Here is a 189891-nt window from a genome sequence, read left to right as displayed (position 1 = left end):
CCCCATGTGAGAGTAGGTCATCGTCAAGATTAAATTCCGAAACCCCTCACCGCTTGCGCGGTGAGGGGTTTTGTTTTGGGCGGCCGGAAAAACCTCGTTCGCGAGTAGAAGCGGCACAAACATAGACAATAAAAAAGGCCGCATCTTCATGCGGCCTCCCAGTAAACCTCCTAACTTAACTCATTCCGCAGCCACATCTGCCACTTCAATGAGCTTGGTTTTAACCAACTCATCCCGTCGTTGAATATACTTCCAGTCAGCCTCATCAATATAAATCCCAGCGGGCCCGCTTCCACCTTCGAGGTCAATCGCCACGTGAGCAGATACTTGCGGCTTCACGCTTGCCAGGATAGGCACGAAGCCCAACTGAAGACTGGTTTCCAGCAATGCTGCCTGGTTCTTCTCATCGATGTCTGCAGCCTCGTCCAAATAGTAAGGAAGGCGGATACGACCGGCTTGCTCACGATCCATCAAGTGCAGTAACAAGTACATGTTGGTCAAGGCTTTGATGGTCATCGTGGTGCCGTTTGAAGCTGCACCATCGATGTCAGTATGAATAACCGGCTGGCCATTCACCTTTGTAATCTCGAATGCCAACTCGAAAAGGTCTTTCAAGCCTAGCTGGTTGTGGTTGGCTGCGACTAAGCGCGCCAAGTATTCCTTGGCCTCTTCGTTCTTGTTGTCTTGATCTGCACTCTGGTTCAGGTCAAACACTGAAAGCGTTTCCCCCTCTTCATATTGGCCAGCGCTGTGAATGATCTGGTCAATATGCTTGAGCGCTTCCTTGTTAGGAGCCAGGACAATACGGAAGCTTTCAAGGTTGGAAACCTGACGCTTGTTTATCTCGCGATTGAACAAAGCCAATTGATGCTCGAGGCTGTCGTAGTCACTGCGAATGTTGCGCAGCGTACGTGCAATATCAGTAACCGCAGCACGACGCGCCTTGCCGAGAGTAAGCGCCTCATCTTGGCGATGCGCGTATGCGTTGATCAACAACTGCAAACGGCGCTCCATGTCGTCTTCGCTATCGAATTTGGCCACACCCTTAAGGCGAACCTGCGCATACAGCGCTTCAATCTGCCCATCACAACGCTGCAGGCCCTGCCAGCTGTCCTGATAATCGTTGAGCAATGGAAGTAGATTTTCCAGCGAGTCGTCGACGGCTTCCATAAACGGCGCACCGAACGGCATGTCGGCGGGCAGTAATTGGCGGCGACGCAATGCATCGTCCAGCGTGCGCTGCTTGGACTCCAGATCGCCAATCTGGCGGGCAACCAACTGCAGCTTGGCGGACAACTGCTGAACACGCTCAGTGAACGCATCAGACGAGCGTTTCAGCTCGTCCTGAGCCGCTTCCAGTTGTGCAAGTTGCTCATGCTTCTCAAGCTCCTCAGCGGTTAACGTCTGCGAGCGGCGGAAATCTTCCAACGCCTTCTGCGCATCCAGAACCTGCTGATACAGCACTTCGGTCTGAGTCTTGCTCGCTGCGCGGTCAGCGGCCACAGTCTGTTGCGTTTTCAGCTGCTTGAGTTCTTTTTCAAGACGCTCTTTCTGATCACGCAAAGCAGCACGGTCCGCCAATGCTTGCAGCGCCGGTGGCTCGATATGCGACAGATTGATCGACAGGCCGGGCACTTCAAAATGCTCCCCCTTGAACCCATCCAAGATGGCTTCGAGAGATTTCACCCATGCGTCGCCATCGTCGAGCGCGATGCCCTGTTCGCCCAGCGGCAGACTGAACAACGCGCTATTGAACAGTCGCATCAAACGTTCGACATCCGGCTGCGAGAACTCTTCACGCAGGCGTGCATAACTGTTGTTGTCGGCATGATCGAGTTGCTGCTTCACTGACTTCAGACGCTTTTCCAGATCTCGCAGACGCTCGTCCAGATCTTCAGCACTGAACTGACGCGACTGCGCCAAAGCACCGGCCAACTCATCATGAGCATCTTTGGCTGCCAGTAATTGCTGCTCGAGAACACGCACGTTGTCGACCAGCGCGAAGCGATTCTTCAACACCGCCAGCTCACCGATCCAACGCTGAATGCCGCTGATTTCGCGCTCCAGTCGCATCAATTCCTGAGTGCCACCGCGCTGATCGTTTTGCAGTTCATCCTGCAAGCCCCGGTAGTGTTCGGCCTGAATGACCAGCTCTTCCTTGCGGGCGTTGGAGTAGTCCTGCCAAGTACCAAGTAACGAATCCAGAAGCGGTGAAAGACGATGGAGCTTGCCGCGCAGAACTTCCCGCTGCCGAACACCATTGGCCAGTGCTTCAACTAATGGCCCAGCGAGGACGAGAGCGTTGTAGTCCTGCTCCATGCGTCGTACATCGCGGAACGCTTCTTCGCACGCCGCAATGTAATCGACGCTACCGGAACGCAAGCTGTGCTCGAACGCATCAAGGAACAACTGCTTGAGCTTGGCGGCAGTGATTTCGCGCATGTGCAGCAAATTGATGAACAGCGCGCGGAAGGTTTTAAGGCTCTGTTCGCTGGTTGAGCGTAAAGGGATCAGTGTCAGATCCAGCGGGATCGAGGTGTGACCGCCGACCAGCAAGCGGCGCAATTCATCGGGCTTTAATTCATAGGCTTTCAGGCCCTGGGCTTCGAGATTGCTGAACAGTTCTTTCTGTCTTAGGCACGTGTCATCTTTCTGGTAATGCGCCAGGTCGAGCTTGCCCGCATACGCAAAGAACTGGTGCCCGAAACCGCCGCCCGGCCCGCGACCCACCACCCCGATGACGTGAGGGCCATGAGGCAGCGCAACTTCGACAAGGATGTAACTGGTGTCCGTAGCGAAGTAGAAGCGACGGGATTGTTCCAGCGTGTATTTGCCGAAACTCATGTCCGACATGCGGGCCAGAATCGGGAATTGCAGCGCGTTGATCGACGCGCTCTTGCCCAGGTTGTTCGCGCCGTACACCGACAGCGGATGTTCCAGCGGGAACAGTCCGAGGCTGTAACCCGCAGTGTTCAGCAAGGCGAAGCGGCGGATGCCATAACGTTCCTGGCTCATACGTCTAGCTCCTGTTCTTCGGCGATTGCGCGCGCCAACGCCTGCTCTTCGGTCAGCTCGACGTCGTCAAACTCAGCAAGATCAAGCGGATCTCCGGTCTCAAGTAATTTTTCGTCGCTGTCGTCGTCAATCAGAACCGGTGTTGGCAACGGCAGATCGCTGTGCAGACTCGCTGCCAGATCACGGTCCTGCTGAACTGACAGGCAGACATCAAGAAACCGATGCATCGGCGGCAAAAAACGGAAAACGCCCATTTCTTCGCTGGCAAAACCCAGTTGGGTCATACGGCGCATTATTTTTTCTTCAAGCTCTTCCTGAGTCTGGACTTCGGCCTGCAGAAACAGATCGCGATATTTTTCCAGGAGCGAGGGCAATTCTTCCCGGCCCAGGCTGCCACCATCGAGCACTGCAACGGGGTCACGACCCTGATCGGCCAGATGCTCAACCAGAATGAACGTGAACAACGCCAGCCGCTGTGCCGTCTTGTTGACTTGAGCCGCGGCCAGGTCAGGCACGAAGTAGTAGAACCCGCGTGTGTCGCACACCAGTTCAAACCCCAGCGCTTTGAACAGGGTTCGATATTGATCCTGGGAATTGGACAGCTGGGCGTACAACTCCGGGTCACGGCGGCTAATGTGATAGCCCTTGAACAGCTCGCGGAAAATCGGCGCCAGCTGGGACATTTCGGATAGATCAAGATGCATGGGCGGTGCCCTCTGAATGCTCTGGGGTGACGTCTCGACTAGAGAGCAGGGCGAAGGAGCGCAGGCTGACCCGGTGCTCCTGTGTGAAGTATTCGCGGCGCTCCAGACGTTCGCGCTGGAAGCGCTTGTCCCGCGACAGGCGCGAGAACCAGTACAACAATTCGTCGGTGGCGCCGTTGGGTTCTTGCTCGAGCAACCACACCATCAAATCGGGCATCGGCAGCGCATCTTCGCAACGCTCCAGCATTTCCTTGACCGTGCGTGGCGCCTTGGGCGGTTCCCCTTTGCGCGTAGTGCTGGCCTTGGGGAATCGCGCTGGTTTGGGTTCAAACCGCGCGAGAGCATAGACGTAAGCCTCGACCTGATTCGCGCTGCCGAGGAACGTGCTCTGGGGACGAGTGAACATTGGCATCGCAGCTTGCGGCACTGCATCGATGCCCTTGCGCCGTATGGCCGACAACGCCAACGCAGCGCCGCGAGTCACGGCATTGTGTCGACGGGCCTCTTCGCGCAGCGGCAGCAGCAGTTCGCGAGCATGACGCAAGGTCAGTTGTGCGCTGGTCTGCATTTCCAGGATTCGCGCGTGGGTACGCAGCAGCATGTCGTCGTCGACCAGATGCCCAAGCCGTTGCTGATCGGTCAGCATACGCAGCAGCACGTTTTCGACCTTGCGCACGCCTTGCTCGAAGGCGCCATCGGCGTTGACCAGTTGAATCATCGGCTCGACGTATTCGTCCCACGTCGCCAGCACTTCGGCATAGCGCTGACGCAACGGGATTTGTCGATCGCTGGTCTTCGCCCGTTCAGCAACCGAGACAAGCGCCTGTTCGTCGTTGGCGAGCTTTTTCAGGACATCGCGCACGCGCATGTCAAGCAATCGCAATTGGCGGGCGAGATCGTTGGCATCGCGGACATCGAACGCGTCCTGGATATAGCCAGCCAAGCGCTCAAGATGGCGCAGGTAAGCTTCTATCTCCAGGCACAGCCCCAAACGGTGCTCACGTCGCAGATACGACAGAAAGTCGTGAATCTGCGCATTCAGCTCGAAACGGTTAGGGCTTTTAGCCACTGGCACCAGGATATCGAGGCGGATCCACACATCCAGCAGGTGAGTAATATCCTGCGGCGTACTTTCGAGTTGCTGGGCCGCCAGTTGCAGGCGCAATTCGCTCAGGCTCAAAGTGCCTTGGTCAAAATGCTCGCACAGAGGCTCAAGGAGCGCCCAGTGTTCGGCAAGGGCGCGCAGGACGCGCTTAGGTTCGATCATGGGAATGCCGGCTGGTTGGCGAAGAAAAGCCGCAATTGTACTGCATAGCCGGGGTTGGTTTTCACTCTCGGTCGATCAACTGCGGCGCGACGCGACGAAGGTCTGTAGAATCGCCCGCCTAACTTATCCACAGGTGGCCGACCTTTGCTCAACGAGTCCCGCCGCCGCGCTTATATGACCGCCATGCAGGTGGTCAATTGGCTGCCGCGCACCGAACTGCCCTTTGCCGCGCCTTCGCGTCCGGAATTGCTCGCGCCATTACCGGTTTTGGTTGAGGCGCCTGTCGCAGAAGCCAAAGCGCCGCCCGTTGCCGATGCGGCGCCGCCACGCGATGTCCCGATGGCTCGGACTGTCGAGCGGCCGAAGGTCGAAATGCCGCGCTCATCCGCCATGGTAAAGCCCATTGTCAAAGCTGCGGTCAAAGATGAGGACGCCGCGCCTGCCGTGGTCAAAGCGCCTGTCATTGCGCCGCCACGTTTTGCCCTGCAACTGCTGCGCGCCGGCAACTGCCTGCTGCTAGTCGAATTGGCGACCGGCGAGCCCTTCCAGAGTCGCGATCCGTCTTATTTATTGCTCAAGGACATGCTGCGCGCCGCTGGTTTGCCAGACAGCCCGCAAATCATAGGCGAGCCGGTGCGTTGGCCGTTACTGGTGCGAGGGCAGATGGATCAAGGGCCAGAGGCGGCGCGGGATTTCGTCCAGGGCTTCCTGTTCGCCCGGCTGGAAGAAGCGCCTTGCAGCCTGCTGTGGCTGATCGGACTGCCATCGCTGAAATTTGCCGGTGAAGTAGACGCCGAATCCTACAACCGAGAACTGCAGGTCGAAGGCCTGGGCTCTGCCTGGGCGCTGCCAGGGCTGGAACTATTAATGGATGAGCCTCAGCGCAAGGCGGACGTCTGGAAAGCCATGCGTCGATTGATGGCACGTTGGAAGAACGTAAATGAGTGATGCAGTAAGTTTTCGCCCAATGACTGAGGCGGATCTCGACGCCGTCCTGAAAATCGAATACGCAGCCTTCAGCCATCCGTGGACAAGGGGCATCTTTCTGGATGGACTGAAGTCCTATGAAATCTGGCTGATGTTCGAAGGCGAGCAGCAAGTCGGGCACGGCGTGATCAACGTGATCATCGACGAAGCGCACCTGCTGAACATTACCGTCAAGCCGGAAAGCCAAGGTCGCGGTCTCGGATTATTGCTGCTGGACCGCTTGATGAAGCGCGCCTACGAACTCAATGGTCGCGAGTGTTTTCTCGAACTGCGTGCCAGCAATCAATCGGCCTATCGTCTGTATGAGCGCTATGGCTTTAACGAGATAGGCCGACGTCGTGATTACTACCCGGCAACTGGCGGCCGGGAAGACGCGCTGGTCATGGCGTGTACGCTACTGGACTGACTGCGCGAACTACAGCGAGGCAGGCTACGGCTTGCCATCAAGCGGGTCGAAAATGGCCAGCTCTTCTTCATCCAGACCACCGCCCGCGCCGATTTCGTCTTCATCGACAATACTCAGATCAAAGTCAGCGGGGCCGCCTCCGCCTTCTTCAGTGGCAGAACCGCCGCCGTCTTCATCGATCAGCGTTTCCGGGCTCATGTCATCATCGGTCGGTTCATGGTCGGCAGTCGAAGCGCCCGTCAGGCCAGCTTCACGCACGCGCTCATCGGGCATGAGGGTTTCCAGTTCGTCGGCCGGGATGATGTCACCGATTCGACCACTGGGTTCGTTATTGTCATTGAAGTTCAGCTCTTCCATCGAGCCCATACGGTCTTCGTTATCATCGATGGGTTCGGGTTGGGTTGCACCAAACGGGCGGCGTTCATCATTCATGGCGAATTCCTCATTATGTGGGGCCTTAATAAGGTGGACCGGCGACATTCTTTAAGATTCCTTTTTGTTAGCCAACCCATAGTGGCAAAAAGGGCGTGACCCGCAACGTCGAGCGCCAGTCATAGCTGAGCATCAATTTCGAGGCATTAAGCATGAACGAGCTACAAGACCTGATCGACAACAACGAACGCTGGGCCGCGGCCATCAAAGAGGAAGATCCTGAGTTCTTCGCCAAGCTGGCACGCCAACAGACCCCGGAATACCTGTGGATCGGTTGTTCGGATGCTCGCGTTCCCGCCAATGAAATCGTTGGCATGCTGCCCGGCGACCTGTTCGTTCACCGTAACGTCGCCAACGTCGTGCTGCACACCGATTTGAACTGTCTGTCAGTGATCCAGTACGCGGTCGACGTGCTCAAGGTCAAACACATCCTCGTCACCGGCCACTACGGTTGCGGCGGCGTCAGGGCTTCGATGCAGAATCGTCAGTTGGGCCTGATCGATGGTTGGCTGCGCTCGATTCGTGATCTGTATTACGAGAACCGCGAATTGCTCGCCAAGCTACCAACCGAAGAAGAGCAGGTTGATCGCCTGTGCGAGCTGAACGTGATTCAGCAAGTGGCGAACGTCGGCCACACCAGCATCGTGCAAAACGCGTGGCATCGCGGCCAGAAGTTGTCGGTGCATGGCTGTATCTACGGCATCAAGGACGGGCGGTGGAAAAGTCTGAACGCGACCATCAGCGGCTTCGATCAATTGCCGCCTCAGTACCGGTTGCGGCCGCTGGGCGAGTAATCGGCCCGTTGAATCTGTACGAGCCAACTTGTTGGCGAGAAGGGCGATAGGTTATGCCCTTGATGCCGTCTCGCGAACAAGTTCGCTCCTACAGAGCGGTGGTTACAACACGAAGCGCTGAACCATAGTGTTCAAGTCCGTCGCAAGCATCGACAGTGCATTGCTCGCCACGGTCGTTTGCTGCGCGCCCGAAGCCGATTGTGTCGACAAATCCCGGATGCTGCTCAGGTTGCGATCAACTTCGTTGGCCACCTGAGCTTGTTGCTCGGCGGCACTTGCGATCAACACATTGCGATCGCTGATGGTTGAGGTCGAACTGATGATCACGGTCAACGCCTGACTCGTCGCAGCGGCCTGTTCCAGTGTCAGGCTGGCTTGGGCTGCAGTCACGCGTAGCGCTTCGGCGGTCTCTTGAGTACTTTTTTGCACCCCGTTGATCAGGCCTTCGATTTCGGCGGTCGAGGCGCTTGTGCGCTGAGCCAGTGATCGCACTTCATCGGCCACGACCGCAAAGCCTCGTCCTGCTTCACCGGCTCGCGCTGCTTCGATGGCAGCGTTAAGCGCCAGCAAATTGGTTTGGTTGGCAATCGCGCGAATCACGTCGAGGATCTTGCTGATGCTCAGCGTGCGCTCTGCCAGACCTTCAGCCTGATGGGAGGAGTCCAGCACGTTCTCGGTCAGCTCTTTAATCGATTCGATGGTGCCCGACAGTCGGTCCCGACCTTGGGCCGCGGCTTCGCTGGAGGCCTGAGATTCGGTCGAAGTGTTGCTGGCGTTGTCGGCCACTTCAACGGCTGCCTGGCTCATCTGATTGACGGCCACGGCGGCCTGCTCGATTTCATCGTTCTGCAGTTGCAGGTTCTGCGCGCTGGCTTCTGCAATCGCACCCATTTCCTGAACCGATTGCGTCAACTGAGTCGCGGCGGCGTAGATCTGTTCGATTGTGCCGTGAAGATTGCCGCGCATCCGGCCTAGCATCATCAGCAATTGCGCCGTTTCGTCTTTACCTTCGGGAATCGACTGAGGACTGAGATCGCCATCGGCAATCGTGCTGGCGATCTGCAGCGCATGACGCACCGGACCAATGATGCTCACGCTCAGTCGCCAAGCCAGCAGCAACGTCAGCACCAAGGCCACGACAATCGCGCTGAGGGCGATGATGCGGGTTTGTTGAAAACGGCTACCGGCTGAGTCGACTGCCGCTGACGCACTTTGTTTGTTCAGCTCACGCAACAGCTGCACCTGCATGTCCATCAGATCGCCCTGCATGCTCAGCGTGGTATTGAGCAGCATGCGCGCATCGTCGAGTTTGCGCTGTTCGATCAGCCCGATCTCGTCGTGCAGCCCCGGCATGAATGCTTTATAGGCGTCCTGCAGGGCGGTGATCGAGTCACGCTCAGTAAGGTCGGTAGCGTGCGCCAGATAATCGCTGAAGCCTTTCTCGACTTCGTTTTTGAGTTGTTCGACATTGATCTTGCTGGTAACTACCGCCCCGGGATCGTCAGCGTTAGCAATGAGGCGGGCGCTCTCGCCGCGCAACTTGATCAAGTCGATTGCGATAGCGTCGGCCATCGCAACACTGGGTAAGGTGCCGCTTTCCACCGCTTCGCCCTGATCACGGATGCTTTGCATCTGCTGGAGACAGAACACCCCCAGCGCTACCATCAGCAACGCCGTGATGCTGAAGCACAGCACCAGTCGCTGGGTGATTTTCAGGCGCCGCAACAAGGTGGGCCTGGTAGGGCGAGCGAGTAATCGAGGCAATAACGTTTTCACTGCGAACCAATCCCATCGTCGAATACACCGGAGACATTGGTTATAAAGTGCTTGCGTGATGTCTTTGTGACATCGGTTAGAAATATTTCACTTTTGTGGAGATTTTTCCTGGTGGTCGTCGGGACGCCCAACCTTGGAGGTTCGATAGCCGTGATTGACCAGTGTTTTTAAAATGCCCAAATGCCCTTGCACCGCCCACACCGCTGAAGACATCACTTGATCGGACCATTTGCCGTCGTCTGCGCCGTTGAATTGACCGGATATCAATAGCAGCACCGACTCGGCCCGCAGGATCTCGGCCTGAATCGCGTCCACCAGATAGCCCGGTTCAACATCAGGGGCAACCACTAATACGTCTTCGGCAACGCTTGTGTCTCGAGTGCTCATTGCACAATCTCCATGACGATGGTTGATCGCGCTCAAGACCTGAGCGCGTCGTCCAAGGGTAGGAAACTGGCGAGAGATGGGGGGTGGAAACTGTTTACAAGGCTTATCAGCGCGGGTTCTGACCTGCGCCGACTTCTTCCATCATTTCATCCACAAAGCGCACCGCCCGTGCGTGCCGCATCTGGGCCATCTCCGCCCCGGCTGAAGTCTGAAAACCCTCGGACAGCCCGAATATCTTGGTCTTGAAATGATCCACGGCGAAGCGTTTGTCATCCAAAGGGCGGTTTGCGGCGTGGGGATCTGAGACGTCATACAGGCGGCTGCCCATGCGTCCGGCGATGTAAAACAATCGCGCGACGCCGATCATGCCGAGGGCATCGAGCCGGTCGGCGTCTTGCAGGATTTTTGCTTCAAGGGTTGTCGGCGTGATCGCTGCCGAATAGCTGTGCGCTTCCACCGCATGGGCGACAGCGGCGATTCGCTCTTCGTCCCAACCCATTTCCGAGAGCAATTCGGTGGCTTTCGCCGCTGCCAGGCGAGAGGCGCTGGACCTGAATTTGGAGTCTTTTTCCACCGACACGCAATCGTGCAGCAACGTCGCGGCCAGCAGCACTTCGTGATCGCCGCCTTCCTTGTCACGAATGGCGCAGACGTTGCTCCAGACCCGATGCAGATGCGCCTCGTCGTGGGAGCCGTCGACTTTCTCGGCCACTGTGTGCGGAAGCAACCGCTCGGCCAGGCTTTGAAACGGCGCAAACGAAAGTTGATTCATTGAAGCGTCCCGGTGGTATCGATGGGCGAATTGGGCAGCATACAGGCATACATCGGCTGCTTGGCGCTCTGCGCTTACCACTGGGACAAAGGGACGGCGAAATCCCTCGGGCTGTGGGAAATCACTGCCGCTTCATTGCCGCTGTCAGCTTGTCGACGTTGTAACGGAACATCTGCACGTAGGACGCTGCCGGTCCATCTGCGGGCGATAGCGACTCGACGTACAGCTCGCCCCCCGGATGCGCGCCGCTGGCCTTGGCGATTTGCTGCACCAGGCGCGGATCACCGGAATTCTCGAAGAAGTAAGCGCTGACATGCTCCTGTTTGATCTGATTGATCAACTTGCCCACGTCAGCCGCCGATGCCTCGGTTTCAGTAGAAAAGCCCAACGGCGAGAGAAACGTCACGCCATAGGCATCGCCGAAATATCCGAAAGCGTCGTGGGATGTCAGCACCTTGCGCTGAGCTTCCGGGATTGACTGAATCTGCGTACGCGCATACGCGTCCATGTCCTGCAGTTGCCTGATGTAGCGATCACCGTTGGCTTTGTAATCTGCCGCATTGGCTGGGTCAGCTTTCTGCAGCGCAGCGATGATATTTCTTACGTACACCACGCCGTTGACGGCACTGTTCCAGGCATGGGGATCGGTGATTTGCTCGCCGTCTTCTTCCATGCTGCGAGTCATGATCCCGTTGGACAGCACCACCGGATCACCTTTGTAGCCGGATGCTGTGATCAGCCGATCCAGCCAGCCTTCCAGATGCAGACCGCTGATAAACACCACGTCGGCCTTCTTCAGGGACTGCGCGTCATTGGGTGTTGGCTCGTAGACGTGCGGATCGCCGTTGGGCCCGATCAGCGAGGTGACATGGACATGATCGCCACCAACGTTTTGCACCATGTCGGCGATGACCGTGAACGATGCAACGGTTTCCAGGGTTTTTGCCTGGGCGCCATTAGCCAGACCCGAAATCGTCAGGCACGACAGTGCCAGACCCGACAGCACGGAGGCTGTCAGAAGCGTAAGACGTTTCATGTGATTTCCTTTGTGTGAGAGAACAATCAGCCGGACAGGTGAACCCTCGGAAGCAGCCGTCGGAGAAATCCGCTGCGTCCGAAAAACAGTGAGAACAGATAAAACGCGCTGGCCGTCAGCACGATGGAAGGGCCGGAAGCGACACTGGCGTGGTAGGAAACAACGAGCCCGATGAAGCCCGACAAGGTGGCGACCGCTGTGGAAATCACGATCATGCCAGTCAGAGAATTCGACCAGAAACGTGCGACCGTGGCCGGCAGCATCATCATGCCGACAGCCATCAAAGTGCCCAGGGCCTGGAATCCTGCGACCAGATTCAGCACCACCAACAGCAAGAACAGCACGTGATAAAGCGAGCCGCGTCCGCCCACAGCTCTTAGAAAACCGGGGTCGAAGCATTCCAGAATCAAAGGCCGGTAAATCAGCGCGAGCAGGATCAAAGTGAAGGAAGCGATGCCGCCCACCGTGAAGATGGCTTGGTTATCGATGGCCAAAATGGTCCCGAACAGCACATGCAGCAGGTCCACGTTGGAGCCGTGCAACGACACGATCAACACGCCTGCGGCCAACGAAGTGAGGTAAAAGCTGGCGAAGCTGGCGTCCTCGCGCAACGTGGTAAATCGGCTGACCAACCCCGAAAGCAAGGCCACTGCGAGCCCGGCGATCAGCCCGCCGAAGCCCATCGCCGGCAGTGATAAGCCGGCGAATAAAAAGCCGACTGCTGCGCCGGGCAACACCGCATGACTCATCGCATCCCCCACCAGACTCATGCGGCGCAGCATCAACAGCACGCCCACCGGGCCGGAGCCGATGCCCAGCGCCAGGCACGCCACCAGTGCGCGTCGCATGAATCCGAATTCGACAAACGGCTGAATCAGCGCCTGATAAATCGTCACAGGTCGGCCCCCTCATTGAGGGCGCACGGCTGTGCGTCGGCGCTCCAGTGTTCGGCCATGTTCTTGGCGCGGCGCAGATTGTCGCTGTGCAAGATCTCTGCGGTGCTGCCCCAGGCGATGGTTTCCCTTGCCAGCAAAAGCGTGTCCGGAAAGTGTTGGCGCACTTGTTCGATGTCGTGCAACACCGCGATCACCGTACGTCCTTGGCCGTGCCAGCCGCTGATCAGCTTGAGCAGATCTCGGGTTGTGCGGGCGTCGATGGCGGTGAATGGCTCGTCCAGTAAAATCACTGAAGCGTCCTGCAACAACAGGCGTGCAAACAGCACCCGCTGGAATTGCCCGGACGACAGCGAGCCGATGCTGCGCTGCGCGAAACCCTCGAGTCCTACCGCGAGCAAAGCTTCTTTCGCTTGTTCAACCTCTTTGCGTCCCACACCTCGAAACGGCCCGAGACGATGCCAGGCGCCCATCAAAACAGTATCGGCGACGCTGAGCGGGAAACTGCGATCGATCTCCGCAGCCTGGGGCAAATAACCAATGTGGCGGGTGGCAAGCGTGCCGCGATCCACGCGGCCCTCAGCAGGTTTCAGCGTGCCGGCGATCGCTTTGATCAGCGTGGACTTGCCAGCACCGTTGGGCCCGACAATGGCCGTCAGGCTGCCAGGGGCAAAACGTCCGCTCACATGGTGCACGGCCGGGCGCCGTTCATAGGTGACGGTAAGGTCATGCAGGTCGATGGCTGCGCTCATGGAATCGCTACCGCCCAGGCAATGCCGATCCAGAGCAGCGCGAGCATGGCTAAGGAGATAAGCACGCGTTTGCCTGCTGACTGAGCGAGGGCGGAGGCTGCGATGGAGGATGTTGAGCGCGTAGAAGATTTCACGAACGAAACGCCTGAAATGTTTTGTTATAGTATTACATCACTATTTTCAGGGATGAGGGAAGGGCTATTTTCTGCAGGTTCAGAGACGTGACAGGTTGAAGGTAGTTCGCGTCGCGCATTCTCCCTGCGGCGTAAACCCTGTAATTTCCCGATCAAGTTTCTCTATTTCATGTTTTTCTTTTCAGGGTCTCCTAATGTCCGCATCACACCGTCGTCCCGTTCCGCTGGCCAAGGCCTACCGTCTTCTTAACCACGGTCCTACCGTTTTGGTCAGCGCTGCCCACGACGGCAAGCGCAATATCATGGCTGCTGCGTGGGCGATGCCGCTTGATTTCGAACCGCCGAAAGTCACTGTGGTATTGGACAAGTCAGTGTGGACGCGGCAACTGCTGGAAGGCTCCGGCACTTTCGTCATCAATGTGCCGACAGTCAGTCAGGTCGATATCGTTGAAACGGTAGGCTCAACCTCGGGCCTGGAGATTTCCAGCGAAAAGGACTTCGACAAATTCAGCGCTTACGCACTCCAGACCTTTCAGGGCGAGCTGACCGAGGCGCCGCTGCTGGAAGGTTGCGCGGCGTGGCTTGAATGTCGACTGCTGCCTGAGCCTCATAACCAGGGGCAATACGATCTGTTCATCGGCGAAGTGGTAACGGCTTATGCCGACGAGCGCGTGTTCTCTGAGGGGTACTGGCATTTTCAGGGCCATGACGAGCTGCGCACCGTGCATCACATAGCCGGTGGGCATTTCCTGGTGATTGGCGATGAGGTGCAAGGGCAGGTGCTGCCACGCTCTGCGCCTTGAACGTCAGATATTTCTGACAAGGGGAGGGGACTTGCCGGGGTGTCGAGCTGCCTGCGACACCCGCCAATGAGGCAGTTACCCCTTGGTCAACTGGCCGTCGACCAGACGCCATGTTTCCAGCGGGTTGCTCTGTTGCAGCGAAGGGGGCAGCAGTGAATCCGGCACGCTCTGATAGCAAACCGGACGCAGGAACCGGTTGATCGCCGTTGCACCGACAGACGTGCTGCGGCTATCGGACGTGGCCGGGAATGGCCCGCCGTGCACCATCGCGTAACTGACCTCGACACCCGTCGGGAAGTCATTGAACAGAATGCGTCCCGCCTTGCGTTCCAGCGTCGGCATCAGCGCTTGAGCGGTGACTTGATCGCCTTCGTCAAAATGCAGCGTCACGGTCAATTGCCCGGCAAATTTCGTCGCCACGTTACGCAGGTCGTCGACATCCTTGCAGACGATCAGCAACGCGCTCGGGCCGAAGTTTTCTTCTTCCAGGCCGGGGTTGGCGAGGAAGGTGGCTGAGTCGGTTCGAAAAAACGCCGGACGCGCCTGATACGAGCCTTCAGCTTCTTTACCCTCGGCGACCAGTTGAACACCCGACGCGCTGTGCAGGTTATTCAGACCGTTGCAGTAAGCGCCGTGAATGTTGGGCGTCAGCATGGTGGTGGGCGACTTGTCAGACAGCGCCGTTGCAGCTGCGGATACGAAGCTCTCCAATGCATCGCTTTCAAGGGCCAACAGAATGCCGGGGTTCGTGCAGAACTGCCCGGCACCCATGACCAATGATTCAACAAAGCCTTTGGCGATGCTGTCGGCGCGTGCCGACAACGCCGCTGGCAGCAGAAACACCGGGTTGATGCTGCTCATTTCGGCGTACACCGGAATCGGCACCGGCCTCGCTTGGGCGGCAGCGACCAGCGCCAGACCACCGCGACGGGAGCCGGTAAAACCGACCGCCGAAATCAGCGGATGGCTGACCAGCGCCTGCCCCACGGAAATGTCTTTATCGATCAGCATCGAGAACACGCCCGCGGGCATATTGGTGTCGTAGGCGGCTTTTTGAATCACGCGGCCCACCAGTTCGCTGGTGCCCAGATGCGCCGGATGCGCCTTGACGATCACCGGGCAACCGGCGGCCAGTGCCGACGCGGTATCGCCGCCCGCCACTGAAAACGCTAGGGGAAAGTTGCTGGCGCCAAACACGGCAACCGGCCCCAGACCGATACGACGCAGACGAAGGTCGGCGCGTGGCAACGGGGCTCGGTCTGGCAGTGCGGAGTCGATAACTGCACCGTGCCAGCGACCGTCGCGCACTAGGCTGGCAAACAGCTTCAACTGATTGACGGTGCGCATGCGTTCGCCTTCCAGGCGCGGTCTGGGCAGGCCGCTTTCCTGATGAACGCGATCTATGAGGGTATCGCCCAGATCAAGCAGGCCTTGGGCGATGTTGTCTAGAAACTGCGCCCGACGCTCGTCGGGCAACTGGCGGTAAGGGTCAAAAGCCGCCTCCGCCAACTCGCAAGCCGTGTTCACATCCGCCTGGCTGCTGGCGCCAAAAGCGGGCGCAAGCTTCTCGCCAGTTTCAGCTGCCAGGGCGAATACTTCACCCGCGTCGCCCCGGACAGAGCGTTGACCAATGATCGTTTCACCAAGAATCTGCATCGTTGAACACCTCTTAATCTAGACGAGCCTGGGGAGTTATCTGCCGAGGATCTACCCGCAATTCGATCAGCGCCGGCACACCAGCGCTCTGTGCTCGCTGGAAGGCCGCCGGGAAATCTTCGCTGCGTTCGACACGCTCTGCATGGGCCCCGAAGGATTTGGCCAAAGCGATGAAATCGGGATTGACCAGCTCGGTGGCCGATATGCGTCCCGGATATTCACGCTCCTGATGCATGCGAATCGTCGCAAGCATGCCGTTATTCACCACGATGACCACCAACGGCGCGTTGAACTGCATCGCCGTGGCCAGCTCCTGAGGGTACATCATGAAGCAGCCATCGCCAGCAAAGCAGATCACCGTACGCGCAGGATCTTTCAGTTTGGCGGCAATCGCGGCCGGGAAGCCGTAGCCCATGGCGCCGTTGGTGGGGGCAAGCTCGGTGGCCGGCTGACGATAGCGATAAAAACGGTGCACCCATACGGTGTAATTCCCCGCGCCATTAGTGATCACGGCGTCATCGGGCAATATCTCGTTCAGGTGAGCGACCACAGACCCCATGTCTACGCCTGCCAGTTGCGGATGCGGCAGTGGCGGGGTGGAGTGCTCGATGTAGTCGGCGCGGGCTGACTCGGTCCAGGAGTTCCAGGCATCGCTGGCGACCGGTTCCATCTGCGCAGCTGCTTTGGCGAAGGTGCTCATGGCCGCGTTGATCGGCAGCGTTGCCTGGTAGACGCGATTCAGCTCCTCAGGATCAGGATGCACGTGAATCATCAGTTGCCTGGGCGTCGGGCTTTCGATCAGCGTGTAGCCGGCCGAAACGGTTTCGCTCAGGCGCGAGCCGATGACCAATAGCAGATCGGCATTTTTCACGCGCTCAATCAGCTTGGGCGAGGTGCCCAGACCGATTTGGCCGACATAATGCGGGTCGCGGTTATCGAACAGGTCCTGACGGCGGAACGATGCGGCGACCGGCAGACTGTTCGCGTGTACGAAGCGCTTCAGGGCCTGAGTGCCATCCATGTCCCAGCCCGTGCCGCCGACGATCATCAACGGTTGTTTAGCGACGGCCAGCATCTCGCGCAGTTTTTCAAGGGCCGCTGGATCAGGCGCCGCGCGCGCAATACGCACGGGCGCGGCATCGGCGACCACGGCTGAACCGAAGAGGATTTCTTCCGGCAGCGCAATCACCACCGGCCCCGGCCGACCCGACATGGCGATGCTGAACGCTTTGCTGACGATCTCCGGAATGCGCTCGATGCTGTCGATCTCAGTGGCCCATTTCGCCAAACCCCCGAACATCTGTACGTAGTCCACTTCCTGAAACGCTTCGCGCCCTTTGAAGCCGCTTTCGATCTGGCCGATGAACAGAATCATCGGCGTCGAATCCTGCCTGGCGGTGTGAACGCCGTTGCTGGCGTGTGTTGCGCCGGGGCCGCGGGTCACGAAACAGATGCCGGGGCGGCCGGTCAACTTGCCGTAGGCGTCGGCCATGTTCGAGGCCGCGCCTTCATGGCGAGTGACGATGGTGCGAATGCCGGGCGCGTCATGCAGCGCGTCGAGCACCGGCAGATAACTTTCGCCGGGCACGCAGTAGAGGGTGTCGACGGCGTTTCGAATCAGCGCTTGAACGAGAATCTGGCCGCCATTACGCGGTTGGGTGGAATCAGACATGGATTTCAAGTTCCTTTTTGCGGGCTTCTGGCAGAAACAGCGCGACACCAACACGTCCGTGCACGTGTGCAGTGGGTATAGAGCAAAACGCTAAGCGCTGCTCCTGCCAGCGCGTTGCTGTCATTGGAATCTGGACCGACGTTAGCAGAGCCGAGCATCTTGGGGGCAAGTATGCGAGGGGATGACGCGGGGACTGATCGCGTGGGGGTGGTTAGCAGTATGCGAGTCAGGCGTCTGCCTTCCCGATACGAGCTGGGGGCACGGGCCTATTCGCGGACGGGGCCGCTCCCACGGGGCTTGCAACAGATTGGCTATCTGCGGCGGTCGCGTAACCCATGTGGGAGCGGACCTGTTCGCGAATGCGGTGTTTGAGCAGTCGTAGAGGTTGGAATGGGCCGACGCCCTTGATGCGCGCGTGGCCCTGATTCTCGTGTCAGACGTTTACTGCTGAACCACGCTGTACCCTTCAAACGCGGTCTGCTGCTGAATGGCAGTGACGATGTTCTTGCGCGTCGCTGGCTGTTCGTTGCCGTCCTTGTCCACGAACACTTCGCTTTGCAGCTCGGCTTCGTCGCCTTCGCCCACGAAGGTGAAGCCCAGGAACTCGTACGTTTCGCGGTCAACGTAGGGCTTGGAGCGCGGGTTGCGCAGGGGCAGGGTGACGCTGATGTCGTCCTTGCGGATGACGAACACTTCGATGTCTTTCTTGGCCCGAGCGACCTTACCTTTGCCAGGGTTGGGATTGCTTACGGCCTGGTGGGTCTGGTTCAACACGCGCAGCGCCAGGTTGTAAACCAACTCCTGAAACGACGGATCGTCCTTGTAGCAGGACAGAATCCGGCTGATAGGGAACCTGGTGCTGAGGTCTTCAAGTGCGGCCATGTCCGACGCTTCTGCGTCCTTGAGCTGCTTGAGTTCGCCCATCAGGTCGTAGGCTTTGTCGTCATCGAATTGATCATGGGCCTGACGAATGGCAACCCGAAGCTCACGAATCTGGTCGCTTTCCTTGGCGGTCTGGAAGGCGTCGAGCACCATTTCACTGACGATCTTGGCCTGCGGCACGTGCTGTGAAAGATTGATGGCGTTCTCGTATTCCTGCTTGGAGGATAAGGACGTCACGGCGGCATCGGTATTGGAATCAGACATTGGACATTCACTACTTCATTAACTGAGGTTGAGGCGCGAAAGCCGTTGGGCGTTTCGGGGGGCCTAATCTATTGGACCCGAGCGCCGTTGTCACGGGCAACTGCGGCTGGCATCGAACCTGGCAAGCGTGGTGATTACTGATAGCTGATCGTCAGCGTGGCGCTGGCGTTAGCCTGTCCGGCACTGATCGATCCCGCCGTGCGGTAATAACGCGCCTTGAAGGGGATGATGTAAGCGCCTTCACTGGGGGTTGTCCCTGTCTGGATCGGTGTATTCAGTACCAATGGCGCATCGTTGTAGAGCATCTGCAACTTGACCCCACTGGCCACACTGGCCGAATCGGAGCTGTCGAGGTTCAATATCCCGCGTGCGCTGTCCGAAGCACCGGCCCCGCCCGCATTCAACGTGATGCTGACCTTGGTGTTTGCATCGCAGCTAAGCGGCACTTCGAAACCCTTTGTGCCGGCGGTGCTGCCTTCGGCCGCGAAGTCAGTGGTGTTTACAGTGCCCATGGGCACGACGATGCTTTTGTTGGTCACTGCGCATGCAGCGACCGAAACGTTGACGGCGCTGATGTAAACGGGGGCTTCCGGCACGGCCCACGCGTTGTCCGAGCGCAAAATGAAGGCTGCCAATGCCTGGCTGTTGATGCTGCCACCCGGAACGCTGTCGGCAATTTTGTAGATCTTGAACGTCATGGTGGCCGAGATCGGAGTCGTGAAGCGGCTGGCGCCTGAGTCACACAGCATCTTATTGAAAGCGGCGGAGCCTATCAGCGGTGCGACGCCATCATCATAAGCCGTGAAGCCTGGGCAAACGCCCACGCCGGTGCCTTGAATGGCGTAGCCGAGGCCGGTGGACTGCGCGCCCAGCCGATAAATGATCGCGCCCTGCGTATTAGTCAATCCGGACGCGGTGCCTCGATTCTTGATGCCCAGCTGTTGAGGACCAATGGTGCCACTGCAGGTAAACCCTTCAAACGCACTAGAGGTGCCTTCGGCCACCAGACTGCCGATCGGTGCATCACGGGCAACCACCAGCTTCGGGATTTGTATCGTGGTCGAGCTTGAGCCCGAGCACGTGGCCATCGACGGCGCCGACCACAACGTGACAGCGGCCAGCACTATCCATGGCACACAATGTAATACGCTTGATGGGAGCTTCATCTTTGACTTCCTCATTGGCAGGCGGCGCTTGCAGTCAATACCGTGGAATAGGGTTGTTGTGTTGAATCGGCAGCAGCGCGCGGCAATGTAAAGTCAGCTTCACAGCGCTGCTCAACGCCACTACCCCACTTGAGTGCGAGCCGACCCTTGTCGGGCACGCCGCTCAGATAAACCTCCCCGTCACTGCCGACGATGCCGGTGTTGGGCGAGGTCTGATCGCCGCTTTGCAGGATCTGTGCAGCGGCGCCAAACGGCACGGGCTTGCCGCGATGGGACACCGTCATCATCACGCGGCTGCCCACCCGGGTATCAAAGTTGGCCAGTACCACCGCGCCTTGGGTCGGGATAACGGTTTGCGTGGTGCCCGCAATATCAACGCCGTCCCCCATCGACTGAGTGTCCAGCGAGATGCGGTTTTTGCGATAGGCGCTGACGTAGGGCACCACCGCGTAGCCTCGTGAATCGGTGTGGATGCCGGGGTTGCTCTGGACTCTGACGTCGCTGGCGCCTGGCGCTCGGACCAGCGCAACGGTGTCGCCCAAAGGCTGGGAAAGTGTTACGCCATACGGGTGGACCACGACCCCGCCCTGAACGCCGTAAGTCACCTGTTGCATGCCATCGCCGTAGTTGTAACTGGCGGTGGTATCCCCAAAAGATCCTTTGTAATTAGTGCTCAGGTTTCCGCTGCTGGCGGTATGAGTTCCGCGACTTTGCTGTGCGCTGTAGCTGAGGTTGTTATCGGCCAGGGCAGTGCCGTTGATCCCCACCTGCTGCACGGTTTCGCCCTTTTTGCTGGAGCTGACGCTGTAGCTCGCCCAGCTTCGTGGCAGCAATCGATCGAGCGGGATCTGAACGCTGAACGCCAGTTGTTGATCGGTTTGATTGCCGCGCCCCACCGGCAAAGCCGAGTAGGTGTAGCTGAAGTTGTAATTGATCCCGGAGTGACTGAAGTTATATCCGGTGCTGACGTTCCGTTCGTATCCGGTCTTGCCCCAAAAGGTTTGCTGATAGCCCGACACATAAATGCTGCCGTAACTGTCCAGTGCCTGACTGACGTTCAACTGCGTCTTGCTGCGTTTGTTGTACAGGCTGCGCCAGGAAGAATCGGCATCCGCCCCGATTTCGTTGGCTTCCTGGAAGTCATAAAAACCGCTGGTTGCGTAGCGGTAACCTGCCAGCGTGAAGGAGGTGCCAGTCTGTTTGATGTCTTTGGCGTATTGCACCCGGAACGAGCGCCCTTGGTGACGAGTGCCATCTGACAGCTCAGCTCGGGCCTGGGTGACATCGAATGACAAAGACCCGATATCACCGAAGCCGTGTCCGACACCGACGGCCAGCGAGCCATAATTTTCAGCGCCGAGCATGCCGCCATACAGTGTGGTGTCGGCAGGCAGGCCGTAGATCAGCGTGGACTGCACAAACGTCGGAGTGCGGGCGCCCTCGGTCTGGCTACGAAATTTCGCGGCGGTGGCCGAGTATTTGAGCTGACCTTCGCGGACCATGGTCGGCACCGAGGAAAACGGCTGCACCGAACGACGCTCTGTGCCGTTGGCCTCCTTGATGATTACCTCCAGATCACCGCTCGATGAGGTGGGGTACAGGTCGGTGATCGCGAATGCGCCGGGCGCCACGTACGTTTGATAAATGATGTAGCCGTTCTGGCGCACGGTGACTTGGGCGTTGCTCTGGGCGATACCGCGAACCACCGGCGCGAAACCCTTCAGGCTGTCGGGCAGCATGTTGTCGTCCGAAGACAGCTGGACGCCCTGAAATTGCACGCTGTCGAAGACATCGCTGGGGGTAAAACTTTCTCCCAGCGTCAATTGACCCTTGAGCGGCTGGACGTCTCGTTGAGCATAGGTATTGATCGCGCCCCAGTGCTTGTTGCCCCTGCCGTCGTCGCTGTAAGTGGAGTAATTGCGCAAACGCCAGGCGCCGATATTGGTCCCGCTGTGCAGGCTCAAGTACGAGTTTCGGCCTGTGCCCGAGCGATTGTCATAACGCGTGTTTGAACCGCTGTAGGCGTAGTTGAACAGCACGGCAGGCAGCCCTTGATCCCACGAAGCTGGGTCGACAAATTCCCGAGCTTCGGTTTTCAGTGCAGCTTGTGGAATGCTGATGTCCAGACGCTGCTGCCCGAAATCGAAGGTATAGCTGGCCAGAGGAATGTGCAGCCCGATGTCTTCAATGGTGCTGTCTTGTCCCAGCGCCTGCAGCGTGGGAAAGGCTTCAACCTTCACGCCCATCTTCTGTAATTGGTCACGGCTGATCTGTGGCTGGAGTTGTCCCTTGAGGAGGATGAAGCTCACGTCGGAGGTTTCAATTCTGCTGCCGTTCAAATAGATATCCACCCGATAAACACCTGGAACCTGCGAGCCTGCATTGGAAAATTGATCAAGATCGACCATGCCTTGTGTAGCGACGTTTCGTTCCAGCGCGTTTGGGTTGAAGTAGTCTGCGCTGAACGCCATCGGCGAAACACTCACCAGTGCAGCTAGTCCGAGCACTTTTTTCGATGTTTTATGAAGTCTGGAAAACTTGAAACCCAAGATGGCGTTACGCACGGCGATAACTCTCTTCAATAAGTTTTAAGCAGCAGCGAGCCTGCTCAACAACTGACTGCTCAGAAGTTAAAGGCTGTTACAGGGCGTGATTGCTACAGGCGCACTACAGTGTTGAGCGAAGAACCGGCGTCAAACCGCCGTAATCGGTGATCGCCTGCCAACTAACGGAGCCTGTTCCAGCAATATTGGATATTGACCATTGTTGGGTCGAGTTCGGTGCAATCATCTTGGCTTCGTCTATCACTTTGTTGGCATATTTGAGCTCATAGAACGAAACATAGAACGGTGTTGGGTTATGCACTTGAAGTTGATTGCCGACGCGCTTGAACTCCAACGCTTTGTAAGCTTGCTCTGCAAGTTGCGCAGACAACCCCTCAGGGCGGTAAAACAGCTTTATCTGGGTTTTGACGGTGATTTGCAGCAGGTTTTTATCGGATTTCTCATTTGCCGGAATGGAGATCACGTTGATCCAGAACACCGATTCCTGATTGTCCGGGAGTTGCCCACCAGTGCGTACGATCCGCAGGACGTTCTCTTTGCCTGCGTCCAGTCGGAACAATGGCGGCGTCATCAGAAACGGAGCCTTGCTGTGCACGCCGGTTTGCGTGTTTTCTACCCAGGATTGAATGAGGTAGGGCGATTTATCCGGGTTGCGCAGGTTTAGGCTGGACTCGCGTGCCCCACCGTTGTAAATCACGCGGGTAGCGCCGACCACCACGCCCGCTTGAGCTGTTTGCAGCGTCAGCCACACAGTGCTGACTGCGAAGATTAATGCTTTCCAGGTTTTCATATGTATTTCTCGTGCAGAAATCCTTGACCGGAAAAAGCAGCCGCGAGGGGATGCCTCGCGGCCGGATTTTTTAGTTGTAAGCGATGGTGAAACTGGTCGACGCTGCGGCAGTACCCGCGCCCACTGTCGCCGCCGTGGACATGTACTTGGCGATGAAAGTCATGGTCGTGCTGGTTGCATCAGCTGGTATGTCTTTGGCGGCCGAAGCGGTTTGCATTGGAATCAAAGTCGTGCCGTCCGCCTCATAGATCGCAACGGCCAGACCGGTCGCTGTCTGGCCTGAAGTCAGCGCCAACAGGCTGCTGTTGGTGGCGTCAGGGGTGCCGTCGAATTTCACGCTGGTTTTGGTAATCGTGTCTGGGCACGAGGCCAGAGTGATATTGAAACGGGTCGCACCGGCGACTTTACCTGCACTGGTAAAGCCGCTGGCATTGACACTGCCCAGCTCAACACTTTGCGTGGCCGTTTGAGCATTTACCGTACAAGCCGTAGCCAGCACGCTACCGGTAAAGTTGATCGTGCCGTCTGCAGCGTTGGCTGCACCGGCTGCGAACAGGCAAGACAAAACCGCAAGACCGATTACATTCTTTTTCATCATTAATACTCCAGAGAAGGCAGCCTGAGCTGGCCGGGTGAGTTAGTTAAGGTGTGGCGCGAAGCAATACTCGCCGGACTCAGCGTTCTGGAACATCAGACGATTCTTAATTGAGTGGCATCTTGACCAAGGTCTGCCGAGATTCTGTAGGAGCCAATTTGTTGGCGAGGTGTTCTCAAGCGGTGAACCAGATATATCGTCTCGCGAACAAGTTCGCTCCTGCAGATGTTTGCCATGTTTAGACTTTAAGAAAAGTCTTATTCCCCTATGTGTGTAACCAGCCATAAGGTACGCGCATGAAACTACGCCAATTCATCCGCCCGCTCGATCCTTCCTTCTCAACTCCCAAGGCTGCGCGCAAGTTACTGCACTTGTTTGCCATCGCTCTGGTCACGGGTGTTTATGCATTCGCCTTCAGCTACATGAATTCGACGTTGAGCGAGGAAATCTCTCATCGGCGCAGTTACATGAATGCCGCTATTTCGGATGCGCAGAGTTTTTTCGTCAGCCGACAGACACTGCTCAAAACACTCGGGCTGGCGGCGGTGCGCAATGTCACCGAGCCGGTGCCCAGCGCCAGTGCCGTGGCGGGGGAGGAGGTGCATATTCGATTGGGCGCCGGACAGCAAACCTGGAGCCTGTGGTTGACCAAACGGACCATCGCCTATCTGCGGCAGAACAAGGTCAATCTGCTGTACGTAGACGAAGTGGATCGCGATGCCGTGGTGCGCTTGTTTACTGCACGTGCGCCGGTTTCGGTCGTCCCGTCCTACTTGCTCGCGCAACTGCGCCAGTCTCCAGCTGACAGCAATCTTACCGACGATGATCTGTGGCTCACCGACCCGCAGCGCGAGGATTCGCCGCTGTATATTTTCACGCGTCTTGACGACCGCAGCGCTCAGTCCGGCTGGCTTGGCCTTGAGGTGGAATCGCCAGATCTGTTGAGCGCGCTGCGCAATGAAGACGCCGGTCAGTTCATGCTGCTGAACGCCCAAGGGCAACTGATTTTTGACAGCGCCCAAGACCCGGCTGCAAGCCTTAGCCTTGAGCAATTGCCGCCGCCGCAGTCGTTCGGATTCGTCGGTCGCGATTGGTTGCCCGATCACCTGGCGATCCGCAAACAGCTGGGCTATTCGGACTGGCAAATTATCTACGCCATCGACATCCGGTCCCTGCTACCGGTCCTGGTCCTGCCGTTGCTGATCAGCCTACTGCTGTGTGCGGCGATGAGTTGGCTGATGTACTGGCTGGTTCGGCGTATCGATCAACGGCTGATCATCCCGGCCGGCCATCGCATCGAGGCATTGGTCGAAAGCGAAGCTTTCAGCCGCGCGGTGATCCAGGTCGCCCCCGTGGCGCTCTGTGTTCTGCGTCATCAGGATGGCGAAGTGGTGTTGGCCAATCCGCTGTATCGCCAATGGCTGGCGGATAGCGATGTTTGTCAGCAACTGTGCCACGACTGGATACGTCGCGGTTTCGAAAAGGCCGCGCACAACAGCACCGAGGAGCTACAGCTGTCTGACGGCCGCCACCTGTCGCTCAGTTTTGCGCCCACGCGGTACAAGCGTGAGGACGTGCTGATTTGCGCGTTCAGCGACATCAGTGCGCGCAAGCAGGTTGAGCTGGCGCTGGAACAGGCGCGACGTCTGGCCGATGCGGCCAATGAAGCCAAGACGTTGTTCCTGGCAACCATGAGTCATGAGATTCGCACCCCGCTTTATGGCGTGCTCGGCACCTTGGAGCTACTGGCGCGCACCGAGTTGAGCGAGCAGCAAGACGGCTACCTGAAAGCCATCGAAGGGTCCTCCGCCAACCTGCTGCAATTGATTTGCGACGTGCTGGACGTGTCGCGCATTGAAGCGGGGCAGTTGCAACTGGAAAGCAGCCGTTTCGCGCCGCTGGCCCTGATCGAAGAGGTCATTCACGGCTATGCGGCTGCGGCCCACAGTAAGGGGCTGCAACTGTTCGCCTGTATCGATCCGCAATTGCCGAACTGGCTCAAGGGCGACGTCGCGCGGATTCGGCAGATCCTCAATAACCTGCTCAACAACGCCCTGAAGTTCACCGACAACGGTCGCATCATCCTGCGCGTCAAACTCGAAAGCCGGGACGGCGAGCGGGTCATGCTGAACTGGCAGGTATCGGACACCGGCATGGGCATCAGCCACGAGGATCAGCAGCACCTGTTCGAACCTTTCTACCAGGCCGACGGCCACACCCATGTGGTCGCAGGAACGGGTCTGGGCCTGTCCATTTGCAAGCGGCTGATGCACTTGATGAATGGCACCATGCGCGTCGTCAGCGAACCGGGGCTCGGCAGCAGCTTTACAATGCGATTGTCGCTGGAACAGTTGGCGGACTCCCACGAGCAGGCATTGAACGATGTGCTCAAGCCTGAGGCGGTCTTCGTCGTTTCGCCTTTCCGCGAGCTTGCCGAGAGCATTGCCGGCTGGCTGCGTCGCTGGGGCGCTCGTGCACAAGTCGGCGTGCCTGAGGCTGTGCAGGGCCAAACCGATTCGGTGCTGCTCGAACTGCATCCCGGCAAGCTGCACGCGCTTTTGGCCCCTCAGTGGAAGGGGCCACGCGTGATCGCAGTGGGCGATGCGCACGCCAATGAATTGCGAGAGGTCGCGGCGACGGTCAGTTTCAATCATCTACACGGGCTGCGCCGGGCCGTCGCTTTGGCGCAGGGGCAATCTACCCCGTCGCCACTGCAACCGGCGCAAAGCCGGCCCGTCTTCAATCTCGGTATCCATGTGCTGGTGGCCGAGGACAACGTCATCAATCAGTTGATCCTGCGCGATCAGCTTGAGGAGCTGGGCTGCACCGTCGAGCTGGCACAGGACGGCGAGGCGGCGCTGGATCTGTGGCGAAACTCCGCATTCGACCTGGTGCTGACGGACATCAACATGCCGCACATGAACGGTTACGAGCTGACCGCGCAGTTACGTCATCTGGATTGTAAGTTGCCGATCATCGGCGCCACCGCGAACGCGATGCGCGAGGAAGGTGAGCGTTGCCTGGAAGCCGGTATGAACCAATGTCTGATCAAACCCTTCGCCCTGAGCGAACTTTACGCCTGTCTGGCACCCTATCAGAGGGCAGACCATTGAGGCCTTACAGGGTGTTGATCGTTGAAGATCATCCCTTTCAGCACGAGTATTTGCTGCACCTGTTCAGTGATCTTGACGGCTTCAATGTGGAGACTGTGTGGGATGGCGCGACGGCCTTGCAGCGCCTGCATGCCGGTGCCTATGATCTGGTGGTCAGTGACTTGTTCATGCCGGGCATGGACGGCGTGCAGTTGATCCAGAATATCGCCAGGCTCCCCGATCCCCCCGCGCTGGCGCTGATGAGCGTGGCGTCCCGAAGGATGTTGATCAGTGCCGGGTTGGTGGCCAAAAACCTCGGCCTGAAGGTGTTGGCGCTGATTTCCAAACCTGTGGACCCGAAAGCGGCGCGTCACCTGCGCGACAGCCTGGACGGCCTTTGCCAAACAGACAGTAGGCCGTCCAGTTGCCCGCTGCAACTTGATCGGCAGCAGCTGATGCACGCTCTGCGCAGCGGACAAATGCAACCCTGGTTTCAGCCAAAAAAATCTTTGGATGATGGCCGGGTCTGCAGCGCAGAAGCACTGGTGCGTTGGCGGCATCCTGACTTGGGCCTGATCATGCCGGGTGATTTTTTGCCGGCCATGCAGCAACTTGAACTGGAAGAAAATCTGCTGTGGTCGATGCTTGATCAGACGCTGGACGTTCAACTGCAATGGCGGCGTCGAGGCTTTGAAGTGCCGGTTTCGGTCAACTTGCCCACCCATCTGCTCGGCAGCCATGATCTGGCCGACAGATTAAGTGCTCGGGTCGTGGCCACTGGTGCCGAGCCGGGTTCGATCTGTTTCGAGCTGCTGGAGACCTCAACCACCCGGGCGCTGAGTGACTATTACGCGGGAGCCTGTCGTTTGCGCATGATGGGTTTCGGGCTCGCTCAGGATGACTTCGGCAAAGGCTTTAGTTCGTATTTCAATCTGGTCTCGACGCCGTTTAGCGAGTTGAAGATCGACCGCTCTTTGGTCCATGGTTGCACCGACAGCGAAAGCCTCGCCGCCGCTGTGCAGAGCATTGTCGAACTGAGCCACAAACTGGGTTTGACGGTCACCGCTGAAGGGGTCGAAACGTCCGCTGAACTGGCGTTTCTGCGCAAGATCCGCTGCGATCAGGTTCAGGGATTTTTGATCTGTGCCGCCGTACCACCTGAGGAGTTTCTCGAATTGCTTCGCGAAGATGGCCTCACGCCAGCACCAAATTGATCTGCTACTGTCTATCCACAGTGCGCCACGAAATGGCAGTCATGGTGGCCCCGTATAGGCGCCGTATCCTCTGGGCGTCAAGGCCTCCTCGATGAAAACTGAAAGCCTCAAATTAGGCGCGCTGGCACTGAGTTCGCAGCGGCTCAACAAGCTGTTGCTGATCCTCGCCGGCTTGACCTTGCTGCTGGTCAGCATGTGTTACTGGGCGTTTGATCGAGTGCTCGAAGAGGAGCGCGACAAAGTGGATTTGCACTTCGGTCGTCTGGTCGAAAGCATCCATGAGTACGAGACTTTTTTGCGCAATGTCGCCAGTGCCTATGACCGCACGAACCAGAATATTCAAACCGACATTCGTCCTTTGTCTCGGGTCGAGATCATGCAGAAGGGCGATGAACGCGTGTTTCAAAATCGCGGTCTGGCGATGTCCCAGCCGTTCACCCTGAGCGAGCGCGTCAGGTTCAGCCAGGCCCAGTTGCAAGGCGCATATTCGCTGGGCGTGCAGTTGACCGACTACTACAGCACGTTTTGGTCAAACTCCAACTACTCCGCGCCACAGACGTTTCTGTTCTCGCCCTCTGATCAATTCAACATCGCGATCCCTGGCGTTGAAGGCACGCGCAATCGGGCGGTCTTGTTCAAGAACAACTTTTTTGATCTCACAGGGCGCCTGCATCAGCACCTGCTCGCCCAGCGTAGTCTGCTCAACGATCGTAAAGTGCGCTGGACCCGGGCACCTGCAAACTTGCTCGACGGCAGCAAGGTGATCGTCGCGCTGATTGGTGTGGATATCACCCCATCGATCATGCCGGCGCAGCAGGATGAAGGGCTATTGGCGATGGTGGCGTTGCTGGATGCCAGGCGCATCAACGGCCCGGACAGGCTGGGGCTCAAATCCATCAACGACCGCGTCACGCTGATTTCGCCGAGCGGTGACGTGTTGCTGGGCGCTGCGCAGGATCCGGTCTCAGTGCCGATGGGTTTGAGCTTCGAGGCTGAGGGTTTGCGCTTCAAGCTCACCTTCAGTGGTCCTGAGCAGTGGGTCGGCTTGTATGCCATCAGCTACAAAAGTTTTTTCCGTTACGCGCAGTGGCCGCTGCTGGGCGTCGCCGGCGTATTTCTGCTCGCGCTGCTGTTGGGCTGGCGGGTTAATCGGTGGTATCGCGCGCGTATCGTTGAACCGGCCCAGCAAGCCAATCGACGGCTGACCGAGAGCGAAGCGTTCAACCGAGCCATGTTGTACAGCGCCCCGATCGGCTTGTGCGTGGTGCAGCGCAACAACAGCAAGGTGCTGCTGGAAAACCAGCGCGCGCAGGAATGGCAGGGCACCGCGGAATTGATCAGCCTGCTCAAGCGCGACTACAGCAATCAAGAACCTCAGGAAGTGCAGATCGAGGTGGCTGGGCGGTTCCTTCTCGTTCGCTTTATGTCCACCCGCTATCAGGGCGAAGATGTCGTGCTTTGCGGTTTCAACGACATCACCCGTCACGTCGATGACGCCCAGTTGCTGGAACAGGCACGACGCACAGCGGACGAGGCGAGTGCGGCGAAAACGTTGTTTCTGGCAACCATGAGCCATGAAATCCGCACGCCGCTGTACGGTGTGCTGGGCAACCTCGAACTGCTGGGGCTGACCGATCTGGACGCTCGTCAACGCGATTACCTGCAGACCATCGGGCGCTCATCTTCGGTGCTGTTTCAATTGATCAGCGATGTGCTTGATGTCTCCAAGATCGAGTCCGGGCAAATGGCCTTGGAAACCACGACGTTCAGCCCGCTTGACGTGTTCGAAGACGCCGTGCGCAGCTACTCAGCCACCGCTACCAACAAGGGTTTGCAAGTATTCGCCTGCGCCGATGCGACGCTGCCCGCCCTGATGAGCGGAGATGCTGGGCGTATCCGCCAGATCGTCAATAACCTGCTGAGCAACGCGATCAAGTTCACCGAATCCGGCCGCGTGGTGTTGCGGTTGAAAGTCACTGAACTCACGGCCACAAACGCCTCGTTGCAGTGGCAGGTCTCCGATACGGGGGTGGGCATCAGCGAGAAACAAATGGCGGGGCTCTTCAAGCCGTTCTCGCAGATCTGTGGCAGCGAAGGCGGTGGAAGTGCGGGGTTGGGGCTGTCGATCTGTGCGCGTCTGAGTGAGCTGATAGATGCGCAGCTACGAGTGGTGAGCGAGCCCGGTTTGGGCAGCAGTTTCTCGCTGCATGTGCGTTTGCCGATCATTGCGGGAGCGCTGCCCGATTGCGCCGATATCAAGCTCGATGGTCTGGCGGTTCACGTTCGTGCGCCGCTCAAGGAACTGGAGCAATGCCTCGCCGACTGGCTCAATCGCTGGGGCGCGCACGCTACCGTTTTGCCGGCGGGCTACCAGGGCGACGCGCATTCGATTCTGCTCGACCTGTCAGCGAACCCCGCTCACGACGAACCCTGGGCCGGGCGACGGCTCACCGTCAGCGACCTCGGTCATCGCCAGCCGCAACCCACGAGCGACGGCTGGACGGTGAATGCTTTCGACATCCGCTCGATTGCCCGAGCCTTGATGTTGGCGCACTCGGGAGCCGTGCAGGCGCGCGAGCTCAGCGGCCCCGGCCCCTTGACTTGTCAGGGGCTGCGCGTGCTCGTAGCCGAAGATAACCCCATCAATCGCGCCATTTTGCAAGAACAGCTCGAAGCGCTTGGTGCCCAGGTCATCACCACTCCAGACGGCGAGGAGGCCCTGCAACGGTGGTCGCCCGAGGATTTTGATGTGGTGATCACCGACATCAACATGCCCCGTTTGAACGGGTATGAGCTGACCCGCGAGCTGCGAAAACGTGATGCTGTCATCCCGATCATTGGGGTGACGGCCAATGCGTTTCGTGAAGAAGGGGAGCAATGTCTGGCCGCCGGGATGACGGCGTGGATCGTCAAACCCCTGAGCCTCAAGCTGCTAAGTCAAACGCTGCTTGAACATGGGCGCAGCACAGTGACGCCGGACAAACCTTCTATCGAGGCGCCAGAAGAGCAAGCACATCAGGATCTGGACGGCTGGATCAGCTTGTCGCCGGCCATGCGTGATTTGTTTATCACGACCATGCAGGAGGACCTGTCCAGCGTGCAGCAGGGACTTGAACAACAGGATGCCGAGTGCGTTGTGCGGCACTTGCATCGCATGAGTGGTTCGCTGGCAACGGTCTGCGCATCGCACTTGAGCGCCGCGTGCAACGCGTTGGAAACCTCGCTTCACTCGCATTCGCTGGACGCTACTCGGATCGCGCAGGTGCAGGCGCTGTTGAGGCGCCTGGAAATCGCCGTACTCACATTGACCGACAATTTAGGCCCTAATGGGTAACCCGGAATGGAAGGTAGACAGTGCAAAAGATCAACGTAGTGATCGCTGACGACCACCCCATTGTGCTGCTCGGTGTGCGTGAAATCATCCAGCGCGATGGCCGTTTCCAGGTCGTCGCCCAAGCCACCTCATCCAGTCAGCTGGTCGATGAGCTTCACAGCCACGCCCCCGAAGTGCTGATCACCGACTTCAACATGCCTGGCGACAGCGCCTATGGCGATGGGCTCAAACTCATCGAATACCTGATCCGCACCTTCCCGCGCACGCAGATATTAGTGCTGACGATGATCTCCAACAGCTTGATCGTGTTGCGCCTGCACGAGCTGGGCGTCGTCGGCGTAATCCAGAAAAACCATTTGTACGAAGAGATTCAGAACGCCCTCGACGCACTCGCCTCTAACCGCAAATACCAAAGCCCGACTCAGGAGCCTGTATCCGTCATCCCCAATGCGCAGATGCTCGACGAGCGACTCGCCAGCCTGTCACCCCGGGAAATCGAAGTGCTGCGGCTGTTTGTGTCCGGCAGTAGCGTCAGCGACATCGCCCGCCTGCTCAGCCGCAGCACCAAAACCGTCAGCGCCCAGAAAATCTCGGCGATGCGCAAACTGGAAGTGACTTCGGATCATGCGCTGTTGAGTTATTGCATCAGGGCGGGGGAGTTTCAGTAGAAGGAATCTGTGACCGTTAACGCCTGGTAGACAGAGTTCATCAGCCCGTTAAACGCTTTAGCTCGTCATTAATACGGTCACGGTCAAATACTGCGGGATCAAAATCAGCCTCTCCAAACCACTCGGAGATTGCCTCGTGGTCGGGGTCATCGGGATCAGCCAGCGCCGCCAGCAAATACTCATATTGACCTGCGCCACCGGCATCTTCTGGCGGACTTGCGTTGGCGCCGTCAAGGCAATGCGGTGAACGAGGACAGTCAGCGGCTGGGACAGTCTTCTCGACCTTGATGTGATGTTCCCAATTGTCACCCAAGTCATACACGTAGTCGAAAGCCTTCTTCCCCGCCAAAACGTCAATCAGTGTCTTGCCCTGTTCCGAAACCGTAGCAGTCGCCCAGCCAGGTTCGGGCACACCATAAGTCTTACCGTCAATTCTGAATTCGTGCAAATGGCTGTCGCTCCAGACCATCACGCTTTGAATCACCTCACACAATGCGTTCAGGCACTGCTACACGGCGCTATACCGTGGGTTTTATCTCCGCCAATTCGATGTGCAAGATCAGCAACCGGTCAGTGGCGACTAACGAGAGATGGGGAGTTTTGGGCACGATTAGCGCAGCCTCGCTGTGTTCGATGGGATTAGGGGGACAGTGTAATGCTGGCAAGATGTTTGGGAACCGAGCCAGCTCAGATAGAGGACTTTGCTATAAGCCGATGATGCTTCGGTCGGTGCCCATTCGCTGAGCCGATGCGTCTACGCGATTCAGATATCTGAGTGGGACTCATGGCCTGCTTGAGCGCTCGTCCCAAATAACCGGTCAGCTATCTTCCGACCTCGCTCCAGGCCTTCCTGCGTCAACCAGATCGATTTGTTTCTGTTCACCGGATCACTGATGAAACCATGTTCATGCAGTCGATTCATGACCTCGAAGTCAAACCCTTTCCAGGTATTGCCCTTATCAGTACTGAAGGCTGCCAATAGGGCAAGAACCGCGTCTTCAATCAATTTGTCGTCATATTCCATGATTTACTCCACTCAATAGCGATAGGTGCAATCAAGAGCTTCTGGGCGCCTTGAATCTAATCCACCTGAGCCCTGATCGTGTATTGGCGGTCGGCGCATCAGGTTTCAATAGGTCAAGAGTAGGACGAAACGGGGAATTTGCCGCGAATGTACCGGTGGAGCGACGGGGCCGCGAAGGCGTAATTTCAGGCGGAACTGGCTGAATGACCCATCGCAATCGCAGCCTCGCGCTGCTCGTCAGCTTCTGCAATTGAGGGGCGTGATCATTTGAGTCATCGGCAAACTTGAAGGGCTGTAGGAGCGCGCTTGCCCGCGATAGCTTTGTACAAACCTCTGAGTTGTCGCGGCGTTAGAGCACATATAGGCGGCATCAAAAGACAGGCACAAAAAAGCCCGCACAAGGCGGGCTTTCTTGATTGGCTTACAAATTTCGGTAGAAATCTGTAAGCCGGTACTTGGTGGCTACACAGGGACTTGAACCCCGGACCCCAGCATTATGAATGCTATGCTCTAACCAACTGAGCTATGTAGCCAAGTGGCGCGCATTATTCGCTTAGATCGAATATGTGTCAAGCGTCTGTGTGAAAAATTTATCCCTGTGATCAAGCGGTTAGGATTTTCAGATCGCGTCGGAAACTGAACCTACGGCGGGCATGGATAGACCGTGGTTACAGTTTTGTAGCTCACGTTGAGTGTTTTCGCCCCACTTTCGTGCGTGTTAGCGTCATCACCTCGCCATGTAACGAGCAGGAGCGGGCGCAATAGTGGCGGTCCGGTTCTTGCTTAAGCCAGCTTCATCAGGCGGCTCCGTTCTGGGGCATGCCCAAAAAAGCTAATGATCGCATCGTGTCCCCGGCTAAGGGGATGGGCGGCTGTCGTCATTGAATCAATAACATGGCATTTTGCCGGTAGCATTTTAAGACCGCGTCCGCTGCTGCGTTGTGCCGCAGTCGGAAGTTGTTCAGGGGAGTAGTCGGACATGCAGAGTCTTTTATCGCCAGGAATCCGTCTGCTCGGGCGTTTCGGATTCGCGCGCAAGTTTCAAATCCTGTTTTTCCTGTTCATGCTGCCGTTGGTGGGCAGTCTGTGGATGATTGGTCAGGATTATCGCGCAAAGCTGACGGTCATCTTCAACGAGCAATCGGGCGTGCGCCAATTGCTGGCGCTCGATACGCTGGACGGTCAACTGGCCGCGCAACGTAACCGGGCGGCGCGCTGGAAAGCTGCTGACATCCTTCATGATCCAACGCCTGCGGCAAAAGCGGCAATGGCGGAACTTGATTCCACCAATCCAGCGATGCTGCAAAGCGTGCAGGCTCTGGGCGATACGTTGAAAACCCATAATGCCAGCGCCGATACGATGACCCGTTTCGAGGCGTTGCAGGCGTCGGTCAAAGGGATGGATTCCCAATCACTGCGAACCGTGGGCTGGTGGCCAGATGGCTACGACCGCTTCACGTCAGCACTGAGCGCAATGCAAAGCTTGCGTGAACAGATCACCATGGACACTGGGCTGATCCTTGATCCGTGGCTTGAAACCTACCTATTGATGCAGATTTCTACGCAGCAGAGCCCTGACCTGATCGAACGCATCGGTCGCATGGCGGGCGTGGGAGCATCATCCATCGCATCGGGGCAGTTCACGCTGCAAAGCCGTTTACAGATGCGCGATCTGCGCAGTCGTATCGGCGATGCCCGGGACCAGTTGGTCAAGGCCGCGACTACCCTGAGAGCCAAGTCGTATCCCGGACTGGAGGGCTGGACAGCTCAATATGACAACAGTCTTCAGCTTTTGGATAACGAGCTGAAAACCCTCGATGACAATGTGTTCGGCGGCACTATCAAGCTGGATGTTGCCGCGTTCGACCGCAGTGTCGACGGCATGCTCGATAGCCTCGGCGCTTTGCGCAATCAGTCGCTGACCTCGCTGGACGCAAGGCTGAATTACTACCATGACCTCGCGATCAGTCAGTTCATCCCGGTGGCCGCAACGTTCAGCATTCTTGCGTTGGCGGCTTTGTACTTGCTCATGTGCCTGCAGGCATCGATCCGCCGCAGCGCTCGCGGCATCACTACGCTGGCTGAGTCCCTGCGCGACGGCAATTTATGTGTCGAGGTCGCGGTAGAAGGGCGCGACGAGCTGGCTGCGATCAGCACTGCGCTGAACGTCGCGGTTGTACAATTGCGCACCAGTCTGCTCGGCGTAAATTACGAAACCCAGCAGTTGGGATCGGCGGTGCTGACTCTCAATTCGCAGTCGGGCAGCACGCTGACGGAGGTCGAAGACCAGCAACAGCAGATCAGCCAGATCGCCGCCGCTGCAACGCAATTGGCGGCGACATCCATGGGCGTGGCCAGGAGTTGCGAGCAGGCGTCCGGCAGCGCTCAGCAAACCCGGCGTATTGCCGAGGACAGCAGTCGCGACAGCCTGCGCACGACCGCTAGCATTCAACAGCTCAACCAGCGCCTGACCGATACCGCCGACGCGCTGGGGCGAGTGAGTCAGCAGGGCCAGCAGATTCAGTCCGTGGTCGACACTATTCGTGGCATCGCCGAGCAGACTAACTTGCTGGCGCTCAATGCGGCGATCGAAGCCGCACGCGCGGGCGAGCAGGGGAGAGGCTTCGCCGTGGTCGCCGATGAAGTGCGCAGCCTGTCGCAGCGGACTCAGGCCTCCACTGCTCAAATCGCCGGCACGGTGGACAGCTTGCGTTCCACGGTCAGCCAGGCCGTCACCTTGATGGAAGCTGCGTGTGGGCAGGCGATTACGGATGCGGAGTCGGTCACCGGTCTGGGTAACCGTCTAGGAGAGATTGCCAGCGCTGTTCAGAACGTGACCGATACCTTGGCACAGATCGCCACGGCGGTCGAAGAGCAAGCCGCCACCGCCGATGAAGTCAGCGGCAACATCCAGCAAGTTGATCAAGCGGCAGGGCGCCTGCTCGACGGTGCTCGCGCGGTCAATCAAGCGGCAGACACTCTGAGCAAAGGTAGCCGCGCGTTGAGTGACAATACGGCGCGGTTTCAACTGGGTTCAGGTTTGTAGGGGAAAGACTGTTTGAGTGTAAGATCGGCGCGATATCTTCGGCCGATCAACGTCTGAACGCTAAGGTTTGCCCATGACCACTGACAGCACAGCTGGCGCGGCGGTTTATTCGCCGCTGACTCTCGCGTTGTATGACGCCTGGGTGTTAGGGATTTCCAATCGTTATGCTTGGCGCTGCTCGACTCAAGACACCCTGCTTCCATTTTTCCGCAGTCACGTCGGAGCGCGGCACCTGGATATTGGCGTTGGCACCGGATTCTATCCCGCCAAGTCTGATCTTCCGGCCGATACTGCCATCACGCTGATGGACTTGAATCCGAGCAGCCTGGAGGCGGCCAAGCGCCGCATCGGTCGTGCTAACACGCGTACGCTCAGGCACGACGTCATGGTTCCGATCCCCGGTGATGAGCGTTTCGATTCGATTTCCTTGTTTTACTTGCTGCATTGCTTGCCGGGCCCGCTGGAAGCCAAGGCAGCGATTTTCGGTGTGCTCAAGCAAAACCTTGCGCCTGATGGTGTGCTGTTCGGAGCCACCATTCTGGGCGACAAAGCGGATCACAACGCGTTCGGTCGCAAGCTGATGAAGGTCTACAACAGCAAAGGAATTTTCGACAATCGGCAGGACACCGAGTCCGGATTCGAAACGCATCTTCGAAGGCACTACAGCGCAGTGGTGCTGAAACGAGAGGGCTGCGTGCTCCTGTTCAGCGCTTCACAGCCGATTGATCATTGAGGTAGGCAACAAAAAAACTGACCAATAAAAAGCCCCGCTATTGCGGGGCTTTCTGGTTTCAATCGTCTATTAAACGTTGAAACGGAAGTGCAGGACGTCGCCATCCTTGACGATGTAATCCTTACCTTCCAGACGCCATTTGCCGGCTTCCTTGGTACCGGCTTCGCCTTTGTACTGGATGAAGTCGTTGTAGGCGATGCACTCGGCGCGGATGAAGCCTTTTTCGAAGTCGGTGTGGATAACACCAGCCGCTTGTGGTGCTGTCGCGCCCACTTTCACGGTCCAGGCGCGGACTTCTTCGACGCCTGCAGTGAAATACGTCTGCAGGTGAAGCATTTCGTAGCCTGCGCGGATGACGCGGTTCAGGCCAGGCTCTTCAAAGCCCAAGGCTTCCAGAAACATGTCTTTCTCTTCACCGTCATCAAGCTCGGCGATTTCCGCTTCGATCTTGTTGCAGACTGGCACCAGCATTGCGCCTTCTTCTTCAGCAATCGCGCGAACTACGTCCAGCAGCGGATTGTTTTCGAAACCGTCTTCGGCGACGTTAGCAATGTACATGACCGGTTTGGTGGTCAACAGATGGAAGCCACGGATGACAGCCTTTTCGTCAGCGGTCATGTTCTTCATCAGGCTGCGTGCTGGCTTGCCCAAAGTGAAGTGGGCGATTAATTGCTCCAGCAGGCCTTTCTGGACCACTGCGTCTTTGTCGCCGCCCTTTGCGTTGCGGGTGACTTTCTGCAGTTGCTTCTCGCAGCTGTCCAGGTCGGCAAAGATCAGTTCCAGGTCGATGATCTCGATGTCACGCTTCGGATCGACGCTGTTGGATACGTGAATAACGTTTTCGTCTTCAAAGCAACGAACCACGTGAGCGATGGCATCGGTTTCGCGGATGTTGGCGAGAAACTTGTTGCCCAGGCCTTCGCCTTTGGAGGCACCGGCAACCAGGCCTGCGATGTCCACGAATTCCATGGTAGTCGGCAGGATCCGCTTCGGATTCACAATAGCGGCGAGTGCTGCGAGACGCGGATCGGGCATTGGCACAATGCCGGTGTTCGGTTCGATGGTGCAGAAGGGAAAGTTCTCTGCCGCGATACCGGATTTGGTCAGGGCGTTGAACAGGGTGGATTTGCCGACGTTGGGCAGGCCGACGATGCCGCAATTGAATCCCATGGTGTTTCCCCTCGAGTGATGTCAGGCCTTCTGGCTGTGCAGGTTTTTCATCGCGCGGTTCCATTCACCGGCGAAGATGTCCGGCAGCACGCCGAGGGCAAAGTCGATACTGGCGTCCAGTTTTTCCTGTTCGGCGCGTGGCGCTCGACCCAGGACGAAACCGGAAACCTTGCTGGCATCGCCTGGGTGGCCAATGCCGAGCCGCAGACGGTGAAAAGTGTTCTGGTTACCAAGTTGCGCGATGATGTCCCGCAGCCCGTTGTGACCACCATGACCGCCGCCTACTTTTAGTTTGGCAACGCCGGGTGGAAGATCAAGTTCGTCGTGGGCCACCAGAATCGAATCAACCGCAATACGATAAAAGCCGGCGAGCGCTGCTACGGCCTGGCCACTGCGGTTCATGTATGTGGTGGGGATCAGCAGACGAACATCCTGACCCTGATGCGTGAAGCGTCCGGTCAGGCCAAAAAATTTGCGCTCGGGCACGAGATTCACTCGATGCGCCGCGGCAATACGCTCAACAAAAAGAGCCCCTGCGTTATGCCGGGTCTGTTCGTATTCAGCGCCCGGATTTCCCAGGCCAACGATCAGTTGTATGGCAGTCACGACAGGGGCTCTTCCTTGGAGTTGTGGATAACGCCGACGATAGCGGCGACGAATGTGGGCGAAAACTGCTCATTTACCATGATGTAAACTCCGCGATCTCGCCCGCATTGCCTGACACTATCGCTCTCGGTGTTTCCTGAGCAACTCCGGTATGACCAAGTAAAATTACTCGGCAGTACCTTCTGCTTCTTCGTCTTCGGTCGGTACAACGCGTGGAGCGTGAACGTTGGCAACAGCCAGGTCGTTACCGTGCGCCAGTGCGACGAACTCAACGCCTTTAGGCGCTTTGAGGTCGGACAGGTGAACGATCGAACCGATTTCCAGTGCCGATACATCAACTTCGATGAACTCAGGCAGGTCTTTCGGCAGGCAGGTCACTTCCAGCTCAGAAGTAACGTGCGAAACTTCGCCGCCTTTCTTGATTGGAGTTTCTTCGCCAACGAAGTGAACCGGTACGATTGCAGTCAGTTTCTGACCTGCGATTACGCGTACGAAGTCAGCGTGCATCACGTGGCCTTTGGCCGGGTGACGTTGCAGCGCTTTGATGATGACGTTTTGCTTTTTGCCACCAACGCTCAGTTCGATGATGTGGCTGTAAGCCGCTTCGTTTTCGAGCAGTTTGGCAACTTCTTTGGCCAGCATGCTGATGGACTCAGGGGCTTTCTCGCCACCGTAGACTACAGCTGGAACCAGGGCGGCGAGACGACGCAGGCGGCGGCTCGCACCTTTCCCCAGGTCGGAACGCACTTCAGCATTAAGAGTGAAATCATTCATGTTGTTTCTCCAAAATAACCACATTCGCCTTTGCGTTTGCGACCGACGCTCGGGCGATATGGGCAAAAAAGCCCCGCCCTGACGGGTTGTCAGGGCGGGGCGCTTTTCGTCGGCGTGATATCTGCGAAGGGAGAACCCTTAGCGGAACATCGCGCTGATCGATTCTTCGTTGCTGATGCGACGCATCGCCTCAGCGACAACCGGAGCGATATCCAGTTGGCGGATACGACTACAGGCTTGTGCAGCAGCGGACAACGGAATGGTGTTAGTCACCACCAGTTCGTCCAGCACGGAACTTTCGATGTTCTCGATGGCGCGACCAGAGAGAACAGGGTGCGTGCAGTAAGCGAAAACCTTGGCCGCGCCGTGTTCTTTCAGGGCTTTTGCCGCATGACACAGAGTGCCGGCGGTATCGACCATGTCGTCGACGAGAATACAGGTACGTCCTTCGACGTCGCCGATGATATGCATCACTTCTGAGTGATTGGCTTTCTCGCGGCGCTTGTCGATGATCCCGAGATCCACGCCCAGAGACTTCGCCACAGCACGTGCACGCACGACGCCGCCGATATCAGGGGAAACGATCATCAGGTTTTCAAAGCGTTGGTCTTCGATGTCGTCCACCAGAACAGGGGAGCCATAGATGTTATCTACAGGAATATCGAAGAAGCCCTGGATTTGGTCAGCGTGCAGATCGACGGTGAGCACACGGTCGATACCGACAACGGTGAGCATGTCAGCAACGACTTTCGCGCTGATAGCCACACGCGCAGAACGCGGACGGCGATCCTGACGGGCGTAACCAAAGTAGGGGATTACAGCAGTGATACGAGTAGCCGAGGAGCGGCGGAAGGCATCAGCCATCACGACGAGTTCCATCAGGTTATCGTTGGTCGGAGCACACGTCGGCTGAATGATGAAGACGTCTTTACCGCGGACGTTTTCATTGATCTCAGCGGTGATCTCGCCGTCGGAGAACTTACCGACAGAAATGTCACCGAGTGGGATATGCAGCTGACGTACGACACGCCGAGCCAGATCGGGGTTAGCGTTCCCCGTAAAGACCATCATCTTGGACACGCGCAGTACCTGCCGGCTGAGGGTATACCTGGATGAGTATAGGAAAATGGCAGGGGCGGCTGGATTCGAACCAACGCATGGCAGGATCAAAACCTGCTGCCTTACCGCTTGGCGACGCCCCTGTAGCGATGTTGCCGAGTGCCCAGCACTCGTTTCTTAGAACAGACTCTGTAACGTGCGGTGTAACATCGAAATGTTACTTCCTTTCGCTACGAACCCTGTAAGGGTCTCTGTCAGAAGGGCCGAGACTTTATCAGCTTCAGCTTTGTTTGGGAAGGCCCCAAACACACAACTTCCAGTTCCAGTTAATTTTGCTTCGGTAAATTTACCTAACAAATTCAAAGCGTTACGAACAGCTGGATAACGCCTCTCTACAACTGGCTGACAGTCATTTCGACTGTTTCCCTCGAGAACGGGGCGCACTTTAATGGGAGGAGTGTCACGTGTCAACAGCGGATCTGAAAAAATTTCTGCTGTACTTACAGATACTTGCGGAACAAGCACCAGATACCACGGTTCTTCGGGGGTTACCGGCGTCAGTATCTCTCCAACGCCTTCGGCGAAAGCGGCCCGACCACGCACGAAAACCGGCACGTCGGCGCCTAACGTCAGGCCCAGAGCGGCCAGGCGATCTTCATCCCAGCCAAGATTCCACAGGTGATTGAGCCCCAGCAAAGTAGTTGCCGCATCGGAGCTGCCACCGCCGATTCCGCCGCCCATGGGCAGCACTTTTTTCAACCAGATATCGACGCCGAGCGAACTGCCCGACTGTTTTTGCAGCGAACGCGCGGCTCGAACAATCAGATTGCTGTCGTGGGGAACATCAGGAATGTCTGTTTGAAGACGAATCTCACCATCGTCGCGCACAGCGAAACTCAATTCATCCCCGTAATCCAGAAATTGAAACAGCGTCTGCAGCTCGTGATAGCCGTCAGGGCGACGACCGAGGATATGCAGCATCAGATTGAGTTTTGCAGGAGCTGGAAGAGTCAGGCGCGGCTGAGACACGTTATTGCCCCAGCTTGCGCGGTTGCCAGTCCTTGACGACCAGCGTGACGTCCAGATCTTTGCCGTGCAGTTTCATCCGCTCTGGCAGCCAGTAGCCGTTCTGTTGGGTGTAACTGAGGTATTCGATCTGCCAGTCGTCCTGCACCAGATTCGACAGGCGACTATCGCCATCAAGCGTCAGCGTGCTCTTGGTGTCGGGGGCGGGTAAGCCGCGAACCCACCAGACCAGGTGCGAAACCGGCAGCTTCCAGCCCAGTTGCGCTTCGAGCAAAGTTTCCGGATCTGGCGCTTCGTAGCGACCCTGATTGGCCACTTCCAGCGCCACGGCGCCAGGCCGACCGGTCAGGCGCGCAGCACCACGACCCAGCGGGCCGGACAGCCGAATGTCGTAGTAATCCTGACGTTGCAGCCAGAACAAGGTGCCGCTTCCGGAATCCTTCGGTGCGCGGATGCCAACCTTGCCGTTGATCTGCCAGCCATCAAGGCTGCTCAGTTGTTGTTTGTGTGCCTGCCATTGTTTGGCGTTGCCCTGGCCTTGCACGGCTTCGTGGGAACCAATGCCGGCGCAGCCAGCGAGCAGGGCGATGAAGCTGAATACGATTACGTGGCGCAATAACATAAATTCAAAGGGTCTCTGATCCGGTCAGGCGCTTGATGGTGCTGCGCAGGACTGGACTGTCAGGTTGCTGTTCAAGGGCTTTGCCCCAGACTTTACGTGCTTCGCGTTGTTCGCCCTTGGCCCACAGAACTTCGCCCAAGTGAGCGGCGACTTCATGGTCGGGGAAGCGTTCGAGCGCCTGACGCAGCAGGCGTTCGGCTTCATCCAGATTGCCCAGGCGATAGTTGACCCAGCCCAGACTGTCGAGCACGGCCGGATCGTCGGGGTTCAGCGCATGTGCGCGTTCGATCAATTCCTTGGCCTCGGCGTAGCGCGTGGTGCGGTCCGAAAGGGTGTAACCCAGCGCGTTCAGGGCCATGGCGTTATCTGGCTCGCGCTTGAGGATGGTGCGCAGATCCTTCTCCATTTGCTGCAGGTCGTTGCGCTTTTCAGCCAGCATTGAGCGCGTGTACAGCAGATTGAGGTCATCCGGATATTGCTTGAGCGCCTGATTCAACACCTGCCAGCCACGGTCGGCCTGGTTGTTGTTGGTCAGCGTCTCGGCTTCCACCAGGTACAGCTGAATGGCGTAATCCGGCTGATCAGTGCGGGCCTGGGCCAGACGCTTCGAGGCTTCGGCCGTGTTGCCGTTGCTCATCAGAATATCGGCCTGACGCAATTGCGCGGGCAAATAATCGTTGCCTGGGCCGACCTGGGAGTATTCGCTCAGCGCGGTCTGCGGATCATCGCGCTCTTCGTAGATGCGCCCCAGATTAACGTGGGCCGAATCGACGTGACTGCCGCGAGCGACCAGATCTTCCAGGTAGCCCTGCGCTTCGTCCCACGCTTTGGCTTCCAGGCAGACCAGCGCCAGGGAATAACGTAGCTCGTCGTCATCCGGGTATTGCTGAACCAGGCTGGAGAACTGCACTTTGGCGTCTTCCATTCGGTTTTGCTCGACCAGCGTGCGGGCATAGGTCAGGCGCAGACGCTTGTCGTCAGGGTACTTCTTGATGCTTTTTTCCAGCAGCGGAATCGCTTCCTTGCCGCGATTCATGCTTTGCAACAAGCGCGCGTGCAACAGGATCGGCGCAACTTCGCCTTCATTCGGCGGATTGTCTTCCAGCAGTTTCAAGGACGCGGCGCTATTACCTTCCTGCTGCAACAGCAACGCCTTACCGAAGATCAGCTGACCGTTTTTCGGATATTTGCCCAGCAATCGGTCGAAGCTCGTCAACAGGCCCTTGCGGGTGTTCGAGTCGGTCTCAGCTGCGGAGAGAGCGAGAAAGTCGAAGTGCGTATCGCCCTGGCCCTGCAGGACTTTCTCCATGTAGCGCATGGAGTCGTCGTAGCGTCCGGACCTTGCCAGTTGAATGGCTGCGGCGCGTTGCGCTTCAAGATTGGTCGGGTCGTTTTTGGCCCAGATCAGCGAAGTGTCCAGCGCGGCCTGATCGGCGCCCAGGTATTCGGCGATGCGAAAAGCACGCTCGGAAATCCCCGGGTCCTGGGTGTTGACCGCCTGTGTCACGTAGTTGTCCAGCGCAATGTCGAAGCGATTGCGCTGGCCTGCCAGTTCGGCGGTCAACAGGCTGACGACTGTATCCGGGGTGAACGAGCCGTAGACCTGAGGCTTGGCCTCTGGCGCGGGAGTCGTCTCTTTCGCCGCAGGTGTCTGCGGAGAAACCGTGGCCGTGTTTTGGCAGCCACCAAGAGCGATTAGGGCAACGAACAGCGCGGAGGATTTATTCATATAGAAGAGAGGGCGACTACCTGCGGTTTGGAAGCATCATGACACAAGGCCGGGAGCAAACCCACAGGCCGCGCGAAAAGTAAGGCTTTGCAATAAGCGTTCTGCACTTGGACAAATTGTCGCAGTCAGACACCTAAAGCGGACCTCTATAGGGACAATAGCCCTGGCAGGTCGTTCTGAATGTATTGCAGTGGTTGTCCTGAATCTATCGAAGTAGGACAATTGCCGGCTTCACGTCACCATCAGCGACCTTGAATGGCCTTTCTTGCTCTGGGTATCAACCATAAGACTGCTTCAGTCGATGTCCGCGAGCGCGTGGCATTTACCCCTGAGCAGCTGGTTGAAGCATTACAGCAGCTGTGTCGTCTGACCGAAAGTCGCGAAGCCGCTATCTTGTCGACCTGCAATCGCAGTGAGCTCTATATAGAGCAGGACAGCCTCACCGCCGACGTCATCCTGCGTTGGCTGGCTGATTATCATCACCTCAATGTCGACGAACTGCGGGCCAGCGCTTATGTGCATGAGGAGGGCGCCGCCGTTCGCCACATGATGCGCGTCGCCTCTGGCCTTGATTCGCTGGTACTGGGCGAGCCGCAGATTCTGGGACAGATGAAGTCAGCTTATGCCGTGGCACGGGAGGCGGGCACGATCGGGCCGCTGCTGGGGCGCTTGTTTCAAGCGACGTTCAGCGCGGCCAAACAGGTCCGCACCGATACAGCCATTGGCGAGAACCCGGTATCGGTCGCATTCGCCGCCGTCAGTCTGGCCAAACAGATATTCAGTGATCTGCAACGCAGCCAGGCATTACTGATCGGCGCTGGCGAAACCATCACGCTGGTCGCCCGGCACCTGCACGAGCTGGGCGTAAAGCGTATCGTCGTCGCCAACCGCACGTTGGAGCGCGCCAGCATGCTGGCGGAACAGTTCGGTGCTCACGCGGTGCTGCTGGCCGACATCCCGGCGGAACTCGTCAATAGCGACATCGTCATCAGCTCCACAGCCAGTCAATTGCCGATCCTGGGCAAGGGCGCGGTCGAAAGCGCACTGAAACTGCGCAAGCACAAACCGATCTTCATGGTCGATATCGCAGTACCACGCGACATCGAGCCGGAAGTCGGCGAACTTGATGACGTCTACCTTTATACCGTCGATGATCTGCACGAAGTCGTCGCCGAAAACCTCAAGAGCCGACAAGGCGCGGCGCAGGCAGCTGAAGAGCTGGTCACGCTCGGCGTCGACGACTTTATGTCGCGACTGCGAGAACTGGCAGCAGTCGACGTGCTCAAGGCGTATCGTCAGCAAAGCGAAAGGCTGCGCGACGAAGAGTTATTGAAGGCCCAGCGCCTGCTGGCCAACGGCGGTAACGCCGAAGATGTGCTGGCAGTTTTGGCTCGTAGCCTGACCAACAAACTGATGCATGCGCCAAGCGTGCAACTCAAAAAGCTGTCTGCCGAAGGTCGCGTCGATGCGCTGGCCATGGCTCAGGAACTCTTTGCCCTCGGTGAGGGCTCCACGGATAAACCCCCGCAATGAAAGCTTCACTGCTCAATAAGCTGGACATCCTCAGTGATCGTTTCGAGGAACTGACCGCACTGCTTGGCGATGCCGAAGTCATTTCCGATCAGACCAAATTCCGCGCCTATTCGCGTGAGTTCTCTGAAGCCGAGCCCGTGATTGCAGCCTATAACCAGCTGCTCAAGGTGCAAGGCGATCTTGAGGGCGCGCAAGCGTTGCTCAAAGACAGCGACCCTGACATGCGCGAGATGGCGGGCGAGGAAGTGCGCGAAGCCAAAGAACAATTGGTGGTCCTGGAAAGCAGCCTGCAGAAGATGCTGTTGCCCAGAGATCCCAACGACGGGCGCAACGTGTTTCTGGAAATCCGTGCTGGAACCGGCGGCGACGAAGCTGCGATTTTCTCCGGCGACCTGTTTCGCATGTACTCGCGCTATGCCGAGCGTCGTGGCTGGCGCGTCGAGATCATGTCCGAAAACGAAGGCGAGCACGGCGGTTTCAAGGAGGTCATCGCCCGGGTCGAAGGCGAAAATGTCTATGGCAAACTCAAATTCGAGTCCGGCGCGCACCGTGTACAACGGGTGCCGGAAACCGAATCTCAGGGACGTATACACACCTCAGCCTGTACCGTGGCGGTGTTGCCTGAGCCGGATGAGCAACAGGCGATCGAGATCAATCCTTCGGACCTGCGCGTAGACACCTACAAATCCTCGGGCGCTGGCGGTCAGCACGTCAACAAGACTGACTCGGCGATTCGCATTACCCACTTGCCTTCAGGCATTGTGGTGGAATGTCAGGAAGAGCGTTCGCAGCACAAGAACCGGGCGCGAGCCATGTCCTGGCTGTCGGCCAAGCTCAACGATCAGCAAACCAGTGCGGCGGCCAACGCCATCGCCAGTGAGCGTAAATTGTTGGTGGGTTCGGGAGATCGTTCCGAGCGCATCCGCACGTACAACTTTCCACAGGGGCGAGTGACGGACCATCGCGTGAATCTGACGCTGTATTCGCTGGATGAAGTTTTGGCCGGCGGAGTCGATGCAGTGATAGAGCCGTTACTTGCCGAGTATCAGGCAGATCAACTTGCGGCACTGGGTGAGTAAATGACCATTATCGCCAGCTTGTTAAGAAGCGCCGAGCTACCGGATTCTCCAACGGCGCGTCTGGATGTCGAGTTGTTGCTGGCAGCAGCTTTGGGCAAACCGCGCAGTTTCCTGCACACGTGGCCCGAACGCATTGTCAGCAGCGAGGCGGCGCATACCTTCGAAGCCTACCTGCGCAGACGTCGTACCGGCGAGCCGGTGGCCTACATTCTGGGGCTGCAAGGTTTCTGGAATATCGACCTCGAGGTCGCCACGCACACGCTTATTCCGCGTCCAGAAACTGAAATGCTCGTGGAAACAGCGCTGGAATTATTGCCAGGCGCGATCCCTCATCGGCTGCTGGACCTGGGCACCGGCACCGGCGCAATCGCGTTGTCGCTGGCAAAGGATCGTCCGCAATGGACCATCACAGCGGTTGATCGGGTGGACGAAGCGGTCGATCTGGCCGAGCGTAATCGTCAGCGTCTGAACCTGGACAACGCAGCCGTGATGAAGAGCCACTGGTTCAGCGCGCTGGAGCGTCAACGCTTCGACCTCATCATCAGTAATCCGCCGTATATCGCGTCTGGTGACCCGCATCTGGCTCAGGGCGATGTGCGTTTCGAGCCCAGCAGCGCATTGGTTGCAGGCGTCGACGGCATGGATGATTTGCGCATCATCGTGTCCGAAGCCACTGCGCATTTGGAGCCGGGCGGCTGGTTGCTGCTTGAGCATGGCTACGATCAGGGGGCCGCAGTGCGCGACCTGCTCAACGGCCACGGTTTCGAACAGATTCAGACCCGCCGTGATCTGGGCGACAACGAGCGCATCACGTTCGGGCGCGTGCCGTGCTGACCGATCAGGAACTGTTGCGCTATAGCCGACAGATCCTCCTGCAGCATGTAGACATCGAAGGCCAGTTGCGGCTCAAGCAGAGCCGGGTACTGATCGTCGGCCTTGGTGGGTTGGGGTCGCCCGTCGCGCTGTACCTTGCAGCCGCAGGCGTCGGCGAGCTGCACCTGGCGGACTTCGATACCGTTGACCTTACCAATCTGCAACGGCAGGTCATCCACGACAGCCACAGTGTCGGGGTCAGCAAAGTCGATTCGGCCATCGCACGCCTCACCGCGATCAATCCTGAGGTCAAGCTGCTGGCCCATCGCACCGCGCTGGATGTCGATTCTCTGGCCGCAGCGGTCCAGGCAGTGGATTTGGTGCTGGACTGTTCGGACAATTTTTCCACCCGTGAGTCTGTGAACGCTGCGTGTGTTCAGGCCCGCAAGCCTTTGGTCAGCGGCGCGGCCATTCGACTGGAAGGCCAGCTTTCGGTTTTTGATTCGCGCCGCCCGGAAAGCCCCTGCTACCACTGCCTGTATGGGCACGGCAGCGAGACAGAACTCACGTGCAGCGAAGCCGGTGTGATTGGCCCGCTGGTGGGATTGGTAGGCAGTTTGCAGGCGCTGGAAGCGCTGAAATTGCTCGCCGGTTTCGGCGAACCACTGGTGGGGCGTTTGTTGTTGATTGACGCGATGAGCACACGCTTTCGCGAACTCAAGGTCAAACGCGATCCGGGATGCAGCGTGTGTGGCGGCGTTGATGCGTAAGGCGCTCGAACATGTCTAGAAGCAGCGACGCGCCCGTCGGCGTCTTTGATTCTGGCGTTGGAGGCCTGTCGGTGCTGGGCGAGATTCACCGCCTGCTGCCCAATGAATCGATGCTGTACGTGGCCGACTGCGGTCACATTCCCTATGGCGAAAAGACCCCTGAGTTCATTCGCGAGCGTTGCGTGGTCATGGCCGAGTTCTTCCGTGCGCAAGGTGCGAAGGCCTTGGTCCTGGCCTGCAACACAGCGACCGTCGCAGGCGTGGCTGATCTTCGTGAGCGTTATCCGGATTGGCCTATCGTGGGCATGGAGCCTGCGGTCAAACCCGCAGCGGCCGCGACTCGCAGTGGTGTCGTCGGCGTGCTCGCCACTACCGGCACCTTGCAAAGTGCGAAGTTCGCCGCTTTGCTGGATCGCTTCGCAGCTGACATTCAAGTCGTCACCCAGCCTTGTCCGGGGCTGGTTGAACTGATCGAAACCGGCGACCTGACCAGCCGCACCATTCGCCGCTTGCTTCAGGGCTATGTCGAGCCGCTGCTGGCGGCAGGCTGCGATACGATTATTCTGGGCTGCACGCATTACCCATTTCTCAAACCGCTGCTGCGTGAAATGGTCCCCTCGTCAATTACCCTGATCGATACCGGTGGCGCAGTGGCTCGTCAATTGAAGAGCTTGCTCATGCAAAACGATCTGTTTGCGTGTGGTCGTGCGCGTCCAACTGAATTCTGGACGAGCGGCGACCCAGATAATTTCAGAAACATCTTACCGGTACTATGGGAAACGTCTGACAGTGTGCGAAGCTTCACTTCGTGAAAAAAACGTGAAAGGCACTGTGTTTCGCTGAACTAATGTTCAGTGGCAGATTTCTACAGAAAGTCTGTTTTAGATAAAAAAATCCGATTACTGCATTCGAAAATAGGATGTTTCAGATGAAGCGACTGTTTTGTTTGGCTGCGATTGCGGCCGTTTTAACGGGGCAAAGTGCGATTGCACAGGCTGATGGTGTTGAATTCTCGGTTGGGGAAACCGGCGAATCGACGATGACCTATCGCCTGGGCGCCCAATTTGATTGGGACAAAAGTTGGTGGCAGACCGGTGTTGGCCGTCTGACCGGCTATTGGAGCGGGGCTTACACCTACTGGGAAGGCGACAAGAATTCCAGCAATAACAGCCTGTCGTTTTCACCGGTCTTTGTTTACGAATTCTCCGGCGAAAGCGTGAAGCCTTACATTGAGGCGGGTATTGGCGCAGCGGTGTTTCAACGCACCGAAGTCGAAGGCAACAAGTTGGGCAGTGCGTTTCAGTTCGAAGACCGTATTGGTTTCGGTCTGCGCTTTGCTGGTGGCCATGAAGTCGGCATCCGCGCGACTCACTACTCAAATGGTGGCATGACCACTAACAACGATGGTATCGAGAGCTACGCGCTGCACTACACCATGCCGTTCTAAGCGTCGGAACTGTAGGAGCGAACTTGTTCGCGAGGCGATCCATCTGGTGCATCGCATCAAGGCTCGCCAACAAGTTGTCTCCTACAGATACGCGGCCAGCCATTTCACCGATACGCCGTCAAAATCCCTTCTCGCTCCACCAGACACTCCGGTGCACCCATTTCGAATTCCCGGCATATCAGCGGGCGTCTGTCGTAAATGGTGCACATCATCGTGTCGCGATCCAGCGCCGCGCACCAGCCGTCGTCCAGACGCAGCATCACTTCGCCGCCCCAGTCATCGGTATCGATAAAACGTTCAGGCACACCGGTGTCGGTGATCAGCATGACCTCCAGCTGACAGCAACAGGCTGCGCAGGTCGAGCAGGTCACGACAGGTTCGACGGGGACTTGGAAAACGGGGATCGGGTTCATGGGCGGCAGTGTAAAGCAGCGGCTGATGGAGAAGTCATTGATCTGACGGGTGATCGCCTGACTACGAACTTGCAGGAGTTGCCGAGCAGCGCGAGGCTGCGATCTCGGTACACCTGACACGCCTCATCGCAGCCTTCGTAACCTCGGCAGCTCCTACAGGTTTCTTGGCTGCTGGATGACAGAGTTAATGTTTCGCAATCGGCGATGCGCGGAAATACCCAGCCAACCCATGCAGACACGGAAACACGATCGCCCATACCGCAGCCAGAATCAGCATGCTCGGCCAGGAGCCCAGCGGCAGGGAAACCGCCGCCATCTTCGATCCCGCGAAATACGACAGCGGGCCGCCAACCGCGCCAAGCACGCTGGCCAGCCACCACGGCCGCGCGGACCAGGCCAGGCAATGATCCAGCGTGGTCGCCAGTAGCGGCCATAGCAGCGCAAGCCATAACGGAATCAGCACACTGGCATCGCCGAAATCGAAAACGCCGAGCTTGAGTAGCGCGCTATCGAGCGCTGAGCCCAACGCGAAGACGACGATCATCAATTTGCTCTCGGCTCGCCAAGAGCCGATCAGCGCCAGATGCAGCGCGATGACTGCAAGCGTGGCGAACAGTCCAAATGCATTGCCGCCCAGCACGCAGGCAAACCAGCCCAGTTGAAACAAAACCGCATTGACGATGCGTTTAGCGGCAACACTAAGCATCAAAACGACCCAGTAGTGGCTCCGGCATCGCCTGAGGCTTGGCCAGCAACAGTTGCGCCGTGCCGATGGTGCGTTCCAGAAAGCCGCCCTCGCAGTAGCACAGATAAAACTCCCACAAGCGCAGGAAGTAATCGTCGTAGCCAAGCTCTGCGAGATACCCATGGGCATGACGGAAGTTGTCGTGCCACAGGCGCAGCGTGCGCGCGTAGTGCAGGCCGAAGTCTTCCATGTGCAGCAGGTTCATGTCGGTGTCGCGCCCGACAATGTCGAGCATGCCAGCCACCGAGGGCAGGGCGCCGCCGGGGAATATGTAGCGCTGGATAAAGTCGACGCTACGCTTGGCCTGCTCGTGGCGTTGTTCACGAATCGTGATCGCCTGGATCAACATCAGCCCGTTGTTTTTGAGCAACTTGGTGCACTGCTTGAAATAGGTCGGCAGAAAGCGGTGGCCCACCGCTTCGATCATCTCGATGGACACCAGCTTGTCGTACTCGCCGGTCAGGTCGCGATAATCCTCCAGCTTCAGCGTGATGCGGTCTTGCAGGCCGAGTCCGGCCACACGCTTTTCGGTGTAGGCGAACTGCTCTTTGGAGAGCGTGGTGGTGGTAACGCGACAGCCGTAATGTTGTGCAGCGTAGATCGCCATGCTGCCCCAGCCGGTACCGATTTCTAGCAAATGGTCGGTGGGCTTGAGCGCAAGCTTCTGGCAAATGCGTTCCAGCTTGTTCAGTTGCGCCTGTTCCAGTGTGTCGTCGGGGCTCAAGAACTGCGCGGCGGAATACATCATGGTCGGGTCGAGAAACTGCTCGAACAGGTCGTTGCCCAGATCGTAGTGCGCGGCAATGTTCTTTTGCGAGCCCTCGCGTGTATTGCGGTTAAGCCAGTGCAGCCCCTGAACAAAAGGACGACCCAGCCGAGCCAGTCCGCCCTCCAGTGCATCGAGCACCTCAAGGTTGCTGACGAAGACGCGAATCACCGCTGTCAGGTCCGGGCTGGTCCAGTGGCCGTGAATAAATGACTCACCGGCACCAATGGAGCCGTTGCTGGCGACCAGCCCCCAAATGGCGGAATCCTGAATATGTATTTCACCCTGAACCTTTGCGCCGGCCATGCCGAACACGCGACGCTCGTCGCCTTCGATAACGACCAATTGCCCGTGCCGCAGATGCGAAAGCTGACGCAAAACGCCGCGTCGCAAAATACCGGCGGTGAAGTTATTGGTGCTGAGCCCGGCACTAACGCTACTGCTTTTCATGGCGTCGATCCTTGTATTGCGCGGCGGCACTGCGAAATTCGCCATCGGCGGCCTGATGGGAAAAAATTGGCATGCGTTTGACGAGCAGGCGCACCGCTTGCCAGTAAATTGCCGCACACGTCTTGGCTGTCATCCACGGGAAACTGAGCAAATGACGATGCAACGCGGTTCGGCTCAGGGGTTGGCGTTGCAAGTTGAGGGTTGCGTCGAACACCTTCAGCTCGCCCTGCCAGTCGGCCATGTGCACGCCCAGACGTTCGCCGGGCTGGCTGAAACTCATGCGGTATTCGAGGTCGCGGGGCAGAAATGGCGAGACGTGAAACGCCTTGGCCACGGCGAAGTGCTGATGGCCTTGGTCGCCTGCGGGCAGCACATAGTGATATCGCTCGCGCCACGGCGTGTTGGTGACTTCACAGAGAATCGCTGCTAACGATCCGTCCCGCTCGAAACAGTAAAAGAAGCTCACCGGATTGAACGACAAGCCCCAGCTGCGCGCTTGTGTCAGCAGGCAAATGCGCCCGAGCGGGGCGCGGCCCAGTGCATCACTGACGATCGAGCGCACTGCGCCAATCAATGAGATGCCACGCCCGGTGTACTGGCGCAGATAATCGCAGGGCCGGAACGAAAACGGCGCGAAGCGGCTTTCCCCTGCCAGCGGCGACATCTTTAGCACTGCGTCCTGCTCCTCCAGATCCAGATACAGCATGCCGATGCGATAGCTGAAAAAGTGGGCCTTTGGCGAGAAACGCCGATGGCTGATCACGCCGCTGTACAGGGCGCTGTTCACAGGCTTTCTCCGAACGCCGACGCGACGCGCAAGGCGCTGACCACGCCGTCTTCATGGAAGCCGCTCGCCCAATAGGCGCCGCAGTAATAGGTGTGTTGTTGGCCGTGGACTTCCTGCCAGCGTTCCTGTGCGGCAATGCCTTTCAAGCTGTATTGCGGATGCGCATAGCGATAGCGGGCGAGGATTTTCGAGGGATCGATGGAAGGCGTCTGATTGAGGCTCACGCAAAACGTTGTTTCGCTGTCCAGCCCTTGCAGGATGTTCATCGCGTAGGTGACCGCCGCTGATTGATCGCCAGCGCCGCCCAATCGATAGTTCCAGCTGGCCCAGGCCAACTCGCGCTCAGGCAACAGGCTGGCATCGGTGTGCAACACGACGTCGTTATCGGCGTAGGGCAGGGCACCGAGGATTTCCCGTTCGGCAACACTTGGCTCGGCCAGCATCGCCAACGCCTGATCGCTGTGGCAGGCGAAGATCACTTTATCGAAGCGTTCGCTGCCAGCGCTGCTGTGAATCACAACGGCCTCTTCATCGCGCTCGACTCGGTAAACCGGGCAATCCACGCGAATCCGATGTTTGAACGATGCAGTCAGTGGCGCGATGTAGCTACTTGATCCACCCTCGATCACGCACCATTGCGGGCGGTTGCTGACCGACAACAAGCCGTGGTTCTTGAAGAAGCGCACGAAAAACTGCAGCGGGAACGCCAGCATGTCAGCCAAGGACATCGACCAGATCGCCGCACCCATGGGCACGATGTAATGGTTGGTGAAGCGGCGGCCATAGCCCCCGGATTTCAGGTAGTCGCCCAAGGTGGTGTCGGCAGCGATGCGCTGGTGTTGCAGGTCATCGAGCGCCTGTTTGTTGAAGCGCATGATGTCGCGCAGCATCCCCCAAAAGCTTGGGGAAAACAGGTTGCTGCGTTGGGCGAACAAGCTGTTGAGGTTGTTGCCGTTGTACTCGGTGCGCGATTCGGGGTCGGTGACAGAGAAGCTCATTTCGGTGGGTTTGAACGCGACGCCAAGCTTGCCCAGCAAGCGGATGAAGTTGGGGTAGGTCCAGTCGTTGAAGACGATAAAGCCGGTATCGATGGCGTGGGTCTTGCCGTTGACTGACACGTTAACCGTGTGGGTATGCCCGCCAACCCAGCTTTCAGATTCGAAAACGCTGATGTCGTGGTTGCGATTCAGCAGCCAGGCGCTGGTGAGCCCGGATATGCCGCTGCCGATAATCGCAATCTTCATTGCGCGCTCCCGCTTTCGCTGGACGCTTGGCTGGCAGAGCGTGTCATGCGTTTGCCAATGGCCAGCTGAACGCGTTCGGGCAACAGAGCCAGCAGTTTGAGCACCGTGATAAACGGCCAGGGAAACGAAATCTCCAGCGGGCGACGTGCAACTTCAAGGCGTTCGAAAATGTAACGCCCGGCTTTCTCGGCGGACCAGCGCATGGGCATTGGAAAATCGTTTTTTGCAGTCAACGGCGTGTCGACGAACCCAGGACTGACGATGGTGACGTCAATGCCTTCTTCGGCCACATCAATGCGCAACGATTGGAACAAATAGCGCACGCCAGCCTTTGAAGCGCCGTAGGCTTCGGAACGTGTCAGCGGCAAAAACGCTACCGAACTGGCCACGCCCACCAAGTGAGGACGATGACCCAGACGCAGCAGGATCAGCGCCTCTTGAATGCAGTACGACGTCGCGATCAAATTGGTGTGTATGACGCGTTCCATCATTGCGGCATCGAACTGCTTGGCATCGATGTACTCACAGGTCCCCGCGTTGAGTATCACGGTATCCAGTGCACCCCAGATCTCGGCGATTCGATCGCCTATGGCGCTGACTTGCATGCCGTCGCTGATGTCGCCGGGCACCAGCAGCACTTGATTCGGGAAGCGTTTGTCCAGCGCTTCGAGCGGTGCCAGCGAGCGTGCGGTAAGTGCTAGCTGGTGGCCGGCCTTGAGCAATTCTTCAGCCAATACCAGACCAATGCCGCTGCTTGCACCGGTAAGCCAGATACGTCGCTTCATGCCAATCTCCTTTTCAGCCAGCGGATTGCCCTGCCCATGATTGGCAAGTGCTCGTAGAGCATCGCGCCCGCGTCGAAGAAATCGCGGTGCTGAAACACTCGGTTTTCGCTCCACAACAAATGCGAGCAGCCTTGAACCTGAATCGTGTTGCCGCCGTTCAAGCGCGGGTGCGAGTAATTCATCGTCCAGCGTAAATAGCCTTTGCCTTCGCGCACTTGATCGAAGGCATGAAAATCGAACCTCAAGTTCTGAACGTTCGCGTACAGCTCCGCGAAGTAGGCGTGCAGATCACTCAGGCCCTGGACTTCGTGCATCGGGTCGGCGAACGCAATGTCATAGCTATAGAGCTCGGGAAGGCCCTGAAGATTGTTTTTATCAAGGGCCGCGAAACCCTTGGCAAATTCACGGAGGAATTCAGTCATGGGTTTCGCTCGCCTCTTGAAGGTGAGGCAGGGACTTGAACGCAGCCAATGCACGCGCTCTGCTGCTCTTGAGGTCAACGATGGGCGCCGGGTAGTCGGCATCACCGAACAAACCGCCTTGGGTCGCCGGGTTGTGGATGTCTTTTTTGTTCCTCGCCGCCAACTCCGGTACCCAGTGCTTGATGAACACACCTTGTGGGTCGAAGCGTTCCGACTGGCTCAGCGGGTTGAAAATCCGGAAGTAGGGCGATGAATCAGTGCCTGTCGATGAGCTCCACTGCCAGCCGCCGTTGTTGGCGGACAAATCGCCATCGATCAGGTGTTGCATGAAAAAGCGTTCACCGTCGCGCCAATCGAGTAGCAGGTTTTTACTGAAAAACATCGCCACGACCATGCGCAGCCGGTTGTGCATCCAGCCGGTTTCCAGCAGCTGACGCATCGCTGCGTCGACAATCGGGAAGCCTGTACGGCCCTGCTGCCAGGCTTCCAGATCCTTGGGTGACTTGCGCCATTTGACGGCTTCGGTGTCGGGGCGGAAGGCGCGATGGCGCGACACCCTGGGAAAGCCAGTCAGTACGTGTTTGTAAAATTCGCGCCACAGCAGCTCGTTGATCCAGGTGATCGAGCCTGGATTGCCGGTTTCGAATTCGCCCTGATTGCTGCTCAACGCCGCGTGCAGGCACTGGCGTGGTGAGATGACCCCGGCAGCAAGATAAGCCGACAGCTGGCTGGTGCCAGGTTTCGCCGGGAAATCACGCTCGTCCAGATAGTGCTCGATCTGCGCATCGGCGAAGGTTTCCAGACGCCTGCGCGCTTCTTTCTCGCCTGCTGGCCAAAGTTTGCTCAGAGCGTCAGGCGGTGTGGCGAAGCCATTGACCTGATCAGGAATGTCGTCGCTGGCGATATGCAGAGGTTTCTGTTTACCCGGCAGACGCACCAGCGGCGGCACGCCATGATGCAGGCGGGCGTAACAGACCTTGCGAAATTGAGTGAAGACTTTGAAGTAACTGCCCGTCTTGGTCAGCACGCTGCCAGGCTTAAAAAACACCTGATCCAGATGGCTCTGGAAATGCACGCCGGCCTCACTCAGTGCAGTCTGCACTTCGTCATCGCGACGGGTTTCGTTGATCCCGTACTCTTCGTTGACGTGGACCTTTTCGATTGCGTGTTCTTTGCACAGCTTCAACAGTGCGGCGGGGACTTTGTCCCACAGGTCTGCATGAACAATCAGCAGCGGCACATTTAGGCTGGCCAGCGCAGCTTTGAGCTCCACCAGATTGCGCAGCCAAAAGTCGACCTTACAGGCGGCGTCGTCGTGACTCCTCCATTGTCCTGGACTGATCACATAAACAGCCACCGTCGGCCCCTGCTCCATGGCAGATGCGAAAGCGGTGTTGTCGTGAACGCGCAAATCGCTGCGCAGCCATATCAGTTGCATGTTCATTCCTTAAATAAGCCCAAGGCGCTGCAGCGTTAATTGAGCCGCGAGCGGGTCTTCGGCGACAGTCAACCCGGGTGTCTCATTGACTGATACGGACAACTCGGCCGAATGGATGCGTACCGTTGGTCCGGTCAGCACGATCGGGCAGGCCACGTTGTTGAGCAGTCGCGGCAACTGCGACACGTTCAGGGCTTTGCTGGAGTACAACAGCACGGCACGCGGCTTGAGGTATTCGCTGGCCAGTGCCAGTTCGCCCACCGGCAACGGCCAGTCGAAGACCTCCACCGGGCAGTCGGCGCTACTGACCAGCCAGGCGGTCAGCCACAGATGCGGCTCTAGGGGCAAATCCGACTGATTGACCAACAACACCGGCGCGCCGCTGAGTTGTCGATTGTTGTGATAAAGACGGGCCCCCAGTTTGCTGCGCAACCACGAATAGAAGAACACTCGCTCCAGTTGCGCCCCGAACTGGCCTTGCCAGCGCTTTTCGAGCGAAGCCAGCAGCGGCAGCATCAACTGCTCGCACAAAGTCCGGGGCGGGTAGAGCGACATCGCTTGATTGAACATCTCGTCGACGCGCCGCTCGGCCAGTTCGCTGATCGCTTGCTGCAGGGTCTGGCGCAGCGCATCCCAATCGCTTTGCGGCGTTGTGGGTGGGGTCTGATGAGTGTCGAGCAGTTGTTTGACCTGACTGACAGAAACCCCGCGATTGAGCCAGGTCACGATGGTGTGTACCTGCTGGACATGCTCGGTCGAATACAGTCGATGGCCCTTGGGCGTGCGGTGCGGCACGATCAGGCCATAGCGCCGCTCCCAGGCGCGAAGGGTCACGGCATTGACGCCCGTCAGCCGCGCGATTTCGCGGATGGGCAGCCAGCCGTGTTCAAGATCGCCAGCGTCGCCGTTAGCGTCTTCGTCCTCGGGGGACTCAAGCTGTGAGGTGGTCATGATTTAGATGGCGTTCCGCAGGCTGAGGTTTTCCGGGTGCGGTTGCAGGTAAACCTGAAGCGCGACATACGGATCGGGGTGTTGGCGGAAATGGTGTTTGAGCAGCGTCAGCGGCACCACCAACGGCACGATGCCCTGATGGTATTGATCGATGACGGTCTGGATTTCCTGCTTGTCTTCAGCTCCGATGGTCTTGCGCAGATAGCCACACAGGTGTTGCAGCACATTGGTGTGTGTGCGGCGCGTGGCCGGCTTTTTCAGGGCGCTCATCAGTTCGCTGAAGTAGCGCGGCGCGATCTCGTTGGGGTCAGTCTTACCCATGGTGCCCAGCAGGTTGCCCAACGCACGGTATTGCACCGGATCATTGGCCATCAGCTGATATTTATAGCGCGAGTGGAATTCGGTTAGCGCGCGGCGTGTGATGCCGCTTTGGCACAGAGCCTGCCAGGCGGCATAGGCATAGACACGGGTAATGAAGTTTTCTCGCAGGACCGGGTCATTTAATCGACCGTCTTCTTCCACTGGCAAGTCGGGATGGCGATCGCAGAAGGCACGGGCATAAATACCGGTGCCGCCGCCGTCTTGCGGTGCGCCGTTTTCGCGATAGACCTTGACCCGTTCCAGCCCGCAGGATGGCGATTTCTGCATGAAAATGTAGCCGCAGAGGTCGTTCATCTGCGTGGCCATATGTTCGCCGTACTCGGCCAGTGCCTGAGTGACGTTAAGTTCACTGTCGACGGAGCCGACGGCCTGGGGGTGATCCGGATCGCCCACCAAACGGATGGCCTGGCGGGGGATGCCCATGCCAATGGCCACCTCGGGGCAGGCGGGGATGAAGTCGAAATACTGACTCAGCGCGTCGCTGCAAAGATGCGAGAGTTTGTGCCCGCCGTTATATCGAACTTCTACGCCCAGCAAACAGGCGCTGATGCCGAGTTTTGGCTTGGGAGCATTAGAGATTTCAGGCGTATGTGCAGACGTGGACATGGCAAAACCTCTGTGAACTGCTTGTACAGGATGTTTTGTCTGTACAACTTCTGTTCATCATAGGTTTGTGCTTGTACAAGTCAAACTATTTGTACAGGTTTTGTCGTAGGAATGAACGCCCGCTCTCTGTAGGAGCCAACTTGCTGGTGAGCCAGGCTACGAGGTAGGTGTGAGAGGACGTCTCGCGAACAAGTTCGCTCCTACAGGAGGCCGCACAGTGGCGGGATACTTACTTCCATCCCATCCGCCACGATTCATCATCCTGCAAAGCCTGCCAAGCGAAGCGTTGCGCGCGCTTGGTCATCACGGCCTGCAATTCGATCTCCAGCACCGTGCCTTCTTCGTCGCAGAACAGTTCTGTGACGAGGAAGTGTTTTTCCCGGTTTTGAGGGCTGGCTGCTGTCCACTTTGAAAGCAGCAGTTTGCGCGGATTGAGTCGGTTCACTTGAGATGCTCGAGCAGGCGTCGTGCTGCTTCCTGGCCGCTGAGCCATGCACCTTCGACGCGTCCGGACAAACACCAGTCGCCGCACACATACAAGCCCAGATCCGGATCGGACAATGCACCGACCTCACGCGCGCCGGCTGGACGTGCGTACAGCCAGCGATGGGCGAGAGTGAATGCTGGCGCCGGCATTGCGCAGTTCATCAGTTCGGCGAAGGCACCGTGCAACTGCTCGATGACTTGCTCTTTGGGCATGTCCAGATGTTGCCGGCTCCAGGCGCTGGTCGCGTGTAGCACCCAAGTGTCCATCGTGCTATCGCGCCCCGGCTTACTGCGGTTGCGGGCCAGCCAGTCAATGGGGCTGTCTTGTACGAAGCAGCCTTCGAGCTGGGTGTCCAGCGGCACTTCAAAGGCAAGGGCCACCGCCCAGGTAGGCTCCATTTTCACACCGGCAACGACGCTCGCCAGTTTCGGCGCCGCCGCCAACAAGGCAGTCGCTTGCGGCGCGGGGATGGCGATCACCACCTGGCTGAACGGGCCATGGCTTTGGCCATCTTCGTCCAGCAGGTTCCAGTGTTCTTCGCCGTGAAAGACTTCAGTGATACGACACGAGAATGTGACCGGCATGTCGCCCAGCATGGCGCGCGTGATGGCGCTCATGCGCGGCTTGCCCACCCAACGCACTTGCTCGTCCGGTGACAGACTCAGATGTCCACCGTGGAAGTTGTAAAGCAGCGGCTTCCATTCAGCGACATGGCCGTCGGCTTGCCATTGCTGGACGATGGCGGCAAATCGGCGATCTCGGGCGGTGAAATATTGCGCGCCCATGTCCAGGGCACCCGCATCACTGCGTTTGCTGGACATGCGTCCACCGCTGCCGCGGCTTTTGTCAAAAAGTTGGATGGCGTGCCCGGCAGCATGCAATGCGCGGGCAGCGGAGAGTCCGGCGATACCGGTACCGATGATTGCGATAGGTACAGTCATAGGGGCCTCGTTACCTTGTCTGCACAGACTACGCCGTAGTTAAAACCTGTACAATATTGTTTTTCGGTATAACTTGACGTCCTTCCACTGCGAGGGCCGCGACGCACCCGTACGGCTCGAGGTGAGTCTGGCGCCGCCCGAAAAATCTTCAACTGTTCGAACGACTAGCTATGGCGCCGTTCTCTATAGCGTGGCCTATGGTTCAAGTGTGCGCTTGGATTCTGAGCGCGAACGGTATGAAAAATAGACTACTGAACTGCGACGCACGCCACGTGAGGAATTCAGTCATGCACATTTTGCTGACCGGCGGTACGGGATTGATAGGACGCAGACTTTGCCGGCACTGGCTCAGTCAGGGGCATCAGCTGACGGTCTGGAGCCGCAAACCCGAGGAGGTCGCGAAGCTGTGCGGCGTCGGTGTGCGTGGCATCGCTCATCCGGACGATATCGGCGCGCAGCCGGTAGACGCAGTGATCAACCTGGCCGGTGCGCCGATTGCCGACCGGCCTTGGACCCGCAAGCGCAAAGCGCTGTTGTGGGACAGCCGCATCACCCTCACCGAACAGCTCATCACTTGGCTTGAGCGTCGCGAGCAAAAGCCTGCGGTGATGATCTCAGGGTCAGCAGTTGGCTGGTACGGCGACGGCGGCGAGCGCGAACTGGACGAAGAGTCTCCCCCCGTCAGCGAAGACTTCGCCAGCCGTCTGTGTATCGCCTGGGAAGAAACCGCCGTGCGAGCTCAAGCTTTGGGCATTCGGGTGGTGCTGGTGCGAACCGGCTTGGTGCTGGCCAACGAAGGCGGCTTTCTCCAGCGCCTGCTGCCACCTTTCAAGCTTGGCATGGGCGGCCCGATTGGTAACGGTCGGCAGTGGATGCCGTGGGTCCATATCGACGATCAAATCGCCGCCATTGATTTTTTGTTGAACCGGGAAGACGCTCGAGGTCCCTATAATGCCTGCGCGCCGTCACCGGTCCGCAACCGCGACTTCGCCAAAACTCTGGCCGCGATTCTGCACCGTCCTTCTTTCATGCCGATGCCCGCTGTCGCCTTGCGTCTATTGATGGGCGAGTTATCGATATTGCTGCTGGGCGGGCAACGTGCTCGGCCCTCACGGCTACAGGCTGCGGGTTTTAAATTCCGATTCACCGATCTGCGCGCGGCTCTGGACAATCTGCTGCGCCGCCACTGACTTTAAGGTGTTGCATGACCGATCACGCGTTGCTGCTGGTTAACCTGGGTTCGCCAGCTTCCACTGAGGTAGCCGACGTGCGTCGCTACCTCAACCAGTTTCTGATGGATCCCTACGTGATCGATGTGCCTTGGCCGCTTCGGCGGCTGATCGTTTCACTGATTCTTATCAGGCGCCCGGAGCAATCGGCCCATGCCTACGCCTCGATCTGGTGGGAGGGCGGCTCTCCGTTGGTGGTCCTGAGCAAGCGCCTGCAACAAGCGATGGCCAAAGAGTGGACCGCAGGCCCGGTTGAATTGGCGATGCGTTACGGCGAGCCTTCTATCGACACCGTTCTGAAGAAGCTCACCTCCCAGGGCATCAGGAAAATCACCCTCGCGCCGGTCTACCCGCAGTTCGCTGACAGCACCGTGACCACGGTGATCGAGGAGGCCAAACGCGTGGTGCGTGAGCGCAAGCTCGACGTTCAGTTTTCGGTGTTGCAGCCGTTTTACGACCAGCCCGAGTACCTGCAAGCGCTGGTCGACAACGTCCGGCCGCATCTGGAGCAGGCGCACGACCATTTGCTGTTGAGCTTTCACGGGTTGCCGGAGAGGCACTTGACCAAACTCGACCCGACCGGCAGCCACTGCTTTAAAGATGCCAACTGCTGCCAGAACGCCTCACCCGCCGTCATCGCCACTTGCTATCGCGCGCAGTGCATGAGGTCTGCTTCAGAGTTCGCGCGGTTGGCGGGCATTCCTGATGGCAAGTGGTCGGTGTCGTTTCAGTCGCGTCTGGGGCGCGCCAAGTGGATCGAACCCTACACCGAAGCGCACCTGGCCGAACTGGCAGCCCAGGGTGTGAAGAAGTTGTTGGTGATGTGCCCGGCGTTTGTCGCCGACTGCATCGAGACGTTGGAGGAAATTGGCGATCGCGGGGCGGAGCAGTTCAAAGAGGCGGGCGGTGAGGAGCTGGTGCTGATCCCATGCTTGAATGACGACCCGAACTGGGCAGCGGCGCTGAACAAAATGTGTGAACGGGCGCCGTTGATGTTGTGATCGCATGTTCTCTGTAGGAGCGAATTCATTCGCGAAGCGGTAGTCCAGACAGTGAATTTCCGTCAGTCATTACCGGCGTCTCGCGAATAAATTCGCTCCTACAGGGGCGACGGTTTACGGCAACTGATCATCCAGACGCTTGTTCTTCCAGGCGTCGCTTCCCGGCAGAATCAAGTTCAGCGCGATGGCCGTTACGGCGCACAGCGCAATGCCTTTCATGCCGAAATCATCAGGCCCGTTGCCGGTGCCGATCAACACGCCACCGATCCCGAACACCAATGTCACCGACACGATCACCAGATTGCGCGCCTCGGCCAGGTCGACTTTGTGGCGGATCAGCGTATTCATGCCCACCGCGGCAATCGAGCCAAACAACAGGCAGAGAATTCCGCCCATCACCGGCACCGGAATGCTTTGCAATAGCGCGCCAAACTTGCCAATGAACGCCAGAGTGATGGCGAAGATCGCCGCCCAGGTCATGATTTTCGGGTTGTAGTTCTTGGTCAGCATCACCGCACCAGTGACTTCGGCATACGTGGTGTTGGGCGGGCCGCCGAATGCACCGGCGACTGTCGTTGCAATGCCATCGCCCAACAGCGTGCGGTGCAGTCCGGGCTTTTTCAAATAGTCACGACCGGTAACGCTGCCGACGGCGATCACGCCACCGATGTGCTCGATAGCGGGGGCCAGGGCGACAGGGACGATGAACAGAATCGCCTGCCAGTTGAATTCCGGCGCAGTGAAATGCGGCAAGGCCAGCCATGGCGCTGCGGCAATTTTGGCAGTGTCGACCACGCCAAAGTAGAACGACAGGGCGAAGCCCACCAGCACGCCGGAGATGATCGGCACCAGACGGAATATCCCTTTGCCGAAGACCGCGACGATGACCGTGGTCAGTAACGCCGCCATCGAGATGGCGATGGCGGTGTTATACGGGATCAACTCCGCAGCCCCGTCGCCGGTTCTGCCCATTGCCATGTTGGCTGCAATCGGCGCCATGGCCAGACCGATGGAAATAATCACCGGACCGATCACCACCGGAGGCAGCAGACGGTCGATAAAACCAGTGCCTTTGATCTTCACCGCAAGCCCGAGGAAGGTATAGACGAAGCCTGCTGCCATCACGCCGCCCATGGTCGCGGCCAGACCGAACTGGCCTTTGGCGAGAATGATCGGTGTGATGAACGCAAAGCTTGAGGCCAGGAAGACCGGCACTTGGCGCCCAGTGACGACTTGAAAGCACAATGTGCCGAGACCGGCGGTAAACAGCGCGACGTTAGGGTCGAGCCCGGTGATCAGCGGCATCAGCACCAATGCGCCGAAGGCCACGAACAGCATCTGCGCGCCCGAGAGAATGGTGCGCCAGGTTGGATCGTTGAAGTCATCCGTGCTCATCAGGCGTCCTTTTGCTTGGTGCCGAAAATCTTGTCACCGGCATCGCCCAGGCCCGGAATGATGTAGCCGTGTTCGTTCAGGCGTTCATCGATGGACGCGGTGTAGATCATCACGTCCGGGTGTGCTTTCTCGACGGCAGCGATGCCTTCGGGGGCGGCAACCAGCACCATGGCGCGGATTTCGCGGCAGCCTGCTTTTTTGAGCAGATCGATTGCGGCGACCATGGAGCTACCAGTGGCCAGCATCGGGTCAATGATCATCGCCAGACGCTCGTTGATCTCCGGAACCAGCTTTTCCAGATACGTGTGCGCTTGCAGGGTTTCTTCGTTGCGGGCCAGGCCCACAGCGCTGACCTTGGCGCCCGGAATTAGGCTGAGCACCCCGTCGAGCATGCCGATGCCGGCGCGCAAGATAGGCACTACGGTAATCTTCTTGCCGGCGATCTTCTCGACCTGAACCGTGCCGGCCCAGCCCTGAATGTCGTAGGTTTCCAGCGGCAGATCTGCGGTTGCTTCGTACGTCAGCAGTGCGCCGACTTCCTGCGCCAGTTCACGGAAATTCTTGGTGCTGATATCGGCGCGGCGCATCAGACCGAGCTTGTGACGGATCAGCGGATGGCGGATTTCACGAATGGGCATAAGGGGAAGGCTCCAGCGGCGGGCAAAAAAAACGGCCTAGATTAATCTATTCAGTCGTAACTTGTCTTACCGGTTAGGTTCGGCTTTCTTACAACCTTGGGACGCCCGTGCAACGTTAGTCCAGAAACGCTTGCTCTGGACTGGCCGGATGCGTACCTTTGCCCGCTTTTCTTACACTGCCCCCTTGGAGAGCGTCATGTCCGCTGATCTCGAGCATATCCGTCAAATCATGCGCGAGGCTGACTGCCTGTACACGGAGGCCGAAGTTGAGGCATCCATCGCCCGCGTAGGTCAGCACATCAACAGCGTGCTGGCAGATCGTAATCCGGTGGTGTTCTGCGTCATGAATGGCGGCCTGATTTTCGCCGGCAAGCTGCTGACGCATCTGAACTTCCCGCTGGAAGCGTCCTACCTGCACGCCACCCGTTATCGCAATGAAACCAGTGGCGGCGATCTGTTCTGGAAGGCCAAGCCGGAAGTCTCTTTCATCGACCGCGACGTGTTGATCATCGATGACATCCTCGATGAAGGGCACACCCTGGGCGCGATCATCGACTTCTGCAAACATGCCGGCGCCAGCGCCGTGCACACTGCCGTGCTGATCGACAAGGATCACAACCGCAAGGCGCGGCCTGATCTGAAGGCTGATTTCGTGGGCCTGCCGTGTGTTGACCGTTACATCTTCGGGTATGGCATGGACTACAAAGGCTACTGGCGCAATGCTGCCGGGATTTATGCCGTGAAGGGGATGTAAAAAGCCTGCCTGGTCTCTGTAGGAGCGAATTTATTCGCGAGCGATCTCGGGGCATATGCGGTTGTGTTAAGCGCACAGTGCCTCTCGCGAATGAATTCGCTCCTACAGAGTGTGCAGGATCAACATGCTAGAGTGCCCCCCACTTTTTCGGGAGGCACCCATGACGTTATCGTTTCGTAGTAAAGCGGCGCTGATGTTGCTGTTGAGCCTGCCACTCCCCGCGCTGGCCGAGCCCATGCACGCGCAGTACCTGCCGCCTGACGAGTTGTCCGTTCGCGAAGGCGAGCCCGACCAGCAGCAGTTGTTACAGATCACTGAGTATTCGGTGGTGGTCGGCAGTCAGCGTCAGTCCAATCAGCAACCCATTCCCGTGACCTCGCCGCTGGTGCTGCGCCTTAAAGGCAAGCCCATGAACAAGGGGGCGACCGTTAACGATGTACTGATTCATTTCGACGGCGAAAGCAAAAGCCTGAAAAAGCCAACTTTTGACGACAAGACTCGGACCTTGACCCTCTATTACCCCGCCATTCAGTACCGCGTACTGGTCGATCTGCTGCGCAACGAGAAGGTTTATTGCCAGTTTCTCAGTTACGCCAACGGCCATGTCTGGGCCGATATCCATACCGGGGCCGTACGCGCGCGTTGAGCCTGTGACCGGGCGGGGGGTAAACTGCCCCCCCGTGAAATGTCCCGCAAGTCCGTTGGAGTGAGCATGCGTAAAGATAAGAAGCAGTTGATTGGCGATGAGATCGGCGATGCCCAAATCAAATTGTTCCTCGATTTCGAACCGGTTGACGCTACTTCGCCGTCGTTTCATAAGCTGATCAAGGCCTATCGCGGTCTGCGTGTCGACGATTTCGCGCGTTTTCTGGTGTTCTTCAAGGAAGCGGGCTACGACCTTGATGGCAAGGACGAGCACGGCAATGACTTCGTTGCGGTGATCAAAGATCAGCGAAACGCTGAGGAATACATCGAGTTGATCGACAAGGCTCGCGGTTGATCTTGGCGCAACCAGATCACACCGGATTTCAAGAGAAAAACCGTCGTCAGCTTACACGCTGACCGAAGACTGAAACCCCCGCTGCGTGGGCGGGGGTTTCAGTTTTTTCACTTAAATCAGAGCGAACTCTGAATCAGGCAAAGCTTGCCGCTTCGCTGTTCTGCACCAGCTCCAGACTCGCGTCGCTCTGGGCGCTGACACGCTGATACAGCTGCGCGTCGGTTTCCAGGGCTTTTTCCCGGGCAGGGAAAATCTCGTTCAGCTTGGCAGCCCACTCGGTGCGGGTTTTTTCCGGGAAGCAGCGTTCGATCAGGTCCAGCATGATCGACACCGTGACCGAGGCGCCCGGCGAGGCGCCGAGCAGTGCTGCCAGCGTACCGTCCTGAGCCGATACCAGTTCGGTACCAAACTGCAGAACGCCGCCTTTCTTCGGATCTTTCTTGATGATCTGCACGCGCTGACCGGCCACTTCCAGCCGCCAGTCTTCAGCGCGGGCTTCAGGGTAGAAGCGCCGCAACGCCTCCAGACGCTGTTCCATCGACTGACGCACTTCGCTGATCAGGTATTTGGTCAGGTCCATGTTGTCCCGTGCCACGGCCAGCATCGGCGCGATGTTGGCTGCGCGGATAGACAGTGGCAGGTCCATCAGCGAGCCGTGCTTGAGGAATTTGGTGGTGAAGCCTGCGTACGGTCCGAACAGCAAAGAGGTCTTGCCGTCGACGACGCGGGTGTCCAGGTGCGGAACCGACATCGGTGGCGAACCTACCGCGGCCTGGCTGTAGACCTTGGCCTGGTGGTGTTTGACCACCTCCGGGTTGTCGCAACGCAGCCACTGGCCACTGACCGGGAAGCCGCCGAAACCTTTGCTTTCATCAATGCCCGACATCTGCAGCAACGGTAGCGCTGCACCGCCTGCACCGAGGAACACGAACTTGGCGTCGATCTCGCGAGTGCCGCCACTGTTGACGTCCTTGATCGTGACGCTCCAGCCGCTGCCTTTACGGCTCAGGCCTGTGACGCGCTTGCAGTACTTGACCTGCGCATCGGGTGCGCTGGCCAGGTGTTTGAGCAAGTTGTTGGTAAGGTTGCCGAAGTTGACATCGGTGCCGTGCATGACACGGGTCGCAGCGATGGGCTCATCGGCGGGGCGGCCGGGCATCATCAACGGCATCCACTCGGCCAGCTTGGCTTTGTCTTCGGTGTATTCCATCGACGCGAACGCGTGATGGGTATGCATCGCCTCGAAACGTTTCTTCAGGAAAGAGATGCCTTTTTCGCCCTGAACGAAACTCAGGTGCGGCACCGGGGTGATGAACGAGCGCGATGAGCCGAAGGTGCCTTTGCGTGCCAGATAGGCCCAGAACTGCTTCGACACTTCAAATTGGCTGTTGATCTGAACGGCTTTTTTGATGTCGATGGAGCCATCTGCTGCCTGCGGGGTGTAGTTCAGCTCACACAGACCGGCGTGGCCGGTGCCAGCGTTGTTCCAAGGGTTGGAACTCTCCGCAGCACCGGAATCCATCAGCTCGACGACTTCCAGTTTGAGGCTGGGATCGAGCTCTTTGAGCAGTACTGCGAGGGTGGCACTCATGATGCCGGCCCCGACCAGTACTACATCGACTGCTTCGTTATGCGCCATTTAACGCGTCTCCAAAATCTGCAGCACCAAATTGACGGCATGCGTTCCCCAGGTCAGTTGCCGGGTGTGGGAGGGCGTATTTCCAGGCGTGCCCCCACATAACCCTGGCCGGGATCGCCATGTCCGATTCTTCGCAATTTTTTGCATCTTCAGCGGACGCCACCGAACGAGCCTGCGTTGATACTTGATAGACAAGCATGAACGCATTTTTTGGCCCGAACAGCCATTCGACTATCGTCAAGGCATCCGGTTGTGCAACCAAATCCGTAGCGGACAGGCTTCAGACTCCGGTCGTGGAGACTGCGCGGCAGCGGTCAGTCCTGTTCAAGGGGGCTGGGTCAGATGCTAATGGTGCATTTACAAACGCGTAACTATTCATTTGCTCGCCACACTCTTATGAAGTTGTGAAAACCCGTTTTTTTCACGCTCTTTTGAAGACGTGAACCTCAAAAAGGGCTGCGCGATGGCAGCTCTGGCAGATCAGGCGCGAGTCAGGTGTGGGAGGTTGTCGGGCGGGAAAGGTTCGATCAAATCGAGGGTTTTCTCACCGTAGGACCGCGCGCACTGACGGGCACATGTCTGTGTGGAAGGCTCTCTGTGGGCGAAACGGAGGAGCTGATACGAGGTATCAACGATGCTGCGAGGCCCGATCAGGAGACGTCCTTATAATCGGGGTGAGATTATAGCGATGTAACGTTGAGAATTGATCCAATTTAAACGACTTTTATTCGCCGTTCGGTCACGTCACGATCAATTGCCGGGCGGTAATCGAACGCGCTGGTCGCGCAACACGGGCGCTGGACGGCAATGGCTGATGCAGCCAGCTGAGTTTGGGTTCGTTTATTTCCACCCAGTCCTGACCGGATGGAGGGGTGGCGCAGTGTATGAACGACAGGCAGATGCCGTGCTTGTCCAGGCGTGCGTAGTGGCGATGGCGGCGGCGCAGCGAAAACAGTGACCAGAGCAAGTCCATGGCAGAACTCCGTGGCGTTGGGATGTGAAAAGTGTGTCGTATGGCGATGACACCCCGGTGACATTCCCGTGGCGGAACCGTGTCGCTGGCGCCCGGTCCTATTTTTCAGCTAGTGAGCGATGTTGAGAGGTCGCTATACTGCGGCACATTTTGTGCCTGGCCCATGGAGAATGAGCATGCTGCGTCGCCTTTTGTTCGGTTTGCTTGCTGTTAGCAGTTTGACGCTGGTGGGTTGTGCCCACAGCCCGCAGTCCCTTAGCCCGCAACCCAAATTGAATGCCCAGCTGACTGCCGTCGGTCGTGGCCAGCCTGTGACCGTTCGTGTCGTCGATGGACGTCCATCACAGACGCTGGGCACGCGAGGTGGCTTGTACCCGGAAACCAGTTCGATCACGGTAAACGGTCAGCAGTTGCTGCCGCAGTTGCAGGCCCAGGCCGAAGCAGCTGTGCGTTTGCTGGGCTTCACGCCGACCACGGGCGGTAATGGTCCGCAGTTGACCGTGACCTTGGCCGACCTGAAATATCAGTCGCCCAAAGAAGGCATGTACGTGACCGAAGCGAGCATCAGCTCGACGTTCCGCGCTGACGTGCAGAACAACGGCCGCAGCTACAGCGGTCGTTATGCAGCGTCCATGGACCAGCGCTTCGGCATGGCGCCTAACGAAGAGACCAACACCAAGCTGGTCAGCGATGTGCTCAGCGATGCGCTGACGCGTCTGTTCCAGGATCAGACGATCGGCAAGGTTCTGGGTCAGTAACGGGCGGGATCGCGCCAAATAAAAGCCCCGGTTTCGTGAGAAATAGGGGCTTTTTGTTGGGCTAGCGACGATAAACACATCCGTGGGCGCGGACCTGTCCGCGAAGACGTCAGTCAATTCGACGCGTCTTTATCGTTTGGAATATCGCATTCGCGGACAGGTCCGCTCCCATAGGTACGGTCAGAGTTCGCGCTCACGCCGCCTGCTGATAAAAATTCAAAAACGTGTAGCCCGTGTCCAGGTCCACATCCGGCCAGTCGTGATGCGCATGCCCGCCCAATGCGCAGTAGACCAGCCAGTGGCGGTCCTGCACGTTGAACGCCAGTGCGTCGATCAATGCTTCCTGCTCGTCGCTTGGCGCGATCAAATAAAGGCGATCCTGGTTGTTGGCATGCAGCATGATGTAGCTCCGGGGGACAGGGTGCGGTGTCGAGGTGCCACACAGTGCCCGGTTCAGGTGACGTTAAGGTGACACACGTTAGATTGCCATCTGGATCCCACAGAATCCGGCGTTACTGACTCCGACGCCATCGAGGCCCTCATGCCGCTGCTTCCCTTGTCTCCCGCGATGACCCTGAATTTGTTTGCGCTATTGGCCGCAGGTCCAGGTGTCTGGTTGCTGCAGGTCACCCGCAACCGCGAGCAACGCGAAAACGCCCATCTGCACACGCTCACCGAGCAGTCGCAGATCGACGAGCCGATGCATCTGATGGACGTCCCGACCCTGCGCCTGATTCGCACCTGCTACCGGATCGGCGCTGCGTGCCTGGGTTTTGCGCTGCTGATGTCGTGGGCCAGTACCCAGCTTTAGTCCGACAAACCCTGAAAACGAAAACGGCGCCCGAAGGCGCCGTTCTCAATACTCTGCTGCTTAAAGCGGCAGCCCCGCCTTGACCCGATACTGATTGCGCACCGGCGTTGCGTATTGCAACACCAGATAAGGACGGTGCTCATCGGGGCAGCCCTGCAACCGGCGCTCCCATTCTTCCTCGGCCCGGGCCAGTTCATCAGCCGCGAACACTTCGTCAGCGCGTGGCACATTCAAGGCCGGGTCGGCATCGGCCCAGCGCGCGTACGCCAGGTAATGCACCGGAAACAGTCGATAGCCCCCGAGAATCTGACGGTCCATCTCGATTGCCAACTGTTTGGTGTCCTCAAACACTTCAGTAATCGGCTGCGCGAAGTTCACATGCACGCGGCCTTTGTAGCCGGTGATGCCCAGCGCGATGCTGACATCATCCTCGCCGGGCGCTTTGGTGTAGCTGCCGGTGCTGGCGCGGATGAACAACTCCCGGGCCTTGGCGTGATCGCACGGGTCGTATTCGTAGCTGATCGACACAGGCGTGAGGTTGAGCGAGCGGATGACCTCGCCGAACGGCTCTTCCTTGCGGCACATGTGAAACATCTTGAGGATCGCCGACTCGGTACGGTCGTCGCCGTCTTTAGCGCGCCCTTCGGCCTGAGCGATCCAGATTGACTGGCAGTCAGTGCGGATCGAATGATTGATGTACGCCGACAGCAGGTTGTAGGACGCCATCTTTTCTTTGCGGCCGGTGATCGAGCGGTGAACGATGAAGCTCTTGTTCAAGCGCATCAGGTCGCTGACGAAAGGCTTTTGCAGCAGGTTGTCGCCGATGGCGATACGCGGCGTCGGCAGGCCTGCGTGGTACACCGCGTAATTGACGAAAGCGGGGTCCATCACGATGTCGCGGTGGTTGGCCAGAAACAGATAGGCCACCCCGGACTTGAACTGCTCGACGCCGGTATAGGTCACACCATCGGTGGCGCGCTCGATTGTATGGTCGACGTAATGCTCGACCTTGTCCTGCAACGCAGCGACTGTGTCGATACCGGCGAACTGGCGACGCAATTTGCGTGCAATGGCCGGTTGCAGCATCCAGCCCAGCGAGTTGGCCAGGCGCGGGAAGCGAAAGTGAGTGAGGATTGCGAGGAACGCCTTGTCACCCAGCAGCCGCGCCAGTACGGCTTTTACTTCGGAGTCGTTGTAAGGTCGGATGGCATCGAATTCGCCCATCATGCTCTCTTGTTGAAAACGGCTAGGGTAAAGGTGGCCGGCGCCGGGAAAACAAGCCCGGGGCTGTGAATATCTAGACCGGCCTTTAAATGAGCGGCGATTATACGCAAAACTGGCCCTGGAGACCGCGATGCACGAAATACAACCCTCAGCACCTTATGACTGCCCTTACTGTGGCGAACCGGGGGAAACCACACTGGACTTATCTGAAGGTGACAATAGCTTCATCGAAGACTGCCATGTGTGCTGCCGCCCGATTGATTTTCACCTCGAAACCGACGGTGAACAATGGGACCTGCAAGTGCGTGCCGAGAACGATTGATGCGCAAAATCTACGAGCCGGAAAATCTGATGGAAGGCGAGCTGCTGCAAGGCATGCTCGCCAGTGAAGGCATTGAAGCCCACATCACCGGCCGGCATTTGCTTGGAGGCGTCGGCGAGCTGCCGGTATTCGGATTGTTGGGGCTGTCGGTGGACGATGGTCTGGCTGATCGGGCGCGGCAGTTGATCACTGAGTACAATGGCGCCTTTCCGCTGTCAGGTGATGAGCCCGACAGCTACCCGGACGTGCTGCTGTGCTGACGCGCTTCGGATTTTGTGTCATCAGCCTTCAAAAAGAGTTGCTTTGAGCCCATGTGTGGACGTTATGCCCTGTTTCGTTGGACGCCGGCCTTTGCGGCCTTGCCGGGCTTTCCGGCAGACCAGAAAGCTCAGTGGAACATTTCCCCCGCCGATTCAGTGCTGATGCTGCGTGCCGGGCCCGTTTCCGTAGAGGGTGAGCCGAGCAGAGAATTAGCCCGCGCCCGTTGGGGCCTGACCCCGCCGTGGCTGACCGACATGTCCCGCACCCCCGCCCATGCCCGCGCCGAAACCGTCGCTGAACAACCGATGTTTCGCCAGGCGTTTCGTGAACGTCGCTGCCTGCTGCCAGCCAACGGCTTTTATGAATGGCGCGGCGATGTGCGCAAGCGGCCGTTCTGGTTGACGCCGGGGGAGGGCTCGGCGCTGTTCTTCGCAGCCATCTGGGAAGCCTATCCAGTAGAAGGGCACACGTATTTAAGCGTGGCGGTGGTCACGCAAGCGGCAGCCAATCAGCGCCGCCCTTTGATCCTCGATGCGCAAGGGCAGGCGGACTGGCTTGCAGTGGATACGGAGTTGCCGGTGCTGCAAGCGCTGCTCGCGGCCCCGCAAACGGCACTGCGTGAGAGACCATTGGCTAATCTGATTAATGATCCAAAGCTCAATGCGCCGGAGTGCCTAACCCCGGCTTGAAGCCTCATTACGATGTATTTGTGGGAGGGAGCTTGCTTGCTAGAAGTTGCTTGGGTTTAGAGAAGGGTTGTCTGAGCGGGCCTCTTGCGAGCAAGCTCCCTCCCACGATTTTTCAGGACATGGCAAACCGCTGCCATCTGGTACATGCACACGGTATTGCCTAGGATGTGCGCCATGATTTTCAGGAGATTTTCGATGCGTCAGACATTTGTTCTATGTGGCTTGAGCGCAGCATTACTGCTCGGTGGTTGCTCCGCTGTTAATACAACCAGCGGCGATTCGGTCGGGGTTGAGCGTAAGCAGTACATGTTCAGCATGCTCTCGACCGATCAGGTCAATCAGATGTACGCCCAGTCCTATCAGGAGACAGTGACCGAGGCGACTACCAAAGGCGTACTGGACAAAGACAGCGCTGAAGCCAAGCGCGTGCAGACGGTGGCAAAGCGCTTGATCGCACAGGCGCCGAAGCTGCGTGCGGATGCAGCGCAATGGCAGTGGGAAGTGAATCTGATCAAGAGTGACGACCTGAACGCCAACTGCGGGCCTGGCGGCAAGATCATCGTCTATACCGGGCTGATCGATACCCTGAAACTCAGCGACGATGAGTTGGCGGCGGTCATGGGGCATGAGATCGCCCACGCCCTTCGTGAACACGGTCGTGAAGCCATGTCCAAAGCCTATGGCGTGCAAATGGCCAAACAAGGCGCCGGTGCATTTTTGGGATTGGGCCAGGACAGCCTGGCGTTGGCCGACACCGTGGTCAACTACAGCCTGACCCTGCCCAACAGCCGATCCAACGAAAACGAAGCGGATTTGCTGGGTCTGGAATTGTCGGCGCGTGCCGGGTACAACCCGAATGCCGCGATCACCCTGTGGCAGAAAATGACCGCGCAATCCGGTGCTTCACAGCCTGAATTCATGAGCACCCACCCGGCGTCCACCAACCGGATTGCGTCGTTGCAGGCGGCGATCCCCAAGGTCATGCCGCTGTACGAACAAGCGCCCAAGTCTTGAATGTGTCTGTAGGAGCCAACTTGTTGGCGAGAGATACAGTGCGGTGTTTCAGGTGCACCGCTTCGCGAACAAGTTCGCTCCTACAGAATCAGACCCAACCGCTTATCTGCATCGCCTTGTAAACGGCCACGACCGCCAAGACAAAGAACGCCGTGGCAGCAATCCGTCGAATCAACGTCAGTGGCAGTTTCTCTGCCGCAAAATTTCCCGCCAGCACCACCGGCACGTTGGCGATCAACATCCCCAGCGTTGTCCCCAGAATGACGAGCCACAGATACGAATATTGCGCGGCCAGCATTACCGTGGCGATTTGCGTTTTGTCGCCTATTTCCGCGATGAAGAACGCGATCAGCGTGGTCAGGAACGGTCCGAACTTACGGCCAGTGCCGGCCTCATCGTCGTCCATTTTGTCCGGCACCAGCGTCCATAACGCAGTGGCGGTGAAGCTGGCAGCGAGAATCCAGTGCAGTACGGCGTCGGACAAAAAGCTGCTGAACCAGGCACCGACAGCACCGGCCGCGGCGTGATTGGCCAGGGTCGCGGCGACGATGCCGGCAATGATCGGCCAAGGCTTGCGAAAGCGAGCGGCGAGGATAAGCGCGAGGAGTTGGGTCTTGTCACCGATTTCGGCAAGTGCGACGACAGCGGTGGGGACCAACAAGGATTCCAGCATCAGGTTTTCCTAAGGGGCGGGTCGACACGGCTATGACACGTACAGCCTCCCCGCCCCGGGTAAGGTGTGCGTGTCATAGGTCTTGTCAAACCACCGATCCGTCTGGGCGGATCTGGGGTCGCACGCACCATGGCCTTCGGGCCAAGTATGTTGATGCGTGCCATACGAACGTGGCGTTCGCGGGAGACTACTCCCCTAGGACGGTGCGGATTCTGCCTTCGCAGATCGCGTTGGGCAAGCGCTAATTTCAGGCCTTCTTTGCGCGATAAATGCGAAAGCCCTGGCCCTCAGCCATCGTCGCGCAAGGACCCAGATGCTGCTCGATGATGGGTTGATAACGCAGGAACGTATTAGCGACCAAGCGCAGTTCGCCACCTTTTTTCAGATGTTCTCGCGCTTTTCTCAACAGATTTTCCGAGGCGGCATAGTCGGTGTGTACGCCGGTGTGGAAGGGTGGATTGGTCAGAATCACATCCAGATGATTGGGTGCAGCGTCGATCCCGTCACCCGTGACAACCTCTGCTTCAAGCCCATTGGCGGCCAGCGTCAGACGACTACTGGCAGTGGCGAAAGCATCTACGTCCAGCATTGTGACCTGCGTGTCAGGGTAGCGACGCTTGACTGCGGCGCCCAATACGCCTGCACCGCAGCCGAAATCGAGCACATGCCCGCCGGGCAATCGGTCCAGATTGTCCAGCAGCAGGGCTGAGCCGCGATCCAGCCGACCGTGGCTGAAAACCCCTGGCAGGCTGATGACATTGAGCGGCGCGTCTGCGGCCGGGATTTCGAAGTGCCTGGCCAGGCTTTCCAGGGTGACCGCTTGAGGGGGCGTTTCTACCGTCACTTGCCAGAGCTGGCAATGCCGCGCGCTGTCGAGCTTGCGGGCGCGACCAAATGGGCTCAGCTGGCGGGCAGCCGCTTCGATGCCTGCGCGTTTTTCGCCAACCAGAAACAATTCGCGTCCACCCAGGCGGGAGGCGAGTGCGTTCAACAGGTATTCGGTCAGGTCTTTGGCTTTTGGCAGGAACAGGACGGCTGCGTCAAATGACGTTTCGGGGGCATGAACGCCAAAATGAGTGCGATCGGTAAAGCGTGCTTCAAGGGCAGCGTAGTCGCCGGCGTGCCAGCTCCAGCCCTGTGCAGCGGGTAACTTGCCCATCAGGTCGTCGGCGGGCAGGCCGGTCAGCAGCAATGAACCCTGGAACAGCCCAGCCTGACGGAGTAACACTTCACTGCGCGGGTCCATCTTCGGCTCCTGAAAAAAGGGCGGAGTTTAACAGGGGCAGGCAATGCCGGGGCCTGTAGGAGCGAACTTGTTCGCGAGGCGTCAGGACTTACGCCTGCGCTTGAGTCGCTCGCCAACAAGTTGGCTCCTACAGAGTCAGGCGTCTTTAGCTGACCACCCGAACCGGGGCACCGGCGTAGAAGCCCTGCGCATTTTCATTCACTTGTCCAACAATCCGCTGCCGCGCTTCCTGGCTGCCCCATGCGCTGTGGGGGGTGATGATCAGGCGCGGGATATCGCCGGACAACAGCGTATTGCCGTTAACCGGTGGCTCGACGGTCAATACGTCGGTCGCCGCGCCGCCCAGTTGGCCGTTGCGTAATGCGTCGGCCAGCGCCTGTTCATTGATCAGGCCACCGCGTGCGGTGTTGACGATAAACGCATTGGGTTTGAACAGGCTTAACTCGTGGGCGCCGATCATGTCGCGGGTGTGCTCATTGAGCGGGCAGTGCAGGGTCAGGGCGTCGATTTGCGGCAGCAGCTCATGCAACGGCACACGATCCGGTCGGGCAGGGCGGCCGGGGATTTGCCCCAGCAACACGCGCATGCCAAACGCTTCGGCCAGCTTTGCTACCGCGCCGCCCAACTCGCCGTGCCCCAAAAGGCCCAAGGTCTTGCCTTCCAGTTCGACAATCGGGAAATCCAGCAGGCAAAACTGCTTGGATTTCTGCCACAGCCCTTGATGAATCGCCGCCTGATAATCCAGCACGCGGGTGGCCATCGCCAGCAGCAACATCAACGTGTGCTGCGCCACGGACGGCGTGCCATAACCCTGGCAATTGCTGACTACGACGCCATGTTTGCGCGCGGCGTCGAGGTCGACATTGTTGACGCCGGTGGCCGTTACCAACACCAGCTTGAGGTTCGGGCATGCGTCAAAGGTGGCGGCGTCGATCATGATTTTGTTGGAGATCGCCACCTGCGCACCTTGCAGGCGCTCGATGACTTGATCGGGAGTCGTGCTGGCATGCAATTCAAGCTCGCCGAAAGTCTCACGCCAGGGACTGAGGTCCAGATCCCCCAGATCCAGAGAAGTGTGATCGAGGAAAACGGCTTTGCGATTGTCGCTCATGTACTGGGCTCCTGTAGCTGAAGGGCGCGATGACTTGTAGGACGTCTCCCATAGTGCTTCAAGAACAGACCTCAGTGCCAGTTGCCCGCGAAGGAACGCTGCTGTGTCCGGAACAACACGACCCATGTAGGCGCTGACGAGCACCGCGAGGCTGCGATTGCGGTGTGTCAGGCAGATTGCATCGCAGCCTCGCGGTGCTCGTCAGCTCCTACAACGGAATTCAACCTCCGGCTTTTGCTCCGAATGATGGCGGAGTAAGGTAGCGACCTTACCCGATCCTGCCGCTCTGACCTGCTGGAGACCCCCATGTACTGGACGGAATTTCTCACCGTTGCCCTCATTCACCTGCTCGCCGTGGCCAGCCCAGGCCCTGACTTTGCGGTGGTGGTTCGCGAAAGCGTGACCCACGGTCGAAAGGCCGGGACATGGACGGCAATGGGCGTGGGCAGCGCGATTTTCCTGCACGTGGGGTATTCGCTGCTGGGCATCGGGCTGATCGTTTCGCAGTCGATTGTGCTGTTCAACGCCTTGAAGTGGGCCGCTGCGGCGTACTTGTTGTACATCGGCATCAAGGCGCTGCGGGCCAAACCGGCCAGCGCCTCGAACGCACCCGTAGACATCGCCGTCGGCGAGCGCACAGCCCGCGGAGCCTACACCGCAGGCTTCGTGACCAACGGCTTGAATCCCAAGGCGACGCTGTTCTTCCTGTCGCTGTTTACCGTGGTGATCAATCCGCATACGCCGATGGTGGTTCAGGCCGGGTACGGCGTTTACCTGGCAGTGGCGACCGGACTTTGGTTTTGCCTGGTCGCGCGCTTGTTCAGCCAGCCAAGGGTGCGCGCAGGTTTTGCGCGGATGGGGCACTGGTTCGACCGCGCCATGGGCGGTGTGCTGGTGGCGTTGGGGCTGAAGCTGGCGTTTACCGAGATGCATTGAAACCGGCGCAGCGGTTCAACCCGTGGGAGCGGACCTGTCCGCAAAAGCGATAGGCCAGGCAATGCATTTTCGTCGGATGTAAGGATGTCTTCGCGGACAGGTCCGCTCCCACGGAGACTGAGCCGATCCTTAAAAACTGGCGCAACGCCAGCCGTATCACTCGTCACTCAAATCATCCCTTCGGCTGATTTGGATGGCGGGCGGGGTCTCTAGAGTGCATATTTTTGCGCAACGCCTATGCACCTCGAAAAGGGATTCCTATGTTGCAGACCCGCGTGATTCCACCCGCCGACGGCGCCTACCAATACCCCCTCCTGATCAAACGGTTGCTGATGTCAGGCAGCCGCTATGAAAAATCACGGGAAATCGTCTACCGGGATCAGGCGCGATTCTCTTACCGGACCCTCAACGAGCGCATCGCACGGCTAGCCAACGTATTGACCCAAGCCGGTGTGAAAGCGGGGGACACCGTAGCGGTCATGGATTGGGACAGCCATCGCTATCTGGAATGCATGTTCGCCATCCCGATGATCGGCGCGGTCATCCACACCGTTAATGTGCGCCTTTCGCCTGAGCAGATTCTGTTCACCATCAATCACGCCGACGACAAATTGGTGCTGGTCAACAGCGAATTTTTGCCGCTGTACAAGGCCATCGAGCCGCACCTGACCACGGTCGAAAAGACGCTATTGATTACCGACACCGCCGACAAAGCTGCCGATTTGCCGAATCTGGTCGGCGAGTACGAAACCCTGCTGGCCGCCGCGAGCCCGCACTATCAGTTCGAAGATTTCGACGAAAACTCAGTGGCGACGATGTTCTACACCACGGGCACCACGGGCAATCCCAAAGGGGTGTATTTCACCCATCGCCAGTTGGTCCTTCACTCTATGGGCGTGGCGACGATCATGGGCAGTATCGAAGGCGTGTTGTGTCACGACGACGTCTACATGCCGATCACCCCAATGTTCCATGTGCATGCCTGGGGCGTGCCGTATGCGGCCACCATGCTCGGCGTAAAACAGGTCTATCCCGGCCGCTACGACCCTGAATTGCTGGTCGAGTTGTGGCGCAAGGAAAAGGTCACTTTCTCCCATTGCGTGCCGACCATCATGCAAATGGTGCTCAACGCCAAAGCGGCCAAGGACGTCGATTTCGGCGGTTGGAACATCATCATCGGCGGCAGCTCGCTCACCCGATCGTTATATGACGCCGCCAAAGCCAAGGGCATCCAGCTGACGGCTGCGTATGGCATGTCGGAAACCTGTCCGCTGATCTCTGTTGCGCACATCAATGAGGACTTGATGGCGGGAAGTGACGACGAGCGCACCACCTTCCGGATCAAGGCCGGGACGCCGGGTATTCTGGTAGAAGCGGCGATCGTCGACCTGGATGGCAACTTTCTGCCGTCCGATGGCGAGACTCAGGGCGAACTGGTGTTACGCGCGCCCTGGCTGACCGAGGGCTATTTTCGTGAGCCCGAGAAAGGCTCTGAATTGTGGGCTGGCGGCTGGCTGCACACTGGCGACGTGGCGACGCTGGACAGCATGGGCACCATCGACATTCGCGACCGCATCAAAGACGTGATCAAGACCGGCGGTGAGTGGATTTCTTCGCTGGAGCTGGAGGATTTGTGCAGCCGTCATCCGTCGGTGCGTGAAGTGGCGGTGGTCGGTATCGCCGATCCGCAGTGGGGCGAGCGACCTTTTGCGCTGCTCGTAGCGCATGAAGGGCATGTCATTGATGCCAAATCGTTGAAAGAGCATTTAAAGCCGTTCGTGGAGTTGGGCCACATCAACAAGTGGGCAATTCCGAGTCAGATCGCCCTTGTTACTGAAATTCCCAAGACCAGTGTCGGCAAGCTCGACAAGAAGCGCATCCGTCTGGACATCGTCCAATGGCAGAGCACCAATAGCACGTTTCTTTCTACCCTCTGATTCATGCATTGAATGGGCCTTCTGTGGCGTTTTTAAACGCAAAGAAGGCCCAAGGCCTCTACGGCGGGCATCGCGCTTGCCAAATCCGCAAAATCAGCCATTCTCCCCCCTGCCACAGACACAGGTGCGCCGAAATCGGCGTGCCAGACGCGTTGACGCTGCAAATCACACTTTAGAGGGATCGCGCAGTGGAGCGTGCTGGCTATAGTCGGCACTAGGTAGACACCGGAGAAAAACGCTTTTTTCGCTTCGCAGCGTTTATGTGCTGCCACGACAAGCGTTGACAACCAGGCATGCGGATTTATCTGTCTGAGTCGTTTCCGGGGTCACTTACTGCCATAAAAATAAAAGCACATGGAGTAGCGTCGATGACATCCACAAACCAGTTCTGGCGCCGGGCGAAATTGCCTTTGGCCGTCAGTCTCGCCTCTTCGCTCGCCGGTCCTGCATTCGGCGTCAGTTTCAACATCGGTGAAATCGAAGGCAACTTCGACTCGTCGCTCTCCGTGGGCGCAAGCTGGTCGACCCAGAACGCCAACAAGAACCTCATCGGGTCCAACAACGGCGGACACGGCCTTTCACAGACCTCCGATGACGGTCACCTGAACTTCAAGAGTGGGGAAACGTTCTCGAAGATCTTCAAGGGTATCCACGATCTGGAATTGAAATACGGCGACACCGGCGTGTTCGTTCGGGGCAAGTACTGGTACGACTTCGAACTCAAGGACGAAGGTCGCGACTTCAAGGACATCAGCGATTCCAACCGCAAAGAAGGCGCCAAATCGTCTGGCGGGCAGTTGCTCGATGCCTTCGTTTACCACAACTATTCCATCGGCGATGAGCCAGGTTCGGTGCGTTTCGGTAAGCAAGTGGTCAGCTGGGGTGAAAGTACTTTCATCCAGGGCGGCATCAACAGCATCAACCCGGTCGATGTGTCTGCGTTCCGTCGTCCAGGTTCGGAGATCAAGGAAGGCCTGATCCCGGTCAACATGTTTTACCTGTCGCAAAGCATCACTGAAAACCTGTCCGCCGAAGGCTTCTATCAGCTGGAATGGGATCAGACGGTTACTGATAACTGCGGCACGTTCTTCTCGCAACCCGACGTGATTTCCGATGGTTGCAACAACAACCTGGCAGTTCTGCGCACACGCAACAGCTTGAACGCAGCGCTTCCGGCGGCCCTCAGAGGCCCGGTTCAGAACACGCTCGCCCAGCGTGGCGTCACGTTCGGCAGCCCCGATGAAGGCGCCGTCGTGGCTCGGGGCCCGGATCGCGATGCCCGCGACAGCGGCCAATTCGGCGTTGCGGTGCACTACAACTTCGAGCCGCTGGACACCGAGTTCGGCGGCTACTTCATGAATTACCACAGCCGGTTGCCGATTTTCAGCGGTCGCGGTGGCCCGGCGAGCGCCTACAGCGCTGCCGGTCTGGTGGGTGGGTTGGCTGCCAATGGCGTACCGCGCGCAGTTGCGGCGAGCCTTGCGCCGACGCTGCTGCCAGTGGTCGTTGCCGGCAACTCCAGTTACTACGTCGAATACCCTGAAGACATCCGCCTGATGGGTTTGAGCTTCTCCACCACATTGCCTACAGGTACCGCGTGGAGCGGCGAGGTCAGCTATCGCCCGAATGCACCGATCCAGCTCAACACCACCGACATCCTGTATTCGGGTCTGTCGCCGCTCAACCCTAACGTGTCGTTGCTGCAAGGCCGTCCGAACACTGACCAGTCCGGCTATCGCCGCAAGGAAATCACCCAGGCGCAAACCACGCTCACGCACTTCTTCGATCAGGTGATGGGCGCGGAACGTCTGACGGTGGTGGGCGAAGTAGGCTGGACCCACGTCGGCGGTCTGGAAAGCACGTCCAAATTGCGTTACGGCCGGGATCCGAGCTACGGGCCTGGCCCATTGCCGGGCGGTCAATGCCAGGCGCTCAACGCCAGTACGCTGGCGGGTGCTGCGCAGAACAACCTGAGCCGGTACTGCGAGAACGATGGCTTCACCACCACCGATTCCTGGGGTTATCGCGCACGTGCCATCTGGGATTACAACAGCGTCTTCGCCGGGATCAACCTCAAACCGAGCATCGCCTGGTCCCACGACGTCGACGGTTATGCGCCGGGCCCAGGTGCCAACTTCGAAGAAGGTCGCAAAGCGATCAGCCTGGGTTTGGATGCCGAGTACCAAAACACCTACACGGCCAACCTGTCCTACACCAACTTCTTTGACGGCAAATACACCACGGTGGATGACCGCGACTTCGTAGCCCTCAGCTTTGGCATGAATTTCTAAGGACGACCATGAATATGAAAATAACAATGGGTCTGTTGCAAGTCGGCGCACTGAGCCTGTCATTGCTGGCGACCGGCGTCATGGCGGCAGTGTCGGACACTGAAGCGGCCAAATTGGGCACTACGCTGACCCCGATGGGCGCGGAAAAAGCTGGCAACGCCAACAACACCATCCCGGCGTGGACACCTTTGCCCACCAATGCGGGCGCGGTCGATGAGCGTGGCTTCCTGGCCAACCCTTATGCCAGTGAAAAGCCGCTCTTCACCATCACCGCGCAGAACGTCGATCAATACAAAGACAAGCTGGCGCCGGGCCAATACGCGATGTTCAAGCGTTACCCAGACACCTTCAAAATGCCGGTTTATCCGTCCCATCGTGGCGCAACCGTGCCGGCTGATGTGTTCGCCGCTATCAAAAAGAACGCCACCAACACCAAGCTGGTCTCTGGCGGCAACGGCCTGGAAAACTTCGAAACCGCCGTGCCGTTCCCGATCCCGCAAAGTGGCCTGGAAGTCATCTGGAACCACATCACCCGTTATCGCGGCGGCAGCGTGACCCGTCTGGTGACACAAGCGACGCCGCAAACCAACGGCTCGTTCAGCCTGGTTTATTTCCGCGATCAGTTTGTATTCCGCGACAAAATGAAAGATTACGACCCGAAAAACCCAGGCAACGTACTCTTCTACTTCAAGCAGGAAGTGACCGCGCCTGCGCGCCTGGCCGGTGGTGTGCTGCTGGTGCATGAGACTCTGGATCAGGTCAAAGAGCCGCGTTCTGCCTGGGTGTATAACGCCGGTCAACGGCGTGTGCGTCGCGCGCCTCAGGTTTCCTATGACGGGCCGGGCACGGCAGCGGACGGTCTGCGCACCTCCGACAACCTGGACATGTACAACGGCGCGCCGGACCGTTACGACTGGAAACTGATCGGCAAGCAAGAGCTGTACATCGCCTCCGACAGCTACAAGCTTGACGACCCGAAACTCAAATACGCCGACATCATCAAGGCCGGTCACATCAATCAGGACCTGGCGCGCTATGAGCTGCGCCGCGTCTGGCACGTGACCGCCACCCTGAAAGAAGGCCAGCGCCACATTTATGCCAAGCGTGACTTCTTTATCGACGAAGACTCCTGGCAGGCTGCGGTGATCGATCACTACGACGGTCGCGGTCAACTGTGGCGCGTCGCAGAAGCCCATGCCGAAAACTACTACGACAAACAAGTGCCGTGGTACGCCCTCGAAGCGCTGTATGACCTGCAATCGGGTCGCTACCTGGCGTTGGGCATGAAGAACGAAGAGAAACGCGCGTACGATTTCGGCTTTACCGCGTCCACCAGCGACTTCCAGCCCAACGCCCTGCGCCAGGATGGGGTGCGCTAATCGCTAAAGAACGATGCTGAACCCCTGTAGGAGCGAATTTATTCGCGAGGCTTTTCAGGTGCTGACGACCCCCATCGACTGCACCGGCCTCGCGAATAAATTCTCTCCTACAGGTAATGGGTTTCTGTCCCACACCTATAGCTGACCATTCGCTACACTGATTGGAGATGTTTTCTTACAGTCTTTCGTCGTACATCCTTCAAAAGCTCTGACTTAGCCGCTAGTCTCGGGAGCATCTGACTGCCGAACAACAAGCACTTCTAACAAGAGCCGGCCATGACTGATCTGTCGCGTTTGCAAGGATTCGCAAATCACGCAGTCACTGCGTTGGAAGGACGTTTCTTCCGCCCCCCGTTACCCGAAAACTATGTGCCACGCCCGCGTTTGTGCACGCGGCTAAACGCTGGTTTGTCGGGCCGTCTGCTGTTGGTCAGCGCTCCTGCAGGTTTTGGGAAAAGCTCTCTTGCGGTCGAGTTCTGTCAGGGTTTGCCTGAACAATGGCAAAACCTCTGGCTGGGCCTAAGCCACCGAGACAGCGATCCCGGCCGATTCCTCGAGCGCTTGCTGACCGGTCTGCAACAATTCTTCCCACAACTGGGCGGGCAGGCGTTGGGGCTTTTGAAGATGCGTCAGCGGCACCAGCCATTCGCGTTCGAAGAATGGCTCGATGGTTTGCTGGACGAGTTGGCCATGCACCTGATGTTGAGCAAGCCGTTGCTGCTGGTGCTCGACGATTACCATCTCGCGCAAGGCCCCGTCCTGGACCGCTGTTTGCAGTTTTTCCTCAATCACTTGCCTGCCGGGATGATCGTCATGGTGACCAGTCGGCAACGTCCGGACTGGCACCTGGCGCGCTTGCGTCTGTCGCGTCAACTTCAAGAGCTCACCGAACACGACCTGCGGCTCACTGAGGTTGAATCCCTCGCCGTGCTCGATCAACACAGCAGGTCAATGAGCGAGGATGCGCTGCACACGCTGGTTCAGCGCAGTGAAGGCTGGGTCGCAGGGCTCAGGTTTTGGTTGCTCGCCGCCAGTGAGGCCGGCACCGGCAACAGCCTGCCGCAGGGTCTGAACGGCAGCGAAGGCCTGATTCGTGACTATCTCCTGGAAGAGGTCATCGAGTGCCTGCCGGCTGATGTTCAGGCCTTTCTGTATGACACCGCGTGCCTTGAGCGCTTTTGCGCCGAGCTGTGCAATGCCGCGCGCGACAGCCATGACAGTACCCAAACGCTGCTTTATCTGCAGGCGCATCAGGTGTTTCTGGTGCCGCTGGACGAAAGCGGGCACTGGTTTCGCTATCACCATCTGTTTTCAGACCTGCTGCGCGCCCGCGCGGGCAATCAGATCGGCCCGCAACAAACCCGCCTGCATCTCAACGCTTGTCGTTGGTTTAGCGAGCAGGGCTTGCTTGATGAAGCGATCGAACAAGCCCTTCGTGCAGGGCACCCGGACGTCGCCGCCAACCTGGTGCAGAACCTGTCCGAAGAGCAATTGTTGGCCGAACAGAACGTCGGCATGCTGCTGCGCTGGAAGATGGACTTGCCTGACAGCCTGATCGTCAGCACGCCGCGACTGATCGTTCTGTACGCGTGGGCGCTGGGGCTGGCGTGTCAGCTGGATGCTGCCGAGGAACTTGCCGACCACCTCAGCCGGTTTTTGCCGGCGCCTTCTGCCACCGCGCAAAAATCCATGCTCGCTCAATGGCTGGCGCTCAGCGGCATCATCGCCCGAGGACGCGGCGACAGCGAAAAGGCCCAGCGTTATTGCAGCGAAGCGCTGTCGAGCTTGCCGCAAAAACGCTACGGCCAACGCTTGTTGTGCCTATCGACGCTGGCCAATCTTGCAATTGCCGAAGGTGATCTGTGGCGCGCCAGAGCGTTAAATCGTGATGCGCTGGAGCTTGCGCAACGGGTCGCGAACCCGCTGTTCGAGGCGCTGGCCCACTACGATCGAGCCCGGGTCTTGCAGGCTCGCGGTGAAATTCTTCGTGCGCTGGAAGAGGTGCGACAAGGGCAGCAGCGGCTGAAGGGGCTGTCGTTGCAACGACTTTATGCGGTAAGGGCGCGACTGACGTTGTACGAAGGTCACTTGCTCACCCTGTGCATGCAGGCTGAAACCGGACGTGCTCGATTGGTCGCTGGGCTGGCCGAAGCCCGCGCCTGTCGCGACATTAGCGTGTTGATCGGGCATTGCGTGGTTGCCGGCCTGGAGGGGCGGGAAGGGCGCTTCGCCGAAGCCTTTTCCGAACTGGCTGAAGCGGAACGGCTGATGCACATCTGGGACGTGCCGCCGATTTATTACCTGGCGATCATCACCTTGGTGAAGTGTGAGTTGTGGCTGGCGCAAGGCCGTATCGATCTGGCCGAAGCGTGGCTGATGCGTCTGGGGCAAACCTACAGCGGCGAGCATCCCGCCGCAGCGCCCGAATGCCATCCGCACTTGCCGCAGCACATCCAATTGCTGCAGGCGGTGCTTGACGACGTCAAGGGTCATAAAGCCGAAGCCACCTTGCGACTGCAACGTCTGGAGGACCACGCGCAAACGGCAGGCGCCCATTTGGTCAGTTTGACTGCCTTGACCCAGCAGATTCTCTTCGTACTGGGCACACCGGATGAAGCGAGGGCCAAACCGCTGCTCAATCGTGCCCTGCAAGCAGCAACCGGTGGCGCATTGCTGCCGTTTCAGCGTCTGATCAGGCAACACCCGGACTGGCTTCGCGAGCAACTGCAACCGCGTAAACCCTGCCTGCTCGTGCAATTTCTGCTGACGACGCTCCCGGCCTCGACCGCTTCACGCGAAAACCCGGAGACCTCACACGCCGACCAGCTCAGCGTGCGGGAACTGAGCGTTCTGCAACTCATCGCCCAAGGCTGTTCGAATCAGGAGATCAGCGAGCGACTGTTTATCTCCCTGCACACCGTCAAAACCCACGCCAGCCATATCAACAGTAAGCTGGGCGTCGAGCGCAGGACACAGGCAGTGGCGCGGGCGCAAGAGCTGGGGCTTCTAGGTTAGCTGTCGGCACTTTAATGCCGGCTATCTGCTGTGTCGGGCGATCTTAGGCATTAAATTGCCTTTTTTGCCGTATAAGGCTACGGTTTAGGCATTAAATTGCCGAGCGGCGCTTATGTATAGCCTCAACCTGCAACTCTATTCCCAAGGCCTGTGGCGCGATGCCATGCGCATTGATTTTGAAAAGCCGGAGGCCGGGTTGCTTAGTCCGTGCAGCTTTGCCTACGACCAGCACTATCTCGTGGACCATCTGCATGCTTTGAATCGAATAACTGCTCAGTCAGTCAGCGCAACGCTGCCGCTGAGTTGGGATTTGCAACGCACGGCGCAAGTGCCGGCATTCCTGCACGACATACTGCCAGCGGGTGCCGCTCGAAGATTCCTGCTGGCGCGCCTCGCCGTCCCGGAAAATGAGAACACTCAAGCCGATCTAATGCTGTTAGGCCGTTGCACCCCGGCGCCCATTGGTCATCTGCGCATCAGAGAGTCTGTCGAGGCCATGCCCAAGGGCGCCAGCCTTGGTTTCAGCCGCCAGGATGTGGTTGCACGTGACAGCCGTTTCCTTGAATACGCCTACGAACAAGGCGCCGCCGTCGGTGGCGCAACCGGGGCGGGTGGCGAGGCACCAAAGTTACTGCTGGCTCAGGACGCCGAGGGTCTGCTGCACCCGGACGCAACGCTGCCCGATGATCACGTGCATCAGCACTGGTTTGTGAAGTTCTCCCGAAACAAGGCGAACGAGAATGATCGTACGGTGCTGCGCAGTGAGTTCTGCTATTACCAGGCCCTGAATCGGCTGGGACTGAACACGATTACGGCCGACGGCATGAGCCTGGTAGAAGCGCGCAAACCCAGCCTGTGGATGAAACGCTTTGACCGGCACATCGATGAGCACGGCGTGAAAAGAATCGCGGTCGAGTCGGTGTATTCGCTGGCCGGCATCACCCGTCCGGGCAGTTACATGAGCCATGTTGCCGCCGTTGAGGCATTGGCCCAGACATGGACTGCCAATGATCAGCAGTCTGAAATCCCGGAACTGATCAGTGAGTACATCCGCCGAGACCTGATCAATCAAATTCTCGGTAACAGTGATAACCACGGTCGCAACACTGCTGTCCTGCGTGAGGGGCAGCGCATAGATCTGGCGCCGATATACGATCTTGCCCCAATGGTAATGGATGAGGAGGGCGTAACCCGCACCACGAAATGGCCGGATGAAATCGAACGCGCAGGGCAAGTTAACTGGCTAGCGGCCTGCAACGCACTGGCGCCATGGGCCGAGCCGGAGGCTTTATTCGAAGGTTTAAAGACAGATGCGCAGCGGTATCGGGCATTACCTGATCTGCTCAGCGAAGTTGGTTTGCCCCAAGCAACATTCAATCACCCCCGCATTGCCCTCAACCGGCTGGACGCAACGCTTAAAAACTGGGGGCTGCTATGACCGATGAAATCCGTCAGCGCGGCATCATTCTGGATGAGTTAAAGGAACAGCTTCTAGCAGGCAGCGTGACAATCGGTGCAGCGGTCAAACGCCTGCGCACCGAAGTCACCGGGCTGCGGCAGGAGCAATTCGCCGGCATGTGCAAAATCTCCCTGCGCACCCTGCGCCAGATTGAACAGGACGAAGGTAACCCGACGATCCAGACGCTGAATCAAGTGTTCAAACCGTTCGGGATGCGGGTGGGGATATTGCCGATCAGACGCTGATGTTGCTGGGGTCAAGAAACTCTTATTTCCCCGAGCAAATCCGGGTGCTTATCGAGCACCTGGAGCAGCTTGACCAGCGACAGAGGAGGTTTGGTCTTGCCATTTTCATATCGCGAAAAGGCGTTGACGCCGCCGCCAAATATCTCGCCAGCTTCACGCTGGTCAAGCTCCGGCTCGGCAGCCTGCCAGCGGGTATTTATCTCAAAACAATGCGCTACGGCCTCTGCAGGAGCTGCCGAGCAGCGCGAGGCTCCGGGGTCGGGCTCGACCGAGCCAGTCACCTGACACAACGCATCTACCGTGGGAGCGGACCTGTCCGCGAAAGCAATGCGTCAGGCGCCAGAGATGTTCAGGCTTTAAGGGGCTCTTCGCGGACAGGTCCGCTCCCACGGGCTTGATGTGCGCCGCAATACCTTCGCCGCGCGCAGAAACTGTAGGAGCTGCCGAGCCAGCGCGAGGCTGCGATGCGATATTCCTGACACATCGCAGCCTCGCACGGGCTCGGCAGCTCCTACAAAAGCCTTTAGCCTTGGCAGGTCGTTCGAGAAATTTCGCACAAACCTGAAGCACATCGGCTACGCTCGGCTTCATCAATGGGCGTTTTCAAAGGTTGGTTTTCCTGAAAACGCCGATTAAAGCCTGACCAAGGGAGATGGCATGCTTTTTCCATGGAAGGCTCATACACAAGCTCGGTTATGGCCGTTAAGACTTGTCTACATTCAGCGCAGAGCGCCAGGTGACGAAGCCTGATCGACCGGATTTCCGGTGGGTCGGGCTTTTTTATTGGAGTTTGAAAAATGCGACGCACGATTGAGGTGGGCTTTCTTTTCTCCACCGACGGGACTTACAAACGCATGGGACAGCACGGTCTGGCGGGTGCTCAGCACGCGCTGGCCGAGATCAATCGGCACCGTGATTATGATTTTGAGCTGAAGGCGACGCACATCAATCCCCAGGGATATTTGCATCGCTATAACGAGGGCGCAGTGCAGTTGATGGAAAGTGGCATTCGCCATCTGTTCGGCACCACCACGTCCGCCAGTCGCAAGGAGATCATTCCGGATCTGGAGCAGAACGCCAGTTTGCTGTGGTACGCCTGTCCGTATGAAGGCTTCGAGAGTAGCGAAAACGTGTTGTACCTCGGTGGCTGTCCGAATCAGACGCTGATCCCGCTGCTGCGGTATGCGCTCAGCACCTTCGGCAAACGCGCGATGCTGGTGGGCTCGAACTACATCTGGGGCTGGGAAAGCAATCGCATCGCCCGGGAAGTCTTGCAGGCCGCACATGGCGATGTGATCGGTGAAAAATACGTGCACATGGGCTCGACCAATTTCAGCGATCTGGTGCAATACCTGCTGACCGAACAACCCTCGTTCATCCTCAATAACCTGGTGGGCGAGTCGACTTACGCGTTTCTGCATCAGTTGGACGCCGCCTGTGTCGAGCACGACATGGTCCTGCCGGTGCTCAGTTGCAACCTGACCGAAGCCGAGCTGGTGGAAGTGGGCGAGATGCAAAACCTGCGTCTGCTGTCCTGCGGGCCATTTTTCGAAGGCGTCGACAACGCGTTCACCGATCGCCAGTTTCACCAACACGGCCAGCGCCCGTGCTCGCACTACTACACCGGCACGTATGTTGCGCTGCATTTGTTCGCCGAGGCCTTGCACCATGTCGGCAACGATGAGCCGGAGGCCATCTGCAGCTATCTGTACGCCCACGCTCAAGAAAGCGTACTGGGGCGCTTGAAGATTTCCGGACGCAACAACCACAGCAGCTTGCCCTGCCACATTGCCGAATTGAGTGAAGGGCGTTTTGTGGTGGTGCACAGCGAAACCCGGCCGCTGCCCGCCGACCCTTATCTGACGTCCACCGATCTGCGCGAATTTCATCGCCTGCGCGCCCTGGCGCCCGTGCCTCACTTGAGGATCGTCAAAAAATGAGTCTGCTCAAACGTCCTGATTTCGAACACGGTCGCTTGCTGTTGGTGGACTGCGAGCCGCGTACGCTGGCGAATCTTGAAAAGAGTCTGCACCGCTTGGGGATTACCACGCTGGCGCTGGTGGAAGACGCCGCCGATTCGCTGGATGGCGTGTTCGCCGCCATCGTCGAGCTGGAACATTTCGCCAGTCCGCAACTGCTGCAACGCCTCAATCAAGCGGGCGTGCCGCTCGTGGCGTTGACGCCTCACGAAACCCTGTCGCAGATCCAGCGCGCCATTGAGTTGGGTGCCACCGCGCTGCTCAATAAACCCATCACCCAAAGTTCGGTGTACACCACGCTGATGATGGCGATCGGTTTGCACGAACGACTCGATGCCGACGCCCGCACCATCGACACCCTGCAGCAGCGATTGAACGCCCGGCCTTTGTTGGCCCAGGCGTTGGCGCGCTTGATGATCGATCATCAGCTCAACGAGCGCGACGCCTACGAACGCCTCCGTGCCCTGTCGATGCAGCTCAATCGCAGCGTCGACGAGCTGTGTGTTGATCTGGCCGCCGACCGTCCTCAGCAAGGCGGTATGTGGACATGAGTGTGATGCGTGCCCTGGTTCGTCGTCCTGCTGTTGCACTGTCGTTGTTGTACATCGCACTGGTTGTGATCTTCGCCGTCTTCGCGCCCTGGATGAGTCCTTACGATCCGTCCGAGCAATTCGCCGAAGGCCTCTCGCTGGAGGGCGCGCCGCTGTCGCCCGATGCGCCGTACTGGCTGGGCACTGACCTGCTGGGGCGTGACCTTTTTTCGCGCCTGATCTACGGCGCGCGGACGTCGCTGTTCATCGGCCTTGTCGCCAATGGCATGGCGGTGTTGATTGGCACGCTGGTGGGGCTGACCGCAGGTTTTCTGCGCGGCTGGACCGGCAGCATTCTGATGCGCTTCACGGATCTGATGATGGCGTTCCCGGCGTTGCTGCTGGCGATTGCCTTGTCGGCGATTTTCCAGCCCAGCGTGTGGATCGTTGCGTTGGTGATCGCGATGGTCAACTGGGTGCAAATCGCGCGGGTCATTTATTCGGAAACCATTGCCCTCGGCGCACGGGATTTCGTTGCGGTGGAGCGCACTTTGGGTGCCAGCTCTTTGAGGATTCTGTTTTCGCACCTGTTGCCGCATTTGCTGCCGACGATTCTGGTGTGGGCGACGCTGGGGATTTCCACCACGGTGCTGCTGGAAGCGACGCTGTCGTACCTGGGCGTTGGCGTCCAGCCACCGACTCCGAGCTGGGGCAACATCATTTTCGAGAGCCAGACCTACTTCACCTCGGCGCCGTGGCTGGTGTTCTTCCCCGGCATTGCCATCGTGTTGCTGTCGCTGGCGTTCAATCTGGTGGGCGACGCCTTGCGCGACGAACTCGACCCCACGCTGCAAGGGAGAAGCTGAATGTTCGCCTTCGTCAGTCGTCGCATCGGCTACTCCCTGCTGATCTTGCTGGGCGTGACCTTCATCACCTATCTGCTGCTGTTCATGCTGCCGGCGGACCCTGCGCGACAAATTGCCGGACGCAGCGCCACACCGGAAGTGGTGGCGGGGATTCGCGCGCAGCTGGGGCTGGACCTGCCGTTTTATCACCAGTACGCCAACTACCTGGGCAACCTGCTGCAGGGGGATTTGGGGCGCTCGTACATTCAGCGCACTAACGTCACCGAACTGATCGGCTCACGCTTGCGTCCGTCGCTGGAGTTGATGGCGGCAGGGATCGGTTTTGAGTTGTTGATAGGCATCACCCTGGGCGTGTTCGCGGCACTGCGGCGGGACAGCTTCGCCGACAAGCTGCTGATGGCGCTGTCCTTCGTCGGCGTGTCGGCGCCGCAATTCATCGCCGCGATGCTGTTTTTGTACTTCTTCGCCGTGCAACTGGGCTGGTTTCCCTTGGGCGGCTACGGGGGCGTCGAGCACTTGATGCTGCCGGCGCTGACGCTGGGGATTCTCGGCAGCGGCTGGTATTCGCGCATGGTGCGCTCGTCGATGATCGAAGTCCTGCATCAGGACTTCATTCGCACCGCGCGGGCCAAGGGTTTGAGCCGGGTGCGGGTGGTGCTGCGCCATGTGCTGCCCAACGCGATCATCCCGGTGATCCCGATGATCGGCATCGACATCGGCATCTTCATGGGCGGGCTGGTGGTGGTCGAATCGGTGTTTGGCTGGCCGGGAATTGGCCAATTGGCCTGGCAAGCGATTCAACAAGTGGACATTCCAGTGATCGTCGGTGTGACCACGGTTTCGGCGGTGGCGATCGTGCTTGGCAATCTGGTGGCTGACCTGATTATTCCTTGGGTCGACCCTCGTATCGATGTGAAAAAACACTAAAACCTGAGCAAGACCATTATCGAAGGGGAGCTGGAGCATGAAGCGCAAAGTATTGTCCCTGGCCATTGCGGCCACATTATTCAGTGGATTGGGGCTCAGCGCAGGCGCGCTGGCCGACGACATTGATGCCAACGCCAAGAACGGCGGTTCGGCGGTCATCACCTATCAGAACGATGTCGCCACACTGGACCCGGCCATCGGGTACGACTGGCAAAACTGGTCGATGATCAAAAGCCTGTTCGACGGCTTGATGGACTACAAACCCGGCACCACTGAACTGGTGAAGGATCTGGCTCAGGACTACACCATCTCGGACGATGGCACGGTCTACACCTTTACCCTGAAGAAGGGCGTGAAGTTTCAAAATGGTCGTGAGCTTAAGGCCAGCGACGTGAAGTACTCGTTCGAACGCACCGTCAACCCGAAAACCCAGAGCCCTGGCGCCGGGTTCTTCAGCGCCATCGTCGGTTACGAAGACATGGCCGCGAGCAAGGCCGAGCATCTGAGCGGCGTTGAAGTGGTGGACGACTACACCGTCAAAATCACGCTCAAGCAGCCGAACGCGACCTTTCTGCATGTGATGGCGATCAACTTTGCCTCCATCGTGCCCAAGGAAGAAGTCGAGAAGTGGGGCGCTGACTTTGGCAAGCACCCGGTCGGCTCCGGCGCTTACAGCCTGGCGGAGTGGAAGCTCGGCCAGCAGATCGTGTTCAAGAAGAACCCGAACTACAACAAGCCGGGCCTGCCGCATCTGGACACCATCACCTTCGAAGTGGGCCAAGACCCGATGGTTGCCCTGTTGCGACTGCAAAAGGGCGAAGTCGACATTGCCGGTGACGGCGTACCTCCTGCCAAATTCCTCGAGTTCAAGAACGACCCGAAATACAAAGGCCTGATGATCACCGGCAATCAGCTGCACACCGGTTACGTCACGTTGAAAACTACCTTGCCGCCGTTTGACAACCTCAAGGTGCGTCAGGCAGTGAACATGGCGATCAACAAGGATCGCATCGTGCGCATCATCAACGGCCGGGCCGTTCCGGCCAATCAGCCACTGCCGCCGGCGATGCCGGGCTACGACAAGAACTACAAGGGCTACGCGTATGACGTGGAAGCTGCGAAAAAACTGCTGGCCGAAGCGGGGCACCCTAACGGTTTCGATACCGAGCTGTACGTGATGAACACCGATCCGCAGCCGCGTATCGCGCAGTCGATTCAGCAGGATCTGGCGAAAGTCGGCATCAAGGTGCAGATCAAATCCCTGGCGCAGGCCAACGTGATTGCAGCCGGTAGCTCGAAGGATCAGGCGCCGATGGTCTGGTCGGGCGGCATGGCCTGGATTGCGGACTTCCCGGACCCCTCTAACTTCTATGGCCCGATTCTGGGTTGCGATGGCGCGGTGGAAGGCGGCTGGAACTGGTCGTTGTACTGCAACAAGAAGCTGGACGCGGACGCGGCCAAGGCGGACAGCATGGCTAAGCCCGAGCAGCAGGCCGAGCGCTCCGAGTTGTGGAAAAAGATCTTCACCGATGTCATGGCTGACGCGCCGTGGGTGCCGATCTTCAATGAACAACGCTTCACCGTGCGTTCGTCGCGCATGGGCGGCGCCGACATCCTGTACGTAGACCCGGTCCATGTGCCTGTGAACTACGACTACATCTGGATCAAGTAAACATCCAGACAAGACGGACCACCTGTAGGAGCCAACTTGTTGGCGAGAGGCCTTTGCGTCGTGTCAGGTAAATCGCCTCGCGAACAAGTTCGCTCCTACAGGGCTTTGTGCCGAACCAAATGCAATGTTTCATTCGGAGAACGGTGTCATGTGCCAGAACTGCCTGGTGAAAACGATCCACAGCGTCAACAGCCATTTCGGCTGGGACAAAAGCTTCCCTCCCGTTGAAACGGTTGCGCCGGGTGCGATGCTCGAATTCAAATGCCTGGATTCGTCCAACGGCTACTTCACGCCCAATTCCACGGCGAACGACGTCGCGACCATGTCGTTCGACAAGATCAATCCTGTCACCGGTCCCATCTTCGTCGAAGGTGCAGAGCCCGGTGACATCCTGAAAATCACCTTGGACAGCTTCAAGCCCTGCGGCTTTGGCTGGACCGCGAACATCCCCGGATTCGGCCTGCTCGCCGACCAATTCAAAGACCCGGCGCTGACGCTGTGGCACTACGACAAAGACACCCTGGCGCCTGCCGCTTTCGGCCAGTTCGCCAAAGTGCCGCTTAAACCGTTCGCTGGCACCATCGGTCTGGCACCTGCCGATCCGGGCCTGCATTCGGTGGTGCCGCCACGCCGGGTTGGCGGCAATCTGGACATCCGCGACCTGTCTGCGGGCACCACGTTGTACCTGCCGGTTGAAGTCGCCGGCGCGCTGCTGTCCATCGGAGACACTCACGCGGCTCAGGGCGATGGCGAGGTTTGCGGCACGGCCATCGAAAGCCAGATGGACGTGGTGGTCAAACTCGACCTGATCAAATCCACACCGCTGTCGAGCCCGCGTTTCAGCACTCCTGGCCCGGTGACGCGTCACCTGGACAGCGCCGGTTACGAAGCTTTCACCGGCGTCGGCCCCGACCTGATGCAGGCCGCGCGTCAGGCGGTCAGCAACACCGTCGACTGGCTGTGCCGCGAGCACCACATGCCTGCCGAACAGGCCTACATGCTGTGCTCGGTGTGCGGTGATTTGCGCATCAGTGAAGTGGTCGATCTGCCCAATTGGGTGGTGTCGTTCTACTTCCCGAAAATCGTGTTCGCGTGAGGCTGTGCAATGAGTGATCAGCTTTCCCCAGCAGTGTTGTCGGTCGAGCGTTTGAGCATCGACATCGGCCACGGCGCCAGCCCCAGGCGCGTCGTCGATGAGCTGAGCTTCACCCTGCGCGCTGGCCAGACGCTGTGTATCGCGGGCGAGTCGGGCAGCGGTAAATCGCTGTCGTCGCTGGCAATCATGGGCTTGCTGCCCAAAGCCGCGAAAGTGCCCAGCGGCGCGATCATTTTCGACAACCGCGACCTGATCACTCTGCCCGAACGCGACCTGCAACAGCTGCGCGGCAAGCAGATCGGCATGATCTTTCAGGAGCCGATGACCTCGCTCAACCCACTTATGACCGTTGGCCAGCAGATGGACGAAACCCTGCGCCGTCATGAGCCTCTGGACCGTCAAGCTTCCAAGCGTCGTGCTAAGGAAATGCTCGATTCGGTACGCATGCCCCAGGTGGAAAAACGCCTGACGCAGTATCCCCACGAGTTGTCCGGCGGCATGCGCCAACGGGTGATGATCGCCATGGCCATGCTCTGTCGTCCGAAAGTACTGATCGCCGATGAACCCACCACCGCGCTGGACGTGACCATTCAGGCGCAGATTCTGGAGCTGATGCGCGAGCTGCAAAAGGTCTACGGCACCAGCCTTCTGATGATCACTCACGACATGGGCGTGGTCGCGGAAATGGCCGACGAAGTGGTGGTGATGAATCACGGCCGCACCGAAGAACAGGCGCCGGTGCGTCAGTTGTTCACCCAGCCCCAAGCTGCTTACACACGCAAATTGCTGGACGCCGTACCGGTATTGGGCACGGCAGGCAAGGCCCAAGACCTAAGCGAAAAGCCCGTGGTGCTGGCGGTGAAAGACCTCTGCGTGCGCTTCCCGCTGCGCATGGGATGGTTCGAAGAGGTCAAGCAGGTGCACGCGGTGGAGCAGGTCAACTTCGAACTGCGCGACGGCGAAACCTTGGGTCTGGTGGGCGAGAGTGGCTGCGGCAAATCCAGCACCGGCAAGGCGCTGATGAACATGATCGATTTCGACGGCAGCGTGAAGCTGGCCGGTAAAGAGCTGAACGGCTTGCAGGGCGCTGATCTGCAGGCCGTGCGCCGAGACATCCAGATGGTGTTTCAAGACCCGTATGCGGCGCTCAATCCGCGCAAGACCATTTTCGAACTCGTCGGCGAGCCGCTGCTGATTCACGACAAGATGCCCGACAAACTTCGGCAGGAGCGCGTTGCTGAACTGCTGCATCAAGTGGGTATGCCTGCCGACGCCATGCAGCGTTATCCCCACCAGTTTTCCGGCGGCCAGCGGCAGCGCATCTGTATTGCACGGGCGTTGGCGCTGAACCCGAAAGTGATCATCGCCGATGAGTCAGTCTCGGCGCTGGACGTGTCGGTGCAGGCGCAGGTGCTGGATTTGCTCGAATCACTGCAAAAGCAGCACGGCCTGAGCTACCTGTTTATCTCCCACGACATGGCGGTGGTGGAGCGAATTTGCCATCGTGTGGCCGTGATGTACGGCGGCCAGATCGTCGAAATCGGCCCCCGCGATCAAGTGCTGCACAACCCGCAGCACCCGTACACCAAGCGTTTGCTCAGCGCCGTGCCGCTGCCGGATGTCGACCGCAAACGTGACTTCAAGGCACTGCTTCAAGAGTTCGAACAACCCAGCCCGATCAAAGCCAAAGGCTTCGTGGTGCCGCAGCAGCAATTCAAAGCGCTGGGGGAGGGGCATTGGGTGGCGGTGTAACACAAACCCTGTAGGAGCAAGGCCGCGCGACGTCACCAATCCTGTTGGAGCGAGGCTTGTCCGCGAAGCTTACGATGGGGATTGCCGGATATACCGCATTGATCTTTTCGCCGGACCTGAATTACTCCAACGAAGACTTCGACCACAATGCATTCACATTCCCGATTCCCCAATCCTGCGCCAGCTCGAACTTCACGATGGCGTCCTCTACATCTGGATGCGCAAGATCGATCACTTTGTGCTCGATACGAGCGCGGGTGCGGCTGGACATGAACACCTTTACTTTGGGTTGCAATAGCGATTTTGTGCCCTGTTCGACCACTACTCCCAGCCGGTCACTCTTCAAGCGAACCAGCGCGCCGACCGGGTAAATACCCACGGTTTTGACGAAGTGCTGAAAGATCGTCTCGTCGAAATGTCCCTTCCACGAGGCCATTTCCCGAATCGAATGTGCTGCGTCCCAACCCTTCTTGTACGGGCGCTCCGATGTCACCGCGTCATACACATCGCAGATTGCGCCCATTTTGGCGAACAGGCTGATTTGATCGCCGGTCAAGCCGTGTGGGTAACCCGTGCCATCAATCTTCTCGTGGTGATGCAGGCAAACGTCCTTCACAAGGTCGGTCACTTGCTGGTTTTCCTGAAGAATCTTCAGCCCGGCCTCCGGGTGATATTTCATCGCCTGAAATTCATCCACCGTCAGCCGGTCAGGCTTATTGAGGATGGCGCTGGAAATCATCATTTTGCCGACATCGTGCATCAGCCCTGCCACCCCCGCTTCACGCACTCCCTCTTCGGGAAGGTCCATCTGTCGTGCCAGCGCAACCATCAACGCGCAAACCGCCACCGAATGCATATAGGTGTATTCGTCCGAGGACTTCAAACGAGACAGGCTGATCAGCGCATGGGGATGGCGCATCACCGAGTTCGAGATTTCTTCCACTATCAGATCGACGTCTGCCAGGTGGATGGCGAGGCCCAGCTTGGCATCGGTAAACATCGCCATCACGGCAGCTTTCGCACGGCCGCAGATCAGGCTGGCGCGAGCCAGTTCTTCGCTCATGCTGGCCGGCGATGTGTCGATCGTTATTGGCTGGGCGGGCGAGGCTTTTGACGCCGAGGAAATGTCGGGGCGCAGGCCCTGGCCGATGTCAATCCACACTTCGGCCGTTGATGATTGCTGGATACGTTCAAGGATGGCGGGGTCTTGCAGCAACGATTCGACGTTGGATATCCAGAATGGATCATCTACCCACGGGCGGCAGAATTTGTGGACGTACATGCCAAGCGTCAGATCGGATACCAGAATTTTTTTTATCATTAGGTGGCTCTACCGACAGTTGATCAATTCGTCGCTGATCAATCACTCAACGACAAAGGCGGAAAACGCACAGGCCTTGCCTGGCCGCTGGGTTCAAGCGTCGAATCGACATCGGTAAACCTCACGCACATCGAGCGCGCGTTAATTTCATAGCGCCACTATAAGGTGGGCCATATTGAAAAAGCTATGTGCCTTCGTCTGACTGTATCGGCGGTTGAGCGTTGAGTGTGAGGACTATGTTCCTGCAATGGTGGCCGCGTGTCGGTCGCCTCGCCATTGTTCAGGTGCCGTTAAGGAATTTTCCCCTAATGTCGTGCTCTAAACGCGCAGATGGCCACGTGCTTTGGTTCGTTGGCCGCGCGAAGAAAATTGTGCCGCACAAAGCAAAAATCAGGAGCTGCCTTCATGTTGAATTCTCGCCGTTTGATCCTTGCCGCTACGGCCATCGCCATGCTTTCCGGCTGCGCGACGTCGTCCAATCCCTACGATAACCAAGGGCAAGCCCAGAATTCCGGCGGTGTCAGCAAAACAGCGAAATACGGTGGTTTGGGTGCCTTGGCCGGTGCGGTGGCGGGGGCTGCCATCGACCATAACAACCGTGGCAAAGGCGCATTGATTGGCGCTGCTGTCGTTGGCGCAGGCGCTGCCGGTTATGGTTACTACGCAGACAAACAAGAAGCCGCGTTGCGCGCGAGCATGGCCAACACTGGCGTTGAAGTGCAGCGTCAGGGCGATGTGATCAAACTGGTCATGCCGGGCAACATCACTTTCGCAACCGACTCTTCCGCAATTGCCAGCAGCTTCTATTCCCCGCTGAACAACCTGGCTGGTTCGCTCAAGCAGTACAACCAGAACGTGATCGAGATCGTCGGCTACACCGACAGCACCGGCAGCCGTCAGCACAATATGGACCTGTCGCAGCAGCGTGCGCAGAGCGTCGCGACTTACCTGACTTCCCAGGGTGTCGACAGTTCTCACTTATCGGTGCGCGGTGCAGGGCCTGATCAGCCGGTGGCCAGCAACGCCGATGTTAATGGCCGTGCGCAGAATCGCCGGGTTGAAGTCAACTTGAAGCCGATTCCGGGTCAGGAATATCAGCAACAGCAGTAATTGCGCCGCTTCAAATCAAAAAAGCCCCGAACTCAAATTCGGGGCTTTTCGCATTTTAATGCCGAGCGCTTTTCCGTGGGAGCGGACCTGTCCGCGAATGCTATGTCTGAACCGCTAAACATGTGGCGAATGTACTAGCCTCTTCGCGGACAGGTCCGCTCCCACGGGGAAGGTGCAGATATCCTACAGATGCTGCTCATGCATCTTGCCCAGCAACACATCCTTCTCTTCCCACAGCCGATTGATCCACTGCTGAAACTCCAATCGGTATTCGCCGTTCTGGTCGTAACTCTTGCCGATGAATTGCGGCGGGATTTTGATTTCCTCAAAATGCGCAACCACCTCATTGACGTTGCCGCACAGCAGATCCCAATAGCCGGTATGCCCACCTGGATAGTGGATTGTGACGTTGACGATGGACTCCAGCTGCTCGCCCATGGCATCCAGCACGAACGCAATCCCGCCGGCTTTAGGCTTGAGCAGGTATTTGAACGGCGATTGTTGTTCGGCGTGCTTGGCCTTGGTGAAGCGCGTGCCTTCAACGAAGTTGAAAATCCCTACAGGGTTATTGCGAAACTTCGCGCAGGTGCGGCGGGTGGTTTGCAGGTCCTTGCCTTTCTTTTCCGGGTGTTTGGCCAGATACGCCTTGGTGTAGCGTTTCATGAACGGGAAGCCCAGCGCCCACCAGGCCAGTCCGATCACTGGCACCCAGATCAACTCCTGCTTGAGAAAGAACTTCAGCGGGCGGATTTTGCGGTTGAGGATGTACTGCAACACCATGATGTCGACCCAGCTTTGGTGGTTGCTGGTCACCAGATATGAGTGCTGATAGTCCAGCCCCTCAAGCCCGGTCACGTGCCACTTGGCGTGGTCCATCAGGTTCATCCATGCCTTGTTGTTGCTGATCCAGGCTTCGTGGATGTGGCTCATCAGCCAGTCGGTAAACTTCTGCGCAGCGGGGAAGGGCAGGCACAGCTTGAAGATGGCGACGATGAACAGCGGCGTGCAGCAGACGATGGTGTTGAGTGCCAACAGCAGCGAGGCAATGACGCCGCGCAAAGGGGCAGGCAGGAAATCCATAGTGGGTCAGGCTCCAGGAAAGACCGATGCCGCCGGTGCAGTTCCGGCGGCGTTATTGTGAGGGGTGAATGTGTCAGACAAGGTTTGCCGCCTGAATGGCCGTCAGCGCGATGGTGTAGACGATGTCGTCCACCTGAGCGCCCCGTGGCAGATCATTCACCGGCTTGCGCAGGCCTTGCAGCATCGGGCCCAGGCTCACGCAGTCGGCACTGCGCTGCACCGCTTTGTAGGTCGTGTTGCCCGTATTGAGATCGGGGAACACAAACACGTTAGCGCGGCCCGCCACCAGACTGTCGGGTGCCAGTTGCCGGGCGACGTTTTCATTGGCCGCGGCGTCGTATTGCAACGGCCCGTCGATCAGCAGGTCACGCTGGGTTTCCCTGGCCAGTTGCGTGGCTTCGCGCACCTTTTCCACTTCCTCGCCACTGGCTGAATTGCCGCTGGAATAGCTGATCATCGCTACCCGTGGCGAGATACCGAACGCCACGGCAGAGTCAGCGCTTTGCACCGCGATTTCCGCCAGCTCACTGGCTGTCGGGTGCGGGTTCATGATGCAGTCGCCGTAGACCAGCACTTGCTCAGGGAACAGCATGAAGAACACCGACGACACCAGCGTGCAGCCGGGCGCGGTCTTGATCAGTTGCAGGGCTGGGCGAATGGTATTGGCGGTCGAGTGAATCAGCCCTGACACCAGCCCGTCGACCTCGTCGAGTGCCAGCATCATGGTCCCGATCACCACCGGATCTTCCAGTTGCTGCTCGGCCATCGGCGCGTTGAGGCTCTTGCTCTTGCGCAGTTCTACCATCGGCGCCACGTAGCGCTCACGGATCAGATCCGGATCGAGAATCTCCAGCCCTGGCGGCAGTTCGATGCCTTGGGCGCGGGCGACGGCTTGCACGTCTTCGGGTTTAGCCAGCAACACGCATCGAGCAATGCCACGCGCCTGACATATGGCCGCCGCTTGCACGGTCAATGGTTCGGCGCCTTCGGGCAGCACGATGCGCTTATTCGCCGCTTGCGCGCGCTGAATTAGCTGATAGCGGAACACCGCAGGCGACAGACGTAGCTCGCGCGGCGTGCCGCAACGCTGATGCAGCCAGTTGGCGTCAAGATGACTGGCGACGAAGTCGGTGATGATCTCGGCGCGCTCGCGGTCGTCGATGGGGATTTCTTTGTTCAACTGATTGAGCAGCATAGCGGTGTCGTACGAGCCGGTGCTGACCGACAAAATCGGCAATCCGGCCTGCAACGCGCCCCGGCACAGGTCCATGATGCGCGGGTCGGGCAGGGTGTCGCTGGTCAGCAGAAGGCCGGCCAGTGGCACGCCGTTCATGGTCGCCAGGCTGACGGCCAGAATGATGTCATCGCGATCGCCGGGGGTAACCACCAGCACGCCAGGCTTTAGCAATTGCAGGGTGTTGAGCACAGTGCGCGCGCAGATGATGATTTTCGACATGCGGCGCTGTTCGTAATCGCCGGCGTTGATGACCTGCGCGCCCAGCAGTTCTGCCACGTCGCGGGTGCGCGGCGCGTTCAGATCGGCCTGGAAAGGAATACAGCCCAGCAAGCGAAAGTCACCGCTGCGCAACAACGGCGAGTGTTCCTTGAGGCGCGCTGCGAACGCTTCCATCGTCTCGTCGGTGCGCACTTTATTAAGGATCACGCCGAGGACTTTCGGGTCTTTCGGGCCGCCGAACATTTGCGCCTGCAACTCGACGCGACCCGAGAGCTCGGTCAGCACTTCGTTTTCCGGTGCCGACACCAGAATCACGTCGGCGTCCAGGCTCTTTGCCATGTGTAAATTGACGCGCGCTGCATAGCTGGCGCTGCGGGTCGGGACCATGCCTTCGACGATCAGCACGTCTTTGCCGACCGCGGCCTCTTGATAAAGATTGATGATTTCTTCGAGCAGTTCGTCCAGCTGGCCGTCGCCGAGCATGCGCTCCACATGCGCCAATGCCAGTGGCTTGGGCGGTTTCAGGCCGTGGGTACGGGCGACCAGCTCGGTGGAGCGCTCGGGGCCGGTATCGCCCGGATGAGGCTGGGCAATGGGTTTGAAGAAGCCGACTTTGAGACCGGCACGCTCAAGCGTGCGGACCAGCCCCAGGCTGATGGACGTCAAGCCCACACCAAAATCGGTGGGCGCGATAAAAAAAGTCTGCATGCGGGCTTCTCGAATTGAGCAGTGCAAGGGCCGTGGCGTCTGTCGCCAGTGAGTCGACCGGAGAAAACAGGACGCTGTTCAATCGCAGCGTCTCAACGGGGCACAAGGTTATCGTTATCTGCCTCGCGCGCACACCAGCCACAGTGAAAGCCGTGACCTATTTTTTTCTGCCGCGTGAGGGGATCGAGCACCCATTCGCGTGATTGCCAAGGCGGTGAGTGGCGCACGTGCTGGGTGTGTCCGCAGGACAGCTCAACGATCCAGTGGCCTTGCTCATCCTGACGAAAGCCGATGATCGTTGAGCCTGCGCTCTGCGCCGGGGAGTTTTCCAATCGGGGCCGTCCGTCTGAGTTGCGTTCGCTTTCGCGCGAGGGCTTGGTTAAACTTGCTCGTTCTTAACTCTTTAGCAAAAGGTCTTGCCCCATGCCGATCGCCGCCAACAAGGCTGTCTCCATTGACTATACCCTGACCAATGACGCTGGTGAGGTCATCGACAGTTCTGCCGGCGGCGCGCCGCTGGTGTACCTGCAAGGCGCAGGCAACATCATCCCGGGTCTGGAAAAGGCACTGGATGGCAAGAATGTCGGTGATGAGCTGAAAGTCGCCATCGAGCCAGAAGATGCCTACGGCGAATACTCCGCCGAACTGGTTAGCACCCTGAGCCGCACCATGTTCGAAGGTGTCGACGAACTGGAAGTCGGCATGCAGTTCCACGCATCTGCTCCGGATGGTCAGATGCAGATCGTTACCATCCGCGATCTGGACGGCGACGACGTCACTGTCGACGGCAACCACCCGCTCGCCGGTCAGCGTCTGCACTTCGACGTCAAGATCGTTGATATTCGTGATGCCAGCCAGGAAGAAATCGCACACGGTCACGTGCACGGCGAAGGCGGCCACCACCACTGATTTGTACTGCTAAGCTCAGATAGCTGGCCAGGCGTCCTCGAAGGATTCGCGAAAACGCTTTTCGTTTTTGGGTCCGACAGGGCGCCTTTTTCGGCCGATGGCGTTTTTTGTATGGTGAGCAGAGGAGTTCGTCATGAGTATATTTCACGACCTGAAATTAAAAGCTCTGGATGGCCAGGAACTGCCTCTCGCGCCGCTTAAAGGCAAAGTGGTTCTAGTAGTCAATGTGGCGTCCAAGTGTGGTCTGACACCGCAATACGCCGCACTCGAAAACCTCTATCAAAAGTACAAGGACAAGGGCTTCAGCGTCTTGGGCCTGCCTTGTAATCAGTTCGCGGGCCAAGAGCCGGGTACTCAGGAAGATATCCAGACTTTTTGTTCGCTCAATTACGGCGTGACCTTCCCTCTGGGCGACAAGCTCGAAGTCAACGGCCCGCACCGTCACTCGCTGTATCGACTGCTGGCTGGTGAAGGTGCCGAGTTCCCGGGCGATATCACCTGGAACTTCGAAAAATTCCTCGTGGGTCAGGACGGTCGTGTCCTTGCCCGATTTTCGCCGCGCACCGCACCGGATGATCCTGCGATCATCACTGCAATCGAGAAAGCGCTGCATTGATTGATCGGTAAAATACCGTTGGAGCGGGGCTTGCCCGCGAAGTTGGCTCCTCGGTTTGTCTGATACCCCGCGTCGTTCTCTTCGCGGGCAAGTCGCAATGCCGCCCACTCGCACCAACAGGATCGGTGTTGCTGGGAGCCAGTTCGGCGTCTGCACGATGGCGGTCTATACAGCTCAGCGTTGTTTTTACCCGCTTCTTTGCCTTAATCACTCCAATCAATAGTGCTGTTACCCTCCCAATCTCCGGCTCTATCCTCCGTAGTCTGAAATTCGACCTGATGCACGAGGACGCTCGCATGCCCGTAAAAGCCTTGTTCAAACCTTTCCATCTGGGCAGCCTGCAATTGCCTTCGCGCGTTGTCATGGCGCCGATGACGCGCTCGTTCTCACCTGGCGGCGTGCCCAATTCCAAAGTGATCGAATATTACCGTCGCCGGGCAGCGGCTGGCGTGGGCCTGATCATCACCGAAGGCACCACTGTCGATCACAAGGCTTCCAACGGCTATCCGAACGTGCCGCAGTTCTTTGGCGAGGCGCCGCTTGCTGGCTGGAAGAAGGTGGTTGATGCAGTGCATGCCGAAGGCGGCAAGATCGTCCCGCAGTTATGGCACGTCGGCGCCGTTCGCCGCTTGGGCACCGAACCTGACGGCGCAGTGCCGGCTTACGGCCCGACTGAAAAACTCAAAGACGGCAATGTCGTGATTCACGGTATGACCAAAGCGGACATCGATGACGTTATCTCTGCCTTCGCCCAAGCCGCGAAAGATGCACAATCCATTGGCATGGACGGCGTGGAGATCCACGGCGCACACGGCTACATCGTTGATCAGTTTTTTTGGGATGGCACCAATCAGCGCACAGATGAATACGGCGGCAGTCTGGCCAATCGCTCGCGTTTCGCGATCGAGTTGATTGAGGCGGTGCGGGCAGCCGTCGGCCCTGACTATCCGATTATCTTCCGCTTCTCTCAATGGAAGCAGCAGGACTACAGCGCCCGCCTGGTGCAGACGCCTGAAGAGCTTGATGCGTTTCTCAAACCGCTGTCCGACGCTGGCGTAGACATTTTCCACTGCTCGACACGGCGTTTCTGGGAGCCAGAGTTCGAGGGATCTGATCTGAATCTCGCCGGCTGGACACGTAAGCTCACCGGCAAACCGACCATTACTGTCGGCAGTGTCGGACTGGATGGCGAGTTTCTGCAGTTCATGGTCAATACCGACAAAGTTGCTCAGCCCGCCAGCCTGGAAAACCTGCTGCACCGGCTGGCTAATGATGAGTTCGATCTGGTGGCGGTGGGTCGTGCGCTGTTGGTCGACCCGGACTGGGCGGTCAAGGTACGCGACGGTCGCGAGCACGATATTCTGCCTTTCAGCCGTGACGCGCTGACACGGCTTGATTGATTGAAGGCCTGAGCATCACGACGGTCGTGGTTCTCAGCGCTGGACATGGCCCATTGCGGGCATTTCACGGATCTCGATCACTGAACGCAGCTGCTTTTCAAACAACTCGACAATCGCCGGCCAGCCCTGATGGCTGGCGTGCTGCCGCGCGTTCAAGCGCACGCGCCGCAGGGTTTCGCGATCCTCCAGCATCCAGCAAGCGGCATCGATGAAACCCTCCTCATCGCCCGGCATCGCTACGGCGCCATTGTGACCATGCCGAATGTGCTGCGCGGCGGCCGCTTCGTCATACGCCACCACGCCCAAACCTGACGCCAGCGCCTCCATGACCACATTGCCAAAGGTATCGGTCAGGCTCGGGAATAGAAAAACATCGCCGCAGGCGTAATGCGCCGCCAAGGCCTCGCCACGCTGGATACCGCAGAACACCGCATCGGGCAATTGCTGCTCAAGGGATAATCGCTGCGGGCCATCACCAATGACGATCAACTTGAGTCTCTTGTCGGGATAGGTGTTTGTCAGCGCATCGAAAGTGGGCTTGAGCAACTGCAGGTTTTTCTCCGGTGCCAGTCGACCGACGTGCAGCAGTGCGATGTCGTCCGGTGCCAGCCCCCAGCTCTCGCGCAGCAGATTTGAGCGTTTGGAGGGGTGGAACAGTTGGCTGTCGACACCGCGCGACAGCAGTTCCAGTCGTTCGAAGCCACGTCGTTCCAGTTCCGCTTTTTGACTCAGACTTGGCACCAGCGTTGCGTCAGAACGGTTGTGGAACCAGCGTAGATAATGGGTCAGCGCGCGTGCGAGAAACCCCAGTCCGTACTGCGAAGCATACTGTTGAAAGTTGGTGCTGAAGCCGCTGACCGTCGCAATCCCGAGCCGCCGTGCTGCGCGCAATGCGCATAAACCCAGCGGGCCCTCGGTGGCGATATACAAAACGTCCGGTCGGCTGCGCTTCCAGCGGCGCAGCAACTTGTGCATCGAGGATTGCCCCCACTGCAAGCCCGGATAACCCGGAATCGGCCAGCCACGGCACAACATCACCTCATCTCCGGCATTGCCCGGCTTATCGCCGCCCTGCCTTGGGCGCACCACCTCGACCTGATGGCCCCGCAAACGCAACCCGTCGCACAGCCGACTCAGGGTATTGGCTACGCCATTGATCTCAGGTGCGAAGGTTTCTGTCACTAGCGTGATATGCAGGGGTTTGCTCATGACTGCGAGTTTCGAGGGCCTCGGTTGCGCTTGTGTGGCGGTTGGGTGATGGATTTGTGACGGTCAATAATGTTTTCGTCCACAAGCCTTACTCTGAAGCCGTGTTTGGCTAGTGGAGTTCCTACATATAATTGCTTGCGTCTTATGGTCCTGTAAGAGAAGTCTGAATATTTAAAGTTGCCATGCTTAGGGGGTGACCGCGATCTCGTTCTGAATAACGTCACGGTTACCGGTGACGGGCAAATGCTCGTTAGATGATAACTTGCGAGTATGCCGAGTATGACTCGGATACTCTTAAAAAATTCAGGACAATAAAAATGAAAGACTATAAAAAGTTGAACGGTATCCTCTCGTCTGGAGCAATGCTGGCTGTGGCGTTTTTAATATCCCAAACTGCAGTCGCAGGAAGCTATAACTCCTCTGCTCATCTGCCTACCCTACATTCCAAAGGATATGTGTATGTTGCTCATATACCTGTTCCTGCGAGACCTCGTAACGGTTTACTAATCAAGAGCGTATCCTGGAACTGGAATGTCCATGGTTGGCCACGAGGGTTGCAGGTCCAACTGTGCCAAGGCAAGACAAGATGTATTGACGTTTCTCGACAGCGAACAGGTTCTACCACCGCTTACAACGGACACCACTTGCCAGAACCTTTTTTCTACGAGCTAAAGATTTCGGGGGTAGGGCCTATGCCCGTGGCTGGGCTCTTGGGTAGGCTGACCGTTAACTGGTGATTATCTTCGCACTCACTCACTGAGGAGAGTGAGTGCGTTTCTGATTTTATAGCGCCAGCATGTTTTTAAATGCCAGTGGCATTGAGTCTTGAAACTCAAATATTTTTTCGAGTATTTCTACGGGCGTTGTGCCCTTATTTTTTTCGGAATTGTACAGGTGCGTGCACCGCTCCTGCATGGCTTGACTTATTTTCGCAAAATAAGCTTCAGTTTTTGGGGTGACTAGCTCGCCCGTTGCGGAGTAACGAATATTAGGCCTGTCAGATACATCTAATAGCGCATGAGCTAGAGAGTTGTGGGCGTAGCCGAATGCTAATTTTTCGGCTTCCTCTGGATCTGATTTTGCGGCTTTGAGCATATAGTCTCTTTCCTGCAAACGCTCGGCAACTCGCAATTTTTTTTGTTCGATTTGCTCCTGCTCAAATGTACTTTTAATAATATTTCCGAAGTTGTTGGTGTTGTCTCCGTCACTTCGGTATCGGTCCGTCAACGATGTCTTGGTTGTGTTCGATGTAGGATCAGTGGCATTTATATTCATACTAACTCCCTGGGGTCGTTATTCAGTGACGCGTAAACTCGCACTCGATGCCTAGTGAGCGCTTCCCACCGCAAATGGCACGAGCCGTGACTTGCCGATCTTCTCCAGCGCGGCGGCCTTTGGTGCGTAGATCGTTTCGACCGGATTAAGACTTCTCAGCTCCATGGATGACCGCGGGCTGACGAGGCGGGTGAGGGCGGCAGGTTGGGGCGTGACTATGTTTTTATCTGCGTGCTTTGCAGTTTCGACGGCTTCACCCAGCGCCTGAATGAACTTTGTCGAGCGAGGATCCACCTTGCGCTCCAGATAAGCGGGTGGGTTTTTGATGGATTGAGTAGTGTTGTTCACTTCCATGGCAATCAAGACTCCTGAGGATAAACGCTGGCCTGCGAACAGCGTTCACAGGCATTTGCTCTCTCGAATGAGGCTTGTTGATGGTTGCTTAGGTGAGGCGTGGGATGTGCGGAAGACTGCTGTAGGACGGGTCCTGATTTTCGGAGCGGCGCTGATGAGCCAGTTCACTCGACACATCGCAATCGCAGCCTTCGGCGGCGGCTACAAGTTACTGTTTTCGCCTATTCATGTAGGAGATTCCCCCCGTCGTGGAGACGCCGCGCTGTCGCGAAGCAAACACTGATCCTGTTGGAGCGAGGCTTGCCCGCGAAGCTAACGACGCGGGGCATTAGACTAGCCGAGGCGCGAACTTCGCGGGCAAGCCTCGCTCCAACAAGTGATCTGTCACCATTCAATCAACGACATACTTGATGTTTGATGAGAGTGCGCTTGCTCGCGATCGCGCTAGATCAATTACATAGAGGGCGACTGGCCTGACTCCATCGCGGGCAATCGCGCTCCTACAAAGCAGTTCTTATTTGAGCTGCTGGACCTTCGCCAACTGCGTCTCCGCCCCGCGCTCCCTGACCCAAAACAGCGTCGCGCCAGCCACTGCAGCCGGCATCATCAGGATGTTGACCACCGGGATCAGCAGCACCAGATACACAATTCCGCCAAAGCTCAGGCTCTGCCAGCGTTTGGCGCGAAGCCAGGCGAGCATATCTTGCCAGCTCATTTTGTGGTTGTCGGCAGGGTAGTCGATGTACTGGATGGCCATCATCCATACCCCGAACAGCAGCCAGAGCGGCGCGGCGATGATGTTTACTGCCGGGATCCACGACAGGATGAACAGCCCGATGGCCCGTGGCAGGAAATAGCCCAGTTTGCGCATCTCCCGGCTGAGGGTGCGGGGGACCATTTCGACTAGCTCGCCCCAACTGAAGGCCGGGAAATCGTCTGTGCCACGGATTACCACTTCAACCTTCTCCGCGAGAAATCCGTTAAATGGCGCGGCAATGACGTTGGCGATCATGGTGAAGGTAAAGAACACCATCAGAATCACCAGCACCACGAACAGCGGCCAGAGGATGTAGTTGAGGAAACTCAACCAGCTCGGCAGCGTGGGCATGAAGGCGTCGACCCACATTTCGAACTGATGGCCCGCCAGGTAAATCAGCCCGGCGAACAGCACGAGATTGATCGTGAGCGGCAATAGCACGAACAGTCGCAGGCTGGGACTGAGTACCAGTTTCAGGCCTTCGCGCAGGTATTGCGGGCCAGACAGAGCAGGTGCAGGCATGGTGGCATCCAGACAGGGGAACGCGCCGACCTTACCGGCTTTGCTGTTCGGTTGAAAGAGACCTCTGGCTACCGGGAAGTCTGCCTAAGCCAGGTGGTTCTACAGGCCACGGCTGACATGCACCCAGCCGTGCGGCCGACATTCCCAGAAACAAACCAGCCTCGCAAACGTCTATTCACCTGATTGAGCCCAGCGCTCGTCGGGATAGGCGCTGGCTATGGGCTGGATTGCAAAACGAAATTTCCTTAAATCATCCTGGCCCGATAAGCTTGCCGCCAATTTGTACCGTTGCTGCTCTGTTGCCTGCAGCTTCCAATTTTCAGGATCAGCGTGTTAACGGCCTTCCCCAAGTGCTAATGCCGATCCTTTTTATCCCGCCGGTGCGCCGGTTTCCCGACCTTGCGTCACGAAGGCCGGTTGATAGGAGTGTGTCATGTCCGATTCACGTCATTCCCGAGTGATTATTCTTGGCTCCGGCCCTGCCGGTTACAGCGCTGCGGTATACGCCGCTCGCGCCAACCTCAAGCCACTGCTGATCACGGGTATGCAGGCTGGCGGTCAACTGACCACCACCACCGAAGTCGACAACTGGCCCGGCGACCCCCATGGCTTGACCGGCCCGGTGCTGATGGAGCGCATGCGTGAACACGCAGAGCGTTTTGAAACCGAGATCGTGTTCGATCACATCAACGCAGTGGATCTGGCCGGTAAACCGTTCAGCCTCAAAGGCGACAACGGCACCTACACCTGCGATGCATTGATCATCGCAACCGGCGCCAGCGCGCGTTACCTTGGGCTGCCGTCCGAGGAAGCGTTCATGGGCAAAGGCGTGTCGGCCTGCGCGACCTGCGACGGTTTCTTCTATCGCAACAAGCCAGTGGCAGTGGTCGGTGGCGGCAATACAGCCGTGGAAGAGGCGCTGTACCTGGCCAATATCGCGAGCAAAGTAACGCTGGTTCACCGTCGCGAGACCTTCCGCGCCGAGAAGATCCTGATCGACAAGCTGCATGCGCGGATTGCCGAAGGCAAGATCGAGCTCAAACTCAACGCCACGCTGGACGAAGTGCTGGGCGACAACATGGGCGTGACCGGTGCACGTCTGAAGAACAACGACGGCAGCTCCGACGAACTGAAGGTTGACGGCGTGTTTATCGCCATCGGCCACACGCCAAACACCTCGCTGTTCGATGGCCAGTTGGCGTTGAAAGACGGCTACATGGTCGTTCAAGGCGGTCGTGAAGGTAATGCGACGGCCACCAGCGTTGAAGGTGTGTTTGCAGCTGGCGACGTGGCTGACCACGTTTACCGTCAGGCCATCACTTCAGCTGGCGCCGGTTGCATGGCAGCACTTGATGTAGAGCGTTATCTGGACGGGCTGGCGAACGTTTCGTTCTGATCGGCTTGTAGACATGAAAAAACCGGCGTTGGCCGGTTTTTTTATTCCCGCAAAACCCCACGACATTTGTAGGAGCCAACTTGTTGGCGAGCCCGGACACTCGGTGTGTCAGTCAAATCGCCTCGCTAACAAGTTCGCTCCTACAGAAACAGTCAGGCTTTGCGCGTCAACGGCTCGGCACTGAACGTCACGCCGGCCAGCCCGGTTGCCATCAACGCACGGATATTGCCGTGGTCGCTTCCTTCGGGTGTCGCTTGCACCGATCGGTAATGTTCACCGAACGCCAGCAACGCTTCTTCGTCATCCAAACCTTCCAGCAGGGCCAGGCCCAACGTCTTGCATGAGCCCTCGTTCTGCCGGGCAGCGTTTTCCACATGCCCGTTGCTGAACGCCTGCGGCTGATAGTCGTAATGCTCGGTCACGAACGCCAGAGTGTCGGCGAACGCATGTTCGCCGCTGCGCAGGCTGGCGCGCAGGGTATTGAGGTCAGTCATGCTTTTGTTCCTTGGCGAACGCCGCTTGCTGCTCGGTGCTGGCTTCTTTCTGGTAGGTGGCTTTCCACTCGCTGTACGGCATGCCGTAAACCACTTCGCGGGCGTCATCGAGGCTGATATCGATCTGCTTTTCGTCTGCTGCGGCCTTGTACCATTTGGACAAGCAGTTACGACAGAAACCGGACAGGTTCATCAGGTCGATATTCTGGACGTCTTTGCGGCTGTCCAGGTGCGCGACCAGACGGCGAAAGGAAGCGGCTTCGAGTTCGAGGCGTTCTTGATCGGTCATGGGAAGACTCTGTGTGGAAAATGATGGAGCGGATGATAAGAGTGCCGGGCGAAGCGGGCAACGATCAGTGGCTGCTTACTGACCTGTGGGAGGGAGCTTGCCGCGATGCAGCGAATCAGTCGACAGTGCCGTCATAGACGAACGGCTATCGCGGGCAAGCGCGCTCCTACATCAGCATAAACTTAGCGCGCGGCAGCGAGGGTAATGGACACCGACTCTGCAAACCGCAGGGCGTGAGGCTTATCGACTTCGACTTCGGCGTATTGCACGGCCTCATGGCTCATCACCAAGTCCAGCACCTCTTGGGTCAGGCGCTCAAGCAATGCAAAGCGGTTGCTTTCAACGTGCTGGATGATGGCTTTGGTGATAGTGCGGTAATTGAGCGCGTGATCGATGTCGTTGTCGCGCACCGCTTCCTGCGCGGCGTACTCGATCGTCAGATTGATCAGCACGTCCTGTTTGTTGAGGATTTCGTCTTCATTGATCCCGATAAACGTGCGCAGACACAGGTCTTTGACCCGAATACGCGCGGTGCCTGGTTCAAGTCTTGCCATGGACTAATTACTCCGTCCGATCAGTTGCAAAAATTCCATCCGGGTATTGGTCTGGTCGCGAAAGGCGCCCAGCATGACAGACGTGTTCATTGTCGAATTCTGCTTCTCGACGCCGCGCATCATCATGCACATGTGTTGCGCTTCGATCACCACAGCGACGCCAGCGGCGTTGGTCACTTCCTGGATGGCGTCGGCGATTTGCCGGGTCAGGTTTTCCTGGATTTGCAGGCGGCGGGCAAACATGTCGACCACTCTCGCAATCTTGGACAGCCCCAGCACCTTACCGGTCGGAATATAGGCCACATGGGCCTTTCCAATAAATGGCAGCAAGTGATGTTCGCACAGTGAATACAGCTCGATGTTTTTGACGATCACCATCTCGTCGTTATCGGAGGCAAACAGCGCGCCGTTGACGATCTCTTCGATCGATTGATCGTAACCATGACACAGGTATTGCATGGCTTTGGCCGCGCGTTTGGGTGTGTCCAACAGGCCTTCGCGGTCCGGGTCTTCCCCCAGGCCCACGAGAATTTCACGGTAGTGCTGCGGCAGTGACAAAGTCATCAAAAGATCCTCGGGGCGGCTTACTTGACGTGCCGTCCACCGTTTACGGTCAGGGTGGTGCCGGTAACGTAGGGGTTGTCCAGCAGATAGCGCAGGCTTTGGTAAATGACCTCGGCGCCGGGTTCAATGCCCAGCGCGGATTTTGCCAGCGTGCGGGCGCGGTACGCCGCGTCGTCGTTGGGTTGAAACATGAGCATCGCCGGAGCAATGCCGTTGACCTTTATTTTGGGCGCAAACCGTGCAGCGAACGACAGCGTGAGGTTATCCAGCCCCGCTTTGCTGGCGCAGTAGGCAATGTGCTTGCTGCTGCCCTTGCGGGTGACGTCGTCACCGATATGGATAATGTCGGCCGTTTGCGAACGGTGCAACAAGTCCGCGCAATGCAGGTTGATCAGGTAGGGCGCCAGCATGTGGACGTTGAACATGCGCATGAACACGTCGCCCTCGTCCCCTTGCGTCTCGGCTAGCCATTGGGATGCGTTGTGCACGATGGCGCGCAGGCAATCGGTGTGGGTTTTCAGTTCAGCAATGAACGCCAGAATTGAGTCCTGGGATGAAAAGTCTCCATGAATCGCAATGGCCCCCAAATCCCGCAAACGCTGGATGCCGGGGCGATCGTTGCGGTAGCTGACGATCACGGCTTGGCCCTCGTCCAGCAAACGCTCGGCGCAATACAGGCCGACACGCTGGCTGGCGCCGGTGATCAGGACAGGGGCAGAGGAAGAAGCCATGAGCCGCTCGCGTGTCAGGAGGGAGTTGGAAGTGGTGGGATCTTGATGCTGATGTTTGGAGCGAGTGCGTTCATTGTGCCATCAGCAGGGCAGAAACCTGCTGGGAAGTTATACCAAGTGGCGGCGGCTGTACAACGGGCGGTGTTTCGCGTACGTCAGGTCAGGCCCCCTGTTGGAGCGAGGCTTGCCCGCGAAGGGCGGATTGCATTTCACAAATGCTGGATCGGAGCAGACAGCTTCGCGGGCAAGCCTCGCTCCAACAACCCCGAGGCGCTGCCCATATCTGGCATGTTAAGGCAAAGATCGTGGGCGCAGCCTTGACGCAGTTACCGGGTGGATGCCGGCTCAGAGATAACGGTGGGCGCCACCGGCGCAGGGTGCAACCAGGACGCCAAGAGATGCGTCGACAGCGGAATAAACCAGAACACCATCAGCGGCGTCAGAATCATCGTGCTGACCATGACGCGTGGGAGAAGCTCCAGCTGACCCAGCAAAGGCCCCAACCCGAAGTTGAAGATCAGCGACACCGGGAAGAAGGCCAGCCAGATCGCCACGGCCTGTTTCCAGCGAGGAGGGCGCTGACCGACGGCGCCAAACCAGCCGTCGATGCCTTTGACCCGATGTTCAGACGGCGCGGCGAAGAGCCCACTGCCGCGCACCAACCACGAGCGTCGTGACGCAGAATGCTCCCAGGCGTGCAGGGTGGCCTCATCGGCAAAGCGGAAAATAATCTGGAATTCGTCATCGTCGGGGGGCGGAGCAAGCACACCTGAGCCGAGATAACCGGGGAAGTCTGTAGCGAGCAGTTCGCCTTCATGCAGCCAGGCAATCAGTTCCTGATAGCGGCCATGGGCGACGCGACGGGCAACCATCAGCGTGACGGGTGAGGTAGACATTGTGTATCTCCGATAAACGAGTGAGGTTCCCGGGTAGGGAAATCACAGGGCGAAACGCCGGGGTGGTGGCGCTGCGTCAGCTTCGCTGGAAAAGCAAGCAAGGATTATTCCTGAAACATGCTGAAAAGCCAGAAGACTTTGTCCGACTTCACGCTTATATGCCGGACGGCGAAGGTACAATGCGCGCACTGCCCATGACTGATACCTGATCAATGACCGAGCTCCTGACCTATCACGCGGTTGCCCAAGCGCTGCAGCAGGAAGAACTTTTCCCGATACGTGAAGTGTCGCGCCTGACCGGTATCAACCCTGTGACGCTCAGGGCCTGGGAGCGTCGCTACGGGTTGATTCAGCCGACACGTACCGAAAGCGGCCATCGCCTTTATTCCCAGTCCGACATCGACGACGTTCGCAGCATTCTCGGCTGGATCGAGCGCGGCGTGGCCGTGAGCAAGGTTGGCAAGATTCTCGCCAAGGCCCACATGGCGCGGGCTGAAATCCAAACGGTTGAAAGCGACGTTGGCGCTGGCGAATGGGGTGAGTGGCAGACGCAGGTCCGGCGGGCCGTCAATGAATTCGACGAGCGCCGGCTTGAGCAGGTGTACGGCCAGATATTTTCCAGCTACCCGATTGTCCAGGTGTTTCAGGACATCTTGATGCCGGTCTGGCGCGAATTTACCTCCCATCACGATCAGTTCGGGCAGACCAGCGAATGGCTGTTCCTGGACACCTTTCTGCGCGCACGAACCTCGCAGCGTCTGCAGTTATCCAGCGTGAATGCCGAGAGACGAGTCGTACTGACTGCCATTCCCGGTCAGTGTCGTGAGCTTGAGTTGTGGGTGGCGGGATTGATGATGGGTACCGCCGACACGGCGATCATCGCGTTGGCGCCCGGCCAGCCGCTGGATGAGTTGAGCCTGGTGTGCGGCAAAATGAAGCCGGATGCGCTGGTCATCTTCTCCAATCACCCACCGACCGCCGATTTGGCCAAGCGTTTGGTACGGCTAGGATTGGGTCTTTATTGCCCGTTATTGCTGGCCGGCGAGGCAGCGGATATAGGTCAGGAAAGCCTCGAGGGTACGCAGGTTGCGTGCCTGGGCAGCGACGCGCTCGTCATGCGGCGGCGACTGCAGCAGTTTTTGGCGGACCGGTTGGATAGCTGATAGCGCGCAATCTGTAGGAGCGAATTCATTCGCGAGACGATCTTGCAGGCATCACCCTCTCATCAACGACAACCCACCCTCGCGAATGAATTCGCTCCTACAGGGATTAGAGGTGCATCGAAGGGTGGATTTTGCGGTGTTCCTGGAGGATGTACTGACGCAGCCGTTCGGTGTCTTCTTTGCCGTTCTGACTCAGGCGATACGCCGCAAGCCCATGTTCGGTCAAACGCTCGAAGGTGCCGCGAAGGGCGATGGGGGCCAGGCCGATCGGTGTGAACCAGGCCGAGAAGTACTTTGGGGGCTTGGTCTGCTTTCGGATTTCCAGCAGGATGCCTTTGAAGGAAATCTCATGAACCCATAATGCGGTCAGGGAACCTTTCTCGGTTTCCAGGGCAACGGGTTCGGTCAATATAAGGCGCCACGGACGTATTCGTGGACCTTCTTCAAAGATGCTGGGGGCGCCCAGTTCCAGATGCAACGCGTGGAATTCGTCTTCGACCAGATGCAGCGGGAAGGTCATCTGCTGATTGTCGAATTGTGCCTGGATGGTCACTTGTTCATGGGCGGCAAGTCGGGTCAGCAGGTCCTGAATCTGCACGCCACCATTAACCACCAGGCTGCGGGATTTGTCGCGCAGATTGAGGTTGGGGTTGTGCTGCATGTTCTGGATGAAATCCAGTTCATCCTGCGTGAGGATCGTGTCGCGCTGCATGGTCGAGCTCGATTAACCGGTTATTGAGAAAGCAGACAGTAAATTCCGTAACAGGTTGCTGCCATTCATCAGTCTAGACGCTGTGCTTCTTCAGATCGATGATTTCAAGCCGAGCTTGCTCCAGTTCAGCCTCCAGTTCGACAACTTTTTGCTGCGCCAGAACCTGCTCGGTGACGTCCTTCTGAATGCCAATGAAATACATCAGTTTTTCTGCATCGTTGAAGACCGGTGTGATTGACAGCTCATTCCAGAACGCTGTGCCATCCTTGCGATAATTTCGCAGCACCTGGCGACAGGGCCGAATGTTAATGATGGCTTCGCGAATCAACCCGAGTTCAGGCTGCTGACGGTCGTCGCCCTGCAGGAAACGACAGTCCTGATAAAGAATGTCGTCGCACGCGTACCCGGTCATCGCCTCAAATGCCTTGTTCGCATAAATCAGGATGTTGTCGTCACCTTCCTGTTCGGCAACGACGATTCCATCGTTGGACGCGTCGACCACCAACTGCAGCAATTTTGCACTGATCATGAAAAGCCTTCCGAGGCGGGTCGTGAGGTTGCATTCTAAGACATTGCGCCTTCCTGGGGCATAATGCCGGACGTTTTTACTCTGCCACAGGATTACGCAATGAAAGTCGCCATCCTTTCAGGATCTGTCTATGGCTCGGCCGAAGAGGTCGCCCGACACGCCGAAACCCTCATCAAAGCCGCAGGCCATGAAGTGCTGCACAACCCGCGCATCACTCTCGCTGCATTGCAGGCGTTCGAGCCCCAAGCTTTTCTGGTCGTGACTTCGACTACCGGGATGGGGGAATTGCCAGACAACATTCAGCCCATCTACTCGCAAATCCGTGACTTCTTGCCGGCGGTATGGCGGGGGATGCCGGGCGGGGTCATCGGTCTGGGTGACGCCAGCTATGGCGACACCTTCTGCGGTGGTGGCGAGCAGATGCGTGAGTTGTTCGCTGAACTGGGGGTGAGGGAAGTGCTTGAGATGCTGCGGCTGGACGCCAGCGAAACGGTCACGCCGGAAACAGATGCGGAGCCGTGGCTGGCTGACTTTCTTGAACGACTGCAGGCCTGAATCAGGCCTGGCATCGCACTGCATTAGGTATCAGGAGAAACCGATAATCGCCTTGGTTTCCAGATACTCCTCAAAGCCCTGGACGCCATATTCGCGGCCATTGCCCGAGCGCTTGTACCCGCCGAACGGTGCGGTGGGGTCCCACGCTGGGTAGTTCAGGTGAACTTGTCCGGCACGGATGCGCGCAGCGACTGCTCTTGCCAGATCAAGGTCCCGGCCCTGAACATGCGCGCCCAGGCCGTAAACCGTGTCATTGGCAATGGCGACCGCTTCATCGACAGTCTCATAGGCAATGATGCACAGCACGGGGCCGAAGATTTCTTCCTGTGCGATCCGCATGCCGGTGCTGACTTTGGAGAACACGGTCGGCCGGGCGTAAAAACCCTTCTCCTGACCTTCTACCCGGCCCGGACCGCCGCAAATCAGCTTTGCGCCTTCGCTCAGGCCCGCTTCGATCATCGCTTGCACCCGAGTGAACTGGGCCTGGTTGGCAATTGGACCCAGGACCGTATCTTCCGATTGGGGATCACCCACGACGATCGCATTGGCGGTTGCGGCAGCCAGCGCCTCGACCTCGGCCAGGTGGCTTTTCGGCACGATCATGCGGGTCGGGGCGCTGCACGATTGGCCGACATTGCGAAAGGCTGACATCACGCCTTGCGCGACGGCTTTGGGGAAATCAGCGTCGGGCAGCAGAATGTTCGGCGATTTGCCGCCTAGCTCCTGAGTCACCCGTTTAACCGTGACGGCAGCCGCCTGAGCGACCAGGGCGCCTGCGCGGTTGGAACCGGTGATGGAAATCATGTCCACATCAGGGTGAGCCGCCAACGCGCCGCCCACGTCCGGGCCACTTCCGTTCACCAAGTTGAACACCCCCGGCGGCAGCCCGGCGTCGTGCACTAACTGTGCGAATAACAGAGCGCTCAGAGGCGACAGCTCGCTGGGTTTAAGCACGACAGTGCAACCGGCGGCGATGGCGGGTGCGACTTTCGCAGTGATTTGATACAGCGGCCAGTTCCACGGCGTGATCAGCGCGCAGACGCCGATAGGTTCTCGGGCAATGGCTGTGCTGCCTTCGACAGTCTGAAAACGATAAGTGGATAGCAGGTCCCTGGCGACTCGCACGTGTTCGGCTGCGAACGGCACCTGCGCCGCGCGCGCCGAAGTGATCGAGGCGCCCATCTCCAGAGACACCGCCTGGGCCAACTCCTCTTTGCGCTCGATAATCAGGTCGTAGATTTTCCCCAGGAGCTGCGCCCGGGATTCGGCCGGGGTCGCGGACCAGTCCGGCAATGCAGCCCTTGCCGCCGACACGGCACGATCAACATCTTGGGCGCTACCGCTCGCCACGTGGGCAACGACTTCTTCGGTGGCCGGATTGATCACCGGCACGCTGCCGGATGTGATCGGCGAAGACCAACGGCCATCGATATAAAAGCTGTGGGAAGTTTCTGGATCGGCACGATAGCTGTTCGACGCGTGAATGGTCATCCGGCGGGCTCCTGGAGCGGTCATGAGTTGCAGGTGAATACGCTACCAAAGCGCCCCCAAAAAAAAGCGCCGTTCTGGGAAGCCGCAAAGAATAATCTACTGTATCGCCCCGCCTAACCTTGCATAAACACTGCCCCAGAGCCCTTGCTACGACGCTGACCCGCCAAGCCATTAACGTGGCTGCCAAGGCGACTATCGCTGGCGCAGTGGCTGACTAGACTGCTCACTCCCAAGAGCAAGAAAAACGCCGAGGACCTGCCACTGTGAATGTCGCCCAGGTTGTGTCAGGCGCTGAAGCGCCCATGAGTCAGCAGCATCCAATCAGCCCCAAACCGGGTGTTAAAGATCAGGTCAGTGCCGCTGAGTGGAAAGCACGGGTGGACTTGGCTGCGTGCTATCGCCTGGTCGCCATGCATGGTTGGGACGATCTGATCTTCACCCACATTTCGGCCAAGGTGCCGGGGACTGAAGACTTTCTGATCAATCCGTTCGGGTTGATGTTTCATGAGATCACGGCGTCCAGTCTGGTCAAGGTGGATCAGTCGGGGCGCAAGTTGATGGACAGTCCCTACGAGATCAATCCCGCCGGCTACACCATTCACAGTGCTGTGCACGAAGTGCGTCACGACGTGAACTGCGTCCTGCACACGCACACGGCGGCTGGGGTTGCGGTTTCGGCGCAGAAGCAGGGCGTGTTGCCGATCAGTCAGCAGTCGTTGTTTGTCCTTTCAAGCCTGGCGTATCACCCGTACGAAGGCGTAGCGCTCAATCATGAAGAAAAGGCCCGGCTGCAAGCGGACCTGGGTCCCAACAGTTTTCTGATGCTCAACAACCACGGGTTGCTGACCTGCGGCGGCACCATCGCTGACACCTTCTTGATGATGTTTACCTTCCAGCGCGCGTGCGAGATCCAGGTGCTGGCGCAAGGCAGTGGCGCGCAACTGATCCCTATCGACGGACAGATCCTCGCGGGGGCCAAAGCGATGATCGCCGGAGTCACCCGAAGCGCGGAGGGTATGGGCGGTTTGCTTGCCTGGCCGGCACTGCTGCGCAAACTCGATCAGTTCTCGCCTGGTTACGCAGTTTAATGAGCATCGCCGAGATCCCTTTATCGGTATGGCGCACCCGCGGCCAAGACTTTGTGTTTCGCGGGCAGACTATTCGCTACTGGGTAGCCGGGCAGGGCGAGCCGTTGCTGCTACTGCATGGATTTCCGACGGCCAGCTGGGACTGGAATTACCTTTGGCAACCCTTGGCGCAGCGCTACCAGGTTATCGCCTGCGACATGCTCGGCTTTGGCGATTCGGCCAAGCCGCGCAAGCATAAATATAGCCTCCTCGAACAAGCTGACTTGCAATTGGCCTTATTGGCCCACTTGCAGGTCGATCAGCCAGTCCACGTTCTGGCCCATGACTATGGTGACAGCGTTGCGCAGGAATTACTGGCGCGCCAAGGGGAGGGCAGCGTCGAACTGGCCAGCTGCGTGTTCCTTAACGGCGGTCTTTTTCCGGAGGCCCATCGCGCCTTGTTCATTCAGAAACTGCTGCTCAGCCCGGTCGGCTGGATGGTTGGCCGCATATTTGATCGCGCCAGTCTGGACAAGGATTTCAGCCGCATCTTCGGGGTCGATACACGTCCAAGCGAAAGCGAACTGGATGATTTCTGGAGTTTGATTGCCGCCAATAGTGGCAGGCAGGTACTGCATCGTCTGATCAGCTACATTCCCGAGCGGATAGAGCGCCGCGATCGCTGGGTGTCAGCGATGCAACAGACCCCTGTGCCGATGAAGTTCATCATCGGTTCCGCCGATCCGGTGGCGGGCACGCTCATGGTGCAGCGCTACCGCGAACTGATTCCCAACCCAGACACGGTCCTGTTGCACGGCATCGGCCGTTATCCCCACACCGAAGCGCCGACGTTGTTGTTAAAACATTACTTCGCTTTCAGGGCGTCTTTGATCACCTGCCGCCACCGCGTTGCGGTGTCCTGAGCGTTTTTGCTTCTTGCCCCCGGTGATTCTGGAGCCGTTACGTCAGCCTGCACCGAACGCAAAACCTGTGGGAGCGGACCCGTCCGCGAAGGCATTTATTCTGACGACACCAATGTATCGCGTGAACCGGTCTCTTCGCGGGTAAGCCTCGCTCCAACTAGTCCCGGCGCGACTGAGGTTCGGGATCAAGGCAAAACCGTTGGAAAAAGATCAGTCCGCCTGCATGCTCATCCCCCTGCGTTATCGAGCACCATTCAGCGCCCGCTGTTTTGATTGTGACCACCCGCCGCCTGATCGACACTCAATCGATACCGCACCCTTCCTGCGTGCGCTGGCCATATGGGAGATGAGCATGAGTGAATCTGTAAGTCTGGAAGGCAAGGTCGTCATCGTCACGGGTGCTGGCGGCGGGCTCGGGCGTGCCCATGCATTGCTGTTTGCCAAGCATGGTGCCCGCGTAGTGGTCAACGATTTGGGCGGGTCCGCTCACGGCGAAGGTGCCAATGCCTCAGCTGCTGACCGGGTGGTGGCAGAAATCAATGAAGCAGGCGGGCAAGCCATTGCCAATCATGACTCGGTCACGGACGGCGACAAGATCGTGCAGAACGCGCTCGACGCATTCGGACGTATCGACGTGGTGGTCAATAACGCGGGCATTCTTCGCGACAAGACCTTCGCCAAAATGGACGACGCCGATTGGGACCTTGTTTACCGCGTGCATGTCGAGGGCGCCTACAAAGTCACCCGCGCCGCGTGGCCCCATCTGCGCGAGCAAAATTACGGTCGGGTGATCTTCACTGCCTCCACCTCCGGCATCTACGGCAACTTCGGCCAATCCAATTACGGCATGGCAAAACTCGGGCTCTATGGACTGACCCGTACCTTGGCCATCGAGGGGCGTAAAAATAATATTCTGGTCAACGCGATCGCGCCCACGGGTGGCACACGCATGACCGAAGGGCTGATTCCCGCCAGCGTTTTTGAACTGCTCAAGCCAGAGTTGATCAGTCCGTTGGTGGTTTTTCTGGGTAGCGAGCAATGCCGTGACAGCGCCGGTCTGTACGAAGTCGGCGGTGGCTGGATCGGCAAAGTTCGTTGGGAACGTAGCCTGGGTGCAGGTTTCGATCCGCGCGTGGGCTTTACCCCGCAGGATGTGGCGGCGAAGTGGGGCGCTATCGGAGACTTCGAAGGCGCGGTGCACCCGCAGGACAATGTAGAGGCACTCCGGGAAATGATGGCCAATCTGCAAAAGTATGGGGAGTGAAATACGCTGTTGCGCCGTTAAAAAAAAGCCGCTGCATTCGCAACGGCTAAACAACGCTGAGTTTAGGAGCTTCAAAAAACAACGTTCGGGAACGGTGCCAAGGATAGACGTGGCGCCGTGATCGTTACATCCCCAATCATGAAATAGACTATTACCCACTTTGTTGTAATGGTTTTGCTCAGCGGCTTGGCGCAGTAAGCAAGTAAAAATTCCTTCATGAATTAATAGCTGTTCCTACCCTTGCTGTCTTTACATTGATAGGGCGTATTAATTATTTATCGTTTTTCGCGCATCCATTCATTGTTAGATGGACGCACTTTCTGTTGCATGTGTTTCAACTGCTTGGCTGGATGCCTTGCGGGCACAGGCGATATACCATGGAGCTTTACTGATGTCTGACGTAAATTCTGGTGCGCGGCTTTCTGCCGGTGTAGTAAAAACTAAACTTTCATTACTGATGGATTCGGTCATCTCGTCATCGAAGTCTTGTTCGGAGCAGCTGCGGCATGCGCCCTTACTGGCTGCTGTCATTCGAGAATACTTTGACAGCCAAATGCATGAGCAAATCAGCATCTCTAATTCCGACATTCTTTTCATCGATGCCCATCATGTCGACAGCTCGCTGTCCGGGGCCATGAGTCTGACGCGGGTATTCATGGATTCGATGCTGCACGGTCACCGTGACCTTGCAAAGCGCAACATTCTTATCTTCACCCGGCACGACTCATTTGATCGAAGTCATCAGCTCAATGCTGACGATATCTTTAGTATCTGGAGGAACTTCAATGTTCAGCTGGAGCAATTGCCTTATCGTTATCTTGCGGGGCTAGGTGAGTTCTGGAGCGCGCCCTTCGCAGCTTCTGTCGATGCTCGGGCGACGCGTATTAAAGTGTTCAGTGACCATCAGCATCAATTGATGAGAGACGAAGTTTCATTCCTGGAGCTGAGTAATAAAATAGATGCCCAAGACAAGGAACGATTACTGGAACTGGGTACTAGCCTCAAGCCTGAAGGTGTATTCAACGTTGCGCTCGCTCTGCCGGGGCGCGCGATCTCGCCTTTCGCGGTGACTTATGTGATCGCGAAAGACCCTGCGACGCGAAGCCCTCAAGCGATTTCTGGTGCATGTTATTTGCTTACACCGGTTTCTGGCGTCGTGAAGTTCGAGAACTTCGCGCAGTTGGGCGAGTACTTCACAAGCCTTTTAGCCACGCCTGCGAAAGAGGGTGGCCTTGTGTCGATGTTGCCGTTGTCTGATCAGCACGCTCTGGCCCAATTACCTTCGGTGTCCTTTCAAATGTTGCAATTGAACGAGCAGACTTCTGCGCTGTTTCCGGCGGCAGCTCTCGCGATTCAACGCAAGCATGCCAATGACTTCACCTATCTACTCAACCGTGCGCAGCGCGACTGGGTAGGCGTGGAGACATTCCTGCGCAAGTGGGCGCCCTATCAGACGCTGGATGCTATCGACGAGGTGGCTCGCCATCGTGTTCAACAACTGACCAAGGCGGCGGACGCACTGAGCCGTCCTCGTTGGTTTCGCTCCGCAGATGAGGCCCATAAGCAACGACTGCAAGAGCTTGAGGCTGAAAGCCTGACGCGAATCCAGCATCTGGATTCACTGATCGAGCCGATGGAATCGCTAGAATTTTACGCGCATCACAAAATGGCGGGTTATATGCGCGAACACTTGGGTTGTGTGGTGGACCCCACGCAATTGCAGGTCACCTGGACCTGTCGCTTACCCGAACATTCACAAGCCAGCCCTGTCACTCGGCGCAGGACGCTGTTGGAGCTTGCTGTTCAAGGGGCGCCTGCCAATATGGCGGGTGCATTTGTGACGTTACCTCGGTCGTTGACCAATCCTGCGCTCGACATGATCTTCATTGAAACGATGTTGGCCGAACTTGATGTGCGTAGATCCTACGAGCTGGACTGGGCCGTATTGCAACGCTCCTCAGGCGTCGAGCAAGCCGTGGTCAGCCTGCGTGCCAGCGCCATTGACCTTGCCGCCGCAACGGCCATCATGCAGAACCGCCTGACCGAACGAGGACAGGCTCTGATTCATGCGGTGAGGACCGGACAGAGAAAGGCCGGTTCTTCCTTTTCTCTGAACGGCATTTCTCTGATGGCGCTGCGTAACCGCTTCAACGACGCCATCCTGTTTTGTGAACAAAGAGCGGGTGACGATTACTACGTGCTTTTTGCGCCGGGTGCCCCTGGTAATAGCGATCTCATGGAGTTCGATACGTGGCGAAAGTTGTCATTCGCCATTGGCGGGTGGCTCCAGTATCCGGAAGGCGCGCTTTACGTTCAGGAGCAGATCTGCGCACAGCCCGATCAGCAACTTGGCGAGTTCATTCAGATGATTCAGGCGCTGCCGAGTCGCTGGAGCCCGGAGAGCATCATTCGCGGAGCGCTGGATGCCAGTAACTTCAACGACGGCATGACCATACTGATACGCGACCGAATCGAGCGTCAGCTCAATCAGCGCAAATTGACTGTCGCGTCGGGTCACCTCCATGGCAGCTACCTTGAACGAAAATCCATTGTCGGGCTGCGTGATCAGATCGTGGCGCTGAATACCCAGTACCTGGCTCTAACCGATTTGGTGAGCTATCGCGAGTTTGCCCGGGAGCGCGGGTCAAGAATTGCGGAGCGCAAACTCCAGGCTCAAGGCATCAACCGGCAGATCGATACTGATCAGTTGTTCATCGATCCTGACGTTTCTATCGATCATAACGATGCAGACGTTGCCTTTGCGACGCGTTTTTCGTCCTTGACCGATCTGTTCATGAAGGGTTTTTCTCAAGGATTTTTTTCGCCTTATCCTGCGCCGAAGCTGGTGGGCGCTGATTGGGATATCAGTCGTGAGCTGTCGCAGACGCTGATTGATGCCGCCGGGGAAACGCGTTTCGGTGAAGTCTACATAGAACAGGTGCAGAGGGAGATGGGCAGTGATTCGCCCAACTACGCGCGCCGACGGGCGTTATATGCGTCTCGCAAGCAATGCGAAATGCAGCTCGATGCGCTGCTGGCCAAAGCGCGCGGGGAACTCGCTCCTGACCAGTACGACTGGGTAAGCGCGATGATTCTCAGCGTTACTGGAGCAGGAAGTATCAGTAGCGCGCAAGCAGCTCGCATCGCGAGCAGTTCGGTGAACGTGCTGCATATCAATGATCGTCTGATAGACGGCGCATTGGTGTTTCGTGATTTCAAAAGTACCGATCCGGCGTTTAGCCTGGCTTACACCCCAAGTGCTCCGGATGGTCAGACTTTCAGGCGTACCAGCGACTTTCACGCGTCGCTTCAAACCGCAGGTATGGCTCAGTACTTTTACGAGCGCGCGTCCTACCGCGATCAGCCGGTGATCGGGTCTCTGATGGCCAGTTATCAAATGCCCTACGCGAACGACAAACTAGAAGCCAGTATCCGGGTCGTCCCTGAATACCGTGTCACCCACTTGGCGACGCTCTACGACGACATGCTCCAGCGAGTCCTCGATGACGTCGACGGGCAGTCAGAAAGTGTTGCGCAAACCAGCGCTCGATATTTGTACGTGATCGTCAAACTGGCAGGCACGGTCGCGCTACTGCCTTTTCCTGGAGCAAGCCTGGCTTGGGGCGCATTGCACAGTGGGATCGATGTGCTGCGAGGGGTTCTTGCCTATCGAGAAGGAGATCGTGCTACCGCGGGCTCTTTCTTCTTCAGCGCATGGCTGGGGGCGTTCGGCGCTGCAAAGGGCATACGAGAGATCTCTGTAGGCACCGGCTATGGCACGCGAGCAATCGTATGGGTGGCGAGGCGCCCGGTCTTTTGGAAAAACTTTCATGTCTTGATGTGAAGTACGTCTCGATGGCCAGTCGCTGAGCGGCTTTCAATGAATCGCTCGTCCGCTGGGCAGCGTTTGTAGACGTTGGGTAAGTCTCAAGCGTTGCACGGGATCATCACTCAGCAACAACGCATGCTCCAGGTCGAAACGTTCGGCCTGTGGGCATTCCAGCGTTTGATACAAGCTGGCACGCGCAAGGTAATCGCTGGTATTGGCGGAACCCAATTCCAGGACGCGAGTGGCATCCTTGAGCGATGCCAGCAAATCATCGTTGATCTGATGCAGATGCCGCAGGTTGCGCGACAATCGTTGCAGCATCGCCCGGGCCGAGGCAGTGCGCATATGCTCGGCAGTGAGTGGGATGTCCGGGCCAAACTGACGCATCAGCAGTTCTCTGCAATCCTTGGGGTACAGCCGGCGGCCCCCGCAGGAATCCAGTAGATGATCGGCCCCCGGTACCCGCAGCAAAAAATGTCCGGGAAAGTTGACCCCTTCCAGCGGAATCTCCAGACGCCGGGCAATTTCAAGGCTGATCATCGCTAATCCCAACGGCTGGCCGCGCCGACGCTGCACCACCTTGTGCAACAGCGCCGAATGCGGTTTCGGATGCGCCACATCGTCCTGCTGAAAACCCAGCGCTGCCAGTTGGCGAAGCATGGCTTGTGCCAGCTCAGCGGGAGGCGACATCGGCAGCGCGCAGCTGATCTTGCGGGTAAGGTCGTCGATCTCGCTCAGTGTCTCGTCCAGCACGCATTGCGGATCATGCTCAATGGATATCCAAAGCCCCGCTTCAAACGCCGAAGGGGGCGTACGTTCCATACAGGCAAGGCATTGACTAAGAGGGGTCATCGGCTTCTCCGACGGGATCAGGCGGCTGGACTTGGTTCTTCACATCACTTGTTGTAGCCCCTATGCCACTCGTTCGTCCAGTAGCGATCAACGGAGTCAAGGCTATGCCGCGAGCGCCTTGCCATCTCGTCGCCCAGTGCTGCCAGCGTCCGTCAATTTTTGTTGCAGCGCCTATACTCGCATTACAAAAATCGGGAGCACCGCCGATGTTCGCTCTCATGCAAAGTTCACGCGTGCAGTCGTTGCATGTGGTCGTCGAATCGGCCTCGTGCCTTAAGGCTGTCATCGCCCTTCACAGCAGCCACAAAGGCCCTGCGCTGGGTGGCTGTCGCTATTTGTCCTATCCCACCGAACAAAGCGCCATTGAAGATGCCATTCAGTTGGCGAGGATCATGAGCTTTAAGGCCGTGCTCGCGGGTTTGTCGATTGGCGGCGGATCCGCCGTGATCCTGCGTCCGGCGCACGTGCCGGACAGGTCAGCCTTGTTCGAGGCTTTTGGGCGATTCGTTCAAACGCTCGACGGGCGTTACATCACCGCGATCGACAGTGGCACGTCGAGCGAAGACATGGATTGCATTGCTCAGTACACCCAGCACGTCACCAGCACCACGGAAGTTGGCGATCCGTCACCACACACTGCGATGGGCCTTTATGTCGGCATTCGCACGACTGCCATGGCGCGGCTGGGCAGCGAAAATCTGGAGGGGTTACGGGTGGCGATCCAGGGCTTGGGGCATGTGGGTTATGCCTTGGCCGAACAATTACACGCCGCTGGCGCCGAGTTGTTGGTCAGTGATCTGGACAGCGGCAAAGTGCAGTTGGCGATGGAGCAATTCGGCGCCAAGCCTATCGCTGCCGAAGCGTTGCTTAGCACGCCCTGTGACATTCTCGCCCCTTGCGGGTTGGGCGGTGTCTTCAACAGCCACAGCGTCGCCAAATTGCGTTGCGCAGCCGTCGCAGGCGGCGCCAACAACCAACTGAGCTGCGCGGCGATTGCCGATCAGCTGGAAGCGCGAGGCATTTTGTATGCCCCTGATTACGTCATCAATGCCGGTGGTTTGATCTATGTCGCTCTGCAGCACCAAGGGGAAACCCTCAGCACCATCAGCGCTCACCTGACACAGATCGGCAGACGACTGACCGAAGTGTTCGCCCATGCACAGGCAGAAAAACGCTCACCCGCGCGAGTGGCTGATGCACTGGCCGAGCGGTTATTGAATATTGAGTAGTGCTCTGCTGGCGGCGGCGTAAACGACACGATTCTGTAGGAGCTGCCGAAGGCTGCGATCGCGGTGTGTCAGGCCAATTGCATCGCAGCCTTCGGCAGCTCCTACAGTGAGTCGATATCAATCAATCTTCCGATGCATCACCAGAGCTGATCAACTCGGCCAGCGCGCTGGCGTTGCTCTTGAACGCTGCGGCGAACACGGCGCGGTTTTTCGCCATGAAAATCCCGGCGTCTTCTGCCTGCTTCTCGGTCAGGCCAGCCACGTTCTTTTGCAAAACCTCCGTGAGCGATTCAGCCAGCTCAAGCATTTGGTCATGCGCATCGGCGAGTTTGCGGTCCACGAATGTAGTCTCCAAGTCGCGGGTACTGCGATACAGGGTCTCAACAGCCATCTTTCGGCCTCGTCATCGGGTGCAGTAATGAGTACTGTTTATTTATACAGTGCGCAGCATAAGGGAATCAATTCGGTTTGGATAGTGGCACTGCGAACACATTTTTGGCGAGCGATGTGCCTTGCGACAACCCGTCACGCTCTGAACCCTAGTCGATGGCCCCGTTTCTGCTAGAGAATATGGCAGTTAGCGCGGCCAAAAGCGTCATGCTCGCGCGGCATCATCCGTTCTGGATTACTCAAGGAAGTACATCGTGAAAATCAACTGGGCCGAATCACTGCGTCAACAGGTGCACAGCTGCGCCGAGTCGATCGGCAACCTGTTCGTCGAAAGCTTCCACTACCTGGCGCTGTTCGCCATTGGCGGCGTCACAGCGTGGGCAGCCGTCGTGGCATTTCTGGGCATGCTCGAAAAGGGGCACATCAACGTCGATGACATCCTTTTGCTGTTCATCTACCTGGAGCTGGGTGCGATGGTGGGGATTTATTTCAAGACCAACCACATGCCCGTGCGCTTTCTGATCTACGTGGCCATTACCGCGCTGACCCGTTTGTTGATCTCCGATGTATCGCATCATGCGCCGCCAGACCTGGGCGTGGTGTACCTGTCTGGAGCGATCCTGCTGCTGGCGTTTGCGATTCTGGTGGTGCGTTATGCCTCTTCGCAGTTTCCGTCGGCAAAAGTGCCAGACCCCCATGGTAAAGCCAAAGGTGCTCTGGTGGAGGAGAAGGGCGAGCTTTGATTCGCTGACTGCCGAAATAAAAATGCCCCGTTGATCGGGGCATTTTGCTGTTTGTCAGACGCTCAGTTGACCCACACGCCGACATGGTAATGCCAGCCATCACCGCGGCTTTCCCAGTACGGGTGCTGATAGCGATAGCCCGGACGCACGGCTTCCCAATGGCCATGGACCGGCACGTAGCGATTGCCATTCCAGTGCCAGTAGCCGCGGGCCCATACATAGCCAGGGCGTGGCGCGGGCTCTTGCTCGATGATTCGTTCCGGTGGCGCTTGCGGGGCGACGACCTCGACGTACTCGGGACGCGGCCCTGGTCGGTCAACGACGCGACGCTCATGGACAACCCGTTCCTGCACGCAACCGGAGGCCACGGCCAATGCTGCGATCACTGCTGCACTACGTAAAAACATGTCATCACCTCAGACTTATCCACAACGTGAAGCACTCACGACTGATCGACCGAAGTCTCTCTTGTGAGTTTGTTGTAACAGGTGGTTTCTGTCTGAGGCCTGAACTGGCGAGGGATCAGCGTTTTTGGAGCGATGACTGGCAAGGTGGGATGTGCGCTGAGCATTCTGCTGCCGGTGCCCGGCAGATCGCGAGCAAGCTGCGCTCCTACGCCTTCGGCAGAAGTAAATGGTGCGCATCTATGCTTTGGGCAGAAGCGACGTCGTGGTCAGTAGCTAGATTCAGAAATCAAAAAATAGAAGGGGGAGGCGATGGATTTACCGCCTCCGTGCGATTGAAGTCATTCAGATGCCCACTGCCACTGCGGGCCTGCTGTACAAGGCAGTTTTGGCCGGGATAGGCGCCAGTTGCCTGAGATCGCCATCGGTCATGGCGGCAAGGATTTTTATCGCGCTATGGCCCTGTTCGATCGCAATGCCAAATTGCACGCTTTCGATCAAGCGACGCAGCCGTTTTGGCGAGTTACGTTGTTCTGCGCTAATTAAACGTTTGGCCACTACGCCTGACTCATTGGAGAGTGTCAGCATGATGGTGCCGTCCAAGCCCTGGATACTTAAATTAACCCGGTAGTCTGGGTGAAATGCATCGGTGATCTGTTGAAACGGATTGTCCATGGCCTGATACCTGGTTATCGATTCTGCATAAATTGACCGGGGGTTAGTCCCTTTAGTTCTCGACGCTGATCAACGGTAGAAAAAATTCCTGCCTTGGCCGTTATCGCTGACTTAACGGTTTCGTCCGTCACTGATCCGTTGATGTGCCATCTGTTGAGCGAAGTACTGATCATTGATTGCGTCAGCGCATCTGCGCACCGTTGTAACCCTCTCGATACACCACTTGCATGGTTTGGGCCACCTGCGATGAATGGTGCTCACGAATCGATTCAGCCGTCTGGATGCGACATAAACGACTGTATTCGAGACTTGCCGCACACAAATCAATAACGCCCATACGGGGACACCGCTCCCGGTCAGCACCAATAAGGCACGCTCCGCCTGATTTGTGTGCAGCCCTTGTTTTCTGTGGCTTGCACACGAATGAACGAAACGAAAAAGGGCGGGCCTGCTTGCACAGGTCCGCCCCCTATTGACGCTGAAATCGTAGATCGACGGCTGTCAGTCGATCTTGCGATGCTGCCGGATCAACCGTGCAGAGCGTCGTCTTTCTCTAAAAATTCTTCTTGCAGCAGTGCATCCGGACTTTCTGCGTCGCTGTCTTGTACGGTGCTGATCGACGAGACGCCTCCGCGCTTGCTACGCAGTTTGCCGAACAGATGTTCGAGCGCGTGATCAAGTTTTACGGCTGCGCCGTCCACTGCCAAGTCCAATGAACTGGCCTTGTGGGTAACGGAAATAGGCTGGTGTCCTTTTGGCCGGGCTTCCATCTGGCAGCGGATGTCGTGCGGGCCGGGCTTGTCGCCGTTCTCGTCCTGGATATGGACTTCAATTCGGGTGAGGTCTTCTTCGTAGCGGTCGAGGTTGCTTTCAACGGTGGTTCGTACCCACTCCTCCAGTCGGACGCTGCTTTCGATGTGGTTATCGCTGTTGACCTGGATTTGCATAGTTCTTCCCTTACTTTGGCTTGCTCGGGAGAGTCTCGACGTCACTGAGTTTCGTCTGCCCTCAACCACAGTGTTGGCGCCGATGACGAAACAATTCAACCCCTAATCACAGAGAATATATTTCGCCGTCGTGCGGAACTTTGGGCTGACATCCTTTGCGTATGAGAATATTTATCATTAATATTGCGATCCTTCGTACGCCCACTCTTACGAATTCCTACCGACCCACACCTTTCAAGGGACAGCACCCGATGTCGATTCAGACAAATATTGGCGAAATCTCCCGCGCGCGCCCGGGTGCTCTTCGCTGATGGAAGGGGTTGCGATGAGTCGCCGCAAGGCCGGCAAAGCCAGACGAGGCGAGATTTCCCTGCGCTGGCGTCTGGCCGTTGCGTCTCGCGTGCTCGCTGCTGCATTCGGGGGGTATCTGGTGGCGGCGCTGTTCAGCGTGTGTCTGGCGCAATGGCTGCCATTCACTCGAGCTGAATCGGTGGTTCTGGCCATGACCGTTTCGTTTCTGGCCTGGCTGTTGATTGCGCTCTGGTGTTTTGCCTGTCGCCACGCGTGGCTGGCCTGGCTTGGGGTCATGGTGCCAGCGGCGGTGTTCGCAGCGCTCTACGGCATCGGGCGATGGCTGTCATGAAGGAGGGCTTTCGTCAGTCCATGGGCTGGTTGCACACCTGGGCGGGACTGGTGTTCGGCTGGTTGCTGTTCGCGATATTCCTGACCGGCACAATGTCGTATTTCAAGGACGAGATTACTCAGTGGGCGCAGCCGGAGATTCAGGTGCGTGACGTGGACGCAGGCCTGAGCCTGGAACGTGCGCAAAGCTGGCTGCAGCAAAATGCCGGCGATGCCCCGCGTTGGTTCATCAGCCTGCCGGATGCGCGCTCACCCGGCCTGAAGGTGATGTGGCAAAAGGCTACGGGCGGCTTTGCCAACAAGACCCTCGACCCGCTGACCGGTACTGACGCCAACGCGCGTGAAACCAAAGGCGGCGAGTTTTTCTACCGGTTCCATTTTCAGTTGCAGATGCCGCACCCCTGGGGGCGCTGGCTGGCCTCCATCGCCGCAATGGTGATGCTGGTGACGATGATCAGCGGGGTCATCATTCACAAGAAAATATTCAAAGAATTCTTCACCTTCAGACCGCGCAAAGGCCAGCGCTCCTGGCTCGACGGGCATAACGCGGTCGGGGTGCTGATCCTGCCGTTTCACCTCATGATCACCTACAGCAGTCTGGTGATTTTCATGACCATGGTCATGCCTGCGAGCATCCTCACTTCTTACGACGGCAAGCCCCAGGAGTTTTTCAACGATCTGTTCCCTTCGCTCAAGACGGTACAAGCCAGCGCAACTCCCATGCCGCTGGCGCCATTGCGAGCGATGGCAGACACCGCGCGCGAGCATTGGCAGGGCGCTGCGGTGGCGCGTCTGGTGGTGAATCGGCCAGGCGACGCTAATGCGACGGTGACGGTGGTACGCGGCGACGACAAGCGAATCGTCTATGAGCCAGGCTCCGGAATGATCTTCAACGGCACCACTGGCGCACTGGACAGCGAAAGCGTGATGACCGCTGCGCCACTGAAACTGGCAGGGGCGCTCTACGGCCTGCACATGGGTCACTTCGCTGGGCCCTTGCTGCGTTGGCTGTACTTTGTGTTCGGCGTGGGCGGCACCGCGTTGATTGGCACGGGCCTGGTGATGTGGCTTGGCAAACGCCGCCTCAAGCACGCGAGCACTTGCGTGCTGCCGTTTGAGTTGCGCCTGGTTGAAGTGCTGAACGTCGCGAGCATGGCCGGACTGATACTGGCAGTGGTCAGCTTTTTCTGGGCCAATCGCCTGTTGCCTGTCAGCTTCGCCGCGCGCGAGGGTTGGGAGATCAACGTCTTCTTCATCGTCTGGGGCCTGGCGGTGCTGCATGCCGTGGTGCGCAAAGGCGCTGCCGCGTGGCGTGAGCAGTTGGGACTGGGCGCCTTGTTGTTTGCCGGTCTGCCGGTGCTCGATGCGCTGACGGCAGGGCCTTATTTGCTAGCGGCAATTGAGCAGGGCCACTGGGCGATGCCGGGGCTCGATCTAACGGCGTTGGTGGTTGGGTTGTTTCTTGGGTGGTCGGCGCTGAAGTTTCGGGTGGGGCGGCAAAAGAGCATCGCGAGCAAGCTCACTCCTACAGGGACCCGTAATACCCAAAAACTGCATTTGCCTGAAGGGCGGGTGAGAGAGCTTGCTCACCAAAGCGCCAGCTCGAACATCAGTCACCGAGAGGTGCACTGATGCTCCTCGCCACGCTGTTGTGTTATCTCGGATTCACCGCGCTGAGCCTGTCGATGAGCCGCCACTACGCCGATGCAGTCGGCGGCAAACTGGCGCCCGGGCCTCGTCAGTTATTGCGTGTGCTGGGTTGGGTCATGTTGCTGCTTTCTCTTTGGGCAGGCGTACAAGCGGGCGGCTGGACCATCGGCCTGGTGCAATGGTTTGCCGCGCTGATGGCCAGTGCATTGATGCTGCTGATCGCGATGTCCCTGCGGCCACGGTTGGCGTTGTTGCTGGCGGGCGTCGGCTTACTGATCAGCCCGATTGCTGCCGTCAGTCAGTGGTTCGGCTGACGTGGACCTGATGATTTCACCGAAGCCGGACACGCCCGAGCCGCTCCCCGGCAGCGCAGACCAGGACGGGGCGAGCGGCACGCGCGCGCATTTTCTCAAGGTGTTCTTGACCCAGCGCCCGCAGATGGAAGCGCTGGTCAGCCGACGCGTAGGGTGTCGGGCCACGGCAGCGGATCTGGTGCAGGATTTGTTTGTGCGTTTCTGGCGGCGCCCGCTGGTGCAGGTCGAGGAGCTCAACACCTATCTGCTGCGTTGTGCGAGCAACATCGCCATCGACCATTTGCGCAACGAAGGCACGCGGGCGCGGGTCAGTGAAGAGTGTATGTCGCAGCCGCAAGACGTGATCGACGATCAGCCCCATGCCGCGCTGCAAGCCACTGACGATTTGCGTCACGTCGAAGCGGCGCTACGTGGGCTGCCGGAAAAGACCCGGCAGATCTTCCTGCTCAATCGCATTCATGGGCGCAAATACGCCGAGATCGCCAAGGTCATGGGGCTTTCACAAAGCGCGGTGGAAAAACATATGATGCGCGCCCTGCAGGCCTGCAAGGCGAGTCTGGATCACGACGTGTTGCCGGTCAGCGCGCTGCGAAGCCAGTCACAGGATGCTCGCCGATGAACGCGTCATCTGAAGTCATTCACGTTTCTGCGGCTCAGCACCAAGCTGCTCTGTCCTGGCTAAGCCGCTTGCACGAACCTGACGCCGCCGATCACGCTGGTTTCAGCCGCTGGCTGCACGCCGATCCCGCCCATGCCGAAGCCTACGCCCAGGCGCAAGTGCTGTGGGAATTGAGTGAAGAACCGGCTGCGCGTCTTGCTCACGAAGAAGACGCCGCGCTTCAAGCACTGCTGGCCGCGATGGACGCTCCCAAGCGCAGGGCTTTGCCACGCTGGAGCGCGGGTCTGGCGATAGCGGCGTGTCTGGTCTTGATGGTCAGTGTCGGCACGGGCTGGCAGCCGCAGCGCTGGATCGATGATTTCGGCGCTGATTACGTCTCGGCGCCGGGGCAGGTTCGGACGGTCACGCTGGCCGATCAGTCGCAAGTCACGCTGGACGCCGACAGCGCCATTGCCGTGGATTTCAAGAGCGGCGAGCGGCATGTTCAGTTGCGTCGAGGGGCGGCGTTTTTTCAAGTGAAGCACACGGGCCAGCCCTTTGTGGTCGATGCTCAGGGCGGCAAAACGCGGGTGTTGGGCACCCAGTTCGAGGTGCGCCTGCAACCGGTGGGCGCGCAGGTCACGGTGCTGTCGGGCAAGGTCGGTGTGAGCGCTGGCGCAGATCATGCGCAACAGCTGCTGACCGCTGGACAACGGATCAGTTACGAGGCGCGCGGCACCAGCGAGCCTGCTGCGGTGGACAGCGAAAACCAGTTGGCCTGGCGGCAGGGCTGGCTGAATTATTACCGCACACCGCTGGCCGACGTGATCAACGATCTGAGCCGTTATTATCCCGGCCGGATCGTGTTGCTCAACGATGAATTAGCCGCCAAACGCATCAGCGGAAGCTTTCCCAGTCATGACCCTGAAGCGGTGTTGGCAGGGTTGAAGTCAGTGGTCGGCTTCGAGCAAACCGAACTGTTTGGCCGCGTGATTGTGCTGCGGTGAAGGTGTATGCAGATCGCGCGTCGCCTGATCAGGACTTTTCAGGGTTCGTGCCGACGTCTTCGCGGACGGGTCCGCTCCCACAGGTAACGCGTTCCAACAGTGGGAGCGGATCTGTCCGCGAAGACGTCAGTGAGTTCGACACATCCCGAGTGGCGTATCGCAAATTTCGCGGGCAAGCGCGCTCCTACATTGGGGGATTTCTACTCGCGCTCTGGAGTGTCTGCGCCCAGGCCGTCGAGCCGCTTTTTAACTTTTCCATCCCCGCCAAGCCATTGCCCCAGGCGCTCAGTGACTTCACCCGCACGACGGGCCTGAGCGTCGTCTACATTCAGGAAACGCCCTACAGCATCAATGCTCCTGCGCTCGACGGTGCTTACAGCCCGGAACAGGCACTCAAAACCCTGTTGGCTAGCTCCGGATTGACCTACCGCCGCGCCACCGAACGCACCTTCACCCTTGAGCCCAACGCGAGCGAAGGCGCAATCACCCTGCAAGCCACAAACGTCGACTCGCGCTGGCAATCATCGTCCAGCTACCAACCGCCGTCGGGCAGTTCGGTCAGCCGCTCACTCACACCGACTCTCGAGACGCCTCAAGCCATCAGCGTTGTGCCCGCGCAAGTGCTGCGCGATCAGGCGCCGCGCAATCTCGATGACGCGCTGAGCAATATCAGCGGCGTGACCCAGGGCAATACGCTGGGCAGCACTCAGGACACCCTGATGAAGCGCGGCTTCGGTGACAACCGGGACGGCTCGATCATGCGCGACGGCATGCCCGTGGTGCAGGGCCGCAGCCTCAACGCCAGCGCCGAGCGCATCGAAGTGCTCAAAGGGCCTTCGACCTTGCTGTACGGCATTCAAGACCCCGGCGGGGTAGTCAATGTGGTCAGTAAGCGTCCGCAGATGACGGCCTACAACGCGCTTACTGCACGCGGCTCGACCTTCGGCGACGGCAAGAATGGCAGCGGCGGCACGCTGGACAGCACCGGGGCGTTGGACGGTCCGGAACTGGAAGGACAAGGGCTGGCTTACCGCCTGATTCTCGACCACGAAGACGAGGATTACTGGCGCAATTTCGGCGTGCACCGCGAGACGCTGATAGCGCCATCGCTGGCCTGGTATGGCGACACCACGCAGTTGCTTGCCGCTTATGAGCATCGCGAGTTCTTCTACCCGTTTGATCGCGGCACGGCGATCGATCCGCGTACCGGCCACCCGCTGGATATCCCGGCGACCCGGCGGTTGGACGAGCCCTTCAACAACATGGAAGGGCGCTCGGATTTGTATCGTTTCGAGGCCGATCATCAGTTTGACGACAACTGGACCGGACACTTGGGCTACAGCTACAACCGCGAGACCTACGACGCCAGTCAGGTGCGGATCACGGCGGTGAACCCGGTCGACGGCACGTTGACTCGCTCCATGGACGGCACAGGCGGCGCGTTGAGTACCGACCGCTTCACGACGATGACGCTCAATGGCAGCGTCCAATTGCTCGGGATGCCACACGATCTGATGCTGGGGCTGGATGACGAGTACCGCAAAATTTATCGCGGTGAGTTGATTCGCCAGAAAAGCCAGACCACGTTCAGTTACCTCGACCCGGTCTACGGACTGGAGCCCAAGGGCACATTTGCCAGCGCGGCAGACAGCAACCAGAGCGATATTTTGCGCACCGACTCGGTGTTCGCTCAGGATGCCATTCACCTGACCGATCACTGGATTCTGGTCGCCGGCGCACGCTTTCAAACCTTCGATCAAGTGGCAGGCAAGGGCCGACCGTTCACCGTTAACACCGATCTGAATGGCCAGAAATGGATACCCCGCGCCGGGTTGGTGTATCGCGTTGATGATCAGCTGTCGTTTTATGGCAGCTACACCGAGTCGTTCAAGCCCAACTCCAGCATCGCCGCGTTGGCGGGCGGCACGACGCTGGATTCGGCCACGCTGCCTGAGCAGGCGAAATCCTGGGAGCTGGGCGCCAAGTGGGAAGTGCTGGACGCGTTCAGCGGCACATTGGCGTTGTTCGACATCAAAAAGCGCAACGTGCTGGTCGCCAACTTTGACTCGCTGACCGCCAACACGGTTTACAGCACTGCTGGCGAGGTGAGGTCGCGCGGTCTGGAGTTGGACTTGAGCGGGCAGTTGTCCGAGCGCTGGAGCGTGATCGGCGGTTATGCGTTCACCGATGCGCAAGTGATTCAGGACCCGACGCTCAAAGGCAATCGCCTGCAAAACGTGCCCAAACACAGTGGCTCGTTGTCGGCGGTGTTTGACGCAGGCCCAGTGTTCGGCGGCGGCGACCGCTTGCGACTGGGGGCCGGCGCACATTATGTGGGGCAGAGGGCGGGCAATCCGGATAACGACTTTGAGCTGCCGGGTTACACCGTCGCCGATGCGTTCGCCACCTACGAAACCCGCTTGGACGGGCAGAAAGTGAAGGTTCAGCTCAACGTCAAGAACCTGTTCGATCGCACCTATTACAGTTCAGCCATAAGCCGGTACTTCGTGTCGATGGGGGATTCTCGGCAAGTGGTGGTGGCGACGACGTTGGAGTTTTGAGCGGATACCAGTTGTATGGTCGCTCTTCGGGTGATCGGAACTTGCGACCCGACGCAAAACCCGTGGGAGCGGACCTGTCCGCGAAAGCAATGGTACAACCGATGAAGGTGCATCGGATGTACCGGCCTCTTCGCGGACAGGTCCGCTCCCACGGGATCGGTTTTTGCTGCGCGACAGGGCGGCGTCGCGACAAAGGAGGATTTCAGACAAACGCCAACCGATATTCCCCCGGCGTTGCCCCCACCACCTGACGAAATCGATTGCTGAAATGACTGGCGCTGCCAAAGCCGCAATCGAGCGCGATATCGCCAAACGCCAGGCCGGTGGTCCGCAGTAACAGGCGAGCCCGGACCAGTCTGCGGGCGAGCAGATACTGATGCGGCGGCACTCCAAAACTTTCGCGAAACATCCGCGCGAAATGGTACTCGGACAGCGCGCACATTCCTGCCAGTTGCCCAAGGCTCAGCGGGTCGGCCAAGTGACTGTCGATGAACTCGATCAACTGCCGGCGCAGGTGCGGCGCCAGTCCGCCCTTCAAGCGCAAACCTGCGCGCTGCCCGACTTGATCGAGCATGGTGTGGCTGAGCATTTCATGGGCCAGGCTGCTGGCCAGCAACCGTTCGCCGGGCTCGCTCCAGTCCATCTGAATGAGCTGGCGAAACCGCATCGCTTGCAGCGGGTCGTCGGTGAATGTGCTTTCGCGCAACGCCATTTCACGAGGCTCACGATCAAGCATCGTCACGCAGTTGAGGGCGAACTGCTCAGGGCTGATGTACAGATGCGCCAGGCGGATTTCCCCGTTCACTACCCAGGCCGACTCGTGTCCTGCGGGCAAAATACACAGCTTGCCGGGGGCGCCTTTGTTATCCGGCCGACCGCGCCGGTGCGTACCCAGACCGCCATCGATGTAGCACGACAACGTGTGATGCGTCGGTGCGTGATACTCCTGCGCGTCATGCCGGTTATTCCACAACGCCGCCACCATCCCGTCGCCCAGCGACGCACTCTGCTCAAGACGAGCATTGGGCGAGCTGTTCAGGGACTGGAACACCTGGATGGTTTCGAGGGGCGGCATGGGGTTGAACTCGATCTTATGACTGATGCATAACCTGTGGGAGCGGACCCGTCCGCGAATACGGTGCAGCAGACGACACTGATGTATCGGACTCACGGGCCCCTTCGCGGACAGGTCCGCTCCCACAGGGGATCAGTTAAGGGTTTGATTCAGGTCTTGCATCCTACGCTGTAGCGCCCGCGCTGCCAGCCACCCGCCGATCAAATGCGCAAGATTGTGCAAGTGCCCGCCGCGCCCACTGTTCAGACTGAGGATTCACTGAGGAGCCCGCCATGAACATCTCGCTGTATCTGCTGACCGTCTTGATCTGGGGCACCACCTGGATCGCCCTGAAGCTGCAACTGGGGGAGGTGGCGATTCCGGTTTCTATTGTTTATCGCTTCGGGCTCGCGGCACTGATCCTGTTCGCCATGCTGTTGTTCAGCGGCAAATTGCAGCCGGTCAATCGGCGCGGGCAGATGATCTGCCTGGCCCAGGGCTTGTGCCTGTTCTGCGTCAACTTCATGTGCTTCCTGCACGCCAGCCAGTGGATTCCCAGCGGGCTGGTGGCGGTGGTGTTCTCAACCTCCACGCTGTGGAACGCCCTGAATGCGCGGATCTTCTTTCGTCAAAAAATCGCCCGTAACGTCGTGACCGGTGGCGCGCTGGGATTGATTGGGCTGGCGTGTCTGTTCTGGCCGCAGTTGGCCGGGCACGGCGCCAGCCATGAAACCCTGATCGGACTAGGCCTGGCGCTGCTCGGGACGCTGTGCTTCTCGGCAGGCAACATGCTTTCGAGCATGCAGCAGAAAGCCGGGTTGCGCCCGCTGACCACCAACGCCTACGGGATGCTGTACGGCGCGGCGATGCTGAGCGTGTATTGCCTGATCAGCGGCGCACCGTTCACGTTCGAATGGAACACGCGGTACATCGGGTCGCTGCTGTATCTGGTGATCCCGGGGTCGGTGATCGGCTTCACCGCGTACCTGACGCTGGTCGGACGCATGGGCCCGGAGCGCGCGGCGTACTGCACGGTGTTGTTCCCGGTGGTGGCGCTGAATGTGTCGGCGTTCGCCGAAGGCTACCAATGGACGGCGCCGGCGTTGATGGGGCTGGTGTTGGTGATGCTCGGGAATGTGCTGGTGTTCAGAAAGCCCAAGCCGGTGGTGCCGGTGGGGGCGAAGCTGGCTTGAGGTTTGCGGCGTCTGAAACGGCCTCTTCGCGGACAGGTCCGCTCCCACAGGGATAACGCAGTTCAAAAAGTGGGAGCGGACCTGTCCGCGAAGGCGTCGGGTCAGGCGCTGAAGATTTTCAACCCTTCCACACCTGCTGATTCACCAGATCCTGCGGCTTCTCGCCCAACAGCGCCGCACGCAGGTTGGCGTAGGCGCGGTCGGCCATGGCCTGGCGGGTTTCGTGGGTGGCCGAACCTATGTGCGGCAGGGTCACGGCGTTGCTCAGCTTATAAAGCGGCGACTCGGGCAGCGGCTCTTTCTCGTACACGTCCAGCCCTGCGCCGCGAATGGTGCCGTTCTGCAACGCTTCGATCAGCGCGGGTTCGTCGACAATCGGACCGCGTGCAATATTGATCAGGATCGCGCTTTTCTTCATTAACGACAGCTCGCGGGTGCTGATCAGGTGTTTGGTCTTCTCGCTCAGTGGCACCACCAAGCAGACAAAGTCCGACTCCGCCAACAGTTGATCCAGCGTGCGGAACTGCGCGCCCAACTCCTGCTCAATCTCGGTCTTGCGGCTGTTGCCGCTGTAGAGGATCGGCATGTTGAAACCCAGACGACCACGACGCGCCACCGCTGCGCCGATGTTGCCCATGCCGACGATGCCCAGGGTTTTGCCATGTACATCGGTGCCGAAATGCGCCGCTTCGATGCTGCGCGTCCAGTTGCCAGCCTTGGTCCAGGCGTCCAGTTCAGCGACACGGCGGGCGCTGCTCATGATCAGGGAGAACCCCAGGTCTGCCGTGCTTTCGGTCAGCACGTCCGGGGTATTGGTCAGCATGATCCCGCGTTCGCTCAGGTAGCCGACGTCGTAGTTGTCGTAACCGACCGAGATGCTCGACACCACTTCCAGCTGCGTCGCGCTCGCCAGTTGCTCACGCCCCAGCTTGCGGCCCGCGCCTATCATGCCGTGGGTGTGCGGCAGCGCTTCATCGAACTGCTGGTTGAGGTCGCCTTTTTTCGGATCGGGGATGATCACGTTGAAATCTTGCTGCAAGCGCTCGGCCATTTCCGGGGACACGCGGCTGAAGGCAAGGACGGTCTTTTTCATCGGATAGCTTCTCTCGGGCGGTTCAGAAGTGAGTTGCGTAGCACGCTAACATTCTTGTCGGGGGATTGGCAGCGGGAGCTTTTTCTTTCATCAGATCGAGGTTTTTCCGACGGAACTCGTCACTTGTGGGAGCGGACCCGTCCGCGAAGACGTAAGTCCGGGCGCTGACTATGTGCCGTTTGTTCCGGCCTCTTCGCGGACGGGTCCGCTCCCACGGGTTTTGCGTATGACGCAGAAATTGCGCGCGTGTCTCAATGGATCGTTGCCGCCGTTAGACCGACTCAAGCATCGCGTGGGTCTGCAAGTCCGCCTCGTGAGCCGCCATGATTTCCGGCAACGAGCCGCGCAGGTACTCGACCCACGTCTTGATCTTCGCGTCCAGGTACTGCCGCGAAGGGTAGATGGCGTACAGATTCAGCTCATGGGAGCGGTATTGCGGCAACAGCCGGACTAGCGTGCCGTTGCGCAGTCCTTCAATCGCCGAGTAAATCGGCAGGTTGCCAATCCCCATGCCACTGATGATTGCCGCTGTCATCGCGTCGGCCGAATTCACCAGAAACGGCGAGTTGGCAATCGTCACTACTTCCTGGCCATCAGGACCGTCGAATGCCCACTTTTCCACCGGGAACACCGGACTGATCAGACGCAGACAGGCGTGATTAAGCAAATCTGCCGGTTTGTTGGCCGTGCCGAACGCTTTGATGTAAGCCGGAGACGCGCAAACGATGCTGTAGGTGATGCCCAGACGCTGCGAGACGAATCCCGAATCCGGCAGTTCGCTGGCCAGCACGATCGAGACGTCATAGCCCTCTTCGAGCAGGTCCGGCACGCGGTTGGTCATGGTCAGGTCGAACGAAACGTCCGGATGATTACGCCGGTAACGCGCAATGGCGTCGATCACATAATGCTGGCCGACGCCGGTCATTGAGTGCACCCGAAGCTGCCCGGACGGGCGGGCATGGGCGTCGCTGGCCTCGGCTTCGGCTTCTTCGACATACCCCAGAATCTGCTCGCAACGCAGCAAATAACGCTTGCCCGCTTCGGTCAGGGCAATACGTCGTGTGGTGCGGTTGAGCAGTCGGGTCTGCAGGTGGGCTTCGAGATTGGAGACTGCCCGCGAAACGTTGGCGGTGGTGGTGTCCAGCTGAACTGCTGCCGCAGTGAAGCTGCCCGCTTGTGCCACGCAACTGAAAGCGCGCATGTTTTGCAGAGTGTCCATTGGCCGTTCTCTGGAGAGATGGCAAATTGTGACATGAAGTAACTGATCCATGTCAGCCATACCAAAGGATTATCCTCCGTTCGGTAACAAAGATTCACAGAAGTCCCGGCTTATCGCCGTCGCAGACGCATCCTAAAATCGCGGCACCTTTCGTATTCCTCCACATTCGGGTAATCGCAGCTGTGCCGCGTCGCATCATCAGAGGGCTCAAGCCCCTCACTGTCCTGGCTTTAATCCTGGTTGTCAGCGGCTGCATCGGAACCGGCGGAATCAAACCCCAAGGCACGTCATTGCCAGCCAACGCGCTGGCCACCGACGAGGCCATCAAAGATGCAGCCCAAGACGCCCACTGGCCCGCAGGTCAGTGGTGGCGCGCTTATGGCGATGATCAACTCAATCACTGGATCGATCTGGCTGCGCTTGGCAGTCCGAGTCTGGCGATGGCGGCCGCACGCGTGCGTCAGGCAAAAGCCATGGCGGGTGTGGCCGAATCGGCTGAATCGGTGCAGATCAACGCCGACAGCACATTGAAACGGCACAACTGGCCGACCGACCAGTTCTATGGCCCCGGTGAGTTATCGAACACCAGCACGTGGGACAACAACGCATCCTTGGGTCTGAGTTATTCCCTCGACTTGTGGGGTCGCGAAAGCAACAACAGCGAACGCGCGCTGGACCTTGCCCACATGAGCGCGGCGCAGGAACGTCAGGCGCAGCTGGAATTGCAGGACAACATGGTCCGCGCTTACATCCAGTTGTCGCTCAACTACGCCCAGCGCGACATCGCTGAGGCGACGCTCAAACAGCAACAGCAGATTCTTGATTTGGCGCAGCGTCGCTTGCAGGGCGGCATCGGCACGCATTTTGAAGTCAGCCAGGCCGAGACCCCGTTGCCGGAAACCCACCGCCAGATCGATGCACTGGACGAAGCGATCGCCCTGAGTCGCAACCAGATTTCGGCGTTAGCGGGCAAAGGACCGGGAGAGGGCGCGCAATTGCAGCGCCCGACGCTGTCGTTGCAAGCGCCGCTGAAACTGCCATCGGCATTGCCCGCCGAACTGCTGGGCCAGCGCCCGGACGTGGTTGCCAGCCGTTGGCGAGTGGCGGCGCAGGCGCGGGGCATTGATGTGGCGCACGCAGGCTTTTATCCGAACGTCGATCTGGTGGGCAGCCTCGGCTACATGGCCACCGGTGGCGGCATGCTGGAGTTTCTGACCGGCAAGAAATTCAACTACAGCGTCGGTCCGGCGATCACCCTGCCGATCTTCGACGGCGGGCGCTTGCGCTCCGATTTGGGCGAAGCGTCTGCGGGTTATGACGAGGCCGTGGCGCAGTACAACCAGACGCTGGTGAATGCGCTAAAAAGCATCTCCGATCAGCTGATTCGCCGCGCGTCGATGGACAAGCAGCAAGGCTTTGCCGACGAATCGGTGGCGACGGCGCAGAAGACTTATGACATCGCGATGGTCGCCTACAAGCGCGGCCTCACTGATTACCTGAATGTGTTGAACGCGCAGACGTTGCTGTTCCATCAGCAGCAGGTGCAGCAGCAGGTTCAGGCCGCGCGGTTGACCGTGCACGCCGAGTTGGTGGTGGCGTTGGGTGGTGGGTTGATGGCGGGCAATGATTCGCCGGCGCAGGACCGGACCGTGGCGCCCAAGACGCCCAAGACGTTGGCGGTGTTTGACAAGTGAGCCAGACCATTTTGCAGCGCCAATGCAGGCCTCTTCGCGGACAGGTCCGCTCCCACAGGGCTGGGCGGAGTCCTTGTGGGAGCGGACCTGTCCGCGAATGCGTTGGGCCAGCCACCAGAGGTCACGAACTGAGATGACCACGCTCCTGCACCGCATCACCACTTTGCCATGGCGCCGGGAATTCTTCGGCTGGGCGCGAAGCGATGGCGTGACCTGGATCTACATCTTCAAGGTGCTGATTGCGGCGTTCCTGACCTACTGGCTGGCCATGCGTCTGGAACTGCCGCAACCGCGCACGGCGATGATCACCGTGTTCATCGTCATGCAGCCGCAGAGCGGGCACGTGTTCGCCAAGAGTTTTTACCGCTTTCTCGGCACGCTCGCAGGGTCGGTGGTGATGGTGCTGCTGATGGCATTGTTTGCGCAGAACAGCGAGCTGTTTCTCGGCAGCCTGGCGCTGTGGGTCGGCTTTTGCTGCGCCGGCGCTGCCCGTTATCGCAACTTTCGCGCCTACGGCTTTGTGCTGGCCGGCTACACCGCTGCGATGACCGGCCTGCCAGCGTTGGCGCACCCCGAAACCTCGTTCATGGCGGCCATGTGGCGGGTGCTGGAAATCTCCCTCGGTATCGCCTGTTCAACGCTGGTCACCGCCGCGATCCTGCCGCAAAGCTCTGGCGCGTCGATGCGCAACGCTTTGTATCAGCGCTTCGGCGTGTTCGCTGCATTCGTCAATCACGGGCTGCGCGGCACCTCCGATCCTGCGTCGTTCGAAGCCAATAACGTGCGCTTTATTGCCGACGCAGTAGGGCTGGAAGGGCTGCGCGCAGTCACGGTGTTTGAAGACCCGCACATGCGTCGGCGCAACGGACGGCTCAACCGTTTGAACAGCGAATTCATGACGCTGACCACGCGCTTCAACGCCCTGCATCAACTGCTCGAACGCCTGCGCAATCGCGGCGAAACCACGGTGCTGCGGGCGATTGAGCCGGGGCTGACTGCGCTGGCGAAGCTGCTGGATGATTTTGCTGGACGCGCGCTGATCGACGCGGACGCCAAGCTGCTGGCCAGCCGGTTAAGCGCCTACCAGGCCGAGTTGCCCGACCATGTGCGCAGTCTTCGCGCCGAGTTTATGAAGACTGAACCCAGTGATGACCAGCAGTTGGATTTCCACACCGCCTACGAACTGCTTTATCGCTTCGTCGACGACATGCACGATTACGCGCAGACCCACGCCTCACTGGCCGATCACAGCCACGAGCGGGAGAAATGGGTCGAGCCGTTCCTGTCGAAAACCAACTGGATGGCCTCAGCCGCTTCGGGCATTCGGGCGACGTTCATTCTGGGCGTGATGTCGGTGTATTGGGTCGCAACGGCGTGGCCGAGCGGCGCGACGATGACCCTGGTATCGGCGGCCACTGTGGCGCTGTCCGCGACCACGCCCAACCCGCGACGCATGTCGTTTCAAATGGCGTGCGGGACCGCCCTCGGCGCGGTGCTGGGCTTTTTCGAAACCTTCTTCATCTTCCCGCAGATCGACGGTTTTCCGTTGTTGTGCATGGTGCTGGCGCCGGTGTTTGCCTTTGGCGCGTTCCTGGCCTCACGCCCGCAGTGGGCGGGCTATGGATTGGGATTGCTGATTTTTTTCAGTATCGGATCGGCGCCCGAGAACCTTACGGTCTACAACCCCTACGTGTTCATCAACGACTACATCGCCATGGTCATTGGCATGCTGCTCTGCGCGGCAGCGGGGGCGATTATCCTGCCGCCCAACAGTCGTTGGTTGTGGCAGCGTCTGGAAAATGACCTGCGACGGCAGGTGGTATTTGCCATCAGCGCGCCGCTCAAAGGCATGCGTTCAAGCTTTGAAAGCCGCACCCGCGACTTGATGCATCAGGCTTATGGCTTGGCGGCGGGGCGTCCGGAAGTACAACGCAACCTGCTGCGCTGGATGTTCGTGGTGCTGGAAGTCGGTCAGGCGATCATGGAGCTGCGCCGCGAGCAGGACGTGTTGCCGGTCCACCCCAGCTACGCCGAATCGCAACCCTGGCGGCAGGCGATCCGGGTTATGGGGCGCTCGCTGATTCGCCTGTTTATCCAGCCGGATCGCAACAATCTGGCGCGCAGCCTTTACGCCGTCGACCACGCTATTACCTGCGTAGCCCAGACCGACGAGCCCTTCGCGCCGCATTTCGATACTTCGCCGTTGCGTCGGGTCAAGAGCCATCTGCACTTCATCCGCACTTCGCTGCTCGACCCGCAGTCGCCTCTGGCCGCCTACGCCCCCAATCACGAGCCGCAAGGACTTCTGCATGCCGCGTGAAATTGCTTTTCACGGCGTTTACATGCCCACCGTGACCGTGATGTTCGTGGTGGCGATGGTCATTGCCTGGGCCCTGGACCGGTTGATGTCCGGGCTTGATCTGTACCGTTTCTTCTGGCATCCGGCGCTGTTGCGCCTGAGCCTGTTCAGCTGCATTTTCGGCGCCATGGCGCTCACTGTTTACCGTTGAGGCTCGTTGCTTGAGATGAAAAAGCTCTTCAGTCTGATCGCCACATTGCTGGTGCTGGCGTTGGCCATCTGGATAGGCCGGCTGCTGTGGATTCACTACATGGACACGCCCTGGACCCGTGACGGGCGAGTGCGCGCGGACGTGATCAACGTCGCCGCCGATGTGACTGGCACCGTGGTGGATGTGCCGGTGCGCGATAACCAACAAGTGAAAAAGGGCGATCTGTTGATGCAGATCGACCCTGAGCATTATCAGTTGGCGGTCAAGCAGGCGCAGGCGCTGGTGTCGTCGCGCAAAGCAACGTGGGAGATGCGCAAGGTCAACGCCAGCCGTCGCGCCGACATGGACAATCTGGTGATTTCAGCCGAAAGCCGCGAAGACGCCTCCAACGTCGCCACCTCGGCCCAGGCCGATTACCAGTTGGCCCAGGCGCAACTGGAAGCCGCCGAACTGAACCTCAAACGCACGCGCGTGCTGGCGGCGGTGGACGGCTACGTGACCAACCTCAACGTGCATCGCGGCGATTACGCGCGCATCGGCGAAGCAAAGATGGCCGTGGTTGATATGAATTCGTTCTGGGTCTATGGCTTCTTCGAAGAAACCAAATTGCCCCACGTCAATATCGGTGACCCGGCGGACATGCAGTTGATGAGCGGCGAAGTCATGAAAGGCCACGTCGAAAGCATCGCCCGCGCCATCTACGACCGCGATAACCCCGAGAGCCGCGAGCTGATCGCCGACGTCAATCCGACCTTCAACTGGGTACGTCTGGCCCAGCGCGTGCCGGTACGCATTCATCTGGATTACGTACCGGCGGGCGTGGTGTTGGCGGCGGGTATTACGTGTACCGTTATCGTCAATCCGGGTGATCAGTTGTAGAGATACGCAGGGTCAATCTCTAAATCTGCTGCTTGGGCATGAATGTTCAAAGCAGCCCCCGATTTAATGACCGTCGCTGATGCCGCCGCCGCGAGAAGTTCCTTGATTGCAGCCTTGGCTTGCTCGCGCGCCAGCTTGCGCAGGACAGGGGGATTAGCGATAAACACGCCCTGCCGGTCATAGGCCCCAAGTACTGTAGACCCGGCCAGCCCCTCGGCGTAGTTGATTTCGGTCGGCTTGAACTCTATCGCAGGGGCCTTCGGATACTGCGCTTTGTAATGGTTGGCGTAGAGGTGGTAGCCATCATAGCGGCGGGCATCGATGAGGTAGGTGTAGCCACCCTTGCCGCCGCCGTAGACGAAAGCTCCGGTGTTTTCCTCCAGATAGAAAAACGACGTGGAAATGCCCTTGCCGTCAGGGTCCAGCGCATCGTGGCCACCCCCGAATCCGCCGCGCACGCCGGTGACCTGGTGAATATCGCGCTTGATATCTCCAGGTGGCGTGCGCAGCTGGAATCCTTCTTTGAACACTACTTCGGGTGGGCGCATGTCGCCGCGAAACACCTGGCCGCGCCAGATCGTCAGGTCGTGACCTTCTACGGCTTTGTTCAACATTCGGCCCTGACCCCTGACCAGTTTCTGCGCATGCTCAGGGCCCGTCGCAAGCTGTTGGGTGAGCGCGACGTTGAAGCGCTCGATTTGAGCCGCAGTCGGTTTGCGTACGGTGCTGATGACCTGGTGAGGCAGCTGCGAAGCGCCGGGGAAGTAGTGGCGGCGCAATAATTTGGCCACTCGGGTGCTGACCTTCGATTGCATCGCTGCTGATAGCGCTTTGCCAAGTATCTTCTGTGCAAGCGGCCCCGCTATTTCTGAAACGCCCATGATGAAAGCGGATGTATAGCGCTCGCTTGCCTGATCTGGCGTGTCGGCCAGAGACCCTCGAATCCCCTCCAGCGTCGACGCCGTCATCCCCAAAAGGAACGAGGCGACCATTCTCCCCGCCACTAACGCGCCGCCTGCCGGCAACAGCACGGCCATGGAGAGTCCTTGCAACATCGCCACGCCCAGTTCAAGGCTTTTGTCAGTGAAACGTTCGGTGTCGGTGGAGACCAGCGTGTCCATGTCCGACAACATTCGGTTCAGTCTGAGCACGTAAAGCTCGCCGACTATATCTTCACTGTTGGCGAACGTCAGAGAGGGCCGCGTTATGACTTTCTTGCCGAGGAAAATCTTACGATAGAGCAGACTGTCGTTACCCTCCCTGAGTCTTTCATAGATGGGCAGTCGTTCAAGTATCAGACGCTTGAGCGTCGGCGAACGTGTGACAAATATCATGCGCTGGGTGGTGTCGGCAGGCAGCTCCAGGACCGCCTGTTCGGGCACCATCCCAAGGAAAATCAGCAAGCTGTTTCGGTTGGCGTATTCGCTGTCCTTAGGCCACGCCAGTCGCGCGACCTGCCCGAGCTGAACCCCGCTGGCGCGATGAAAATGGACGGTCTGGAGCTTGATTCGCTTATCCAGGCAGGCCTGCGCCAGGCTGCGATTGTCGGGTTTGATCTCGGCCCTGTTCAGGTACGCCTTGAGAATCGTGTCCAACTCGTTTTCGATCAGCAGTCTGGAAATGTACTCGACATCCGGGCGCACGAACGTTGTATCGATCTCGGCTCTGTATTCGTTTTGCAAGTCAGCACTTTCCAACGCGGTGGTGAGAGCTTTGGGATATTCGGGAGGCCAGACGATGCGCAAGCTCGTACCGTTTTGCAGCTGCTTGATGTAGCTGTCGGTGACGATGTCGAACAGCTTGAATTGCCGGCTTTTGGGCAGCATAGACGGTACGCCGCCCTGAATAGGGCCTGTGAACGGCGCAGGCAGATGTTCCATATAGCGGACGGTAATCAGTGTTTGGCTGGTAATGGCGGCTTTTGTTTGCGGCTCGGCGTCGGACTCCTCAACCAGTCGCGCGATTGCGGTTTCGATATAGGCGATAGGGCTGAAAAGCCTGGGATTTACGATGTCGGTGAAGAAGTGCGCGATATCGTCGATTGCGATATTCAGTGCGTCATTTTCAGTCTCTGTACTGTTCAGGGCTCGGTCGGCGGGTTGCGCGTCGTTCGTGTTCATGTTCGTCATCCTTGACGGTCGGCATCAGCGTTGTTGCTGACGTTCGTCACAGATTATGGCGCCGGGTGTAGGAGATGGCTGTCGGAAATGTCGTCAGTCGGGATAGGGCAGGAGCGTTCTTCACGTTGATTTGTGCAGGGGAGGCTGCGGGGCTTTGCCCGTCCATCCTGGCGCAGTGGCTTGACGCTTGCAGCGAGGGGGGGCGTTTTGTCAGAGTTTGCCGCCCAACCCAAACCGTTTGCTCAACACCCGATCCAGCAACCCCTTGGGCAGCAGCCAAGCCAGCAGTGGCAGCGCGTGGCAGCCGTTTCCGGATCTCAATAACCGTGGCGGTTTAGGTTGGCGCACGGCCCTGAGCACGTCTCGGGCAAAGTCGACGGCGGGTGTGGGGTTGTTCTGCGAAGCATTGGCGCGGGCGCGGATACTGTCGCGCAACGGCCACCACGGTGAGCCTTCGTGGATCAGCTGTTCTGCTTCGCGTTTGGCGTTGTTGGCGAACTGGGTGTCGATGGCTCCGGGTTGTACTTCCATGACGCGGATACCGAACGGCGCGAGTTCCAGGCGCAAGGCTTCGTTCATCGCATGCACTGCCGCCTTGGATGCGCAATAACCGCCGGCAAACGGCGTGACCAATACGCCGGACACGCTGCCAATGTTGACCAACAGGCCTTTGCAGCGGCGCAGGGCTGGGAACAGTGCGCGAGTGACACCGACGATGGAAAACACGTTGGTTTCAAATTGTCTGCGCAGCCCCTCGACGCCGCCGTCGAGCAAGGGGCCGATGCCGCCGTAACCTGCGTTATTGATCAGCACGTCGAGCGCAGTGTTGGTTTGGTCGAGCCTGGCCACCAGCCGCACAAGCGCGGTTGGGTCATTGACGTCCAGCTCGATGCCGGTGAAGCCTGCGGCGTTGAGCGCCAACACGTCTTCTGGCTTGCGAGCCGTGGCCCATACTTCATATCCCGCCGACTTGAAGGCATCAGCCATGGCGCGACCGATGCCGCTGGAACAACCGGTAATGAGGGCAACGGGCATGGCGTGATGTTCCTTGCGTAGAGATGTGTGGGAGGGAGCTTGCTCGCGAAGCGTTATGTCGGACGATGACGATGTGGAAGGCATTGCGACGCCTCGCGAGCAAGCCTCCTCCCCCATAGCGTTGTTGGTGGGGGCTGGAGGGGCTAATCCGAAAACGTGCCCTGCAATCGTTCGGCGCGAAATTCAAGGGTTTGCGGTCGATAGCCCACGCGCAATGGGGGCAAGGGGAGACAGTCCTGCCATTGGCTGCCGGGGAGCAATTCGCCAGGCCCGCGATAGCGTGGGGCGGTGTACGTGTCTTCGGCGAGATTGACGGTATCGCCTGGTGCGTAAGCGGCCACCTTCCAGCGCAGTTCGCTGAGCGGCACCTTATTGCCGTTATCGATCAGCACCAGCAATGGTCGGCCAATCGGGCATTGCTCAGGGGCATAGTCCAGGCGCAGTTGCAGCCGTTCCAACCGCTGCGTGTCGCGGCTGTCCTGCCAGATCACGCCCAGCGCAACGATCCCCAGCCCTGCCGCCGCCGCCAGCGAAACCGGCAACGCTTTGGATGGGTAACGTAAGAGCAGGACCAGCCAGGTGAGCAGCAGTATGGCGCCGAAAATCATGGGGAGCGTCCGGAACGGGCAGATGTGGGCATCGTACCGAAAGGGGAGGGTTAGACCAAATCTCTGATTTCACTTGGGCCGGCGCGGAACCCGTGGGAGCGGACCTGTCCGCGAATACGTCGTCACATCCGATGCATCTGTGGCCTGAAACCCTGCATTCGCGGACAGGTCCGCTCCCACAGTTTGTTCAAAAGCTAATGAATGTCCCACGCACAAAAAAGCCCCCGTCGAGCGACTGCGCATGGGGCTTCGCAGAGCTTGACGGGGGCAGGAGATGCTCGCTGAACGCGAGTATCAGCGTGCGATGGTTTGGGTTTTTATCCCCGCTTCCGCCGAGTTGTTAGAGCGGCCATAGACGTCTTCGAAACGTTCGATATCGTCTTCGCCCAGGTAGCTGCCTGATTGGACTTCGATGATTTCCAGCGGGATCTTGCCTGGGTTTCGCAAGCGGTGGACCGACGCGATCGGGATGTAGGTGGACTGGTTTTCAGTGAGCAGGAACACGTTCTCGTCACAGGTGACCTGAGCGGTGCCCGAAACAACGATCCAGTGTTCGGCGCGGTGATGGTGCATCTGCAGCGACAGGCTGGCGCCCGGCTTCACCGAGATACGCTTGACCTGGAAACGGCCGCCCATGTCCACGGAGTCGTACGAGCCCCACGGGCGATAGACCTCAAGGTGGTTCTGGGTTTCGGTGCGACCCTGTTCGTTCAGGGTGTTGACCATCTGCTTGACGCCCTGAACCTTGTCCTTGTGGACGATCATCATGGCGTCTTTGGTTTCGACCACAACGATGTCGTCCAGACCAATCACTGACACCAGTTTGCCGTTGCCGTGAACCATGCAGTTGCGGCTGTCCTGCAAGATGACGTCGCCTTTGGTGACGTTGCCGTTGGCGTCTTTGTCATGCACGGCCCACAGCGAAGCCCAGCAACCCACGTCGCTCCAGCCGGCTGAAAGTGGCACAACGCAGGCGCGTTGGGTTTTTTCCATCACGGCGTAGTCGATGGAGTTGTCCGGGCACTGAGCAAAGGTTGCCGGATCGATTTCGACGCTGTCGCCTTCTTGCTGGCTGCGCTCAAGGGTCAGCAGGCAGGTGTCGTAGATGTCCGGGTCGTGCTTTTTCAGCTCTTCGAGGAAGCGGCTGGCACGGAACAGGAACATGCCGCTGTTCCAGAAGTAACCACCGGCTTCGACGAATTCGGTGGCGCGTTTTTCGTCCGGTTTTTCGACGAAGTGCGAAACACGGCTCACACCTTCAGGCAGCAGGGCGTCGGCGGTTGATTTGATGTAGCCGTAGCCGGTTTCTGGCTTGGTGGCCGGGATGCCGAACAACACCATTTCGCCACGTTCGGCGGCAACGGTGGCCAGGGCCAGTGCGCGTTGCAGGGCTTTTTGATCTTCGATGACGTGGTCGGCTGGCAGTACCAGCATCAGTTCGTCGCGACCCTCGTTGACCAGCATCATTGCGGTCAGGGCCACGGCCGGTGCGGTATTGCGGCCGAACGGTTCCATGATGATGGATTGGGTGTCCAGGTTCAGCGCACCCAGTTGCTCGTTGACGATGAAGCGGTGTTCCTTGTTGCACACCACGATGGGGTGCTGCATGCCTTCGAACACCAGGCGCTCAAGGGTTTGCTGAAACAGGGTGTGCTTACCGGTCAGCGCCAGGAACTGTTTAGGGAACTGTTTGCGCGAAAGCGGCCAGAGTCGGGAACCGCTGCCACCTGACAAGATCACTGGAATCATTTTGTTTCTCCAATAGCAAAAGCGTTCGAATGGGCTGAATCGGTATCTGTCGTTTCGTCTTGCTTATTGTTGTCTTGCATCGGTCGGCGCTCTCTTGGCAACAATGCCTAGCACCGACCGCATATCTCGCTTCTGCCGAAGGCGTAAACCTGAGGTCAGGGTGTAGCTGAACCACCCCGTTCGCCGGGTTACTACCGCTGCGCGGCAGATCGTGGGCAAGCCCTACTCCTACGGCCTGCGGCCAGAATCAGAAGCTGCCACGTGCCAAAGAGCTTCTGCCGAAGGCGTAGGAGCCTGGCTTGCCGGCGATCGGCGGGGCACCCGTCGTAAAACCTGAGATCGAGGTGTAGCTGAACCACCCCGTTCGCCGGGTTACTACCGCTGCGCGGCAGATCGTCGGCAAGCCAACTCCTACGGCCTGCGGCCAGAATCAGAAGCCATTTGCCGAAATCAGAAATCGCTTATCGAGTCGCGGTAGGGCGCTTTACCCAGACCGGGGACAAGTTGGTGCCGCTACCGGTGACATACAGCACGGCGGCTTCGCCACGCTCCAGTGCGACGGGCTTGACGTCGCTGACTTTCTTGTCGCCTTCGTACAGGGCCAGGCTGACTTTGACCGGGTTGATCTCGCGCTCGCCGGTGCCCTTGGCTTTGACCGCTTCAACTACGGCGGTTTTGCCGTCGGCGGTCTTCAGGGTCAGCGGTTTGTCGCTCAGGTTCTGCACGCGCACCAGGGACTTCTGCTTGTTCTTGAATGGCGGCTCTTCGACCAGTTGCGGAGTGCCTGAGGTGTTGTTGACGATGGTGTAGTAGTGATCGCCCGCGAGTTTCACCGGCAGGGTCTGGCTGCCGATCTTGGCGCTGTAATCGCCTTGGGGCATGAAGCTGAAGTCGCTGCTGGCCAGTGGGCCGACTTCGCTCAGGTTGGTATTGCCGACGCTGGCGCTGACTTCGGCATTGCTGGCGTTGTAAACCCGCACAAAGGTCGAGCCTTTGGGTGCGGTCGGGCCGTAGAGCGCGGAGTCACCGGCGTAAGCCTGCAACGAGACGAAGCCAAGGCTGGCGGCCAGGACGCAGGTTTTCAGCAGACGGCTGGTGCGTACGCAAGTGGCCAAACGATTTGGAGTGGTCTGTAAGGTCATTTTGAGAGTCCTCTCAGTTTTGCGCCCGGTTGGGCGACTCGGAGTTGTTGGCGTTAAGTGCCAGATTTTGTTGAGGGTCACGGGCCTTTTTCAGTTCGGCAATCCACTGAGGATCGAACTCGCCAAGGTCGTTGTGAGCGGGCAGGTAACGCTCCGGGAATTCCCAGATCAGCACCTGCGGCGGGCTGCTCTTGAAGGCGTCGGTCTGCAGATATTTGAGCATCGGCAGGATCGGGCCATGGCCGTCTTCGGCGTAATTGACGACGTCACTGTTCAGCGCCTGCTTGAGGGCGCCGGCAAAGTTCCAGTTAGGGTTGGCGCTGTAGCTGGTACCGACCAGGCCGACTGCTACCTGATTGTCGGCAAACAGTGCATCACCGCTGTCAGCCTCAGGCGTGGCAGGGTTGGTACTGCGTTGTTGCAGATCATCGGGTTTTGGCAGCAGGTTGCTGAACAATGGGTCCAGTGGCAGGAAGTTGGTCAGGTCGCCCTTGTACGGTTCGCTCGCTTTAGCTTCGGTGACGAAGGTCTGCGGGTCGCCGTTCAGTGGCGTCTGCTTCGAGATCGCTGCACCCAGTTGCTGCGCAACCACTTCGGCGCCCATCGGCGTCCAGTGGGTGTCAGTGCGCAGGAACACCTGGCCGTTGTTTTTGGCGTTTTGCAGCGGGGTCAGCAGGTCAGGGGCAAAAATCCCTGCCTGACTCACTTGCGCATGAAACTGCTGGTACAAGTCAGTGTGCAGCGTGGCCGGGGCATTGCTGCCGATATGCTCCGGATACAGACGGGTCTTGGCCGGAATGATCGCCAGCACCAGCTCTGTGCCTTGCTTTTTCAGCTGATCGCGCACGCCCTGAATGATTGCCAGGTTGTCTGCTTCGTTCTGCTCGCCGTTGGCCACTGCATCGAATTCTTCGTCGGTGTAGAGCCATTGGTCCTTGCCCAGGACAACGCCGGGACGACCTTCGTTGAACACCTTGTAATCCAGCGCCGCCCAGAGGTTGGTGCCCAGGCGCTTGATCGGAAACTCTTCGTCGTAATGGGTTTCCACAGCCTTGGTCCAGCGACCGTTGAGCACTGTGGTTTCCTGGGACGTCGAGAAGCCGCTGAAGCTGCGCAAGGACCAGATTCCCAGTGCCAGCAGGATCGCCAGAAACAGCGCGATGTAGAGGATTCGTAATGAACGGGTCATGTCAGGCTCCTCAGAACTGGAAGTAAAGGAACGGCGAGAAACTGGCCGCCGAGAGTTTGAGAATCGAGGCCACGAACATCAGCAGAATCAAGCCGCGCATGACGTAGCGCGACCAATCGGCAGTCCAGTAGGCCGGCTGAACCTGGGCTTCGACGCCCACGGTGAAACCCGGCTGGTGAATGCTGCCTGGCTTGTCGCCCGGTACGGCTTTGATCAGGCCTGGTTGCGCGGTCGCAGGGCCATCAGCTTTTACTGGCTTATCTCGATCGGTTTTCAAAGGCGCGCGGTTTTTGTAGAAATCGCGCAACCCGAAGAACGCCAGCGTGATGTACGCCACTACCAGCGTTGCCACTTGCAGACCGGTGAGGCTGGCCTGGTTGAGTTCGGACAACTGCCATTCACTGAAGCTGAACATCGCGCCATACATGCGGCCGGCGACGTGCAGGTTTTCCGAGCGGAAGATCACCCAGCCCATGACCACCAAAAGGAAAGTCAGCGCCCAGCGAACCGGATTGAAACTGCGCGGCGTGGTGTTGATCCCAAGGGCCTTTTCAATTGCCAGCCACAGGCCGTGCCATGCACCCCAGACGATGTAGGTGATGTTGGCGCCGTGCCATAGACCACCCAGCAACATCGTCAGGAACAGGTTGCGGTAGGTCGCAATTTTGCCACCACGATTGCCGCCCAAGGTGATGTACAGATAGTCACGCAGCCAGGTGGACAGGCTGATGTGCCAACGACGCCAGAACTCGGTGATCGACTGACTGATGTAAGGCTGTTTGAAGTTTTCCATGAAACGGAAACCCATCATCAGGCCCAGGCCGATGGCCATGTCGCTGTAACCGGAAAAGTCGAAATACAACTGCGCGGTATAGGCCAGCGCGCCCAGCCAGGCATCCCCAGTGGTGGGGTGCTGCAAGGCGAAGCAATGATCGGCAACGACCGCCAGCGTGTCGGCAATGAACACCTTCTTGATGAAGCCCTGCATGAAGCGGGTGGCACCCTCTGAGAACTTGTCCAGCGTGTGTGTGCGGTTGTTGAACTGATCGGCCAGATCGCGGAAACGCAGCACCGGTCCTGCAATCAGGTGCGGGAAGATCGCAACGAATGCAGCGAAGTCGATCAGGTTGCGCGTCGCCGGGGTGTCGCCACGGTACACGTCGATGATGTAGCTGATGGACTCGAAGATGTAGAACGAGATCCCGATCGGCAGCAGTACGTGGGTGAGGATGAAGGGCGAAAGACCGACCGACGTCATCATCGCGTTGATGCTGTCGACGCCAAAGTTGGCGTACTTGAAGTAGCCCAGGATGCACAAGTCCACGGCCACGCCGAGCAGCAACCAACGCTGCGCCGGTTTGGTTCGCACGCCTGCTGCGCCCACCTTGAGGCCGATCCAGTAGTTCCACAGCGTGACCGCTGCGAACAGGGCCAGGAAGTCCACTCGCCACCAGGCATAGAACACGTAGCTGGCGATCAGCAGCAGCAGGTTGCGATAGCGTTGCCCGCTCAAGTAGTACAAGCCGAGAAACACCGGCAAGAACAAGAACAGGAACACGTTGGATGAGAAAACCATCCTGATATCTCCGTTTATCCAACATCCAGGGGCCGAAGCCCCCCCATACCCCCCCAGCTCCAGAGCGGGGGGGTGAAACGTTTGAAGCGTCAGCGACAACCAAACCCGTGGGAGCGGACCTGTCCGCGAAGGAGCCAGATCAAACGATCGATATCTGCCCCAATGAATGCATTGCCGGGGCCGACGCAATCGCGGACAGGTCCGCTCCCACAGGTGTTAATCGCGTCGATTACGAACCGCTTTTGTCACCCTTTTCATGCGTCGGGTCATAAGTGCGGGTCAGATCGCCGCCGAGGCGGAAGTTCTTGAACGGCTGCATCTTGTGCTTCTGTTCCAGCACGTCCGGGCTGCAGTCGTACAGCGAGCAGTACGGTTCCAGCCAGGCGAATTTCATGGCGGTTTTCAGGTCCGTCATGTCCTGCTTTTCACCATCGCGGGCGGCGAATTCACTACCCGAATCCTTCACGCCAGCCAGCACCCGATCACCCAGACGCTTCAGCGCACCGTTGTTTTCCGGACGCAGATCCACACCGTTTACCTGAGCGAAACTGGCGATCATCGCCAGCGGCGGCAGGGCGTAGTTGTGATAGGCGAGGGCGCGTTGCTTGCGCTTCAACTCGTTAGGCAGGAAACCTTGCGCGTCGACCTGATTGGCGGCCAGGCGGAACTCCTTCACCGACCAGTCGAACAAGTCCTTGCGATTGGTGGCCACAGACGTTGCCATCACCGACCAGGCTGCCCAGTACGAATGGTTGTTGGTTTTGTCGAGCGGCAGGTTGTTCCAGTCGCTCACCACCTGATCGCCCAGCTTGCTGAACCAGGCTTCTATGACCTTCGCGTCCTGCTGGCGGGTCGCCAACGGGTGCGAATCGGAGAACTTCAGGCGCAGATAAGACGACGACATACTGCCCAACGCCCATTTGCGCATGGACTTGCCGGTGTGGTTGAAGTCGGTGGACTCCAGCGCATCGGCCTTGGCCCAAGTGGTCAACATATTCAGCGCGCAGTCGAGCTGTTCCGGACGACCATCGCGCATGTACTGCATGACCACTTTGCTGGTGTTGCGCTCCATGGTGGTGATGGATTTGGTCGCATCACGGAACGCCTGTTCGGATGCCTTGTTCAGCGTGGAACGTGCCTTGTCCGAGCCTTCGTACTTGCTGCGAAACACCAGTTTGTCGGTGTACGGCTGCGGAATGGCGTCGCAGGAGAACTTGTTCTCACCACTTTTGAATTTCTCCACGCCTTCGTAATAACCCTGCGGCGGCACGAGTGTCGTGGCGGCGCTGGCGCTATTGGCGAAAACGGTCGATGACAGCACTGCCAGCGAGAGAAGAGTAGGGAGCATCATTTTTGGAGTGTGCATAGGAGCCTCATAACCCGGCTTGCGCGGTGCGATGCGCGACATTCGGGAACACGTTGCGTTTGCATACTTTGGCTTCGACTTGCTGGGGTGCAGTGCCCGCTTCCGGACCCTGTACTTCCAGTGCGAGCAATTGCTGGTCAGCCCAGTCCTTGTCATCGCGCAGTTCGAAGGCGAAGCGCCCGTCGGTATCGGATGTTTCAGGTTTCTCGATTTTCAAATCTTCGTGGCGGCCGTTCATGTACCAGAGTCGGGCCTGAAGGGTCTTCACCGAGGTGTCGGCGAATTTGATATCGATCTGATTACTGCCGTTACGCACGTCCTTGATGCCATTTTTGCCGTTGACCAACAGTTCGTTGGTGCCCGGCTTGAGCGAAGTGCTGGCGCTCATGAGCGCCGGCTTGCCCTCGCAGCCGTTGTCCAGCAAGGACATCATCTGGCGGTAGATGGTCTCCTGGTCCAGACGGTACAGCGGCGAGAATTCCCAGATGAGAATCTTCGGTGGGTGTTTCTGGAAGTCGTCGCTGCCCAGGTACTGCAGCATCGAGCCTTCGAGGCCACCGCCAGGGAATGAAACGTTCAATACGTCGGCGCCCATGTATTCCTGAAGAAACCCGGCGAAGTTGTAGTTCTTGCCGCTGTGGCTGGTGCCGACCAGGGTGATTTCCGGGGTCCCGGAGTCGCCGAACAGATCGCCGTCCGCCGCCTCGCCCTTGGGCTCGGTTTCGAACATGTCCATGTACTGGATCGCGTAGCTGGAGTTGCACAACTGACCGGCCATGTTGTGCAGGGTGCCTTTCTTGCCCATGCGGCCGGAGATGTGAGACTCGAATTCACGCTTGGGCACGCTGGCGAATTCCGGCAGTTGCTTCACCGATTCGGCGACGATCTTCGCGGTACGTTGGGCACCGTATGGGGTCCAGTGCTGGTCGCCACGGAAGTAGAAATCGTGGGCCTGTTGCTCGTTGGTCAACGGCGACAAGTCCGGCACGGTGTAGCCCATTTTCGCGAAACGGCCGAGCATCGCCTGATAGTTTTTCAGCGCGGTGTTGTAGTCGAATTTGTCGCGTTCGGCCGGGAACAGCTTGTTGCGATCCACCAGGCCGCGAGTGGGCTGATACACCACTACCAGCTCTACGCCTTTACTCTTGAACGCGTCGTGCAGTTCTTTCATCCGCGCGTAACCTTCAGGCGTGGTGTCGAACTCGGTGCGCAGGTCTTCTTTGGTCCGGAACAGCCAGTCGCCCTGCGCCTGGACCAGCGTGGTGAAGTTCTGCTGATAGCGTGAAACGTAGTTTTTCTCGTCGTGCGCTTCCGGGCACAGACTGCAGCAGGGCTCGGCCTTGAAAGTTGGCGCGGCGGCTGCGTCGTCTGCGTAGGCGTTGCCCGCAGCGAACAGCGCAGCGGTCAGGCCGGAAAGGCTGAGAAACTTGATCAGTTGAGCGTGCATAGAAATTCCTCAGTCCCGCATGTCTGTCTGACGTTCGACCGGGTCGATCAATACGGCTTTTTGTTGGCGCACCAGCAGGTCGAGGATTTCATCCTGGCGGTCGCCGAGAATCCCGTTGAAGGTGATGCCGCTGGTTTTGGTGGGCGCCAGCATCGACACCTTGTACAGCTCGACGCTGAGCGGGGAGTCGATGGACAAAGGCCCGGAGCCGTTGGACGCAAGATTGCCGCCGACCATGATCAGCGACACTTCGGCGTCGAACGGATCGAGCTTGATGTCGCGGTCGGTGTCGCTCAGGTCCTTGATGTGGCCGTAGACGCCCATCAGGCCATTACCCATGGCGAGGTTCTCGTACAGCCTGATGTTGGTGCTGTTACGGACCCGAATCCCGTGACGACGGTTGGCGAATACGCGGTTGCCCCAGATCATGTTGTCGCCACTTTCATACAGCGTGATGCCGTCGGAGTGGTTGCGGTAGATCTCGTTGTAAGCCACCAGATTGTTGACGCTGTTACGGTCGAGCACGACGCCGGACAGGTGATTTTCGTAGCTTTTGTTGTTGATGATGAAGCTGTCGTTCACTTCACGGGACACGATGATGCCGTGCTTTTTCTTGGTCCCGAACACCGTGTTTTCGGCAATGATCAGACCGTGGGAACGGTCATGGGGGTCGATGCCGTAAACGATGTTGTCGCGGTAGGTGCTGCCCTTGACGACGAAGTCGCGGGCTTCATAGCAGTAGAAGCCGTACCACAGGTCCGAGAATTCGGAGTTGATGATCCAGCCGGTAGGGTCCGGACGCTTCATCACCGCCTTCATGTTCGGTGTGTACTGGGAAATGCTCACCCCGTACGACTTGCTGTTGTTGTAGCCCAGGCTCGCGACCTTGGTGTTGACGATGTAGGTCTGCGTGCCACCCCAAGACAACAGGAATGGGCGGAATTCCTTCGGCGTCTTGTAGAGGGACGGGCCGTTGGCTTTTTCGCTCCAGCCGGTCAACTTGGTGTCGGTAATGAACAGCATGTTGTCGTTGACCACAAACGCGCCGGCTTCTTGAGACAAACGCAGTTCCTGGGTCTTTTTATCGACTTCGAGGATGCCTTTCTTGCCGACCACAATCGGCAGGCGCGCAATGAATACGCCCGGCGAGGTCTCGCTCAAGTACTGGTTTGGCACCTTCTTGGCCAGATCGCGAAGGTTGATGTAGCCGTCATCAATGAAGATCGCCTGCGGGATCCCATGCTGACGTGAGACCCACTCGGCCATCTTGTTATCGCCGCCGATGAACTCCTTCAGCGAGTCTTCCTGCATCATCCGCTTGATCGACACCTTGCCCGGTTTGCTGCGCACGATCTTCTTTTCCACCGCTTGTGCGGTGTAGCCGGACAGGTCCGGCAGCTTGGGCTTGTCCATCATCAGCGGTTCGCTCGGCGGGCTGCTGATGGTGTAGGTCTTGGCTTGCTGCAGCTCTTTGACGACACCGTCTTTTGGCGCCTGTTTGCTTGCGACAGCCGCAGGTGCCGGAGCCGTACTGGCCATGGCCGCAGTGCTTGCCAGCAGTATGGCGCTGCTCAGTACTGCGCATTCGAGCAGGGCATGAGGCCAGGTTCGGTTACGCGAACTGCTTGCTTGACTGTTCATTTCATTGCACTCCTTTCGCAGCTTGCATCAGAAGCGCCAGATAACGTCGACGATGGCGCGGTGCATGTATTCATCCACACCGTTGTGATACGCATCGCCGGGCTTGAACACGCCTGCGCGCAGACGTACCAGAGCCGATGGCTCATCGAACGACTGGCTGACCGAAGCGGGCAGCAGGCCTTGTTTGAAATACTTGGTGACCACCAGGTCCATCTCTTGACCCAAGTCTTTGCGGCCGTCTTCCAGTGGCAGGGAATCAAAGGTCCCGGTGCTGATCCCGTCTGCATCGACGTTATCGCGCGCAGGGTTCACGCCCGCGCCGCCAATGCCGGAGTGACCGTCCACGCGACGGAACTTGTGGTAGACGAGCGAGGCGTCGTACTCGTCGCGCAGTTGCCAGGAGGCGAACAGCGAGCCGGACTCCACGTTGGCCATTTCGCCCTGAAAGGCTTCACCAAAACGGTGTACGCGTGAGCGGGTGCCGGTCCAGTTGGAGCGGTTGCTCTCAAGACCGTTCTGCTCGTAATTTTTACTGGCGCGAGAATAAGCGCCACCGACCTGCCACATCGGATCGAGACGGAAACGCAGGCCCAGGTCACTGGCCCAGCCGTTCACGTTGCTCTTGTCCTTGGCACCGGCCAGGTATTGGTCGCTGGTGGCATCGTAGGCAGCGCCGATCCGGTCACGGTCGCCGTTGAGCCAGGTCACACTGCCCCAATAGTTGATCGGGTTAGTGTTGCGATAGTTGTAGGCATCGCTGTTGGCTTGCAGGCCCAGCCAAGTCAGATCACCAGTGGACGTTTTGTCCAGGTCATCCAGCGCCTCGCCCTGATGTTTCAAACTGCCATCGTCGTGGCTGTAGTGACCGCGAATGCCAGCCCAATGACCGGGCGTCCACTGGTAGCTGACGTCGCCGTACAGGTGCTGACGGTCTTTGTCCTGCGGGTCGAGCTCGGTGAGATCTGTGCGGTATTCGCTGAAACGCTGAGCGGCGCCGACTTCTGCCTTGAGCAGCGTGGTGTCGAAGGTCCAGTCCAGCGCTTCGATGTTCACGTCGTGCCACTGGCCGTCGTCATTGCGCAGGCGCTGGCGCCCGAACTTGAGGATCTCACCCGGATAAGGTGTGAAGCCGCTGTAGCCGACCCAGAATTCGCGCAGCGCCGCGTAGCTATCAGAAACCTTGCGGCTATTGGCCGTGCCGCGAGCCTGCTGGCTGGTCTGTCCGGTCTGGCTGTCGGTGGATTGCTGTTCCAGCGGGTCGGTCTGGATGGTGTCAGTGGCGGTCACCACCTGGCCCATCGCATAACCGCTCCAGTCGCCCCACTTGCCGTACATCCATGGGCGTACATCGAGGCCGATACCGTTCACGTCGCCGCCGCCACGGGTGCCCAGGTCACGGTCATCTTCAGCCTGGCCGGTGGCTTTCACTTCGATGCCAAAGTTCTTGTCTTCGGTCAGCGCGGCGAGGGTCGGGGTTGCCCAGATCAGGGAAAAACCCAAGCCCAAACCCGCGGCCATCAGGGGATTTAACTTCAGCTTCATAGGGGTGCGTCCTCGCCGTCTTGTTCTGGTTGCAGGGCTTGCATGGCCAACGCGTTTTGAGCGCTGGCGCCACGCACCTGCTGTTCTTGTTGGAGGAGGCGTTGCGCAGTCGCACGCTTCTCCGGCGGCAATTGATCGTTGAGTTGCGCAGCAAGATCTTTGGCCTCAGGGGTGTCCTGAATTAGCGCCAATTGACCGAAGACCCACGCATTCACAGGGTCTGGCTTGATGCCTTTGCCCTGGGAGAACAGCTGCGCGATGGCGAAGTCGGCGCTGCTCTGACCCCCACGGGCAGCGGTCAACAACTGGTCGACGGCTTTCTGTGGGTCGGGATTGCCGAGATAGCCACGGCGATAGAGCTGGCCGAGGTAGTAGTGGGCGGAGAGTTGAGTGGCGGCCGCTTTTTGCAAGTGTTCTTCAGCCTTGTGCGCGTCCGGTAGCACCATCTTGCCTTCGTAATACAGACGGCCCAGCAACAGCTCGGCGCGCGGCTGATCGGCGGCGCGGCCGTTGTCCAGGTATTCCATCATCTTGTCGACGTCGCCCAATTCCGGGTAGTCGTAGAGCAATTGCGCAAGGCTCACCCACGACGCGGGATAGACCGGGGCGATCTTTTCCAGCAATTGCTGGGAGGTCTTCTCGTCAGGCTTGCCCAGCGTCGCGTCCGACAACACTCGCGCCACGCTGTCGACGCGTTGTGCCGTCACAGAACCCACTGCGTAACCCTTTTGCATCTGGTCCAGCAGCGCCGCCTGTTTGTCGGCCGCGCCTTGTTTCTGGTAGACGGTCGCCAATTCGACGTAACAGATGTCGGTAGTGTTGAGCGCCTGCTTGCAGATACTTTCCACTTCCGCCAGATGCTGGTCGTAGGTGCCCTGAGTGCGATACAGCAGCACCTGAGCCAGACCTGCTTCGGGGTAGCCTCGCGCGCGCCACTGGCTGATCTTCTCCTGCGCGTTCACGTTCGGGAAACTGTGCGGGTATTGCAGATAGAGCATGGCCAGCGGGATCAAGGTGCCTTGTTCGCCATTGGCAAAAGCTTTTTTCAACAGGGCTTCGGCTTCGTGCTGTTCGGCCTCGGTCGAGTTGGGTTTGACTGCCAGCAGCTTGCCCAGACGTGACTGCGCGCGAGGGGACGTGTCGGCAGCAGCGCGGTAGGTCGCCTCGGCTTGCTTGATCAGCTCAGGATCGCGGGTACCGACCTGAATGTCCGCCAGACCGACCTGTGCATCGCTATAACCCAGGTCCGCCAGTTGCCGGTAGTTTTGCTCCGCGACCGCGGTGTCTCCGCGTTTCAGGGCTTCATTGGCCAGGCGTTGATCGGGCAGGCCGGCACAGCCGCTGATACCTATCGCAATCGCGAGGCTCAATAACGTAGGGGCTGACAAGTTTCGTAGTGGGCTAGCCATGTTTAGAGACCTGCGGCCGTGGCTTTATCGATCAACCAGTTCAACGATGGGCCACGATCACTGACGACTTCTACCGGACGGCCGGCCAGGCTGCTGTTGATCGACTCGTCAGGCTTGATCTGCACGCGAATGTCCGAAGACAGGTCGACCGGGTTCAGGCTGGTCGCGCTGACGATCTGGCCGCCATGGGAACCCGGCTCACCGGCCACCTGGAAGTTGACGCGAGCGCCGGGCTGTACGTCGGCGAACTGGCGATAGGTGAAGCGTGCGTCGACATTGGCGGCAACGTTGCGCGGCGTCAGCTGGAAAATCACCTGACCTTTGGCGGCGTATTGACCGTCAGCCACCAGTTGCTTGCCGACCACGCAATCACATGGGCTGGTCAGCGTGCCGGCCATCTGGCGACCGAACAGTTCTTCGATTTTGGCGGGCTGCATTTCGTCAGGATCGAGATTGCCTTTGAGCATCTCCAGCATGCTGGTGCTGAACGAAGCGAGCGGGGCACCTTTGGCCACGTTGCCATCGGCGCCGACCAGGCTTGAAACAGTGCCTTCGCGCGGCATGGTCACGTCCATCGTTGGCACGCTGACCAGACCTGCGGTCGAGTGGCTGACGAAGTACATGCCGTACACGGACTTGACCACAAAACCAAAAGCCGCCAGACCGACGATGAAGATACCGGCGCTGAAGGTCACAGCGCGCAAACGGCCGAACGCAGTCATGCCGCTGCCGCCATCCTTGATTTTGCGCGCCTTGGTGAAATTGTCGCGCTGCAGGGTCGCCAGTACTTCACCCATGCTGACGACTTCGCCGCTCAGGTGCGAAGTGATCAGGTGGCGCAGGGTCGAGATGTCCTGGGCGTCGAGGTTCTGGAACTGTGCGCCGACGCGACCGTTGGCGCTGTCGAACGAACGGACCTGAATTTCAACGTCCATCGCCAGACCGAGATTGTCGATCACGAATTGCAGGCGGCCCTTGTACACCTGGCCAACGGTCAGTGGGTGTTGGCCGACGTTGAAAGCCAGACCGCCTGCGGACAGGTCATCAACTTTGGCATCGATCGGGTTGCGGTCATTGCCCAGCAGGCGAAGTTTGGCTGGAATCCGGACGCGTGCATGCTGACGCTGGGCTTCGGATTCGTGGACGACGTTCACATTCATGGCGGTATTCATGGCGGTAATTCCTGATTAATCGAGTTGATCCATTAGTCCGGCTGGGACTTGCTTCAAACCATCGTCAGCAGTACTGCGACGAAGATGCTGCCAGCCGAAAAAGTCATGGTTCGAGACGACCAGGTGTTGAACCACCCCTGGAAGCTGGCCATGTCGCGGCTAAGTTTGGTGTCCTGGCGGGTCCAGGACTGGCGGTCGAGGCGAAAGAAGACGTAGATCTTCATCAGTGCGCCGACGATCTGGTTGTAATAGAGAATCACCGGGTAGGCCGGTCCGATCGAGTGCCCGCTAAGGGACAGCAACAGCGTGAGAATCAAACGGGTGATACCGATCCACAGCAGGTAAACCAACAGGAAAGCGAAGCCGTATTTGAATGCGGCGATCAGGGCAACGGTGAGGCCCAGGATCGAGGTCCACATCGATACCCGCTGATCGAACAGAACGATGCTGGTGAATACACCCAGGCGTCCGACGCCCAGACCAAGGGCGCGAGAATTCTGCCGCAGGTTGTTGCCATACCAGCGATACATCAGTTTGCGGCTGGCCTTGAGAAAGCTCTTTTCCGGCGGGTGTTCAACGGTGTTGATAGCAGCGTCCGGCACGTAAAACGTGTCGTAGCCCAGGCGCATCAGGCTGAACCAGCTGGACTTGTCGTCGCCGGTCAGGAACTTGAATCGGCCCAGACGCCAGTGTTGCAGCGAGTCGCTTTCCACATCGGCAATGAACGCGGGATCAGTGACCACGGTTGCGCGAAACACAGACATGCGGCCGGTCATCGTCAACACGCGCTTGGACAGGGCCATGGAGCACATGTTGATGTGACGCTGGGCGAAACGCAGCTTGTGCCACTCGGCCATGATGTAGCCGCCGCGCACTTCGCAGAATTCGTTGGTGGTCAGGCCGCCAACGTTTTCGAACAGCTGAAACCACGGCACGGTCTTGCGCACGACACCTTCGCTGAGCACGGTGTCGCCATCGACCACGGCAACCACGGCGCGGTCATCGGGCATGTGGCGCGAAATCGCGCGGAAACCGAATGCCAGGCCGTCACGTTTGCCGGTGCCGGCGATGCGCACGAAGTCCAGCTTCACGTGCTCGGGCGGGTTGTGCTTGGCCCACAGCGCCTTCACCAGCAACTCGTCAGACATTTCCACGAGGGAGCAGACAACGGTGGTCGGGAAGCCACATTCGATGGCCTCGCGGATCACCGAGCTGTAGACCTGCGCGGTGGTCAGTGCGTCGATCCGAAAGCTGGTGACCATGAGAAACACGTGGGACGGATCGGCTGACTTGCCCAGTTTGCGTACTTTGCGACGCAGGTGCGGGTAAACCACATACAAAAACAACATGCCCCGCACAAAGTGCGTTGCACCCATCGAGTAACGCCAGATACCGATGATCCCGATGAGGAAAATAAAGTCCTTCGACTGCGAGTCGAAGATGCTTGAAGGCAACGCCATGGCAATGGCGGCCAGCAAACTTAAATAAAACAGCCAACCTGCGGCTTGGAGAAAGCCGTGCCTTAACGTTTGCATAGTGTGTATCCGCATAGTGAGAAACAGAGGACCGTTGGAGCGAGGCTTGCCCGCGAAGGGAGCTCCGCGGTGTGTCAGATAGCCCGCATCGTCAGCAACGAGGGCAAGCGGAACGCCGCCCGGCCTCGCTCCTACAGGTGCCTTACCAGCAAATACCTTCGGTCTGGCCGTTTGCTTCTGTCGCGTTGGTCATGAAGCCCACCAGGTCGATGACGCGCTTACCCGCTGGTGCGTTGTTGGCCAGAGCACGGAAGCGTTCATCGCGGTTACCGAGAATGATCACGTCGGAGTTGTTGATCACGTCGTCGAAGTCCGCGTTGAGCAGGGACGAAACGTGAGGGATCTTCGACTCGATGTACTCTTTGTTCGCGCCGTGGACACGTGCGTACTCAACGTTCTTGTCGTAGATGCTCAGGTCGAAACCCTTGCCGATCAGCATTTCGGCAAGCTCCACCAATGGGCTTTCACGCAGGTCGTCAGTACCGGCCTTGAAGCTCAGGCCCAGCAGCGCCACTTTGCGTGAATCGTGGGCAGCGACGATGTCGAAGGCGTTCTGCACTTGCGAGACGTTGCTGCGCATCAGGGAGTTGAGCAGCGGCGCATCGACGTCCAGGGAACTGGCGCGATAGGTCAAGGCACGCACGTCCTTTGGCAGGCAGGAACCGCCGAACGCGAAGCCAGGGCGCATGTAGTACTGAGACAGGTTGAGTGTCTTGTCCTGGCAAACCACTTCCATCACTTCGCGACCGTCGACGCCGACAGCCTTGGCGATGTTGCCGATTTCGTTGGCGAAAGTGACTTTGGTGGCGTGCCACACGTTGCAGGTGTACTTGATCATTTCGGCAACGGCGATGTCCTTGCGGATGATCGGGGCGTCGAGTTCTTCGTAAAGCGATTGCAGGACGTCGCCCGACGCTTTGTCGAATTCGCCGATGACGGTCATCGGGGGACGATCGTAGTCGGCAATTGCGGTGCTTTCACGCAGGAATTCCGGGTTTACTGCAACGCCGAAGTCAACACCGGCTTTTTTGCCCGAGCAGTCTTCGAGGATGGGGATGACCACGTTGGCGACAGTGCCTGGAAGCACCGTGCTGCGTACTACGATGGTGTGACGGGTGGTTTTGTCACGCAGAACGAAACCGATTTCCCGGCATACCGATTCAATGAAATCGAGCTCCAGATCGCCATTCTTCTTGCTTGGCGTGCCGACGCAAATCATCGACAGGTCAGTGGCGCGAATCGCTTCTGAAAAGTCCGTGGTACCGCGCAGTTTGCCGTTCTTGATGCCCTGTTCCAGAAGCTCGCCGAGTCCTGGTTCAACGATAGGCGACTTGCCTTGGTTGATGAGATCGATCTTGGCGCTGGAGATATCCACACCCACAACATCATGACCACGCGCCGAGAGGCAACCAGCACATACTGCACCGACATAGCCCAAACCAAAGATGCTGATATGCATCGTAATCTCCTCGAGTTTTACGCCATTAGTTGGCTGGATATAAATACTGTCATCAACTTTCGCGCACTTGATCGCCCAACAAATTAATGTCGTCGAAAAAGTACAGACAGAATTTAAATGTGAGGGCCTCAGGTGGAGGCTGGCTCAAATGTTACAGAATACGGACGCCGGGTAGTCCATAAATATATATATGGTTTCCCGATTTGGGATGTGGCATAGCACTCCGGTAAAAATGTAGAGTCGCCTTTCGCGCCTCTGGCTCAAGAGTTTTCCCTTGGTCAGTCGTGTCCTGCTCGTCTGGTGACTCAGGCTCCGATTGGATGCTCGCCTGAATTTAGTCAATTAGCTTGGTGCGTTGTCTCCCTGTTCGTATCACATTTACCGACAGGGGTTAACTATGTTTAGACAACTACCAGATTCGTCCCTATTCCATGTAAGAGATGTCTTACGTAAAGGGCGTGAATTGTTACGGGATGTAGGAGCGCCGAGTTTCAATATAAGTTCCTGGCCGCTCGTCCTCTTTTTGAGATTTCTTGAGATATTAGATCGCTGAGATGTGGTCGCATTGTGCTAGTACTTTCTGTTTGGCCCTTAGTTCTAAGGTGTTTGAGGGCGCTACATGTTTATATGCCATCACCAAATAACGCCAATGCGCCAGTATCAGAAAAGCTGTTAAATTTTTGAGATTCAGGAGGAGGATAAAAAACTTGTCGATTTGTTGGCGCCAATAAGTCGTCTAAAAACAGCTCCACCGCGTGGTTTTATATTAAAAAATATAAGCGCGACAACGGAGCGTCGCGCCATTTCAATCTTGTTATGCCTGCGGTTCATCCCTCAGGAAAACATATTTGTCAGCGGTGGACTGCCCCGAATTGAACCGGTAACCGCTCACGTCGAACTGTTTCAGAGCGTCCGGGTGCTTGATGCGCTCAGAAATCACAAACCGACTCATCATGCCCCGTGCTTTTTTGGCGTAAAAACTGATGATTTTGTACTGGCCGTTTTTCAGGTCCCGAAATTCGGTGCTAATCACCCGCGCATTCAAGGCGGAGCGTTTCACGGCCGAAAAGTACTCGTTGGAGGCCAGGTTCAACAGAACATCATCGCCCTGCTCGGCGAGTGCTTCATTGAGCCAGTCGCTGATGCGTGATCCCCAGAATGCATACAAATCCTTGCCGCGCGCATTGGCAAGCTTGGTCCCCATCTCCAGGCGATAGGGCTGCATGAGGTCCAACGGACGAAGCAGACCATAGAGGCCGGACAGCATGCGCAGATGCTTTTGTGCAAAGTCCAGATCCGCTTCGCTCAAGGTTTCAGCCTGCAGCCCGGTGTAGACGTCACCTTTGAACGCAAGCAGGGCTTGCTTGGCATTATCTGGCGTGAACGCTGGGTTCCAGCTGCCAAAGCGCGCGGCGTTCAGACCTGACAGCTTGTCGGACAGGTGCATCAATTCGCCGATTTGCGCGGGTGTCAGGTCACGCAGCTGAGTAATCAACTCTTGAGCGTGATCCAGATACTGCGGCTGCGTGTATCGATCGGTGGTGGGAGGGGTTTCGAAATCGAGGGTTTTGGCGGGGGAAATCACCATCAGCATGTGCGTGTCTCCTTTAATCGTGGGGCGATTCTAGAGGTTGTGCGCGGGTGACTCCAGCTATGGTGGTGATAGCGAGCGATATCGGAATCTGTAGGAGCCAACTTGTTGGCGAGGGGCTAAGGCGGTGTGCCAGGCGTATTGCTTCGCGAACAAGTTCGCTCATACAGATCCGTTGCCTTTATAGTGCTGCGCTTGCTTGCTATGTCGATGATCAGGGTAGGGAGTCGTTGTTTTGCGCACAGTTTTGTTGATCGCTGCCTGTCTGGTCGGGCTCAATGCGCAGGCCGCGCCCGTGGACGTCGCGACGCTTGATCGCAGTGTCTGGCCTGAAGCCCTGAGTACCCCAGAGTTATTCGATGTCGCCTCTCGGGCCGAGATTCTGGGTTTTGCCCATCAACTGCTCGAAAGTGAAAACCTGTCAGACGGGCAACTTGCCGCCCGCCTGGGCTTGCGACAGATCAACCTATCCTCGGTGAATGTCGTCCGCACCCGCTTGTGGTCGCGTCTGTTCGACAACTACCAGTTCGCGCAAAAGAACTGCGATCAAGATGCATCGTTCTGCGTATTGGTCGACGATTTGCCGATGCTGCGTCAGCGCGCTGCGGAATTCAAAGTGGCGGACGATTCGTTTTATGCCAAGTGGGCAGCGCCTGCCGCCGCGTTCAATCAGCGTTATCTGAACGAGCTGTTGCGCATGGCGGCGCTGTTCCCCGCGACCAGCAGCGAAATCGAGCGCTACAACTCCGATGAGCTGAGCGGCGAGGAAATGCCCGACCGCACCTTTCTGCTCAATTTCGACAGCGGACCAACCGTTGCCGATGGCGCAACCGACTGGCTGGCAGACTTCATGCGCCAGCAGAAAATCAACGCTACCTTCTACGTGCTCGGCAAGACGCTGCAAGCGCGCGTGGATACCAGTTCTGCGAACGCGTTACAGACACTCTATAAACAGCAGTGCGTGGGCGTGCAGGGGTGGGAATACCGATCTCACGCGCACTGGGTCGATTGGGAGGATTCCGTCACCCGCAGCGCGGCTCTGGTTCAGCAAGTCCTGCCCGACAATTTCGTCCCGCTGTTTCGCCCGCCCTACGGCCATCGTCGTGCCGACAGCGCGGGGTTTTTTCGCGATCAGCAGATTCGCGTGGCGCTTTGGAACATCGACTCCCAGGACAGTACGGGTCAGCTGGATGCAGAGCAGACTTCGCAACGCGTGCTGACACTCATGCTGCTTTGGCGCAAAGGCACGGTGGTGTTTCATGACATCCACAAGATCGCGCAGCAGGCGGTGCCGTGGCTGATGGCCAACACGGCGCAGTCAGGTGTGATCTGGGAGGATTGTCATATCTATCCGCAGCAGTTGTCGGATGAGTCGGATGAAGCGGAACCCGAAAGCGATGCGCCGGATGAGCAGGAAGACGAGTCGTCGGAAAGTCAGCCGCAAGAGCAGCCGGATCAGGCTGAGAGGCCTGCTGAGCAACGCGAGGAGTGAATAAGGAAGGAGAAGCAAGCAACGGATTTGCCGAGGATTTTGCCCCGACCGGACTTCCGACTGTAAACGCCTGCGACCCTCCCGCCAAGGGCTATTCGTCATGCTGAGAAATAAACATCAAAACCAGTAAAAACACTTTTTTATGTCACAGGTTTTGCGGTATTACGACAGCAGACCGCCGAACCCTGCAACACAGGTGGCGTCACCCAGACTCCACTTTGCGCATTTTCTCTCCTGCCTCAAGGAGAGAGCCTCGGCGGCCTTTTCGTAGCGCAGTACAAGACGATGCTGCGCTATCTGGCTTTTATAAAGGTGAGCGAGTATGGATGACCACGGACGCACCCCTTCCTCTAACCAGCCAATCCTCTACGTGCTCGATACAAACGTTCTGATTCACGATCCAAACGCTCTGCTGAATTTCGAAGAACACCACGTCGCTATCCCCATGACGGTCCTGGAAGAACTGGACAAGCTCAAGGCGGGTAAGCATTCGGTCGCCGCAGAATGCCGCCAGGCCATCCGGTTGATCGACAAGACACTCGGCGAAGCGACCCCGGAGGAGGTCGAACAAGGTGTGCCGATAGATCGAGGTACTGGCGTCCTCAAGGGTTATCTGTCGATCATGATGAGCAAGCGTGAAGAGCCCAACAGCCTTCTGCCCGAGCATCTGAACGACAACATCATCATCAACCAATTGATCGACCTGCACGCCCGTAAACCGGACTTGCGCATTGTGCTGGTCACCAAAGACATCAACATGCGCCTCAAGGCCCGTGCGTGTGGGATCGCGGCCGAGGACTACAGTACTGACCAACTGGTGGACGACGTTTCGCTGTTGTCCCGTGGTTATCAGAACATGACCGGTTCTTTCTGGGACCGCGTCAGCAAGGTTGAAACACGTCAGGAGCGTGGTCGCACCTGGCACCGCGTGCAATTGAGCGAAAGCCTGCCGCCGATGCACATGAATGAATTCATCATTGATGAGCAGGGTTTTGTGGGATGGGTCAAAGGCGTCAAGGCCGATGAGCTGTTGATTCTGGACATGCATCAGGAACCGCTGATGCACCAGGAGGCCTGGGGCCTGAAGCCACGCGATATCTATCAGGGCCTGGCGCTGTTTGCGCTGCTCGATCCGGATATCCATCTGGTCAACCTGTCTGGCGCCGCCGGTTCCGGTAAAACCATTTTGGCCCTGGCCGCTGCCATCGAGCAGACCATGGTCACCAAGCGTTATCGCCGCATCATCGCCACCCGCAGTGTGCAAGGGCTCGACCAGGAGATCGGCTTCTTGCCAGGTACCGAAGCAGAGAAAATGGAGCCGTGGCTGGGCGCCATCACCGACAACCTTGAAGCGCTGCACATGGACGACGAAAACACCCATGGCAGTGTCGATTACATCCTCAGCAAAGTGCCGTTGCAGTTCAAATCTCTCAACTACATTCGAGGCCGCAGCTTCCAGCAAAGCCTGATCCTGATCGACGAATGCCAGAACCTGACGCCGCACCAGATGAAAACCATCATCACCCGTGCCGGCGCCGGTTCCAAGGTGGTCTGCCTGGGTAACCTGGCGCAGATCGATACTCCTTACCTATCGGCCACCAGTTCTGGCCTGACCTACCTGACGGAGCGTTTCAAGGATTTCCCCAACGGCGTGCACATCACCCTGCAAGGGGTGCCACGCTCGATCCTGGCCGAGTATGCGGAGAGTCATTTGTAAAACCGTAGTTTAACGGTGGTGTGACACAGCCTGTGGGAGCGGACCCGTCCGCGAATATGTCGGTAAGGGCAGCGAGCATTCAGGATCAATCCAGAGTGCTCACTGCTGACACGGGCCTCTTCGCGGACAGGTCCGCTCCCACATTTCGTTCAGCGATGTAATTGGGTTTACAATCCACGCTCCTGCTCAGGAGTACCGCTGTGCTGACTCATCTCGATTCCCAAGGTCGCGCCAATATGGTCGACGTCACCGAAAAAGCTGTGACGTCCCGTGAAGCCGTGGCCCAAGCGCGTGTGCGCATGCTCCCTGAAACGCTGCAAATGATCGTGTCCGGAGGCCATCCGAAAGGGGATGTGTTCGCCGTAGCCCGTATTGCCGGAATTCAAGCCGCTAAAAAAACCAGTGATTTGATTCCGCTGTGCCACCCGCTGATGCTGACCAGCGTCAAGGTCGAACTGAGCGCGGAAGGCGACGACACCGTTCACATCCTCGCCCGCTGCAAGTTATCCGGTCAGACCGGCGTGGAAATGGAAGCATTGACCGCCGCCAGCGTTGCCGCCCTGACGATCTACGACATGTGCAAAGCGGTCGATCGCGGCATGGTCATCGAACAGGTTCGGCTGCTTGAGAAGCTGGGCGGCAAGAGCGGCCATTTCATCGCGGACGATCAGGAGCAGAGCCAATGAGCATTCACGTTCAGGTTCAGTTCTTCGCCCGCTTTCGCGAAACCCTTGGCACCGAAAGCGAACGCCTTGAAGGCACTTTCGCCACGGTTGATGCGGTGCGCCAGCACTTGCTTGCACGCGGCGGTGTATGGGACGTGTTGGGGGAGCCCAACATCATGTGCGCTCGCAACCAAGAACTCTGCCAGCTGGACGAACCTGTTGAACCCGGCGATGAAGTGGCGTTTTTCCCGACCGTCACCGGAGGTTGAGCATGGGCGTTCGAGTCCAGGCAACGGCCTTCGATCCAGGGGCTGAAGTCAACGCAATGCACGCCGCCAATGTAGGCGTCGGCGCGGTGGTGAGCTTTGTTGGCTATGTCCGGGATTTCAATGATGGGCGCGACGTGGCAGGAATGTTCTTGGAGCACTATCCGGGCATGACCGAAAAAGCCTTGGGCAAGATCGTCGAGGAGGCGCAGCAGCGTTGGCCATTGCTTAACCTGGAAGTGATTCACCGGGTCGGGGCGCTGGAGCCTGGCGAGCCTATCGTCTTTGTGGGTGTCGCCAGCGCCCACCGCCAAGCTGCGTTTGAGGCCTGTGATTTCGTCATGGACTATCTGAAAACCCGCGCTCCGTTCTGGAAAAAGGAAGTCACGTCAGAAGGGCCGCGCTGGGTGGAAGGGCGCGACAGCGATTATACGGCGGCCAAGCGTTGGAAGTGATTCGATCGTGCGCCACCGGTTGACGTCGGGAAAGTGCCGGACTAGCATGTCGCAAAAATGATGTCACAGTGATATTTCTCAGGGAGTGAGCACATCTTTTCGAGCATTTGTGTCGGGCATCTTTGCCAGCCTTTAGGCCCTTGCGCCTCATCCCTCGTAGCATCCAATCACTATTCCCTGCCATTGCGCTCGTCTTGGGCGCTGTGCATTGCACCAAAAAAATTCAAACGGGCGGTACAGCAACAGTGATCCCCGCCGATGCAGCGATGCAATGATTCAAACACCTCAGCGCAGCGAGCACAAAAGTCTTCGGCAACTGCGGGTGACGTTTTAGATTTCGAAAATATGGAGAGTGAGTGTGAGCAAACTGCACAAGATTTTGGTTTCAGGGATAGCGGCCGCAACGCTGGCGTTGGTCAGCGGCTGTGCAACGGAGAGTTCACGTTCAATGCCGGTGGAGAAGGTTGAAACTGCGGGTATTGCTTACTCCGGCGTTCGGACGCCGATTGCTGTCGGCAAATTCGATAACCGCTCCAGTTACATGCGCGGCATTTTCTCCGACGGCGTTGATCGTCTCGGAGGCCAGGCCAAGACCATTCTGATCACGCACATGCAGCAGACCAATCGCTTCAGTGTGATGGACCGCGACAACATGGCCGAGATTGGTCAGGAAGCCACGTTCAAGAACAAGGCTCAACATATCAAGGGTGCTGACTTCGTCGTCACCGGCGACGTGACTGAGTTTGGCCGTAAAGAAGTCGGCGATCAGCAACTGTTTGGTTTGCTGGGCCGTGGCAAGCAACAGATCGCTTACGCCAAGGTTGCGCTGAACATCGTCAATATCAGCACCTCTGAAGTGGTTTATTCCACCCAAGGTGCCGGCGAATACCAACTCTCGAATCGCGAAATCATCGGCTTCGGTGGCACTGCCAGCTATGACTCGACGCTCAATGGCAAGGTCCTGGACCTGGCGATGCGTGAAGCGGTGAACAACATGGTGCGTGCTATCGACAGCGGCGCCTGGAAACCCACTGCTAATTAATTCACACAGGGAAGTGTAAACATCATGGCTAAGAAAATGATGAGGTTGCGTTTGATCGCCGCCGTATTGGCAACCGTGTGGCTCAGTGGCTGTGCGCAACAGCCCAAGACCCTCTATCAGTGGGGCAGCTACCAGCCTGAGGTGTACGAGTATTTCAAGGGTGAGTCCAAGGAAGCGCAGATCGCCAAGCTCGAAGAAGACTTGCAGAAGATCCGCTCGACCAACGGCAGCCCTCCACCGGGTTATCACGCGCAGCTAGGCATGCTGTACGGCGGCATAGGCAAGGATGATCAGATGGTTCAGGAACTGCGTACCGAGAAAGCGCTGTTTCCGGAGTCTGCAACGTACATGGATTTTCTGCTGAGAAACGTCAAGACAGGAGTCGCCTCTAAATGAGCGCACGTTATCTGAAACTGGCGGCCATCCTGCTGGCCTCAGCCGTCATGGGTGGCTGCGTTGCACCGAAAGCCAGTGTCGACTATTCGGCGTTCAAGGAAAGCAAACCCCGTTCGATCCTGGTGATGCCGCCGGTCAACGAGTCGCCTGACGTCAAGGCCACTTACAGCCTTTACTCTCAGGTGACGTTCCCTCTGGCGGAGGCGGGTTACTACGTTTTGCCGGTTGGACTGGTCGATGAGACGTTCAAGCAGAACGGTCTGACTAACGCCACGGATATTCAGGAGACATCGCCGGCCAAGTTGCGTGAGATCTTCGGCGCTGATTCGGCCTTATACATCAAGGTGACTCAGTACGGCACCACCTACATGGTCATCAGCAGCCAGACCCTGGTGACGGCGACCGCCAAACTGGTTGATCTGCGCACCGGCACCGCGCTGTGGACAGGTACGGCCAGTGCTTCCAGTGATGAAGGCGGCAACAACAGTGGTGGTGGTTTGATCGGTATGCTGGTCACCGCTGCTGTGAAGCAGATCGTTAACAGCTCTACCGATGCTGCCCATCCGATTGCCGGTATCACCAGCGCTCGTCTGTTGTCCGCAGGTCACCCGGCAGGTCTGCTTTACGGACCACGCTCGCCGAAGTACGGCACTGACTGAAAACGTCTGCCCGGCCAAGCGTAAGGTACAAAAAAAGCGCAGCCTGTTCAGGTTGCGCTTTTTTATTGCCTGGGTGTCAACACCAAGCAAGTACGCCGGTCTGGTTTGAATCTGACCGCGTAGCCGTCGAGCTGGCGTGCGTCTGGCCATAAACCGTTCGTAAAGGCTGAGATTCAGGGGGCTACCAAAGCTGCGCGACGACGTGGTGTCGCCGCGAGCGAAGAGGTGATTACTCTACTGCGGTTTCAGACTTGGGCTTACGCACAACCGCACGCAGCAAATGCGTCGGGGGCGTTTCACAGCTGATCTTGCGACCGAGCTTCTCTTCGATGGCCGGCAACTGATACGAGTCATCTTCGCCAGCAAAGCTGATCGACACGCCATCAGCCCCTGCACGACCGGTCCGGCCGATACGGTGTACGTAATCGTCCGGCACTTCCGGCAGGGTGAAGTTGATCACGTGGCTGATGCCGTCAATGTGAATCCCGCGACCGGCCACATCGGTAGCCACCAGCACACGAATCTTGCCTTCGCGGAACCCTTCCAGCGTCTTGATCCGCTTGTGTTGCGGCACGTCGCCGGACAGTTGAGCGGCATTGACGCCATCACGCACCAAGCGCTCTTCAATGCGCCGCACCTCATCCTTGCGATTGGCAAACACCATCACCCGCTCCCAACCGTTGTCGGTGACGAGGTTGTAGAGCAGCTTGTACTTGTCAGCGCCTGCAACGGCATAAACATGCTGTTCGACGGTATCGCTGGCGACGTTGACTGATTCGATCTCGACAATGGAAGGATCGGTGGTCCACTGCTTGGCGAGGTTCATCACGTCTTCGGTGAAAGTCGCGGAGAACAGAAGCGTCTGACGCTCGCCCTTGTGCGGGGTCTGGCGAATGATCGAACGCACTTGCGGGATGAAGCCCATGTCGAGCATGCGGTCAGCTTCGTCGAGGACCATCACTTCGACCATGTCCAGATGCACTTCGCCGCGTTGGTTGAAGTCCAGCAAACGGCCCGGTGTCGCCACCAGAATGTCGCAATGACGGGCTTCGAGCTGCTTGAGCTGCTTGTCGAAATCCATACCGCCAACGAACGTCATGACGTTGAGGCCGGTGTACTTGGTCAGCAGCTCGGCATCTTTGGCGATCTGCACCACCAGCTCGCGGGTCGGCGCGATGATCAGCGCACGGGGTTCGCCCATGTAGCGCTCTTTGGGCGGCGGTGTTTGCTGCAGCTGGGTGATGATCGAAATCAGGAACGCGGCGGTCTTGCCGGTGCCGGTCTGCGCGCGACCAATGGCGTCTTTGCCCTTGAGGGTGAAGCCCAGAACGCCCGCCTGGATCGGCGTGCAGTAAGGGAAACCCAGATCGTGGATTGCGTGCATCAATTCAGGGGACAGCGCGAAATCGTGAAAGCGGGTTTTGCCTTCTTGCGGTTCTACGGCGAAATCTTCGAGTTTCCAGGGCTTAACCTGCGGCTTGGGCGCGCGTTCGCGGCGTGGGCGCTCGACCTTGGGCTCAACGGCTGCGTCCAGATGGACGGACTCTTTAATCTCGACGGGCGTGACGACAGGCGCTGCGGCAGCGGCACTGCGTTCCCGTGGTGCGCCTTCAATCGGGCTTCTGGCGACGGGGAGGGGAGCGACTGGGCTGGGAGCGAGCTGCTCAGCCTCGCCTTTACCGAACATCTTTTTGAGTGCTTTGAGCACGGTCATCTCATCAATTGATTAAGGAATGTACGCCGGGCAGTGTAAAGCAAGAACAGGGCCCGGCGTAGTGCCATACCAAATCTGCTGAACAATTGAAAGGACCGACTGGCCGTTTAGCGCAGCCGATCCGCGAGCCAGACACCTATGTCGGCAATCTCTTGCGGTAACACTTCGTGCCCCATTGGGTATTCCTGCCATGTCGCGGTGACGCCTTGAGCCTTCAACTGCTCATACGCCGTGCGCCCCATCGCGTTCTGGACAACTTCATCGTGCTGCCCATGCAAGCAATACACCGCAATGCGTTGCTGACTGGCCGAAAGGGTCATTTCATCGCTGAAGGTTGGCGCGTAGGTGGACAGCGCCAGCACGCCACCGAGCGGTCCCTGCCAGCGCAAAAATGCGGCGTGATACACCACCGCGCCACCTTGGGAGAAACCGGCGAGGAAGATTCGCGCCGGATCGATGCCGCTGTCGCGTTGGGCTTCGATAAGGTCAAGAACGCGCTGGGCCGAGGCCTCCAGTTGGTCGGCGTTGATGGCGCGCGCCGGACTCATGGCCTTGATGTCGTACCAGCTCGGCATTTGGTAGCCGCCGTTGATCGTCACTGCCTGGGTTGGCGCCTGCGGCAGAATGAAGCGGGTGGTCAGCAAAGAACGCTGTAAAGCTTCTGCAACGGGCATGAAATCAAAACGGTCAGCACCCAGGCCGTGCAGCCAGATGACGCAGGCGTCGGCAGCCTTTTCGGGTTGCAGAATAAGGGGTTCGCTCATGAGTGCTCCAATTGTGTGCGATGGCTCTGGCGCGGCGCTTCAAGGCGGTGCGCACAGTTGAATATGGATGAAAGAAGATGTCGCAAGACTACAAGTTTTTGGCTTGACCTGTCGCTAATTCGACAATGCCAGCATGGTGGTACGGGCTTTGCTACAAAACCTGCGGAGTGAAAGCGCTCACCTCTGTCGGTAACACTAACAGGCAACTGTAGGGTGCCGTCGGGGGCGGCAAGGAGTCCATTCGGGAGGACTCCAGGCACGGTTCGTCTCAGGCCCGCGGGGTCAGGGAACATCAGGGAGCTTCAGTCCACAGGCCGAACACGACGCTGTAATGCGGTTGACGAGATGATCTTGCGCCGGTTGCAGCATCAGGTCTTGCGTCGCGTGACCCAAAAATAAGCCAGCACGGGTCATTAACGCCTCACAAGGGTGCGACGGGGCTAAAGCTCCTACACAACAAAGAGCAAACTGGAGGTTTGAATGAAGATGTTGAAATCCACCCTGGCTGTAGTGGCCGCCGCAGCAGCGCTCGGTCTGACCGGGTTCGCTCAAGCGGGTGCGAAACTGGACGCCATTCAGAAGAAAGGCTTCATCCAGTGCGGCGTGAGTGATGGTCTGCCAGGTTTCTCGGTTCCGGACGCTAGTGGCAAGATCCAGGGCATCGACGCCGACTTCTGCCGCGCTGTTGCCGCAGCCGTGTTTGGCGACGCAACCAAGGTCAAGTTCAGCCAGTTGAATGCCAAGGAGCGCTTCACCGCGCTGCAATCCGGCGAAATTGACATTCTGTCGCGTAACACCACCTGGACCAGCTCCCGTGACGCAAGCATGGGTCTGGTATTCCCAGGCTTCGTGACTTACTACGACGGCGTTGGGTTCCTGGCCAACAGTAAGCTGGGCGTTAAAAGTGCCAAGGAACTGGACGGCGCGACCATCTGTATTCAAGCCGGTACCACTACCGAGCTGAACGTGTCCGACTACTTCCGCGCCAACAACCTGAAATACACCCCGATCACGTTCGACACCTCCGATGAAAGCGCCAAGTCGCTGGAATCCGGTCGTTGCGACGTACTGACCTCCGACAAATCGCAGCTTTACGCACAGCGCTCCAAGCTGGCCAAGCCTACCGACTACGTCGTTCTGCCAGAAACCATCTCCAAAGAACCTTTGGGCCCGGTCGTTTCCCGTGGTGACGAAGAGTGGACCACTATCGTTCGCTGGGTCGGTTACGCACTGCTGAACACTGAAGAAGCCGGTATCACTTCCAAGAACGTTGAAGCCGAAGCCAAGTCCACCAAGAACCCGGACGTTGCTCGTCTGCTGGGTGCTGACGGCGACTACGGCCCACAGCTGAAACTGAAGAAGGACTGGGTTGTTCAGATCGTCAAGCAAGTCGGTAACTACGGCGAAATCTTCGAGAAGAACCTGGGCAAAACCACTCCTCTGGCCATTGATCGCGGTCAGAACGCTCTGTGGAACGCTGGCGGCATTCAATACGCACCACCTGTGCGTTGATTGACCTGCGCCCGGCTACTTAATCGTAGCCGGGCGCTTTGTTGCATTTTTCCTGGGGCACTCCATGCAAAATCAAATCAGCGCACCAAAGCAGAGGCTGACCCTCAGCGATCCTAAAGTGCGTGCGTGGCTATTTCAGATAATCACGGTTATCGCTGTAGTCGCGATGGGTTGGTATCTGTTCGATAACACCCAAACCAACCTGCAACACCGGGGTATTACCTCAGGTTTCGGTTTCCTTGAAAACAGCGCCGGCTTTGGCATCGCGCAACATCTGATTCCTTTTACGGAGTCTGACTCGTACGCGCGTGTGTTTCTTATCGGTCTGTTGAACACTTTGCTGGTGACGTTCATCGGTGTGATTCTGGCAACCTTGCTGGGATTCCTCGTCGGTGTCGCTCGCCTGTCCAACAACTGGATCATCAACAAGCTGGCCACGGTTTACGTCGAAGTCTTCCGTAACATCCCGCCGCTGCTGCAGATCCTGTTCTGGTATTTCGCCGTCTTCCTGACGCTGCCCGGTCCGCGTGCGGCCCATGGCTTCTTGGGTTCTTTCTTCGTCAGCAGTCGCGGTCTGAACATGCCGGCCGCCGTCACCAACGATGCGACGTTGCCGTTTGTGATCAGCATCGTGCTCGCGATCGTCGCGATTGTGTTTATGACGCGCTGGGCTAATAAGCGCTTCGAAGCCACCGGTGTGCCGTTTCACAAGTTCTGGGCAGGCCTTGCCTTGCTCATCGTGATTCCGGCGCTGTGCGCGCTGATGTTTGGTTCTCCCGTGCATTGGGAAGTGCCCGAACTCAAGGGCTTCAACTTCGTCGGCGGCTGGGTATTGATCCCCGAACTGCTCGCACTGACGCTGGCCTTGAGCGTTTACACCGCAGCGTTCATCGCTGAAATCGTGCGTTCAGGCATCAAGTCGGTGACCCACGGTCAGACTGAAGCTGCGCGTTCGCTGGGCCTGCGTCCAGGTCCGACGCTGCGCAAAGTCATCATCCCGCAGGCCATGCGCGTGATCATTCCGCCGCTGACCAGCCAATACCTCAACCTGGCGAAGAACTCCTCGCTGGCGGCCGGCATCGGTTACCCGGAAATGGTTTCGCTGTTCGCAGGTACCGTGCTTAACCAGACGGGTCAGGCCATCGAAGTCATTGCCATCACCATGAGCGTGTACCTGGCGATCAGTATCAGCATTTCCCTGCTGATGAACTGGTACAACAAGCGCATTGCGCTGATCGAGCGGTGAGGAAACGCGCATGACATCCCATACTTTCAAACCTGATATGCCGCCCCCGAGCAAAGTGTTCGGCCCCATGGCATGGATGCGTCAGAACCTGTTCTCCAACTGGTGGAACACCGTCCTGACGCTGTTCGCGATCTACCTCGTCTGGCTGGTCGTGCCGCCGCTGTTGAGTTGGGCGATCTTCAATGCCAACTGGGTCGGCACCACGCAGGCAGACTGCACCAAGGCGGGCGCCTGCTGGGTGTTCATCGAGCAGCGCTTCGGCCAGTTCATGTACGGCTACTATCCGCAGGAGCTGCGCTGGAGGGTTGATCTGACCGTCTGGCTGGCCATCATCGGCGCTGCGCCGTTGTTCCTGAAGATGATGCCGCGCAAGGCAATCTACGGCCTGTCGTTCCTGGTGATTTACCCGATCGTTGCCTACTTCCTGCTGCATGGCGGGGTGTTCGGCATGGACAACGTGGCGACCAGCCAATGGGGCGGCCTGATGCTGACCCTGGTGATCGCGACGGTGGGTATCGCCGGGGCATTGCCATTGGGCGTAGTGCTCGCGTTGGGTCGACGTTCGGAAATGCCGGCGATTCGCGTGCTGTGCGTGACCTTCATCGAGTTCTGGCGCGGTGTGCCGTTGATTACCGTGCTGTTCATGTCGTCGGTGATGCTGCCGCTATTTCTGCCTGAAGGCATGAACTTCGACAAGCTGCTACGGGCTTTGATTGGCGTGATTCTGTTCCAGTCGGCCTATGTGGCTGAAGTGGTGCGGGGCGGCATGCAGGCCATTCCGAAGGGTCAGTACGAGGCCGCAGCCGCGATGGGCCTGGGATACTGGCGCCGGATGGGCCTGGTGATTCTGCCGCAAGCCTTGAAGCTGGTTATTCCTGGTCTGGTCAACACCGTGATTGCGTTGTTCAAGGACACGAGCCTTGTGATCATCATCGGCCTGTTCGACCTGCTCAACAGCGTCAAACAAGCTGCCGCCGACCCTAAATGGCTCGGTATGGCCACCGAAGGCTACGTCTTCGCGGCCTTGGTGTTCTGGATCTTCTGTTTCGGTATGTCCCGCTATTCCATGCATTTGGAACGTAAGCTGGACACAGGCCACAAGCGTTAGGAGTTTTGACATGAGTGAAGTTATCACCAAGCCTCTGGGCGCCGAAGGCATGATCCGGATGGAAGGCGTCCATAAATGGTACGGCCAGTTCCATGTACTGAAAGACATCAACCTGAACGTGCGTCAGGGCGAGCGTATCGTCTTGTGCGGCCCGTCGGGTTCGGGCAAGTCGACCACCATTCGCTGCCTCAACCGTCTGGAAGAGCACCAGCAGGGCAAGATCGTCGTTGACGGCACCGAGCTGACTTCAGACCTCAAGCAGATCGAAACCATCCGCCGTGAAGTCGGCATGGTGTTCCAGCACTTCAACTTGTTTCCGCACCTGACCATCCTGCAGAACTGCACGCTGGCGCCGATGTGGGTTCGGAAAATGCCGAAGAAGAAAGCCGAAGAAATCGCCATGCACTACCTGGAGCGCGTACGCATTCCCGAGCAGGCGCATAAGTTTCCGGGCCAACTCTCCGGCGGTCAGCAACAGCGTGTGGCGATTGCACGTGCCTTGTGCATGAAGCCGAAAATCATGCTGTTCGATGAGCCAACCTCGGCCCTCGATCCAGAAATGGTGAAAGAAGTGCTCGACACCATGGTCGGCCTGGCAGAAGAAGGCATGACCATGCTGTGCGTAACCCACGAAATGGGCTTCGCCCGCACCGTGGCCAACCGCGTGATCTTCATGGACAAAGGCGAAATCGTCGAACAAGCGGCACCGAACGACTTCTTCGACAATCCGCAGAGTGACCGTACCCGCCTGTTCTTGAGCCAGATCCTGCATTGATCGGTTGAAGTAACAACGTGAAAAACCCGGGCTCAGGTCCGGGTTTTTTTATGCCTGTTGATCGCTCTGGCACCGCGCTAACGCTCGCGAACTCCCCGTGGGAGCGGACCTGTCCGCGAAGAGGTCTTCAAGGCCGATGCATCTCTATTATCTGAACCACCGTTTTCGCGAACAGGTTCGCTCCCACAATAAATCTATTGCGCTGCTGATTTCTGGACCTGACACAAACCTCGCTTCAACGCCTTCGGCGCAAACGTAGATTAATCGTGCCCGCGTTAAATACGGGAAGGATCAGAAGATGCGTGGCTTTTAAACTGTACCCAATCCACCCCAAAACTTGTGTTCGGTGCTGTTCTCGAACAGGATGCCTTCTTTGCGCAATGCGCTGTTACACCTCCTGCCCCCACGAGAATCCCATGACGACCAAGGCGCCAACGGCGAGCGACACCCAAAATAAGCCCATTCCCCTCCACGAAATCGATGAGTTGCTGATTGACTGCGAAGCTGACGACGATCAGGTGCAGCAGGCGCATCCGGTGTTGAAGCGCCCGTGGTTGTTGCTGCTGGGGCTGGTGTTCGTGGCCTTGAACCTGCGTCCGGCATTGTCGAGCATGGCGCCGTTGCTCAGTGAAGTGTCCAGCGGCCTGGGTTTGTCCGCCGCCAAAGCCGGGCTGCTGACCACCTTGCCGGTGTTGTGCCTGGGCCTGTTTGCACCCTTGGCGCCGATTCTGGCCCGCCGCTTCGGCAGTGAGCGTGTGGTGCTGGGCGTTCTGCTGGTGTTGGCAAGCGGTATCGTGTTGCGCAGCCTGTTTGGTGAAGCCGGACTGTTCGCCGGCAGCGTCCTGGCCGGTGCCTGCATTGGCATCATCGGTGTCTTGTTGCCGGGCATCGTCAAGCGCGATTTCGCTAAACAGGCCGGCACCATGACCGGCGTTTATACGATGGCGTTGTGTCTGGGTGCGGCCGTCGCGGCAGGCGCCACGGTGCCCTTGAGCCATGCATTCGGCGACAGCTGGCAACTGGGGTTGGGTTTCTGGATCGTGCCTGCAGTCCTGGCCGCTGTTTTCTGGTTTCCGCAGGCACGCCAGGGTCATGGCCTGCATCAAGCTGCTTACCGCGTACGCGGACTTTTCCGTGATCGACTGGCCTGGCAAGTCACCCTTTACATGGGCCTGCAATCGTCCCTGGCCTACATCGTGTTCGGCTGGTTGCCGTCGATCCTCATCGGCCGTGGTCTGACCCCGGTTGACGCCGGCCTGCTGTTGTCCGGGTCGATCATGGTCCAGCTCATCAGCTCGTTGACGGCGCCATTTCTTGCAACGCGCGGCCGGGATCAACGGCTGCCGATTGTGATCGTGATGGCGCTGACGCTGACCGGTCTTTTCGGTTGCCTGTACGCGCCTGTTGGCGGGCTGTGGGGCTGGGCGATTGTGCTTGGGCTGGGGCAGGGCGGTACGTTCAGCCTGGCGCTGACGCTGATCGTGCTGCGCTCGCGCGATGCCCATGTCGCGGCGAATCTGTCGAGCATGGCTCAGGGGATCGGGTACACGCTGGCCTCGATGGGGCCGTTCGCCGTGGGCATCGTTCACGATGTGACGGGGGGCTGGAGTGCAGTGGGCTGGATTTTTGGCGTGATCGGCGTGGCCGCCACGATTGCCGGTCTGGGCGCAGGTCGCGCGCTTTACGTGCAGGTCACCAGCGAGAAAGTCTGAGTCGTGCCATTTGGCTGGCGAATGTCCGTGGCAACCGCGCGCGATGGCGATTATTGTGCGCTTTCTGAACGCCTTACACAGGGACATTGCCGCATGAGCGAAACCACTTTCAGTGACGAAAACGCCAACCTCATCGCTCGCTTCTATGAGGCGTTCAATCGGCTGGACGCCGAGGCCATGGCGGCCTGCTACACGGAGGACGTGCTGTTCAGCGATCCGGTGTTCGGTGAATTGCGCGGCCGTCAGGCAGGCGACATGTGGCGCATGCTCACCTCGCGCGCAAAAGAGTTTTCGGTCGTCTTCGATCACGTCCGCGCCGACGAGCGCACCGGCGGAGCGCATTGGGTCGCGACCTATCTATTCACCCAGACCGGCCGCACCGTGATCAACGACATCCAGGCACGCTTCGTGTTTCGGGACGGCAAGATTTGCGAGCACCATGACAGCTTTGACCTGTGGCGCTGGTCGCAGCAGGCCCTCGGCGCCAAGGGTGCACTGCTTGGCTGGACGCCGATGGTGCAGAACGCCGTGCGTGCTCAAGCTCATAAGGGACTCAAGGCATTTCAGGCCAGCCAGTGAAACTCTTCCTCTGGAAATAACTATCTAGGCCATTTTTCAAGGCGTCCCCGATAACGTCGCATCCTTATTCTCAGCAATAAGGATGTTGCACTGTGTCTTCCATACCCCTCGCTCCACCGATTGTGTCGCCGCTGTCTACCGCCAGGTACGACGAGTTGCGGCAGCGTTTCATGCACGACCCTGTGCTGAACGTCATCCAGAACCAGCTCCCTGCGGCGTTTGTCGAGGCATCGTCTCAAGCTCGCAAGGACTATTGCGCTGCGCTGTTAACAAGCCGGCTGGCCCGCGAAGAACTCAAGCAGGTGTTCAGGCCGCTCAAGGGCATCGCCGAATTCGCCGAACCGTTGCTGAGCGAAGCGTTGCGGGCGAAGTTCGGCCCTGGTCTGGACGTTAACAAGGACACCTTATTTAACCCCACGCTCACCGCTGATGGCGCGACCGGGCCGTTCACGCAACTGACGCTTCTGGAGTCCGCGCTGCATAACTTTGAGCGCAAAGAAACGGTGGCGGGGGTATTTCTAAAGAGTGCGGCGATCCTCGACAAGCAGGGCGATGTTCACCCCGTCGGCATAACGCCGGAGCAATTTGCTGACGTCTGTAGGCACCTCAATCTAGGTCGCAAGTATTCCGACCATCTGCGCGAAACGCTGGAACCTGACACAGCGCCTGGAGATTCATCGGACGTGGCGCGGTTCAACACGCGAGCCAAATTCATCGCCGCTGACAAAGCCGAGATGGAGCTCTGCGTTCGCGCCGCGATGATTAAAAAGACTTTGGGAGAAACCGCTGGCCAAGCCTTGCTGGCGCTGGCGCAACAACAGCCCAACCCGTTATTCGACGGCAAGCCCATGTTGCTGCAACGGCTGACGATATTTGGCGTGGAAGTTCAGCGCGCACTGCTGATTTCGCCGACCCGCACTTGGACCACGACCCCGGTGCCCATCGTCCTGTATATCCCGCACGACCCGGTCAGCCCCATTAAAGAATTTGGCTCCATGACTGAGCTTGAAGACGACCTCAGGCAGCGGTTGACCGACAAATCCTATCAAGCGTTTTTTGCGCAACTCATCGGTGAGCGCCGTCGGGCGCAAGTCTTCACTCGCCTGAATAAGCACCTTTTCCCGCTGATGCCGGATGACGCCAAGCTGTTCAGCAAAGGGTTGTGGCATCACAGCGCAGATCCCAAGGCCAACTTGGTACTCGACAGCGACCCGATCAGGGAATCCCTGTTCAGCAGAATGCATCGCCAGCAGCTGTTCTTACTCAAGGACAACGCACAGTTCCTGGCTGTGCCCACTGAAGTGGAGGACGCAAAAAGCCGTCAGGAGCGGCTGGATCACTGGATCAATATCGGCATGAATATTCTCAATGTCGCCTCATTCGCGGTTCCGGCGCTGGGCGCGTTGATGATGCTTGACTCCACCGTGGAGCTGGTTGGCGAGGTCTATCACGGTCTGCTCGACTTGAGTCACGGTGATCTGCAAGACGGGCTTGAGCATCTGCTTTCGGTTACCGAACAGCTGGCGTTCATGGCGCTGCTTGTTGCGGGGCATCAAGTACCGGAGCCGCCACAGATCCTGAGCAACCATTTTGCAGGGCAACTGATTCCGATCAAGCTCAACACCGGGGAGACGCGTCTGTGGAAGCCCGACCTTGCGCCATTTCAGTCAACCCATGCGCTGCCCATTGATGCCACTGCGGACATCAACGGCGTGGTCGAACATGGCGGGAAAAAGTATCTGGATATCGACGATCGCCGTTATGAAGTGCAATACGATCCCGACCGCAACAAGTGGGTGGTCAAGCATCCCCGTGACAGTCATCCGTTCTCCCCTGTGCTGGAGCATAACGGCGCGGGGGCTTTCCGGCATGAGGGTGAACTGCCGCAACACTGGGCCAAGGAAAAACTGTTCAAACGCCTCGGGCATTCGGTCTCGGGCCTGTCGCAATTGTCCGCCGAGCGAATACTCGGTGTGGCCGACGTCGATGAATCGCTGTTGCGCCAGGTGCATGTGCAAAACGCCGTTGCGCCCGGTCAGTTGCGCGACACGGTCAAGCGCTTCCAGCTGGATGCGGCCCTGGAAAGTCGCTCGACCGAAAGGCCCACGGTCAGCCGTGCCGAGCAGTTCAAGCAGGAATATGTCGCCAGCGAGCGCTCGGAAGATCCTGCGGTGCAACTGATTCAGCGTGACTTCCCGACGGTTCCCAAAGCGGTCGCCGAAGATTTGCTGACGATGCTGACGACTGCGGAAAAACAGCAGATGCTCGACAGCGGTCGCATTCCGTTGCGCGTCGGTGAAGCGGCAGCCTGGCAACAGCGCCAGACCCGCTTGAACCGGGCGTTCGAAGGCTTTTATCTGAACTGCGTCAGCACGACGGATACCGAAATCCTCAGCCTGAATTGGCTCGAAAAACTTCCGGGCTGGTCAGAGCATGTGCGCCTTGAGGTGCGTCAGCGTACCTATCGCGGCACGCTACTTCACAGCATCGGTAGCCCTGACGCAGCGGAGCTCAAGGTGCTGGTCAAGTCCAACGGCCAATATCAGGCGTTTGATGCTGAGGGTAACGATCTCAATAGTGTGCCCAGCGAAGGGAGCAATTTGTGCGCCTCCATCCTGCACGCGCTGCCGGACGGCCCCCGTGGTGCGCTGGGTTTTGCTCGCGTCTCGCAAGGCGCTGAGCTGGATGCGGCGCTGGCAACGCGGGCAATGAATGACCGGGAACAATCGTCGCGGATGCTGCGCATCGCCGAGCGGCCCCTGGCCTTCAACACGCCCGCCCGACTGAGACAGGGGCGTCTGGGGTATTCCCTGAGCGGCGGCGGCCGATTACCGGATTTTGTCAGCGACGACCATCTGTTGGACCGGATCAATCTGCTTGAGCTCCAAGATGTCTCTGCGCTGGACGTGCTCACGAGCCTGCGCGCTCAGGGATTGTCCAACCCCGACATCAATGCTCGCCTTGATGTATTGCAGGAGGAATATCGGGCACTGCACGCCAGCATTGATCAGTGGGCACTGGCCTCCAGCGCGTTGCCGGAATTGAACGCAAACCGCGCCGCCAGCCGAACGCGCATCGCAGAGGCGATCTTGCGTCATTGGCAAGCCAGCAGCGTGCTGGTGCTTGAGGGAACCGCCACCGCCTTGCGTCTGGATAACGTAGCGCTGGTGGATTTTCCCGAACAGTTACCCGCGTTCTTTTACCGTCGCATCAATGGTCTCCAGTTGCACGACACCGTCCGTACGCTGCACCGACACCCAGGGCTGGCGTGGGATGAAGTGGATCTGGTACTGGACGGATTCCTGAACCGGTTTGCGCATATCACAACGCTTGAAGTCAGCCGGTCTGTCACTGCCGGCTATCGATCACCCGGCTATTTCGAACTGCCGCGTATTGCGTCGATCCGACTGCCACGCCTCACAACGCTGAATATGATCAATCAGGATTTGATCATTACTCCGACCACCCTCGCCCCGCTCGATGGCCTTGAGTATCTGGAGCGGCTGGACCTCAGTGGCAATCATCTCGAAGGGTTCTCAGGGGACATGCAATTTCCTGTTCGTCGCCGACTTCAGCGCCTGGGGCTTGATCGCACCGGCATCGACTGGCCTGTATGGCTAAATGATCGTCTGCCCGACGGTATCGCCGAGCTTTCG

At 58.3% G+C, this 189891-nt stretch carries 169 protein-coding genes, 2 tRNA genes, 5 pseudogenes and 1 riboswitch (1 of these 177 cut by a window edge); of the genes and pseudogenes, 81 read left to right on the top strand and 95 right to left on the bottom strand.

The window, feature by feature from the left end:
• Positions 1-180 precede the first annotated feature (180 nt).
• From mksF to mksB, 3 genes are read right to left on the bottom strand one after another with little or no spacing between them, the layout of a single operon-like run.
• Entirely contained in the window at positions 181-3015 is a 2835-nt protein-coding gene (mksF, locus tag ACWKWM_RS17450) for an Mks condensin complex protein MksF (RefSeq protein WP_483847328.1), read from the bottom strand.
• A complete protein-coding gene (gene mksE, locus ACWKWM_RS17445; RefSeq protein WP_483847327.1) occupies positions 3012-3719 on the bottom strand; it encodes an Mks condensin complex protein MksE in 708 nt (235 codons plus the stop codon). The genes mksF and mksE overlap by 4 nt, the downstream gene beginning before the upstream one ends.
• Entirely contained in the window at positions 3709-4986 is a 1278-nt protein-coding gene (mksB, locus tag ACWKWM_RS17440) for an Mks condensin complex protein MksB (protein WP_483847326.1), read from the bottom strand. The genes mksE and mksB overlap by 11 nt, the downstream gene beginning before the upstream one ends.
• Positions 4987-5130: 144 nt before the next feature.
• Between mksB and ACWKWM_RS17435 the strand changes: the two genes are divergently transcribed.
• Both ACWKWM_RS17435 and rimI read left to right on the top strand, forming a co-directional pair.
• Entirely contained in the window at positions 5131-5934 is an 804-nt protein-coding gene (locus ACWKWM_RS17435) for an energy transducer TonB (protein ID WP_483847325.1), read from the top strand.
• Entirely contained in the window at positions 5927-6379 is a 453-nt protein-coding gene (gene rimI / locus ACWKWM_RS17430; protein WP_483847324.1) for a ribosomal protein S18-alanine N-acetyltransferase, read from the top strand. The genes ACWKWM_RS17435 and rimI overlap by 8 nt, the downstream gene beginning before the upstream one ends.
• A gap of 24 nt (positions 6380-6403) precedes the next feature.
• On the opposite strand, the gene ACWKWM_RS17425 is transcribed toward rimI, so the two are convergent.
• The gene (locus ACWKWM_RS17425) at positions 6404-6811 is read right to left on the bottom strand and encodes a serine kinase/phosphatase (RefSeq protein WP_483847323.1); all 408 of its coding nucleotides are present in this window, start codon (positions 6809-6811) and stop codon (positions 6404-6406) included.
• Positions 6812-6963: 152 nt separating this feature from the next.
• On the opposite strand from ACWKWM_RS17425, the gene can reads away from it, so the two are divergent.
• A complete protein-coding gene (gene can, locus ACWKWM_RS17420) occupies positions 6964-7605 on the top strand; it encodes a carbonate dehydratase (protein ID WP_483837553.1) in 642 nt (213 codons plus the stop codon).
• Between the two features lie 102 nt (positions 7606-7707).
• On the opposite strand, the gene ACWKWM_RS17415 is transcribed toward can, so the two are convergent.
• The 7 genes and pseudogenes from ACWKWM_RS17415 to ACWKWM_RS17385 all read right to left on the bottom strand — a co-directional run bounded on the left by ACWKWM_RS17415 (position 7708) and on the right by ACWKWM_RS17385 (position 13221).
• Complete coding sequence (locus tag ACWKWM_RS17415; protein ID WP_483847341.1) at positions 7708-8412, bottom strand: methyl-accepting chemotaxis protein; 705 nt, start codon at positions 8410-8412, stop codon at positions 7708-7710.
• Positions 8413-8802: 390 nt separating this feature from the next.
• Positions 8803-9381 (bottom strand): annotated as a pseudogene (locus ACWKWM_RS17410) (MCP four helix bundle domain-containing protein); the annotation flags it as partial.
• Between the two features lie 87 nt (positions 9382-9468).
• Positions 9469-9768 (bottom strand): hypothetical protein, encoded by a 300-nt coding sequence (locus ACWKWM_RS17405; protein ID WP_483847322.1) that lies wholly within the window; start codon positions 9766-9768, stop codon positions 9469-9471.
• Positions 9769-9874: 106 nt separating this feature from the next.
• Positions 9875-10540: an HD domain-containing protein gene (locus ACWKWM_RS17400; RefSeq protein WP_483847321.1), complete on the bottom strand. Its 666-nt coding sequence runs from the start codon at positions 10538-10540 to the stop codon at positions 9875-9877.
• Positions 10541-10661: 121 nt separating this feature from the next.
• Positions 10662-11576 (bottom strand): metal ABC transporter substrate-binding protein, encoded by a 915-nt coding sequence (locus tag ACWKWM_RS17395; protein WP_483847320.1) that lies wholly within the window; start codon positions 11574-11576, stop codon positions 10662-10664.
• A gap of 26 nt (positions 11577-11602) precedes the next feature.
• Entirely contained in the window at positions 11603-12424 is an 822-nt protein-coding gene (locus ACWKWM_RS17390) for a metal ABC transporter permease (protein ID WP_483847340.1), read from the bottom strand.
• A 44-nt stretch (positions 12425-12468) separates the two neighbouring features.
• On the bottom strand, positions 12469-13221 hold the full coding sequence (locus ACWKWM_RS17385) for a metal ABC transporter ATP-binding protein (RefSeq protein ID WP_483847319.1): 753 nt from the start codon (positions 13219-13221) through the stop codon (positions 12469-12471).
• Between the two features lie 328 nt (positions 13222-13549).
• Here ACWKWM_RS17385 and ACWKWM_RS17380 point away from each other — a divergent pair, with 328 nt between their 5' ends.
• Positions 13550-14158, top strand: a complete 609-nt coding sequence (locus tag ACWKWM_RS17380) for a flavin reductase family protein (protein WP_483847318.1) — start codon at positions 13550-13552, stop codon at positions 14156-14158.
• 75 nt (positions 14159-14233) lie between these two features.
• On the opposite strand, the gene ACWKWM_RS17375 is transcribed toward ACWKWM_RS17380, so the two are convergent.
• The 7 genes from ACWKWM_RS17375 to ACWKWM_RS17345 all read right to left on the bottom strand — a co-directional run bounded on the left by ACWKWM_RS17375 (position 14234) and on the right by ACWKWM_RS17345 (position 23747).
• Positions 14234-15814, bottom strand: coding sequence for an aldehyde dehydrogenase (NADP(+)) (locus ACWKWM_RS17375; RefSeq protein ID WP_483847317.1), 1581 nt, complete (start codon positions 15812-15814; stop codon positions 14234-14236).
• Positions 15815-15827: 13 nt separating this feature from the next.
• Positions 15828-17486 (bottom strand): thiamine pyrophosphate-binding protein, encoded by a 1659-nt coding sequence (locus tag ACWKWM_RS17370; RefSeq protein ID WP_483847316.1) that lies wholly within the window; start codon positions 17484-17486, stop codon positions 15828-15830.
• Between the two features lie 441 nt (positions 17487-17927).
• Positions 17928-18632 carry a hypothetical protein gene (locus ACWKWM_RS17365; RefSeq protein ID WP_483847315.1) on the bottom strand — a complete coding sequence of 235 codons (705 nt, stop codon included), beginning with the start codon at positions 18630-18632 and terminating at the stop codon, positions 17928-17930.
• A gap of 134 nt (positions 18633-18766) precedes the next feature.
• On the bottom strand, positions 18767-19798 hold the full coding sequence (locus ACWKWM_RS17360) for a fimbrial protein (protein WP_483847314.1): 1032 nt from the start codon (positions 19796-19798) through the stop codon (positions 18767-18769).
• 11 nt (positions 19799-19809) lie between these two features.
• On the bottom strand, positions 19810-22362 hold the full coding sequence (locus tag ACWKWM_RS17355) for a fimbria/pilus outer membrane usher protein (RefSeq protein ID WP_483847313.1): 2553 nt from the start codon (positions 22360-22362) through the stop codon (positions 19810-19812).
• A 103-nt stretch (positions 22363-22465) separates the two neighbouring features.
• On the bottom strand, positions 22466-23152 hold the full coding sequence (locus tag ACWKWM_RS17350; protein ID WP_483847312.1) for a fimbrial biogenesis chaperone: 687 nt from the start codon (positions 23150-23152) through the stop codon (positions 22466-22468).
• A 70-nt stretch (positions 23153-23222) separates the two neighbouring features.
• On the bottom strand, positions 23223-23747 hold the full coding sequence (locus ACWKWM_RS17345) for a fimbrial protein (protein ID WP_483847311.1): 525 nt from the start codon (positions 23745-23747) through the stop codon (positions 23223-23225).
• Positions 23748-24043: 296 nt separating this feature from the next.
• Here ACWKWM_RS17345 and ACWKWM_RS17340 point away from each other — a divergent pair, with 296 nt between their 5' ends.
• From ACWKWM_RS17340 to ACWKWM_RS17325, 4 genes are all read left to right on the top strand, one after another.
• Entirely contained in the window at positions 24044-26860 is a 2817-nt protein-coding gene (locus ACWKWM_RS17340) for a response regulator (protein ID WP_483847310.1), read from the top strand.
• A complete protein-coding gene (pvrR, locus tag ACWKWM_RS17335; protein ID WP_483847309.1) occupies positions 26857-28053 on the top strand; it encodes a response regulator cyclic di-GMP phosphodiesterase PvrR in 1197 nt (398 codons plus the stop codon). Before ACWKWM_RS17340 ends, pvrR begins: the two co-directional genes overlap by 4 nt.
• 91 nt (positions 28054-28144) lie before the next feature.
• Entirely contained in the window at positions 28145-31387 is a 3243-nt protein-coding gene (locus ACWKWM_RS17330) for a response regulator (protein ID WP_483847308.1), read from the top strand.
• A gap of 20 nt (positions 31388-31407) precedes the next feature.
• Complete coding sequence (locus tag ACWKWM_RS17325) at positions 31408-32055, top strand: response regulator (protein ID WP_483847307.1); 648 nt, start codon at positions 31408-31410, stop codon at positions 32053-32055.
• Positions 32056-32095: 40 nt separating this feature from the next.
• On the opposite strand, the gene ACWKWM_RS17320 is transcribed toward ACWKWM_RS17325, so the two are convergent.
• From ACWKWM_RS17320 to ACWKWM_RS17310, 3 genes are all read right to left on the bottom strand, one after another.
• Positions 32096-32524 carry a plasmid pRiA4b ORF-3 family protein gene (locus ACWKWM_RS17320; RefSeq protein WP_483847339.1) on the bottom strand — a complete coding sequence of 143 codons (429 nt, stop codon included), beginning with the start codon at positions 32522-32524 and terminating at the stop codon, positions 32096-32098.
• Positions 32525-32818: 294 nt separating this feature from the next.
• The gene (locus tag ACWKWM_RS17315) at positions 32819-33079 is read right to left on the bottom strand and encodes a DUF6429 family protein (protein ID WP_483847306.1); all 261 of its coding nucleotides are present in this window, start codon (positions 33077-33079) and stop codon (positions 32819-32821) included.
• Between the two features lie 456 nt (positions 33080-33535).
• Positions 33536-33612, bottom strand: a tRNA-Met gene (locus ACWKWM_RS17310).
• 446 nt (positions 33613-34058) lie between these two features.
• Between ACWKWM_RS17310 and ACWKWM_RS17305 the strand changes: the two genes are divergently transcribed.
• Both ACWKWM_RS17305 and ACWKWM_RS17300 read left to right on the top strand, forming a co-directional pair.
• Entirely contained in the window at positions 34059-36125 is a 2067-nt protein-coding gene (locus ACWKWM_RS17305; RefSeq protein ID WP_483847305.1) for a methyl-accepting chemotaxis protein, read from the top strand.
• Positions 36126-36198: 73 nt separating this feature from the next.
• A complete protein-coding gene (locus tag ACWKWM_RS17300; protein ID WP_483847304.1) occupies positions 36199-36858 on the top strand; it encodes a class I SAM-dependent methyltransferase in 660 nt (219 codons plus the stop codon).
• A gap of 69 nt (positions 36859-36927) precedes the next feature.
• Here the strand turns inward: ACWKWM_RS17300 and ychF are convergent, their stop codons facing one another.
• The 8 genes from ychF to ACWKWM_RS17260 all read right to left on the bottom strand — a co-directional run bounded on the left by ychF (position 36928) and on the right by ACWKWM_RS17260 (position 43844).
• Positions 36928-38028, bottom strand: coding sequence for a redox-regulated ATPase YchF (ychF, locus tag ACWKWM_RS17295; RefSeq protein ID WP_483847303.1), 1101 nt, complete (start codon positions 38026-38028; stop codon positions 36928-36930).
• A 21-nt stretch (positions 38029-38049) separates the two neighbouring features.
• Positions 38050-38634: an aminoacyl-tRNA hydrolase gene (pth, locus tag ACWKWM_RS17290; protein WP_483837575.1), complete on the bottom strand. Its 585-nt coding sequence runs from the start codon at positions 38632-38634 to the stop codon at positions 38050-38052.
• Between the two features lie 165 nt (positions 38635-38799).
• Complete coding sequence (locus ACWKWM_RS17285) at positions 38800-39408, bottom strand: 50S ribosomal protein L25/general stress protein Ctc (RefSeq protein WP_483847302.1); 609 nt, start codon at positions 39406-39408, stop codon at positions 38800-38802.
• A 138-nt stretch (positions 39409-39546) separates the two neighbouring features.
• The gene (locus tag ACWKWM_RS17280; protein WP_483837577.1) at positions 39547-40488 is read right to left on the bottom strand and encodes a ribose-phosphate pyrophosphokinase; all 942 of its coding nucleotides are present in this window, start codon (positions 40486-40488) and stop codon (positions 39547-39549) included.
• 47 nt (positions 40489-40535) lie between these two features.
• Positions 40536-40610 (bottom strand) — tRNA-Gln (locus ACWKWM_RS17275).
• Positions 40611-40644: 34 nt separating this feature from the next.
• Positions 40645-41448, bottom strand: a complete 804-nt coding sequence (ispE, locus tag ACWKWM_RS17270; protein WP_483847338.1) for a 4-(cytidine 5'-diphospho)-2-C-methyl-D-erythritol kinase — start codon at positions 41446-41448, stop codon at positions 40645-40647.
• A 49-nt stretch (positions 41449-41497) separates the two neighbouring features.
• The gene (lolB, locus tag ACWKWM_RS17265; protein ID WP_483847301.1) at positions 41498-42115 is read right to left on the bottom strand and encodes a lipoprotein insertase outer membrane protein LolB; all 618 of its coding nucleotides are present in this window, start codon (positions 42113-42115) and stop codon (positions 41498-41500) included.
• A gap of 4 nt (positions 42116-42119) precedes the next feature.
• A complete protein-coding gene (locus tag ACWKWM_RS17260; RefSeq protein ID WP_483847300.1) occupies positions 42120-43844 on the bottom strand; it encodes a tetratricopeptide repeat protein in 1725 nt (574 codons plus the stop codon).
• A gap of 255 nt (positions 43845-44099) precedes the next feature.
• Here ACWKWM_RS17260 and hemA point away from each other — a divergent pair, with 255 nt between their 5' ends.
• From hemA to ACWKWM_RS17230, 6 genes are all read left to right on the top strand, one after another.
• On the top strand, positions 44100-45377 hold the full coding sequence (hemA, locus tag ACWKWM_RS17255; protein ID WP_483847299.1) for a glutamyl-tRNA reductase: 1278 nt from the start codon (positions 44100-44102) through the stop codon (positions 45375-45377).
• The gene (gene prfA, locus ACWKWM_RS17250; RefSeq protein ID WP_483847298.1) at positions 45374-46456 is read left to right on the top strand and encodes a peptide chain release factor 1; all 1083 of its coding nucleotides are present in this window, start codon (positions 45374-45376) and stop codon (positions 46454-46456) included. Before hemA ends, prfA begins: the two co-directional genes overlap by 4 nt.
• Positions 46457-47290, top strand: coding sequence for a peptide chain release factor N(5)-glutamine methyltransferase (prmC, locus tag ACWKWM_RS17245; RefSeq protein ID WP_483847297.1), 834 nt, complete (start codon positions 46457-46459; stop codon positions 47288-47290). It begins immediately after the preceding gene.
• Positions 47284-48039 (top strand): molybdopterin-synthase adenylyltransferase MoeB, encoded by a 756-nt coding sequence (locus tag ACWKWM_RS17240; protein ID WP_483847296.1) that lies wholly within the window; start codon positions 47284-47286, stop codon positions 48037-48039. Before prmC ends, ACWKWM_RS17240 begins: the two co-directional genes overlap by 7 nt.
• Positions 48040-48050: 11 nt before the next feature.
• Positions 48051-48851, top strand: coding sequence for a glutamate racemase (gene murI / locus ACWKWM_RS17235; protein WP_483847295.1), 801 nt, complete (start codon positions 48051-48053; stop codon positions 48849-48851).
• A 116-nt stretch (positions 48852-48967) separates the two neighbouring features.
• Entirely contained in the window at positions 48968-49486 is a 519-nt protein-coding gene (locus ACWKWM_RS17230; RefSeq protein ID WP_483847294.1) for an acyloxyacyl hydrolase, read from the top strand.
• Positions 49487-49590: 104 nt separating this feature from the next.
• Here the strand turns inward: ACWKWM_RS17230 and ACWKWM_RS17225 are convergent, their stop codons facing one another.
• The 12 genes from ACWKWM_RS17225 to ACWKWM_RS17170 all read right to left on the bottom strand — a co-directional run bounded on the left by ACWKWM_RS17225 (position 49591) and on the right by ACWKWM_RS17170 (position 59902).
• Positions 49591-49899, bottom strand: coding sequence for a YkgJ family cysteine cluster protein (locus ACWKWM_RS17225; protein ID WP_483847293.1), 309 nt, complete (start codon positions 49897-49899; stop codon positions 49591-49593).
• A 184-nt stretch (positions 49900-50083) separates the two neighbouring features.
• Positions 50084-50605 (bottom strand): DUF2878 domain-containing protein, encoded by a 522-nt coding sequence (locus tag ACWKWM_RS17220; protein ID WP_483847292.1) that lies wholly within the window; start codon positions 50603-50605, stop codon positions 50084-50086.
• Positions 50598-51860, bottom strand: a complete 1263-nt coding sequence (locus ACWKWM_RS17215) for a class I SAM-dependent methyltransferase (protein ID WP_483847291.1) — start codon at positions 51858-51860, stop codon at positions 50598-50600. The genes ACWKWM_RS17220 and ACWKWM_RS17215 overlap by 8 nt, the downstream gene beginning before the upstream one ends.
• Complete coding sequence (locus tag ACWKWM_RS17210) at positions 51847-52647, bottom strand: DUF1365 domain-containing protein (RefSeq protein ID WP_483847290.1); 801 nt, start codon at positions 52645-52647, stop codon at positions 51847-51849. Before ACWKWM_RS17210 ends, ACWKWM_RS17215 begins: the two co-directional genes overlap by 14 nt.
• Positions 52644-53891, bottom strand: coding sequence for an NAD(P)/FAD-dependent oxidoreductase (locus ACWKWM_RS17205; protein WP_483847289.1), 1248 nt, complete (start codon positions 53889-53891; stop codon positions 52644-52646). The genes ACWKWM_RS17210 and ACWKWM_RS17205 overlap by 4 nt, the downstream gene beginning before the upstream one ends.
• Positions 53888-54676 carry an SDR family NAD(P)-dependent oxidoreductase gene (locus tag ACWKWM_RS17200; protein WP_483847288.1) on the bottom strand — a complete coding sequence of 263 codons (789 nt, stop codon included), beginning with the start codon at positions 54674-54676 and terminating at the stop codon, positions 53888-53890. Before ACWKWM_RS17200 ends, ACWKWM_RS17205 begins: the two co-directional genes overlap by 4 nt.
• A complete protein-coding gene (locus ACWKWM_RS17195; protein WP_483847287.1) occupies positions 54673-55098 on the bottom strand; it encodes a nuclear transport factor 2 family protein in 426 nt (141 codons plus the stop codon). The genes ACWKWM_RS17200 and ACWKWM_RS17195 overlap by 4 nt, the downstream gene beginning before the upstream one ends.
• A complete protein-coding gene (gene phrB, locus ACWKWM_RS17190; protein WP_483847286.1) occupies positions 55091-56536 on the bottom strand; it encodes a deoxyribodipyrimidine photo-lyase in 1446 nt (481 codons plus the stop codon). Before phrB ends, ACWKWM_RS17195 begins: the two co-directional genes overlap by 8 nt.
• 9 nt (positions 56537-56545) lie before the next feature.
• A complete protein-coding gene (locus tag ACWKWM_RS17185) occupies positions 56546-57487 on the bottom strand; it encodes a MerR family transcriptional regulator (protein ID WP_483847285.1) in 942 nt (313 codons plus the stop codon).
• 3 nt (positions 57488-57490) lie between these two features.
• Positions 57491-58474 carry a YbgA family protein gene (locus tag ACWKWM_RS17180; RefSeq protein ID WP_483847284.1) on the bottom strand — a complete coding sequence of 328 codons (984 nt, stop codon included), beginning with the start codon at positions 58472-58474 and terminating at the stop codon, positions 57491-57493.
• 229 nt (positions 58475-58703) lie between these two features.
• Complete coding sequence (locus tag ACWKWM_RS17175) at positions 58704-58919, bottom strand: TIGR02450 family Trp-rich protein (RefSeq protein WP_483847283.1); 216 nt, start codon at positions 58917-58919, stop codon at positions 58704-58706.
• A complete protein-coding gene (locus tag ACWKWM_RS17170) occupies positions 58916-59902 on the bottom strand; it encodes an NAD(P)/FAD-dependent oxidoreductase (RefSeq protein ID WP_483847282.1) in 987 nt (328 codons plus the stop codon). Before ACWKWM_RS17170 ends, ACWKWM_RS17175 begins: the two co-directional genes overlap by 4 nt.
• Before the next feature lie 287 nt (positions 59903-60189).
• Between ACWKWM_RS17170 and ACWKWM_RS17165 the strand changes: the two genes are divergently transcribed.
• Both ACWKWM_RS17165 and hemH read left to right on the top strand, forming a co-directional pair.
• Entirely contained in the window at positions 60190-61092 is a 903-nt protein-coding gene (locus ACWKWM_RS17165; protein WP_483847281.1) for a TIGR01777 family oxidoreductase, read from the top strand.
• A 14-nt stretch (positions 61093-61106) separates the two neighbouring features.
• Entirely contained in the window at positions 61107-62132 is a 1026-nt protein-coding gene (gene hemH / locus ACWKWM_RS17160; RefSeq protein ID WP_483847280.1) for a ferrochelatase, read from the top strand.
• Positions 62133-62246: 114 nt separating this feature from the next.
• On the opposite strand, the gene ACWKWM_RS17155 is transcribed toward hemH, so the two are convergent.
• Both ACWKWM_RS17155 and upp read right to left on the bottom strand, forming a co-directional pair.
• A complete protein-coding gene (locus ACWKWM_RS17155; RefSeq protein ID WP_483847279.1) occupies positions 62247-63527 on the bottom strand; it encodes a uracil-xanthine permease family protein in 1281 nt (426 codons plus the stop codon).
• Positions 63527-64165: a uracil phosphoribosyltransferase gene (gene upp / locus ACWKWM_RS17150; protein WP_483837600.1), complete on the bottom strand. Its 639-nt coding sequence runs from the start codon at positions 64163-64165 to the stop codon at positions 63527-63529. Before upp ends, ACWKWM_RS17155 begins: the two co-directional genes overlap by 1 nt.
• Positions 64166-64361: 196 nt before the next feature.
• Between upp and ACWKWM_RS17145 the strand changes: the two genes are divergently transcribed.
• The 3 genes from ACWKWM_RS17145 to ACWKWM_RS17135 all read left to right on the top strand — a co-directional run bounded on the left by ACWKWM_RS17145 (position 64362) and on the right by ACWKWM_RS17135 (position 65919).
• A complete protein-coding gene (locus tag ACWKWM_RS17145) occupies positions 64362-64919 on the top strand; it encodes a hypoxanthine-guanine phosphoribosyltransferase (RefSeq protein WP_483847278.1) in 558 nt (185 codons plus the stop codon).
• Positions 64920-65079: 160 nt separating this feature from the next.
• A complete protein-coding gene (locus ACWKWM_RS17140; RefSeq protein WP_483847277.1) occupies positions 65080-65565 on the top strand; it encodes a hypothetical protein in 486 nt (161 codons plus the stop codon).
• A gap of 66 nt (positions 65566-65631) precedes the next feature.
• A complete protein-coding gene (locus ACWKWM_RS17135) occupies positions 65632-65919 on the top strand; it encodes a PA4642 family protein (RefSeq protein WP_483847276.1) in 288 nt (95 codons plus the stop codon).
• A gap of 133 nt (positions 65920-66052) precedes the next feature.
• On the opposite strand, the gene mqo is transcribed toward ACWKWM_RS17135, so the two are convergent.
• Entirely contained in the window at positions 66053-67558 is a 1506-nt protein-coding gene (gene mqo, locus ACWKWM_RS17130; protein ID WP_483847275.1) for a malate dehydrogenase (quinone), read from the bottom strand.
• Positions 67559-68297: 739 nt separating this feature from the next.
• Positions 68298-68531, bottom strand: coding sequence for a hypothetical protein (locus ACWKWM_RS17125; protein ID WP_483847274.1), 234 nt, complete (start codon positions 68529-68531; stop codon positions 68298-68300).
• A 176-nt stretch (positions 68532-68707) separates the two neighbouring features.
• Here ACWKWM_RS17125 and ACWKWM_RS17120 point away from each other — a divergent pair, with 176 nt between their 5' ends.
• Positions 68708-69289: a YajG family lipoprotein gene (locus tag ACWKWM_RS17120; RefSeq protein ID WP_483847273.1), complete on the top strand. Its 582-nt coding sequence runs from the start codon at positions 68708-68710 to the stop codon at positions 69287-69289.
• Positions 69290-69482: 193 nt separating this feature from the next.
• Here the strand turns inward: ACWKWM_RS17120 and ACWKWM_RS17115 are convergent, their stop codons facing one another.
• Positions 69483-69689, bottom strand: a complete 207-nt coding sequence (locus ACWKWM_RS17115) for a hypothetical protein (protein ID WP_349796286.1) — start codon at positions 69687-69689, stop codon at positions 69483-69485.
• Between the two features lie 141 nt (positions 69690-69830).
• Here ACWKWM_RS17115 and ACWKWM_RS17110 point away from each other — a divergent pair, with 141 nt between their 5' ends.
• Positions 69831-70100 carry a hypothetical protein gene (locus ACWKWM_RS17110; RefSeq protein ID WP_483847272.1) on the top strand — a complete coding sequence of 90 codons (270 nt, stop codon included), beginning with the start codon at positions 69831-69833 and terminating at the stop codon, positions 70098-70100.
• Positions 70101-70160: 60 nt separating this feature from the next.
• Here the strand turns inward: ACWKWM_RS17110 and ACWKWM_RS17105 are convergent, their stop codons facing one another.
• The gene (locus ACWKWM_RS17105) at positions 70161-71324 is read right to left on the bottom strand and encodes a 1-acyl-sn-glycerol-3-phosphate acyltransferase (protein ID WP_483847271.1); all 1164 of its coding nucleotides are present in this window, start codon (positions 71322-71324) and stop codon (positions 70161-70163) included.
• A 130-nt stretch (positions 71325-71454) separates the two neighbouring features.
• On the opposite strand from ACWKWM_RS17105, the gene ACWKWM_RS17100 reads away from it, so the two are divergent.
• The 4 genes from ACWKWM_RS17100 to ACWKWM_RS17085 all read left to right on the top strand — a co-directional run bounded on the left by ACWKWM_RS17100 (position 71455) and on the right by ACWKWM_RS17085 (position 73610).
• Positions 71455-71646 (top strand): CPXCG motif-containing cysteine-rich protein, encoded by a 192-nt coding sequence (locus tag ACWKWM_RS17100; protein WP_483847270.1) that lies wholly within the window; start codon positions 71455-71457, stop codon positions 71644-71646.
• Positions 71646-71906 carry a putative signal transducing protein gene (locus ACWKWM_RS17095; protein WP_349796278.1) on the top strand — a complete coding sequence of 87 codons (261 nt, stop codon included), beginning with the start codon at positions 71646-71648 and terminating at the stop codon, positions 71904-71906. The genes ACWKWM_RS17100 and ACWKWM_RS17095 overlap by 1 nt, the downstream gene beginning before the upstream one ends.
• Positions 71907-71957: 51 nt before the next feature.
• The gene (locus ACWKWM_RS17090; protein ID WP_483847269.1) at positions 71958-72596 is read left to right on the top strand and encodes an SOS response-associated peptidase; all 639 of its coding nucleotides are present in this window, start codon (positions 71958-71960) and stop codon (positions 72594-72596) included.
• A 195-nt stretch (positions 72597-72791) separates the two neighbouring features.
• Positions 72792-73610: a M48 family metallopeptidase gene (locus ACWKWM_RS17085; protein WP_483847268.1), complete on the top strand. Its 819-nt coding sequence runs from the start codon at positions 72792-72794 to the stop codon at positions 73608-73610.
• An 88-nt stretch (positions 73611-73698) separates the two neighbouring features.
• Here ACWKWM_RS17085 and ACWKWM_RS17080 read toward each other — a convergent pair whose 3' ends face one another.
• The 3 genes from ACWKWM_RS17080 to ACWKWM_RS17070 all read right to left on the bottom strand — a co-directional run bounded on the left by ACWKWM_RS17080 (position 73699) and on the right by ACWKWM_RS17070 (position 76640).
• Positions 73699-74283, bottom strand: a complete 585-nt coding sequence (locus ACWKWM_RS17080; RefSeq protein ID WP_483847267.1) for a TMEM165/GDT1 family protein — start codon at positions 74281-74283, stop codon at positions 73699-73701.
• A gap of 87 nt (positions 74284-74370) precedes the next feature.
• Positions 74371-74491: riboswitch (yybP-ykoY riboswitch) on the bottom strand.
• 39 nt (positions 74492-74530) lie between these two features.
• Positions 74531-75529 (bottom strand): methyltransferase, encoded by a 999-nt coding sequence (locus ACWKWM_RS17075; RefSeq protein WP_483847266.1) that lies wholly within the window; start codon positions 75527-75529, stop codon positions 74531-74533.
• A 145-nt stretch (positions 75530-75674) separates the two neighbouring features.
• Entirely contained in the window at positions 75675-76640 is a 966-nt protein-coding gene (locus ACWKWM_RS17070; protein WP_483847265.1) for a 2-hydroxyacid dehydrogenase, read from the bottom strand.
• 306 nt (positions 76641-76946) lie between these two features.
• Here ACWKWM_RS17070 and ACWKWM_RS17065 point away from each other — a divergent pair, with 306 nt between their 5' ends.
• From ACWKWM_RS17065 to ACWKWM_RS17035, 7 genes are all read left to right on the top strand, one after another.
• A complete protein-coding gene (locus ACWKWM_RS17065; protein WP_483847264.1) occupies positions 76947-77576 on the top strand; it encodes a LysE family translocator in 630 nt (209 codons plus the stop codon).
• Between the two features lie 260 nt (positions 77577-77836).
• Positions 77837-79513, top strand: coding sequence for a fatty acid--CoA ligase (locus ACWKWM_RS17060; protein ID WP_483847263.1), 1677 nt, complete (start codon positions 77837-77839; stop codon positions 79511-79513).
• Between the two features lie 368 nt (positions 79514-79881).
• Positions 79882-81804 carry a DUF1302 domain-containing protein gene (locus ACWKWM_RS17055; RefSeq protein WP_483847262.1) on the top strand — a complete coding sequence of 641 codons (1923 nt, stop codon included), beginning with the start codon at positions 79882-79884 and terminating at the stop codon, positions 81802-81804.
• A gap of 14 nt (positions 81805-81818) precedes the next feature.
• Complete coding sequence (locus ACWKWM_RS17050; protein WP_483847337.1) at positions 81819-83183, top strand: DUF1329 domain-containing protein; 1365 nt, start codon at positions 81819-81821, stop codon at positions 83181-83183.
• 276 nt (positions 83184-83459) lie between these two features.
• Positions 83460-86198 carry a winged helix-turn-helix domain-containing protein gene (locus ACWKWM_RS17045; protein ID WP_483847261.1) on the top strand — a complete coding sequence of 913 codons (2739 nt, stop codon included), beginning with the start codon at positions 83460-83462 and terminating at the stop codon, positions 86196-86198.
• A gap of 112 nt (positions 86199-86310) precedes the next feature.
• Positions 86311-87636 carry a type II toxin-antitoxin system HipA family toxin gene (locus tag ACWKWM_RS17040; RefSeq protein WP_483847260.1) on the top strand — a complete coding sequence of 442 codons (1326 nt, stop codon included), beginning with the start codon at positions 86311-86313 and terminating at the stop codon, positions 87634-87636.
• Positions 87633-87902 (top strand): helix-turn-helix domain-containing protein, encoded by a 270-nt coding sequence (locus ACWKWM_RS17035; protein ID WP_483847259.1) that lies wholly within the window; start codon positions 87633-87635, stop codon positions 87900-87902. Before ACWKWM_RS17040 ends, ACWKWM_RS17035 begins: the two co-directional genes overlap by 4 nt.
• An 11-nt stretch (positions 87903-87913) precedes the next feature.
• Here ACWKWM_RS17035 and ACWKWM_RS17030 read toward each other — a convergent pair.
• Positions 87914-88072: pseudogene (locus ACWKWM_RS17030) on the bottom strand (type II TA system antitoxin MqsA family protein); the annotation flags it as partial.
• A 627-nt stretch (positions 88073-88699) separates the two neighbouring features.
• Between ACWKWM_RS17030 and ACWKWM_RS17025 the strand changes: the two are divergent.
• From ACWKWM_RS17025 to ACWKWM_RS16995, 7 genes are all read left to right on the top strand, one after another.
• Complete coding sequence (locus ACWKWM_RS17025; RefSeq protein ID WP_483847258.1) at positions 88700-89842, top strand: transporter substrate-binding protein; 1143 nt, start codon at positions 88700-88702, stop codon at positions 89840-89842.
• Entirely contained in the window at positions 89839-90432 is a 594-nt protein-coding gene (locus ACWKWM_RS17020) for an ANTAR domain-containing response regulator (RefSeq protein WP_483847257.1), read from the top strand. The genes ACWKWM_RS17025 and ACWKWM_RS17020 overlap by 4 nt, the downstream gene beginning before the upstream one ends.
• A complete protein-coding gene (locus ACWKWM_RS17015) occupies positions 90429-91277 on the top strand; it encodes an ABC transporter permease (protein ID WP_483847256.1) in 849 nt (282 codons plus the stop codon). The genes ACWKWM_RS17020 and ACWKWM_RS17015 overlap by 4 nt, the downstream gene beginning before the upstream one ends.
• The gene (locus ACWKWM_RS17010; protein WP_349796242.1) at positions 91278-92204 is read left to right on the top strand and encodes an ABC transporter permease; all 927 of its coding nucleotides are present in this window, start codon (positions 91278-91280) and stop codon (positions 92202-92204) included.
• Positions 92205-92241: 37 nt separating this feature from the next.
• Positions 92242-93876 carry an ABC transporter substrate-binding protein gene (locus tag ACWKWM_RS17005; RefSeq protein ID WP_483847255.1) on the top strand — a complete coding sequence of 545 codons (1635 nt, stop codon included), beginning with the start codon at positions 92242-92244 and terminating at the stop codon, positions 93874-93876.
• Between the two features lie 166 nt (positions 93877-94042).
• Positions 94043-94972 (top strand): acetamidase/formamidase family protein, encoded by a 930-nt coding sequence (locus ACWKWM_RS17000; protein ID WP_483847254.1) that lies wholly within the window; start codon positions 94043-94045, stop codon positions 94970-94972.
• Positions 94973-94981: 9 nt separating this feature from the next.
• On the top strand, positions 94982-96724 hold the full coding sequence (locus ACWKWM_RS16995) for an ABC transporter ATP-binding protein (protein ID WP_483847253.1): 1743 nt from the start codon (positions 94982-94984) through the stop codon (positions 96722-96724).
• Between the two features lie 121 nt (positions 96725-96845).
• On the opposite strand, the gene ACWKWM_RS16990 is transcribed toward ACWKWM_RS16995, so the two are convergent.
• A complete protein-coding gene (locus ACWKWM_RS16990; RefSeq protein WP_483847252.1) occupies positions 96846-98045 on the bottom strand; it encodes a cyclic di-GMP phosphodiesterase in 1200 nt (399 codons plus the stop codon).
• A gap of 405 nt (positions 98046-98450) precedes the next feature.
• Between ACWKWM_RS16990 and ACWKWM_RS16985 the strand changes: the two genes are divergently transcribed.
• Complete coding sequence (locus ACWKWM_RS16985) at positions 98451-99155, top strand: YiaD family glycine zipper/OmpA-like lipoprotein (protein ID WP_483847251.1); 705 nt, start codon at positions 98451-98453, stop codon at positions 99153-99155.
• A 183-nt stretch (positions 99156-99338) separates the two neighbouring features.
• On the opposite strand, the gene yihG is transcribed toward ACWKWM_RS16985, so the two are convergent.
• The 3 genes and pseudogenes from yihG to ACWKWM_RS16970 form a co-directional block, all read right to left on the bottom strand.
• The gene (gene yihG, locus ACWKWM_RS16980; protein ID WP_483847250.1) at positions 99339-100235 is read right to left on the bottom strand and encodes a 1-acylglycerol-3-phosphate O-acyltransferase, YihG family; all 897 of its coding nucleotides are present in this window, start codon (positions 100233-100235) and stop codon (positions 99339-99341) included.
• Between the two features lie 73 nt (positions 100236-100308).
• Positions 100309-102399 carry a phosphate acetyltransferase gene (gene pta / locus ACWKWM_RS16975; RefSeq protein WP_483847249.1) on the bottom strand — a complete coding sequence of 697 codons (2091 nt, stop codon included), beginning with the start codon at positions 102397-102399 and terminating at the stop codon, positions 100309-100311.
• Positions 102400-102491: 92 nt separating this feature from the next.
• Positions 102492-102854 (bottom strand): annotated as a pseudogene (locus tag ACWKWM_RS16970) (DUF3565 domain-containing protein).
• On the opposite strand from ACWKWM_RS16970, the gene ACWKWM_RS16965 reads away from it, so the two are divergent.
• The 3 genes from ACWKWM_RS16965 to ACWKWM_RS16955 all read left to right on the top strand — a co-directional run bounded on the left by ACWKWM_RS16965 (position 102823) and on the right by ACWKWM_RS16955 (position 105324).
• Positions 102823-103308: an FKBP-type peptidyl-prolyl cis-trans isomerase gene (locus tag ACWKWM_RS16965; protein ID WP_483847248.1), complete on the top strand. Its 486-nt coding sequence runs from the start codon at positions 102823-102825 to the stop codon at positions 103306-103308. The pseudogene ACWKWM_RS16970 and the gene ACWKWM_RS16965 sit on opposite strands and share 32 nt — an antisense overlap.
• 133 nt (positions 103309-103441) lie before the next feature.
• Positions 103442-103924 (top strand): glutathione peroxidase, encoded by a 483-nt coding sequence (locus ACWKWM_RS16960; RefSeq protein ID WP_483847247.1) that lies wholly within the window; start codon positions 103442-103444, stop codon positions 103922-103924.
• A gap of 296 nt (positions 103925-104220) precedes the next feature.
• The gene (locus ACWKWM_RS16955; RefSeq protein WP_483847246.1) at positions 104221-105324 is read left to right on the top strand and encodes an NADH:flavin oxidoreductase; all 1104 of its coding nucleotides are present in this window, start codon (positions 104221-104223) and stop codon (positions 105322-105324) included.
• 33 nt (positions 105325-105357) lie between these two features.
• Here ACWKWM_RS16955 and ACWKWM_RS16950 read toward each other — a convergent pair whose 3' ends face one another.
• On the bottom strand, positions 105358-106533 hold the full coding sequence (locus tag ACWKWM_RS16950; protein WP_483847245.1) for a glycosyltransferase family 4 protein: 1176 nt from the start codon (positions 106531-106533) through the stop codon (positions 105358-105360).
• Positions 106534-106787: 254 nt separating this feature from the next.
• On the opposite strand from ACWKWM_RS16950, the gene ACWKWM_RS16945 reads away from it, so the two are divergent.
• Positions 106788-107270 carry a flagellar protein FlhE gene (locus tag ACWKWM_RS16945; RefSeq protein WP_483847244.1) on the top strand — a complete coding sequence of 161 codons (483 nt, stop codon included), beginning with the start codon at positions 106788-106790 and terminating at the stop codon, positions 107268-107270.
• A 46-nt stretch (positions 107271-107316) separates the two neighbouring features.
• On the opposite strand, the gene ACWKWM_RS16940 is transcribed toward ACWKWM_RS16945, so the two are convergent.
• The 3 genes from ACWKWM_RS16940 to cysZ all read right to left on the bottom strand — a co-directional run bounded on the left by ACWKWM_RS16940 (position 107317) and on the right by cysZ (position 109441).
• Positions 107317-107808 (bottom strand): hypothetical protein, encoded by a 492-nt coding sequence (locus ACWKWM_RS16940; protein WP_483847243.1) that lies wholly within the window; start codon positions 107806-107808, stop codon positions 107317-107319.
• Between the two features lie 51 nt (positions 107809-107859).
• On the bottom strand, positions 107860-108162 hold the full coding sequence (locus ACWKWM_RS16935; protein ID WP_483847242.1) for a hypothetical protein: 303 nt from the start codon (positions 108160-108162) through the stop codon (positions 107860-107862).
• A gap of 514 nt (positions 108163-108676) precedes the next feature.
• Complete coding sequence (gene cysZ, locus ACWKWM_RS16930) at positions 108677-109441, bottom strand: sulfate transporter CysZ (protein ID WP_483847241.1); 765 nt, start codon at positions 109439-109441, stop codon at positions 108677-108679.
• Positions 109442-109874: 433 nt separating this feature from the next.
• Between cysZ and trxB the strand changes: the two genes are divergently transcribed.
• Positions 109875-110837 carry a thioredoxin-disulfide reductase gene (gene trxB / locus ACWKWM_RS16925; RefSeq protein WP_483847240.1) on the top strand — a complete coding sequence of 321 codons (963 nt, stop codon included), beginning with the start codon at positions 109875-109877 and terminating at the stop codon, positions 110835-110837.
• Positions 110838-110989: 152 nt separating this feature from the next.
• On the opposite strand, the gene ACWKWM_RS16920 is transcribed toward trxB, so the two are convergent.
• The 6 genes from ACWKWM_RS16920 to ACWKWM_RS16895 form a co-directional block, all read right to left on the bottom strand.
• Positions 110990-111331 carry a HopJ type III effector protein gene (locus ACWKWM_RS16920; protein WP_483847239.1) on the bottom strand — a complete coding sequence of 114 codons (342 nt, stop codon included), beginning with the start codon at positions 111329-111331 and terminating at the stop codon, positions 110990-110992.
• Positions 111324-111620, bottom strand: a complete 297-nt coding sequence (locus ACWKWM_RS16915) for a DUF1244 domain-containing protein (protein ID WP_483847238.1) — start codon at positions 111618-111620, stop codon at positions 111324-111326. The genes ACWKWM_RS16920 and ACWKWM_RS16915 overlap by 8 nt, the downstream gene beginning before the upstream one ends.
• A 182-nt stretch (positions 111621-111802) precedes the next feature.
• Positions 111803-112174 (bottom strand): dihydroneopterin triphosphate 2'-epimerase, encoded by a 372-nt coding sequence (gene folX / locus ACWKWM_RS16910; RefSeq protein ID WP_483847237.1) that lies wholly within the window; start codon positions 112172-112174, stop codon positions 111803-111805.
• A gap of 3 nt (positions 112175-112177) precedes the next feature.
• A complete protein-coding gene (gene folE, locus ACWKWM_RS16905; protein ID WP_483847236.1) occupies positions 112178-112738 on the bottom strand; it encodes a GTP cyclohydrolase I FolE in 561 nt (186 codons plus the stop codon).
• A gap of 20 nt (positions 112739-112758) precedes the next feature.
• Positions 112759-113469 carry a dihydromonapterin reductase gene (gene folM, locus ACWKWM_RS16900; RefSeq protein WP_483847235.1) on the bottom strand — a complete coding sequence of 237 codons (711 nt, stop codon included), beginning with the start codon at positions 113467-113469 and terminating at the stop codon, positions 112759-112761.
• A gap of 326 nt (positions 113470-113795) precedes the next feature.
• Positions 113796-114365, bottom strand: coding sequence for an antibiotic biosynthesis monooxygenase (locus ACWKWM_RS16895; RefSeq protein WP_483847234.1), 570 nt, complete (start codon positions 114363-114365; stop codon positions 113796-113798).
• A gap of 212 nt (positions 114366-114577) precedes the next feature.
• Between ACWKWM_RS16895 and ACWKWM_RS16890 the strand changes: the two genes are divergently transcribed.
• Positions 114578-115528 carry a MerR family transcriptional regulator gene (locus ACWKWM_RS16890; protein ID WP_483847233.1) on the top strand — a complete coding sequence of 317 codons (951 nt, stop codon included), beginning with the start codon at positions 114578-114580 and terminating at the stop codon, positions 115526-115528.
• Between the two features lie 106 nt (positions 115529-115634).
• Here the strand turns inward: ACWKWM_RS16890 and ACWKWM_RS16885 are convergent, their stop codons facing one another.
• The gene (locus ACWKWM_RS16885; RefSeq protein ID WP_483847232.1) at positions 115635-116240 is read right to left on the bottom strand and encodes a hypothetical protein; all 606 of its coding nucleotides are present in this window, start codon (positions 116238-116240) and stop codon (positions 115635-115637) included.
• 73 nt (positions 116241-116313) lie between these two features.
• Positions 116314-116769, bottom strand: a complete 456-nt coding sequence (locus ACWKWM_RS16880; protein WP_483847231.1) for a PAS domain-containing protein — start codon at positions 116767-116769, stop codon at positions 116314-116316.
• Between the two features lie 99 nt (positions 116770-116868).
• Here ACWKWM_RS16880 and ACWKWM_RS16875 point away from each other — a divergent pair, with 99 nt between their 5' ends.
• Positions 116869-117324 carry a flavodoxin gene (locus ACWKWM_RS16875; RefSeq protein WP_483847230.1) on the top strand — a complete coding sequence of 152 codons (456 nt, stop codon included), beginning with the start codon at positions 116869-116871 and terminating at the stop codon, positions 117322-117324.
• Positions 117325-117354: 30 nt separating this feature from the next.
• Here the strand turns inward: ACWKWM_RS16875 and ACWKWM_RS16870 are convergent, their stop codons facing one another.
• Complete coding sequence (locus ACWKWM_RS16870) at positions 117355-118815, bottom strand: aldehyde dehydrogenase family protein (protein ID WP_483847229.1); 1461 nt, start codon at positions 118813-118815, stop codon at positions 117355-117357.
• A 302-nt stretch (positions 118816-119117) separates the two neighbouring features.
• On the opposite strand from ACWKWM_RS16870, the gene ACWKWM_RS16865 reads away from it, so the two are divergent.
• The 4 genes from ACWKWM_RS16865 (at position 119118) to ACWKWM_RS16850 (ending at position 125913) form a co-directional block, all read left to right on the top strand.
• Complete coding sequence (locus ACWKWM_RS16865; RefSeq protein ID WP_483847228.1) at positions 119118-119903, top strand: class II aldolase/adducin family protein; 786 nt, start codon at positions 119118-119120, stop codon at positions 119901-119903.
• Positions 119903-120805, top strand: a complete 903-nt coding sequence (locus ACWKWM_RS16860) for an alpha/beta fold hydrolase (protein WP_483847227.1) — start codon at positions 119903-119905, stop codon at positions 120803-120805. The genes ACWKWM_RS16865 and ACWKWM_RS16860 overlap by 1 nt, the downstream gene beginning before the upstream one ends.
• 352 nt (positions 120806-121157) lie before the next feature.
• Positions 121158-122069 carry an SDR family oxidoreductase gene (locus tag ACWKWM_RS16855; protein WP_483847226.1) on the top strand — a complete coding sequence of 304 codons (912 nt, stop codon included), beginning with the start codon at positions 121158-121160 and terminating at the stop codon, positions 122067-122069.
• A 391-nt stretch (positions 122070-122460) separates the two neighbouring features.
• Complete coding sequence (locus tag ACWKWM_RS16850; protein WP_483847225.1) at positions 122461-125913, top strand: hypothetical protein; 3453 nt, start codon at positions 122461-122463, stop codon at positions 125911-125913.
• A gap of 33 nt (positions 125914-125946) precedes the next feature.
• Here the strand turns inward: ACWKWM_RS16850 and ACWKWM_RS16845 are convergent, their stop codons facing one another.
• Positions 125947-126750, bottom strand: a complete 804-nt coding sequence (locus ACWKWM_RS16845; protein WP_483847224.1) for a SirB1 family protein — start codon at positions 126748-126750, stop codon at positions 125947-125949.
• Between the two features lie 206 nt (positions 126751-126956).
• Between ACWKWM_RS16845 and ACWKWM_RS16840 the strand changes: the two genes are divergently transcribed.
• Complete coding sequence (locus tag ACWKWM_RS16840; protein ID WP_483847223.1) at positions 126957-127979, top strand: Glu/Leu/Phe/Val dehydrogenase family protein; 1023 nt, start codon at positions 126957-126959, stop codon at positions 127977-127979.
• Between the two features lie 121 nt (positions 127980-128100).
• Here the strand turns inward: ACWKWM_RS16840 and ACWKWM_RS16835 are convergent, their stop codons facing one another.
• On the bottom strand, positions 128101-128370 hold the full coding sequence (locus ACWKWM_RS16835; RefSeq protein ID WP_483847222.1) for a YebG family protein: 270 nt from the start codon (positions 128368-128370) through the stop codon (positions 128101-128103).
• Positions 128371-128623: 253 nt separating this feature from the next.
• On the opposite strand from ACWKWM_RS16835, the gene ACWKWM_RS16830 reads away from it, so the two are divergent.
• Positions 128624-129112 (top strand): phosphate-starvation-inducible protein PsiE, encoded by a 489-nt coding sequence (locus ACWKWM_RS16830; RefSeq protein WP_483847221.1) that lies wholly within the window; start codon positions 128624-128626, stop codon positions 129110-129112.
• A gap of 62 nt (positions 129113-129174) precedes the next feature.
• On the opposite strand, the gene ACWKWM_RS16825 is transcribed toward ACWKWM_RS16830, so the two are convergent.
• The 4 genes from ACWKWM_RS16825 to ACWKWM_RS16810 form a co-directional block, all read right to left on the bottom strand.
• The gene (locus ACWKWM_RS16825) at positions 129175-129519 is read right to left on the bottom strand and encodes a YXWGXW repeat-containing protein (RefSeq protein WP_483847220.1); all 345 of its coding nucleotides are present in this window, start codon (positions 129517-129519) and stop codon (positions 129175-129177) included.
• Between the two features lie 342 nt (positions 129520-129861).
• Positions 129862-130191, bottom strand: a complete 330-nt coding sequence (locus ACWKWM_RS16820) for a DUF3509 domain-containing protein (RefSeq protein WP_483847219.1) — start codon at positions 130189-130191, stop codon at positions 129862-129864.
• 181 nt (positions 130192-130372) lie between these two features.
• The gene (locus ACWKWM_RS16815; protein ID WP_483847218.1) at positions 130373-130528 is read right to left on the bottom strand and encodes a hypothetical protein; all 156 of its coding nucleotides are present in this window, start codon (positions 130526-130528) and stop codon (positions 130373-130375) included.
• Between the two features lie 190 nt (positions 130529-130718).
• Positions 130719-131138: an HPF/RaiA family ribosome-associated protein gene (locus ACWKWM_RS16810; RefSeq protein WP_483847217.1), complete on the bottom strand. Its 420-nt coding sequence runs from the start codon at positions 131136-131138 to the stop codon at positions 130719-130721.
• A gap of 325 nt (positions 131139-131463) precedes the next feature.
• Between ACWKWM_RS16810 and ACWKWM_RS16805 the strand changes: the two genes are divergently transcribed.
• The 6 genes from ACWKWM_RS16805 to ACWKWM_RS16780 all read left to right on the top strand — a co-directional run bounded on the left by ACWKWM_RS16805 (position 131464) and on the right by ACWKWM_RS16780 (position 137910).
• Positions 131464-131781, top strand: coding sequence for a DUF3649 domain-containing protein (locus ACWKWM_RS16805; protein WP_483847216.1), 318 nt, complete (start codon positions 131464-131466; stop codon positions 131779-131781).
• Positions 131778-133412 (top strand): PepSY-associated TM helix domain-containing protein, encoded by a 1635-nt coding sequence (locus ACWKWM_RS16800; protein ID WP_483847336.1) that lies wholly within the window; start codon positions 131778-131780, stop codon positions 133410-133412. The genes ACWKWM_RS16805 and ACWKWM_RS16800 overlap by 4 nt, the downstream gene beginning before the upstream one ends.
• The gene (locus tag ACWKWM_RS16795; RefSeq protein WP_483847215.1) at positions 133412-133744 is read left to right on the top strand and encodes a DUF3325 domain-containing protein; all 333 of its coding nucleotides are present in this window, start codon (positions 133412-133414) and stop codon (positions 133742-133744) included. Before ACWKWM_RS16800 ends, ACWKWM_RS16795 begins: the two co-directional genes overlap by 1 nt.
• 7 nt (positions 133745-133751) lie before the next feature.
• The gene (locus ACWKWM_RS16790) at positions 133752-134363 is read left to right on the top strand and encodes an RNA polymerase sigma factor (RefSeq protein WP_483847335.1); all 612 of its coding nucleotides are present in this window, start codon (positions 133752-133754) and stop codon (positions 134361-134363) included.
• Positions 134360-135349, top strand: coding sequence for a FecR family protein (locus tag ACWKWM_RS16785; protein ID WP_483847214.1), 990 nt, complete (start codon positions 134360-134362; stop codon positions 135347-135349). Before ACWKWM_RS16790 ends, ACWKWM_RS16785 begins: the two co-directional genes overlap by 4 nt.
• 149 nt (positions 135350-135498) lie before the next feature.
• Positions 135499-137910, top strand: a complete 2412-nt coding sequence (locus ACWKWM_RS16780) for a TonB-dependent siderophore receptor (protein ID WP_483847213.1) — start codon at positions 135499-135501, stop codon at positions 137908-137910.
• 202 nt (positions 137911-138112) lie between these two features.
• On the opposite strand, the gene ACWKWM_RS16775 is transcribed toward ACWKWM_RS16780, so the two are convergent.
• Entirely contained in the window at positions 138113-138985 is an 873-nt protein-coding gene (locus ACWKWM_RS16775) for a helix-turn-helix domain-containing protein (RefSeq protein ID WP_483847212.1), read from the bottom strand.
• Between the two features lie 272 nt (positions 138986-139257).
• Here ACWKWM_RS16775 and ACWKWM_RS16770 point away from each other — a divergent pair, with 272 nt between their 5' ends.
• Entirely contained in the window at positions 139258-140157 is a 900-nt protein-coding gene (locus ACWKWM_RS16770; protein WP_483847211.1) for a DMT family transporter, read from the top strand.
• Between the two features lie 118 nt (positions 140158-140275).
• Here ACWKWM_RS16770 and ACWKWM_RS16765 read toward each other — a convergent pair whose 3' ends face one another.
• Complete coding sequence (locus tag ACWKWM_RS16765; protein ID WP_483847210.1) at positions 140276-141250, bottom strand: 2-hydroxyacid dehydrogenase; 975 nt, start codon at positions 141248-141250, stop codon at positions 140276-140278.
• A gap of 271 nt (positions 141251-141521) precedes the next feature.
• Positions 141522-142469 carry a LysR family transcriptional regulator gene (locus ACWKWM_RS16760; protein ID WP_483847209.1) on the bottom strand — a complete coding sequence of 316 codons (948 nt, stop codon included), beginning with the start codon at positions 142467-142469 and terminating at the stop codon, positions 141522-141524.
• A gap of 182 nt (positions 142470-142651) precedes the next feature.
• Between ACWKWM_RS16760 and ACWKWM_RS16755 the strand changes: the two genes are divergently transcribed.
• The 4 genes from ACWKWM_RS16755 to ACWKWM_RS16740 all read left to right on the top strand — a co-directional run bounded on the left by ACWKWM_RS16755 (position 142652) and on the right by ACWKWM_RS16740 (position 147552).
• On the top strand, positions 142652-144163 hold the full coding sequence (locus ACWKWM_RS16755; RefSeq protein WP_483847208.1) for an efflux transporter outer membrane subunit: 1512 nt from the start codon (positions 142652-142654) through the stop codon (positions 144161-144163).
• A 133-nt stretch (positions 144164-144296) separates the two neighbouring features.
• On the top strand, positions 144297-146483 hold the full coding sequence (locus ACWKWM_RS16750; protein ID WP_483847207.1) for an FUSC family protein: 2187 nt from the start codon (positions 144297-144299) through the stop codon (positions 146481-146483).
• The gene (locus ACWKWM_RS16745) at positions 146473-146673 is read left to right on the top strand and encodes a DUF1656 domain-containing protein (RefSeq protein WP_483847206.1); all 201 of its coding nucleotides are present in this window, start codon (positions 146473-146475) and stop codon (positions 146671-146673) included. The genes ACWKWM_RS16750 and ACWKWM_RS16745 overlap by 11 nt, the downstream gene beginning before the upstream one ends.
• 15 nt (positions 146674-146688) lie before the next feature.
• Positions 146689-147552 carry an efflux RND transporter periplasmic adaptor subunit gene (locus tag ACWKWM_RS16740; protein WP_483847205.1) on the top strand — a complete coding sequence of 288 codons (864 nt, stop codon included), beginning with the start codon at positions 146689-146691 and terminating at the stop codon, positions 147550-147552.
• Here ACWKWM_RS16740 and ACWKWM_RS16735 read toward each other — a convergent pair.
• From ACWKWM_RS16735 to yaaA, 16 genes are all read right to left on the bottom strand, one after another.
• Positions 147543-149672, bottom strand: a complete 2130-nt coding sequence (locus tag ACWKWM_RS16735) for a hypothetical protein (protein WP_483847204.1) — start codon at positions 149670-149672, stop codon at positions 147543-147545. The two genes, ACWKWM_RS16740 and ACWKWM_RS16735, sit on opposite strands and share 10 nt — an antisense overlap.
• A 210-nt stretch (positions 149673-149882) precedes the next feature.
• Entirely contained in the window at positions 149883-150707 is an 825-nt protein-coding gene (locus tag ACWKWM_RS16730; RefSeq protein ID WP_483847203.1) for an SDR family oxidoreductase, read from the bottom strand.
• Between the two features lie 143 nt (positions 150708-150850).
• On the bottom strand, positions 150851-151315 hold the full coding sequence (locus ACWKWM_RS16725; RefSeq protein WP_483847202.1) for a multidrug transporter: 465 nt from the start codon (positions 151313-151315) through the stop codon (positions 150851-150853).
• A gap of 294 nt (positions 151316-151609) precedes the next feature.
• A complete protein-coding gene (locus tag ACWKWM_RS16720; RefSeq protein WP_483847201.1) occupies positions 151610-153064 on the bottom strand; it encodes a mannose-1-phosphate guanylyltransferase/mannose-6-phosphate isomerase in 1455 nt (484 codons plus the stop codon).
• Positions 153065-153525: 461 nt separating this feature from the next.
• Positions 153526-154206, bottom strand: coding sequence for an alginate O-acetyltransferase AlgF (locus ACWKWM_RS16715; protein WP_483847200.1), 681 nt, complete (start codon positions 154204-154206; stop codon positions 153526-153528).
• A gap of 13 nt (positions 154207-154219) precedes the next feature.
• Complete coding sequence (locus ACWKWM_RS16710; protein ID WP_483847199.1) at positions 154220-155395, bottom strand: alginate O-acetyltransferase; 1176 nt, start codon at positions 155393-155395, stop codon at positions 154220-154222.
• A 10-nt stretch (positions 155396-155405) separates the two neighbouring features.
• Positions 155406-156971 (bottom strand): MBOAT family O-acyltransferase, encoded by a 1566-nt coding sequence (locus tag ACWKWM_RS16705; protein ID WP_483847198.1) that lies wholly within the window; start codon positions 156969-156971, stop codon positions 155406-155408.
• A 229-nt stretch (positions 156972-157200) separates the two neighbouring features.
• Positions 157201-158337 (bottom strand): mannuronate-specific alginate lyase, encoded by a 1137-nt coding sequence (locus ACWKWM_RS16700; protein WP_483847197.1) that lies wholly within the window; start codon positions 158335-158337, stop codon positions 157201-157203.
• Positions 158338-158344: 7 nt separating this feature from the next.
• Entirely contained in the window at positions 158345-159784 is a 1440-nt protein-coding gene (locus ACWKWM_RS16695; RefSeq protein WP_483847196.1) for an alginate O-acetyltransferase AlgX-related protein, read from the bottom strand.
• A gap of 9 nt (positions 159785-159793) precedes the next feature.
• On the bottom strand, positions 159794-161425 hold the full coding sequence (gene algG, locus ACWKWM_RS16690; protein WP_483847195.1) for a mannuronan 5-epimerase AlgG: 1632 nt from the start codon (positions 161423-161425) through the stop codon (positions 159794-159796).
• Positions 161426-161452: 27 nt separating this feature from the next.
• On the bottom strand, positions 161453-162961 hold the full coding sequence (locus ACWKWM_RS16685) for an alginate export family protein (RefSeq protein ID WP_483847334.1): 1509 nt from the start codon (positions 162959-162961) through the stop codon (positions 161453-161455).
• 2 nt (positions 162962-162963) lie between these two features.
• Positions 162964-164376, bottom strand: a complete 1413-nt coding sequence (gene algK / locus ACWKWM_RS16680; protein ID WP_483847194.1) for an alginate biosynthesis TPR repeat lipoprotein AlgK — start codon at positions 164374-164376, stop codon at positions 162964-162966.
• 2 nt (positions 164377-164378) lie between these two features.
• Entirely contained in the window at positions 164379-165548 is a 1170-nt protein-coding gene (locus ACWKWM_RS16675; protein ID WP_483847193.1) for a PilZ domain-containing protein, read from the bottom strand.
• A 53-nt stretch (positions 165549-165601) separates the two neighbouring features.
• Positions 165602-167083: a mannuronan synthase gene (gene alg8 / locus ACWKWM_RS16670; RefSeq protein ID WP_483847192.1), complete on the bottom strand. Its 1482-nt coding sequence runs from the start codon at positions 167081-167083 to the stop codon at positions 165602-165604.
• 142 nt (positions 167084-167225) lie between these two features.
• A complete protein-coding gene (locus ACWKWM_RS16665) occupies positions 167226-168542 on the bottom strand; it encodes a nucleotide sugar dehydrogenase (protein WP_483847191.1) in 1317 nt (438 codons plus the stop codon).
• 814 nt (positions 168543-169356) lie between these two features.
• Positions 169357-170136, bottom strand: coding sequence for a peroxide stress protein YaaA (gene yaaA / locus ACWKWM_RS16660; RefSeq protein ID WP_483847190.1), 780 nt, complete (start codon positions 170134-170136; stop codon positions 169357-169359).
• 232 nt (positions 170137-170368) lie between these two features.
• On the opposite strand from yaaA, the pseudogene ACWKWM_RS16655 reads away from it, so the two are divergent.
• From ACWKWM_RS16655 to ACWKWM_RS16620, 8 genes and pseudogenes are all read left to right on the top strand, one after another.
• Positions 170369-171532, top strand: a pseudogene (locus tag ACWKWM_RS16655) (polysaccharide deacetylase family protein); the annotation flags it as partial.
• Between the two features lie 415 nt (positions 171533-171947).
• A complete protein-coding gene (locus ACWKWM_RS16650) occupies positions 171948-173342 on the top strand; it encodes a PhoH family protein (RefSeq protein ID WP_483847189.1) in 1395 nt (464 codons plus the stop codon).
• 200 nt (positions 173343-173542) lie between these two features.
• Positions 173543-174028: a cyclic pyranopterin monophosphate synthase MoaC gene (moaC, locus tag ACWKWM_RS16645; protein WP_483847188.1), complete on the top strand. Its 486-nt coding sequence runs from the start codon at positions 173543-173545 to the stop codon at positions 174026-174028.
• The gene (locus ACWKWM_RS16640; RefSeq protein WP_483847187.1) at positions 174025-174276 is read left to right on the top strand and encodes a MoaD/ThiS family protein; all 252 of its coding nucleotides are present in this window, start codon (positions 174025-174027) and stop codon (positions 174274-174276) included. Before moaC ends, ACWKWM_RS16640 begins: the two co-directional genes overlap by 4 nt.
• 2 nt (positions 174277-174278) lie before the next feature.
• Positions 174279-174728 (top strand): molybdopterin synthase catalytic subunit MoaE, encoded by a 450-nt coding sequence (gene moaE, locus ACWKWM_RS16635; protein WP_483847186.1) that lies wholly within the window; start codon positions 174279-174281, stop codon positions 174726-174728.
• A 358-nt stretch (positions 174729-175086) separates the two neighbouring features.
• Positions 175087-175770, top strand: a complete 684-nt coding sequence (locus ACWKWM_RS16630) for a CsgG/HfaB family protein (RefSeq protein ID WP_483847185.1) — start codon at positions 175087-175089, stop codon at positions 175768-175770.
• Positions 175771-175794: 24 nt separating this feature from the next.
• On the top strand, positions 175795-176166 hold the full coding sequence (locus ACWKWM_RS16625) for a DUF4810 domain-containing protein (RefSeq protein ID WP_483847184.1): 372 nt from the start codon (positions 175795-175797) through the stop codon (positions 176164-176166).
• A complete protein-coding gene (locus tag ACWKWM_RS16620) occupies positions 176163-176825 on the top strand; it encodes a DUF799 domain-containing protein (RefSeq protein ID WP_483847183.1) in 663 nt (220 codons plus the stop codon). The genes ACWKWM_RS16625 and ACWKWM_RS16620 overlap by 4 nt, the downstream gene beginning before the upstream one ends.
• A gap of 229 nt (positions 176826-177054) precedes the next feature.
• Here ACWKWM_RS16620 and rhlB read toward each other — a convergent pair.
• Both rhlB and ACWKWM_RS16610 read right to left on the bottom strand, forming a co-directional pair.
• Positions 177055-178341: pseudogene (gene rhlB / locus ACWKWM_RS16615) on the bottom strand (ATP-dependent RNA helicase RhlB); the annotation flags it as partial.
• A 305-nt stretch (positions 178342-178646) separates the two neighbouring features.
• Positions 178647-179303, bottom strand: a complete 657-nt coding sequence (locus tag ACWKWM_RS16610) for an alpha/beta hydrolase (RefSeq protein ID WP_483847182.1) — start codon at positions 179301-179303, stop codon at positions 178647-178649.
• A 480-nt stretch (positions 179304-179783) separates the two neighbouring features.
• Between ACWKWM_RS16610 and ACWKWM_RS16605 the strand changes: the two genes are divergently transcribed.
• The 7 genes from ACWKWM_RS16605 to ACWKWM_RS16575 all read left to right on the top strand — a co-directional run.
• Positions 179784-180815 (top strand): amino acid ABC transporter substrate-binding protein, encoded by a 1032-nt coding sequence (locus tag ACWKWM_RS16605; RefSeq protein ID WP_483837706.1) that lies wholly within the window; start codon positions 179784-179786, stop codon positions 180813-180815.
• A gap of 64 nt (positions 180816-180879) precedes the next feature.
• Positions 180880-182061, top strand: coding sequence for an amino acid ABC transporter permease (locus tag ACWKWM_RS16600; RefSeq protein ID WP_483847181.1), 1182 nt, complete (start codon positions 180880-180882; stop codon positions 182059-182061).
• A 10-nt stretch (positions 182062-182071) separates the two neighbouring features.
• Positions 182072-183169, top strand: a complete 1098-nt coding sequence (locus ACWKWM_RS16595) for an amino acid ABC transporter permease (RefSeq protein WP_483847180.1) — start codon at positions 182072-182074, stop codon at positions 183167-183169.
• 10 nt (positions 183170-183179) lie between these two features.
• The gene (locus tag ACWKWM_RS16590; RefSeq protein WP_122726492.1) at positions 183180-183944 is read left to right on the top strand and encodes an amino acid ABC transporter ATP-binding protein; all 765 of its coding nucleotides are present in this window, start codon (positions 183180-183182) and stop codon (positions 183942-183944) included.
• Positions 183945-184360: 416 nt separating this feature from the next.
• Positions 184361-185656 carry a CynX/NimT family MFS transporter gene (locus ACWKWM_RS16585; RefSeq protein ID WP_483847179.1) on the top strand — a complete coding sequence of 432 codons (1296 nt, stop codon included), beginning with the start codon at positions 184361-184363 and terminating at the stop codon, positions 185654-185656.
• A gap of 93 nt (positions 185657-185749) precedes the next feature.
• Positions 185750-186235, top strand: coding sequence for a nuclear transport factor 2 family protein (locus ACWKWM_RS16580; RefSeq protein WP_483847178.1), 486 nt, complete (start codon positions 185750-185752; stop codon positions 186233-186235).
• A gap of 92 nt (positions 186236-186327) precedes the next feature.
• Positions 186328-189891: the 5' portion of an NEL-type E3 ubiquitin ligase domain-containing protein gene (locus ACWKWM_RS16575; protein ID WP_483847177.1), read on the top strand. The gene runs 1971 nt beyond the window's last position; the window shows 3564 of its 5535 coding nt (coding positions 1-3564); it begins with the start codon at positions 186328-186330; the stop codon falls past the right edge of the window.

It is taken from the genome of Pseudomonas rosaeacicularis, assembly GCF_057128745.1.
Note: the sequence above shows the minus strand (reverse complement) of the source record. Positions and strands in the feature narration are given on the sequence as shown.

Coding starts and splice junctions, on each gene's coding strand:
- ACWKWM_RS16810 (WP_483847217.1), bottom strand. CDS start 131,138: ATGCAAATCCAGGTCAACAGCGATAACCACATCGAAAGCAGCGTCCGA.
- ACWKWM_RS17395 (WP_483847320.1), bottom strand. CDS start 11,576: ATGAAACGTCTTACGCTTCTGACAGCCTCCGTGCTGTCGGGTCTGGCA.
- ACWKWM_RS17120 (WP_483847273.1), top strand. CDS start 68,708: ATGCTGCGTCGCCTTTTGTTCGGTTTGCTTGCTGTTAGCAGTTTGACG.
- ACWKWM_RS16850 (WP_483847225.1), top strand. CDS start 122,461: ATGTCTGACGTAAATTCTGGTGCGCGGCTTTCTGCCGGTGTAGTAAAA.
- ACWKWM_RS17230 (WP_483847294.1), top strand. CDS start 48,968: ATGAAGCGACTGTTTTGTTTGGCTGCGATTGCGGCCGTTTTAACGGGG.
- ACWKWM_RS17045 (WP_483847261.1), top strand. CDS start 83,460: ATGACTGATCTGTCGCGTTTGCAAGGATTCGCAAATCACGCAGTCACT.
- ACWKWM_RS16915 (WP_483847238.1), bottom strand. CDS start 111,620: ATGACCGATCAAGAACGCCTCGAACTCGAAGCCGCTTCCTTTCGCCGT.
- ACWKWM_RS16920 (WP_483847239.1), bottom strand. CDS start 111,331: ATGACTGACCTCAATACCCTGCGCGCCAGCCTGCGCAGCGGCGAACAT.
- ACWKWM_RS16935 (WP_483847242.1), bottom strand. CDS start 108,162: ATGGAAGTGAACAACACTACTCAATCCATCAAAAACCCACCCGCTTAT.
- ACWKWM_RS16735 (WP_483847204.1), bottom strand. CDS start 149,672: ATGAACACGAACGACGCGCAACCCGCCGACCGAGCCCTGAACAGTACA.
- ACWKWM_RS16885 (WP_483847232.1), bottom strand. CDS start 116,240: ATGCAGCGCGACACGATCCTCACGCAGGATGAACTGGATTTCATCCAG.
- algK (WP_483847194.1), bottom strand. CDS start 164,376: ATGGCTAGCCCACTACGAAACTTGTCAGCCCCTACGTTATTGAGCCTC.
- ACWKWM_RS16945 (WP_483847244.1), top strand. CDS start 106,788: ATGATAACTTGCGAGTATGCCGAGTATGACTCGGATACTCTTAAAAAA.
- ACWKWM_RS17260 (WP_483847300.1), bottom strand. CDS start 43,844: ATGAATAAATCCTCCGCGCTGTTCGTTGCCCTAATCGCTCTTGGTGGC.
- ACWKWM_RS16740 (WP_483847205.1), top strand. CDS start 146,689: ATGAAAAAGCTCTTCAGTCTGATCGCCACATTGCTGGTGCTGGCGTTG.
- ACWKWM_RS16950 (WP_483847245.1), bottom strand. CDS start 106,533: ATGAGCAAACCCCTGCATATCACGCTAGTGACAGAAACCTTCGCACCT.
- ACWKWM_RS17140 (WP_483847277.1), top strand. CDS start 65,080: ATGACGTTATCGTTTCGTAGTAAAGCGGCGCTGATGTTGCTGTTGAGC.
- ACWKWM_RS17195 (WP_483847287.1), bottom strand. CDS start 55,098: ATGACTGAATTCCTCCGTGAATTTGCCAAGGGTTTCGCGGCCCTTGAT.
- ACWKWM_RS16805 (WP_483847216.1), top strand. CDS start 131,464: ATGAGTCGCCGCAAGGCCGGCAAAGCCAGACGAGGCGAGATTTCCCTG.
- ACWKWM_RS16665 (WP_483847191.1), bottom strand. CDS start 168,542: ATGCATATCAGCATCTTTGGTTTGGGCTATGTCGGTGCAGTATGTGCT.
- ACWKWM_RS17075 (WP_483847266.1), bottom strand. CDS start 75,529: ATGGACCCGCGCAGTGAAGTGTTACTCCGTCAGGCTGGGCTGTTCCAG.
- ACWKWM_RS16860 (WP_483847227.1), top strand. CDS start 119,903: ATGAGCATCGCCGAGATCCCTTTATCGGTATGGCGCACCCGCGGCCAA.
- ACWKWM_RS16760 (WP_483847209.1), bottom strand. CDS start 142,469: ATGGACACTCTGCAAAACATGCGCGCTTTCAGTTGCGTGGCACAAGCG.
- ACWKWM_RS17350 (WP_483847312.1), bottom strand. CDS start 23,152: ATGAAAACCTGGAAAGCATTAATCTTCGCAGTCAGCACTGTGTGGCTG.
- ACWKWM_RS16995 (WP_483847253.1), top strand. CDS start 94,982: ATGAGTGATCAGCTTTCCCCAGCAGTGTTGTCGGTCGAGCGTTTGAGC.
- ACWKWM_RS17200 (WP_483847288.1), bottom strand. CDS start 54,676: ATGAAGCGACGTATCTGGCTTACCGGTGCAAGCAGCGGCATTGGTCTG.
- ACWKWM_RS17330 (WP_483847308.1), top strand. CDS start 28,145: ATGAAAACTGAAAGCCTCAAATTAGGCGCGCTGGCACTGAGTTCGCAG.
- prfA (WP_483847298.1), top strand. CDS start 45,374: ATGAAAGCTTCACTGCTCAATAAGCTGGACATCCTCAGTGATCGTTTC.
- ACWKWM_RS17100 (WP_483847270.1), top strand. CDS start 71,455: ATGCACGAAATACAACCCTCAGCACCTTATGACTGCCCTTACTGTGGC.
- can (WP_483837553.1), top strand. CDS start 6,964: ATGAACGAGCTACAAGACCTGATCGACAACAACGAACGCTGGGCCGCG.
- ACWKWM_RS16620 (WP_483847183.1), top strand. CDS start 176,163: ATGAGCGCACGTTATCTGAAACTGGCGGCCATCCTGCTGGCCTCAGCC.
- ACWKWM_RS16750 (WP_483847207.1), top strand. CDS start 144,297: ATGACCACGCTCCTGCACCGCATCACCACTTTGCCATGGCGCCGGGAA.
- ispE (WP_483847338.1), bottom strand. CDS start 41,448: ATGCTGCATATCCTCGGTCGTCGCCCTGACGGCTATCACGAGCTGCAG.
- ACWKWM_RS17115 (WP_349796286.1), bottom strand. CDS start 69,689: ATGCTGCATGCCAACAACCAGGATCGCCTTTATTTGATCGCGCCAAGC.
- ACWKWM_RS17320 (WP_483847339.1), bottom strand. CDS start 32,524: ATGGTCTGGAGCGACAGCCATTTGCACGAATTCAGAATTGACGGTAAG.
- ACWKWM_RS16840 (WP_483847223.1), top strand. CDS start 126,957: ATGTTCGCTCTCATGCAAAGTTCACGCGTGCAGTCGTTGCATGTGGTC.
- algG (WP_483847195.1), bottom strand. CDS start 161,425: ATGAACAGTCAAGCAAGCAGTTCGCGTAACCGAACCTGGCCTCATGCC.
- yaaA (WP_483847190.1), bottom strand. CDS start 170,136: ATGCTGATGGTGATTTCCCCCGCCAAAACCCTCGATTTCGAAACCCCT.
- ACWKWM_RS17315 (WP_483847306.1), bottom strand. CDS start 33,079: ATGGAATATGACGACAAATTGATTGAAGACGCGGTTCTTGCCCTATTG.
- ACWKWM_RS17375 (WP_483847317.1), bottom strand. CDS start 15,814: ATGCAGATTCTTGGTGAAACGATCATTGGTCAACGCTCTGTCCGGGGC.
- ACWKWM_RS17005 (WP_483847255.1), top strand. CDS start 92,242: ATGAAGCGCAAAGTATTGTCCCTGGCCATTGCGGCCACATTATTCAGT.
- pta (WP_483847249.1), bottom strand. CDS start 102,399: ATGCAGACTTTTTTTATCGCGCCCACCGATTTTGGTGTGGGCTTGACG.
- ACWKWM_RS16940 (WP_483847243.1), bottom strand. CDS start 107,808: ATGAATATAAATGCCACTGATCCTACATCGAACACAACCAAGACATCG.
- ACWKWM_RS16795 (WP_483847215.1), top strand. CDS start 133,412: ATGCTCCTCGCCACGCTGTTGTGTTATCTCGGATTCACCGCGCTGAGC.
- mksF (WP_483847328.1), bottom strand. CDS start 3,015: ATGAGCCAGGAACGTTATGGCATCCGCCGCTTCGCCTTGCTGAACACT.
- ACWKWM_RS16595 (WP_483847180.1), top strand. CDS start 182,072: ATGACATCCCATACTTTCAAACCTGATATGCCGCCCCCGAGCAAAGTG.
- ACWKWM_RS16990 (WP_483847252.1), bottom strand. CDS start 98,045: ATGATAAAAAAAATTCTGGTATCCGATCTGACGCTTGGCATGTACGTC.
- ACWKWM_RS16845 (WP_483847224.1), bottom strand. CDS start 126,750: ATGACCCCTCTTAGTCAATGCCTTGCCTGTATGGAACGTACGCCCCCT.
- ACWKWM_RS16985 (WP_483847251.1), top strand. CDS start 98,451: ATGTTGAATTCTCGCCGTTTGATCCTTGCCGCTACGGCCATCGCCATG.
- ACWKWM_RS17015 (WP_483847256.1), top strand. CDS start 90,429: ATGAGTGTGATGCGTGCCCTGGTTCGTCGTCCTGCTGTTGCACTGTCG.
- ACWKWM_RS17070 (WP_483847265.1), bottom strand. CDS start 76,640: ATGAGCGACAATCGCAAAGCCGTTTTCCTCGATCACACTTCTCTGGAT.
- ACWKWM_RS16715 (WP_483847200.1), bottom strand. CDS start 154,206: ATGACCTTACAGACCACTCCAAATCGTTTGGCCACTTGCGTACGCACC.
- ACWKWM_RS16745 (WP_483847206.1), top strand. CDS start 146,473: ATGCCGCGTGAAATTGCTTTTCACGGCGTTTACATGCCCACCGTGACC.
- ACWKWM_RS16895 (WP_483847234.1), bottom strand. CDS start 114,365: ATGTCTACCTCACCCGTCACGCTGATGGTTGCCCGTCGCGTCGCCCAT.
- ACWKWM_RS17105 (WP_483847271.1), bottom strand. CDS start 71,324: ATGGGCGAATTCGATGCCATCCGACCTTACAACGACTCCGAAGTAAAA.
- lolB (WP_483847301.1), bottom strand. CDS start 42,115: ATGTTATTGCGCCACGTAATCGTATTCAGCTTCATCGCCCTGCTCGCT.
- ACWKWM_RS16640 (WP_483847187.1), top strand. CDS start 174,025: ATGAGCATTCACGTTCAGGTTCAGTTCTTCGCCCGCTTTCGCGAAACC.
- ACWKWM_RS16765 (WP_483847210.1), bottom strand. CDS start 141,250: ATGAAAAAGACCGTCCTTGCCTTCAGCCGCGTGTCCCCGGAAATGGCC.
- cysZ (WP_483847241.1), bottom strand. CDS start 109,441: ATGCCTGCACCTGCTCTGTCTGGCCCGCAATACCTGCGCGAAGGCCTG.
- ACWKWM_RS17380 (WP_483847318.1), top strand. CDS start 13,550: ATGTCCGCATCACACCGTCGTCCCGTTCCGCTGGCCAAGGCCTACCGT.
- ACWKWM_RS17205 (WP_483847289.1), bottom strand. CDS start 53,891: ATGAAGATTGCGATTATCGGCAGCGGCATATCCGGGCTCACCAGCGCC.
- ACWKWM_RS16835 (WP_483847222.1), bottom strand. CDS start 128,370: ATGGCTGTTGAGACCCTGTATCGCAGTACCCGCGACTTGGAGACTACA.
- ACWKWM_RS16890 (WP_483847233.1), top strand. CDS start 114,578: ATGACCGAGCTCCTGACCTATCACGCGGTTGCCCAAGCGCTGCAGCAG.
- ACWKWM_RS17180 (WP_483847284.1), bottom strand. CDS start 58,474: ATGTCCACGTCTGCACATACGCCTGAAATCTCTAATGCTCCCAAGCCA.
- ACWKWM_RS17390 (WP_483847340.1), bottom strand. CDS start 12,424: ATGCGACGCGCACTGGTGGCGTGCCTGGCGCTGGGCATCGGCTCCGGC.
- ACWKWM_RS16675 (WP_483847193.1), bottom strand. CDS start 165,548: ATGAATACCGCCATGAATGTGAACGTCGTCCACGAATCCGAAGCCCAG.
- alg8 (WP_483847192.1), bottom strand. CDS start 167,083: ATGCAAACGTTAAGGCACGGCTTTCTCCAAGCCGCAGGTTGGCTGTTT.
- ACWKWM_RS17010 (WP_349796242.1), top strand. CDS start 91,278: ATGTTCGCCTTCGTCAGTCGTCGCATCGGCTACTCCCTGCTGATCTTG.
- ACWKWM_RS17125 (WP_483847274.1), bottom strand. CDS start 68,531: ATGGACTTGCTCTGGTCACTGTTTTCGCTGCGCCGCCGCCATCGCCAC.
- moaE (WP_483847186.1), top strand. CDS start 174,279: ATGGGCGTTCGAGTCCAGGCAACGGCCTTCGATCCAGGGGCTGAAGTC.
- ACWKWM_RS17020 (WP_483847257.1), top strand. CDS start 89,839: ATGAGTCTGCTCAAACGTCCTGATTTCGAACACGGTCGCTTGCTGTTG.
- trxB (WP_483847240.1), top strand. CDS start 109,875: ATGTCCGATTCACGTCATTCCCGAGTGATTATTCTTGGCTCCGGCCCT.
- ACWKWM_RS17285 (WP_483847302.1), bottom strand. CDS start 39,408: ATGAATGATTTCACTCTTAATGCTGAAGTGCGTTCCGACCTGGGGAAA.
- ACWKWM_RS17110 (WP_483847272.1), top strand. CDS start 69,831: ATGCCGCTGCTTCCCTTGTCTCCCGCGATGACCCTGAATTTGTTTGCG.
- ACWKWM_RS16820 (WP_483847219.1), bottom strand. CDS start 130,191: ATGGACAATCCGTTTCAACAGATCACCGATGCATTTCACCCAGACTAC.
- ACWKWM_RS16580 (WP_483847178.1), top strand. CDS start 185,750: ATGAGCGAAACCACTTTCAGTGACGAAAACGCCAACCTCATCGCTCGC.
- ACWKWM_RS17090 (WP_483847269.1), top strand. CDS start 71,958: ATGTGTGGACGTTATGCCCTGTTTCGTTGGACGCCGGCCTTTGCGGCC.
- ACWKWM_RS16800 (WP_483847336.1), top strand. CDS start 131,778: ATGAAGGAGGGCTTTCGTCAGTCCATGGGCTGGTTGCACACCTGGGCG.
- ACWKWM_RS17360 (WP_483847314.1), bottom strand. CDS start 19,798: ATGAAGCTCCCATCAAGCGTATTACATTGTGTGCCATGGATAGTGCTG.
- ACWKWM_RS17060 (WP_483847263.1), top strand. CDS start 77,837: ATGTTGCAGACCCGCGTGATTCCACCCGCCGACGGCGCCTACCAATAC.
- ACWKWM_RS17340 (WP_483847310.1), top strand. CDS start 24,044: ATGAAACTACGCCAATTCATCCGCCCGCTCGATCCTTCCTTCTCAACT.
- phrB (WP_483847286.1), bottom strand. CDS start 56,536: ATGCAACTGATATGGCTGCGCAGCGATTTGCGCGTTCACGACAACACC.
- ACWKWM_RS16650 (WP_483847189.1), top strand. CDS start 171,948: ATGGATGACCACGGACGCACCCCTTCCTCTAACCAGCCAATCCTCTAC.
- ychF (WP_483847303.1), bottom strand. CDS start 38,028: ATGGGATTCAATTGCGGCATCGTCGGCCTGCCCAACGTCGGCAAATCC.
- upp (WP_483837600.1), bottom strand. CDS start 64,165: ATGCCCATTCGTGAAATCCGCCATCCGCTGATCCGTCACAAGCTCGGT.
- ACWKWM_RS16710 (WP_483847199.1), bottom strand. CDS start 155,395: ATGACCCGTTCATTACGAATCCTCTACATCGCGCTGTTTCTGGCGATC.
- ACWKWM_RS16590 (WP_122726492.1), top strand. CDS start 183,180: ATGAGTGAAGTTATCACCAAGCCTCTGGGCGCCGAAGGCATGATCCGG.
- mksB (WP_483847326.1), bottom strand. CDS start 4,986: ATGATCGAACCTAAGCGCGTCCTGCGCGCCCTTGCCGAACACTGGGCG.
- ACWKWM_RS17405 (WP_483847322.1), bottom strand. CDS start 9,768: ATGAGCACTCGAGACACAAGCGTTGCCGAAGACGTATTAGTGGTTGCC.
- hemH (WP_483847280.1), top strand. CDS start 61,107: ATGACCGATCACGCGTTGCTGCTGGTTAACCTGGGTTCGCCAGCTTCC.
- ACWKWM_RS17135 (WP_483847276.1), top strand. CDS start 65,632: ATGCGTAAAGATAAGAAGCAGTTGATTGGCGATGAGATCGGCGATGCC.
- ACWKWM_RS17370 (WP_483847316.1), bottom strand. CDS start 17,486: ATGTCTGATTCCACCCAACCGCGTAATGGCGGCCAGATTCTCGTTCAA.
- folM (WP_483847235.1), bottom strand. CDS start 113,469: ATGGCTTCTTCCTCTGCCCCTGTCCTGATCACCGGCGCCAGCCAGCGT.
- ACWKWM_RS16855 (WP_483847226.1), top strand. CDS start 121,158: ATGAGTGAATCTGTAAGTCTGGAAGGCAAGGTCGTCATCGTCACGGGT.
- ACWKWM_RS16870 (WP_483847229.1), bottom strand. CDS start 118,815: ATGACCATTCACGCGTCGAACAGCTATCGTGCCGATCCAGAAACTTCC.
- yihG (WP_483847250.1), bottom strand. CDS start 100,235: ATGGATTTCCTGCCTGCCCCTTTGCGCGGCGTCATTGCCTCGCTGCTG.
- ACWKWM_RS17080 (WP_483847267.1), bottom strand. CDS start 74,283: ATGCTGGAATCCTTGTTGGTCCCCACCGCTGTCGTCGCACTTGCCGAA.
- ACWKWM_RS17225 (WP_483847293.1), bottom strand. CDS start 49,899: ATGAACCCGATCCCCGTTTTCCAAGTCCCCGTCGAACCTGTCGTGACC.
- ACWKWM_RS17365 (WP_483847315.1), bottom strand. CDS start 18,632: ATGTCTGATTCCAATACCGATGCCGCCGTGACGTCCTTATCCTCCAAG.
- ACWKWM_RS16700 (WP_483847197.1), bottom strand. CDS start 158,337: ATGCACACTCCAAAAATGATGCTCCCTACTCTTCTCTCGCTGGCAGTG.
- ACWKWM_RS16770 (WP_483847211.1), top strand. CDS start 139,258: ATGAACATCTCGCTGTATCTGCTGACCGTCTTGATCTGGGGCACCACC.
- mksE (WP_483847327.1), bottom strand. CDS start 3,719: ATGCATCTTGATCTATCCGAAATGTCCCAGCTGGCGCCGATTTTCCGC.
- ACWKWM_RS16955 (WP_483847246.1), top strand. CDS start 104,221: ATGCCCGTAAAAGCCTTGTTCAAACCTTTCCATCTGGGCAGCCTGCAA.
- ACWKWM_RS16825 (WP_483847220.1), bottom strand. CDS start 129,519: ATGTTTTTACGTAGTGCAGCAGTGATCGCAGCATTGGCCGTGGCCTCC.
- murI (WP_483847295.1), top strand. CDS start 48,051: ATGTCTAGAAGCAGCGACGCGCCCGTCGGCGTCTTTGATTCTGGCGTT.
- ACWKWM_RS16965 (WP_483847248.1), top strand. CDS start 102,823: ATGCCGATCGCCGCCAACAAGGCTGTCTCCATTGACTATACCCTGACC.
- ACWKWM_RS17145 (WP_483847278.1), top strand. CDS start 64,362: ATGTCCGCTGATCTCGAGCATATCCGTCAAATCATGCGCGAGGCTGAC.
- ACWKWM_RS17185 (WP_483847285.1), bottom strand. CDS start 57,487: ATGACCACCTCACAGCTTGAGTCCCCCGAGGACGAAGACGCTAACGGC.
- ACWKWM_RS16605 (WP_483837706.1), top strand. CDS start 179,784: ATGAAGATGTTGAAATCCACCCTGGCTGTAGTGGCCGCCGCAGCAGCG.
- ACWKWM_RS16865 (WP_483847228.1), top strand. CDS start 119,118: ATGAGTCAGCAGCATCCAATCAGCCCCAAACCGGGTGTTAAAGATCAG.
- ACWKWM_RS16695 (WP_483847196.1), bottom strand. CDS start 159,784: ATGCACGCTCAACTGATCAAGTTTCTCAGCCTTTCCGGCCTGACCGCT.
- ACWKWM_RS17170 (WP_483847282.1), bottom strand. CDS start 59,902: ATGACTGTACCTATCGCAATCATCGGTACCGGTATCGCCGGACTCTCC.
- hemA (WP_483847299.1), top strand. CDS start 44,100: ATGGCCTTTCTTGCTCTGGGTATCAACCATAAGACTGCTTCAGTCGAT.
- ACWKWM_RS16610 (WP_483847182.1), bottom strand. CDS start 179,303: ATGAGCGAACCCCTTATTCTGCAACCCGAAAAGGCTGCCGACGCCTGC.
- ACWKWM_RS17385 (WP_483847319.1), bottom strand. CDS start 13,221: ATGAGCGCAGCCATCGACCTGCATGACCTTACCGTCACCTATGAACGG.
- ACWKWM_RS17085 (WP_483847268.1), top strand. CDS start 72,792: ATGCGTCAGACATTTGTTCTATGTGGCTTGAGCGCAGCATTACTGCTC.
- ACWKWM_RS16585 (WP_483847179.1), top strand. CDS start 184,361: ATGACGACCAAGGCGCCAACGGCGAGCGACACCCAAAATAAGCCCATT.
- ACWKWM_RS17025 (WP_483847258.1), top strand. CDS start 88,700: ATGCGACGCACGATTGAGGTGGGCTTTCTTTTCTCCACCGACGGGACT.
- ACWKWM_RS16600 (WP_483847181.1), top strand. CDS start 180,880: ATGCAAAATCAAATCAGCGCACCAAAGCAGAGGCTGACCCTCAGCGAT.
- ACWKWM_RS17050 (WP_483847337.1), top strand. CDS start 81,819: ATGAAAATAACAATGGGTCTGTTGCAAGTCGGCGCACTGAGCCTGTCA.
- ACWKWM_RS17155 (WP_483847279.1), bottom strand. CDS start 63,527: ATGAGCACGGATGACTTCAACGATCCAACCTGGCGCACCATTCTCTCG.
- ACWKWM_RS17220 (WP_483847292.1), bottom strand. CDS start 50,605: ATGCTTAGTGTTGCCGCTAAACGCATCGTCAATGCGGTTTTGTTTCAA.
- ACWKWM_RS17400 (WP_483847321.1), bottom strand. CDS start 10,540: ATGAATCAACTTTCGTTTGCGCCGTTTCAAAGCCTGGCCGAGCGGTTG.
- ACWKWM_RS17415 (WP_483847341.1), bottom strand. CDS start 8,412: ATGAGCCAGGCAGCCGTTGAAGTGGCCGACAACGCCAGCAACACTTCG.
- ACWKWM_RS17035 (WP_483847259.1), top strand. CDS start 87,633: ATGACCGATGAAATCCGTCAGCGCGGCATCATTCTGGATGAGTTAAAG.
- ACWKWM_RS17165 (WP_483847281.1), top strand. CDS start 60,190: ATGCACATTTTGCTGACCGGCGGTACGGGATTGATAGGACGCAGACTT.
- ACWKWM_RS16880 (WP_483847231.1), bottom strand. CDS start 116,769: ATGATCAGTGCAAAATTGCTGCAGTTGGTGGTCGACGCGTCCAACGAT.
- mqo (WP_483847275.1), bottom strand. CDS start 67,558: ATGGCGCATAACGAAGCAGTCGATGTAGTACTGGTCGGGGCCGGCATC.
- ACWKWM_RS17215 (WP_483847291.1), bottom strand. CDS start 51,860: ATGAAAAGCAGTAGCGTTAGTGCCGGGCTCAGCACCAATAACTTCACC.
- ACWKWM_RS16815 (WP_483847218.1), bottom strand. CDS start 130,528: ATGGGCGTTATTGATTTGTGTGCGGCAAGTCTCGAATACAGTCGTTTA.
- ACWKWM_RS16625 (WP_483847184.1), top strand. CDS start 175,795: ATGGCTAAGAAAATGATGAGGTTGCGTTTGATCGCCGCCGTATTGGCA.
- folX (WP_483847237.1), bottom strand. CDS start 112,174: ATGGCAAGACTTGAACCAGGCACCGCGCGTATTCGGGTCAAAGACCTG.
- ACWKWM_RS16720 (WP_483847201.1), bottom strand. CDS start 153,064: ATGATTCCAGTGATCTTGTCAGGTGGCAGCGGTTCCCGACTCTGGCCG.
- ACWKWM_RS16705 (WP_483847198.1), bottom strand. CDS start 156,971: ATGGTTTTCTCATCCAACGTGTTCCTGTTCTTGTTCTTGCCGGTGTTT.
- ACWKWM_RS17305 (WP_483847305.1), top strand. CDS start 34,059: ATGCAGAGTCTTTTATCGCCAGGAATCCGTCTGCTCGGGCGTTTCGGA.
- ACWKWM_RS17300 (WP_483847304.1), top strand. CDS start 36,199: ATGACCACTGACAGCACAGCTGGCGCGGCGGTTTATTCGCCGCTGACT.
- ACWKWM_RS16960 (WP_483847247.1), top strand. CDS start 103,442: ATGAGTATATTTCACGACCTGAAATTAAAAGCTCTGGATGGCCAGGAA.
- ACWKWM_RS17095 (WP_349796278.1), top strand. CDS start 71,646: ATGCGCAAAATCTACGAGCCGGAAAATCTGATGGAAGGCGAGCTGCTG.
- ACWKWM_RS16785 (WP_483847214.1), top strand. CDS start 134,360: ATGAACGCGTCATCTGAAGTCATTCACGTTTCTGCGGCTCAGCACCAA.
- ACWKWM_RS17065 (WP_483847264.1), top strand. CDS start 76,947: ATGTACTGGACGGAATTTCTCACCGTTGCCCTCATTCACCTGCTCGCC.
- folE (WP_483847236.1), bottom strand. CDS start 112,738: ATGACTTTGTCACTGCCGCAGCACTACCGTGAAATTCTCGTGGGCCTG.
- ACWKWM_RS17425 (WP_483847323.1), bottom strand. CDS start 6,811: ATGAATGATGAACGCCGCCCGTTTGGTGCAACCCAACCCGAACCCATC.
- ACWKWM_RS17345 (WP_483847311.1), bottom strand. CDS start 23,747: ATGAAAAAGAATGTAATCGGTCTTGCGGTTTTGTCTTGCCTGTTCGCA.
- ACWKWM_RS16875 (WP_483847230.1), top strand. CDS start 116,869: ATGAAAGTCGCCATCCTTTCAGGATCTGTCTATGGCTCGGCCGAAGAG.
- prmC (WP_483847297.1), top strand. CDS start 46,457: ATGACCATTATCGCCAGCTTGTTAAGAAGCGCCGAGCTACCGGATTCT.
- ACWKWM_RS16730 (WP_483847203.1), bottom strand. CDS start 150,707: ATGCCCGTTGCCCTCATTACCGGTTGTTCCAGCGGCATCGGTCGCGCC.
- ACWKWM_RS16775 (WP_483847212.1), bottom strand. CDS start 138,985: ATGCCGCCCCTCGAAACCATCCAGGTGTTCCAGTCCCTGAACAGCTCG.
- ACWKWM_RS17040 (WP_483847260.1), top strand. CDS start 86,311: ATGTATAGCCTCAACCTGCAACTCTATTCCCAAGGCCTGTGGCGCGAT.
- rimI (WP_483847324.1), top strand. CDS start 5,927: ATGAGTGATGCAGTAAGTTTTCGCCCAATGACTGAGGCGGATCTCGAC.
- ACWKWM_RS16725 (WP_483847202.1), bottom strand. CDS start 151,315: ATGATTTTCGGCGCCATACTGCTGCTCACCTGGCTGGTCCTGCTCTTA.
- ACWKWM_RS17055 (WP_483847262.1), top strand. CDS start 79,882: ATGACATCCACAAACCAGTTCTGGCGCCGGGCGAAATTGCCTTTGGCC.